The sequence below is a fragment of the Alteromonas sp. R7 genome, assembly GCF_055755235.1.
Genome location: NZ_JBVTQX010000002.1, coordinates 1 through 230,686 on the forward strand (window position 1 = coordinate 1; position 230,686 = coordinate 230,686).

Below are 230,686 nucleotides of genomic sequence, written 5' to 3' on the forward strand. Positions count from 1 at the left end.
GGCGCGTGTGGAAGGATTCGAACCTCCGACCGCCTGGTTCGTAGCCAGGTACTCTATCCAGCTGAGCTACACACGCGTAAACTTGTGTACTTTTGAATTCTACCTCAAAAGGTGGCGCTTTAAAATAAGTGGCGCGTGTGGAAGGATTCGAACCTCCGACCGCCTGGTTCGTAGCCAGGTACTCTATCCAGCTGAGCTACACACGCGCAAAACTTGTTGTTGGCCGTCACTGCCAACGAATAATGGCGGAGAGGGAGGGATTCGAACCCTCGATACGCGTATATGCGTATGGTTCCTTAGCAGGGAACTGGTTTCAGCCACTCACCCACCTCTCCTTGACTGCGGGGTGCATTTTACGGATTCATTGGCCTGAGTCAAACCTTTTTTATAAAGAAATTGTTCACCCGCTGCCATTTTAAACGATTCGAGCAAAAAACCAGTAATTTGTTCGCAATACAAGCAATTAAACCGAATTTTATTTAACGATGCTCGTTAATTTGCATTTGAATATGCGCAGCTTCATTGCAGTTTTAACTGACCCGCCTTAATAATTTAGTCAATTTTTCAAAAATAATATCAAAAAGTTTTGAATTTATTTGTTCAAAACCAAGTACGCTGATTCGTATTACTTACTTAAGTTATTTAAAAACGCTCCAAAACCTCGAATAAAGCGCTAAATATCTCGATGTAAAAACCGTCCAACCAGAAGGCATAGTACAAGAAAAAAGCTGTGCACGACCCAGAAAATTAACTAGCTCGTTAGCGCAAGACATCACAGCGTCATTTCTGTCGAAATAGACCAGAAACAATAGACTTGCGCTAAAGCCCGATAAGATTTACTCACTTAAAACAAAAAAGGCCAGCGTAAGCTGACCTTTTCCTATGAAGCGTATTATGCAATTATTCTGCAGAGCCTGGCTGACCGCCTTTTTCTGCTTGAATGCGCATGTATATCTCTTCACGGTGCACAGAAACTTCTTTTGGTGCATTCACACCGATACGTACCTGATTCCCTTTTACGCCTAGTACGGTAACGGTCACATCGTCACCTACCATAAGCGTTTCACCAACTCGACGAGTCAAAATAAGCATTCTCTTGCTCCTGTTCCTTAATACTGAACATCATCCATTAAGATTTGCCAACCCATCGGCACGACCCGATGGAAGCGACAGTGATTCCATGTTTCTGCGTCACTTCAGAAACTCACTGTTATACACAAAAATAATTATAGCTTATCTTGTAACCAAGCGTTAACCGAATCTAGCGCCTGGCCCAAGTTTTCAGGCTGGTCACCGCCTGCCTGTGCCATATCTGGACGACCGCCCCCTTTGCCACCTACTTGTGATGCGACAAAGTTAACTAGCTCGCCCGCTTTAACTTTACTAGTGAGGTTTTTAGTAACGCCAGCAATAAGATTCACTTTCGCGTCATTAGCCACACCTAATACTACGATCCCCTCACCAATTCGGTTTTTAATGTCATCCATCATTGAACGCAATGACTTTGCTTCAACACCTTCCAAATTCGCAATAAGAACTTTAACGCCATTTATCTCTACTGCATTACTAAGCATATCAGCACCTTGCTGACTCGCCAGTTTTTGTTTCGCAGAATTGAGCGCTTTTTCTAGTTCTTTAGTCTGATTTTGTAGAGAAACTACGCGATCAAGTACATTTTGGCTGTCTGTTTTCAATAACGCAGACAATGAAGACAGTGTCACTTGTTGGGTTTGCACGACTTCAAGTGCATGCTCGCCAGTAACTGCTTCGATACGTCGAACGCCCGATGCAATACCCGCTTCACTGGTAATTTTAAACAAGCCAATATCACCAGTACGTGTAACGTGAGTACCACCACATAGCTCAACAGAGAATGGCCCCATGGTTACCACGCGAACTTTTTCGTCGTACTTTTCACCAAATAACGCCATTGCGCCTGATGCTTTGGCTTCATCCAAATCCATTAGTTCAGTTGCTAACGTGTGGTTTGCACGTATTTCTTGGTTAACTCGTCTTTCAATCTCAGCAAGTTGCTCAGCCGTTACTGCCTCAAAATGCGAGAAGTCAAAACGCATGCGCGGCGCTTCAACCAATGAACCTTTCTGAGTTACGTGCTCACCTAAAATTTCACGCAGTGCTGCATGAAGTAAATGCGTTGCGCTGTGGTTCTTTTTAATGGCTTCACGATTTGCTGCATCAATCGCTGCGGTTGCCGTATCACCTTTAGATACCGAACCTTTAGCAATACCTTTGTGTGCAAACGCATTACCCATTTTTTGGGTGTCGGTAACGATGAATTCACCGTTTGCCACGCGAAGCACACCTTTATCTCCAGCCTGACCACCACTTTCAGCGTAGAATGGTGTGCTGTCTAATACCACAACGCCTTCTTGACCGTCTTCAAGCTTCTCAACAAACGCATTGTCGGCAATAAGTTCAACCACATTCACCTGGCCTTCTACATCGGTGTACCCAGTAAATGAGGTTGTGTGGTCAATGGCGAGTTTACTATTGTAGTCTGCACCAAAGTTGCTAGCCTGCTGTGCACGGGCACGCTGTGCTTGCATAGCAGCTTCAAAACCTTCTTCGTCAATCTTAAGGTCGTGCTCTCGTGCTACATCATTGGTTAAATCAGTAGGGAAACCATAGGTGTCGTAAAGCTTGAACACTACGTCACCCGGGACTGTGTCGCCTTCTAGAGTTTCTAATGTATCGTTTAGGATAGCCATACCACGGGCTAACGTTTTGCTAAACTGCTCTTCTTCAACACGTAGTACTTTTTCAATAACCGGTAGCTGGTCTACAAGTTCTGGATACGCTTCACCCATTTCTTTGGCAAGTGATGCCACAAGTTTATAGAAGAAGATATCGTTTGCGCCAAGCTGATAGCCGTGGCGAACAGCGCGACGAATAATGCGACGTAATACGTATCCGCGCCCTTCATTTGATGGCATAACGCCATCGCAAATTAAGAAGCTGCACGAACGAATGTGATCGGCGATAACCCGTAGCGATTTATTTTCTAAATCTTCGCTTCCAACAATTGATGCTGCTGATTTGATCAAGTTTTGGAAAAGGTCGATCTCGTAGTTGCTGTGCACGTTCTGCAAGATAGCGGAAATACGCTCTAGGCCCATACCGGTATCGATTGAAGGCTTAGGGAGTGGCTCCATGGTACCGTCAGCTTGTTTGTTAAACTGCATAAATACCAGGTTCCAAATTTCGATAAAGCGGTCGCCGTCTTCTTCTGGTGTTCCCGGAGGACCTCCCCAAATGTGCGCACCGTGATCGTAAAAGATTTCAGAACAAGGACCACATGGACCGGTATCGCCCATAGACCAGAAGTTATCTGACGTGCTAATGCGAATAATCTTTTCTTTTGGAACACCAATATGGTTTTCCCAGATGTCGAACGCTTCGTCATCTTCAGAATAAACGGTGACTAAGAGCTTTTCTTTTGGCAAACCAATTTCTTTGGTAAGGAAATTCCACGCAAACTCTATCGCTTCTTTTTTGAAATAATCGCCAAAGCTGAAGTTACCCAGCATTTCAAAAAAGGTATGGTGACGCGCAGTGTAACCCACGTTCTCAAGGTCGTTATGCTTACCACCTGCGCGAACGCAGCGCTGTGACGATACCGCACGGGTATAGCTGCGTTTTTCCGCACCTAAAAAACAGTCTTTAAACTGGTTCATGCCCGCGTTAGTAAAAAGAAGTGTGGGATCATCTGCCGGAACCAGTGACGAGCTCGCCACCGCTTGGTGGCCATGGCTTTTAAAATAATCGATAAACTTGTTACGTAAGTCAGCAGTTGATAATGTCATTGAAAACCTAACTTCCTTTATTCTATTTTTGAAACGTGCGATTTGCCTGTTCTAATGAGCTTTATAATCGGGGCAGTTTGCGAATACGCAATACGCTTATCCTCGCTATAATTCTCTGGATAATTAAAATGCACACAAATTTGCGCAACAATACCATGGATAACGCAATTTTGTTAAGTGTAACGGGGAGAAGATAGGCTCAAATTTCACTTTAAGTAGACGAAAATAGCCAGTATTCATAAAACGAATCGCCAACAGCATCTATTTGTCGGTAAACATGAGCATAAACCAGCCGTTTTAGCTAGATTCGTTTGCGCTTACCGCATATTCAATGTGATCTTGGTAAAAGCCACGATATTGAAGAAATTGTTTCTGCTTTTGTCTCAGCGCGAATTCGTTTTCATAAAACTCGCCAAACTTTTTCTCTTTTACTTTTTTAGCACTTTCAAACCAGTCAGCGTCAATCTCTCTCATTGCGTGTTCTGCAGTACTTTCATCTACACCGTATTGCTGTAAGTCTAATTTAATTGCGCGGGGTCCCTTCCCTTTTAAATACAATGCGCGAGCTCGGCTTTCTGCAAATCTAGCATCGCTTTGGATATCAGCATCCTTGAATTCCTCCAGAATAGGCATGAAAGCATCACTCGCTATTCCCTTCTGCTGCAACTTTCGCATAATCTCGTTAAAGCTATGCTCTCGTCGTGCCAGCATGCGAGTAATCGCGTCGGTAATGATTTTTCGGTCGAACTCTGACATTTTTGTAAACTTACTCTTCTGTATTAAACGTAGAAACCGCGTTATTTTAGCGTTAATTACTCGTACATTGCGACTATCTAGCGTTTTGCGCACTTAACCTCTACATGATGTAAACTGCATGACAGCATCCAACTATCGCATAACAATAATAGATTCGATTGAACAGATCTCTAAAGAGCGCTGGCAATACCTCGCAAAAGAATCGGGTCCTTTCGTTTCTTATGAATTTTTACATGCGCTAGAACGCAGCGGCTCGTGCAGCAATGAATCTGGGTGGCAGCCTTGCCATATTGCTATAGCGAAAGGTCAGCATGAGGCTGCAAATCTTGTTATTCCCGGCTACCTGAAAACTCACAGCTACGGTGAATACGTGTTTGACCACGCATGGGCTAATGCTTATGCACAGCACGGCCTCGACTATTATCCTAAATGGATATCGGCCATCCCCTTTACCCCCGTAACAGGCTCTAGACTACTTTCTGATGGACACATTGCGCTTACTCCGTCGCTTTTAAGTGAACTAGAAAATACATTGACAGCGTATGTAGAGTCCGTATTTGGTGAGGCTTTATCTTCTTTTCATTGGCTATTTCCCAATGAAAGCACCTCGGCTCAACTTATTGGTAAAAGCGAGCCTGAGGCCAGTGCATTAGCCGATGATTTACCTAATGACCAATTCAAAGTTCAACCCAGTATTCCCAACCACTACCTGACCCGATACGCAGTTCAGTTTCAGTGGCATAACTACGGTTATGGTGATTTCGACGATTTTCTTAACGCGCTTACCTCCCGCAAAAGAAAAGATATCAAGAAAAGTCGACGTAAACTGAACGAGCAAGGCGTCCGCTTTACCCATCATACCGGCAATGAGATTAGTCCAGAGACACTGCAGTTTTTCACAAAGTGTTACAAAGCAACCTATTTAAAACGAAGCGGTCACGTGGGATATTTGAATGATACGTTCTTTGAGCAGCTTGTCGAGAGCATGAGCGATAACATGCTTATAGTGACGGCAATAGAGAATGAGGTAGCAGTAGCCAGCGCCCTCTTTTTCTACGATGATACAGGACTGTATGGCAGATACTGGGGAGCGCTGAAAGAAATAGACGGGTTACATTTTGCCTGCTGTTATTTTGAAGGCATTGAATTCGCCATTGAGAAAAAACTATCGCTTTTTAATCCCGGCACCCAAGGTGAACATAAAATACTTCGAGGCTTCGAGCCCATTTATTGCCGTTCTCATCACAAATTACAACATCCGTCGTTTCACACTGCTGTAGCAGACTTTTTACAGCGAGAAACGCCACATATCGCAAGCTATTTTAATCAGGCACGGAATGCTTTACCGTTTAACAAGGAATTTGTGCCTACTTTAAAAACAACGAGTGTCACTGCACCTAACGACGACACTTATAATCACAACGAGAAAAACGATGAAATATAAACTTCTTGCCGTAGCGATTGCGGCATCTTTGGGACTTGCTGGTTGCGGTCAGCCTGAAAAAGCCCAAGAACAAACTAGCAATGTTGAAGCGCCAGAAATGAAGGGCGAAGCGGAATTAGGCTCTTTTGGCGTAGACTTAACCGCTCGCAATGAAGCGGTAAAACCTGGTGATGACTTCTTCATGTACGCGAGCGGTACATGGTACGACAACTACGAGCTGCCCGCTGACAAAACTCGCTACGGCGCGTTTACGGGTCTTGCAGAGCGTAGTGAAGAGCAAGTTAAAAACATCATTGATGGGCTAATGGAAAAGTCTTCACTAAATGCAGAGGAAAAGCTTGTTCACGACTTTTTCGTTGCTTATATGGATACAGATACCATCAACGAAAAAGGTATTGAGCCAATTAAAGACGTACTCACGTCTATCGATAGCATTGAAAACAAAACTGACCTAACCAAAGCATTTGGTAACAGCTGGTTAGTAGGCTCAACCACGCCAATTGGCGGCGGTATGTGGTACAACCGCCTTGACCCAAATGAATACCAATTAAGTGTTGGTGTTGGTGGTTTAGGCCTTCCTGATCGCGACTACTACCTGAGCGATAGCGAACGTTTTGTTAAAATTCGTGAAGCTTATGTAGCGCACATCGAGCAGATGCTAAATTTTGCAGGCGAAGAAAACGCAGCTGAAAAAGCGGCTAACATTCTTGCCCTTGAAACACAAATTGCAGAAATTCAGTGGCCTCGCGAAAAACGCCGTGACCGCGATCTTACTCTCAACCAGATTGAACGTAGCAAGCTGTCTGACGAGTACCCTGGCTTTGATTGGGATACGTATTTTGCTCAAACCGGTTATAAGGTACCTGAGCTAAATATTACACAGCCTGAGCCAGTAAAAGACGTTATTAAAATTATTAACGAAGCTGATCTAGCTGATTGGAAATCGTATTTGAAATATCACACTATTTCAAACAATGCGGATTTCCTTTCTGAAGATATCTACCTAGCCAACTTTGACTTCTTTGGTCGTACACTAAGCGGTCAGCAAGAGCCTCGTCCTCGTTGGAAACGCGCAGTGAGCCAAATGTCTGGTACTGAGTCACTTGGTTTTGCTATCGGCAAGATCTACGTAAACGAATACTTCCCAGAAAGCTCAAAAGAGCAGATGGCAGAGCTGGTTGAAAACTTGCGTACAGCACTAGGTGAGCGTATTGAAAACCTAGACTGGATGAGCGAAGAAACCAAGGTAAATGCCAAAGAAAAGCTAATGGCATTTAACCCTAAAATTGGCTACCCAGACGAATGGCAGTCTTTCGACGGCGTAACCATCAGCGACAAAGACTTAGTAGGCAATGTTCGAAACCTACGCACATTCTTCCAAGACCAATCGGTAGAACGTGAGCTAGAGAAAACGGATCGCAATCGCTGGGGTATGACACCGCAGCGCGTTAATGCCTACTACAATAGCTCGTTCAATGAAATTGTATTCCCAGCGGCTATTTTGCAACCACCATTTTTTGATCCAAACGCCGACGCAGCAGTTAACTACGGTGCAATCGGTGCGGTAATTGGTCACGAAATGGGACATGGTTTTGACGATCAAGGCTCGAAATCAGATGCAAACGGTATTCAGCGTAACTGGTGGACCGATGCCGACCGCGCAGCGTTTGAAGAAAAAGCAGATATGCTAGCCGAGCAATACAGCCAGTACGAGCCTATCGAAGGTAACTTCGTAAATGGTCGCAACAGCTTGGGTGAAAACATTGGTGACGTGGGTGGTCTAGCCATGGCTTACCACGCCTACAAACTTAGCCTTAACGGCAAAGAAGCACCGGTAATTGACGGCCTAACAGGCGATCAGCGTTTCTTCCTTGCATGGGCACAAGTGTGGAAAGAAAAACGCACTGAAGAAAGCATGCTGAATCAACTTCGCGCAGGTACACACGCGCCTGGTCGTTATCGTGCACAAGCACCAAGAAACCATGATGCATGGTATGAAGCGTTTGATGTGAAACCAGGTGATGCACTTTATCTTGCGCCAGAAGAGCGCGTAAGAATTTGGTAACTCATTGAGTTAAGCACTTAGTGAGCACATGCTAGCTTCTCGCGCCGGATAGAGATTTGTATCTGGCGCCAGCTAATACTAGTCCGCATAGCTCATTTAGAAAGTGTAGATAATTAAAAAGGGCGGCTCGACTTATCTCGAACCGCCCTTTTTATTTTTCTAATCAGTATTCGCTCGGTGGTACTTATACGCCAGCCCCGAGTACTTGTTTAACTTCCGTTTGCTTATTTATCTTCCGTATTGGGCAACTAAATCGCGAACGTATTGTTTACAACGGGCTACAGCCTCTGAAAAATCACCGTTACCCACACTGCCCATGGAATAACGAAGCCAATACCCATCAATTAATGCAGCGGTAGACGCAGCGGCGTTTTTGACCTGCTCAGGTTTAAGTAGCTTGCGGTAACTAAACGCTAAATTACGCTCTAAGCGTTTGTGGTTAATACACTGCAAACGATGCAAGCCTTCGTTGTGAAGTGACAACGCCCAGAAGTTGAACCAAGTATTGGTGGCGGAACTCGCCCCTTGCGTTTGTGAAAAGTTATTTTCAATAATGAAATCAATCCGCTCTAGGGGATCGTCAATACGCTGCGTGATTTTTAGCGCATCGAGAAGGTGGCGCATCGTTGCTTCAATTAAACCTTGCTTGTCACCAAAATAGTGACTGATTATCCCTGAAGAAAGCCCTGCTCTTTTGCTAATTAAGCTAATCGTTGTACCGTGATAGCCAACTTCTGCCATCACTTCTAGCGTTGCTTCTATTAATTGCTTCTTGCGAACTGGCTCCATTCCCACCTTGGGCATGCTACAACTCCAAACCTTAAATCTAAAAAATAACCTGCGACAGCACAATGCCGCCGCAGGCATGATATCACGATTAAAAGGTTAAGCGTGCGTTGACTGCAACAGCGCGAGGTGCGCCAATCCAAAATGCACCTGGTGCAATGGTAGACGCATAGTCTTCATCAAACAGGTTGTTTACTGTTAAACGCACTTCTAGCTCTTCAGCACCTGAACCAATGTTTTCGATAAAGCCGCCAATATAGAAGTCGCTAACGATATAGTCATCAACTTGTGCTGCATTATCAATATCCAGGTAGCGGCTATCAACGTACTTGGTAGACAGGCCTGCAAAGTAGTTATCGCGTGCCCAATCAAGGCTAATTACCGCCATAGTGTCAGGCGTACCGATAACCGTATTACCTTCAATAGCTACCAGTGACACTTCAGGGTTTTCAGGATCAGCGATGGCTGCCAGCGCATCGTCAAGTGTATCGTATTGCGTACCTGAACTACCTACCGTCGCAACATATTCTGACTCGCTTAAGGTAATAGAAGTGAACAACGAGAACTCTTCGGTTAGCATAATGTCTGCTGAAATTTCAAAACCGCTAGACTCAATACCGCCCACGTTTTTGTATCCACCCGCAGCCGCTTCAAGAAAGTCTATCCCCTCTGAGGTTTCGTTACTGGTAAATTGAATACGGTCGTTAAACTCAATATTGTAGTAGGTCACGCTGGCATTGAAACCAGGTGAAGAGTAGCGGAAACCTACGTCAATGTTGTCAGCGGTTTCTGGCTTTATAAAGCGAAGGTCAGTATCGTTGCGCTCTAGTTGTGCATCTTTGATTGCCGCAAAGTTCTCACCGTAACCTGCGAAAACTTCCACTCCTTCAATGGGTAAAGGTGCAACGATACCGGCTGAGAATAAGGTATCTGAGTCAGTATTCACCGCTAAGTTGTTGGCTGAATCAAAGTTGTCCGTTTTCTCGATATCTACGTTAAACTTCTTGGCACCAGCGCGAATGCGGGCAAAGCCTAGATCAAGCTCATCTTCCACATAGTACATCAAGGTATCAACTGGGAAGGTTCTGTCGTACTGCACCCAGTAAGGCACGTTGTCATAATCGACGCTAATAGACGAGTTGGTAATTTTATGCCAATCGCGAGACTCGCCACGCTCATAGTCTTCCCACCAAATACCAAAACGTACGGTATTATCAAAATCACCAATTTTGGTGTACCACACAGCATCAGCATTAATGCCAAAACGCTCTTTATCATAATGGGTGTGACGATATGAGCCCACGGGAATAGCGCCTTGCGCATGACAGCCTGGGTCATATTCTGCACCTGCACCACCATAAGGGAAGGTCAGTGAGCTTTGACAACCCTCAATAGGGCTTAGCTGGTTGCCTTGTCTATCAACAAAGTAGATTTGTCCCAGCTCTTCTCCACCGAATACCGTATTTCCAACAATAAGCTCTGAGTGCCCTTCTGCTCCGTCATCAGTGATATCAACAATATAGGGTGGAACCCATTCGCCGCGTCCTTCATTGTCGTGATAATACACGTTAGTCATAAAATCGACCTGGCCAATAGTAAAGTCAGCCTGTAAATAAGCGAAAAGGTTTTCGCGTAGGGTAGACCAACCTCGACGATACGCCTGATCTTGATAAGGCACGCCTGTCCACTCGTCAGTTAACTGGTCCCAATCTGGATTTTGCTCATATTGCGCCAGTCCGTATATGCGCTGGTAGTTATCTTCGTGGGTATCGTCGTAAGACAGGTAACCTGTAAGAGACACGTCGTTAACGGTAGAGATAAACTTCATGGCTAAATGATCACGGGTGTTCTCTGCTGCCTGCTGCATAAAGTCAGAACTTTCTTGACTTGAAAGGCTTATCCACGCGTAAGTATCTTTAAAGATTTCGCCTGTTTCGTAGCGTACATAGTATTTTGACGCATCAAATGAACCCGCAGTTACACTGGTTATTAAGCCCTGCTCCGCAGACGGGTTAATGGTGGTGAAATTCAGTGTGCCGCCCAAGGCTTCGTGTGAACGGGAAGCGATATCCGCCGTACCCTGAGAAACTTCAACGCCTTTTACGTTTTCGGTATCGATATAGCGATTCGCTTTCGCGCCACCACCGTAATTCGAGTTACCGTTGGCAATGCCATCTACCGTCATGCCAATTTGCTGCTCGTTTAGGTTTACTTGAAAGCCACGAATAACAATAGACGTTGACCAGTCATCAGCCCCAAAGGTATCTCCTTCGTTAATAAGCACACCCGGCAGGTTATCAACCGCGGCTAACACACTGCTAAGATTAGCCTGTTGTTTAAACATATCGTCGCTCGTCGCGTTATTCGCGTAAGAAACGCTTCGCCCAACAACGGTAATTTCTTCTATGCGCTCTTCGTCAGCACGCTCTGCTTCCTCTGCCCACGCCACTGTAGGTGTAGTCATAGACGAAAGTGCTGCAAGTACAGCTAACGAGAGTTTATTGTGTGTTTTCATGTGTTTCCCAAAGTAGTTGTGTAATGTTTACTCACTACTCTAGGGAGGAATTGTTACAGTAGCGTTAAGTTTAATTGAACAATCAATTAATAAAACATTTTCCATGTTTGTTTATTCAATGACATCCAAGTAAACACGCATCAGCTATAAACGGCCCCAGAAATTTAGCAAAGAAATCTTTGCCTAACAGACACAAAAAAGCCCTCACTAAGGAGGGCCAAAAGGGAAAGGTTTATCTTACCTTGATATTACTTTACGACTGCGTTGCGGCTTGAAAACGGGTGTTTTTGCTTTCAGTCCCGGCTACTTGCTTTTCTGCGTAAAGCAAGGCGTCGTGTAGCGTGTCAAAGTTGGGGATACCTGGGTGCGCTTCGTTTACGCCCTCAAGCACCTTATTGACTTCTGCATTAGCACCACAAATAACCAGCTGTCGACCTGCCGCTAGTGCATCTGAGGTAACTGTATCAACTGCCATCGCAGCAGAAACATCCATAAGTGGAACGCGCGAGAAATCTAAAATGGTGACTTTAGAACCCGGTTTCACACGCTCACGAACGTGGTGGCCCAAATCGGCAGCCGCACCAAAGCTTAGTGGTCCGCCAAAACTAAAGATTGATACTTTGTCTTTAAGAGATTCCAATAGCTCATTTTCTTTAGGGTCGTTTAACGACTCAGGGATTTTCTTAAGCTCTTCAATTTGCAGCTGTGCGATTTGCTTAACGTAAGCTAATGCTGCGAATACCACGCCAACACCAACTGCTGTAATCAGATCTACAAATACCGTTAACGCAAGCACCATAATCATGAGGCCGAAGTCCCAACGTGGGCCTTTGTGAGCGCGCTTCAAGTAACTCCAGTCGATGATATCTAAGCCAACTTTAACCAAGATACCAGCAAGAACAGCGTGAGGAATTTGCGCCGCTAGCGGGCTAAGACCTAACACAATTGCTAGAAGAACTAGCGCGTGTACCATACCTGAAATGTTGTACTTACCACCGCTACGGATATTTACAACAGTACGCATCGTTGCGCCTGCACCTGCGATACCGCCGATAAGACCAGCAAATGTGTTACCAATACCTTGGCCGATTAGCTCTTTGTTACTATCGTGACGGGTACGCGTCATGTTATCAGCAACAAGAGATGTAAGTAGACTATCGATGGCTCCCAGCACAGCTAGAATAAACGCAGCTTCAAGAATAAGCAGTGCTTTGCTTTGGTCAAATACTGGAAGGTGAAGGCTAGGTAAACCCGTCGGGATATCACCAAGAATTGGCACAGACAACGCTAAACTTACAAGCGTGCCAATGATAAGTGCAGCCAGTGCTCCAGGCACATACTTGCCTAATTGCGGTGGCCATTTGTAGGCAATAACCAAGGTACCAAGGCCTAACGCTAAGGTTGCAAAATCAATATCGGCAAGCGCGGTTGGCAAGTATGTCAATGCGCCGATTGTTCCGCCTGGCGGCTCATGGCCCAGTAAGCGGCCGATTTGAAGAATGATGATGATTGCACCGATGCCCGACATAAAGCCCGATATTACCGGGTAAGGCACCAGGCGAATGTATTGGCCAACACCAAGGACACCAAAAACAATCTGGAATATACCGGCCAATATCACAGCTGTGAATATAAGGCTGGCGTCGCCTGACAGACTTGCGAACAAGCCTGCAAGAACAACAACCATAGGCCCCGTTGGACCAGAAATCTGTGCTGGTGTACCACCGAAAAGTGCGGCAAAGAAGCCAACCGCAATAGCACCGTACAGACCCGCCATTGGGCCTAAGCCTGACGCTACACCAAGTGCAAGCGCCAGTGGTAAAGCAACGATACCGGCTGTTAAACCGCCGGTAAAATCGCCTCGTAGGTTTGAAAGGTTAATTTTTACCATAGTTATAGACCTTATTCACCGCGAGCAAGTTGTGCTTCGGCAGTAGACTCGTCCATTACATCGAATTCACCAGACTCAGTGTTGTAGTAAAGCACTTCACCTGAACCAATGTTATAAACCCATCCGTGAAGTTTAACCTGACCTGTTGCAATTTTTGCAGCAACAGCAGGGTGAGTGCGAAGGTGCTGAATTTGCTGAACAACGTTCTCTTTCGTTACCGCTTCTAGGTCGTCAATAGAAAGGTCTGAATGGCCACAGCGCTCTTTAACAACTTCAGTTGCAACACGGCAATGACCTAGCCACTCTTTTACATGCGGAAGCGCACTTAAGCCTTCAGGGTTGATGGCGCCTTTCATCGCACCACAGTCAGTATGGCCACAAATAACAATGTGAGAAACGCCCAGTGCAGCAACTGCAAACTCAATAGACGCTGTCATGCCACCAGTTTGGTTGCTGTGAGGAGGTACGATGTTGCCCGCATTACGGCAGATAAATAGCTCACCCGGATCAGTTTGTGTTACTAAGTTCGGGTCGATACGTGAATCAGAGCACGTAATGAAAAGCACTTCAGGGTTCTGCCCAGTAGCTAGTTTTTGAAACGTAGCTTTTTTGTTTGGGTAAACTTCTTTCTGGAATTTGGCAACACCTGAGATAACGTGATCCATATATAACTCCCAATTTTTTAATAATTGTAATGATTATGTAATTACGCCAGTTTCACCTGATAGATTAATAGTTTAATATACTAACTCGCGATAGCTAAATACTATCACTACTTACGTAACACTACCCATAAGCATAGTAAGAGAGAGCCATTTTCACCATGCAATTCAACGGAAAGACCCCGTCAATTAACCAAATCCGCTATTTTGTTGCAGTGGCTAAATACCTAAGCTTCAGGCAAGCAGCGGGAATACTGGGAATTAGTCAGCCTACTCTGACCAGTCAGATCAGTGCGCTAGAAAACCTCTTAGGGCTAACGCTTTTTGAACGATCACGCACGGGAACGCTGTTATCTCCCCAAGGTAAAGCCTTGCTTGATGCAGCGGAAGAGGTGCTGCAGGCCTCTCAACGGTTCAGCGAAATTGCACGAGACTTGTCCGAGGGTGAAGTTGTAACCTACCGGTTAGGGATACCGCCAACACTAGGGCCTTATTTACTTCCGTTTGTGCTACCAGATCTGCACAAACGGAAGCCCGGCTTGCGCTTCTATGTTCGAGAAGGCGCCCCTAACGCATTGCAACACGGTCTACTGCGTGGTGAATATGACCTAATACTTTCCCCACTTTCGGGCGAAAACTCTCAATTGATCACGCAACCACTCTTCAAAGAGCCTTTAAAATTCGTCACGCCTTCTGATCACAAATTGTCAGGAAAAGCCTATGTCAAGCCAGAAGAAATAAGCGGCGAGAAAGTGTTAACACTCGAAGACCGACATCACTTTCATCATCAAGTGCAGCGCATTTGCGATGAGATTGGGGCAGATTTACAGCGTGATTATGAGGGCACCAGCCTCGATACTTTGCGTCAAATGGTGGTAATGGGCATGGGTGTAGCATTCCTACCAGGGCTTTATATTCATTCTGAGTTGCACAAGCCTGAAGCGTTACACGTGTGTGAGATTGCCGATATGCCTATTGAGCGTCAGCACTCATTAGCGTGGAGAAACACTGCGCCTGGACGAAAGACCTTTAGAGAAATATCAATTATCATAAAAGAGATAATTGAAACTCGCCTGTCGGACGCCGTGACTATAGTCAGTGCTGCCCCAAGCCCTCTTCAAAAACGTTAAACTGGTTGTAATTTATTATGATTGATAGACAACATTTACGAATAGTAAGAGCGATAGATGCTGAAGGCACGATGACAGAAGCGGCAAAATCGCTTTTTCTAACCCAGTCAGCGTTAAGCCACGCAATGAAAAAGTTGGAAGCCCATTTTGACGTACCGCTTTGGAAAAAAGACGGCAGAAGACTCACGCTGACTCAGGCGGGTCAGAGTGTATTGGGCTTAGCTCACCGAGTTTTACCCCAGTTTGAGCATACTGAAGCCCAATTACGCAGATTCGCCGATGGTAAACAGGGCATATTACGTATTGGGATGGAGTGCTACCCGTGTTTTGAATGGTTGCTCAAGGTAGTGGCGCCTTTTTTGAAAGCCTTTCCAGATGTTGATGTAGATGTACGCCGAGCGTTCTCTTTTGGCGGTTTACAAGCGCTTCACGGGTACGATATTGATATATTGCTCACGCCAGACCCTCTTTCACTTGAAACCATTACCTACACGCCAGTGTTCGAATATGAACAAGTGTTGGTAATGGATAAGCACCACCCTTTGGCAGAGAAACCATTTGTTACACCGAACGACTTAAGCAATGAGACCCTTATCACCTACCCCGTAGAACTCAGTCGACTGGACGTATTCACGCATTTTCTTACTCCTGCCAATTGCACAGTGAGGCAACATAAAACGATTGAAACCACAGAGATCATCTTACAAATGGTAGCAGCGGGACGTGGTGTTACTGCGCTACCTAAATGGTTAATTGATGAATCAAAAGAAAGCGATCTCCTGACTTGTCGGTCGCTTGGTGAACAAGGCGTATCAAAAACGCTGTACTTGGGTCATAGAAAAGCGCAGGACGTATTGGGGTTTGTAGATGATTTCATTGCCCTTTCGCAAACGCACAAGCCATAGGTGTTCCAAACTGTATTTCGGAAAACTTATGTCAAACTAGGGAATAAAATAATTCGCTTGCCAACAATGTTGGCAAGCGACAACGCTCTAATTAAAGACTGTCGCGCATTATGCGCGGTTAACGGTATGAATGGCGCTAAATTTTAAACTGCCCCACCAATTCTTTTAAGTCACCAGAGACGGCACTTAGCTGCGTAGCTTCCACAGCTAACTCTTCTGCATGCTGACTAGTTTTATCACTTAAACCAGTGATAGCTACGAGCGACTTATTAATATCTTGCGCCACCTCCGTTTGCTGCTCGGTCGCCAGTGCTATGTGAGTACTTTGCTCGTGAACCAAACCTATAGACTGGGTAATGTCTTTAAGCGTTTCGACCACTTTCTCTGTCTTATCGACACCAGATTGAGAACGGGTTTGTCCTTCCTGCATAACATTGTTGGTCTGCTCAGACATCGCCTGCAATCGCTCTACCATTTTTCGTATATCAGTCGTCGATTCTTGTGTACGACTTGCTAATGAGCGAACTTCATCTGCAACAACGGCAAAGCCGCGCCCCTGTTCACCGGCTCTCGCCGCTTCAATGGCAGCGTTTAATGCCAGCAAATTAGTTTGTTCAGCTATGCTGTTAATTACATCGACTACAGCACCGATGCTATCTGACTCTTTGCTCAATCCGCCTACAACTTCAACACCCTGACTGATGGCGTCAGCCAGCGCGCGAATTTCCCTCATGGCATCTTGCACTTGCTCACTGCCGGCTTGTACCAATTCATCTGCTTTAGTCGCAGCGTCACTGGACTGTGCCGCATTTTTTGAAATTTCAACGACGGTAGCAGCCATCTGCGTCACTGCCGTAGACACATTGTCCACCTGACTACGCTCTTGGTTAATTTCCTTGCTAGTGGCGTGACTCACATCTCGAAGGTGATCCGCTGCATCAGAAACAGCCTTAGTGTTAGCGGCAGTATCTTTTAGCAATGATCTTAGTTTATCGGTGAAGGTATTAAACTCTATAGCAAGCGCACCGATTTCGTCGTTACTCTTAACTTCCAGACGCTTGGTTAAGTCGCCGTCGCCATGCGCTATTTCCGCCATAGCGTTGCGCATTTCGACCAAAGGCTGAGTGACTTTAGCACTCGCAAAATAAGTAATAAGCGCTATTAATCCAATAATCACAAAGGCGACGATAATTGCCGTAGTAATTGCATTATTTATAGGGCTATCAATGATGCTTGCAGGGATAAGAATGCCCAGCGACCAATTCATTTGTGGGTTAGTTAACTGAGCGTGCTCAAAAACCGCAACATAGTCTTCCCCCTTCCAGGTTACGTGCACAATACCAGATTCATTAGCCGCTATATTACTTGCCAACTTGCCAAACCCCTCAGTGCTATCAAACACGCTGTCAAAGTTGCGAATAGAGGAGCTTAGTGGCAAAGCTTTGCTCTGTTTTGGAAAGTAAACAATGTTTTGGTTTTCATCGAGTAAAAACGCCGTGCCTTGTTCTTCATAACGAATGGCGTCTATGACCTTACCCACCGTGCTAATAAGAATATCGACACCGCCAACGCCTAGTAACGCTCCATTTTTGTATATCGGGGTTTGTACTACTGCAGATACGCTTCCATCTTGGGAATCGACAGCAGGAGGCGTTACATATAGCTTCCCTTTTTCAACGGCAGTAGTAAACCACGGACGCTTAGTTGCAAAGTAACCGGCGTTAGGATTGCCAGCATCAGGACCCGAAGTGTCGACGCCGACTCGGCCCTCTTCATAGAAGTATTCACCCGTCTTAGCAGATCCAAAGAACGCCGATTTAATAATGGGATCTTGACTGCTGATGCCCTCAAATGTGGCATAGATATCTTTGGATTGAGTCAGTTGGCTTTCGGGCGCCCCTCGCGTGTTATGGCGCGTAAAAAAATCTTGTAGAAAAGGACTACTTAGGAATGCTCTAGCAACGCCGCCATAGGTTGCGAAGAATCCTTCAACGTCATTAGCCTCACGTGCAACTAAGGATTTAAGCTCTTTTTCTACGCGACTGCGGGTGTTATCTGCAACGGTATTGACTAAGAAAAACGCCGTAATGAGTAACATCAAAGCTATGCTACCGCCAACGATAAGCATGAACTTTTTTTGGAGTGATATGGATTTCATTTGTACTTCTCATTGTTTACTAAACGCCACAACGTGTGAAAAGTGTATTCCAGCACTAGGGCCTGTTGACCTTTGTTGTACATTGTTACAGCGGTCTTTGTGCCATCTAGACAAGGCGGATGTTTGACGGTTTAGTGGTTCTAAGTCGAAAACATTCAACGCAGTATAGATGGCACAAAGGCGCTGCCCGAAGGGGTCGTTATGGAAGCCTTTTACTCTTTGTCACAGCCCTTTAACTTAGCCCACTAGGCTTGCAGGACTGTTTCGCGATTAAAAGGCTTCCATTTAGACCAAAATTCGTACATCAAAGGTCAACAGGCCCTGATAATTCGCACACATTTCAGGTTTAGTTTTATTAGTATAAAAGCGCAAGTGAGCCAAGCTCGCTTGCACTTCTAATACTTTGAGATATACGGAGAAATTTTACAACCTCTGAAAGTCAATTCTACGAAAGTTTAAATACAGAGTGAATTAAACGCTTTTAAGAATTAGCTGTAAAAGCAAAGATAAGCGGTAGGCGTAGACACTTTTACGTCAAAAGAAGCATCGGCGGGTACATTAAAGCTGGTGCCTGTAGCAAATGATTGCCATTCGTCACTTCCCGGAAGCTTCACAACTAGCTCACCTTCAACCACTTTCATTAGCTCTTTTTGTGATGTAGAAAATGTATATTCACCCGGCGACATCACGCCCGAGGTGCAGGGGCCGTTTGCAGATTCAAACCCAATCGAGCTCACTTTATTGTCGAAATAATGGTTTACTTTAAAGCTCATAGTTACTCCTTTGATGTGAGTGCTGACTTTCTTTGCTTTAACTGTTTTTAAAGCAAAGTGCTGCAGCCTTGATACTTCTTTAGCGTTTTTGCCAAATAAGCATATGGTTATTGGCGGGCATGTCGATTATTTCTTGCAAGCTTAACTCGCCTGCCCAAGCAGTAAGCTCATTGATATCGCGGTAGCCACCATAACCACGCGCTAAAAGCGAAGTATGGAAGGCTTGGTTACTTTCAGAAGTAAACTTACCACTATGTGTAAAAGGGCCATACTGACAGAATACGCCCCCTTTGGGTAAGTGCAACGCTACTGATTCCATTAGTAGCTTCGCCTCTTCTTTTTGCATGATATGCGCGGTGTTTGCCGTAAAAATCCCGTCTATGTCGAGGTTGGGAAAGTCATCTTGCCCAACGGTAAATGCTATGGGAGGTTTCACATTCCGCGTATTTGAATCACTCAGCCACGCGGCAATACCTTCGTGATAGTGTGGTTGATCGCTTGTGTGCCAAATAAGATGGGGCAAATGCTCAGCCAAAAATACGGCGTGCTGACCTGTTCCACTCCCTATCTCTAATACCTGTCGGCAATTGGCAAATTTACGTTCAAGCACGCTCAAAATGGCGCGCTTGTTGTTCTCACAAGCCTGACTAAAAGGCTTTTCGATTTGCATACACGTTACCTGCCTAATCAGCATTAATCACTTAAGTTTGGACCTAACCACTTTTCAGCTTCTTCCAAGGTCCAGCCTTTACGTGTGGCGTAATCCTCTACTTGGTCGGCTTGAATTTTGGCGACAGCAAAGTATTTGGCATCAGGGTGAGCAAAATACCACCCCGATACTGACGCCCCCGGCCACATGGCGTAACTTTCTGTAAGCTTCATACCTGTATGCTGCTCTGCTGACAATAAATCCCAAATAAGCTGCTTTTCAGTATGCTCGGGACACGCGGCGTAGCCTGGTGCCGGTCGAATGCCTTGGTATTTTTCGCGAATAAGTTCTTCGTTACTTAGTGATTCTTCAGCGGCGTAACCCCAGTAATGCTTACGCACTTGCTCGTGCAGATATTCCGCAAACGCTTCGGCAAGCCTGTCTGCCACCGCTTTAACCATAATGCCGTTGTAGTCATCGCCAGTCTGAATATAGCTATCAGCAAGCTCGTCTTCACCTATACCACCGGTGACGGCAAAAGCGCCCACATAATCATTTATGCCACTCGACTTTTCAGCTACAAAGTCTGCTAAACAATAATTAGCGAATTTGTCTTTTAGGGTTTGCTGACGCAAGTGATGGGCAACACCTTGAATCTGGTTTCTCGACTCATCTGTATAAATTTCAACATCGTCATTAACGCGGTTGGCAGGAAACAAGCCGATAACGCCTTTCGCCTGAAGGCTGTTCTCTTCGATAATTTTATCCAGCATGGCGTTGGCGTCGTTAAACAATGACTGTGCCTGCTCTCCCACCACCTCATCTTCAAGTATACGTGGGTACTTGCCTGCCAAAGACCAGGTTAAGAAAAATGGCGTCCAATCAATGTAGTTGCGCAGCGTAGCCAAATCGGCGGTTACCGGTGTTACACCCAGGCTCGCAGGTTTTACTGGTAAAGTCGTAAAATCTGGCTTAAAAGCGTTTTCTCTGGCTTGAGCTAATGTCACCGGCTTGCTGCGCGGCTTTTTGCGGGCGTGCTGTTCACGTACCGTATCGTATTCTTTTGCCAATTCCTGCGCGTAAATATCGCGGGACGTTTTGTTTAGAAGGCGCTGACATACGCCTACTGCTCTACTAGCATTTGGAACATAGGCTACAGGCGCATGGTAGTTTTGTTCAATTTTTACCGCAGTGTGCGCTTTAGACGTAGTCGCCCCACCAATAAGCAGCGGGATATCAAAGCCCTGACGCTCCATTTCTTTGGCAACGTGAACCATTTCATCTAGTGAAGGTGTAATAAGGCCCGACAGGCCTATCATATCAACGTTTTCATCTTTAGCGGTTTGTAAGATTGTCGCCGCTGGCACCATTACGCCAAGATCAATCACTTCAAAGTTATTACACTGAAGTACCACGCCAACAATATTTTTACCGATATCGTGAACATCGCCCTTTACCGTGGCTAATAGGATTTTGCCGTTACTTTTAGCGTCGTCTGACTTTTCTTCTTCAATGTATGGCTGTAAATGGGCTACCGCTTTTTTCATAACGCGAGCCGACTTTACCACCTGAGGAAGGAACATCTTACCTTCACCGAATAAATCCCCTACCACGTTCATGCCATCCATTAATGGCCCTTCAATAACGTGTAGTGGGCGCTCAGCTTGTTGACGCGCTTCTTCGGTGTCATCAATGATGTAGTCGGTTATCCCTTTAACTAGGGCGTGCTCTAAGCGCTTATTAACCTCTTGTTCGCGCCAGGATAAATCTTCTTTTGCGGCAGCCTTTCCATCGCCTTGATAGTTCGGTGCAATATCGAGTAAGCGTTCAGTGGCATCACTTCTGCGGTTTAAAATCACGTCTTCAACCGCATCTCGAAGTTCAGCCGGTATTTCGTCATATACCTCTAGCTGACCTGCATTCACAATGGCCATATCCATACCCGCGCGAATAGCGTGATATAGGAATACCGAGTGCATAGCTTCACGTACCGGGTTGTTACCTCTGAACGAGAATGAAATATTAGAAAGACCGCCTGAAATATGAGAGTACGGGCAGGTTTTACGTATCTCACGGGTAGCTTCAATAAAATCAACCGCGTAGTTATCGTGCTCCTCAATACCCGTCGCTACTGCAAAAATATTGGGGTCAAAAATAATATCTTCAGGTGGAAAGCCGACTTCTTCTGTCAGCAGCTTGTAGCTGCGCTGACAAATTTCTACTTTTCGAGCCTGCGTGTCAGCCTGACCGGTTTCGTCAAACGCCATCACTACGGTTGCTGCACCATAACGCTTTATTAGCTTGGCTTGGTTTAAGAAGAGCGCTTCCCCTTCTTTTAAGCTGATAGAGTTAACAATCGCTTTGCCCTGTACACACTTAAGTCCTGCTTCGATAACATCCCATTTAGACGAATCGATCATAATAGGTACGCGGCTAATATCAGGCTCAGAGGCGATTAGATTCAAAAAGGTGATCATGGCCTGCTTAGAATCAAGCATGGCCTCATCCATATTGATATCGATGATCTGCGCGCCGTTCTCTACTTGTTGCCTTGCGACATCAAGTGCAGTTTCAAAATCACCTTCAAGAATAAGTCGTTTAAAGCGAGCGGAGCCTGTTACGTTGGTACGCTCACCGATATTAATAAATGTAGAAAATTCTGCGCTCATAATGCCCTCCTAGTGTACAAACGGCTCTAGGCCTGACAAACGCATTTTGGGTTCAAACTGTGGCACTTTTCTTGGCGCAATTCCATTGACCGCGTTAGCAATATCGCGAATGTGTTCTGGCGTACTGCCGCAGCAGCCACCTACGATATTCACTAGCCCTGACTGCGCCCATTCTTTGATGTGCTCGGCCATTTCAGGGCCTTCCATGTCGTATTCACCAAACTCGTTGGGTAAACCAGCGTTAGGGTGCGCTGAAATTAAGCACTCACTAACAGTAGCCACTTCATCCACGTATTGGCGCAGTAAGTCTGGCCCAAGAGCACAGTTTAAGCCGAATGAGAATGGACTGATGTGTCGCATGGAATAATAAAACGCTTCCGCGGTTTGACCAGACAGCGTGCGCCCTGAGGCATCGGTAATCGTGCCAGACACCATAACGGGCAGCGATATACCCAGCTTTTCAAAAACCGACTCTACCGCATAGGCTGCCGCTTTCGCATTAAGTGTATCGAAGATGGTTTCGAGCATGATTAAATCTGCACCGCCTTCAATGAGCGCTTCGGTAGACTCGCTATACGCTTCCACGAGTTCGTCAAAAGTAACATTGCGTTTGCCTGGGTCGTTAACGTCAGGCGAAATTGAAGCAGTGCGGTTTGTTGGTCCAAGTACGCCCGCCACGAAACGGGGTTTGTCGGGTGTCTTTGCTGTGAACTCATCGGCAGCTTTACGCGCCAATTTAGCTGCAGCTAAATTAATATCACGGGATTGAGCCTGCATATCGTAATCGGCCATAGCGATAGTCGTAGCATTAAACGTATTCGTTTCAATAATGTCCGCGCCAGCTTCAAAGTAATCACAGTGAATTTGATAGATGATATCGGGCTGAGTAAGAACCAACAAATCGTTGTTACCCTTAACATCGCAGTGCCAGTTGGCAAACTGTGTTCCGCGATAATCTTCTTCTTCTAACTTATGGCGCTGGATCATGGTGCCCATGGCGCCGTCTAATATAAGGATGCGCTTTTTAGCGGCTTCTGTAAGCGTTGTCTGCGCGCTAGAATTTGGTCTTTGGCTCACGTGCTACCTCTTTGGCTGTGACTTTTCAGCAAGCTGACTTAAATCGTAAGGCGTGGTCTGATAGACATAATAATTCAGCCAGTTTGTAAACAATAGGCTGCCGTGTGAGCGCCACTGTACAATAGGAGACTTGGCTGGATCATCCCCTTCAAAATAGTTTTTTGGAATTACTGGCGTTTGTCCCGCGGCGATATCTCGAAAATACTCGTCTTTAAGTGTATCTGGATCGTATTCTGGGTGACCCGTTACAAATACCATGCGCTTATCTTCTGACGCCACAATATAAGCGCCTACATCGTCAGACTCTGCAACAACACTAAGTCCATCGACGCTGTTATACAACGAGGTGTTAATATGCCCATAACGGGAATGTGGTGCGTAAAAAGAAGGATCAAAGCCTCTTAATAGCTCATTGTTCGGGTCATTCACTTTATGTTTAAAGACACCTGAAAACTTTTCGTCTCTAAGCTCTCGTGTAATGCCGTAAAAGTGATACATGGCGGCGTGAGCAGCCCAACATAAGTAAAGGGTTGAGTTTACGTGACGCTGCGCCCACTCCAATATGGTGGTCATGGTTTCCCAGTACTTTACTTCCTCATAATCGATAAGCGCGAGAGGCGCACCGGTGACAATGAGGCCATCGTATTTCTTATTCGCTACCGCTGAAAAGTCGTGATAGAAAGCATCCATGTGCGATTGGGGGGTATTCTTCGGCGCTTGATTATCAATTCGAATTAAATCCACGTTTATTTGCAGTGGCGTGTTCGATAACAGGCGAAGTAACTGTACCTCTGTTTCTATCTTGTTCGGCATTAAATTAAGAATACCGACTTCAAGAGGACGAATATCCTGATTGGCAGCCCTGTCCATGTCCATGGTAAAAATATTTTCACCTAGTAGTACATTCTGCGCGGGTAACTGCTCAGGAATACGAATTGGCATAGAGGGCTCCAGTGATAAATTACAATATCTGTATTGTGTCTATAACTGGCGATATGTCAACATCTTTACGTCTAGACGTCTAAACGTTTTTTTCTCTGGTGCTCAAAAATACTAATTATTTTGTTTATGCACCATTACCAACATCTCAGCTTCGGCACGAGGAATGTCGCAGGCTTCAATAATTTCATCAATGCTAGCGCCTTGCTTGACTAAGTCCGCCGCACGCTGATATAGGCGTAGGGAAGGATCTTGAAGCTTGAGTTCTCGAAGCTGGTTTTCAATATCAGTTTGCTTTTCGTCTAACTCTTGAAGGTGTCGAGTGATCACCAAGGTGCGTGCTTGCGCCTCAGTTTGTTGATTATTTGCATTTTTAGCAAGGGCTTCAGTGCGGGCAATAGCCTCTGCGTTAGCATGTTCGCTTTCGCTTAATGCAGAACGCAACTGCTTAATGTGTGAATACAGCACACCCATCGCGGCAATGAGTATAACTACAAGAATACACAGTATGAGTTCTAATAAGGTAGGTGCAGCAAGCTGCCAATCCATGGACATAACCCTTGGGGAAATGTAGGCAGTATTATAAACAATACCGCCTATTCATTTATTTAGATGTTGCTAAGCTCATCCCACTCTTCGTCGCTTAACAATTTATTAAGATCTACAAGAATAAGCAGTTCGCCGTCGCGGTTACTTACACCTTGGATAAACTTAGCACTCTCTTCAGTACCTACGTTAGGGGCACTGTCAATCTCTGAAGATTTCAAGTAAACCACCTCAGCGACACTATCCACCAGAATACCAACCACCTGCTCGTCAGACTCAATAATAACGATACGGGTATTGTCAGTAATTTCTGTTGGCGGTAATCCGAAACGAGCACGTGTATCGATAACCGTTACTACGTTACCACGCAGATTGATAATACCAAGTACATAGTCAGGTGCACCGGGTACAGGGGCTATTTCGGTATAACGCAAGACCTCTTGAACTTGCATCACGTTGATACCGTAAGTTTCTTCACCTAAGCGATACGTTACCCATTGAAGGACTTCGTCGTTGCTGTCGGTGGCGTTATTATTTATTCTTTCGTCGCTCATGAACCTGGCTCCCAATACTATGGCGTCTGGTCGTTACTGCCTAAGCCTTTGTTAAGCATAGATATTAATTCTTCAACGTCAATTAACGCGCACATTTTTTCTTTAACCATCCCTGCTAACCAGGGACGCTTACCTGTGGACTCGCGCCATTTAACATCATCGGTAGTCAAATTGACCGTATTGACTAGCTTTTCACTAGCCAGACCCCACGCACTTTCCCCTAACATTATAAGATATCGGTAGTTAAGCGATTGTGCGAGGTTTTCGTCATATTTTTCTGGCATTACCCATTTTGCAGAGTCAACAACACTTAGTTTAGACTCTCTGTGCAACATTACACCCATAAACCAATCAGGTTTTCCAAATAAAGGGCCAATCTTCTCAATTTGGTGGATCCCACCTAGCGACGTCAAAGGCACCGCAAGTGTTAACCCTGCAACCTCAAAGAATAGCGCCTGAAAGCGAAAACCGAGAGTATCCTTTAGTGGAACTTTTGTTTTTTCAGCGCGGTTTAACGCAGTTTCTTGTTCATTTTCTACTAAAGTTTCTGCGTGAGACTGTTGCTGTTCATCTTCAATTGTCTCTGCTTTTTGCGTTTCAATTAACGATGTAACCTTTTCCGCTATCGCTTCTTGTTCATTCGATTGCGGCTCACTTTCATTGGCGGTAGAAGCAAGCGCCGTTTCAGCCATCTGCTGAGAAGCCTGCTCGAGCAATTTTGCCGTGCGCGCAGTCACATCTTCCGGTGCTTCTGGCTCTTTGAGGAGGCTATCAAGGTATGCCTCCATCACTTCTTCACGGGCAAAAGGCGATTGCTTGCTCATGTTCTCGTTATTTCTCCAATACCGCTAATAGTTTCTCGTACGCAGACACACCACGTGTTTTGGGGTACGCTGCGGAAATGGGAAGCTGTACTAAACTTGCATCCCTGAAGTGCGTGTCGACGGGAATAACCCCTTCCCACACGCGCTCACCATAGTCATTCATTAAGCGCTTTCGCGATGCAAGCGCCGCGTTAGTGCGCTTATCAAACATAGTTGGAATAATCACAGTATCAAAGGATTTGTCCAACGAACGTCCCATAATTTCCATGGTACGAATCATTCTGTCTAGCCCTTTAAGCGCCAGATACTCCGTTTGGGTAGGCACAATAACCTTGTCACACGCTGCAAGAGCGTTAACCATCAGCACCCCAAGCACTGGAGGGCAATCGATGATAGCAACATCGAATTCCCCTGCGATTTTTGCCAACGCTTTTTTTAGGACTAAGCCCATACCTTGTTCGCTACCCATCGTTCTATCTAAGGTCGCGAGCGCCATTGTTGCAGGAAGCACATATAAGTTGTCTAACTTTGTCGGGCAAAGACAATCCATAACATTATCGGCCGTAATGTCATTAGACTTAATAAAAATATCGTAAACTGAATGACTTGACGCTTCTGCATCGATACCGAAGTAATAACTCAGCGATGCATGTGGATCAGTATCAATCATGAGCACTCGCTTGCCTTGCTGTGCAAGCAAGCCGCCAAGGCTCACCGTAGTGGTAGTCTTTCCTACACCACCTTTCTGATTCGCTACTGTCCACACTTTCATATTTGCTGTTCCATTACTGTTCAAACTGCTATCGCATTTCGGTTTGAACGCAACTGCTCATATCATCAATGTTTATATTTTTACTGGATATATTGGCAACGGCTACAGCTTGAGGCATACCATACACAACACAGGAATCTTGGTCTTGAGCCCAAATCGTTGCGCCTTTTTCCTTGAGCATTCGGCATCCTTCTCTGCCGTCAGCCCCCATACCCGTTAATATAATTCCTAATACATCCCCACCATAAGCTTTAGCCAGAGAACTGAAAGTGAGATCAACACTGGGCTTATAATTCACCTTGTCACTCGCACTTGCATCAACAATGGCAATGCGTTTATTCGCACCTATGGTTTCTAGCAACATTTGCTTCCCACCGGGAGCAAGATACGCATGACCTGGTTTTAGAATGTCGCCGTGCTCGGCTTCTTTTACTCTAATCTTACAGTTTGTGTCTAAACGCTGTGCAAATGCCGTAGTAAATGTTCCTGGCATGTGTTGTACAAGCAAAATGGGGTATGGAAACTCTGCAGGTAAAGGAGACAGCACTTTTTGAAGCGCCACAGGCCCGCCTGTAGAAGCCCCAATTGCCAAACACTTGTAGTGCTTTCCCGTCGCTCTTACAGACGAAACGGTTGGTTGTTTGGCTGCGTCTTTATGCCCTGATAGCAACCCTGATGTTTTAAAAAACGCCTGCTTTGGCGCATTATCAGGAAGCTTTCTTGCCTCTGTAGAGCGAAACGACGGACGCTTAAGACCAATACCACGACGCGCTATTAAGCGTACTTTTGTACACAACAAGCGCGATGCGTCTTTTCTGTCCTGCGCGATATCTTCAAATTTCTTCGGTAAGAAATCGAGCGCGCCCGCTTCTAACGCATCTAATGTCGCTTGCGCACCATGATGCGTAAGCGAAGAAAACATAAGAATAGGTGTAGGCCGTTTGTCCATTATGGCCTTTACAGCTGAAATGCCGTCCATGACAGGCATTTCAACATCCATCGTTATCACATCCGGCTTAAGCGCTTCTGCTTTTTCAAGTGCATCGCGCCCATTTCTCGCTTCCCCAACAACTTCAAGTTCCCTATCGCCATCGAGTATTTCTTTTACTCGACGACGATAAAAAGTCGAGTCGTCCACGACAAGGACTTTAAAGACCATGGATTATTATTCCTGTTAATTCATCGCCTTACTTGATGGGTTTACGCGCATACCGTTTAAGCAGGCTCGGAATATCTAAAATTAGTGCAATTCCACCGTCTGATGTAATCGTGGCTCCCGCCATACCAGGCGTGCCTTGCAATAATGCATCAAGAGGTTTAATAACCACTTCTTCTTGGCCTATTAGCGCGTCTACTACGAATCCTACTTGTTGTGTACCAATTTGCACTACAACAACGTGTCCCTTTTCTCTATCGATGTTTTTGGGACCTCGAATCAACCATTCACCAAGGAAGAACAACGGAATTGCTTTTGAACGAACTATCATTGTTAGCTGGCCATCGACCGTGTTGGTCTTTTTGATGTCCATATTTATTATTTCGTTCACCGCACCTAATGGTAACGCAAAGGTTTGTTTTCCTACAACAATCATTAGCGTCGGAAGAATGGCTAGCGTTAGCGGAACTTTGATATCCAGTCGCGTGCCTTTTCCCAGCTGTGAATCAATGTTCACGGTGCCGTTAAGTTGGTTAATTTTGGTCTTAACCACGTCCATGCCCACACCGCGGCCAGAAATATCACTAATTTCTGTTTTGGTTGAGAACCCTGGCGCGAATATCAAGTTAAACGCTTCAACATCCGACATCCGTGCAGCTGCGTCTGCGTCTAGTACACCGCGACTAATAGCAATTTCTTTAAGCTTTTCAGGATCCATTCCTTTACCATCATCTTCGATGGTTAGAAGAATATGATCGCCTTCTTGAGATGCCGATAGCTGAACCGTACCCATGCGCGGTTTACCCGCTGCAGCACGATCATCAGGCATTTCAATACCATGGTCGACGGAGTTTCTCACCAAATGCACAAGTGGATCGGCCAGTGCTTCAACCAGGTTTTTGTCTAAATCAGTTTCCTCACCCACAAGCTCAAGGGTTATTTCTTTTTTCAAGCTTCTAGCGAGGTCTCGAACAACGCGAGGGAAACGACCAAACACCTTCTTGATAGGTTGCATGCGGGTTTTCATTACCGCACCTTGCAAGTCGCCCGTTACCACATCTAAGTTGGCAATGGCTTTGGACATGCTTTCGTCGTTACTGTTGATACCCAAGCTTATTAGCCTGTTCCTCACTAGTACGAGTTCACCCACCATGTTCATAATTTGGTCAAGGCGCTTGGTATCTACACGTACTGTAGTCTCAGCAGGAGGCGCAGCTGGTGCCGCCTTCTTCTCATCTTTTTTAGGCGCTGCTTTTGGTGCAGCAGGCGCGCTTGCTTTAGCTGGCGCTGCGGCGCTAGGAGCAGGCGTCGCTTTTGGCGCAGCTGGCGCTGCTTGTTTCGCTTTTTGAACCGCTTCTGTTGCTGCCTTATCTACAGGAGGCTCTGGCGCCTTTGAAACGGCTCCCTGCTTGGTAGGCCCTTGCCCTGAGCCATGCAGTTGGTCAAGCAGTGCTTCAAATTCGTCATCGGTGATTTCTTCATCACCAGCTGCACTCGGCGTAACTGGTGCTGGAGCTGGTGTATTTGCCTTTGGCGCAGCTTCTTCACCACCAAACTTGCCTTTGCCATGTAAATCATCGAGCAGCGCTTCAAATTCTTCGTCGGTGATATCGTCGTTATCACTAGCGGCAGCAGGTGCAGCAGCCTTTGCAGGTTCGCTTTTAGCCGCTGAGGACTGTCCTGGTGCCCCAGAGCCATGAAGCTCATCAAGCAGCGCTTCAAACTCATCTTCAGTGATTTCGTCAATACCGCCGCTATCACCAGAACTTGGGGCCTGTGCAGTAGGCTCTTCAACAACTAATTCTGGCTCTTCAATCGCGGGTTCAGGTTCTGACGCCGGCGCGCTTTGTTCACCAAAAATATTCTCATCTGGAGATTCCGGGCGACTTAGTTTGTGTAACAAGTCTACTAGGTGTGCATCTGCTGGCTCTAATGGATCCCGAGCTTTCACTCGTTCAAACATTTCAACCACCACATCTGTGGCTTGCAGAATAATATCCATCAGTTCAGGGGTTAGTGTTCGTTGACCGTTACGCATTACGTCAAAGACGTTTTCCGCACCGTGACAAATTTCTACTAACTCGGTAAGAGACAGGAACCCTGCTCCCCCTTTAACTGTGTGATAACCACGGAAAATTGCATTCAGCAAATCCGCATCTTCAGGATTGTTCTCAAGATCAACGAGCTGTTCTTGTAATTGTTCAAGTATCTCTCCAGCCTCAACTAGAAAGTCCTGTAATATATCCTCGTCAACATCAAACGACATGCGCCCGCTCCCCTAAAAACCTAAGCTAGACAGAAGATCATCTACATCATCTTGGCCTGACACGACGTCGTCGCGCTTATCGGCATCAATGATAGGGCCTTCTGCCTCTACACCATCAACCTTATCGGCCTTAACGCTGGATGGTTTAGTTTGTTCTGCACCGTCGCGTTCACCAAACATGGTAAGCATGTTAACTAAGCTGTCTTCCACTTCTTTAACCAAGTCGATAACGCGGCGAATAACCTGACCAGTTAAGTCTTGATAACCTTGAGCCATCAATACTTCTGTAAGTAACTGTGTAAGTTTAGCTGACTGTGCCGAACCTTCTTCCAACAATTCGTCTAAGTCTGCGCATAAAGCCTTGAATTCACCCAACTCTATTTGGCGATTCATCAGCTTCTTCCACTCAGGCATAACCTTTTCGATGCGCGCCGACAGCATTTCAGCTATAGGCATGCTCGCTTCAACGGCATCCATAGTAGTATTAGCAGCTTTTTCAGTTTCTTCAATTACGTAGGTTAGGCGGGATTGTGCATCGGGAATATCATCGGTCGCGAGATTTTTAATGCGGTCGTCTATTTGGAAATTATTCAGCGCGTCATGAAGCTGACGCGTCAGTTTCCCTACTTCGGCAAATAACTCAACGTTTTCTTTCATTGAGGCCGCTTCTAATAGGGCATTGGCTGAAGCGTTGTCACCCTCTTCGAGGTAGGTGACGAGCTGTTTTGCTTCTTCCAACGAAATTGGAACGTTTACATTCGTTGACATCCAGTAAACCTCATTTCTCTGGTGAGCGTCTGGATCAACCTAAACGTTCGAATATTTTATCTAATTTTTCTTTAAGTGTTGCTGCAGTGAACGGCTTAACAACGTAGCCGTTAACACCTGCTTGCGCGGCGGCAACAATTTGCTCTTTCTTCGCTTCAGCAGTAACCATAAGTACTGGTAGGTGCTTGAGCTTGTCATCGGCTCTAATCGCGCGAAGCAAGTCAATACCCTGCATTCCAGGCATGTTCCAATCGGTAACTACGAAATCGAAATCACCTTGCTGCAACATAGGCAATGCAGTACTTCCGTCATCCGCTTCCTGGATGTTGGAAAAACCCAAATCTTTAAGTAGGTTTTTGATGATACGTCTCATGGTAGAAAAATCATCGACCACGAGAATTTTCATGCTTTTGTCCAAAATAGCCTCCAGTGAGGGGTTAATTGTTATTAATTTCTATTCTTCGTCAGCTTGCCACGACTTCATTCGTGATTTGAGTTTTAACATGGCCTGACTGTGAATTTGACTGACTCTCGATTCACTTACATCAAGAACCTCACCAATTTCTCTTAGGTTCAGCTCTTCATCATAATACAGCGAAAGTACAATCGCTTCTCTTTCAGGTAATGTCGTAATTGCATGGGCAAGCGCTTTTTGGAAAGCGCCTTGCATCAAATCTTCCAGTGGTGCGTCGCTACCTCGATTTTGCTCTGTCGAAATAACATCTTCTGACACACCTAAATCTTCAATACCTACCAGCTTTCCGGCATTTACTTCATTAAGCATTTGGTGATAGTCCTGCAAGCTTACATTAAGCTTATCAGCAATATCAGAATCTCTAGCATCGCGGCCTGTTTCGCTTTCTACTTGCGAAATTGCTTCAGTGATCGCTCGACCATTTCGGTGGACTGAACGCGGTGTCCAATCCCCTTTGCGAATTTCATCTAGCATAGCACCGCGAATGCGAATACCGGCAAACGTTTCAAAGCTGGCTCCTTTTGAACCATCAAAGTTTCGCGCGGCTTCTAATAATCCAATCATGCCTGATTGAATTAAATCGTCTACAAGAACACTAGCCGGCAATCGCGCTATCAAGTGATGCGCTATACGCTTAACCAATGGCGCATGTCTTTCGACTAACTGCGCTTTATCGGTTTGTTGTTGATAAGCGGCTGCCTTGCTGTTCAACGCTGACTTCCTACGGCTTTTTCTGCAACTAATTGTTCAATGAAAAACTCTAAATGGCCACCTGGCTGCGCTGGAATAGGCCATGTTAAGGCTTTACTCGCCAACTGTGTTATTGCAACGGCTGCCGGTGAACCTGGGTAAGCATCGACAATGGCTGTTTGTTTACGCACTGCTTTACGAATGTTCTCGTCAAACGGTACTGTCGCCACTAATTCTAGTGCAACATCTAAAAAACGCCCTGTCACTTTGCTCAATTTACTAAATAGCTCTTGGCCTTCTCGCACGTCGCGCACCATATTAGCCACAACTTTGAAGCGGAAAACACCGTGCTCTCTATTCAGAATTTTTATCAATGCATACGCATCTGTCAATGAAGTAGGCTCGTCACACACAACGACCATGATGTCTTGTGAGGCTTTTGAAAAGCTCAACACCATGTCTGAAATACCTGCCGCTGTATCAACGATAAGCACGTCAATTTGCGAGCGCAGCTCACTAAAGGCACGAATTAGGCCAGCGTGTTGCGTTGGCGACAATTCTGCCATCGACTGCGTGCCTGATGTGGCAGGGGCAATCTTTATTCCGTGCGGACCGGTCACTAATACTTCATCAAGTGTACATTCGCCGGAAAGCACGTGGGATAAGTTTTTCTCAACACGCAAACCTAACATAACGTCTACGTTAGCAAGACCGAGGTCCGCATCGAGAACCATTACACGTTTACCTTGCTTCGCCATGGCGATAGCGGTGTTCAATGTAATGTTTGTTTTACCTACGCCACCTTTGCCACCGGTGACGGCGATTACTTTGATTAACCGTGATTGCTTCATTTTTCTTAAGCTACTCGCTTGGTCGTCAATCATACTGCTTATGCTGTTTTAATTGCGTTGTTACCACTAGTATGATTCAAACCGTACTTTTTATAAAGCTTTGCAGCAGCGGAAACCAAAGATTTCGCTTCTGCAATCTTAATGTCTTCAGGTACTTTTTGACCATCGGTGACATAACTAACCGGTAATTGGTATTCAACCGCTGCACTAAGCACCTCTCCTAAAGAGTAGCACTCATCTAACTTTGTGAAAATACAGCCACTTAGTTCAATATCATCATACGCTTGAATGATTCTCTGCAAAGCAGGATATTGCGTATTTGCTTGCGCTACCAAATATTTTTTAACATTTGGCATTTGTCCGTTATCAAACTGCTTAATTTGTTTAATTAATCGACTATCTCTTTGACTAAATCCAGCCGTATCAATCAATACTAGTCGCTTATGACGAAGTTGGAATAATAAATCCGCAAGTTCTTCACTAGTCTGCGCTTTTCTCACCGTGCAGCCAATAATCTTTCCGTATGTCGCTAGCTGCTCATAGGCGGCAATTCTATACGTATCGATGGTAATCATCGCAACCGACTCTGCACCGTATTTTTGCGCATAGCGGGCAGCAAGTTTCGCAACGGTAGTTGTTTTACCGGTACCTGTTGGTCCTACTAATGCAACAGCACCTTGTGCGCTAAGTATATCGTTTCCTGTCACATTTATGCGATTAGCCAATAGGTTAAGAAGATATACCCATGCATCTCGTTCGTTGTAATGTGACGGCGTATAGCTAATAAGCTGTTTCGCTAACGCGTTGCTTAACCCCATATCGGTTAAACGGGTGATTAGATATTGATGAACAGGTTTTTGACGTTTGTTTTTAGCTTCCATCAAGTCGGCCACTTGATATTGCAATACATCGCGAAGAGACGCTAGCTCTTCCTTGATTTGCGCAAGCTCCGCTGACTGCGTCACAGCGGTATCATCCATACTCGACGCTTGATGCTCTGGGAAAGCGTTCTGACGAACTGGTTCATGAGAAGACTGCTGGGCTTCTACGTCGTCAATAAAGGCTTCTGAGAAGTCTAAGTGCGAAGCAATTTCATTGGCGTGCTTAGCATTTGCTGTCATTGGTTGGTTAGGTTGCGCGGGACTCGCTACGCCATTATTTCCACCGTGCTGCTTTTCTAGCAGTGCTTTAAGGCTATCAGGACCGTCGTCACCAATGATTTCGCTCAAGCTAGGCACTGCCTTTTGGCCAGGTGTTTTTGCAGCTGCTTGTGGAGACGCTTTCGGCGTAAACAACTTCGCTTCAGGTTCTTTGTCGTAGGCTGCGACAAGCTCAATACCGTCAGCGACTTTGCGATTTGACATGATCACAGCGTCACTGCCCAATTCAGCTTTAACTTGGCTTAACGCCTCACGCATATCTTTGCCGAAGAAACGTCTAATTTTCATTGCAACCTCTCCAATCACCCAGTGTCAGATTATTGACCGACCGAACTGACTATTTTTATTTGTTTGTCGTCAGGCACTTCTTGGTAAGACAGAACATGAAGCCCAACAACCGAATATTTTAAGAAGCGAGACAGAACGGGTCGTAGCATGCCTGAGGTAAGGAGTACTGCAGGCTCTCCTTCTAACTCTTGCTGCTGACTGGCTTGCTGCAATGATTTTTGCAGCTTGTCTGCCAGACCTGGTTCTATGCCAGCGCCATCTTCGCCACCTGCTTGAAGTGACTGGTGCAACATCTGTTCCAACTCTGGCGCCAAGGTTATGACAGGTATCTCTTTTGCACCTTGAGTAATTTCTTGGACAATTAAACGTTTAAGGGCAATACGCACTGCAGACACTAAAACATCGGGGTCTTGGCTGCGCGTGCCGTACTCACTGAGTGTTTGAACGATTGTACGCATATCGCGAATAGGCACGCCTTCAAACAATAAGGTTTGCAGTACTTTCACGACGGTGCTTAGCGGAAGAATGTCTGGTACTAATCCTTCAACCAGTTTCGGATGCTGCTTGGCAAGCATATCAAGAAGTTGTTGAGCTTCCTCGTGCCCTAATAATTGATATGCATTGTTAGAGAGTAATTGGCTTAAATGGGTCGCTACAACGGTCGCAGCGTCTACTACTGTGTACCCAAGGGTTTGTGCATGCTCCCGTTTATTGGGCTTAATCCATACTGCGTCCAAGCCGAACGCGGGGTCTTTAGTGGCACGCCCTTCTAATTTACCGAACACTTGCCCTGGATTAATAGCAAGTTCTTCATCGTGACTGATGATGGAATCGCCTATCGTTACGCCTAGCATAGCGATGGTGTAAGTGTTGGGCTCTAAATCCAAGTTATCGCGAATGTGGACAGGCGGAATAAGGAAACCCAGTTCTTGCGATAGTTTCTTACGTACGCCTTTAATGCGCGTCAACAACTCGCCACCTTGGGATTTATCGACAAGAGGAATTAAGCGATAGCCCACTTCCAATCCGATGGTATCTACCTGCTGAACATCATCCCAGCCAAGCTCTTTCACTTCAGGCGCAACCGATTCATCTTTTACCACATTGTCTGGCACTTTGGGCTCTGCGGCCTTTCTCTTTTCTTGGACCGACTGCCAGTAAGCAAAGCCTGCAATCAAGAATGAGAACCCTAAGAATGCGATATGAGGCATCCCAGGAATGATACCCATCACAAATAGAACCCCCGAGGCTATATAGAGGGCTTGATTATTACCAAGCTGACCGCGGATTTCTTTGCCCATTTCCTGGGTCTCGTTTTCACGAGTAACGATAATGGCTGTAGCGACCGAAAGTAACAATGAAGGAATTTGCGCCACCAAACCATCACCGATGGTCAATATGGTGTAGATTTCTATAGCGTTACCGAATGAAAGCCCGTGCTGAATCATGCCAATAAAAAGACCACCGACAATATTAATCAGCATGATGAAAAGGCCTGCGACCGCATCACCCTTTACAAATTTTGACGCACCGTCCATCGACCCGTAAAAATCCGCTTCTGCGGTAATCTCTTCACGGCGTTTACGTGCTTGGTCTTGATCTATATACCCTGCATTTAAATCAGCATCTATGGCCATTTGCTTACCGGGCATAGCATCTAACGTAAAGCGAGCGCTTACTTCTGAAATACGTCCTGCGCCTGCGGTTACAACTTTGAAGTTGATAATAAGAAGAATGGCGAAAACAACAATACCTACGGCGTAGTTACCACCAATCACGACCTCACCGAAGGCTTCGATAACTTTACCTGCTGCATCGCCGCCTTCATGTCCGTAAAGTAAAACAACGCGAGTAGAAGCCACGTTAAGCGCTAGTCTCAAAACGGTAGCGATAAGTAACACCAAGGGGAAAATGCCGAAATCTACTGGACGCTGGGTAAGTACAGCCACCAAGATAATGACTAGCGACAACGCAATATTAAAGCTAAACAGCACGTCCAGTAAGAATGGCGGCATAGGCAATATAACCATGCCCATAATTGCCAAAAGGACGATGGGTGCGCCTAAACCACTGGTAAAATTTTGCAGCTGATTTTTATCGAATCGCTGAAGATAACCGGATAACTGCATGGCTTGGTGTCTCTCTATCAGAAAATTGACGCTTTATGTGAATCTTCTAGTGAGTTTTCAACTAACGTGCCAGCTTTGTGTTTTACGCAAAAGTTATCCAAATCTGAGCTGTAATCATGCGTGATTACTGTCTACAGTGACTTGTATAGAGCGATTAAGATTTTGTATCCGAGGGACATACGAACAGTTTATAATTACGTCACTATTCCTAGGGCCTACTCTTCGTTTTAAAAGGATTATTCATGGTAGTACTACAAAATCGTGTTGCAACGTTTTGTTGGGTCAGCCTTGTCATCATGCTGACTTTTAGTCATGTAGCTCATGCATCTAAACAACCTAACTTACGACAGCGTGTGGAGAATTTGCTAGTTGATTCAGTGGAGATATACGGTTCACAAAATAGTAACCCATCTCGTGTGCACAATAGAGTTTTGGTAAGCGAGGTCTACACTCAACAGGGCTATCAGCTTATATGGTTTGGTACTAGTGATGCTGAAAACCGTCTTCAGGAACTCCTCCATGAAATTGCTGATTCAGAGTTACATGGCTTCTCGCCCGAGTATTACCACGCATCAATGCTCGAAAGTCGCGACGCCAATACAGCACTCTTAGATGTATTAGCAACCGATGCCTTCATCAGTCAAACTCTGCATCGATTAAATGGGCTTGTTAGCCCCGCCAATGCAGATTCGCAGTGGTTCCTTAAGCAAAGAGAAGCGGATCCTGTGGCATCGCTAAATCACGCATTAACTAACGGTGTTTCTGCAACATTGCGGGCCATGTGGCCATCACACCATGAATACCAGTTACTGTTAGAAAAAAAGCGTAGTTTACTCACGGCAGTTTCTACAGTTACCACACAAATTCCAGTTGGCCCAACACTTAAGCTGAACTCAACGAGCGAAAGAGTTGTGTTGCTGAAGTCTCGTCTTTTAGGGCCAGGCACCTATTCAGAGTTATTCGATAAAGATTTACTGGACGCGGTTAAGCAGTTTCAAATGTCTGCGGGCTTAGAGCCAGATGGTATCGTGGGAAGTTCCACTTTAGAAGCATTAAATGCCACCACGTTTTCTTGGTTAGAAAGAATTGATGCAAACTTAGAGCGTTGGCGCTGGCTCCCTCATCAAACTTGGTCAACATATTTACGCGTTAACATTGCTTCGTTTCAGTTGAGAGGATTTACTGAAGGTGAGGAAACATTGGGAATGCCTGTGATTGTCGGTACACCAGTGAGGCAAACGCCCGTTTTCGCTGAATCAATGAAGTATATGGTGTTTAACCCCTACTGGACCGTGCCTTTCAGTATAGCCACTAAAGACAAGCTGGCGAAATTAAAAACCAATCCTTCTTTATTGGTTGAGCAAGGTTACGAAGCCCAGCCCGCCGGTGTCAGCGGCTTCAGCCCTGTCGATGAGTTTGATTGGACAAATGTTAGCCGTGGTACATTTCACTATACACTCAGACAAAAGCCCGGTCCGCACAATGCCCTTGGTAAAGTGAAATTCATGCTTCCAAATAAGCATGCCATTTATCTTCACGACACGCCCGATCACAGCCTTTTTTCGAAATTAGAAAGGAACTTCAGCTCTGGCTGCATCAGAGTCTCTAACCCTTTGAAGCTGTCTCAATGGGTACTCACTCATTCAGGCCAGACAGAGGCAATACCGCAAGCTGAGCAATTACTTCAAAGTGAAGAGACCAGTACACTATATTTGAAGAAACCTATACCTGTTCTTATTGTGTACTTCACAGCGTTTGCAGATGAAGCAGGAACCATTGTATTTCGCCGCGATGCATACAATCGGGACAGCCATATTATTGAGAAATTGAAGGAGTTTAAACGTGCGTAAGTGTTTGTTAGTGCTGATTGCTCTTTTAACTGTAGTGCGCGCCAGTGATGCGTTCTCCTTTGACAATGACATGCTCAACTCTAAGCTTGCTATTAATGGAAATACGGTCCCCTACCCTATTTTCTCTATTTTCGTAATGCCGAATAAAACGTTCACTGTTGAGTTTGACAACAAAAGCCATACTGGGAACTTTCAATTTCACCATGCGAACGGTGAGGCACTAAAGACGAGTTCGAACCTTCCAATAGTTAGCGGGGTTGTGGGGAAAGCGCCAATAATGGCACCTAAGAAATCAGGGCACTATGTACTTAAAACCACCAACGCGCAGTCAGGAGAAACTGCGACGCTCAACGTCTTTGTGATGACATCTTTGGAAAAGGTAGACAAAACAGGTAAGTTAAACGGCTACACAATTGGTAAATATCCTGATAAGCCTTTAAAAAACAATCCCATTTATTTACCCCCATCAGGACTTATTGAAGTATCGCCAGAACAAACGGACGTAAGGTTGTCGCCCAATTTCACCCTAGGTCAATTTCTATCCAAGCAGCAACAAGGATTTCCCAAATATGTACATTTGCGAGCAGGCCTTTTGTTGAAACTGGAAAAAATACTGCACACCTTAAATGACGAAGGGCATGCTGTTGAAGGCTTAACCATAATGAGTGGATATCGCACTCCGTTCTACAACAAAGCTATTGGCAATGTTCAGTACAGCCGTCACGTTTGGGGTGGCGCAGCGGATTTCTATATCGATCAGTCACCGAAAGATGGGGTGATGGATGACCTCAATAAAGACGGTGTGGTAAACCGCGAAGATGCGGTATGGCTAGCCAACTTTATCTCAAATATGTCTAAACAAGGCGCTTTCGGCCCAAGAATCGGTGGGCTTGGTATTTACGGTGCTAATGCGGCGCACGGGCCTTTCGTTCATGTTGATGTGAGAGGAACCTTAGCTCGCTGGTAACGCTGCATTTTACGTAAACGTTAGGCAGTACCGAATGAAACTGCCCACTTTATTTACGCTAAAACTTTTCGATGTTTACTGCGCAATTAACGTCGATATTCTGGTGGTATTGGCAAATCTCGTTTAAGCGGCTTAGGTCGCTTGCCCTTCCCTGCTCTATGCGCTTTCAACTGATAAACGTGCGCTAGCACCTGCGCTACCGCCATAAATAAGGCGTTAGGAATTTCATCGTCCACTTCTGTGGAGTAGAAAATGGCGCGGGCAAGCATGGGAGAAGGGATCAGCGGCACATCGTTGGCGGTAGCAATTTTTCTGATGTGCATCGCCAGCTCATCAGCACCTTTAGCGACCACAACCGGCGCCCTCACTCCCTTCTCATCATACTTGATAGCAACCGAGAAATGGGTCGGGTTAGTCACCACTACGTCTGCTTGTGGCACTTCCTGCATCATGCGCTTGGTTGCAGCCTGATATTGCAGACGGCGAATTCGGCCTTTAACCATAGGGTCGCCTTCCGCATTTTTCCGTTCGTCTTTAACCTCTTGCTTGGTCATCTTCATTTCTTTGTTGTGCTTATACATTTGATAAGGCACATCAATGAGCGCGATAGGGATCATGCCGCACACCAGAATAAGAAACGCCCACTTAAGCATGTCGAGTGCGTGAAAGAAGTTTCCCGGATAAAGCTCCATATCAAGGTGGAGCGCTTCATCTTCAAAGAACAGTAACGCTCCGATGGCCATGCCAATTATGACCACCACTTTCGCTATAGACTTGAGTAACTCAACCAAGCCGTTCATGCCGAACATACGCTTGAAGCCTTGAATAGGGCTCATTTTTGAACCCTTAGGTTTTGCACCTTCCCAGGTAAAGTTAAAACCGCCAAGGGCGATAGAGCCATAAATGCCCGCTATCATTGCCACAACCATGTATAGCAGCACGGCAGGACCTACTGCCGAAAAGGCTTCACCCCATGCGCCAAACATGTGGGTGATATCATAGGTTTCGTCACGAGAGAGAATGAACATTCTCTGAGTAAGTTTAAAAACAGATTCAGCAATCCACCCGCCCACAAACAAGAACATAAAAGCACTGACGATAAGTACTAGGGTCGTAGAGAGTTCACGGGATCGGGCTAGCTGCCCTTTTTTTCGGGCATCTTCGAGTTTTTTCCCCGTGGGGTCTTCTGTTTTTTCGCTTGAATCTGCCATGTTTTCCTACGAACAAATATTCAATAGTTCACACATAAACTGTTCGGCTCTAAACCATTGGGTTTCGAAGTGTGCAGTAAAGTTATCAAGTGTTATCCAAATAATCAGTAATCCCATTACCTGAGCAATGGAAAAACCAATACTAAAAATGTTTAGCTGTGGTGCAGCTTTGGTCATTACGCCAAACGCCAAGTTCACGATAAGCAGCGAGACGATTGGCGCAAGGGAGAGGGTCACTGCCGATATAAACATCCAGCCGGCCCAATGGGCAATATCGCGGAACTGTTCACCGGTCCACCATGCTTCGCCTATGGGAAACGCCTCAAAGCTCATGACTATCATTTGGATCATGGACAAATGCCCATCCAAAGTCCAAAACAACAAAGTCGCCAATATCAGATAAAACTGACCTACCGCTGGCACGTTAATACCATTGACTGGGTCAACAATAGACGCAAAGCCCAAACCGGTTTGCATTGCTATAACTTGGCCAGCAAGCACAAAGGTATTGAGCACCATCATTGATATAAAACCAATAGCAATGCCAATAAGTAATTGCTGAATAACGATTAAAAATGTGCCCACATCCACCAAATTTTCTATGGGTGACGGAGGCACTACCGGCATGATAATGAGTGTGAGCATTATACCCAACAAGGCTCTTACCTGCGGTGGAATGGATTTAGCACTCAAGCCAATCATGGCCACGAATAAGCCGCTAATGCGCATAAACGGCAGCAGCATGTCTGCTAGGAATTGATTGATGGTCGCGAGTTCGACTTCCACAGCTTTAGCCTTCTATCCCACAACCTGCGGGATCATATCAACCATTCTGAAAGTAAAGTCCATAAGCTGTTGCACTAGCCAGTTGCCTCCCCAGCTAAGCGCGAGAAGCGTAACAAGTAAACGAGGTAAGAAGCTCATGGTTTGCTCGTTGATACTGGTCGCCGCCTGAAAAACAGCGACAACTAGGCCTACGATCAAGCTTGGAACAATCACCGCAGATACCAACACGATAACCATGAACATGGCTTCTCGCAGTATTTCTACAAAGACTTCTGGTGACATAAGCCCTCCTAGACGCCCATACCGAAGCTGGTCGCCAACGTGCCAAAAATCAAGTTCCAACCATCAACTAACACGAACAACATGAGTTTAAACGGCAAGGATACAATCATAGGTGAAAGCATCATCATCCCCATAGCCATCAATATAGACGCTACTACCAAGTCAATAATAAGAAAGGGAATAAATAGCATAAAACCAATTTGAAACGCGGTTTTAAGTTCACTGGTTACAAATGCGGGAATAAGGATGGTTAGCGGTACTTCATTGGTATCAGCGTATTTTCCTTCGTCTCCGGCTATTCGTACAAACGTTTCTAAGTCTTTTACCCGTGTTTGAGAAAGCATAAACGCACGCATTGGGCCTTTGGCTTGCTCAAGAGCGTCTAAACTGGTGAGCTGCTCGTTAAGGTAAGGCTGTAAAGCTCGCTCGTTCACCTCTTCGAATACCGGCGCCATAATAAACATGGATAAAAACAAACTAACGCCAATGAGTATCTGGTTTGACGGTGATTGTTGTAAGCCAATCGCCTGACGCAAAATAGACAACACCACAATAATACGCGTGAAAGAGGTCATCATCATGATAAACGCAGGAATAAGGCTTAGCGCTGTCATGATAAACAGCGCTTGAAGCGTCATGGTGTAGTCTTGAGAACCATCTTGATTGGTTGTAACCGTGACTGCAGAAATCCCTTGTTGAGCATAGGCGGGCTCAACGAGAAGTAATAAGGGCAGTATTAAAAGTAGCCAGGCAAACTTACGCATCTCTCGACTCTTCCTTTGTTTTATTCTTTTCTATATTCGGGTTGAGCTTTTCCGCCATGGCAGCAACAAGTTTTTGTTTAAACGCATCGGCACCATTTTGTTGCTCGCCTGTGGTTTTGTTCACACCTTTCACAGGCACATCGAGATTCTTATCTAATTTGCTTAAATGAGAGATGTTGTGACTGGTTACACCAATGAGGTGCTGCTCTTCACCTACCTGAATCACCATAATTTTTTCTTTTGTGCCAACAACCATGCTGGCCGCGACTTTAATTTGATTTCCACCCATCGCAGTGACATTAAATCGACGCATCACATAAGCCAGGGCGAAAATGACGCCAACGACGACGAGCAAGGATAGGAAAATTGACAGTACCGACGTGGGATTGGTAATTGACTGGGTCGACTGCGCGACGGCTATCTGGCTAAATAAAAGGGGCAGCATTGCGCAACCCCTTATTTTATAAGAAGTTTTATCTGAGCTTCTTGATTCTCTCAATTTGACTAATAACATCCGTTAATCGAATACCGAATTTGTCGTTGACCACTACTACTTCTCCATGAGCAATCAACGTGCCATTAACTAATACATCTAGTGGCTCACCGGCAACACGATCCAGCTCCACCACAGAACCCTGGTTCAACTGTAGCAGATTTCGGATACTTATTTGACTACGACCGACTTCCATCGAAATAGTCACAGGAATATCTAAAATAGTATCTAGCTTTTTCTTTTCTTCTTGCGTAATCGGCGCGTCGTCAGTTAATTCGTCAAGTTCAGCAACTTGTACGTCTTCGTTATCGCCAGCCTCTTGTTCCGCTTCAGATTCGGCTTGTTCGGCCATTGCCGCTGCCCAATCGTCCATACCGTCTTCACTCATGGGAACTCCCCTCTACCTTACAGGTCTTCTTCGAGTACTTGCAGTTCTGCGTCATTATCAATAATGCGCCCACCGCGGGTTAATAACTGTAGCTCAGACTTCACTGAAGTCGGTCTTGCAATCTTCTCTACAATTTTCAGTGCCAAATTGTCGCGACTGCGACCTAATTTAGCCCTGAATGTGGGTAAATCTTCAATTAATACTGTGATGGTTTCTGGCATCTCCACAGGGATGATATCGCCAGGTTTAAACTCCATCACATCGCGAAGCGGTACATCAACGTCTAGCATATGCGTAGTTAACGCCACCTTAACGTCCATGATTTCATCGCGAAGGGCCTTACTCCAACGTAAGTCTGTATCTTCTTTATCGCTTTGAACACCTGCATCAAGCAATTCGCGAATGGGCTCTAACATTGAGTATGGCAAGGACACGTGGAAGTCGCCACCGCCGCCATCTAGTTCGATATGGAACGAGCTGATGACCACCACCTCGGTCGGGCTCACAATGTTCGCCATCGCAGGGTTTACTTCTGAGTCCAAATATTCAAACGACACATCCATGACCGGTGCCCAGGCTTCTTTATAATCTTCAAAGATTATTTTAAGCAGCATCTGGATAATACGGCGCTCCGTTGGCGTAAACTCCCGGCCTTCAATTTTCGCATGATAGCGACCATCACCACCAAAGAAGTTGTCTACCAGAATAAATACCAAGCGGGCTTCCATGGTGATAAGCCCCGTACCTTTAAGTGGACGGAAACGCACCATGTTCAAACTCGTTGGAACGAATAACGTATGAATATATTCGCCAAACTTGATCATCTGAATACCGTTAATCGATACTTCAGCTGAACGTCGCATCATGTTGAACAAACTCACACGCATGTGACGTGCGAAACGTTCATTAACTATTTCAAGCGTAGGCATACGCCCACGCACTATTCTGTCTTGCGAGGAGAAGTCGTACTCGAGCGTAGAAGCATCAGAGTCGCTGCCGCCGACCTCTTCTTCTTCTACATCATCTACCCCGTGTAATAGGGCATCGATTTCATCTTGAGATAATAAATCACTCACCGTCTTCTACCTTACTTAGTCAATGCATTACTGCATGACAAACCCAGTGAACAATACGCGCTCAACTACATCGCTGCCCGTAATGTCCTTTAATGCTTTTTGTACTTCAGTTACTGCCTGCTCGCGAAGCTCAATTTTACCGGCTTCGGTAACCAGATCGTCTGCGTTTGAAGTACTAAAAGCCTGTAGTAATGTCCCTTCAATTAGCGGTATATGCGTCTTCGCCAGCTCTTCATTGTCAGAACCGCGCACAAGCAACTGCACTTTTATCTGAACCAACCTGTCTCTTCCTGCGCCCGGCACGTTAAAAACAAATGGTCGCGGCATCGCTACGTAAAGCGCAGTGCCCATTTCAGCTTTCCCTGCTGCTGATGCTGGTGCGCTCGCAGCCGCTGCGGCGGCATCAGTCTCTGCAAGCTGTTCGGCTGCTGGCTCATCACCGCCTGCAAACAATAAGAAATAGGCAGCTGCACCGCCTCCTAAAAGAACCACAGCGATAATGATGATCAACATCATTTTGCCTTTCTTTTTACCGCCTTCTTCTACTTGTAATTCTTCTTCAGCCATGTGTAACTCGTCAGTAATGCTCGGAAAAAACGTATTATCAAGGTTCCGTCAAAAATGGCAATGCCATAATTTGAGGAAAACAATATGTGTACGGGTAATTTTTTGCGTCTTCACGCTTCCTAATACCACCTACTGCTCACTCCTTTCATTCAAAACATAGCAGCGTTTACGTATTCTCTCTATGCGACCTATTGGTAATAATTCATACGGGATGTGGTTAAGCGTAAAAGTCTATGCCGCCCTTGTCCGCGCGCGAAATCGACTGCTCAATAACCCGCATGCCATCCGTGTCGTCTACACCGTCATTTTCTCCACGATCCCCAGCTCCCTGACCTTGGTGACTGTTTCCTGCAAGTTGCTGGCCATTTTCTTGACCAGAAGAATTATCTTTCCTAACTTGGGCGTCGCCTAACTCAATACCTTGTTCTGAGAGCATATCCCTTAGCTTAGGCATAGCATCGGCCAACGCATCTTTAGCTTGCTGTGATTGCACAACAAAGCTCACGCTTGCAGCGTCACCCGCCACATTTACTCTCACCTGCATACTGCCAAGCTCGGGAGGATCTAAGCGAATTTCAGCCATGGTATTTCGCGCATTAACCATCCAGCGAATTTTCTCACTAAGCTGCTGCTGGCCGTCGCTCTTATGAATATTGACCGCTTTATCAAAACCTTCAAACTGCTGCTGAGTTTTTGACGCTTCAGCGCGAAGCTGAGAGTTTTCCTGCATAACCGATTCAGTTGGATTGACCAATCCAGCAATAGCGTGTTGAGCACTTGCTTGAGTTTGCGTCATCAAATTTAAGAATTGACTGGCTTGACCGTCTACACGCGCTGTCATTGAAGCAACCACATCAGCACTTACCGCAGCATCTTTTGCGGCATCGGCTACAATAGTTGATAAATCAATGCCAGGCTCTCTACCTTGCTGGACTTGTTGCTGAAACTCGTTAATGCCAGCGATAATGTTAGCCTTCACCGCTTGTTGCTGTGCACCACCAGGCAGAGCCGCGACTACACGCTCTGCAAACGCTTCTGTTGCCTTTTGCGCGCTTTGTGGCGATAGCTCACTTATCGCTGAAAGCAGGTCGCTTGAAATTTCTGTAGCACCAAAAGAATCAACTACCTTGGTTTGCTCACCGCTGTTTTCAACGTTTAACAGCCCCTCAGATGATGCTGATTTAGCGTCGTTTGATGCTGCTGCATTAATCGCCACGCTGCCGGCAACAGCTGTCTCTGAAGTTAACTCGGCCAATAACTCTTGAGCCTCAGCGAGATTGTCATCAAGAGATTTGGCCTGAATATTGTTAAGTTCATCTGCTAGTAGACTTAGTACGAGCGATTCATCGGCCGATTTTTTACCGCTTTCAGATAGCCCATTTAACGTTTCTAACATACCGCTTAATGCATTTGCGGCTTCAGTGTCTGACGCTAGACCTTGTTCGGGATTTTCTGTGTGCTCAGTCTGCATGAGCTTGGCAATTAATGCTGAAAGCTCATTGTCATTTTTTACTTTTTTATCTGAATTAGTATTGATATCGGTTTGCGCATTTGAAGACGCATTGTTCGTTTCACTATCACTTCCACTCTGTTGATTGTTAGCGTTGCCACCAATAAGAAGTGAAGTTAGTGCAGTGAGTGTTTGTTGTGCTTCAGACGACAGGGATTCGATGGCTAATTCACCATCATTGTTACTATTAAGTTGCGACAAAAGATGAGCCATGACCGATGGCATATCGCTCGCATCCACATCCTCCGGAAGCTTCCAAAGTTTTCCGCTTTCTTTTATAGATACGACGTTAACTGCCTCGCCTGCAGCTTCAGAGATACCCTTATCTTCTGTGGTACCTGATTCACCTGAAGATTCATCACTTTTTCCAAAACGATTGGCTACCGTCTCAACGTAGGCAATCCAGTCTGGCTCGCCGTCGTCTTTGCTTGGCTTTCCATCTGGCGTGCCAGGTGAGGTAATAACGCCAGCCTCGGCATCTTTCCTGCCGCCTTCTCCAATGACATACTGGGCGTCGGTCACGTTTTTTTGTTCAACGGCGCCTTCAGCGTCGTCAATAACGAGATTGGTATTTTCACCGTCAGTTGAAGGCTGCGTTGTCGTTGCTGAACCTTGCGCAACCTCGTGTGCACCAAGCGTTGCATTTTCTTCTTGATTTGCATTATGAGAGTCAGCTTCAGACTCAGCTGGAATATCTGTCACTTCGTCACGAACAGGTAAATCCGTATGTCCCGCATCGCGGTCTTTACCATTTTTGATCGTGTCACTGGAGACTGAAGATTGGGGAGCCGCTCTGTCCGAACGGTTTGCTGCTCGAGATTGAGCAACCTGATCTTCTTTTTCGTTTAAAACAAAATCTGACTTGGTCGTTTTCGCGTCTTGATAAAGTCGGTTAAATGCTTGGTTATTTTCATTGTTCGCTTGTTGCTGAGTTCCGATACCCGTTCCAACGGCTTTCGCCGTACCAGAAGCAGAGAATGGTAATGCGGCAATGTCTGTTTTACGTGCGGCAACTTGTTGCATATTGTCCTACCGTCCTACATTTAAATCGTCTTTCACCAAGAAGACGTATCGTGATGCGAATGATTCACTTGGCGTTTTATTACAAAAAACTTGATGCCATTTCATCGCAAACCCACCAACGCTTACTTTAATTACAATCACTTAGCATTACTTAGTCAGCATGTATCGCTATGATTTTTCGCTACGGCCCTTAGTCGCCCTCGCTGAATTTCAAACGCTATACTGTGTGATGAAACTCAAAGAAACGATGATTTACCGTAGTAGCGATTGCAAAGTAATTACGTCGCGCTAGTACATTATGAAATGGTTTTTGCAAGGGTTGAGCCAAAGTGGCAGAGGCTCGACTAATTATCAGAAAGGCGAGCGCTTAGCTCTGAAAAATCGTTGGGTAGCGAACTCATCCATCATGGCCTGCTCAGCTCTGGCTTCTTTTTTCTGCTCTGCCAACTTTTTCTTATCTAGCAACAAGGTAACAGCTTTCACTTTTTGTTGTTGCTTTAGCCAAAGTTGCTTTCGCTGATCCGCCGCCATTTGTGCACGAGCAATCACTTGCATCTGTTGTTCGCATGCTTTATCCAGTTTTCCAACGAAGGATAAATGCTGCTGATAATAGGTGGCGGTAACACCTGCTTGACCGGTTTGTTGAATACCTTTTATGTAGTCAATGCGGTACTGCTCAAGACTGGTTAGCTTTTGCTTTTGCTGATTAACGTTCTGTTGGGCCTGTTTGTAGTATCGGGCTTCTCGCTGCTCTTTTTCGCGCTCGAATTCGGCTAAACGTTCTAGTTGTTTAGACATTATGCGATACCTTTTGGAAAGTTGATGACTTCTGGATCACAGGCAAGCTAACTTGCATTGCAGCGCTATACATTAGCCTTGCCCCAGCCCTTTAGCTAGTGCAGCCATGCCTTCTAAGCTCTCGTCATACGGTATGACTTGTTTCATCCCTTGCTGCAATAAAGCGTTGATTGCAGGCTCTGCGCGAATTGCCAGATCAATACGCGGGTCTGATCCTTTCGCATAAGCGCCAATAGAAATGAGGTCTTGGTTTTGTTTGTAGTTTGAATAAACTTGTCGAATACGACGCGCCATCAATTGATGTTCTTCGCTCACGACCATAGGCATTACACGGCTTATTGACGCCTCAATATCAATAGCAGGGTAATGACCGCTATCGGCAAGGGTTCGCGACAACACTACGTGACCATCCAAAATTGCGCGAGCGGCGTCGGCAATGGGGTCTTGCAAATCGTCACCTTCGGTTAGCACCGTATAAAAAGCCGTTATAGAGCCCTGTCGTTCGCTGCCGTTACCTGCACGTTCTACTAGTGCGGGCAGCCGAGCAAACACCGAAGGCGGATAACCTTTTGTGGCCGGTGGCTCACCCACAGCCAACGCAATCTCGCGCTGCGCCATGGCATAGCGTGTTAAAGAATCAATCAGCAGCAGTACTTTCATGCCTTTATCACGAAAATATTCAGCGATAGTTACCGCCGTCTCACAGCCCTTTAAACGCATAAGCGGTGAAGTATCGGCTGGCGCTGCCACTACAACCGCCCGTTGGCGTTCTTCTTCTGTCAGTATTTCGTGGATAAACTCTTTTACTTCTCGGCCACGCTCACCTACAAGCCCAACCACGACCACATCGGCTTCACAGCCTCGGGTCATCATGCCAAGTAGCACACTTTTACCCACGCCACTTCCTGCAAAAAGCCCCATACGCTGACCAACGCCAACCGTATTTAACGCATTGATGGCACGTACGCCAACATCCATAGGGGTGTTGATTGGACGGCGAATGAGCGGGTTCATAGGAGGACGCGTGGTGGGAGCTCGCGCGTCGGCATTAATTTCACCCAGTCCGTCAAGGGGCTGACCGTTGCCATCGACCACACGACCCAACAGTCCCATACCTACCGGCAAACCGCTTTGCCGGTTTAACGGCATAACGCGACTCCCTGGCACAATACCGCGAACCGCTTCAGTGGGCATCAAATAGGTAATATCATCACCAAAGCCAACTACTTCAGCTTCTATTTCGCCTTCAATGGTTTGCACTAAACATTGACTGCCCACCGGCAGCTGGCAACCTACAGCTTCAAGGGTAAGCCCTATGCCCCGAACTAATTTTCCCGCTGCAACAACGGGTGGCGATGTCACTTGTTTAGTAAGTGATTCAAAATGGGCATGCCAAGGGCTAGTCATTAGATAAACCTTGGTTTAAAAGAAACTTATCGATAACGTCGCGGCATCGACGCTCAATCGACACATCTACGGCATTTTGCACAGTGGTAATGTCACAGCCACCGCGTTCCATTGCTGTTGCTTCAACCAAATTCCAGCCTTTTTTGGTAATTTCCTCTTCACCAAAATGCTCTTTTACCAATTCAATATCTTCAGGATTCATATGAATTTGATAGTCAGCTTGATTAATTGGTAGCGCCTTAATACCTTCGCTTAACGCCTGCATTATAACCTGTTGGTTAGTACTTACCTCTGTTTTAATAACTGCTTTTGCAAGAGTAACGGCGAGTTTTACCAATTGATCTCGGGTTTCATCGTTGGCTTGCGAGAGTGGGTCGTGAAATTTTTCAGCAAGCATTTGCCACACTTCGGCTTGTGCCGTCATTTGCTGGCGGCCTTCTTCAAGCCCTTGTTCAAGTCCTTCGGTGTGACCTTGCTCTTTACCTTCCGCTAAACCTGCTTCAAGGCCTTGCGCTTTTCCTTCTTCAAAACCTTTTTCTTTACCTTCCTGATAACCTTCATCATAAGCAGCCTGACGTATAGCTTCTATTTCTTCAGCGGTAGGCGGCTTAATCTCTTCCTCAACTTCAGGCGGTTCATACTTCCAGTCCGAACGTTTGTTTAACGCGTTGGTCGGCTCGTTTTCTCGGGGTGCAGTGGGGTCATCAACGAAAGGTAGGTCCCATTTTTTAGCTTCATTTACTTCGTTTTCGCTGAAACTTTTTTTGGCAGTCATATATTTACCTAGGCTAAATGAGTGACGGGACTAGCGTTCCTACAGGAACTCTTCGCCACCGCCACCACCAAGCATGATTTCACCAGAGTCAGAAAGTCGACGGGCAACAGAAAGGATCTCTTTCTGCGCTGTTTCCACTTCACTAATACGCACAGGACCGAGCGCTTCCAAATCATCATTAAGCATTTCAGCAGCACGCTTAGACATGTTGCGCATAATTTTGTCTTTGAGCTCTTCGTCAGCACCTTTAATGGCTTTAAGCAGCGCGTCTTGCTGTACTTCGCGCAGTATGGCCTGAATACCCTTGTCGTCTACATCGACTAAATTGTCGAATACAAACATCAGGTCTTGAATTTGCTGGCTCATCTCTTCGTCTTGCTCGCGAATAGCATCCATCAACTGACCTTCTATCGCGGTATCTAGGTAGTTCATAATGTTCGCTGCAGACTTCAAGCCGCCCATTTTGGCTGCTTGTGTACCCGCTTGACCTGCAAACTGTTTCTCCATGATTTCGTTCAGCTCTTGTAGTGCAGCCGGCTGAACTTCCTCTAGATTTGCTATACGCATTAGCAAGTCGAGTCGCACTTTTTCAGGGAACTGCGCCAATATTTCAGCACTTTGTTCAGGCTCTAAATAAGACAATACGATAGTTTGAATCTGCGGGTGCTCATTGCGAATAATGCTGGCTACTTGCTTAGAATCCATCCACTTCAATGAGTCTAGGCCTTTTGCACCGCTTCCCATCAGGATTTGATCAATTAGGTTTGCCGCCTTATCTTCACCTAACGCGGCTGTTAGCGCACGTTTAACAAAGTCTTGGCTTTGGAAGCCAATGGTACTGTAATTCTGAATTTCTTCGATAAAGTGCTTATGAACCGCCGTAATTTTGGTTTGCGTCATATCGTCCACTTTTGCCATTTCAGTACCGAGCTTTTGTACTTGCTTGGGCTCTAAGTGTTTCAATATCTGGGCGGCGTCTTCTTCAGAAAGACTCAGCAGCAAGATGGCCGCTTTTTCTACGCCTTCTAATTTACTGACGTCGTATGACGGCTCGTCAACATTGGCAAGTTCTTCAGCCATAATCTTATCTCACTACTCGTCTTGCATTAACCAGCCCTTCACGACTTGGGCTGATAACTCAGGTTCATTGGCCACAAGGGCACGTACAGCTTTAAGTACATCTTCATCTTTGTGCAGGTCAGGCAGCATGAGTGAACCATCTGGCGCAAAACCTACCTGTCCTTCGTCAAAGTCAGACGTTAACATGCTAATGGTGTCGTCGCCTAAATCTAAGCCCTCGTCTGCATCAAATTCATCGGCGTCGTTCGACTCATCAGGATTAATAAGACGACGTAGCATAGGACGAATCACGAAGATGATAAGCACTATTATAACCAAGCCACCAACAACTAGCTTAAGAATTGGTAGAAATCCGGGCTGCTCCCAAATAGGCGCGTCTTCAATTTCCCCTGCGTCCATCCGAGTAAAGGGCACGCTTACAACTTCTAACGAATCACCACGGGTAACGTCAAAGCCAATGCCGCCCTGTAAAAGCCTACGTATGTTGAGAATCTCTTCTTGTTTACGCGGTGTTGGCGTCATCGCACCGTCTTCACCCGCAACTTGGGTATAGTCCACCGCCACAGATACACTTAATCTGCGAATAACCCCTGTCTGTTTCTTGGTATGACTGATAGTGGTATCAAGTTCGTAGTTGCGTGTTGATTCTTTCGCTGTGCGCCCCGGCATAGTTTGTTGACTGCCGCCCACAGCATTTTCTGGAATATTAGAATCTAACGGAGGCTGATTAGACAGTGCACCAGGAATACCGCCAACACCTCCACCTACGCTGTTTTCTTCCATTATCATTTCACTGCGAACCGCAGGTAAATCAGGGTTGTAGCTACGCTGTGTTTGTTCCATAGCTGTAAAGTCCATGGTAACGTCAGCTTGTGCTGTGTAGTTACCTATGCCCAATACTGGAATCAGTATCGCGTCAATTTTTTCTAAGTACTCTTGCTCACGCTGGCGCTCAATCTCGTATTCTTTTCTGGCACGAGCACTCATAGAATCTTGAGAGCCTGAGTTAAGCAGACGACCATTGCTGTCTGTTACGGTTACCTTAGACGGCTCCATGTTTTGCACTGCAGACGCCACAATATCGACAACAGCATCAACCTCTTCACCTGCAATAACGGCACCGCGCTTAGCCGTTAGCACAACGGTTGCCGACGCTTTCTTCTCTCTTCGCGCAAATACGTTCTCTTTAGGCATAGCTAACAAGACACGGGCTTTTTGAATGCTTGCGATATCTTCGATAGTGGCCGCGATTTGTTGCTCGCGGGCGTGTTTTAGACGTTCCATCTCAACACGCTGGCTCACGCCAAACCCCATATCCTGCATAATGATATCGGTACCGGCATCAGAGACCTTAGTTAACCCTTGGCGGGTCATGCCTAAACGAATATTTTGGAATTCGTCACTTCTTACGTAAACAATATTGCCTTCAAGCTTATAGTCGATTTGGTTCGCATCCATATAATCGAGGGTTTCAATAAGCTCTTGGGTTTCCATTTTCGCAAGTGGACGGTAATCAGGTTCTTGCGACCAGATAAGAATAAAAATAGCGATGGCGACGCAGATTACCAAAACAACCACAAGGGCCATTTGGCGCATCATATCTGCGCTACCTAAAGTGTCCATAAAACCAGATTTGTTTTCTGGCTCATTGTCCACTGCTTGATTCTGATCAGGAACCGTAAGGTTTGTACCTGTAGCTTCAGCCATAACCTACTCCACCTACACCGGCATATTCATTATTGTTTTATAGGCTTCAAGTACTTTGTTACGTACTTGAACAGTGGCTTCAAAAGCAATGCCCGCCTTTTCTTTCGTCAGCATAACTTGAGCTAGGCTTAAGTTAGGGTCGCCCATTTCAAAACGCTGCTGCGCGTCTTTTGATTCGAGCTGCATGCCGTTTACACCATCTACCGCATTCTTTAGCATGGTCGAGAAATCACTTGCCGAGCTATTAACTTCACTAAGCGGCTGCTGTTGAGGCTCATTAACTTGAAGACGAGTTTGCCCAATCATGTTCTGCATTTCTTGATACAAACTATTGGCTTTAACGTCCATAACCACTCCTAGTGCTTTTTCGAGACCGCCTGAACATCGGCGTATAACTTATGTATAGAGGGGATTTAGCAAAGGGCTTGCCAACTTTAAAAAGCTATACATATCAAGAAGATAAATCAAAAATAAGAGGGTTAGCCAAATTTATGGCGTTTGACTTAGTGTGAGCAACAAAAAACCGCCGCCTTCTTTACTACAGAGGCGACGGATAAGGACGAGGAAACCGAAAGTGTAGAAATAGACCTTATGCGGGCACTTCAATACCGTCTTCGCGCATGCGCGCTAATTTGTAACGAAGGGTTCTTGGACTAATGCCGAGCTTTTCTGCCACATCTTTACGCTTGCCGTTACACGACACCAATGTATCGAGGATAATTTGATGTTCTTGGTAGCGCAGCTCAGACCCTAGCCTATTTTCTTCAACATGCTCTTGCAGTGTTTCAACAGGTGCAGTCATGTCTTCGTCAATCATTAAATCGCTGGCGTCGATTTCATTGTGTTCACATAAAATAAGCGCCCTTTGAACCACGTTTTCTAGTTCGCGAACGTTCCCTGGCCAGCTGTATTGTGACAGCTTATTGCGTGCTGCTGCGCTTAACCTGATAGTACCCAGCCCTTGAGAACTAGCGTGACGCTGAACCAGATGTTCGGCGAGAGGGACAATATCACCCGGACGTTCCGAAAGCGGGCGCCACTCGATAGGGAATACATTTAAGCGATAGTACAAATCTTCTCTGAACTCTCCCGCATCCATTGCTTTTCTCAAATCTCGGTTACTTGTAGCAATAACGCGGACGTTGAGCTTAACGGTTTTACGTCCGCCAAGACGCTCTACTTCGCGTTCTTGTAACACGCGTAGCAGTTTAGCTTGAAGCGCCAAATCCATCTCGGTTATTTCATCAAGTAACAGCGTACCGTCTTGGGCTTGTTCAAATTTACCCGGGCAAGCTTGGATTGCGCCGGTGAACGCACCTTTTTCGTAACCAAACAAGGTCGCTTCTAGCATGTTCTCTGGTATGGCTGCACAGTTGATGGCGACAAATGGCGCATCACTTCGCGGCGACTGATCGTGAATATAGCGAGACAGCACTTCTTTACCCGAACCGCTTGGTCCCATTACCATCACAGTGGCGTCGGACTTCGCGACTTTGCGAGAAAGCTCAAGTAACTTCAAGCTTGAAGGGTCAGCAACAATAGGCGTGCGAGACTCTATTTTTTGAGCCGGCGCGTAGCGTCCCACTAAATTAAGCAGTACTTCTGGGGCAAACGGTTTTGATAGATAGTCTGTAGCGCCATCGCGCATTGCCTGCACGGCATCATCAATAGTGGCATAGGCTGTCATCAATAGCACCGGCATATTGGGGTACTTAGTTTTGATACTTTTAAGTAGCGTTAAACCGCTCATTTCGCCCATTTGAATATCGCTTACCACTAAATCGACGGAGCGTGAAGACAGCACCATTAACGCTTCTTCAGCACAGTCAGCGGCAACAACCTCATAGTTACCTAATAAGAGGGTGTCTAGGAGTGCTTCGCGTAATCCTGCGTCATCTTCAACAATTAAAATGGTAGTTTTAGACATTATTCTCTCCTATGACCTACGCAACATGAGTCAATGTTTGTGAAGATTGAGCATTCACCACACACGGCAAAGACACACTAAAGCACGCCCCACCTTCTGGCATATTTGATACGCTAAGCAAACCGTTGTGGGCGTTTACGACGGATTTAACAACCGCAAGGCCAAGGCCCGTGCCATGAGTTTTAGTTGTGAAAAACGGTTCAAAAATTTTGTTTTTGAGTTTATCCGGTACGCCAGGACCTTTATCTATAATGGCCACATGCAAACGTTCACCAGACACTGCAGTTTCTACGTGCACGCACTCCCCTTTCGGAGTAACTTGGCTCGCGTTGTGAACAAGGTTTAATAACGCGCCCTGAAGCGCTGTAAGATTGCCGGTGATAGATACGTTTTTATCGAAGCCGCTAAAAGTTAGCGTTTGCTGTGCTTGAGCCGTCATGGTTTGGGCACTGCCTTCAATTGAAGTAAACAACTCTCCCAAGCTAATTTGGCTGACCACTTGTTCTTCCCCTGACTTAGCGAACAGCAGCATGTCGTTAACCTGACTCTCTAGCTCTTTAAGCCTGTCAGTTAGCTTGTTTGCAAATTGAGTTTGTGCTTCTTGTCCCAAGCCTTTGCGCGTTAAATTAGACGCATAGAGCATGGCCGCAGAAAGAGGCGTACGAATTTGGTGAGCCAAAGATGCTACCATTTTTCCCAAAGAAGACAGGCGCTGCATATGACTCACGCGTGCTTGCAGCTGCCGCGTTTCGGTTAAGTCGGTAATAACAATTAATTGTCCAGGCTCATTCTCTAATGGCGTGATAGAAAGCTTCACTCGGCGACCGTCAACAAGTGAGACTTCGTGGCCGTCGTCAGCGCGAGGCTTGAATGAGCGCGTGATAATACTTCGCCACACTTCCTCTTCCAGCGGTTCACCTAACAGTGCTTTCGCTTGTTCATTGGCTTGGCGTACGATCCCTTTGCCGTCTATAACGATAACGCCCGCAGGCATTACCTGAAGTAAGTGTTCAAGTCGACTCGCCTGCAACCGCAAAGACGAAATATCGTCACTGCTTGAGGGGTCGCATTCATCATGAGATATCGCATTATCAATACTATCTAACGCATAGCTTGATGCTGAGTACTCAGTAGATTGTGGTGTGCTGTCAAAAGCCATATTACCCTCGTCAAATTGCAGACGCTGTTAAACTATGACTTAGATAAAGCAGAAGATGTGCCAATTCATCATTGGCTTATTTATCAATTAGATAGAGAAGAATTTAAAAGAAAAGCGTAACGTCAATTACCTGACATTACGCTTCTTCAGTGCGCTGAATATCATATTTCCGCATTTTCTCAACAAGCGTTGTTCTACGCATTCCGAGTTTGTCGGCAGCTCGAGCCACCACCCAATCTTGATTGTCTAACGCTTGTCGAATGAGATTTACTTCCAACTCAGAAAGGTACTCTTTGAGATTAACCCCTTCCTCAGGTAACGATGAAGAAACCATTCCGTTCAAACCCTCGTGGCTTTGCTCGTCAAGGTCTTCTTCTGGCTCTTGCGCGGCCGCTTCAGCAAAGAGTGCATTGAATGCTTCACGCTCAAGAATTTCTTCTGGATAATCAGGCTCGTAAGCCTGTACATCACCGTATTGATATTTCTCAGGTAAATCGGCGATATCAACGATTTGACCAGGATAAAGAATTGTTAAGCGTTCAACCAAGTTAGACAGCTCACGAACGTTGCCCGCCCATTCGTGCTCCATTAACGAGGCGATCGCTTGCTCGGTAAAGCGCACACCTTCCACCCCATCACCTTGGATACGACTATTTAGCTCTTGGAGTAGTAAAGGGATATCGTCTTTTCTTTGTCTAAGTGCAGGGCTATCAATTGGGAATACGTTGAGTCGGTAATACAAGTCTTCACGGAACTTGTCTTCACTGATCATTGTTTCAAGGTTGCGGTGCGTCGCAGCGATAATGCGTACGTTACACTGAAGGGGCTTGTTGCCGCCTACGCGCTCAAAGGTACGCTCTTGCAACACGCGCAATAATTTAACCTGCATCTGAAGCGGCATATCGCCGATTTCATCCAAAAACAACGTACCGCCTTCCGCTAACTCAAAACGGCCTTTACGCGCGCTGATTGCGCCAGTAAACGCCCCTTTTTCGTGACCAAATAGCTCGCTTTCTAGCAGCTCGCCAGGAATGGCACCGCAGTTTACCGGAATAAATGGCCCGTCTTTGCGTTCAGATAAGAAGTGAACATTACGTGCAACGACCTCTTTACCCGTTCCAGACTCTCCTAGAATCAAGACAGTGGCATCAGTCGGAGCAACCTGTTCAACTAATCGACGAACTATTTGTATTTGTTCGCTTTTACCAATAAGGCTTCTAAACAGTCGCGTCTTTGTTCCCGATGTACGAGACAAGCTCGGTTTGCGCCTTGAGTATTCTTGGCAACGATGGATAGCTTGGGTCAAAACGGGATAGGTTAATGGCGTTGCAATAACGCTAACGAGATTACAACCTGCTGATGCTTGGCTATTATTTTCAACCAATGCTACAAATGGTATGTGAGGAAACTTCTCAACCAGTCCACTGACTATGGCTGGCGATATGTGCTCTATAAGAACAGCATCAGCTCCACTATCTTGCAAATACCGTTCGCAATCACTAAAGCCTCGCGATTGACACGATTCTCCCATGAAGGTAACGATAGTTTCCAAGTTTTGAATAAGTTCCTGGTTGTCACTAACCAGCAAAATGTTCTTCATCAATTCCCCGAGAACGCTTTGTTATTATTTACAGTTTAGCGCATTTATAAATTGTAACGACAAAAGATCGGAGCGCAACCGCTGTTTTCGGAAATGTATCAATAAAAAAAGCAGGTTACCCTGCTTCTTTCGATTAATTTTAGCAAAATTAACGTACGTTGGTTTAACTCAACAGTGATAAAACCTGACTTTGCTGCTGATTCGCTTGCGCTTGAACGGTTAGCGCCGCCTGACCAAGCACATCGTTTGACGCCTGCTGTGACACAGCTTGAGCAAAATCAAGATCTTGAATGCGGCTACGCGCTTCAGCGGTGTTCACGTTAGCTTGAGTAAGAGAACGCGCCGCACTTTCGAAACGGTTTTGGGTAGCACCTAAATCGCCTCGCGCGTTACCGAGCGTTTCAATTGCAGCATCAGTTGCACCTAGCGCATCTTCAATGCTGGTTCCCGACGTAATATCGATAGCCAGTACATCGTTTAATTGAGCAGCAACATCCTGTGTGTTGACGCTTATTGATTGGCCCGCACTTGAACCTGATTGGAATTCAAGTGAGCCATTTTCAGATAATAACGGCTTGCCAGCAAAATTCGTCTGCTCAATGGTTTGGGAGATATTCTCTTGTAGCTGTGTTATTTCAGATTGGATAGCACGGCGATCGCCACTGCTCAAAACACCATTACCAGATTGTAAGGTAAGTTCGCGAATGCGGTTTACATCGTCATTGATGCTGCCTAAACCACCCTCTGCAACCTGCGCCACCGAAATTCCGTCGTAAACGTTATTAATAGCCTGGCGGTTGCCTTCTACTTCTGAAGTTAACCGATCGATGATTTGCTGGGCCGCTGCGCCGTCAGTTGCATCGTTAATTTTCTTACCACTGGCAAGCTTTTCCATCAAGGATTCTTGCTTCTCTTGCACTTGGCTGAGAAGTGAGTTACCTGAATCGGAACCTATTTTAATCATGAGGCTACCCTATTAAACTTTCACTTAATATAGTGTAGTAAATAGACAGAAGAATAACGAGTGACTGTTTTTTTAAAGAGTATGAAAATGAATACCCAACGGCTCAACGGTATCGTTACTGTTGAGTATTTCACTTTTTATTTAAGGAAGACTCGTTAAAAACTAATGGTTTATGGCATTGTTGCCGACACATGATATATTTAAACGATAATCATAAAAATCGTGGGCGATCTATGTTTGACGGCAAGTCTATATTGATAACAGGATCTTAATTCCTCTCTAATAGGCTGGTGGGTCGCTTAAACCCTACACAAAACCCGCTCAATACGAGTCGCGTTCTGTTGTCGCTATTTAAACAGTTTTCCAGTATGAGCCGAACGGATACAGAGGCAGTATTACCCATATCTTCTAAGGCTTTAATGAATTTATTCTCGCAACCTTTGAAACGTCTTGCTATTGCATTTACGATAGCCAAACTTCCTTCAATGACATCTCTGCATCAATCAGTTCTGTACCACCTAACCAACTAGCATGAGGGCACCAACTCCCTCGTATTTAGCGGGCTCATCCACAAATAGCTCAATAACCTTAAAACCTGCACCTCTTTCTTTATCTAAACAATGCTCCTTATGAAGCTGCGAGATAAAGATTATCGATACGCCACGTTCAAACAGCAACTTAGCCAACGTCAGGCAGAGCATGATGCGGCTTGTTCTTATATACTCTGCAATATCCGCGCGGAACAGCACCGTAACAGAATTGCCCACCCTTACAACCCTCGACTCTGCATCGCGCTAAATAAAAGTTCTGCTGTTTCCCCATCTCCCTCGGTATCAATATCTTGTACGCGGTATCTTGGCATCAAATGCGCGCTAGCATGATGGAAGTAGATAAGCAAGTTTTGAAGAAAAGCGTCAGCTTTTCCCCAGTAAAATTGCCCTGCGTTATGATAGGCTTCTTGTAGGTCTGGATATCGTGTTTTCATGAGCTTTTTGTCAAACATCTCAATATCGCCTTGCGGCTTGAAGTAAAACGCACGCTGAATCGGGAAAGGGAAACTGGTAGCTGCAAAGTAAGAGTCTTTCTTTGCACTTTTTAGCTCTGCAGAAACGCTAACCAAACCATTAGATGTAACAAAAGGGGCAGTGGCGTACCATAACCTTATCAAGTTGCGCAGAGTTTAAAGCGGCTTCAATAGACTAGGCAATGATAGGCTTATTGCAAAAAAAGCGAAGTTTTTTTCGCAAAATACGAATGCTTCCGCCTCACGCTAGAATTATTGCTACATTCATATATATCACTGCTGTTAGCGTATTCTGATTTAGTAATTTTTGACGCTAATGGCGTGATGACTAATCAATTTAATCACGCTAAGACGGTGCCTTTTTACCGAAAATGAGTTTTGTCTCACAAAGTGATGCTTCTAACGGTCTTGGACATAACCAAAATCTATCTCCACCTTCATTCGTCATTTCTTTATCGGCCAGAGGTTCAGAAGCTAAAGCAAACATATTATAGGTTTCAAATGATGTCATACCGCAGGAAAGTGTAGGGAAGTAACTCTCAAAGAAGCTCCCCCAATCTTTCTGCTCAAGTTTAGGGAACACTATTTTCAATTTATCGCTCGATGTTAGCGCAAGCGTAGCGATAAACACGGCTTTTTCTAGAGTTTTATCATCAACGCTTTCAAATGGGCTAAATATAAGGATGTCGCTTTCAGCTGGTTTGGGCCGCTCGTGTAAGGTCAATAGAAGTTCAGGGGAATTTACAATATATGCCATTCGGCTGATATTAGACTTTCGCTCTTCCAATCCTGAAACACTCGAGATAAGTTCAATCTGATAGTGGCATTGGGTATTTTCAGTGTTTTGGTTAATTTCTAGTTCTTTAAGTACGTCGCTCACAGATTCACTAACGAAGGCTACGCTTTCTCTTTTGATAAACTCTTGAAGGGCGATCTCTTGCCTTTCTCTTGTAAAACTTGAAACTGTATCAAAGGCGTTTGGATACATCGAAATACTCGTTAACGCATCGTCGAGAAAGTTATGCCAACACTCTCTTATTGCCTCAAACTTTTCCATCACAAGTTTGTCGTTCTTGAAATGCGTTAATTTACTAAAAATACTGTTTATATAGTTCGATGTGCCATTGAAGTAAAAAAACAAAATAGAGCATTTACGCAAATACGCTTCGACCAAAAATTGCCTCTGGTCGAACACCAGCTTATCGATATCTTCGCGCCCGCTAAACTCTCTCTCAGATAACGCTTTAAAATTGGTGATGTCTTCGATTAGCGCTTCGTGGTTAAAACGTTGAGCAAATCTCTGTTGGAATTCATCGGCTGGAATAGGAACATGAGCCTGAGTTTGAATCCAGTTCATAGCTGCCTGTTTGTCTTTTACTGAATTAGTAATTATTAACGCATCTTGCTCTAGTGGAGGACTACCGGCAATTTTAGCGCCGTCGTTTAAGTTATAAACGTCGGCATCACTAAACGCTGCTAGAGTTTTCTCAATCACAGATTTAGACATATTGAATTCAAACTTGGTATTTACATAGGGTCTTAAATTTCCCGGCACGACTAACGACGTGTCTACTTGCTCTTCGTGGTTGAAGAGCTCCTTGCCGTCTTTTTTATAATAGCCCGACGATTTAGAATGATGATGTTTAACATCCACCATACCTAAGTCTACCCCAAATAAATAAACTTGTTTAAAGCCCATTTCTAATACGTAATTAACAACTAGATTAGACACGGTAGGATAAGAAAAGTGAAGGTAGGGTAAATCTAACTCAGGGAAGAGTTCTCTCATTAATACCGTTGACGACTCACCCTCTTTAAACGCGAGATATGTATTTTTATAAAGCTCTGCTGTATCAGGGTGTACACCATTACAGCTGATAAAATTGATTTGTTTTAAGTACGCCTTATCACCAATTCGCGATGCCCAATCGAAAGATGCTCGGTTCGACTCCACTTCCGCATGAAAGTCAGGAACGATCCCATTAATATACATTGCCTGAAGAGCCGTACCACACGAGATAACAATTGCGTTCTCCCTCTCCCCTTTTAAAAGAGGCATTAATTTGTCGAGAGACGGGCCATTTCCTACAACAAACACGGCGACATCACCTAGTTTTTTACCCAAGGCTGGCACTCCATCTTTGCGATAAAACCCTATATTGTTTTCTACTGCCCATTGGGTATGGGCTGTCCCAAAGCGAGAGTGTTCGAAATTTTCTCCCATAGCAACAATTAAGCGTAGGTCTTCTCTTAGCTTATCAACAGCAGGAAGAAGTACCTCGTTATCATAGCCGAGTGTTAAGTAGGTATTGGCAATGATATGTGTTCCGATAGAGTGGAATTGACTTAAAAGGTCCCGTACGAGGTTAGTTCCGTCATCACCGATGTTCAGGTAAATACGATGCCGTTTTTCCTCAACTTTGGTCAGAATTGCTGCCCAATCTATCGCATACAATGAAGCAAAGAAGTAATCACGATTAGGCTCACAAACAAAGAGCTTTTCAATGTCTCGGGATTTACTTAAGGCCTCTAGCTGATAGCCGGATCCCATTCCAAAAAGAAGCATCGATTTAACAGTTTCAGGTAACTCGCCTTCTTCCTCTTCCATCCCTGTCAAATATTCTTGGATTCTTCTAACCATTTTGTGATGCGAGTGATGAATCAGCTTTCCACCTGCGTAACCTAAAATCAAGTTATCTCGGTTGGGCTGTCTGACAAACGCATTATAAGCCAATTCAGATTCATGTTTCGGACTGTCGCCATGTAGTGGTGTACAGGTCTCTATGTGAAAGAGGTTTACCTCTCCTCGTTGATTCGCTTGAGGCTCCCATTTGAGCGGAGCATAATCTTTAAATTCGTGTGCTACGTCTGGGTAGTACTTAGCAAACGCCGCTATATTTTTATCAAATGTGTCGCGGCTGAGGTTGCTTTTATCCCAATTACTTCTCGTAACTATAGGACTCCATGGCACTAAATAATCGTCGAACGGCTGTGAAGAAGGGAAGGAAAATAAACGTTGTTGTACGTTATCGATGGTTAGCTCTGACAGGCTCCTTATTACTGAGTCAAAGCTCACACTATGATAATGCTGATAGAAATAAACAGTTGTAAAAGGGCTAGCTTGCTTTAATTCACTTAAGTCTTCTAAGATCGAACTTCCGTCACGCTGGCTTTGAAAGTAAATCGCCGTCCCTTTTTCAGCGGCAACCTTAAAAATTTCCGGCCACACACCTGTGTACAAAGAGCAATGTGTGTATTCAAAATTTGGCTCGTAAAGAACAATCCTTTTGAAATTGGCTTCTTTCACTAGCTTTAAAAGGTGAATACCTAACCCCAACCCCAGCAATACCAATACGTCAGCGTTATCATCCAGAGGATAGGCTTGCCGCGAAAAGCCGTTTTCATCTAAAACCAACGGAGAACGTAAAAAAGCATCAACATGTTTGTGAACATTTGCGGTTACTTTATCGCCATAAAGTACCTTACCACTATTAAAGTCGACGATATCAAGCTCTTTATCTTTATTGACGAACACAGATGTAGACGTGCTTCGCGATTGCATTAACTGAGCACAGATAACAGGCATCACACGTTTGAAGGCTATCAGGCTTTTTTCTTTGTTCTTTTTAATCGCATATGCAGATTCAACTTCTAGTGATGACTGTTGCTCTTCATCATCTAAAAGGTAAAATTTAATGGCTTTAAGCATTATTTTTTATATCTCTTTACCGCTTTTTGCGCTCTCGAAAAGCCAACTATCTCCTCTTTTGCTGCTAACTTCAACTCAAGTGCTAAAGCTTCCAGTTCTCGGTTAATAGTTAACTCCTTTTCAGCGAAAGCTGAGCGGGCATCGTCCGAGAGTCTGCGCAACTCTCGAAGCACTAAAGAATGTCGAAGGCTAATAAGGTGATAGAATTGTTCTGTGGAGAGCGCGGCAGACTCTGACGCCACGCAACCGACAATTGCTGCGTTAACTTTACCTATAAAAAGTGGTGTTAAAGAATGATCTAATTTATCAACGTTCAAATGGCTTGCTTACTTTCTCGTTGAGCCCGAAATGCCTCATCTTTCGCTTCTTGAGGAATTTGTACCCACGCATCTCTAATCGGTGCTAAAAGAGAAGACACTTCGTCCAACAATGCTACGTCATTATTTACGTGAGCTTCATTTAGCTTTTCAATCATAAATTCATAAAGCGCAAACATGTTTTCAGCAACTTCGCCGCCCACTTTTACATCTAACGTATCGCGCAAGTGAATAATGATAGCCGTTGCTTTAGAAATGAAAGTCGCCTTTTCTTGCAACTCTTTTCGTTCCATTGCACCTTTCGCATATGCAATCCTGTCTAACGCGCCTTGAAGCAGCATCAAGGTCAACTTGTGAGGATCTGCATTGGCAACATCTTGCTTTAAATTACCTTTTTTGTAGGCATTAATACCTTTAAGAGACATACTTTCTCCGAAACTCTTACGTTATAGTGCGGCTAATAATGCCGAGCTTGTCTGATTCAATTGTGCCACGGTCTGATCTAAGTTTAGGTATTTGTCTCGCAAAACTTGCTCATAGCTAAACATACGAAGTTCCAAGGTTTCCCTATCAGCATAGACATCTTCTCTATTCTCTTTCGCTGTTTTTTCACGCAGTGAGATAAGGCCCCCAGATGACGTGAATTCATCAACAAAATCGTAGAGACGAACTGCTATACCTTCGTTTTCATCAGTAAACAATGTGGCGATATCGTCGAAATTATCTTCCAACGCATCTTTTAGTCTGTCTTCACCAGACCCGATCCCGAAGTCTGAAGAACTAATTTCGAGCTTTCCATCTTTATCTAGTTCTATGCCAAGTCTGAATAACCCACCAAGCTGTGAAGTAGACACGTTATCGCCAATGATAGATGATAGTCCAGACTGGATTCCTCTTAGCAATGAGTCTCCAGCAAGCGCACCATCTTCTTCTAGCTCAGATTCACCGTAACGTGTCAATGTACCTATCTCGTCGATTATTGCATTGTAATTATCAACGAAATCTCTAATTTTTTGTTCTAGCCCTTCTTTGTCGAAACCAATTTTCAATGTTGTTGACAAAAAATTGCCTGCATTATCTTTGGGTGAAATTTCGTTTACGTCAAAGGTGACGTTTTGAATCGTATTTTCAAACTTGTTCGATTCGCTTTGAACTTCAATACCATCCACGAATGCGATAGCGTTTTTCGCCGACTCAATATTAGCTGCACTGATATTACTGGTACCGCCAGCAGTTGAAAGTCTGTCTAGTTCTGCAGCGCCTGTATCATTGTTGATAACTAGATCATTACCTTCACCGGTCTCTTCAGACAAAAACACCAAGCGAGGCCCTTCGGCAGTACCTGTATCTATAATATTTGCGGTTACACCGAAATTATCGTCTGCGCTGTTGATCGCTTCTCTGAGGTCTACAAGAGATGTGCTAGAATCGACGTTGATAGTAAATGAATCGCCACCAGGAATACTAAAGGTTAACGAACCTGTTCCAGAACTTAAAACAGGGTCTGTGCTTGAAGTAAACGCTCCCGCGTCTGTCGTTATGCGACTTCCCGATGCTAGCTGTTGCACGGTAATATCATAACTTCCGCGCAAGGCTGAGCTCGATGCTTCGGCCGATAGCACGTCATCATCTTCAGAAGGGTTAACGATTGTAGGCTCTCGACCGTTTATATCAGTATCGCTACGCAAATCGTCTACCGCATCTTTAAAATCTGACAGCTTTGACTTTATCTGACCAAGAGCAGATATTTCAGCTTCGATCTGTTCTTCTTTAGCATTTAGCCTTTCCTCTTTAGGCAACCTTTCAGCGTCTAAAAGCTGCTGAACAAGATCATCAAGGGCTAAACCTGAACCCACACCTAGCGACTGAATAGTCATAACCTACCTCGTTAAACCTGACTGTTGATAAACACCCCTACGCTATTCCCTACATCCTGCTGTAGTTCTTGGATTCTTTCGGCAAGCTTTAAAAGCTCCTCGGAAGGAATCTGCCGAATAACGTCTCCAGATTGACCGTCTTTAACCGTTACTACTGACCGATTAGTATTTTCGTCGATCGAAAAAATTAAGTCCCTATTTTGAATAGTTAGAAATGATTCAACTTTTGTTACTGCCTCTTCGAGTTTAGCAGTATTCCTCTCTTCACCTTGGTTATCGGCGTCTTGAGATAAACCTTGAGACGAATTTTCCTTTTTTAATTCAGCATTCACTTGCTGAGTTAAAGGCGCCTTTGTAAGTTCATCTGTATTGATACCGCCGCTTTGCACTTCTTTAGGTGAACTTAGATTATCCCTTACCGATTGTGCAGTATTGGCAGCACTATCCGTCGATGCGCCTACTCGTCCCTTTGATGCAAAAGGCTGACCACTTTGAATATTCGGTATTTCCACGTTTCTACCCCCCTTCTGAAACGACAAAACGGGAGCCTGCCTAAGCAAGCACCCGCTACATCTCAACTAAGGCCAAATTGTATTATAGCTTATCCAAGCAACGATAGCGCAGTTTGTGGACGCTGATTAGCCTGGCTCAGAACGGAAACAGATGCTTGTTGAATAATTTGGTTACGCGTTAGTTCAGCCGTTTCCGCAGCAAAGTCCGTATCTCTGATTTGAGAGCGAGCCGCTGACAGGTTTTCGCTAATGTTACTAAGGTTACGGATAGTCGATTGGAATCTATTTTGAAGCGCACCTAAATCGGCACGAACGCCCCCAACACCAGATATTGCAGCATCAACCGCACTTAATAACGCAGCAGCACCTGACGCAGTCACAACGCTATCACCATCTATACCAAGACCAGCTGTGCTGAACCCTGTGATTGAGCCTAGGTTACCGGTTGAAAGGTTTACTGAAATCGTTTGACCTGCGTTAGCACCCACTAGGAATGACGCTGAAAAATTACCATCTAAGATGTTTACGTTTCCAAACTGAGTATCCGTTGCGGTACGAGAAATTTCAGTTCTTAGCGCTGATACTTCTTTTTGAAGCGCCAAACGGTCAGCAGAAGAGTTGATGCCGTTTTGCGATTGAATTGATAGCTGACGAATACGCTGTAGGCTCGTAGTAATCTCACTGATCGCACCTTCAGCTGTTTGTGCTAAAGAAATAGCATCGTTCGCGTTGCGTACTGCTTGGTTCAAGCCTTCAACTTGCGACGTAAGTCTGTCAGAAATTTGAAGACCTGCAGCATCATCTGCGGCACTGTTAATTCTAAAACCTGAAGACAATCTTTCGAACGACGTGTTAAGACGATCATTTACGTCAAAAAGCTGACGTTGTGCGTTGATCGAAGACACATTTGTGTTAACGAATAAACTCATTGGAATACCTCCTAGGGACTCGTCGACCAATGTGGTACGATCAAATCCTTCCAGTTCAAATTAGCTTGGTCACTACTCCGAGCTAACGCCTCTGTTAAAAGTAAAGTAAATTACCCCTCAACTATTGGTATCGGCCAACCCTTTAGGTTCTTTAGTTTTTTTTTCGTTTTTTTTATTTTTTTTCGAAGCAAAAAGGTAAGCCTCTGAATTAGTTGACAAATAAATTTATAAAAATTTAAAAAGATCACGTTTATTCGGTTGATTTATCGAGCAATGATTAAAACGAGTTAAAACGTTCAAGACGGTTTGTCTTTTTCGCAACAAAGCGGCAGTACCTACTTCTCATACGCAAGACAGAATCAGCTTATTTATTGAACAGGAAAGAATTGGAATGTAAGTGCTACTGTATGTCTCATCAATAAGACAGGCGGAAATCTTTTACTCTAAATTTAAAATTGGCATTGATGCTGCATGGTATATTTTGAGCAAATTGTCGTGCTCTGCAATTTGTTTGAAATTGGCGGGATGTTTCGGTATTACTAAAAAAAGGCCGAGACTATCTAATCTCGGCCAATTTGCTCACGTTAGGAGATTGAGCAAATTCAGTTTCTGTCGGCTGGCAGGTATTTAGTAGGATAAACTGGCCTCTCAACCAACACTTCTACACTCTCAGTCCTGTTAGTCGACGCTTTCTCAAAGGGGCGGCCTTACGGCCGCTATCCTTTTTCAGGGGATGGCCTCTCAACTCCTTCCCAAATTCAAGCGTCTTTTAATTAACCACCTAGTAGTGAAAGTGCAGCCTGTGGACGCTGGTTAGCCTGTGCCAGGATAGTAGTACTAGCTTGCTGTAAAATCTGGTTGCGGCTTAGTTCTGCCGTTTCGGTGGCAAAGTCTGCATCTTTGATTCGCGATCTTGCCGCTGATACGTTCTCTGAGATATTGCTCAGGTTTCTAATCGTAGATTGGAATCTGTTTTGAATAGCACCCAAATCTGCGCGAAGGCCACCAATTGCAGAGATTGCTGCATCTACATCATCAAGAAGAGCAGACGCACCTGCTGCAGTCAAAACGTCGGCAGATATAATTCCAAGCCCTGTAGCACTGAAGCCGTTAACCCCTGCTGCGGTTAATGCTTGAGTCGATAAGTTCACTGAAATTGTTTGTCCAGAGTTTGCGCCTACCAAAAAGCTAGCAGAGAACACACCTGAAAGAATACTAACCCCAGCAAACTCAGTTGTTGTTGCGATACGTGAAATTTCAGTTCTCAATGCAGAAACTTCTTTTTGCAGCGCCGCTCGGTCAGCTGAGCTATTAATACCGTTCTGCGATTGAATCGCCAACGTACGAATACGTTGTAGAGCAGTGGTAGTTTCAGCCATCGCACCTTCAGCAGTTTGTGCTAGTGAAATACCGTCGTTAGCATTTCGTACCGCTTGATCCAACCCTTGAATTTGCGAGGTCATACGGTCAGTAATTTGCAGTCCCGCGGCATCGTCTGCAGCACTGTTAATTCTAAAACCAGATGAAAGACGTTCAAACGCGGTGCTCAAGTTATTACCGGTAGTGAACAATTGACGTTGTGCATTCAAAGATGACACGTTGGTATTAACAAATAGACTCATGGGTCTCTCCTAACAGTTTCGAGTGTTGCGCTATTGGTTTTATTATTTGCGCGATTAGTTTAAATATTTGGCATAGCCTGTGCTTTGAATTACATGTCAGTTTAATCTGACGTTTCATTGGCACACTACCAATGGAACTTGCTAAGTAGAGAAGTTACTTCTCTTTGCTGGTCGGTGGGTTTGGTGTTCCAGAACCTCAAACCTCTCACTACCTCCTGGCTCTATTCTCGCCGGTCAGCAGCTCTAACCATTCATCAGCAAACTCCATTTTTTATCGACCTTTACTTGAATTTACTTTAGTAATTTTTTCAAATAATTTTATTCGATTTAACGCACTGTTTTTCCTAACTTTTAAACACAGTTAATTTAAAAAAACTTGTATTCAAACTGTGCTTTTTACGCTCTTAAACATAAGATTTAGAAGCGTAGAGAAAAGAAACATGGTTTATCTCCCCTTTGTAATAGTTATCGTCAAAGATCGAATTTTACTTTAGGTATTTTTTGCTAATTTTTAGAAAAACGGCGGATATAAATTAAAAATCTATATATTCCAAAGTGTTAGAGGGTAGTTTTACGTGCACGAATAGTGTAAATGAGGGGAATAACGCGTTTTAAAGGTCGGTATATTAGAAAAGCTGGTCTTCAAAAGACCAGCTTTGAACGCACGTGAACTAGAGCACTACCTCCTGACTTCACGTTAATGGCGATTAGCCTAGAAGCTGTAAAGCAGCCTGAGGACGCTGGTTAGCCTGAGATAATACAGTAGTACTTGCCTGCTGAATGATCTGGTTACGCGTCAAGTTAGCGGTTTCCGTAGCAAAATCTGTATCTTTAATCTGTGAACGTGCAGCCGACACGTTTTCAGAGATATTGCTTAGGTTACGAATAGTTGACTGGAAGCGGTTTTGCAAAGCACCCAAATCAGCTCGTAAGCTACCAATAGCAGAAATCGCGCTGTCTACGTTATCAAGAATTGACGATGCTGCGCTCGCTGTAAGAACATCACCAGTGCCAATACCAAGACCTGACGGACCAAAACCTGAAACACCCGCAGCGGTTAAAGTAGGTGTAGACAAATTAACTGAAATTGTTTGACCCGCATTAGCACCTACTAGGAACGAAGCAGAGAATGTACCTGATAGAATGCTTACACCGGCAAACTCAGTAGTTGTGGCGACACGCGAAATTTCTGTACGTAGTGCAGATACTTCTTTCTGAAGCGCTGCGCGGTCTGCAGAACTGTTGATACCGTTTTGTGATTGAATAGCTAGAGTACGAATACGTTGAAGTGCTGTTGTTGTCTCAGACAACGCGCCTTCAGCAGTTTGCGACAATGAAATCGCATCGTTAGCGTTACGAACGGCTTGGTTTAGACCTTCGATTTGTGAGGTCATACGATCGGTAATCTGAAGACCTGCAGCATCATCAGCAGCGCTGTTGATACGGAAGCCTGAAGATAAACGTTCAAATGAAGTACTCAATGAATTGCTTACATCAAAAAGCTGACGCTGGGCATTCAATGAGGATACATTGGTATTAACGAACATAGACATAAAGTCTCTCCTACACTCTCAGTCCAGCGTGCGCTGGCTGTCGGGATTTCCGACGTTTTGTTTTAGTAGTCATCAAGACCTGAGGGGTAATTGATGAACTGGCTCTCTCAGAAACTGTATCGACAACATATAAATTCTCTTTAGAAAAAATTACGATATTTGCCGATTAGCGGTAATATATTGCCGCTCGACGAGACAAGAACTTTCAGTAACCATCAGATTTTTAAAGGAGATTTCAATTGAAACAAAAACTTCAAATAGTTGAAATTAGTCGTGTATCACCACCTGCAGTTCATGCAGCCTTTACTGATTTGATGGAGAATCCCTTCGACAAAAGTAGCAGTTCACTGCTGTGCTGCTATCGCCAAGCAACAGATCATGTGAGCAGAGATGGCGCTATTGTTATCCTTACTTTGCATAAAGAAACGTTAGAAGTGATCAACAAAGTGTTGATTAAAGAGCTCGGTACCGATTTAAGAGATCCTAAATTGATGTACGACGGTCAAAGAGCAATAGTAACGGCCTTCGCTAAGACAATTGATGAAAATGAACAAGCACATACTAAGATGCTAAGTGTTTTCTCCACAACTGGACAATCTTGGTCTAGCAAACACTGGTTCGGCGATGATGGCTGGTGGATATGGAAGCCGCAATGGATAAACAACAAGGCATTCGGCTTTGCTTATCACCGCCCCGCTGATTACATTTCGCTTTACGAAGGCGACCCCACCCGCGCAATGCGCGTCCACAAACCAAACGTTTTCGGTCTTGCTAAAAATAACAAGGGATTCCCAAATGAAAGCGCCCTCTTGTTTGACCACGACGGTGAAGCAACAGTATTTTTAAGACGAGATGCCGATACATTTTCTGCTCAATTTGGCACATCTACGCCTCCCTATACAAAGTGGTTCTGGCATGACTTGGGAATTTATATTGGTGGGCCTTGTGCCATAGCGCTCACTAAAACAACATTCCTTGTTGCTGGTCGGCATGTGAACTGGGAAACCAGAGAGTTTTCGACACGACTTTGGCATTTCGATAAGACAAATAAAACACTAACCGAAATACTAACAATGCCCAGTAGCGGTGATACAAGTTATCCTGGCCTGATATTAGATAATGATCTACTTTACATGTCTTACTATTCAAGCCATATAGATAATCAGGCTAGAGTCTATGTAGCCAAAATTGATGGGGTTAAGTCGTTATTTTAACCTCGGCTAAATGTAGTTAAATAAGGAAAGGTTGGAAATTTGCGGAAATGTTGCCAGTGCCGCACTTAACGCAGTTTCCTGTTTCGCAAATTCAGTCGATGCTTCAGCGTAGTCAACATCTTGAATTGAAGAGCGCTGGGCTTTCGCTGCAATTTCCATGTCTAGGTTACTTTCATAAGTACTTTCAGCGATATTCAAGCGACTTCCCAAGGAAGCGCGCTCTAGAGATATTTTTTCTAGGCCGTTATCCAGACCTACCAATGCATCGGCGATAGCATCCTGTAGCGCTCCATGATTAATTGAAGTGTCTGATAGTAAAGACTGCACTTCATGGATTGTTTGAGCCATGCTTTTTTTCTCAGGTTGATCTAGAGAAAAACTGATCGAGTCGCCTGGTGACGCAACGGCTTCAAATTGCATACCTTTCAGCGTAAAGGGCTCTCCTGAGGTGTAGCCTACCGTTTCAATAACTGCACCACTGTTTTGATTAACAAGCTGAGCCTGACCTGTTCCGAGAAAATCTACCCTAAAGTCGTTGTTTGTTAGGTTAGCATTATCATAATTATTATTAAAAAAGGTATCGAAAGTACCTTGCTCCTTAATTGTCGCTCCCTCTAACGAGGTTACCGTATTCGCTGTTATTGAAAAGTTGAAACGAGATAGTACGTTCTCAAAAACTTCATACCCGTTACTGGTAGACTGAATCTTCGAGCTATTTGAAAGCTGAATGAAGTTTACGCCGGCATCGCCTGAAAAGGATATTGCATTACCTCCCGAAGCCGGGTTAAAAGTAAATGCTTGATTGCCAGATTGATAACCTGCGTACAGGTAATTACCATCTGCATCCTGCGTGTTCATCAAATCAAATATTTCGAGCTTAATTTGCTCTAACTCTGACCCGATAGCTCGTTTGTCAGGATCATCCAAAATGCCATTTCCCGCCTGAACGATTAATGTTCTAGCACGGTTAACCGAATTGGTAATATTCGTCAATACAGCTTCCTGCTGTTCGAGCGAACCTGTTACTAGATCATTGTTGCGCTGAAATTGGGTTAGCTCATCGATTTCTTCGGTTAAACGTAATACTTTTGCCGCACCAACGGGGTCGTCACTCGGAGTGATAATGCGTTTTCCAGAAGCTAGCTGCTCTTGAGTCTTTGCCAAATCGCCCTGATTTTGCATAATCGAGCGCATGTTTTGATCATAAATTTGATTCGTTGATATACGCATAACTCACCTACCTTGCTGACTGCAAAATGGTATTAAACAATTCTTGCGCCGTAGACAAAATTCGCGCTGCGGCAGCATAGCTTTGTTGATACTTTATTAAATTTGCGGCTTCTTCGTCTAAGCTAACGCCAGAGACAGACTCAAACCAATTCTGCGATTGAACCTTCATGGCTTCCGCTGAAGCAAGTGTTACTTTTGCCATCGAGGCATCTTCACCAATTCGGCCAACCATAGATGCATAAGCATCTTGGAAGGTACGTGGTGTATTCGTTGCCTCACTGCTCACTTGCACGGTATTTTCGTTTTGAATAGCCGCTAAATTAAGCGCATTACTGTTATCGTTAAAGCCATCTGTATTATAGCTGATCGAGAAACTATCCCCAGCTTTTGGCACGCCATCCAAGCTCAAATCAAAGCCTGGATCTGGGCTTATTCCCGCTTGACTAATGAGGTTAGTTAAATCAGTTGTGCCAGTTACTGTAGCTAAAACATTACCGCTTCCATCTACAACGTCGTATGTATCTGCGGCCGTAAAGTTAATTTGAGCTGGCGCTGAATTTAACAGCCCACCCGCTCCGTCAAAAGCAGAAGCGCCGACTTCTGTGTTAGATACCGTAACGTCAATGACATTTGCGCTTCCCAAATTTGTATTATTTGCTCCTGCTCTCACCGGGCTTGCAAACGCTAAATCTTCAGGGCGATTTGTCTCTAGTGTAATCTTAGACGCGATATCTTTAGTTGGCTGAATGAGAAACTCATTACCCACGGTATAGGGATCGGTTCCTGAGAAATCAACTTCAATACCACCGGGCAATTCATTAAACCCAGCTGTAACCGCGTAATTGGAATAGATAATATCATTGCCAGAAGCGTCTTTTTTCGGTGTGCCATCTGCATTTAATAGCGTAATTTCTATTTGGCTAGGCACGCCCGCAGTTACTGCCGTCACCTCAATTTTGTAGTCAGCATCCGTTAGCTCTGCACCTTTACCTTCGGTAATTTGTGCAGTTACAACATAGTCACCATTGGTATCGCTATATGCTAATCCGCGAAACGAAGGTATATCGAAAATATTGCTACCAAGTTGGCCGTCTAAGTCCATCCCCAATTTATTTTGCGTATTCATTGCATCGGCGAATGCTACTGATAACTGACCAACATCCCGCATTGCAGGGCCTAAAATTTCGTTTCTGTACCCGAATAAACCGCCAAGTGCGCCACCTAAATCATCTTCTACGATACGTATTGAGGCATCAGCTTTTGTCTGTGAGCCAAAGTTTGTTTCTAGTTTAAGCTGCTTGAACGTTAAGTCAGCATTGGTATTCAGTTCAAATAAATTAAATGCGCCATTTTCTAATACCAATGACTCACCAGAAGTCAGGTTAATTGTTACCGCTCCATTTTGCGTGGTGCTTTCTTTAACTGTTATTCCCATGATTGAAGCGAGCTCGTCTATCGCTTGATCTCTCTCATTAAGCAATGCGCTAGGCTGGTCGCTCGTATTGTTACCATTGGCAATAACAATATTGCGATTTAGATCGCCAATATTGCCAATCAAGGTGTTCGCTCGATTCACCATCGACGTGAACTCTAGGTTTAATTCTTCTTCTTTCTCCAACATATAATCAGACAGTGTCTTCATTCGTTGGTACAAAGACTCAGATTTCCCTAACACTTGGTCGCGAGACGCCAGGTTAGTAGGATCGTCAGCAGCTGTTTGCAACGCGGCGAAGTACTCGCTCAATCCTTGGGAGATTGAGTTAGCCTCACTCGCTAGTAGATTGTCAATGGCCGCTGTTTTACTAGAGAATGCCTCAAGCTCGCCGACAGAAGTAATGTCCCTGCGCAATTGATTTTGAGCAAATACGTTGATGATACGTTCGGTATTGCCGATCTCTACACCGAAGACTTGGCTGTTTTGAAGCTCAGTGCGCTCGCGAACATAGCCTGGCGTGTTGACGTTGGCAATATTGTTACTGGTCGTTTGTAATAGCTTACTACTGGCGTTAACACCACTGGTCGCTAATGAGAATAAATCGACAGAACTCACAATGTAATCTCCAATGCTATGGCATTAACGTGCTGAGACGATCGCTGTTATACACTGCCATTATCTTGCGCGCGTATTCAGGGTCGGTAGCGTAGCCCGCTTCTTGAAGCGCATGGGTATAGCGCGCTGCATCAGAAGCATTCTCGACAGCATGACTGTAGCGAGGCTGTGATGTGATAAAGCGTCCATAGTCTTCCATTGCGTCTTCTACTGACGAGTAGGACCTAAAAGCAGCCTTTTGTTTTTGCGGTAGTCCATTGTTAAATTCCAACGTGTCGACTACAGCCTGCTCTCCTTGCCATCCCTTATTTGCTTTGATGCCAAATAAGTTGTGCGAGCTTTCCCCATCCGCTTTATGGATAACAAATTTCCCCCACCCGGTTTCAACTGCGGCTTGGGAAATTATTGCTTTAGGATCCATTCCGTATTTTGCTGCCACTTTCTCAGCTATTGGCATTAGGCTCTCTACAAACTGCTCGGGACTTTCGAACATGGCATCTTTTTGTGCTGACTGGCTACGAATAGACTGTGAAGAAAGGGCAATATCCTGCGCCTCAGCTACGTTGTACACACGGTTTCTGTTAAGTGATGATAAGTCACCGTCACTTCTGATTACACTGGCAGGCGTATAGCTATCCTCAGTTTGACCTAACTGTTTAACAATGACATCAGCGAGACCTAAGCCACCACCGGAAGTGAGGTCTGTCGCTAGCTGTTGGTCGTGCATATCACGATAAAATTTAACTTGCTGCGAATTAAATGGGCTATTTTCGTCAGCAAGGGCATCTTGCGCTTTACGCATTGATTTCAACATCATTTGCACAAATATCGCTTCAAACTGCTGGGCAGCTTCTTGCAATACCGTCTCGTCGCCCGACGCAATGGCTTCACGCATTTTGTTTATGCTGCCCATATCGTGGACATTGCGAGCCATATCAAGCTGACTTTTTGTGCTAAGTGATTCCATCGTGCTTATTCCGCTGTGACCTTATTTTTACTAACGTCTCGTAAATGCTCTTTGCTCGTTTTAAATAATAACGAGCTCTCCACGCAATGCGCCTGCTTGACGTAATGCTTCCAAAATTGCCATTAAATCGCCCGGCGCAGCGCCCACCTCATTTACCGCGCGCACAAGCTGGTCCAGAGTAACGCCTGGCTCAAACTTAAACATGCGGCTATCTGCCAAATCGACATCAACAATCGACTGAGTGGTAACGGCAGTCTGCCCTTCACCAAACGCGTTAGGTTGAGAAACTTGCTGGTTTTCAGAGATGGTCACCGTTAGCCCGCCGTGAGTAATTGCTGCTGGTAACAAGCGAACGTCACTGCCAATAACAATGGTGCCTGTTCGGCTGTTTATTACCACACGCGCTGGCGCATCAGCTGGTGTAAATTCGAAGTTTTCTAAGGTAGCCAAAAAGCCCACGCGCTGACCGACATCTCGCGGGGCCGACACGCGAACAGACGCTGCATCAATGGGCTTAGCAATAACATAGCCATTTTCCGGCTGTGCACCTAAGCGCTCGTTGATCGTATCTGCAAGCGACTTGGCTGTTGAGAAATCTGGATAATGGAGGTTAAGCGTTAACGTATCGCCATTGGCAAAGCCTGTTGGTACAGATTGCTCTACCATCGCACCGTTTGGAATTCTTCCTACCGTTGGCGTATTAACGACAATACGAGAGCCATCACCGCCTTGTGCGCCAAACCCGCTCACGACTAAGCTGCCTTGCGCTACAGCGTAGACTTTACCGTCAACACCGCGAAGAAACGTCTGGAGCAGCGTTCCGCCTTGAAGACTGGCCGCTTCGCCAACTGAAGAAACCGTAATATCAATGGTTTGTCCGGGTTTTGCAAAAGCTGGCAGGTCGGCGTGTACCGCCACTGCGGCCACGTTTCGTATTTTTGGCTTGGTGTTAGCGTCAAGACTGATACCAAAGTTACGCAGCATGGTTCTGAAACTTTGTTCGGTAAACGGGCTTTGTTCACCCGTTCCAGGCAAACCTACAACAAGACCATATCCCACTAATTGGTTACTACGTACGCCTTGAATACTCGCTACATCTTTAATGCGCTGCGCACCTGCCTGTGAAGATAAAAGCATTGTGAAAGCGGCTAATACTACTGAAAACAAACGCATGTTCACTCTCCTATCCTAAAACCTAAAGAGGCCACCAAGCAGAATCAAAGAACTTGGTTAACCAACCCTTTTCTTGTGCTCGCGCAAAACTTCCCGTACCCGAATATTGGATACGCGCATTTGCAACCTTAGTGGACACGATTTCATTCTCGGGACTAATGTCTGCCGGACGAATGATGCCGGTAAGACGGATATATTCATCGCCCTGATTCAGGGTTAGCCACTTTTCGCCACGAATAACAAGGTTGCTGTTAGGAAGTACGTCGACCACGGTAACGGAGATAGCACCGTTTAAGCTGTTGCTTTGGTTAGCTGTGGCATCACCGGAGAAATCTCGGGATGAACTTATTCCCAATTGTACGGACTCTCCGCCAATATTTATCGCTTGCCCAGCAAGCCCAGTAATAGGGTTAAGATTGACGTTTGAATCTTTCGCTGTGCTAGTGTCGGCTGATTTGCTCGCTTGGGTATTCTCGCTTAACGTTACAGTGATGATGTCACCGACTCTTCTTGCAGTAACGTCAGAATATAAGTTGTTAGCAAGCTGCGAACGAAAAAGCGAGCCATCTTCTACTACCGTTTCACGCGGGTAATCTGGCACTACCGGTGCAAACGACGGGTCGTTTGCCTGAACGGGAGGCTCGTTTGTACTGGCGCAACCGCCAAGTATCAGAAGTGCAGCAGATAAACCTAAAATACGCATGATGCTACCTACTAAAGTTGCTGAATAACCTGACCAAGCATTTGGTCGACCGATGAGATAACCTTTGAGTTCATCTCATACAAGCGCTGGCTTTCGATAAGGTTTACTAACTCTTCGGTCACGTTTACATTAGACGTTTCCAACGTGCCTTGTGAGATATAACCCAAACCTTGCAGACCAGGGATCCCCTGAATAGGTGCACCGCTTGACGCTGTCTCTACATAAAGGTTTTGTCCGGTTGGTTGTAATCCGGTTGGGTTAACAAAGTCAGAAATATTAAGCTGACCGAGTACCTGCGGTTCAGCTTGGCCCCGTATGCTCACGCTAATTTCACCATCTTGAGAAATTGTGATTTGTTGCGCATCTTCGGGAATAGCCACTTCAGGCTGAAGCAAAAAGCCCGCGCCAGATGTAACAATTTGGCCTTGGTCGTTCAGTGAAAACTGACCATTTCTTGAATAGGCAATGGTGCCGTCTGGCTGCAATATTTCAAAGTAACCACGACCTTGAATTGACATATCAAGCGCGTTTTCAGTGGTTAACAGGTTACCTTGCGTATGTGCTTTTTGAGTAGCAACGACCTTCGAGCCTGAACCAAGCATAAGCCCAGAAGGAAGCTCTGTGTCAGCAGACGAACGACCGCCTGGCTGATTGATATTCTGATACAGCAAATCTTCAAACACCGCGCGGTCTTTTTTAAAACCCACTGTTGACGCATTGGCTAGGTTGTTAGATACCACTGCCACATCAGTCTGTGCGGCGTCTAGTCCGGTTTTACTTATCCATAGTGCTGGATGCATGTTAACCTCCGACGTTGCTCATGGGGCAACGATGATAAAAATTCGTTTACAGAATGCGTAATAACGCATTGCCACTTTGATCTAGTTTCTCTGCTTGCTTCATCATTTTGACTTGAAGCTCGTAGTGACGTTGCAGACTTATCATGTCTACCATTTCGTCAACCGCATTGACGTTGGAACCTTCAAGCATGCCCGACATTACTTTCACGTTGGCATTGGCTGGCGCTATTGAGCCATCTTCCATTCTAAATAAGCCGTCATTGCCACGTTCCATGTCTGCATAGTTTGGACTAACTAATTTAAGTCGCCCCACTTCTTCAATAACATTGGCAGGGGCACCTAACTGTCTCATCGACAACGTGCCATCGGCGGCGATATTGAGGTTATCTAAAGGAACAGGAAGGAATATTGGCCCATTGTCACCAAGCACGGCGCGATCGTGGATATCTGTCAAAATTCCGTCATCGCCTAACTTGAAATTTCCATCACGCGAGTAAGCTTCTTGACCATTTTGATCTTGTACAGCGAACCAACCATCACCTTGAATGGCTACGTCTAAATCGCGGTCTGTTTTAATCATCGGGCCCGACTCGTAATTATTCGACGGGCTTTCTGTCATGGAAAACACGCGAGTCGGCAAACCTTCGCCGTAGGCCGGCATTGACCTTGCCTGCTCTAACTGCGCTCTGAATCCCGTTGTCTGTGCATTAGCCAAGTTATTGGCCCTAATCCCTGTTCCTAGTAGGTCTTGGGAGGCGCCACTTGCTGAAATATAGAGAAGTTTGTCCATGACTGACTTTTGACTCTGATTAAACCTTAAACAAGATTTTGCAAAGGCAGTGCCAATCTGTGGATATTTAGTGCAATTGAAAAATAAGGGCGGTATTGAATTGATATATATAGAAAAATAAAAAGGTCGCATTGTTGCGACCTTTCTAAATCGGGTAAAATAGGTACGGTTTTCCGAGCCTAAAATTTGCCGCTTAGCAATCTGCTAATGTGGCTTACTGCAAACTATCGAATGTTAAGGATAGTCTGGTTTAGCGAGTTGTTCACTTCAAGCGCACGCGAGTTTGCCTGGAAGTTACGCTGAGCGATAATCATGTCGATGAGCTCAGTGGTAAGGTTAACGTTAGCTTGTTCTAGCGCCGAAGAGTTAATTTCGCCGAAAGTACCGGTTGTTGCTTCACCCGCTAGTGCCTCGCCTGAAAGAATACTTTCCTTCCACTGAGTACTGCTCTCTTGAGTTAGGCCTTGTTCATTAGAAAAGCGAACCAAAGCGACACGAACAATAGGTTCAGACGTACCATTAGAGAACGTTGCACGAACCAAGCCATCCGGACCAATGTCGATACCTGTTAATCGACCTACAGGTAAACCGTCTTGTTCTAGTGAAGTAACTTCAAACGCAGAGGCGAACTGAGTCGGCTCATTAGGCGTCGCGTTATTAACATCGAGGTTAAAATCAATGCTTATTTGCTGCGTAGGATCTGAGCCATTAGCAAGAATACCTGCGCCTAACGCTTCTGTTTGCATTTTGAAATCAAGTGTAGGTAGGCCATCAGGCGTTTCCATGCCAGCAAAATCACCACCTTGAGAGAAGATGAGTTTAGATGCTGTTACGGCGTTACCGGTGTTACCACCGACACTATTTACTGCTGTTGCTGGGTCTGTGTCATTACCCGCTGAATCTGTCATATCAACTAGCGTGTCATCGATTGCAGTAGCAACATACCACTCATTATCAACACCCGGTGTCGCATCCTTTATGAAGTAATAGGTCATTACGTGACTATCACCTAACGAATCGTAAACGGTTACCGATGTTGCTGCGTTGTAGGTAAGCGGATCTTCAGGGTCAAAATCTTGTGGATCTAGGGCTGCATCACCAGCAGGCAAGTTCATTCGAATGTCAACTTCTGTGGTTTGTGCTGGTGAACCCGAAGAATCTGGGATACGTACTGGCTCTGTAGTACTAAGTGCTACCGAGGCACTTGTACCATCAGAGTTAACGGGGAAACCCAATAAGTTATCGCCGTTACTGTTAACCACGAAATTGTCGCTATCTAACTTGAACTGACCCGCACGTGTGAACGAGAAGTCGCGAGACGTAATTTCAGGTACTGTCGCAAAGAAACCATTACCCGTGATCGCCAAATCAAGCGAGGTATTGGTAAACTGAAGGCTACCTTGAGAAAATTGCTGAGCAACTTCTTGAGTGAGTACACCGTCACCTACTTTAGTTTTACCACCTGAAAGCAGTGATGCCGCATAAACATCGCCAAATTCAGCGCGAGATTCTTTAAAGCCAACTGTATTTACGTTTGCGATGTTGTTGGCGGTTACATCCAAATCTTTTTGTGCGGCTGATACGCCACTCAGTGCAATATTAAAAGACATTATTGATTCTCCTACTAACTGCCGATTTGAATGACGTCATCAAGATTGATACTGACATCACCATCCAAATTCAAAATTACGCCTTGACCACTACCAGCCAAGCTTACACTTCCAACATGGCGATTAACGGCGGTATTCAGCTGAACACCTTCTCCATTCAACTCGCCAGTGGCACTGATAACATATTCACCCGGTGCCATCTGGTTGCCATGCTTATCTTTGCCATCCCATTCAAACTCAATGTTGCCAGCGCTTTGTGTGCCTGCATCAATGGTTTTTATGACTTCACCAAACTGGTTCTCAATAGTGATCGTCATATTCTGAACTGTTTTTTCATTCACGATGACACCGGAAATGCCATCGCCTTCATTGGCCATATAACCCACGTTACCTTGAACCAGCACGTTTTGCCCGATAAGACTAGAGGCTTGTAACGCTTGATTCGATGTCATTGAAGCTGCAAACGACTCAAACTTTTCGTTAAGCTGGGAAATACCGTCGGCCATCGTAAATGATGTCATCTGCGCTACCATTTGATCGTTATCAACGGGTGCAGTGGGATCCTGATTGGCTAACTGCTCAGTTAACATTGAGAAGAAATCTTCCTGGGTTAACTGCTGCTCGGTGCCGTCAGCTATTTTGACGGTTTCCTCTTGCCAATACAGATCAGTATTTAAGCCAGTATTGTTTATGGTATTCACTGAGTAATCCTCACATTATTCAAGCGGCAAGTTACTGCCCTTGACCTAGCTGCAGTACGCGACGGAAAATACGCTTTGTGGTGTCCGCAACCTGCACGTTAGTTTCATACGCTTTGGACGCTGACATCATATTCGCCATCTCTTCCACGATGTTCACGTTGGGTTTATAGATGTAGCCGTTTTCATCTGCCATCGGGTTGTTAGGTGAATACTCCACTTGCAAAGGAGCATCACTTTCTACAATCCCCTTTACTTGAACACCTGCACCTTTTGACTGATCGCGCATTGCATCTTGCAACGCCGTAGCGAAAACTGGATGGCGAGCTCGGTATGTTTCGTCATAGCTGCTGCTAACCGAGTTAGCGTTGGCAATATTACTTGCCGTAGTATTAAGACGTACATTCTCCGCCTCCATACCCGTACTCGAAATTTGCATTACATTAAATAAACTCATGACTACTGACCTCCTGAGCTAAGCGCTTTTTTCATGCCTTTAATTTTTCCGTTCAAAAATTCTAGGCTGGCTTGGTAGCGCAATCCATTGTCTAAAAACCGATTTCTTTCCGCTTGAACTTCAACCGTATTACCGTCGCCAGTGTCTGGTTGTGTTGGGATGCGGTATTGCATGTCAAAGTTTGCCGCTACTGACGTAGAATTGCCGCTTAAGTGGCGATCATTTGTCCGCACCATTCCTGAAGAAGCGTGATTGGCTGTACCACCAGATGCTTCTCGCATAGCCGACTGCATTGCTTTATTAAAATCAATGTCCCGCGCTTTATAACCAGGCGTGTTTGCGTTCGCTAGATTTCCAGAAATCACTTCCATACGCTCTGTGCGTATAGTGAGTGCTGACTCATGAAAGCCAACCAGCTTATCTAGGTTAATAGCCATAACATGACCTCTGACATACTAAAAATTTGTTCGTGGTGACAATGTAAGCGGACAATTAAATATCGAATCTTGCCGTTTTACTGTCGTTTGTAGAAATAGTTAGCAAGGCAAATGCCATAATGAGATTTTGACGGAGGGTGTAAGTCAAAAGTGTCGACCTGATCGTAAAAAAAGTATTAGTTATCAGGCCGATAAGTTAGATCATTTTTTTTGGTAGTAAAGGCCAGGGTGGCACTTAACCATACTGTAGGTATCACTTGCAGCGCTGATTGATTCAGAGGCGCCAAGGAAAAGCACACCCTGAGGCTGCAGCTGTCCGGCAATTTGTTGCAGGATGCGTTGTTTTACTTCTGCCGAGAAATAAATCAAAACATTACGGCAAAAAACGATATCAAAGCGGCCAAGTGCTGCATAGCTCGAAAGTAAATTTAGACTTCTAAAGCTTACCATCCGACGAACGTCAGGTTTTACCTGCATAAGCCCGCTATCATTTTGCTGGAAAAAGGCCTGTCTCCTTTGCGGGGACAATCCCCTTGCAAGGGACAGTTCGTCATAAATACCTAACTCACACTTTTGCAGCATTTCTGACGATAAATCTGTAGCAACAATTTCAACACCCGCTCTTAATGCACCTGGCCTTTGGCGCTGATATTCAAGTACAGACATCGCAATAGAATAAGGCTCTTGTCCAGACGAACAAGCGGCACTCCATATGCGAAGCTTCTGATTTTTTGCCGATAGTGTTGGTAGTAACTCTTTTACAAGTAAATCGAAGGGATAGTTGTCTCGAAACCACAACGTTTCGTTTGTGGTCATTGCGTCAATAACGTTCTGTAGTAAAGTTCTGTCGAACCCTTTCACAACCACGTCAATCAGTTCGTCAGCAGACTCATACTTATGCTTATAGAGTAATGAAGCTAAACGGCTGCGCACCAGGTATTGTTTATTATCACCTAATACTATGCCGCATTGCTTTTCCAAAAACTCTCTAAACTTGAGGTAACTTGCTGGCGAAACGTCTTTATTAGCCAATCCTATCTTGCTCCGTTATTCGCACTCAGTCATTAGCCACTTTTGTACCGCGGTAGCAAGTTCATCGGGGTGGAATTTCGCGATAAAGTCATCAGCCCCTACCTTCTGCACCATAGCTTGGTTGAAGACACCACTGAGCGACGTATGCAATACAACATGAAGCTTTTGAAGTTCAGGCGTATTCTTAATTTCGGCGGTTAGTGTATAGCCGTCCATTTCTGGCATCTCGATATCTGAGACCAGCACGCCTACACGGTTCGTTACATCGCCATACTCTTCCGCAATTTCTTTAAGCCTGTTTAATGCTTCAAGACCGTTTTTAGCTAGCTCAATTTCTAAGCCTAGTGAAGTTAGGGCCTTTTTAACTTGGTTTCTCGCTACCGCAGAGTCATCTGCAATAAAGATAATTTTGTTTTCTTGGCCTTCGGTTGTCAGACCTTCTGCCACCTCTGAACTTACTTCGGCATTCAACGGAGAAATTTCATTTAAAATTTTCTCAACGTCTAGAATTTCAATAAGTTCATTTTCAACTTCAGTCACCGCCGTTAAATAGCTTGCTCTGCCGGTACCTTGAGGTGGCGGCATGATCGCATCCCAATTGGTGTTGATGATACGCTCTACGGCACCCACCAAAAAGCCCTGAACTGAACGGTTATATTCCGCAATGACAATAAAGGCATTAGAGAGATCTTCAATTTTACGGCCGCGTGTTGCCATACTTAAATCAATGACCGATATGGTTTGACCACGGATGTGCGCCACACCACGAACCAACGGGTTTAATTTCGGCATTGCTGTTAGCGGAGGACACTGAAGCACTTCCCGCACTTTAAAAACGTTAATTCCAAAGCGTTGGCGGCCGTTCAGTCTAAACAGCAGCAACTCTAAGCGATTCTGCCCAACAAGCTGCGTGCGCTGGTTTACTGAATCTAAAATCCCCGACATAGGTCACCTCTAAGTAATACTGGGCATGATCATTGCCTCTTATGATAAAGATAGACAATATCACTAAATTTTTGCAGGTCAAACGACAGAAAAATGACACTAAATAGCATTTTTCAGTCTTTAGTAAGGGTTTATACCTTAACTTAGTCAATGATCCTGCGTTGACGCTCGTGCTTGTAAACCTTATGGATTTACTTTGGCTGTTATTTATTTGCACTAAGCAAACCGGCCGTATTAAGCATAGTCAATAACTTGTAAACTGAACACGAAAAGTCATGATGAAAAATATGAACGCCAAAACGCGCCTTACATTCACACGATTACTGTCATTGACCGTTTTCAGTGTGCTTTCTATGAACTGCTTGGCGACACAAACCAATCACAAACAGGTTGAAGAAGGCGCAAAACAATACCTAATAACTCAACTTGCTGATAATACGCAGGATACTAGCATTGATGTGTCTATTGTGAAGATAGACGATAGGATAAATATTCCTGACTGCCCAACTGGGTTCGAATACAATGCGTCGCAAGAAGCGCTGAGCCAATCGTATATATCAGTTAGAGTGAGCTGTAGAAATAATGAATGGTACCTTTTTACCAGCGGGCAAGTAACGCGTACCAAAGAAATTGTTGTCACTCAAGGCGCAATAAGTCCAGGAACCGTACTAACATCATCGAATCTCTCTCTGGCAAAAGTTGATGTAAGACGATTGCGCCATACCGCATTTACTGAGCTAGAAGCACTTATTGGGGCTAGAATAAAACGCCGAGTGACTGACGGACAAGCTATACAGTCAAATATGCTATGCTTTGTGTGCAAAGGCGACAGAATTACCATAACTGCTGAGGTAGCAGGTATGGAAGTGAAAACAGCCGGAATCGCTCAGCAAGACGGTGTTGTTGGTGACAATATTAAGGTAATTAATGCCAGTAGCCAAAAGGCGGTGATAGCAAGAGTCGCAAGCCCTGAAGAAGTCGTGATACACTTATAAATGAGGCAGCGAATATCTACTTTTTTGTTCACAATTTAGCTAAAGAAATTAGCCAAAAGGCCGATATACTTTACAGAGGCAAAAAAGTAGTGAGGACTAATTATGGCAATTAACAATATAAACAATGGGTTACCGAAAACACCCGTTGATAATGGAAAGGTTGCGCAGCAAAACCAAACGCAGCAATCTCCACAGCAGGTATCAACACAGGCTGCGCAAACCGCATCAGTTCCGCGTCAGGATTCTGTATCGTTGACGCAATCTGCTCAGCAGCTCAACCAGGTTCAGAAGAAAGGTTCGGAAGCGCCTGTGAACCAAGATAAAGTCGATCGCCTTAAGCGAGCGATTCAAAGTGGCGAGTATAAAGTTAATCCTGAAGTGCTTGCCAACAAGATTGCAAAACTAGAAGGTGAGATTTTTGGCGCTAAATAGTGAGCGACAAAACTCATAACTAACCAGAAGAGAGCTAACGTGACTGAACAAGAAAGCCAATTGACACAAGCACTAATAAAGCAAGTGGAGCAACTGTCTTCACTTGCCGTATTGCTTGAAAAAGAATTGCAACTTATCAGTTCGCGAGACGCCGAATCTTTAATGAACTTGTTAGACGAAAAGACAGCACTGTTAACGTCTATTCAGGCTCTCGATGGAAGCATTGAGCGCACAATTAGCCATCAAGGCTCAATGTCAGAAGAAGATGAAGCATTAATGACTAATGCAAAGAAACTTCTGGACGATTGCAAATACCGCACGCAGGTCAATCAAAAAGCCGTAGAGCAAGGACAGCTACGCCTCACACACTTACGTAACTTGATGATGGAAGTTCGTGCCAAAGAATCGCTCACCTATGACAAAAAAGGAAAGCCGAAAGGCGGGACTTTAGGGTCGGGAGTGAGCGCCTAATTTTTTGCGATTTAAGTAAACCCCACTCAGCGAGCTTTAACCATTAAGCCTTAACCGGTAAAAGTAAATTATATCTCTGTGAATTTGCGCATGTTTTAAGAGTTCACGATACAGCCACTTGCGCAAACTCCCCTTTCGCTAACGTTTAATAATACTTAACATCCTTTATTCGGCGCGGTTTTGCGGTCGACAGATATATATCGTAAACCTGCTGCATATCTAAAGCGAGTTCGGTGACGTATGTATCTTCACCTACCGGATAGGCTTTTACGACTTCAGCGCCTCTAATGACCCCCTCTACAGATGCTCGCAATGTTTCGCTGTCTATAACCAAGTGAGACAGAGACTGATTGCCTTTAATTTTTTGACCATAGACTTGTTCAGTTAGCTCTCGGTATGCATCTAATTTTGACGCTTTCATCGCCATTATAAGCTTCATGCTGTCGCTTTCGCCATGCTGGGAAGAAATTGGCGCATAGCCCACCGCCTTGAGCACGGGATAGCTTTCTGGCTCTATTGTTTCCCACTCAACGTGTTTATCAATAATGCCGCATCCACCAGTGCTTATTGCTAAACCAAGAAAGCAAGACAGTAGCAGCGATTTTGATTTATGTATTTTTTTCAAGCACATAGTTTCATTTCCAAATTGCATTATTAATAAAATCAAATGTGTAGTTACGCTGCTCTCGTCGGTGGCAGCCTTGTTACTACGAGATACCGCCATACTCGCGGTAGCAGATTTTGACATATCTAAACTGACGCTTTTTACAAACCTTTTGCAAGATATGCGTTGCAAAATATGTGCAAGATTTACGCCCGATTGATTTAATGGCGACGAAACCACATCAATTGGCACTCTTTTCGCATACTTCGCTTTATAAACCGGGCGCTTTGCATAGCGCAGTTAGACAAAAACCTCCAGAGGTGTGCGGTGCGACATATTAGCAAAACAATGCTGGTAACTATTTTAAATGCTGTCGTGGCGGTAATTTGCCTGTTTGCATTTTTCGTTGGGCAAGCAAATGCCGTGTGGTACGAGGCTACAGGACAGGCTGTGGTGCGAAATGGTGATAAGAAAACTGCCAGACATGCGGCTACCCAAGAGGCACTTAAGCAAGCCATGCTTTTTGCAGGCGCATCAGTTCATAGTGTCGCCAAGCTTACAAATGGTCTTCTTAAAAATGAAGAGATGACCATTCGCTCTACCGGCGAAGTTGAACAACTGGAACTAGTTGATGAAGTTTATAGCGGCGATGTGATTACGGTAAGTATTCGCGCTGACATTTTTCCAAGAGGAAAAGTGTGTGCCGCACAAAATGACCAAAAACATTTCGCTACCACACATTTCAGGGTACGTAACAGAGCGCAACTAACACAGGGTAATATTCCCAATTTCGATGCTTCATTCACCCAGCAGTTAGCGCAGGCCATGCGAAATAAAACTGAAAACCTAGATATTATCTATATCGCGCCACATACTGCAAAATTTGACAGTCGATATACTGACCAAAATGTACGCACGCTTTCAGCGCAAAGTAATACTCAATTTGTGCTGGTGGGCATGATAGATGATTTAAGCGTGACACGGGAAGAGGCTTCGGTTTTTACACCGTGGCGTGAGGGTACTTCTCGACGCTCCTTTGCTATGACCATTCAGGTCTATGACGGCATAAATGGAGGTCTGTTGTTGACTAAGTCTTATCAGAATCAAGGAGAATGGACATTCGACAGATTCGAAGATGTAGATGAATTTTCGACGAAGTTTTGGCAGTCGCTTTATGGGCAAACTGTCAACGCGACAATAGCAGAAGCGATTGAAGACATAAAAGAAGCCACTGCATGCCAGCCAATGACAGGTAGAGTGATTAATGTTGCCGGCGATAAAATTTCTGTATCTTTAGGCAGAGACAATGGCATTTCTGAAAAAGATGAACTATACCTTTATCAAGCTAAAGAGATTGTCGATAACCGTGGCCGTAAATACTTACAGTACTCACTATATCCTGGCAAATTTGTAGTGAGTAGTGCCTACGGTAATTCGTCTCTAGTAGTAAACGAAGGTGCAGGAATTATCGCAAACATTCAAGAACACGATTTTGTAGTAAAAAAATAGTCTTTCTCGATTTCCACTTTAGCATTCGAAATCATGGTTGGTTTATCAGCACAGCCATGTTATACCTATAACTACGTATAGCAAATTATACTTAAACTTTAGGTGAAGACGGTTACTCTCGCCTATACTTTAGTATAACTAAAATAATGAAGTTATGACCCTTTCTCTATTTGCGTCGCACTGCTTAGCATTAGTGGCCCTGCTACTGGCTGGACAGCAAATGAAGGATCAGTATGTAATCGAGTTTCCAAAGCTTGAACAGGAAGTAAAAAATAAATTTGGAGCTGATAAAGCATCACACGTTGCAGCGCTAGAAGTTGCCCTACACGCTCTTGAAAGTAAGGGTGTCAAAGATCAATTGCTTGGTGTAAACGCTTTCTTTGATGAGCATATTCAGTATGCTACTGACGATATTGTGTTTAAAGAAAAAGACTACTGGGCAACCCCTTCTGAACTTTTTGGCCATTCTCGCGGAGATTGTGAGGATTATGCCATTGCAAAATACGTAGCTCTGCTACACTTAGGTATCGATAGTTCTAAACTTCGCTTAATTTATGTTAAAGCGAAGATTGGTAGAAGTCGAGTAACACAAGCACATATGGTTTTAGGGTACTATGACTCCCCTTCATCGGATCCCCTTGTGCTAGACAGCTTAGTGTCAAATGTATTACCCGGCTCACAGCGCACAGACCTGATACCTGTTTTTAGTTTTAACGACTCAGGTATATGGCAACCAGGCAAAACGTCACAGGTTTCTTCGTCTACCAGTAGACTATCTAGGTGGCGTGACGTTATTGAGCGCATGAAGCAAGAGGGGATTAGCAGAAGGTCCTAGGAGTCTATGTCAATAACAAGAGAATTGTGGCTCGCCATTGTAGTCGTTGTCCTTGTTGCAATTGCAGGTAGCGTGACAATTCATGGAATTACTACGAAGCAATACGTAGAAGAACAGCTTTATTCAAAAAACTTAGATAATGCCAGTATGATGGCGTTAACGCTAAGTGGATTAGAAAAAGACCCCGTATCTTTAGACCTTTTCATCATGTCCCAATTCGATATAGGACACTACGCGACAATTGTTCTTCAAAAAGCGGATGGCGAAATTGTGTCTGCCCACACCCACGAAGTGCAATTAGATGAAGACACGCCCAGATGGTTTGCAGACAATTTCTCACCAAATGTCAATCCAGGTATTGCTCAGGTTAGCGAGGGGTGGGGTCAGTACGGTACGATATATGTTGAAACCGACACCAGTTTCGCCGTTGCATCTATGTGGCGCGCTACTCAACGGCTCATTTTTGGCTTATCCCTTGTAGGTATCTTCTCAGGAATAATAGGCGCGTGGGCGCTTCGTTTTATTATTCGACCTCTGGATGGCGTTGTTAATCAAGCCGAGTCTTTTGGTGAAATGAAATTTGTTCAACTGCCCGAACCTCGCACGCTAGAACTCAAACGTGTGGTTCGCGCGATGAACTTCTTAGCGAGAACGTCCAAGAAGATTATGGAGGAGGAAAATTCCCGCCTTGATCTCATGCGCTATAAAACCCAATTCGACGACGAATCTGGTGTCGCCAACAGGGACTATTTTATATCGATTTTAAAAGGCCAACTTGCCTTTCGCGATACAGAAGGCGTCAACTGCGTCTTTTTTGTGAGATTTACTGAGGACGAAGGTTTCTTGCGCTCCCCGGCCAATATACGTAAAAATCGTATTCGCGACTTCGTTGAAGAAATTAATGATTGCCTTTCTATGCATCATCACCTTTTCACCGACAGTCGTATTGCTAGAATGCAAAAAAATGAATTTGCTATTCTCCTCACCGAAACCCACGATGCCGTTACTATATCTGAAGCATTACACGGTGCGTGTTTAAGTGCATTTAGTCGCGATGGCGACCCTCAAGTCTTTCAGTCGGTTGTGAAATTACGACCGGATGACAGCTTTTCAAACGCACTTATGCGCGCTGATGCAATGATAGATGAAGCCGAATCGGATGAAATGGACGAACCGTTTGTCGAGGCCCCGCTAAGAGAATTCATTTCACTTGTGGAAGAGAAGCGATGGGAGCAAGAGCTCAAACGTGCTATCGATGAGCGCGATGTAGAAACATTTAATTTCCCAGTGCTCGATATAGACAGAAATTTGGTTCATTACCAAAGCTGGGCTGGGGTGAACATAGACGGCGAGCTTAGAAAGAGCGGCTTCTATACCCACTGGGCACGTTACTTAGGATTGTTGCCAAAGTTAGAACTGACAACCATTATTCACCTTATTGATTACATTAACCGTTCTGGCACAGAATCAAAGTTTGCTTTTCTTTGCTCTGAACAGTTCATGCTAGACCCTGAAACTCTTGCACAGCTTTATTATCAAATAGGTACCAACTCAAAAGCAGCTAAACAGCTGTGCTTCGAAGTAAGGGAATCTACAGCAACACGTTTCCCTGACGAATTTAGCGACTTTTGCACTACGCTTAAAGCTAAAGAATGCAAAATAGGCCTTAAACGCGTAGGCGAATCGTTCTCGCAACTGTTAGATGTGCAAGAGATGGGGCTAGACTATGTGAAAATTGATTCCGCATTTATGGCCGACATAGACTTCAACCCAGCTAATCACGCTTTCCTTCGAGGCTTCTGCTCACTGGCGCATACTTTCGGTATTAAAGTATACGCCGACGGCGTAAAACGCTCTGACCATCAAGCGCTCTTTATAGAACTTGGTATCGACGGCGTTGTATCACACATGGAAGTTATAGAGCATCTTTTAGATGACTAAATTCACCAAGTCGAAGTAATAGACTGATTCGGTCCTTTGCCTCAAATTTGTGTAAGAGCGTACCCACATATTCTTTAACGGTACGCTCGGTAATACCGTGCTCTCTTGCAATTTCTTTATTGCTTAACCCATCTAAAATGCCGCTCAATACGTCCTTTTCGCGGTTCGTTAAGCCACTTAAAGCAGGTAGCACTCGTTTAGACTGCAGATTGACCGCCACATTAGATGTTGTCACTAAAAGCAACTCATTAGGTAACCACATGCCTCCGGCTTCTATCACCCTCGCTACCGAAGATAAAAGAGACTGGGTTCCTAATGCGTGACAATACGCCCTAGCGCCTAGCATCAGCGCTGTTTGCATCTCTAAACGGTCATATTTGTAGGTCAGTAATACCACTTGTGTTACTTTTTGCTTGGCTTCAATTATCTGTTGCCGCCAGTTCTCATCGCTTGCCAATATCCATATACAATCAGTTTGATCACATGCTAGTTCATCAACCCGACTATAGCTGGTCCACGAATACTGGGTTAGCGCCCCTTGCAAATCTTTCTCGGCAATGAAATGTCTCATTTAACGCTCCCGCAGCGCAGAGGCTGTAACATTGAACAGAGGGGATAAGATATAGTTAAGGACAGTTTTCTTTCCCGTCAATATGTCTACCTGTACGATCATTCCAGGTAAAATATCTAACGCTTCATCAGCAATGCTTTTCTTCGTTTCAAGCCTGACTAAATAGTAGGTTTCATCTTTCTCGTTGGTAATGGCGTCAGCACTAATATGTTGGACTTCAGCAGACATACCGCCATAAATAGTAAAGTCGTAAGCACTGAACTTTAAGATGGCCTGCTGCCCTTCTCGAATAAACGCAATATCTTTAGGCGAGACCTTTGCCTCAACAATAAGTTGATCATCTTGAGGAACGAGTTCCACCACCGCGCTGCCTGGTGTAATGACCCCACCAATGGTATTAATGAGCAAGCGCTGCACCGTACCATTGATTGGCGATCTCAGCGCTGCTTGTGACACCACATCTTCTAAACTGGTTTGAGACTGCTGCAATGTCGCCATTTCGGCGGTGGCTTCGGTCAATTCTTGGTTCCATCGATTAACCAGTTTAAGACGCGCTTCTTCCTTCTTTATGATTTCTTCTTCGATGGCGTTTAAGCCACGCTCAATCGCTACCTTGGACTTGGTGATGTTTCCTTCTAGCTCTACTATCTGACGTTCCAATCGAAGGATTTCAATCTCCGACACAGCACCTGATGCAAGTAATGGCTTGGTCACAGAGAGCTCTTTCTTTGAGAGGGACAAAACGTTTTGATACTGGGAAAGATTCGCTCGCTCTTCTTCCACGTCTTGACGGCGTTGCATAATACGAGAATCCGATCCTGCTGCGACTTCATCAAGCTCAGCCAAATTGGAATTGTAAAGCTTGCGTTCGTTATCAACGATCGTTGGTGCCTGTTCGCGAAGCTCTCGATTAAACCGCAATACGTCACCTTGGGTAAGCGCAGATAAGCGCTGCACTTTCGCCGCCAGCGCCGCAAACTGGGTTGTGTTTTCTTCAAGGCTTGACAAAAATCGGGTAGGATCAACCTTTAATAACACTTGCCCAGCTTTAACCGTTTGCCCTTCTCGTACTAATATATCCTGTACAATTCCTCCGTCGTAGGATTGGAGAACCTGTAGTTGCTGTGACGGTATGACTTTACCATCGCCTTTGGCAACTTCATCAATCTCTGCAAAATACGACCACACCACCAAAAGAAATAAAACTAGTGATACCAAATACAAAAGCCCACGGGCTTTCACCGGCGTTTGCATTATACGTGACCACTCGGCTTCCAATACCCAGTCCTGACCTGGAGGTGGCGCTAGCCAACCTCGCATTAATCGCTGCAACCAGTCTTTTTTCTCACCACCACTGTTTAAAATCATGGTGCCCTCTTAAGTATTTGACTTGGCTGTTTAAACTGAACAAGTACATCTTCCTTCTTACCGTCAGCAATAACTTTTCCGTTCTCGACAACAATCACGCGCTTAACAAGGTCAAGCAACGTAGTACGATGAGTATTGATGATGAGTGTTTTGCCGGATGTCGCTGCTTTTATGGTTTCCTTCATCTGCGCTTCGTTTGTTGAGTCCATGGCTGAGGTAGGCTCATCCATGATATATATCGCAGGGTTTCGCACTATGGCTCTAGCCATCGCTACTGCTTGTCGCTGACCACCAGAAAGTAAGCTACCTCGCTCACCTACATTTTGCTCTACCCCGTTGGCATTACCATTAACAAGTTTCGCCAAACCACACTGAGTCAGTACCTCCCAAAAGTCACTTTCATCGATATGTAAATCTTCAGACATAATATTGTCTTTCAATGAACCGTAGAAAAGGCTGACGTCTTGTGGCACGTAACCTATCTGTTTGCGAAGTAGTGTCGGGTCGTATTGCTGAAGGTCAATGCCATCCACGAGTAACTGCCCAGACTCAGGGCGGTAAAAGGCCATAAGCAGTTTGTTCAAGGTAGATTTTCCGCATCCGTTTTTGCCCAAAATCGCTACGTGCTCACCTTGTTTAATTGAGAAGTTTATGTCTTTGAGTGCAAGTACGGTTTCATCCGGATATTTAAAGCAAAGCTGGCTTGCATCAATATTCCCCTTAAGCACAATATTACTTTTTATCTGCTTATTACTGCCTGACTCACTCGGTAAAGACATAATATCGTCAAGGGCATTCTTCGCCGTCTCAGCGTGATGGTATTGCGCCAATAAAGCCGCAGCCTGGGAGACCGGCCCCATGGCTCGGCTAGACAATAGGTAGGCAGCAATCAATCCACCTTGGGTGATTACACCTTCAATGATCAGATATACACCAGTTAAAATGATTACAACGCCGACTGACTGCTGAACCCAAAGTGCAGCATTATTTACCGACATCGAAACCAAACGCAGCTTGGCGTTAACTTTGGCTAGAAATATCGTCTGTTTTTCCCACGCACTTTGGTTTCGGCTCTGGTAACCAAAAGCCTTAATGTCCTCTAAAGAAGTCACGCTTTCGGTAACGAGGGAGCTTTTTCGAGAGCTAATCTCCATCGACTCTTCTGAAAGAGAACGCATTACGCGCTGCGCTTTCATGGCGTATAGGAAAAGCGCAGTTGCGCCAATAAGAATAGGAATGATCAAATAAAAATCGATCATGGCTATGATAACGACAAACAGGAGCCCGAATGGCAAATCAACCAATGCCACCAGCGTTACAGAACCAAAAAACTGCCGAATACTCTCAAAAGATTGCAAGCTGTTTATAAAGGAACCGCTTTTTGCTGGTCTACTGGCCAAATTTATAGACAGTACTTTTTCCATAATTTTTGCAGAAAGCGTGACATCTAGCCGACTTGCCGCCAGCTCTACAAAATACTGCCGAAGCATGCGTAACAGGAAATCTGCCGCGAGAACTAAAAGCACGCCGATCGCCAGCGCCCACAAGGTTTCCAGTGCCGCATTTGGCACCACCCTGTCGTATACATTCATTACAAAAAGAGGCAGGGCAATGGAAAGCAGACTAATAAAAACAGAGGCTATTAGTACATCCCTATACAGCCCTTTTGCAGATTTGATAGATGACCACAACCAGTGCCCTACCGAGGACTTGTCAATTTGCGCATTAGTTTCTTGCGCATGCATCTCTGGACGAGCAAATATTATGTACCCAGTATAACGGGCAGCAAGTTCATCTCTGGGAACTTCAACCACGGCGTCATCTAGTTCTGGATACGAAACTCTTGCATGGGTAGGCTCTAAGCCATGTAGTACACAGGCTTGCTTTTCATTTAAGACTAATACAGCGGGCAAAAGCGCAGTATTAATGTGGTCTAAATCGCGCTTAACCGTTCTGCTGGCGAGTCCCGCCCGTTTAGCTGCACGCTCAAATCCTGTGGGCGATAATTCGCCGCTATCTAAGGGAAGCCCACTGAGCAGGCTGACTCGAGATACATCCAGATGGTGCGCATGACAGATCGTAATCAAACAATCCATCAATACGCCTCCTTGCTGTTCCAAATAGGATATGTCGTCTACGACCTTCTTTTCCTTCATATAGGCCTACACATTGCTATTCGTTAGAAGGAAGCTGGATAATAGCCGCTTCAATTCTGCGATTACGGGCGTTCGCCGCGTCTGATTCTTCATCAACCAGCGGACGACTCTCTCCGTAACCAACCGCAGTAATTCTTCTAGCTTCTATGTTCGCTTTATTCATAAGCAGCGACGCAACCGCCTTAGCTCTGCGCTCAGACAACCGCTGGTTGTAGGCTGCATCCCCATCTAGAGAGGCGTGACCATGAATAATCACCCCTGAATTTGGGTCATTGTTTAAGGCTTCAATGACATCCCGAAGCGAGTTCTCGTATTCAGGTAAAACCTCGGTAGAATTAGACGCAAATTCGATATTGACGTTGAATGAATTGATTATCTTCGCATTATCTAACGTAAAATCTGCAGCACTTGGTTCTGGCGCCATATCAGGCTCTTTGGCTTCACAACCAAAGTCATCGACCATAGCCCCAGGCGTAGAATCGACGCAGTCGTCCCACAAATCCACAATGCCGTCGCCATCTGTGTCGCGCTTAAGAATATTAAGTTCATCTTCAAAATTCGTGCGAACGGCTGGACAAACGTAGTTAGGGTCGTAGCTTATTCTCTCTTCAGCTTTGTCCAGTACATCAGGCACGCCATCTTTTGTAATTCCTAACGTTTGTGCCAAGCTACCCGAAGCCGCAAGCAGTCTTACACGCGCCTTTTCTAAGGTGTATTGTGCTTCTAAATATGCGCGACTAGACTCGTAATATTCGTTTTCGGAATCGAGCAAATCCAATAGAGAACGTTCACCAATGGTAAACTGATCCATGTATGCAGACTTTACTCTGTCTGAAGACAGGCGATGGGCATTCAGAGAGGGTAGCTGCTCAGTAATATTGATAATATCGTTATAAGCAATTTGTACCGTTTGTCTCATATCGATACAGGCTTTGTCCCGCAAGTCTTTTGCTAAATCTACCTGTGATAATGCTTGTCGAATCGCTGCGCGGTCCGAACCACCGTTATACAAATTATAAGAAAAGTTAACGCCAACACTGGCTTCAGTAATGGTGTTATTTAACGCAGCTTGGTCTCGCGTTTGTGCGCCATAACTTGCGGTTAAATTGACTTGCGGATGATAAAGACTTTTTGCACTGTCCACGGCGTAACGCTGGGCATCAATGTTGTAAATAGTAGCATTAAATTGGGGGTTGGTGCCGTAGGCGTTAGTGAGTAAGGTTTGAATATCCGTAACACTAGCATCAACATACGCAGAGTTTAACGTTACCGGCTGCAAGCTATTCGCGGGCTTCTCGCCCACCAACCGTAAAAACCGCGCGGTAACATCGTGCAGATTAGACAGCTCGGTAAGCACATTAGACTCGGCCAGAGACAAACGTCCGCTAATTTGTTCCAAATCAGCACGACGACCTACACCTGCTTCTACACTTTCTTCAATTTGTTTAAACACGTCCACATGAGTAATTAAGTTTTCTTCAGCGAGTTTTAAGAGCTCACGAAACATCTTTACATCCATGTAGGCGAGAGCCGTATCCAGAGATTTCTGCTCTACTTCACCCATTAGTTCGAAAAAGCGTACCACTTGCGCTTGTTTAAAACGTTTAACTTCACTGCTTGTTAAGAAACCGTCGTACAGCATCTGAGTTAAGGCGATTTGCGCGGTATGTCCCATGTACTCCCGATCTAGCCCGTAGTTTCTATCGGTATAAGCACTTGATGCCAACACATCGACCTGAGGGCGAAAGCCGCCACGAGCAATATCAACGTCTGACATAGCCACTTGAAGTTGACGCCAGCTGGCTTGCACTTCTGGGTTTTCGTTTACTACCTTGCGAACGTAGTCTTCCAAACTGACTGACGAGTCACCAACACCATTACTTTGAGCAATAGCAGCATGAGCTAGCACAGCGCCAGTTGCTCCAATAACAACCTTGGAAAGCACTGAATTTATCAACTTCATATATGCATCTCACTTTATAAATACTAAGCGACATTTGTGTCGTTTCTTACTTTTAAAAAGTAGACGCTATGTGTATTTCTGCAAACTTGACTCACAATTATTAGACTAAAAATTAATAAATTAGGGGGAACCACCTAGGCTTTATACCAAAGGATATGTGTCCCCCGTACCACGGTCCGGTAACGAGATAAAAAAGCCCTGCTACGCTTTTTGTATAGCGAGAAAATTTATCGATTGAGAGGGAATTATGGCTGAAGTAATCATTGCAGAAGTAAACGGCGAGGCTTCTTTAGTACGTGGTGAAACAGGTGAACAGGTCAATGTTACTGTCGGTATGACGGTGGCGGAAGGCGACGTATTAAACATATCACCTGATGGATTTGTTACCGTAAGTGTAGATGGAGAACTTCGCACACTTCCAGCCGGACAAAGTGTTACTTTCCCGCTGCAATTAGATTTCACCGAAAACAATTCTGACGATGAATTTGCTGTTTTTGATGAAAGTGTGGATGAGCTAACAGCATTACTTGACGGTGTTGACGGCGTTGATGGTAACAACCAAGAAGGTGACGCTGACTTTCTTGATGTGCTTGCTGGTGACGGAGACATTTTAGAATCGTTAGAAGCAACCGCAGCAGGTCTAGATGGCGGTGCTGGTACTGACGGCGGTAGTAATTTTGTGCGCGTTGATCGCATAAATGAAGAAGTCGATCCTGTGGGTTTCCAGTTCGATCAAAGTGCAAATGGCAACGACGATGTTACACCAGTTGAGTTTTCTGGAACAGGCGAGCAAGCACAAGACATTTCACTTACCCTAGATGCGATTGGCTTAACAAGCGACACCACGCCAACACTATCAGGCATTACTTCAGCAATTCCAGGCAGTACAGTAACATTAACCGTTACCGATAGTGAGGGAAACACTCAGGTTGTTACCGCTATAGTACAAGACGACGGTACGTTCAGTGTAGACGTACCAAACGCACTGGCTGATGGTGAGTTCACGGTAGATGCTACCGTATTAGAACCTACAGGTAATACTGCAGATAGTTCTACCACTGGTGAAATTGACGCTACCGCTCCAACTATTACTATTAATGCGCCGGGTTCTGATAACGACACCACGCCTACCCTTTCAGGTACAACCGATGCCACTCCTGGCAGCACAGTTACGCTAACCATTACCGACAGTGCAGGCAATACTCAAACCGTGACTGCCATTGTGCAGGCAGACGGCACCTACAGCGTTGATGTACCCACTGAATTAGCGGAAGGCGAATTTACCGTTAACGCCAGCGTGACCGATGAAGCAGGCAATACAGCAACTGCTGATACTACAGGGGAAATTGATACCACCGCCCCAACCATTACCATTAATGCGCCTGGTTCTGATAACGACACCACGCCTACCCTTTCAGGTACTACTGATGCCACTCCTGGCAGCACAGTTACGCTAACCATTACCGACAGTGCAGGTAACACGCAAACCGTGACCGCCATTGTGCAGGCTGACGGCACCTACAGCGCTGACGTACCGGCTGAACTAGCTGAAGGTGAATTTACCGTTAACGCCAGCGTGACCGATGAAGCAGGCAATACAGCAACCGCTGATACTACAGGGGAAATTGATACTACCGCCCCAACCATTACCATTAATGCGCCAGGTTCTGATAACGACACCACGCCTACCCTTTCAGGTACCACTGATGCCACACCGGGTAGCACAGTTACGCTAACCATTACTGATAGTGCGGGCAATACGCAAACCGTGACTACCATTGTGCAAGCAGACGGCACGTATAGCGTTGATGTGCCGGCTGAATTGGCCGAAGGTGAATTTACCGTTAACGCCAGCGTGACGGATGAGGCTGGCAATACAGCAACCACAGACACCACGGGCGTAATTGATACCACTGCACCGTCGATCACTATCGACGCCATAGCGACTGGTAACGACACTACGCCAACCTTGTCAGGTACCACTGATGCTACACCGGGTAGCACAGTTACATTAACTATCACCGATAGCGCGGGCAATACGCAAACCGTGACAGCCATTGTACAAGCAGACGGCACGTATAGCGTTGATGTGCCCGCTGAATTGGCCGAAGGTGAATTTACGGTTAACGCCAGCGTGACGGATGAGGCTGGCAATACAGCAACCACAGACACCACGGGCGTAATTGATACCACTGCACCGTCGATAACTATCGACACCATAGCGACAGGTAACGACACCACGCCGACCCTTTCAGGTACCACTGATGCTACACCGGGTAGTACAGTTACATTAACTATCACCGATAGCGCGGGCGTTACTCAAACTGTAACTGCCACTGTGCAAGCAGACGGCACCTATAGCGTTGATGTACCGGCTGAACTAGCTGAAGGTGAATTTACCGTTAACGCCAGCGTGACCGACGAAGCGGGCAACACAGCAACCACAGATACTGCCGGCGAGATTGATACTACCGCACCTTCGATCACTATCGACACCATAGCGACAGGTAACGACACCACGCCGACCCTTTCAGGTACTACCGATGCCGCCCCTGGCAGCACAGTAACATTAACCATTACCGATAGTGCAGGCGTTACTCAAACCGTGACCGCCATTGTGCAGGCTGACGGCACTTACAGCGTTGAAGTACCGGCTGAACTAGCTGAAGGCGAATTTACGGTTAACGCCAGCGTGACTGATGAAGCAGGCAATACGGCCAATGCTGACGCTCAGGGCGCAATTGACGTGACGGCGCCAACCATCTCATTAAACGACCCAGGAATAAATGGCGATGCTACACCCACACTCTCGGGTTTAACGGATGCCGTGCCCGGAAGCACGATAACTCTTACCGTTACCGATAGTGCTGGCGTTACTCAAACCTTTACCACCACTGTGCTTGCCGATGGTACCTTTACCGTTGAAGTCCCAAATGCGGTGGCTGAGGGTACATACAGCGTAACTGCCGAGGTGACAGATGGTGCGGGTAACACCGCACAAGCAACAGCAAGCGGCGATTACGATTCTACGAGTCCTTCGACGACCGTAAATCAACCTGCGCCAACGAACGATACTACGCCAAACGTTTCTGGTGAAACCGATGCCCCTCCTGGCAGTGAAGTCGTCATTGTTGTTACAGATAGCGAGGGTAACGAACAAACAATCGTTACTACAGTGGGCGCTGACGGCACATTCAACGAAGATGTGCCAGCGGAGCTTAGCGAAGGTGAGTACACGGTAGATGTTACTGTAACAACACCAGCAGGCAACAGTTCTACCACCACAGTGACTGGCGAAATTGACACCACGGCGCCGATAATCAACCTTGATCCTATTGGCTCAACCAATGATGACACGCCGGTGATAAATGGCGACACCGACGCAGAACCGGGTGCGATAGTCACGCTAGAAATCGTACATTCAGATGGCACTACGCAAACCATTACTGCAACAGTGCAAGAAGACGGTAGCTTCAGTGCTGAAGTGCCACAAGCGCTCGCAAATGGCGACTTCACGGTAACCGCTACTGTGTCTGATGTGGCGGGTAATACCGCTTCAACCTCCATCGATGCGGTTATTAATACCCAGGGCCCTAATGTTGTTATTGAAACCGGCTCTCCTACCAACGGTAGTGAAGGCATAGGGGGTTCATCAGACGCCCCTAATTCTGAGGTTGTGGTTGTTATCACCGATAGCGACGGCAACAGTCAGATAATAACGGGGACAACCGATGAGAATGGCAACTTCAATGTAGCATTCCCTCCTGGCTCTGAAGAGGGCGAATATGAGATTGAAGTGACGGTGACAGACGAAAATGGCAATAGCTCTACCGCCACGGCCACTACTGTACTTGATACCACCCCGCCGATTGTGAACATCGACCCGCAAACGGATACTAACGACACAACACCGACTATATCGGGTAATACAGATTTACCAGCGGGCAGCGAGGTCGTTATTACCGTCACCGATAGTCAGGGTAATACGCAAACTGTTACCGCCGTTGTTGATGAAAATGGTAATTTCAGCGCCGATGTCGAAGACGCGCTAGCAGAGGGCAACTATGAGGTTTCTGTCGAAGCAACTGATGCAGCGGGTAATACAACTACCGCTGTCGACAACAGTGGCAACATAGACACTACCGCACCAGCGCTTTCTTTAAACCCGCAAACTGACGGTAGCGACACCACGCCAACGATTTCAGGCTCTACCGATTTACCACCTGGTTCAACAGTGACCATTGTTGTGACCGACAGTGCGGGCAACACGCAGACTATCGATGCCATCGTTGATGAGAACGGTGATTTTAGCGTCGACGTGCAAACGCCGCTGACTGAGGGTGAATATACTGTAGAGGCCAGTGCAACAGACGAGGCAGGCAATACAACGACTGTCACTGAAAATGGCGGCAACATTGATACGCAAGCCCCCACCATTTCACTAGAGCCACTTGGCACAGGTAACGACACGACACCTTCAATTAGCGGTTCTACGAACTTGGAAGCAGGCAGCACGGTTACACTTACCGTTACCGATAGTGCTGGAAACAGTCAAACCTTTACTGCCACAGTAGACGCGAACGGCGAATTTAGCGCAGACGTGCCTGCTGAACTCGCTGACGGCAACTACACTGTTGAAGCAACAGCCACCGATGCTGCGGGAAATAGTGCTTCAACGTCACAAACTGGCACAGTGGACAGCAATGCGCCAAGCTTAACCCTTGACCCACTGGGTGATGACAACGACACCACGCCTACTATCTCAGGTACTACCGATTTACCCGCTGGCAGCACTGTTACACTGTCTGTTACCGATGCGCTTGGCAATACGCAAACATTTACGGCAACGGTAGATGGTTCTGGTAATTTCAGTGCCGATGTGCCCACCCCATTAGCTGAAGGTGAATATAGCGTAACGGCTACAGCGACCGACGCCAACGGCAATACTGCAACGGCAACCGAAACTGGCGGTAATATCGATATTACATCGCCGCTGGTTAACTTGGATGCTCAAGGCAGTACTAATGATACTACGCCAACCATCTCAGGTAACACAGACCAGGCACCGGGTAGCAGTGTATCAATCACTGTTACAGACAGTGCAGGCAATACGCAAACCTTTGACGCTCTTGTCCAAAATGACGGTACTTTCTCTGTTGACGTGCCGGCAGAGCTTGCCGACGGCAACTTTACCGTTACCGCCACTGTCACTGACGATGCGGGTAATCAAGACTCTGCATCGACACAGGGCAATATTGATACCGCAGCACCAACGCTATCGCTTGACCCACAAGACATTGGCAACGACACCACACCACTTATTAGTGGCACGACAGATTTGCCACAAGGTAGCACGGTAACACTGGTCGTCACCGATAGCTTAGGTAATCAGCAAACTATTGAAGCCGTTGTTGATGAAAACGGAAACTTTAGCGCTGAAGTACCTAGCGCATTAGCAGAAGGTAACTACTCCGTTACAGCAACCGCTGTCGATGAAAATGGTAATACCGCTAGCGTGACAGAAAACGGCGGCATTGTAGATACAACCGCACCATCGCTATCTTTAAATCCAGTGGGTTCTGGTAACGATTCCACACCAACTTTATCGGGCAGCACCGATCTGCCTGAAGGAAGTGTTGTCTCGCTAACAGTCGTAGATAGCGCAGGTAACACGCAAACCATCAACACCTTAGTCGATGCTAACGGTAATTTCTCTGTCGACGTACCGCAAGAACTGGCTGACGGAGACTATACGGTTACCGCCACGGCAGAAGACGAAGCAGGCAATGACGTTACAGACAACGCAACGGGTAACATTAATACTAATGCACCCACGTTAGTGCTAGATGGGCAAGGCGAGACGAATGACAGCACGCCCGTTATTTCAGGTACCACCAGCTTACCTGAAGGAAGTACGGTTGCCTTAACCGTAACGGATAGCGCAGGTAACACGCAAACGATTACCGCGACTGTAGGCACAGGCGGAACATTTAGTGCAGATGTTACCACTCCACTCGCTGATGGCGCTTACACCGTAACCGCCAGCGCAACTGACGGCGATGGCAATACGACAACAGTAACCGACAATGGCGGCGTTGTAGATACCACCGCGCCTACGCTTACCCTAGAAAACCCTGGCAGCACGGGTGACACCACACCTACGCTTTCAGGCACCACTGACCTTCCTGAAGGAAGCACGGTAACGCTTGTCGTTACAGATAGCGCTGGAAACACGCAAACTATCAATGCCTTGGTCGATGCAAATGGTAGCTTCAGTGTAGATGTGCCAAACGCACTAGCTGACGGCGACTTTACTGTGACTGCCACTGCAACCGACAGTGCAGGCAATACCGCGAATGCCAATACAACAGGTAATGTAGATAGCGAAGCGCCGCTGTTAACCCTTGATACACAAGGCGCTACCAGCGATGTTACCCCAACTATCACAGGTACTACCGACGTGGCACCTGGCACACTGGTTACCATTACTGTGGTAGATGCCAATGGTAACTCGCAAAGTTTCCAAGCAGCCGTGCAAGCAGACGGTACATTCAGTGCCGATGTGCCTAGCGCTCTGGCTGAAGGCGACTTTACCGTTACGGCAACAGTAAGCGATGCACAAGGCAACACCGCGACGGCAAACGAAACAAATGGAAGTATTGATACACAAGCGCCTATTGTTACCGTTAACCCGTTAGATTCAGGTAATGACACTACGCCGGTTATTTCAGGTAATACAGATTTACCTGAAGGCGCAGTCGTTGTGATCACAGTAACTGACAGCAATGGCGACACGCAAACCATTAACGCATTGGTTGATGCTGACGGCAACTTTGCAACAGAGGTATTGTCTCCACTGCCTGAAGGAGATTACAGCGTCGAAGTTACTGCAACAGATGATGCAGGTAATTCAACAACCGTAACTGAGGACGGTGGCAATATTGACACCACCGCCCCTGTACTTACGCTAAATCCGCAGGGCACAGGCAACGATGAAACGCCTAACATATCGGGCAGCACTGATTTAGCACCGGGAAGCACGGTAACGTTAACCGTCACAGATAGCGCAGGCAATACACAAACTTTTGACGCCATTGTGGACGCGAATGGTGACTTCAGCGCAGATGTTCCAAACGCTATACCGGATGGTAGCTACACGGTAACAGCAAGTGCCTCAGACGATGCAGGAAATACAACCACCACCTCTGATACCGGTACGTTAGATACCAGTGCCCCTGCGCTGACACTAGATGCGCAAGTTACGGTTAGCGATACTACACCAACCATTTCGGGTACGACTGACCTACCCGCGGGTTCAACAGTGACGCTTTTTGTCACTGACAGTGCAGGCAACACCCAAACCTTTACTGCACTTGTTGATGCGAGCGGTAACTTTAGCGCTGATGTCCCCGCGCCTCTTGCCGAAGGTGATTACTCAGTAACCGCTACCGCTACAGACAGCAACGGAAATAGTGCCTCTGTCACCGACAATAACGGTATCGTCGATACTGTCGCCCCCGTTATTTCACTAGATGCGCTGGGTTCAAATAACGATACTACGCCGACCATTTCAGGCACTACGGACTTAGCAACAGGTGAGAGCGTAACGCTGTCGATCACCGATAACGCTGGTAATACGCAAACTGTGACCGCAACGGTTGACGCAAACGGCAACTTTACTGTTGATGTGCCAGCCGCACTGGCCGAAGGTGACTATACGGTTACTGCAACGGCCACCGACGATGCTGGCAACAGTGCGTCAGCCAATGCAACAGGTACCATAGACACCACCGCGCCAACCCTAACCTTAGACCCTCAAGGATTAGGCAACGACACGACGCCAACCATTTCGGGAAGTACAGATCTAGCCGAAGGTAGCGTGGTTTCCTTGGTTATTACAGACAGTACTGGCAACATTCAAACGGTTACAGCAACAGTTGATGCTGCAGGAAACTTTACGGTTGATGTACCCAGTGCCCTTGCTGAAGGCTCGTACAGTGTTGAAGCTACTGCCACTGATGAAGCAGGCAACAGCACGTCGGTTCTCGATAATTCAGGTGTTATCGACATCACGCCACCTGAGCTAAACCTTGACGAATTAACGCCAGAGAATAACACTACGCCAACTATTTCTGGCACCACAAACCTTCCAGCTGGCGCCATTGTTACATTAACGGTGGTCGACAGTGCGGGTAATACGCAAACCTTTGCCGCTACGGTACAAACCAACGGCAGTTTTGCAGCCAACGTACCTTCACCACTAGCTGAAGGTGACTATACGGTTACCGCAACTGCTCAAGACGCGGCAGGTAACCAAGGTTCTGATTCTGAAACGGGTGGCAGCGTAGATACCACAGCGCCAGTGATTACTTTAGACCCATTTGGTACAGGTAACGATAACACGCCTACTATTAGCGGAAATACCGACCTAGCAGCAGGAAGCACAGTAACTATCACAGTAACTGACAGCGTTGGCACTGAGCAGACGTTTACTGCAACTGTTGATACTAATGGCGACTTTAGTGCAGATGTGCCTAATCCAATGGCGGACGGAAACTTCGACGTTACTGCAACGGCCACTGATGCTGCTGGTAATACTGCTACAGATACGGTAAGTGGCGACATAAACTCAGCCGCGCCTACCCTATCTCTTGATCCTCTTGGTTCGGGCAACGACACGACACCGACTATTTCAGGTAATACCGACTTAGCACCAGGTAGCACTGTAACGCTAACTGTGACTGACAGTGCTGGAAACACACAAACATTCAGTGCCATAGTGCAAGGTGATGGTAGCTTTACGGCTGATGTTCCTGCAAGCTTACCTGAAGGTGACTATTCTGTTACTGCGACCGCCACAGACGGCGCTGGCAACAGTGCATCGGTAACCGAAAATGGCGGTAACATCGATACCACAGCCCCATCGATAACCATCGATACACAAGGGCTTGGCAATGATGCAACACCATCTATCTCTGGCACCACAGACCTCAATGCTGGCGACACAGTTAGCATAAGCGTGACAGACAACGCTGGAAATACACAAGCATTCACTGCAACCGTTCAAAACGATGGTACTTACAGTGCTGATGTTCCTGCCGATTTAGCCGAGGGCAGTTTCAGCGTGACCGTCACTGCGACTGACGATGCGGGTAATTCTGCAACGGCAATAGATAATAACGGCATCATAGATACAGCAGCCCCCACTGTAACATTAGACGCACAAGGCCTAACCAACGACGCTACACCGACTATATCGGGAACCACCGACTTGGCTGCGGGTAACACTGTAAGCATTAGCGTGACTGACAACCTGGGCAATACGCAAACTTTCACTGCCATAGTTCAAGGGAACGGCAGCTTTAGCGCTGATGTGCCCCTTGACCTTGCAGAAGGCGATTACACAGTAGAAGTGACGGCGACTGATGATGCGGGTAATCAAAACACAGCGGTTGATAACAACGGCACAGTTGACACCACCCCACCTGTTATCAACTTAGAGCCAGTGGCCAGCGGCAATGACGCAACGCCAATTTTGAGCGGTACTACCGACTTGCCAGAGGGAGCAACAATTACACTGGTTGTCACCGATGCAGGCGGTAATGTACAGAACCTTACCGCTACGGTAAACGCGGATGGCACTTTCTCAGTTGAAGTACCCAGCGCGCTTGTTGATGGCGATTACGATGTAACAGCCAGTGCGAGCGATGCTGCGGGCAATAGCACGACAGTGTCAGATAGCGGCAATATTAATACAAGCGCCCCGGACATTACGCTAGATGCCCTCGGCCAGACAAACGACGCTACGCCTCTTATTTCAGGTACAACTAACGCACCAGTTGGTGCAACCGTCACTTTAACAGTGACAGATAGTGCTGGAGCAGTTCAAACCTTTACTGCAACAGTACAAGGAGATGGCACCTTCAGCGCTAGCGTACCGTCAAATTTGGCCGAAGGTAGCTACACAGTTGTCGCAGAGGTAACTGACGGCGCCGGTAATACGGGCTCTGACTCTGAAACTGGCGGTGTGGTAGATACCACATCACCGGCTATTGATGTGGCAGATCCGGGTGTTGGCAATGATGCAACACCAACCATTAGCGGAACGACAGACCAGCCAGCCGGAAGCACGGTTTCAATTACCGTCACCGATAACGCTGGCAATATACAAACCTTATCAGCAACCGTGCAAAGCGACGGCTCTTTTAGCGTAGACGTGCCCGCCACTTTGGCTGAGGGTAGCTACACAGTTCAGGCTACCGTTGTTGATGAAGCTGGCAATACAGCGTCCGACGCTGAAACCGGCCTAATCGACACAATTTCACCTGTTATTACGCTGGACGAGCCAGGTACAGTTAGCGACTCAACCCCAACCATAAGCGGTACTGTAGATTTACCGCAAGGTTCTACAGTGCAAATAACGGTTGTTGATAGTGCGGGTAATACACAGGTGTTCTCTGCATTGGTTGGCGCGGGCGGCGTATTCTCTGCCGACGTACCAGCGGCGATGGCTGAAGGAAACTTCACTGTTTCAGCAACCGCCACCGATACAGCAGGCAACAGTACAACCGATAACGAAGCAGGCGTAGTTGATACTCTAGTACCTACACTCACTATAGATGTTGCCGATACCACTAACGACGCGACGCCACTCATTACCGGTACAACCGATGAACCTGCGGGCTCTGTGGTCACTATTTTGGTAACGGATAGCGCTGGTGCGACCCAGACCTTAAGTGCAGTGGTACAGGCCGATGGTTCTTTCTCTATCTCCCCAGGTACGGATTTAGCTGAAGGCGACTTCACGGTAAGCGCTACCATCAGTGATGAGGCAGGTAATACAGCGACAGCCAGTGATGCTGGAAGCATAGACACTACAGCACCATCATTAACCTTAACGCCACTGGAGGAAGGCAATGACACAACGCCTACCCTATCTGGTAGCACAAACCTTGCGCAGGGTAGTGAAATTACGCTTGTGGTAACTGACAGCGCCGGAAATGTTCAAACCCTCACAGCTACGGTTGATGTAAATGGAAACTTTACAGTGGATGTGCCTGCGCCTTTGGCAGAAGGTGCATACAGTGTTGAAGCCACGGCAAGTGATGAAGCGGGTAATAGCACTACCGTCATAGACAATACAGGCGTTATTGATACGACAGCCCCTACTCTATCGTTAGATACACTAGCCCCAGACAGTGACACTACACCTACAATATCAGGGAATACTGACCTGCCTGCAGGTGCTACGGTAACGATTACTGTGACGGATAACGCAGGTGTAAGCCAAACCTTCGATGCAACCGTTCAGGGAGACGGCAGTTTCTCGGCCGATGTCCCAAGCGCTATGGCTGAAGGAGGGTATACTGTCACCGCCGTGGCCCAAGACCCAGCAGGCAATGAGACGACTGCCACTGAAACAAACGGTAGCGTAGACACTACCGCGCCGACAATCAATTTAGATGCACAAGGCACAGGTAACGATACCACGCCAACGATCACCGGTAGCACCGATTTAAGCCCAGGTAGTTCAGTGACCATAACCGTCACCGACAGCGCGGGAGCAGAGCAGACATTTACGGCTATTGTCGATAGCCTTGGTAATTTCAGCACCGACGTGCCCAATGCAATGGCAGACGGAAACTTCGATGTTACTGCTACCGCCACTGATGCTGCTGGAAACTCGGCGTCTGATACTACCAGCGGAATTATCAACACAGCCGTGCCAAACTTAACCTTGGACCCGCTTGGTACAGGAAACGACACAACACCAACCATTTCCGGTACTACAGATATTGCGCCAGGCAGCACCGTATCCATCAGCGTTACCGATAGTGCAGGAAACACCCAAACATTTGGCGCCATTGTTCAAGCTAATGGCACCTTCTCTGTAGATGTGCCAGCGGCCTTATCTGAAGGTAATTATTCAGTCACCGCAAGTGCAACAGATGGCGCGGGTAATACGGCAACCGCAAACGAAAATGGCGGCATTGTCGACACTATCGCGCCTGCTGCGCCTACTGTTGATGCAGGCAATGGTACCGAAATTACCGGTACAGCCGAAGCAGGCGCTGCCGTAAACGTAGACGTTGACGGTGATGGCACACCTGATTTCACAGTGATTGCTGATGGCGATGGTAACTGGTCAGTAACCCCCACTACACCGCTAGCGGATGGCGTAGTTGTAACGGCAACAGCTACCGATGAAGCTGGCAATACGAGTAGCCCAGCGTCTGATACGGTAGACGCGGTTGCGCCAATCGTTGCCTTTAACGACCTAACGACTAACGATACCACGCCTGCACTTACCGGTTCGGTGGACGACCCAACCGCCATTGTAGTCGTTACCATTAACGGTACAGACTATACCGCTACAAACAATGGTGATGGCAGCTGGACACTGGCTGACGATATCGTTGCCGCGCTGGCTGAAGGTAGCTATAGCGCTACGGTTACTGCTACTGATGCCGACGGTAACACTGGAACTAACTCTGGTACTGTGGTGATTGATATCACTGCTCCAGCAGCGCCTATCGTCGATGCAGGCAACGGCACTGAAATTACGGGTACTGCCGAAGCAGGCGCAACCGTAAATGTGGACGTGGATGGCGACGGCACGCCAGACTTCACCGTCATCGCTGATGGCGATGGAAATTGGTCAGTAACACCCACTACACCGCTAGCCGATGGCGTGGTCGTTACGGCAACAGCGGTTGATGAAGCTGGCAATGTCAGTGCACCAGCGTCAGATACAGTAGATGCTGTTGCGCCAGTCATTGCAATCAATGACTTAACCACTAATGACGCTACACCAGAGCTAACCGGAACGGTTGACGATCCAAGCGCTATCGTAGTAGTGACCATTGACGACGTGGACTACACCGCAACTAACAATGGAGATGGAAGCTGGACCCTGGCTGACGATGCAGTGGCTGCACTCGCAGATGGTAGCTATACCGCTACCGTTACTGCCACGGATGCCGATGGCAATGTGGGTTCAAATTCAGGAACCGTAGTGATTGATACTACACCACCTGCGATACCTACTGTGGATGCGGGCAACGGCACTGAAATTACCGGTACCGCTGAAGCAGGCGCAACCGTAAATGTAGACGTGGATGGCGACGGCACGCCCGATTTCACCGTCATCGCTGATGGCGACGGTAATTGGAGCATTACGCCTGATACACCGCTTGCCGATGGCGTAATTGTGACCGTAACGGCAACTGACGCAGCGGGTAACATTAGCAACCCAGCCTCAGACACGGTTGACGCGGCTGCACCAGTAGTTGCCTTCAACGATTTAACAACAAACGATACAACGCCGGCACTTACTGGTTCGGTTGACGACCCAACAGCCACGGTGGTTGTTACCATCAATGGAGCCGACTATACCGCCACCAATAACGGTGATGGCACGTGGACACTGGCTGACGATGCGGTGGCGGCACTTGCTGAAGGTAGCTATACCGCAACGGTTACTGCAACCGACCCAGAAGGTAATGTGGGTACGAATACTGGTACAGTGGTTATTGATACCACAGCACCAGCAGCGCCTACCGTTGAAGCGGGCAGCGGCACTGAAATTACCGGCACAGCCGAAGCGGGCGCTACGGTAAATGTGGATGTAGACGGAGACGGCACGCCAGATTTCACCGTGATCGCTGATGGCGACGGCAACTGGAGCGTAACGCCAGATACACCATTAGCAGATGGAGTTGTAGTAACGGCAACGGCTACTGATGAAGCGGGCAACACCAGTGGGCCGGCATCTGACACGGTAGACGCCGTGGCACCTGTTGTAACCATCAATGACGTGACGACTAACGATACTACGCCTGCACTAACGGGTACGGTTGATGACCCAACGGCTACTGTAGTAGTCACCATTGACGGCAACGACTATACCGCTACCAATAACGGTGACGGTACGTGGACGCTGGCCGATGACGTAGTCGCTACACTCGCTGAAGGTAGTTACCCAACATCTGTTACTGCAACTGACGATGCGGGTAATACCGATACCGACACTGGTACTGTAGTAATTGATACCACCGCGCCTACCGTTGCAATAAACGATCTTACTACCAACGACACCACGCCTGGGCTTACCGGTACGGTGAACGATCCGAATGCAGTTGTGGTGGTAACCATTGACGGCAATGATTACACCGCTACCAACAATGGTGATGGCACCTGGACGTTGGCTGATAACGTAGTCGCTACGCTTGCTGAAGGTAGTTACCCAACATCGGTAAGCGCGACAGACGCCGCAGGCAACACGGTAACCAATACCGGCACGGTGGTTATTGATACCACCGCGCCTACCGTTGCAATAAACGATCTAACCACCAATGACACCACACCAGAACTCAACGGTACGGTAAACGACCCGAATGCGGTTGTGGTGATAACGATTGATGGCAATGATTACACCGCTACCAACAATGGTGATGGCACGTGGACGTTAGCTGATAACGTAGTCGCCACACTCGCTGAAGGCAGCTACCCAACATCGGTAAGTGCAACAGACGCCGCGGGCAATACGGTGACCAACACAGGTACAGTGGTAATTGATACCACCGCGCCTACCGTTGCGATAAACGATCTGACCACCAACGACACCACGCCAGAGCTTACCGGTACGGTGAACGATCCGAATGCAGTTGTGGTGGTGACCATTGACGGCAATGATTACACCGCTACCAACAATGGTGATGGCACCTGGACACTGGCTGACAACGCAGTTGCTGTGCTAGCAGAAGGCAGTTACCCAACATCTGTTACTGCAACTGACGCCGCGGGCAACACTGTCACCAATACAGGAACAGTGGTAATTGATACTACCGCACCTACCGTTGCAATAAACGATCTGACCACCAACGACACCACGCCTGAGCTTACCGGTACGGTGAACGACCCGAATGCGGTTGTGGTGGTGACCATTGACGGTAATGATTACACCGCTACCAACAATGGTGATGGCACCTGGACATTGGCTGACAATGCAGTTGCTGCGCTAGCAGAAGGCAGTTACCCAACATCTGTTACTGCAACGGACGCCGCGGGTAATACTGTCGCCAACACAGGTACAGTGATAATTGATACCACCGCGCCTACCGTTGCAATAAACGATCTAACCACCAACGACACCACGCCTGAGCTAACTGGTACGGTGAACGCCCCCAATGCGGTTGTGGTGGTGACCATTGACGGCAACGATTACACCGCTACCAACAATGGTGACGGCACGTGGACACTGGCTGATAATATCGTCGCCCTGCTTGCGGAAGGCAATTACACGGCTGTGGTTACCGCCACAGATGCGGTAGGCAATGTTGCAACTGACACGGGTACAGTTGTTATCGACACCAGTATTGATGAAAACAATAACGGTCAGACAGTAACGTTCGACAGTATCTCAAACGACTCTGGGGTGGCTGGAGACTTTATTACTAGCGATAGCACGCTTATTTTCAATGGAACAGTTGATCTTGGTGACAATACTACCCTAACCGTTACCGTTGATGGCACATCCTATACCTTTGGCACTGACCCTGAACTTACCATTGATGGCAGCGGTAATTGGAGCCTTGATTTAACAGGCACAGCGCTAACAGCAGGTACCTACGCGGTGGTGGCAACAGTCACCGACGAAGCAGGTAACTCGGCGAGCACAGCAAGTCAGAATGTTGTCGTACAGGCTCTCGATGCGATAAACGACGGTAACACCGTTGATATGGGCGAACCTGTGGTTACTGTAAATCCACCGGAAACCACCAGCGACGTGCAGGTGATTGGCTTAGCAGAATCTACAGGTGGCGTGGATGCAAGCGCCTCCTTTACCGTTTCCCCTAACCATGTAGGTGAAGTGCTAGTAGAAGTTGACCAAATAGCACTGGTTGCTGTTGCCGATGCCTACATTGTTGAAGTGTATGACGAGAGCGGTCAACTTGTTTACAAAGGAGTAAGCGCAAACTCACAACTTGCCGATGTCGGTGGCCTAGACATTTTTGATGTTACCGGCGACGAGACCATTTCGTTCGCGTTAGCTGGCCTTGATGCTGGCAACTACAGTGTGGTGGTCCGCAATGATGAGAACTTACTTGAAGACTTGTTAGACAACGACAATAGTAACGATGTTAACCTTCAAGAACTTGGTTCAGCTGGTGTTGTACTTGGTCCAGACAATCAAGCTGTTGTTCTTGATACTATTGAAACAACGTTAAATACCGGCGTTTTAGGTATTCCAATTGGTACGGTTGGTACGCAGGTAAGGGGAGTACTAGAGACACTTCTGGAAGCTACCACAGTAATTGGCGCGGGCCAGCTTGTTAATTTACTTACCGCGCCTCTTGATGCAATTGGTTTAACTGGCTTCCTTGATGACATTCTAAGTGTCATTGCCGATGCATTGCTCAGCAATACATTAACCTTATTGCAAGACACTGATATCACCACCACATTAACCGAATACACTTATACGGGTGATTTAGTAGCCCAAGGTAACTTAATTGACGGTGATATTAGTGGCGTGGGTGCTGACACCATTTTAGACGGCGCACAAGTAACCCTGGTTACCAACGCCTCTGGTGATAGTGTGGCTGTTCCTGCTACTGGTACCGTTACTATTCAAGGTGACTATGGCGTACTGGAAATTGCTGCAGACGGCACATACACCTATACCGCCGATGGTGACCGCAGTACAATTGGCCAAGACGAAGTGTTTAACTACACCTTATCAGATGGTGAAACTTCTGATATTGCGGCACTTACCATCAACATATCTGGCAGCGACTTCCCGCCAGTAGTAGCCCAAACCGATAACAATGACATGGAGCTAGGTGCACAAACGGCCATTGTGAATGCACCAGTTAGCGACAGTGATTTCCAAGTGCTTGGCTTAACCGAAGGTTCACCAGCAGCGGGCTCGCCAGAGGCTAGCACAACGCTCACCGTTGATGCTGGTTTCTTTGGCGAAGTGGTTGTAGAAGTTAGCCAAACAGCGTTAGTCGCCGTCGCTGATGCGTATCGTGTTGATATTATAGATGCCGATGGCAACGTGGTCGCCTCAGCTATGACGCCGGACAATCCGTTAATAGGTGATGTAGCTGGCGTAAACCTAATCGGAGTAACCGGTGACGATACGCTGGTTGCGAAATTCTCTGGGCTACCTGCCGGTGATTACACCGTGGTTGTGCGCAATGATGAAAGTGCCCTTGAGACACTATTCGATCAAAATAGCGACGGCTCGATTACGCTGACGGAGTTAGGTGATGGTGGCGTAGTACTGGGTGAAGAGAACCAAGAGGTGGTGCTAACTGCTGTTGAGGACGCACTAAACGGCACTGAAGCCAGTATATTAAATGGACTTGGTTTGGGCACGGTTGTACGCAATCTTATTCTTGAGCCAGCCTTAAGCACCGCTGATACCATAGGCGCCGGCGACTTAGTGAGTACTATTACCACAGGGCTTAACTTATTAGGATTAGGCGCATTTGTAGATGCAGTATTAGATGAAGTCGCAGCAGCACTGCTCAGCAATACGGTTACTTTACTACAATCTACCGATATAACTTCAACACTCACTGAATATGCGTTTGAAGGTAGCACGACAACGTCGGGGAATGTTATTGATGCGGCTAACACAGGCGATGTAGCCGATAGCATTGCCGAGGGCGGCGTAGTGACACAAGTTACTCATACCAATGGAGAGTCAGTGACTGTATTGGGTACTGGTTTATCTGGCATAACCATTGAGGGTGACTATGGTAATTTAACTATATTTGAAGACGGTAGCTACACCTATGTAGCCAATGGCGTGCGCGACGGCTTAGGCAATACAGATAGCTTTAGCTACACCATTTCAGATGGCACGAATACCTCTACCGCCAATCTTAACTTTAACTTGTCAGGACAAGGGGTATCGGCAGACTCGGCACGTGCTGAATTGACCTATGATTTTGTCTCGGAAGCAGGCCCTAGTGAACTAGATGCGCTACAGCATGATTATCTCCTAAGTTTGTTTATTACAAGTTTTAGCGATGAAAGTGACCCTTTTAATGTTACTGCAAATACTACTCAAGATATCACGTTAAATGTAGATGCAGTGGGGTTAGTCTCATTAGGCTCTAGCATCACAATAACCGTTGAAAAGTTTATAAACGGAGCATGGGAACCCTATAGAGTGTTCCCCAACGATGAGCTTATCAGCTTGTTAGGTATTGATGGCGATACCGCACTTACTGTCAACGGATTAACCGAAGGACTTTATCGCTTATCAATGGACGGTACTGTTGCTGCTGGATTAGCCGGAAGTATTAGTGTAGACCTGTCTTCTACCATCAACTATCTTGACCAGTTTGAAGTTAGCGGCGTACAAACCGCCACCGGCAATCTGTTCGAAAACGATATACTGTTTGGCCCAACATACGACGTAACCGTTTCTACTGATGGAACAACCTTCCAAGATGCGACTGGCGGCATTACGTTAGTGGGTGATTACGGTACGCTGCAAATTGATGAAACTGGCGCATACACTTATACCCCGGACAACACGCAAGCCGTGTTTGGTGGAACCTTAACGGATACTTTTACTTACCGTATCGAATATCCAGACGGCACTATCGAACAGGCAGAATTTAACGTGTTTGTAACGGCATCTGGAGAAGGTGTACCAGAAGTGGTAATGAGCAGTTCATCTGAGTCTGTAAGCGCATCAGATAGCAGCGGCACCGTGGTTACTGACGAGCCTACAACACCTGACGTCATTGACCTAACAGGGCAAACGCTTCAAACAGTCGATCTAAACGCTGAAACTAGACTGATAACACCAGAAAACGAGCCTACTGCACCGCTTATGAGCGAGCCTTCAGCGATAACGGAGCCAGTAGAGAGTACACCAGATATCATTACGCTACCTGAAGACGAGGTAAGCACACTTGGTACCACTGTGGGCGATGGTTTTGGTGGAGGAGATACTATCGACCTGTCTGGCACTAAGCTTGATACGGTTGATATTGGCGGTCCTGTGCCCACCGCGCCGGACGAGGGTACAAGCCCGCTTTCGCCTGAGCTTTCTACACCAGAAAGTACAGCGCCAGAACCTATCACTTCCGGTACAGTACCAGAAGACACAATCACCCTTCCTGAAGAAGGCGATATTGTTACTACTGGGCCTGTCACTGAAGTGACGCTTGATGTTGTGGACATTGACCTTCCTCCGGAAGATTTGATTCTTCCCTCAACAGAGCCTACTTCGACTGACTCAGGTTCTGAGAGCGTTTCAACGACGAGTTCAAGCGACTCAGCAGTTGACACAACTAAAGAAAGCGGAAGTGACGTGGGCGCGACATCTCCTACCGAGTCAGAGGTACTGAAAACGGCGATTGATAAACTTCCACCTACGGATATTTAAAATACGCTGACCATAGCCAAAGCCCTCGTATCTACGAGGGCTTTTTATATGCATTAGAAAACCAGGCCATGGGCTCATTACTTTCACGTCAATGACAGAGACATTCTGCTCATAGCGCTGCACCTTGTTGACAAAGGGTTTCGTATTTTCCCGAACTACGTATAATAAAACTCCCTACGCATTAGGTCCCCATAGTTTAATGGATAAAACAAGGCCCTCCTAAGGCTTAGATGTTGGTTCGATTCCAGCTGGGGACGCCATTAATTGCGCAACGTTTCTGCTTTTTAGTAAAGATGCTTATACACACCGTCGCCTGTAATATTGAAGAATTTATTATACTTTGGTTGTAATTTAGCCAATTTAAGTAATACTCTTCAAAACAGGAGAGCATTATGACTTTCGATTTCCCCCCACCTGATAACGCTGATAGTTGTGCCGAAACAGCTGAGCAGTGCCCATTTTCTGAAGAAGAGTGGGACGCTATTGAAGCTTTAGCGGAACCCGGTGCCATTTACTAAACGATGATTTTTGGAATTTAATCCCCACTTTATAATTACACTGCAATCGACGGTGCTGCTGTTCGTTGCGCCCGGTGATATATCGAGCGGTTATGCTCCATAGACCAACGGGGCAGAAATAGCGTATAAAAGATAGAGAAGTAGCTTATACGGGGATTAATATGAGCCAATTTGAAAACGACGATATCGATTCGTTTTTTGCAGAAATGCAAGATGTAAAACCAATCGCTTCAGATGATAAGGCTTTATTACACGATCCTGAAAAGGCGCTCGCTGAAAAACAAAAAAGAGCGGCTAGGCAGTTAGGCGTCCGCGAAAAACTCGCTAACCCACTGAGCATGGAAGGTGTGAAGCCGGTACCCCCTGATGATTTTATACACTTCCAGCAGCCCGGTATTCAAGACGGCGTTTTTAAAAAACTTCGCCTTGGTAAATACCCTCTAGAGGCCAACGTAACACTTTCAGGGAAAACCTTAGAACAAAGCCGAGACCTGGTTTATAGCACCATTAAATCTAGTCACGAACGCGGGGTTCGTGCACTGCTCATAAAACATGGAACAGGTGAAAATAGCAAACCCTTTCCCGCTTTGAAAAAAAGTTATGTTAACCATTGGCTAAGAGAACTAGACGAAGTCATTGCCTACCATACGGCTCAACCGATGCACGGAGGCTTTGGTGCTACATATGTGCTTTTGAAAAAGCATCCGCAGCAGAAATTAATTAACAGAGAAAAAAATAAGAAAGGATAAAATGAGAGGCAAGAACTCGTTGAGTCAGCTTTGCTTTTTTGGGCTTGTCTTTAGGTGTAGCTTTTAGGCTTTTCTCATGAAGCGCTATATGCTGAACGTTTTTATTGTCCCCTAATGATTAACGCCCGTATCAAGCAACTTGATACGGGCGTTAGAATTTTTCTTTCAGACTACTTAACTGAAGACTACTTAACTGAAGACTGCACACTTAGCGTTGTTGGAGCTTCGGCAGACTTCGCAGATGTGCTAAAAACAGCAGTTACGAACATCAGCACTACAGCTACAGCCACTCCGGTTAAGCCAAACCCTTTAGAAGAACGATTCATCGGTCGTCTCTTATTATTTAAACCAGCTGGCACATGCCTTTCACTGGTACAACCCTAACTCAACTCCTGTAACCTAATCGCATTCCTTGCTTGCACTACAATAGATCAGTGACAAACTGATGACAAGGGCAAAAATCAGATTTTTGACACTTTGCCAAAGCTTTGACACCTATTTATGGTATGAACGTTTATTAAACAGTATTTTTTCGAAAGATAAACAGGGGTTTCCCCCTGTTTTTATCGAACTAACAGTGCTTTGTTACCCAACAAATTTACGGGCATTTCTGAAGATACGCATCCACGCACCATCTTCTTGCCAATCGTCTGGACGCCACGAGTTTGCCACGGCTCTGAATACACGTTCAGGGTGCGGCATCATGATGGTGCTGCGTCCGTCTAGTGAAGTTAGACCTGTGATCCCCTGCGGTGAACCATTCGGGTTTGCCGGATATTGCATGGTTGGCTTGCCGTAGTTGTCTACGTAACGCATCGCCACCTGCGCGCCTACTTGTGACAACGCGTTGTCATTGGCAAATTCAGCCTGACCTTCACCGTGCGACACAGCAATAGGCATACGCGAACCTGCCATGCCATCAAGCAGCACAGACTTAGACTCCATCACTTCGACCATTGCAACACGAGCTTCAAATCGCGCCGACTGGTTGGTCACGAAATGTGGCCAATGCTCAGTACCTGGAATCAGTGATTTAAGGTTCGATAGCATCTGACAGCCGTTACACACACCTAAGCTGAACGTATCGTTACGGTTGAAGAAGCCTTCAAACTGGTCGCGAGCTATACTGTTGAACAATATAGATTTCGCCCAACCTTCACCTGCGCCCAGCACGTCACCGTAAGAGAAACCGCCACAAGCAGCTAGACCCGCAAACTGTTCAAGGGTAATGCGACCCGCCAACACGTCACTCATGTGTACATCAATAGCATCAAAGCCTGCACGGGTAAATGCAGCCGCCATTTCTAGATGCGAGTTTACACCCTGCTCTCTTAATATCGCCACTTTTGGCTTAACGCCTTTGGCAATATATGGTGCTGCTACGTCATCGTTTACATCATAAGACAACGCAGCATGCAAACCTGGGTCGGCAGCATCTTGCTTTGCAGCGTGTTCTTGTTCAGCACACTCAGGGTTATCACGAAGCTTCTGCATTTCATACGTAGTTTGTGCCCACGTCGTACGCATTGATACGCGGCTATCTGCAAGTACAGCAACGCCGTTGCGACTAAACTCAATCATGTCTGTGCTATTAAGCGTACCGATATCGTGAGTCAATTCAGTTAAACCGAATTCAGTCAGTACTGCGTTAACAGCATCCATATCGCTTTCAAGCACTTGGATGACGCCACCTAGTTCTTCATTGAACAATACGGCAATGTCGTTTCCAACAAGGCTATCAAGGTTAATGCTTACGCCTGTTTTACCGGCAAAGGCCATTTCAGCAACGGTAGTAAACAGGCCACCGTCTGAACGGTCGTGATAAGCACATACCAAACCTTTCTCGATAAGCGCCTGCATAGCGTCAAAGAAGGCTTTAAGGCGAGTTGCAGAAACCACATCTGCGGGGCTATCACCAAGCTGAGTATAGACTTGTGCCAGGCAGCTCGCGCCCAAGCGATTTTTACCTTCGCCCAAATCGAGTAGTAACAAGCGGCTTGCGCCTTTGTCTGTACGTAGCTGAGGCGTTAGGGTTTTGCGAATATCTTTTACTGCGCCAAAGGCAGAGATAACGAGTGATAGCGGAGAAGTCACCGCTTTATCTTCACCGTTTTCATTCCATGCGGTTTTCATCGACATAGAGTCTTTACCCACAGGAATGGTTAGGCCTAGCTCTGGGCAAAGCTCCTCACCCACTGCTTTAACCGCTTCATAAAGACCCGCATCTTCACCTGGGTGTCCAGCTGCTGCCATCCAGTTTGCTGACAGTTTAATGCGCTTAATATCGCCGATGTTTGCTGCGGCAATATTGGTTAACGCTTCACCCACAGCAAGACGTGCAGACGCGCCGTGCGATAGTAACGCAACAGGCGTACGCTCACCCATCGACATCGCTTCACCGTGGTAGGTGTCAAACGCTGTTGCAGTAACCGCCACATCTGCCACTGGCACCTGCCATGGGCCTACCATTTGATCGCGACTTACAAGGCCGGTAACCGAGCGGTCGCCAATGGTGATAAGGAAGGTTTTCTCTGCCACGGTAGGCAAAGATAAAATGCGATTTGCTGCATCACTTAAGGTAATGCCTGCCTCGTCTAGTGCTGGCGAGCTAACCTTGGTCGAGCTTACGTCGCGGTGCATTTTAGGCGGCTTGCCTAAAAGTACATCAAGAGGCATATCGATAGGTTTGTTGTCAAACTGGCTGTCGTTCAGGTTGAGGTGCTGCTCGGCAGTGGCTTCACCAACCACAGCAAACGGCGCGCGTTCGCGGGCACAAATTGCTTCGAACACTGGCATATTTTCAGGCGCGACAGATAAAACATAGCGCTCTTGAGATTCGTTACACCATAGCTCCAGAGGTGTCATACCTGGCTCATCTGACAATACTTTTCTAAGTTCAAAGTTACCGCCGCGGCCACCGTCATTAACCAGCTCAGGCAGTGCATTTGAAAGACCACCTGCGCCCACATCGTGGATAAACTGAATAGGGTTGTTATCCCCTAGCTGCCAACATGCATCAATCACTTCCTGACAGCGACGCTCCATTTCAGGGTTGTCTCGCTGTACTGAAGCAAAGTCTAAGTCTTCGTTTGATTGGCCAGATGCCATTGATGAGGCTGCACCGCCGCCAAGACCAATGTTCATTGCAGGGCCGCCAAGCACAATAAGCTTAGCGCCTACCGTAATTTCGCCTTTTTCAATATGCTCGCGACGAATATTACCTAAACCACCAGCTAACATAATAGGTTTGTGATAGCCGCGCACTTCAATACCGTTGAAGCTATTGACTTCTTGTTCAAAGGTACGGAAATAACCCAGTAGCGCAGGACGACCAAATTCGTTGTTAAACGCTGCGCCACCTAGTGGGCCTTCAAGCATAATATCAAGGGCGCTTACAATGCGCTGTGGCTTGCCGTATTCGAATTCCCACGGCTGTTCAGCACCAGGAATACGTAAGTTAGATACGGTAAAACCAACCAAACCCGCTTTAGGTTTTGAACCACGACCAGTAGCACCTTCATCACGGATTTCACCACCAGAGCCTGTTGCCGCACCTGGGAAAGGTGAAATTGCCGTTGGGTGATTATGGGTTTCTACCTTCATCAAAATATCAATGTTTTCATGATGGTATTCGTATTGGTGTGACTGCGGGTTCGGGAAGAAACGACCTGCTTGCCACCCTTCCATTACCGCTGCGTTGTCTTTGTAAGCTGAATACACGTGATCAGGTAACAACTCGTAGGTGTTTTTGATCATTTTAAACAGCGACTTCTCTTGGTCCTCGCCATCAATGGTCCAGCTAGCGTTAAAAATTTTGTGGCGACAGTGTTCAGAGTTTGCTTGCGCAAACATATAAAGTTCAACGTCAGTCGGGTTTCTGCCTAGCTTAGTAAAGCTATCAAACAGGTAGTCAATCTCATCATCAGCTAAAGCAAGGCCTAACGACACATTTGCATTAACTAGCGCGTCTTTGCCTTCGCCTAATACATCTACACTGGTAAAAGTATTGGCTTCGGTATGTGAAAAGAGTACCGCAGCTTCATCAGTATTGGTGAACACTGATTCGGTCATTCTGTCGTGTAAGAAACTAGCGATAAGCGCAAAATCATCTTCACTCACACCGTTTTCTGTTTCTATATAAAACGCACAACCACGTTCTATGCGGTTGATATTTTTTAGACTGCAGTTGTGAGCGATGTCGGTGGCTTTAGAAGACCAGGGAGAGATAGTGCCGGGGCGAGGAGTAATGAGGAAGAAGGTTCCAGAAGGGGTTTGTGCTTGCCTCGCGGGGCCGTAAGTGAGCAGCTTCTCGAGTATCTCTATTTGCTGCTTAGACAAGTCACCTTGGGAATCGACTAGGTGAACATATTCGCTATATAGGTTTTTAACCCTAACGCCGGATTGACCCAGCTTTGCAATCAGTTTAGTTTGGTTAAACTCTGATAGTGCAGGAGCGCCTCGAAGGACCAACATATTGATTTACCTGGTTTGTTAGAAACAACGACCACCAATGCGACGCGTTGCCTCTTGGATTGATGAGTATTTCGGCGCGGATTATAGAGTAATTATGCGCAGTAAGTAACCTCATAACGCGCTTACATGAACTTTTTTTTAAACTTAGATGGTTTAATGACAACAAGTAAAGGTCTATGCAGTCACAAGACTATAAAAAACGATTAAAACTACAATTAATAATCATATTATCTATTGCTGTTATGAGTTGTGGCGTTCCTTCCGTACCCACTGCCCTCTCTTCATTGTTGGAACGAGAATCGATCCGCGTGGGAACCGTTTATGGTGCAGGAACATTTTATAACGGCGCAGAGGGGCCGCAGGGTTTTGAATATGAACTGCTGGCAGGTTTTGCCGATTACCTTGGCGTGACGCTCGACCTTTACCCCTTCTACAGCTATGAAGTCATGTTAGAACAGTTAGAAGAAGGTAATCTGGACATTGTCGCGACAGGCGATGCGGTAACGCCTTCACTTAAAAGTCGTTTTGCGTACGGTCCAGCCTACCAGCATGTTCAGCAAGAACTCGTCTTCCAAGCAGGGACATCGAGACCTAGAGACTTATTAGAGCTTGATGCCCCTATTGTTACCGTGGCAGGTAGCAGCCAAGCTCACTTACTGTCTAGTTTATTAGGCCAGGTAACCGACCAAGCAAGTGACAGTGAAAGCCCAATAATAAAAACCCAACTTGTTACCACCGAAGATTCTGACTCTGAAGAACTGTTGCAACAGGTTGCCAATGGCGACATTGCTTATACGGTAGCAGACAGCAACCGTCTAGCCCTTCAGCGCAGGCGATATCCTAACTTAGCCGTGGCAAAAACCCTTAATGAAGATATGCCGATGGCGTGGGCGCTCCCATTACATCAAGATGACTCAGTGAAAGCAGCGCTGATTGAATATTTTGGTACTGTACATCAGTCAGGCTGGTTTACGGTGTTAGAAGACAAGTACTTTGGCCATATTCGCCAGTTCGATTACGTCGACAGTCGCGCGTTTAATTATGCCGCCGAGACAGCACTTGCCCAATACAAACCCTTATTTCAACAGTATGCAGGTGAATTAGACTGGCGACTGCTTGCGGCCATGAGTTATCAAGAAAGTCACTGGGACAGTGACGCTATTTCAAGAACTGGCGTTCGCGGTCTAATGATGCTCACCATGGATACGGCAAGTGACTGGAACGTAGATGACAGAACCGATCCTGAACAAAGCATTCGCGGAGGCTCTCGTTATTTTGCCAGTTTGCTCAATCGCATACCTGCGCGAATTAGCGAGCCAGATAGAACCTGGATGGCTATGGCGTCGTATAATATTGGTATGGGCCATTTGGAGGACGCACGCATTCTTACCGAGCAACAAGGTGGCAATCCAGACCTTTGGGTAGATGTAAAGCGTCGCTTGCCACAGCTTAGGCAAAAGAAATATTACCGTACTACTCGCTATGGCTATGCAAGAGGCGATGAAGCGTTACAGTATGTGGAAAATATTCGTCGTTATTATGACAGCTTAGTATGGTTGGACGAACAAGGAAAAATTTGACGCAGTTCACCTTGCTTCTCTCTTGAAAACTGTCATTTCGATGTCATCTTTGTACTGTACCCTAAAAAGAAGTTAGTCAGACACTGACTTACTTTCTCAGAATAATTATTTTCTCAACGATGACAAGCTCCAAAAGAGCAGCGGCTCTTTAATGACAACATCTCTCGAATAACGTGAGATTTGTTCAAATAGGGGAGCTGCGCACAACGGAAGAAAAGTGGTCACGAAAAACATAAAGTGGCCACAACGCGAGAAAGGAGAACAAATGAAAAAAAATCGATTTATGAAAAAAGGAATAAAATTGAAAAACAACAACAGACGCAGACTTATGCTCAAGCGTTGTCACCAAAAAGTACTTCAGCGCCGCAAGCTATTTGTTACCAGCGATATGTTCACTCAGTTAACCCGTACGCCTGGCTAAGCCACCTCTATACCATCTGGCTCACAATGATTGACCATGTAACCGGTATATACCAAATGGGCGAAAACACGAATAAGCACAACTTCAGGTAACGCTATAAATTAGCTTGAAGCATCACCCTCTAGCAGTCTTTTCGCCTTTTTGGCAGCCTTTATTTCTTTCCTGCGCTTGCGAAAAAAATCTGACAATTTGTTAGCACATTCGTCAGCTAATACGCCAGATACAACCTCAAGTTGATGATTAAGCGCAGGATGTTGCAATAAGTTCATGACCGAGCCCGCAGCGCCTGTCTTCGCATCCTTTGCGCCAAACACCACCCGCTTTACCCGTGCATGTACCAGCATACCTGCGCACATAGAGCAGGGCTCTAAAGTCACATACAACGTAGCGTCAATAAGTCGGTAGTTTTGCACCGCAGCTGCTGCCTCTTTAACAGCGCGTAGCTCTGCATGCGCAGATGGATCATTATCCGTTATCGGCGTATTGAAGCCTTCACCGATAAGCTCACCATTTAGTACTACGCAGGCGCCGACTGGCACCTCACCAATCGACTCAGCCTTATCGGCAAGCGTTAACGCATGCCTCATCCACATTATGTCTTCTTTTGTCGCGATGTCTTCCATTGCGATTTCAGTCAACGGCTCCTGCACAGCCTCTTTTTCTTGCGTTTGCTTGTTTGCAAGGTCGAAATTTGGTGTTGGACGGTTGCTATTTTGGTCACTCATTCGTCAATTTTGCTACTTTACTTGGTGAAATTCATTAACATTTATTTTGTATTAGCTTAGGTGAACATTCTAACTTCTTAGAAAGTAATGACTTTTGTCACTTGGCAACCTACTTGCAATCTCTCATTATAACACTGCTAGTGTGATGGACTTAACAGGTTACATTTTTTACTAAAAAGTATGTTAGATAACCGCTATAGTACCTGAAGCGAAGCAGTAATTTTACCGATAAGTATTTAACTAAATACGGGGTGAATTAGGCAACAGGCCAAATTTTCACCTACACTGTTTTAAAGCCATTTGTGAGGGATACCACCGTGAATATGACCGCGATTGCAATAGTAGCCATTTGTGCCTGGGCCTTAGTTACCATTGTCGAAAGTGCAAAAGACAAAAGTAAGAAGAAACTTAGCAGCAAAGAAACCGATGCTTATAAAGCCGAAATTGCAGAGCTTAAGGAACGAGTTTCTGTGCTTGAGAAGATAGTGACAGACGAGCGCTACGACCTAAAAAAGCAATTTGCAGACTTAGAAAGCGACCGCGTAGCGTAAGCTTGAACTCACGTAATTCAACACACGTTCCATGGCAAGCGCGCTAGATTAAACAACGCTAAGTTTAACTGCGTGCTAGCTCCCTTCTAATAGTTTTCGCTCTGCTCGCTCTACACGCCGGGGTTTACCCGCAATCACTAGCACGTCATGGGCTTGCAAAATAGCGTCTTGGTCTGGGTCTTTAACTTCATTTCCATCCCGTCTTAGGCCCTTAATCGCTACTCGCATTCTCGAGAAATCGATATCTTTTATGGCTTTGCCAATACAGGAAGCGTGTTCGGACAACACCACAGCATGGATAAACTCTAACTTGTCTTCTGTGCCATAGGTGATCTCTGTTGTTTCTCCCGGGTAAAAGCCGTGCATATGATCGTAGCGACCTTTTCTCTCAGCTCGCACCCGCTTTAAAATACGAGACATTGGCACGCCGGCGTAATGCAGCACCTGCGATACCAACATCAAGCTCCCCTCTTGCAGCTCTGGCACGACTTGATTAGCACCCGCGCTGTATAGGCTTTCAAGCTGGTAGTCTCGTTTGGTACGCACCATAACATCTGTAGTGCTCGTAATGCTTCGGGTCTGCGTTATCACCTGCTTGGCCTTATCGACTTGATCAAACGTAACAAGCACAAGCTTGGCACCTTCTACATTGGCATTAATCAATATATCTTTTTGACTCGCATCACCGAAGATGACGGGCTCTCCCGCGTTTCGACTCTCGTGTACTCTGACAGGATCCATATCTATGGCAACAAAATGAATGCCTTCCATTTTCAGCATGCGAGCTACCGACTGTCCAACGCGGCCAAACCCACAAATAATGACGTGGTTGGTTAACGGCTCTGCATTACCAAAGCTCACATTGTCATCGAACGAGATATCCTTGTTAACAATACGCCTTGCTATAGTGACGCTGTTATTCATAAGCCACGGGGTTAACGCCATACTGATTACACCCATACACACAATCAGCGATGACTGCTCTGACGTTAACACGCCGTGTGTCGTAGCAAGCGCAGAAATTACAAAACTAAACTCGCCAATCTGACAAAGTTTAACCCCAGCAGACCAGCCATCTATTGCATCGGTTTTAACTAATAGAGATGCGCCTCTTACTAAAATGACTTTAACTATCATCAAAGCAAAAACACCAAAAACAATCTCAAACAGGCTGTTCCACAGTACAGTGAGTTCTAACTGCATACCCACGGTAACAAAAAATAACCCCATTAAAATATCTCGAAACGGACGAATGTCGGCTTCAAGTTGATACTTGTATTGGCTTTCCCCCAACATCATACCCGCCAAGAAAGCGCCTAGCGCCATGGATAGCCCGAAGTAATAAGTTAGCCCTCCTGCCAATAGGGCAATCAATATAGTGGTCAGAACAAACAGCTCGTCAGTCCTTGTTCTTGCTACCTCTCTAAACACCCAAGGTAGTAACCACTTACCCACTGACATTAGAAACGCAATGACAAACACACCTTTAAGCAACGCCTCGCCTAAAGCTAGCGCAATACTTACTTCACCAGTCTGGGCTAAAAGAGGAATGGCAATTAGGAACGGAACCACCGCTAAGTCTTGAAAGAGCAAGATACTTACCGCTAATTGTGTACGCCTGTTATTAAGAATGCCCATTTCGGTTGCTTGCTTAATTACAATAGCGGTTGAGCTTAACGCCAGCGTACCACCAATAATGATGGACGCACTCATTGGAATGCCGAGAAACAGAGGAACACAGGTAAACACTGCCGTGGTAAACACCATTTGCCCTAATCCTACACCGAATACTAAAGAGCGCATTGCCAACAATTTAGGTAACGAGAACTCAAGACCAAGTGAAAAGAGCAAAAACACTATGCCCACTTCAGCGAGCAGGTGCATTTCTTCTGGGTGGGCAAACACAGATAATAGTTGCGGACCCGCGAGTACGCCGGCAAACAGATAAGCAAGAATAGGAGGGAGATGAATGCGTTTAAATAATGCGACCGCACATACCGATATAAACATCAATATCACGATATTTAAAAAGCTCGTCCCCACACTACCTCCTAAAGCTACATAAACTTCCATTTGTAAAACAAGCGCGATAAATCACGCGATTTTACGTTTTAAACTAAAGACTAGTGCCTGAAACACTTTGTTGGCATCTAGTTTGCAAAATCCCCTGTGTAAATGCAGATCCGGCAAGTTTTGCCGCTGTGATCGCCATAAATTCCGCGAAAATGCAGATGTGGCCACAGAAACGTCAGGGCTTTGACACTTGTTTCTTTGCATATCAACGCATTTTGTATAGGGGCACTACTGTGGATTTTTCAACGTCAGTCTACGATAGCACACAACATAACAATTTTTACCCTGCTGAGAGCACAGGTAAATCACTCTCTTTTAGTGAATTATCAGGCTTTATCACGCAGCTACTTTCTACTCTTGAACTACAAGAGTTAGGTGGCGTGTATTTTCAGCAGCTAAACACGTTGTTACCTATTGTCGGGTTTAGCTTGTCTGACTTTGACTCGCGTTGGGTGTACGGTAATGCAAAGATATCGTCAACACTCATTGATTTACCACTACAAGGTGCCAATGCCGTTAATGGCGATCAAGCTCATGTCTATTACTACATTAGTTCACCCTTGTCGTTATCGCAACGGGAGAGTCTATTCCAACTGCATGATTTATTTGGAAAACAAGTAAAGCACGCTCTTTCATTGATGCGTGTGCAACAGATGGCGACTAAAGATGTGTTAACTGGCTTAGGTAACCGAGCGGGCTTTGAGCAGTCAATGACAAGACAACTCGGCTGGGCGCAAAGACACGATGATCCTTTCGCACTTCTGGTGATCGACTTAGACAACTTTAAGTATGTGAATGATAATTTTGGTCATGGCGAAGGTGACAAAGTACTTGTCCATGTTGCATCACATTTATCTAACGTCCTGCGAGACGAAGACGAAGCATTTCGCTATGGCGGCGATGAGTTTTGTTGTTTGCTAGACTGTCAGTCGCAACAGCAGCTAGCTTGTGCAGCCCAGCGTATTCAAATGAGTATCAATAGCTCTAGCTACTTATCTCGCTTAGGCGTATCAACCAGCCTTGGCGGCGCGATTTATCGCGACGGCGATACGATGAGTAGCCTATTTGACCGTGCTGACAACGCCCTGTATCGCGTGAAAAATTCTGGAAAAAATAGCTATCACGCAGCGTAACGTCGCGATTTGAACTTATCAGGATGGCGGCAAAGCAATGCCGCTTTTGCACATTATTGCCATGGATACCATAAGCAAGAGTATCTAGCCCTTTCAAAAAACGGCACTTTTAGTGCTACATAGATTCAGTCGAGACTAAAGGTTATTTCTATATCTGGCGCTTTGGGCTGCAGATAAACACAACGTCCTTCAACAATCAGTGCGACAGGCTCGTCGTTAATCAAGATCGCCGGCACGCCGTTTCGCTCCCATCTTGGCACGCGCCATACCTTAAACCATTCTTTCAGCAACTTAGATACGTTCGCATTTTCTGGCTTTACTTTAAGGTTGCGAGCATTAGTTTGCAGAGAAACGGTATCTTTTTCTCGCGCCTTTGGTACTGCAATTCGAATATGACCTCTAAGCCAAGGAAGCGCGATATTTTGGTTTGGCACTAATTTTAAGTTTTGCGGTACTTCATGAGTAGCGTTCACCACCCAATAAAGGTCTTGGTCAAACCGTATAACCCTGCCCCATTTAAAGTTCACTTCAGGGGTTGCATCATGCTTTGCTTTTAACATAGCAAGTACTTGGTCTGTCTGCGCTTTTGAGGGCGACAGCTCGCCTTGAGCTCGAAACCACGCGCGAATGACCATAGCCTGCCACGGTAACGACAATGCAGCGAGTTGTTGCCCGTCGAGCCTGAGAGCTGTGCGTTTACAATCTTCAAAATATTTTTGGGCAGAATCGCTGACTAGTGCGCTTTGTTCAGCACAAAGCTCGGCGCTGCGCCCCACCGTTTTAGTTAACTTAGGCCATCGCGCCAGCAAGTGAGGTATAATTTCGTTCCTTAAGAAGTTCCTATCAAAGCTATTTTGCTGATTAGATTCATCCTCAACCCACTGCAACATTTCTTCTTCGGCATAAGCCACAATCTCGGCTTTCTCTAGTGCTAGCATAGGGCGCATTATCAAGGTGTCACCTCGGTACTGAACTTCTCCCATACCCGCTAAGCCCTGAGGACCAGCACCGCGTTTAAGCTGAAGCAATACGGTTTCAAGCTGATCTTCGGCATGTTGTCCTAATAACAGTACACCGCCTATTTGGTCACACACTTCTAATAATGCGTTGTATCGAACCTTACGCGCTTCTGCTTCCAGGCTTTTTCTCGACCCCGTATCAACATCAACTCGATACAAATGAAATGCTACGTCTTCAAGACGACACTGTAATTCGCAGTGCTTTGCCCACTGTTCGGCATTTTCACTTAAACCGTGATGTACATGTACAGCATGAATTGGGCTATCAAACTGTTCCCTATATGCAATAACGGCTTGGAGCAGAACGGTCGAATCCACACCACCGCTGTAAGCAACGACGAGTGGCGTTTGAAGTGGTAGCTTTACATCAGTGAGAGATGTCGCTATGCGGTTGACGATATGTTCGATTGTTGGGGATTGTAGAGGGGTCACAGACCGGTAATACCTTATTCTTTCAACGCTATGTTTTACTGAGGTTTAACTTTGTATTTGGCTAAGCACTGGCTTTCTAATAACACACTTTCTAATAACACAAGGGGGTTGGTTACCTTTGGTAAACAACCCCCTTGTTCCTATACGACATTACATGACCGACATGAATTAAGCCGCCGCTCGCTAGTTTTTATAGCAAGCGTTCAAACTGATAGAACGCAGCTGTACATAACGGCTAAATGCACTTTTCATGCTAGTTTTCTTAATGAACTTATAATGAGCTTAGCAATAACCGAACGACATCAAACGCTGGTAACGCTCTTCCATCAATTTAGTCTTATCTAGCTCTTTAAGCTGGTTAAGCTGCTGCTTAATGACGGCCTTCAAATTAGCCGCCATGCCATTATGATCGCGATGCGCACCACCTAATGGCTCTTCAACAATACTGTTAATCAGGCCTAGCTCTTTAATTTGTGGTGCACTTACGCCCATCGCTTCAGCAGCGAGTGGGGCTTTTTCTGCGCTTTTCCACAGAATAGACGCACAACCTTCTGGTGAAATCACCGAGTACGTAGAATATTGAAGCATATTAACACGATCGCCAACACCAATTGCTAGCGCGCCACCTGAACCACCTTCACCGATTACGGTACACACGATTGGAACAGTAAGCTCAGCCATTTCGAATAAATTTTTCGCGATTGCTTCACTTTGGCCGCGCTCTTCAGCACCAACACCTGGATACGCTCCCGGCGTATCGATAAAAGTGATGATAGGCATATTGAAGCGCTCAGCCATCTTCATAAGACGCAGGGCTTTACGATAACCTTCTGGTTTAGGCATACCGAAGTTACGCTTAATTTTTTCGTTGGTGTCACGCCCTTTCTGATGACCAATAATCATCACCGGCTGATCATCTAGCATTGCTGGGCCACCAACAATCGCTTTATCGTCAGCGAACGCGCGATCACCAGCAAGCTCGTCGAATTCGGTAAAAATACGAGGAATGTAATCTAACGTGTATGGACGCATTGGGTGACGTGCAAGTTGGGAAACTTGCCATGCGCCAAGATCAGAAAAGATCTTTTTAGTCAGCTCTGCGCTTTTACCGCGAAGCTTATTGATTTCTTCTTCAATACCAACGTCAAACTCGCCACCTTGATTCACCAACCTAAGCTCTTCAATTTTTGCTTCTAGTTCGGCTATTGGCTGTTCAAAGTCCAAAAACTGTATACTCATTTCATGTCCTATTCGTACTACGCTCGTCTATGCAAACGCGAGATGTCCAATCTATCGAACTCTTACCCTTAATGGTAGAGAATTGAAACGGCTTTGTCTCCCAAACATTGTTTGAGATCGTGCAAAAGTTGGTCTTCAGGGGTAACGTACCATCTTGCACCACACGCTAAGATTACTTCAGCGTCTGGATGAGTTACCGCTAACTGAACAGGACAACTTCCGCCGTTAAATGCCTGCAGGATAGATTGCATCTGACTCATTTTCTTCGGTTCAAGCAGCTGGGTATCAATATTAAGTGCCAGCGCTCTCGCGTTTTTCTCTCGTGCCTGAACAATGTCCATTACATCACGGGCGGTGATTGTATTGCCCCCAGAGAAATCATCAAAGCTGACCTGTCCCTTTATAAGCAATATTCTGTCAGTTTCTAACACACTTTCGAACTGTTCGTACATATCGGGGAAGAAACGTACGTCTATTCTGGCACTCTTATCATCCAGTGTCACTATGGCCCAGCGACGACCCCGCTTGTTCGTCATAACACGCACGCCAAGCACCAGTCCTACTGCACTGGCCATTTGGTCTTTGTTGGTTGGTTTTAAATCAACTAATCGACCGTCGGTGTAGTAACGCAGTTCTTCCGCGTACTGATTGATGGGGTGGCCGGTTAAGTACAAGCCTAGCGTGTCTTTTTCACCTTCTAGCCATACTTTTTCAGGCCACTCAGGGACATCGGCAAACGCTTGCTTCACGTCTTCTGGCTCGGTAGTCAGTAGGCCAAACATGTCTGACTGACCAAAAGACTCGGCTTTTGCATGCTGTCCAGCGGCGGCAAGGGCTTCGGGTAAACTCGCCATAAGGCTAGCGCGATGGGGGCCTAAGTTGTCCATTGCCCCCGCTAATACTAGCTTTTCTAGCACTCGCTTGTTTACCCGTTTAATGTCTATCTTGGCGCAGAAATCAAAAAGATCTTTAAATGCCCCTTGGGTCTCCCGCGCTTCAATAATCGCTTCAATCGGGCCTTCACCTACCCCTTTAATCGCACCGATACCGTAAACAATGCGACCTTCGCTATCGACGGTAAATTTGTATTTACCCGCATTTAAATCTGGCGGCAGTATTTCGATGCCCATGCGCTCACATTCATCGACAAGCGTCACGATTTTATCGGTGTTATCCATATCCGCCGACATTACCGCAGCCATGAATTCTGCAGGATAATGCACTTTCAGCCACAGGGTTTGGTAAGACACCAAGGCATAAGCGGCAGAGTGAGATTTGTTAAAACCGTAACCCGCGAACTTTTCTACCAAGTCGAAGATTTTCATCGCAAGGTCTGGGTCAATATTATTGCCCTTGGCACCCTCGGCGAACGTGCCGCGCTGCTTCGCCATTTCTTCTGGCTTTTTCTTACCCATAGCACGACGAAGCAAGTCAGCGCCGCCCAGCGAGTAGCCCGCCATTTCCTGGGCTATCTGCATTACCTGTTCCTGATACAAGATAATGCCATAGGTAGGCTCTAGAATTTCTTTCAAGCACTCGTGCTGATATTCTGCATCGGGGTAGGAAATTTCTTCACGTCCGTGCTTACGATCAATAAAGTTATCTACCATGCCTGATTGCAGCGGGCCCGGACGGAACAGGGCCACCAGTGCGATAATATCTTCGAAGCAGTCAGGTTTAAGGCGCTTAATCAATTCTTTCATACCGCGAGATTCCAGCTGGAATACCGCAGTTGTCTCGGCGTTTTGAAGGGTTCTGAAACTCTTAGGATCTTCAAGAGGAATAGCGCTGATATCGACATCAACGTTCTTCCCTTCTTTGATCATATCTATTGCCCACTGAATAATAGTCAGCGTACGAAGACCTAAGAAGTCGAATTTTACCAAGCCCGCCGTTTCAACGTCGTTTTTGTCGAACTGGGTTACGGGGTTTTTACCTTCGTCATCACAATACAAAGGCGAGAAATCTGTGATTGTGGTTGGCGCAATAACAACACCACCGGCGTGCTTACCGGCATTTCGGGTAACCCCTTCAAGTATTCGCGCCATATCGATAAGGTCTTTCACCTCCTCATCGCTTTCATACACTTCTGGTAGCTGGGGCTCTGCTTTAAACGCCTTTTCAAGCGTCATGCCTGGATCTGGTGGAATAAGCTTTGAGATTCTGTCTACAAAGCCGTATGGGTGACCAAGCACGCGGCCTACGTCGCGCACTACCGCTTTTGCCGCCATAGTACCAAACGTAATGATCTGCGATACCGCCTGACGCCCATAAAGCTCAGCAACGTGGTCGATTACCTCGTCTCGTCTATCCATACAGAAGTCGACGTCGAAGTCGGGCATGGATACACGCTCTGGGTTCAAGAAACGTTCGAATAGCAAGTCGAATTCAAGCGGGTCTAGGTCGGTAATTTTTAGGGCATAAGCCACTAATGAGCCCGCACCAGAACCCCGCCCTGGCCCTACCGGAATTCCATTATCCTTACTCCACTGAATGAACTCCATTACAATAAGGAAGTAGCCTGGGAAACCCATTTGGTTGATAACTTCAAGCTCAATGCGAAGTCGGTCATCGTACTCTGGACGTTTCGCTTTGCGCACTTCTTCATCTGGGAATAGAAATTCTAGTCGTTCTTCCAACCCCTCTTCAGACACCTTAACCAAGAAGTCTTCGGTGGTCATGCCGCCGGTTGGAAATTGCGGCAAGAAGTACTCGTTTAACCGTACGGTAACGTTACAGCGCTTGGCAATTTCAACCGTATTTTCTATGGCTTCAGGAATGTCGCTAAATAACTCAACCATTTCCTCAGCAGTGCGCAGATATTGCTGGTCGCTGTATCGTTTAGGGCGGCGGTTATCATCAAGCGTGTAGCCATCATGAATACATACACGAATTTCGTGAGCATCAAAGCCTTCACGGTCAATAAAGCACACTTCATTGGTGGCGACCACGGGTAAGCCGCGCAGCTCAGCTAGCTCAACGGCAAGGTGCAAGTAATCTTCCTCACCTTGTCTACCGGTTCTAATAAGCTCTAAATAAAAGCGGTCGGGAAAATGAGTTTGATAAAACTCAAGGGCACTGTCGAGAATTTTGGCGTTGTTTTTCATTAAACCCACACCAACGTCACCGTGCTGTGCGCCTGACAACACAATCACACCTTCGCTGTGCTCTGCCAACCATTCTTGATCAATGACCGCTCGGTGTGAGAGGTGCCCGCGAAGGTAGGCCTTGGAGATAAGAATAGTAATGTTCTTATATCCCTCATTGTTCATTGCAATAAGGGTTAGTCTGAAAGGTTCATCGCCAAAGACTTCATTAGTAACCCAAAAGTCAGTGCCGATGATGGGCTTAATACCTAAGTTATGTGCCTCGGAATAAAACTTTACCAAGCCACACATATTCATTTGGTCGGTGATCGCCACGGCAGGCATGCCAAGCGCGGCCACTTTACCTAGAATAGGTTTAACCTTATTCAGGCCGTCCATCATCGAAAAGTCGCTGTGAACACGTAAATGAATAAATGGCGATGACATGATGTTATTTCTCTTCGAGTAGCGCTTTTACAGGTTTAAAACTTTTTCGATAGCAATCTAAGATGCCATATTCAGCGATGGCTTCAAAGTGTGCTTTTGTGGGGTAACCTTTGTGCCCGGCAAAGTTATATTGCGGGTAGGCCTCGTGAAGCGAAATCATATCGTTGTCTCGCTCTACTTTGGCAATAATGGAAGCCGCTGAAATTTCTGCGTGCAGGCTATCGCCTTTCACTACCGCTTCAGACTCAAAATTCCACGCAGGAACCCGGTTACCGTCTACGCGCACAAAGTCAGGCCTTACTGGCAGGCCTTCCACTGCGCGGATCATGGCGAGCATGGTAGCGTGCAGTATATTAAGCTTATCTATTTCTTCAGGGCTAGCTCTACCTATATTCCAGTAGAGTGCTTTTTCACGAATTTCTTGGGCAAGCGCTACGCGCTTTTTTTCACTCAGTTTTTTAGAGTCCGTTAGCCCTTCAATGGGATTTTCAGGGTCGAGAATGACCGCGGCGGTGACCACATCACCGACTAACGGGCCACGACCTACTTCATCAACGCCGGCAATTAACTTATGCAAACAATTCCTCCACGACAGCTTTTGCTGCTGTTTTATCAGCGTTGCATTTTAGCGTATGGTGGAGGTCGGTGAAACGGGAAATAAGGGCTGAATTATCACTTTCGAAGAAGTTGAGTAGCTGATTGCTCATATTCTCTGCATTTACTTCTTCTTGTAGTAATTCAGGAATAATAGCTTCATTAGCCAATAGATTTGGCAACGTGAAGAAAGGCGCTTTATACAAGCGCTGCATAATTTTATACGTGAGTGGTGCGAGTAAATAAGCGGCCACCATGGGGCGCTTACATAACATGGCCTCTAAGGTAGCCGTGCCTGATGCAAGCAAGATAACATCGCTAGCTATCATCGCATCTCGCGATGTGCCTTGCGTTACCTGAATGGGTAAACGTTCCTCTGCCTTATTGGCTTCCAGCAAGAGTGCCTTTATTTGCGTAAGACGATGTTCGTTAGCAGCAGGGATAAGAAATTGAATGTCGCTGCGTTTAGCATGAATAGCTTCTATGGTCTCCAGAAATACTGGAAGTAGCGTTTCTACTTCGCCTCTGCGTGAGCCGGGAAGTACAGCCAATACGGAAGCATTACTATCTACACCTAATTCTTGGCGCGCCGCATTTTGGTCGGGCTCAATTGCTATAGCGTCAGCCATTGTGTGTCCCACAAAGGTATAGGGAACATCGTATTTATCGTAAACCTGCTGCTCGAAAGGAAATAACCCCAACACGCGATTAGTCGCTTTCGCTATTTTATGGATGCGCTTTTCACGCCACGCCCACACAGTAGGACTCACATAGTGCATGGTTTTAATACCGCGTGCTTTAAGCGCTTTTTCTACTCTTAGATTAAAATCAGGCGCATCAATACCCACAAAAATATCTGGCGGATTTTGCTCGAAGTGAGCAAGAAGCTGCTTTTTAACTTTCAAGATGGCAGGTAGATGGGAGAGAACTTCAACAAGCCCCATAACCGACAAGGTTTCCATATCGAATAGACTATGAAAACCCGCGTTTATCATATTTGGACCGCCAATACCTTCGATAACCGCATCAGGGTATTGGCGTTTTAACTCTGCAACCATTCCGGCGGCAAGCACGTCACCAGAGGGCTCTCCGGCAACCATGCCGATACGGATAGGCGTAGACATAATTAGCGAATAATGCCTCGCTCAGAGTCTTGTAAGAACTTCACCATAAGGGCCACACCAGGGAACTCCTGTGCGGGTTCGGCAAGTTTTTCAATGGCTTCGTCTACGGTATTGCCTTCACGGTATATTGCTTTGTAAGCGCGTTTAATGGCCATAACTTCTTCTTTGCTGAAGCCACGACGCTTAAGCCCTTCAGAATTAATACCCTGAGGAATGTTTTTCTGGCCGCTGACCATAACAAAGGGAGGCACGTCGCGCAGAATAATGCCGCCAGCCCCCAAAAACGAATGAGCTCCAATCTTACAGAACTGGTGAATACCTGCGGCACCGCCAACAATGACGTGGTCGTCCATGTGAACATGGCCAGCAATCGCAACACTGTTTGCAATAATAATGTCGTTGCCAAGAACACAATCATGGGCAACATGAGAGTTGGCCATAAATAAACAGCGAGAACCGATTATGGTAATGCTGTTGTCTTGAATAGTGCCTCGGTGAACGGTTACCCCTTCCCTAAACTCGTTATCGTCACCGATGACAAGTTCAGTAGGCTCGCCCGCATACTTCTTATCTTGGCAGTCTTCACCAATTGAAGAAAACTGATAAAATTTATTGTTTTTACCGATACGCGTTGGGCCGCGTACCACCACATGTGATTTCAGAATGCAGCCATCGCCTATGGTGACGTTGTCGTCTACCACACAAAATGGGCCAATGGTGACATTTTCACCAATCGTTGCACTTTCTGAAATTACCGCAGTTGGATGGATCACGTTAAGCTATCTCTCTCATCGCACACATAAACTCTGCAACACAAGCGATATCGCCATCAACGCTTGCAGTGCCTTTAAATTTCCAAATCCCTCTGCGCTCTTTAACTAGAGCAACATCAAACTCAAGCCTGTCACCTGGAACAACAGGACGCTTAAAGCGTGCGTTATCAATCCCTGCATACAAGTATAACTTATCATTGTTACCCATTGTCTTAAATCCTAAAACACCGGCAGCTTGTGCCATAGCTTCAAGAATTAATACCCCTGGGAAAATTGGCTGTTCAGGGAAGTGCCCCATGAAACACGGCTCATTGATAGTGATATTCTTATAAGCCTTTACAGACTCACCCAGAACATAGTCTGTTACACGATCAACAAGTAGGAATGGATACCGATGAGGTAACAGTTCCAATATTTCCTGAATTTCGATGGTATTAAGTGAATTGGCCAAAAACTTTCTCCTGTATACAAGCATGACCTACAACTATTTTATACCAATACAGATGATTGATTGGCATTCTGGTCAAACTCGCCGTAAAAACTAAAAACGGCGGCAACCATACGCTGTTAAGCGCAAAAAACAAATCAGACCAACACCTTTGGGGAGTTGGTCTGATAAATTTTACAACTGACTAGTGCTGTTATTAGTTAGTTTTGCTTACTTGCTGAAGAACTTGCTCAGATAAGTCGTGCTCTTCTTTTGCAAACGCAACCGCACCAGCGTTAAGCACTAGGTCATAACCTTGCTTTGCTGCAACAGAGTCAATAGCTTGCTTGATTAGGCCAAGAAGCTTGTTGCGCTCTTCGTTGCTGCGACGTTGAATGTTTTGCTGCAAAGGTTGACCTTTTTTAGCTAGCTCTTCACGTACTGACAAGATTTTTTGTTCTAGTTCTTTCTTCTCTGCATCGCTCATTGTCGCTGCGTCGCGCTGAAGACGTTCTGCGTAGAACTGACCATCACGCTGCAGTTGATTCACTTCTTCAAGCTGATCTTTAAATTCAGCCTGAATAGCGTTTTGAATTTCAGCCGCTTGAGGCATCGCTTGGAAAATACCTTGCACATCGACAACTGCAACTTTCTGCTCAGCCATTACAGATGTACTAACTAAAGCGCTACCCAACATTGCTCCTGCAACGATATGTTTAACCAACTGTTTCAAAGGGAACTCCTTTTGTGAATCTTATTATAGAGCGCGCCTAAAAACGCGCTCGCTTTAATGTCTTAGAAAGTTTGACCAATGTTGAAAGTGAAGAATCTCGCATCGTCACCATCACGTTGCTGTATCGCTTTCGAGAAGCTGAATACCATCGGTCCCATTGGTGATACCCATTGGACCGATATACCTGCCGAGCTACGATACAGGCTCCAATCAGAATAGTCCAATAGCTCACCGCGTTGTGTAGATGCTATGTCAAACTGACGGTAATAGTCATAGTCGAACTCAGTATCCCACACGTTACCCACATCCACAAACAAACTTGTACGAACTGAGTTATCCATTTCTTCTTCAACAAATGGCGTAGGAACAATAAGCTCGATACCGCCAAGTGCCATCGCGTTACCACCTAGGCTTCGCGTTGACCAAGACAGCTGCGCATCAGCTGGATCGCCCGGGAACACTTCACCATCAGGCCCAACTATAGTACCCGTATTGCCTAGGAATACACCGCGAGGACCTACCGTGTTATTCTCGAATCCTCGTAGTGAATCAGAACCACCTGCTGTAAAGTTCTCTGTAAACGGTAATATTTGCTCATTGCCGTTAATATCACCGTAACCATTCCCGTAGCCAAGACGTACGCGCGCTAGGAAAGACCAGCGCTGGTTACGAGATAATGGGAAGTACCACTTACCGTCAAATACTGTCTTGAAGTAGTTAACGTCTGAGTTAGGCGTGGTAATACTGAATGACGCACGCTGAGACGAACCAGCAGTAGGGAACAGACCACGGTTAAGCGTACTTCTGCTCCAGCTTACGCTTGCCAAGAAGCTATCATATTTAATAGCCGCATCAGGATCTTCACCGTTAGTAAACTGATTATAGAACTGCTCAGTTTGCTCGTAGTAACCACGGTTGAATAGCTCTACGTTGCTGTAGGTCAAACCGAAGTTAATACGATTAAACTCGTTAATCGGATAACCAATGTTCGCACCAATAGACCAGCGCTTAGAGTTGTACTGAATAACGTTAAAGTCAGAACCGTCGAACTCACTATAGCCCAAGCTTCCACCCAAACTAATACCGTCAATGGTAAAATAAGGGTCGTTGTACGTGATTTGCGCACTGCGCTGATATGAAACCGTGCTTAGGTTAAGACCCACACGTTTACCTGTACCCAAGAAGTTATCTTGCTGGATACCCGCCTGTAGGCTTAGCTTCGTTCTGTCACCATAGCCGATACCAGCATTAAACGAGCCCGATGGCTGTTCTTTTACGTTAAAATTAACGTCTACTTTATCTTCTGAACCCGGGATACGTACCGTTTCAAATTCAACCTCTTCCATATAAGTAAGTCGAGAAAGCTGGTTCTTTGAAGACTCAAGTAAGTTATTCGACAGCCACGTACCTTCCATCTGGCTGACATTTTGACGCAGAACACTATCGGCTGTTACTACGTTGCCGTTAAATTTAATGCGGTTGACGTAGATACGTTTGCCTGGGTCAACGGACAGAGTGAGCTTAACCGTTTTGTCTTCGTCATTAATTTCAGGAACCGTAGTTACTGTTGGGTAAGCGTACCCAAATCGACCAAGATACTTACTGATAAATTCTTCTGTGTACGTTACTTCTGCTTGGTTATACAATTCACCCGTAGTGAGCGGAAGTACGCGTTCAATATACTCTTCGTGCCCGAGTACATCGCCTACCAGCTCAACTTCAGAAATGGTGTATTGCTCACCTTCTGTTACGTTCATGGCAATGTAGATACCTGACTTTTCAGGTGTCATTGAAACCTGCGTAGAGTCAACGTTGAAGCGAAGGTAACCACGGTTTAAGTAATGGTTACGCAGCGTTTCCATGTCCCCTTGCAACGTTTGCTGCTGGTAGCGAGTTTCCGACAGGAAATCCCACCAAGGCGTGTCGTATTGTAGCTCGAAAGCCTCCATCAGCTCTTCGTCTGAGAAGATTTCGTTACCTACAATATTGATTTGTTCAATTTCAGCCGCGTCGCCCTCTTCGAAAAGTAATTTCAAGTCAACACGGTTACGCGGTAGCGGCGTTATAATAGCCGTCACGTCAGCATTATATTTACCTATGCTGTAAAAGAAGTCTTTCAGGCCATTCTCGATAGAGGTTAGTACGGTCTTATCGAGCGGCTCACCAATACGAACGCCGTTTCCGTCTAAGCTTTCCTGAAGTTGCTCATCTTTAATATCATCGTTGCCTTCAAAGATGATATTACTAATGGTAGGACGCTCAGCGACACGCACGACAAGCGTATTGCCATCACGAAGAATTTCAACATTTTCAAAGTGAGTTGAAGAGTACAACGAGCGAATAAGCTGCGTTACCCTGAATGTATTAAGCTCGTCGCCAACTTGAACGGGCAAGTAGGTTAAGGCTGCACCAAGTGCAACGCGTTGCAAACCTTCTACGCGAATGTCTTCAACGACAAATTCACTGTCTTGCGCCGCAGCATTGGCAAAGCTAGCACTGGAAAGAATGGCTCCGGCTGCTACTAACTGTTTTAACTTCATCTATTTTTCTTTTCCTGGCCGCGTTTTGTATTAGCTGTTTTGTACTTCCTGATTTGTATCAGGTTATGCGAGCGATATCGTTAAAAATTGCGATACCCATGATCATAAACAGAAGCACGCCACCTATTCTGTAACCCCATTCCTGCACCGCTTCAGGCACAGGTTTGCCTGTGATCCACTCCACGATAAAAAACATGAGGTGACCACCGTCAAGCATGGGCAAGGGTAATAAATTTATTATGCCTAAATTTACGCTTATTAAGGCAAGAAAACTCAAAAAGTACGCAAGTCCATACCCAGCACTTGTTCCCGCACCTTGAGCAATTGAGATAGGCCCACTCAAATTCTTCACTGACACGTCGCCCGTGATGAGCTTACCTATCATTTCGACACTGAGTGTCATAAGACGCCATGTTTTATCTAGCGCATTCCCAATAGCCTCTATAATGCCATATTGATGCGTAAACACATACCCTTCTGGCCAAGGCTCAAATGTTGGGCTTACACCGAGATATCCACTTTGCCCTTGTGGTGTATCGCGGCGCGCTATCGTGGCATCTAACGTCAGTTGTTGTCCATCCCTTTGTATATCAAGCGAGATATTCTCGCCGGGACTTTCAACAATAACGTCAACTAATCGCTCCCACGATGACAACTTAGCGCCATTTAATGCAAGAAGCTCATCACCGGGTTTTAAACCCGCTTGTTGAGCCGCGCTTCCTTCACCTACAAACCCAACGGTTAACGTTGCATCTGGACGATAAGGGGTTAACCCTAAGCTGCTTAAAGGAGACTCGCTATCTGGGTCAAAGTTCCAAGAACCCAGTGTAAAAGTCAGTTCTTTTTCAACATTTGACGAATTTTTAACCGTAACATTGGCTTTTTCGGCGCCAATGTTTGAGACTATTTCCAGGTTTACCGCTTCCCAATCAGGCGTATTCCTGTCGCCAACTTTAATAATTTCATCACCAGGTTGCACACCAGCGATAGCTGCGATGCTTTCTGGCTCAACCTGTTTAACTACTGGCTTAACCGTTTCCAGCCCCACCAGATACATCAACCACAGTGCGAAAAACGCAAAAATAAAGTTAACGCCAGGTCCAGCAGCAATAACCGCCATGCGCTGCAAAACGGGTTTATTGTTAAACGCTTTGTCTTCTAACTCAGGCGGTACGTCATCAATGCGTCCATCGAGCATGCGCACGTATCCACCTAATGGGATCATAGCGATGACATATTCTGTGCCTGATTTACTTGTTTTACGCCATATAGGCTTTCCAAAACCAATTGAGAAGCGCTCTACCTGCACACCGCATTTACGAGCCACAAAAAAGTGCCCCCATTCATGTACAGCAACCAAAATACCTAAGGCTACAATGAATGCACCAAGGCTCCATAAAAATGCTAGCACTGGAATTTACCTCGAATAATCTCGTTAGCTTTTGCTCTTGCAAGGCTGTCTTGCTCTAGTATTTGCTGAATAGAATTCACCGACACATTGGGCATAGCATTAAGCGTGGCGTCATTTACTTTAGCAATATCACAAAACTGAATCTTGCCTTCTAAAAAGGCTTCGACAGCCACTTCATTAGACGCATTCACTCGCGTTGTTGCACATTGCCCTTCTTTACACGCATCAATAGCCAGCTTCAAATTCGGATAACGTTCAAAGCAAGGGGTTTGAAAACTGAAATTGCCAATGTCAGAAAAGTCGAGCGGCGTCACGCCCGCTTCAATTCGCTCAGGGTGCGCCAAACCATAAGCAATAGGGGTACGCATGTCAGGATTGCCCATTTGTGCGATCACCGAGCCATCAACATATTGCACCATAGAATGAATAATACTTTGCGGGTGAATAACCACATCAATATCATCTGCACCAGCACCGAACAACCAACAGGCTTCAATGAACTCCAGCCCCTTGTTCATCATAGTTGCAGAGTCGATTGTAATTTTTCTGCCCATCGACCAGTTAGGGTGTGTACTGGCTTCATCGATTGTAATTGACGAGAAGCTATCAAGCGGTCTTTCTCTAAACGGACCACCAGAACCCGTTAAGAGAATTTTACGAATGCCGGATGCAGCAAAGTTACCGTATTCATAATCGTGCGGTAGGCACTGGAATATGGCGTTGTGTTCGCTGTCGATAGGAAGAATTTCAGCGCCGCTTTGGTTCGCAGCCTCGATAAATAAAGCACCAGACATGACTAACGCTTCTTTATTGGCAAGCAAAACCCGTTTACCCGCCTTTACTGCTGCCAGTGTGGGTAAAAGCCCTGCTGCACCCACAATGGCTGCCATTACAGCATCAACTTCTGGCGCGCTGGATACTTCTTCCAGCGCCTTAGCACCAGCGAGAATTTCTGCATCCACACCGTACTGGGATGCTAACTCACAGGCAAGTTTGTAGTTAGCGTCATCAGCAATTACCACATAGCGCGGCGCGCATTTCTGAGCCTGCTCCATAAGCAATTCAAGCTGTGAGTTGCCAGTAATAGCAAATACGCGATATTTGTCTGGGTGGCGATTTATTACGTCGAGTGTATTACAACCAATGGAGCCTGTGGCCCCTAACACTGTTACTGTTTGCATTACGCCATCCAGGTTACATAGCAGAACGCAAAAACAGGGAATGCCGCGGTTAAGCTGTCGATTCTATCGAGTACACCACCGTGCCCAGGGAGAATTTTGCCGCTGTCTTTAATGCCCGCACAACGCTTAAGCATGCTTTCGTTTAAATCGCCAAGGGCGGAAACAGCCACCGTAATACCGCCGATAGCAAGGTGAAGCCAAATACGCGAAGGCTCTACCTGATAGTGAAGGGCCGCAAAAGCGATAATAGCGAAAGAAGCTGCAATACCGCCTAACAAGCCTTCTAAACTTTTACCTGGCGATACGTTAGGGCGTAACTTGTGGCGTCCGAATTTTACGCCAACAAAGAATGCACCTATATCTGCAGCCCAAACAATCCCCAGCACATAGAAGATGAGTGAAGCGCCGTAGAAAGGATCAACATCGTGCAAGCTCGTGCGAAGCGCAACAACCGCTACCCATGTAGGTATAAGCGTAAGTGCCCCAAATAGGGTTCTAACGCTGCGACTGTCTTTCCAGAACTTGGAATATTTGGGATAGGCTAGCACCATAAATAAAGACGCTATCCACCATAATACGGCAACCGTTAATATGGCACGGTATAAACCATGTAATTGGCCTTGATACCAAATCGTGCTGGCATCAACAATAAGAGATAAGGCTATACATATGGCAAAGGCACCTGCCATATAAATGAGCTTTTTAGGACGTTCACATACGCCCGACATATTCGCCCATTCATAAGCGCCAATGCCGACAACACCGGCAATGGCTATTTCAAACCAAAAAATAGGGAGAAAAAGAATAGCGTAAAGCGCCAGTGGCGCGAGGATTAATGCAGTTATTATTCGTTGTTTTAGCATAATTTGCCCTTGGCTATCGTTACCAGGGCAAGCCTGATAATTGCCTGTATGGTGTTAACCATCGGCTGTGACTACCTGTTCACCAGTTAAACCGAAGCGACGTTGGCGAACATTAAAATCGTCTACGGCCAATTGAAACACATCTTCGTTGAAGTCGGGCCATAGTACGTCGGTAAAGTACAACTCTGCATAGGCACATTGCCACAGCAAGAAGTTGCTAATACGGTGTTCGCCACCTGTGCGAATAAGAAGGTCTAACTCAGGAAGGTTAGCTGTTGAAATGTGCGCATTCAGTGCGTCTTCACAGATGCTTTCCACATCAAGCTCGCCGCTTTTCACTTGCGTAGCAAGTTGCTTAGCCGCGTTTACAATGTCCCATCTACCACCGTAATTTGCGGCGATATTTAAGACCAAATCTTTGTTATCTTTGGTCATGTCTTCAGCTTTACGAATTTTTTCGACCAGCTTGGCATCAAACGCCTCAACATCACCAATAACCTGTAGACGTACACCGTTCTTGTGTAGTCTTTTTGCTTCGCTATTGAGGACAAGATTGAACAGCTCCATCAAGACACTGACTTCTTCCTCAGGACGCTTCCAGTTTTCACTTGAAAACGCGAATAGCGTAAGTGATTCAATGCCGTTTTGACGTGCAAAGCGCACAACAGAACGAACAGACTCTACCCCGGCTTTGTGGCCAAAGGTACGAATTTTCCCTTTCCTTTGCGCCCATCGACCATTGCCATCCATAATGATTGCAACGTGCTTCGGGCCAGCAGTCACTGCCGGCGCCTCAGCTTTTGTCGATTTGGCTGCGCTTAAACGCTTTCCAATCATAATACTTACTTATACTTCCATTAGTTCTTTTTCTTTGTCAGCAAGCATGCTGTCAACTTTCTTAATGAAATCGTTAGTAATAGATTGAATGTTCTCTTCAGCAGCGCGGCTCTCATCTTCACTGATTTCTTTTTCTTTAAGAAGATCTTTGATGTCACCGTTCGCGTCACGACGGATGTTACGGATAGCGACACGACCACCTTCTGCTTCGTTGCGAACAACGCGAATAAGGTCTTTACGACGCTCTTCCGTTAGAGGAGGTAAAGGAATACGAATTGAACCACCTGCACTCATTGGGTTTAAACCCAAATCAGACTGCATAATGGCCTTTTCTACCGCTTGAATGGCGCTTTTATCAAACACAGTTAACGCTAGAGTACGGCTGTCTTCTGCAACGACGTTAGCCACTTGCTTTAGCGGCGTGTCTACGCCGTAATAAGGTACCATGATGCCATCTAGAAGGCTTGGATGCGCACGACCAGTGCGGATTTTGCTGAATTGGCCCTTTAGAGACACTAGGCTTTTTTCCATGCGCTCTTGCGCATCTAATTCAATTTCATCAATCACGATTTGTATCCTATTGTTCTTAATTAATCGTTGTCAGCGTGGCGAATAACAGTACCTTCTTTTTCGCCCATCACAACACGTTTTAGGCAACCTGGCTTATTCATGTTGAATACGCGAATTGGCAAGCTGTGATCGCGCGCCAAAGTAAACGCTGACAAGTCCATCACTTTAAGTTCTTTTTCTAGTACTTCTTGGTAAGTCAGTTCTTCATACAGCGTAGCTTCTGGGTTTTTAACAGGATCATCACTATATACACCATCCACTTTGGTCGCTTTTAATACCGCATCGGCTTCAATTTCGATGCCGCGTAAGCAAGCCGCTGAGTCTGTAGTGAAGAAAGGATTGCCCGTACCCGCAGAGAAGATAACAACGCGGCCTGACTTAAGAAGGCTAATGGCTTCGGCCCAGTTGTATGCATCGCACACGCCATTAAGTGGGATAGCTGACATCATACGAGCATTTACAAATGCACGATGAAGCGCATCGCGCATGGCTAAGCCATTCATTACGGTAGCCAGCATTCCCATGTGATCGCCAACAACGCGGTTCATTCCCGCTTTTGCTAAGCCTTCGCCACGGAACAAGTTACCACCACCGATAACAAGACCAACTTGAACACCAAGTTCAACCAGCTCTTTAATTTCTTGCGCCATTCTATCTAGCACTTTAGGGTCTATGCCAAAGCCTTCCGCCCCCATTAGGGCTTCACCACTAAGCTTTAACAAAATGCGTCGGTATGCTGATTTTGGTGTGATACTCATAGTTTGAATTGTCCTCGTAAACCCGTTTTGTCCTATGTCTTTCAACAAGCCACTGATGTAAAAAACATAGGACAAAGCGCTTTCGTTTGTCAGGCAGGCGCGTACTTAATCTCGCCTAGCTTCACACTTACGCATTGCAATGGCAACACTAAAGACGTTCAGCTATAAAAAAGCACCTCCTAAGAGGTGCTTTGTAGTTTATCTAACTATTGCTTAATGCAAAAGATAAACACTCAATTATTTCTTAGCAGCAGCCATTTGAGCAGCTACTTCAGCAGCGAAGTCTTCAGTCTTCTTCTCGATACCTTCACCAACTTCGAAACGTACGAAGTTGATTACGTCTGCGCTGTTGTTCTTAAGAAGCTCAGCAACAGAGATTGAAGGATCTTTAACGAAAGGCTGACCAGTCAAGCTCACTTCGCCAGTGAACTTCTTCATGCGGCCTGCAACCATTTTCTCAGCGATATCAGCTGGCTTACCAGACTGGATAGCGATTTCGATTTGGATTTCTTTCTCTTTCTCAACAACTTCTGCTGGAACATTTTCAGGCTTAACGAACTGCGGGCTTGCAGCTGCAACGTGCATTGCAACGTCTTTCGCTAGCTCTTCGTCACCGCCAGTAAGGATAGAGATAACACCAATACGGCCGCCGTGTACATACGCGCCTAGTGTATCGCCTTCAACGTTGATAACGCGACGAGGAGAGATGTTTTCGCCGATTTTAGCAACAAGTGCGTCACGAACTTCGCTTACTTTAGAACCGTTAAGTTCTGCATCGTTAAGCGCTTCGATGTCGTTGATGTTGTTAGCAGCTGCTACTTCTAGAAGCTCGTTACCAAATTTAAGGAAACCTTCGTCACGTGCTACGAAGTCAGTTTCACAGTTTAGTTCAAGCATAGTCGCGCGACCCGCTTCAACCTTAGTAAGGATTACACCTTCAGCTGCGATACGGCCTGCTTTTTTAGCCGCTTTCGCTTGGCCTGATTTACGCATGTTTTCAATGGCTAACTCAATGTCACCATCCGTTTCAACCAGGGCTTTTTTACAATCCAGCATACCTGCGCCAGTACGTTCGCGCAGTTCTTTAACTAGTGCTGCAGTCACTGCCATTTTTCAATTCCTCAGCATTAAATATAAATTCGTTAGGTAAAAGGGGCGATGTCGCCCCTCTCAATACGTTTCGTATTGTAGTACTGCCATATTATTAAGATATGACAGTAAGCAATCAGAATTACTCTGCTGCTTCTACGAAGTCGTCTTGCTCAGCTTGTACTTCAAGGTTGCTTTCGCGACCTGAGTTGATAGCGTTTGCAGCAGCATCCAAGTAAAGTTGGATAGCGCGGATAGCATCGTCGTTACCAGGGATGATGTAATCAACACCGTCTGGGTTAGAGTTAGTATCAACAACACCAACAACAGGAATACCTAGGTTACGAGCTTCTGTTACAGCAATGTGCTCGTGATCTGCGTCGATAACAAAGATCGCGTCTGGAAGACCGCCCATGTCTTTGATACCGCCAAGGCTGTTTTCAAGCTTGTCCATTTCGCGCTGAAGCATAAGTGCTTCTTTCTTAGTTAGCTTCTCAAACGTACCGTCTTGGCTTTGCTGCTCAAGATCTTTAAGACGCTTGATTGACTGACGTACTGTTTTCCAGTTAGTCAGCATACCACCTAACCAACGCTTGTTTACGTAGTACTGGTCGCACTTAAGAGCAGCATCTTTAACTGCTTCGCCAGCTGCGCGCTTAGTACCAACGAAAAGGATTTTACCTTTCTTAGACGCAACACCTGAAAGGTAGTTAAGTGCGTTGTTGAAAAGTGGAACCGTTTTTTCAAGGTTGATGATATGAACTTTGTTACGAGCGCCGAAGATGAAAGGCTTCATCTTTGGGTTCCAGTAACGAGTTTGGTGACCGAAATGCACACCTGCTTTCAGCATGTCACGCATAGAAACATTAGCCATTTTATTTTCCTCTTGGGGTTAGGCCTCCATATACCCCTTGTATCGATTCAGACCAACCTAAATTGAACTGAACACCCCGATACGAAGTGTCGGTATATGTGTGTTTTAATAAAATAAATTTACCCTCTAAAACGGTGCCAAATGCACGTGGCAAAATGAGCTTTCCGTCAGGGCGCGCGCTTTATACCACAACACCACCTAAGCCTCAAGTTTTGAGGGTAAAAAGCGACAATTTGAAGTATTTAGGTTAAAGAAAGTATAGAACCCTTAATGAGCTCGCTTTCCACCTCTGCCTTTAGCAGATAAAAACCAACAATATCATCACCTTACTAAGAATGACCTGAATAGTGTTATAATGCGTAAGTAATCAAAATTCTTCATCAAACTAGTTTCAAACGATTTGAGAGGCGCTGTGACAGCTATTATCAAAACCCCAGAAGAAATCGAAAAAATGCGCGTAGCCGGTAAATTGGCAGCCGAGGTGCTTACTATGATAGGGCCTTACGTAAAGAAAGGCGTTACCACAGATGAGCTAAATACTATTTGCCACGACTACATTGTAAATGAGCAAAAAGCGGTACCTGCGCCTTTAAACTACGGCCACCCGCCTTTTCCAAAGTCTATCTGTACGTCGGTAAACCACTGTATTTGCCACGGTATTCCTTCTGACAAGAAGCTGAAAGACGGCGACATCATTAATATCGACGTGACAGTTATTAAAGATGGCTATCATGGCGATACGTCAAAAATGTTTGTGGTAGGTAAGCCTTCTATTCTTGCAGAACGCCTAATTCGCGTTACCCAAGAATGCTTATACAAAGCTATTGAGCAAGTGAAACCGGGCATGCGTCTTGGCGATATCGGTCATATTTGTCAAACCCATGCTGAAGCGCATAACTATTCAATAGTTCGTGAATACTGCGGCCACGGTATTGGCGCTAGTTTCCACGAAGAGCCACAAATTGTTCACTACGGTAAGCCAGGGACGGGTGATGTGTTAGAGCCAGGCATGTGCTTTACCATCGAACCTATGGTAAACGCAGGCAAGCGCTACTCAAAAGTGCTACCAGACCAATGGACTGTGGTAACTAAAGACAGAAGTTTAAGCGCCCAATGGGAGCACACCCTATTGGTCACTGAAACCGGCGTTGAGATTCTTACGCTTCGCGAAGAAGAAACCTTGGAACGCATCATTTCTCACGGATAAATCGACTTCGACAATATTGATAACGTTTCGAATAATCGCGTTAAAAATATGATTTCAGAAGATTGAGTCTATCGAATTATGCAAAGCAGCCGTTGAATTCGCGGCTGCTTTTTAATTAGCTCGTTAGCTCAAATTCCAACTATCAAAGTTCGGCATCGTGTGCCCACTCCCCTCATATTTACTGCGCTACACACCTATAACAAAAAACCATAAATATTCACAATTCAACCTAACTTATGCATTAATTTGCTACTGCGAACTACTAGCAATTCATGCTATTGTTCTTAGCGTCTAAAAAGAAGTCTATTTCAAAGGTGTATTTTGACGCTGCAATCACTGATAAAGAATATCGACACAATTAGCTCTGTTGATGAAATCCCCGCCATTAAATCGTGCGTGGAAGCCAGTTATGCCTGGATAACGGAGTCCTTCGACGCTACGCCGGTTAATCAACTCGTTACCGGTCGTGCACAGTTCGTCGATGCGTTGCTTTGTCATCTTTGGCAACTTTATGGTTTAGATACCGTCGACGAATTATCGCTTTGCGCCGTTGGTGGTTACGGCCGTGGTCATCTGCAACCTCATTCAGACATCGATTTACTCATAGTTAGTAAAAAGAAGCTTAAGCCCGATGTACAAGAAAAAATTGGCATGTTCATCACCCTTTTATGGGATATCAAATTAGATGTTGGCCAGTCATTTCGCACTATCAAAGAAACGGTCAAGCTAGCAAAAGACGATATTACGATTGCGACCAATTTAGTGGAAAGCCGATTACTTTGCGGCAGTGAAGCCACCTTTGATAAATTGTGGGATGAAGTTAACGGTCGAAACTCATGGTCGAGCAAAGCGTTTTTCTCAGCCAAGTACGACGAGCAGAAAAAACGCCACGCCAAATTCAACGGTACCGCTTATAACCTTGAACCTAACATCAAAGAAAACCCCGGGTGTTTGCGTGATATTCAATCTATTGGCTGGGTCGCCAAAAAGCATTTTAAAGAATATGACGGCTGGAATTTAGTAGGCCACGGCTACTTTACAGAACAAGAGCACAGTGAATTAATTGCTTGTCGCATGCACCTTTGGAAAATGCGTTGTGCACTACATCTGGTTGCAGGCAGAAGCGAAAACCGGCTGCTGTTTGATTACCAACCTGACGTTGCAAAAATGATGGGGTATGGTGAAGAAGGTAAATCGTCTGTCGAAAAAATGATGCGGGACTTTTTCCGCACAGTGGCGCGGGTGTCAGAACTGAATCAAATGCTGCTTCAGCGCTTCAAGTACGACATGCTGAACCAAAGCGTTCAGAAAAGCGTGATCATAAACGAAGATTTCGAGCTGCTCGATAATATGATATCGCCACGACACGAAACCGTGTTCTCCTCTCCCGAAGCAATCTTGGACTTTCTGCATTTGGTGGCCAACACGCCAGAAGTACAAGGCCTCAGTACGATTTGCATACGTCAGCTGCGCAACGCTCACCGCGCTTTTGAAGCAGAATACTATGTTGAGCGCCCGCTGTGCCGCGAAAAATTCATGCGCTTAATGAAACAGCCTGAGTTCTTTGATTTTGCATGGGACATCATGCATCAATACGGCATTTTACAAGCTTATCTTCCTGAATGGGATGCCATTGTAGGTATGATGCAGTTCGACCTGTTTCACGCCTACACGGTGGACGAACACACTCACCGATTGGTGAAGCACGTTAACTACTTTTTCTCAAAGGCAAATAAAGACTTCCCGCGCTGCGGCAGAATTTGTAGAAACCTCGATAAACCAGAAGTGCTTTATATCGCTGCTATTTTCCACGATATCGCCAAAGGTAGAAATGGCGACCATTCCACATTAGGCGCCCAAGATGTAGCAAAGTTCTGTCAGCAACACGATGTTCCCAGCGACGATGCTGAAATGATTGCATGGCTTGTAGAAAACCACCTACTGATGTCAGTGGTAGCCCAACGCCGTGATATTTATGACCCTGACGTTATAAGCGAGTTTGCTGGCGCGGTAAGAAGCCACAATCACCTTAATTTGCTTTATACGCTCACCCTTGCCGATATTCGTGCCACCAATGACAATCTTTGGAACGACTGGAAAGCATCTTTACTTCGCGAATTATATTTAATGACGCAAAAGGCATTGGATAATGGGCTACAGTGTCAAGTAACATTGAACGAGCGAGTAACTACTCACAAACACCAAGCAAGGCAAATTTTGCAAGAGCGCGCTATTGAGCCTGTTGCTATTGATGCATTGTGGGCCCGCCTGGACGACGATTACTTTGTTCGCTTTAAGCCTACTCAAATCGCGTGGCATACTGATGAAATTATTAAAGCTCAGAATGAATGGCTTACACCAGAGCACGATGGCCTGTTAGTAAAGGCAAATGACAACAGTGCGAAAGGTGGCACTGAGGTGTTTGTTTACGGCAAAGATAGAAAAGCATTGTTTGCGCAAGTCGCGTCAGTGCTGGACAGTCGCAACTGTTCAATTCACGACGCCCACGTTACCGTAACCAGAGACGGCTATGTGTTCGATAGCATGCTAATTCTTGAAAATGACGGCAGTCGTATAAGCTCAGAGTCTCGTATTGCGTCCATTGAAAATGCAATTTCTGCCCAACTTGAAAAGCCGGGACGTTCGCACGAAAATAAGCGTAAATTGCCTCGGCAAATGAAACAACTGGACGTGCCTACTAAGGTACGCTTTTTCAATATCAACGATGAAGCCACGCTTATTGAGTTAGAAGCCCTAGACGCTCCGGGCATTTTAGCTAAAATTGGTCACGCATTCGTTGATACTAATATGACGCTTAAGCTTGCGAAAATTGCCACCATTGGCGAGCGAGCAGAAGATATTTTTATCGTCAGCAATGAGGCTGGCAAAGCATTAACCCAAGAACAACAGGTGAACCTTAAAAAGCGTATCCTGTTCAAACTCGACCAACTTGAAGATATCACAATACCATGAATGAATTGAAAGCCATCATTGAAGACGCCTTCGAAAATCGCGATAGCATTAGCCCTTCATCTGCACCTGATGAAGTAAGAGATGCAGTAGCACAAGCTATTGACCTTTTAAACACAGGTAAAGCGCGCGTTGCAGAAAAAATTGCTGGCGAATGGGTAGTACATCAATGGCTTAAAAAAGCTGTTCTACTTTTCTTCCGTCTTCACAACAACGATGTGATTGAAGGCGCCGAAAGTAAGTTTTATGACAAAGTACCGCTTAAGTATACAAACTATACTGCTGAACAGTTTGCGGCTGACGGCGCGCGTATTGTTCCACCAGCAGCGGTACGTACGGGTACATTCGTAGGTAAGAACGCGGTTGTTATGCCTTCTTACGTAAACATTGGTGCGTTTGTTGACGAAGGTACTATGGTTGATACATGGGCGACAGTAGGCTCGTGCGCGCAAATTGGTAAGAATGTTCACCTTTCTGGTGGCGTGGGCATTGGTGGCGTATTAGAACCGCTTCAGGCTAACCCCACCATTATTGAAGATAACTGCTTTATCGGCGCGCGTTCTGAAATCGTAGAAGGCGTGATTGTTGAAGAAGGTTCTGTTATCTCAATGGGCGTTTACATCGGTCAGAGCACTCGTATTTATGACCGCGAAACCGGTGAAGTTCACTATGGCCGTGTACCAGCAGGTTCAGTAGTCGTGGCGGGTAACCTGCCAAGCGCAGATGGTAAATACAGCCTTTACGCCGCTATCATCGTGAAGAAAGTAGATGCGAAGACCCGCGCGAAAGTAGGTATCAACGCGCTACTTCGCGGCGTAGAATAAGCAGTATTTCTGGCTTATCGCTAACGGCTCGGGTTAATTTCAATTAGCCGAGCCACATGCTGAAAGACTCACAAATTAAAAGAGGCGCTTATGCGCCTCTTTCTTTTCGTAATCAGAACATTTCTAAGACTTAAGCCAACAGCTTATCTTTAATGGTGTTTACCCACTCTACTACGTCTTTTTCGGGCTCTAGGGTTTCAATCGCGTCAACCTCTAACATGTCGGCAACTGCGTTACCTTGTAGCTCGATCAGTAACGCATGAAACTGTTTACCTGCACCACAGAAACTATCGCCATAGCTGCTATCGCCTAGCGCTGCTACCGCGAATGGCTTGCCGGTTAGCATAGGCGATTCGTCTTTCAGATCTGAAAACACAGACTCAAGGTTTGGTGGTACATCGCCCTGCCCTGTTGTAGAGGTAATGATCAAAAGTGCGTCAGCATCAGTAAAATCTGCAACCGACGGGTCGCTTTCTAGTGAGCAATCCACGCCCTGTTCAGCTAAGTTCTCTTCCACCTGCTCAGCTACGTGTTGCGCATTGCCGTAAACTGTACCCGCAATAATTTTCAATGTTGCCATTTTTACCTCTTAAACCAATGATCGTCGCCTTTGTCGACAGGCGGAAATTCTTACTATTTTATCAACCTAAACGCAAAACGGCGCTAATTTTTCGAGCCATAGTCGCATTTCACTGTGCATCTGTGAATTAATTGATACCCACTTTCCAGTGACAGGATGAGAAAAGCCCATTTGAGTACAACTTAAGGCCAAATTGTTAAAATTAAAGTGCTGCTTGGCGAATTTGTTTTGTTTGCCGTCCCCGTGGGTCGTGTCGCCGATAATGGGGTGACGAATATGAACCATGTGCCGACGAAGCTGATGTTTACGACCGGTACTAGGAGAAAGCTTAACTAGCGAATATCGTGCACTTTGGTATTTGCCCACAGGCTCAGGCACTTCGAATTTTGCCACTGACTGATACATAGTTGATGCTGGTTGTGGCGGCTGCTGCGGGCGCTTATGCTTGTCTGCAATTTTGTCGTAGCGGTATTTTAGGGCGTAATCGATATACCCTGTGTGATGCACAAAACCGCGAACTATAGCGTGATACGTTTTTACTACCTGCTTGTCCATCATCTGCTGTCCAAGCTTTGCTGCAATTTCTGAGCTAAAGCTAAACACCAGCACACCTGAAGTGGGTCGGTCTAAACGATGAGCAGGATAGACGTGCTGGCCTATTTGGTCTCTAAGTGTCTGTACTGCGAACACCGTTTCATGTCTATCAATCGGGCTTCTGTGTACTAGTAGGCCAGGCGGCTTCTCAATCGCGATGATATGTTCATCTTGGTACAGCACAGGTAAATGAAGAGCATTGACAATATCTTCCTCACCAACGCTTGCCTTTTCTATTATTTGCTCATCTGAATGCACAGTTAATTGGCCTTTTAAATCGTTCTGCATAGTGCGTTGTGTTTGCTCACCCAATGTCTCCATTGGCAATATTATCAATAACTTGAAGCTGGGACAGAGTGCGCTGATGCGCCGATGACAGATATATTTCTGCTGCGGGCGCAATTTGCATGGGTGGTAAAGGCATTTCCTGTTTCAACAAAATGCGCATTTTGGGAATAAAAATAAAAGCCAACCAACTCTCAAACGCTAAACAGTCGACCGCAAAAGGAACTGCACTTTCCGTGGCATTTTTAAGTTCTTGCTCAGCAGGCATTTTCTTAGGCCAAACACCTTCTTGTTCCATAGCAGTTTCTAACTGCTCCAATGCCCTACCTAGTGCATTGTGACAGGCACTACTCACTTTACTCACAGCAACTCCGCAAAAAAACTTCTATTTCGAAGCGCGCAGTATATCAGGGGCTAAAGATCTACATAAGTCCGCGTGTCTTATCGTTGAAATTCACCTGCTGTGATACCATTATCCGTCTTTGTTGGCGGTATCTCATCGACGTGCCCCTTTAAATAGATGTGACAGCCTGGCAAATTTTGATTAAAGCAGTATTTTGGAACGAGTTATGAGCGCTAACAGTATTAATTCTATCAGCGAGTTTTTGTTACATGCAGGCACTGAATACCAGGTTTTTGATTTAGGTCGTCGCCTTGAACCCACAGATAGTCAGACTTTTCTAGAAATAGAAAACGGCAGTGCTTACGCGCCCTACCCTCGTCAGCAGCATGCGTGGTTCGGCATCGTCTTTTGGAATAAAAATGCCTCTACGCAACACTATATTTGGTTTGTGAAACTGCCGCTTGATGAGCAAGGCTTAGTGGTGGCCGCTGCAAGGAATCACTTTCTAGAGATTATTGTTGAGGCATTAGGTCAGTCGGTTGCTGAAGATACTGAAAACGCACAAACACTGCCTGACAATCCTTATTCGTTTGTTCCCAATCAATCGCAGCTTGCTCAATTTAACGCACTAGTTAAACGCACCCTAAGCCAACCTTTAAGTGAAGAGGCGCAAAAAGTTGAGGCCTACGTTCAAGCCCCGCAACTTGTTGATTGGCAGCAAATATCCATGCAAAGCGTGGCCGACTTTGTACAAAGTCTAAGCCATCACCCCAAACAAGATGTATTAGCGCAGGCAATTAAAACCAACACCTCACTTTACTCGGACGTTTTCCTTAACACTTTAATGGAAATGAGCGAAAGCGTTTCTCTGCCTGAAAATCTATTAGCGGCGTATTTAATTGAGATAGATAAAAGTGACGACATCAATTTAGCGGCGCTGAGAGGCACGTCAGAAGGTAGTTTCCACCCGACCATCAACAACAAACTACTCGAATTATTAAAAAGCGAAAAGTCGCAGAGACTTGATATTTTAAGCGTTATTGCAGCACGTCATTTCGAGCAAATGGAACCACTACTGCTTAGTGCCTTTTTAGAGCATGCAGCAAACGTTGATGAAAAAGAGGGTCATAAGGGCGCATTATTCGCAGGGTTCTTTTCAGATTTAGTACAAGTCCCGAAGTTACGCAGACAAGTGCTAACACTCCTGCATTCCAAAGCCAACCCTCAGATTCTCACCAATGCATTTCAACAATTGTTTGCACAAGCGAGAAAGTAAATGACGTTACTTGAGTTAGTGGTGTGGATGGTTATTGGGTTTACTGGCTATCAGTTTTGGCGCATACGGGCTATTTCTGAACGAACAAACGCTTACCTAAAACAATACTGCGATAAACATGGTTTGCAGTTGTTGAGCGTGGCAAGAGCAAAAACTCGGTTCTCGTTTAAATATGGTAAGCCAGACTGGCACAGTGTATTCAACTTTGAGTTCTCGAGTAATGGTGAGGACCGATATACTGGGGAAGTTGAATTAATAGGTGTAAGGGTTATGCGAACAGAGGTGCCGCCGCATAGGGTTTAAGCTTCTATGTCGAAGAGCGTGAGCGGCTCTTAATTCACCATTCAGGTCAGGTTTTACATAACAAGTGCACACGGATTGGTAATAACAACGCAAAAAAAAGGGGAACCTAGCGGCTCCCCTTTTTCCTGGAATTTTGAGTATCCTTCTCCGCGATCCTTTGCGACTAAAATCTTCCCGATTAAAATCCGTATACGCCCCTTTCCATCTACTCTCGCGCCTTCCTGTGCGAGCTACACATCCATGCGTAGGTCCCTTTCCTTTTATCCTAATTTACTGTACATCCTTCATACAGTGTTCCTCTTCCTGAGGCTGTCCTTGTCAGACTCCGCTGACGTTCCCTTCCCTCATTCCATTATTTGCTGTACATCCTGCTACAGCTTTGCCAATCCTTTAGCATGTCCTTCTTTCGTCCTTGGTTTGCTCGTCCATGCAAACTAGAAATTCCTTAATGGCTATCCTGCCGTTGGCTTCTTGCCTCTAGCTCCTTGCTAGCTCTCGTCCATTTTTCCCTGCTACATCCTGTATGCGAAGTCCTTTCACATTTTACGTCCCTGAATCCCTTTATATCCTTTAAAATCCGTTTCTAACATCCTGTTAATGCAGTGTCCTATCTGCTTTCCTTTCCCTTTCCCCACTGCCTTGTGGGAGTCTCATCCTTAAGTTGTCCTAACTTATTCCGTTGATGATCCTTGACTCAATCCGTGACTCGTCGTGTTTCCTTGTGACATGTTCATAGTATCCCTTCCAATTATTACCGCCATATTGAATTACAGAGATTTAAGAAAGATTCTTGTACGACTTTTGACTAATTTTTAAAAACTTCAATATAATCAATAGCTTTATACTTTAGTATAAATTAACCTTTCATCATTTAGGTAAGATCACTCACAGCGTTTGTAGGAAATGTCTTACAAACGCTGTAGTAAATTTGGAGTAAAGATTGGAACTGCAACTGGTGAGGTTTTGGTAGGAGTATCACATCGAATAAAAAAACATCATTTTAGCCTGAACATTACCTCACCGTTCACATGAGAAAGGCTTAGTTGTCCTACAACCTGATAATTGTCATCGTTAAAGAAAGCGCGATGTTTTTCTATGGTCACGAACACCGAAACACCCTCACTTTTTTCATCTTCCTCTACCACGCTATCAATAGCGCCAAGTAATATATGCCCAAGCCCATGATGTTGATAATCTGGATGCACTGCGATGAAACTCAGCATGTGGAAGTTATCGGCGGGAACTAATGCTCGCACTTTTTCTTCTTTCTCTAGCATTTGCTTTGTACCGAACAAACCTGCCGTTAAAAGCATCCGCAATCTCCAGTGCCAGTAACGTCCTGAACCAAATGCTGCATCGGGCGCGGTCAAGCATGCAACGGCAATAAGCCGCTCATCATCGAACAGGCCAATCATCGGCTGCTCTGCAACCCAAAATGCATTGAGCTCTTCACGGATAGCTGACCGTAGACGGCTTTCATAACCTTCTTTTTCTGCTTGGAAAATGTCAATGAACAATGGGTCATCTACATACGCATTGTAAAGAATAGAGGCGGCAACTTTAAGATCATCTACAGATAGATAGATGGCTTTAACCGTGTCTTGCAAGGGGGCTATTGCATTATTAATAGCATCAGTATTCATCAGGGGCTCCTTGTACGCAAAGTTATACAGCTGCTTTTACCCATTTAAATAAAATGGGAGAAGTGGACACTACCGCACAACTTTTATCATTGCGCCAACCACCCACTTAAACTGATTAAACTTTAGCCTACGCGAAAAACCCCTGCATGTTAACTTTTTATTAACATTTAAAAACAGTTAGTAATGCCTACTTTCGTAATCAATTACCAACTAACGATTGTTAGTGCATTAAGCTATAAGCACTGTCACCCCAGCCAACTAAATTTCCATTTCTGAAAACCAACGGCGTACACTCGTCTTTTGTGGTGATACCATCGCCCATCGTTTTTTGAGTTCGGTAGTAAAGTACGCGATATGTGCCGTCTTGCTTTTCGAACAGTTCGTTGAAATCCGCAACGCCCATTTTTCTCAATACACTTTCGTAAGTTGTCCCTGTTTCAAGATTCGCGATGTGTTTACGATTGTTAAACTCTCTGTCTTCCCAATCAGCACCATAGTGACTATCTGAACCGCCACCTACTGATACGACACAACCTGAAAGCAAAACTGAAGATGCCAAAGCTACTGAAAGAAGAACCGTTTTCATGTGAATTCCTTAATTATGTGTGTTGTTTTTATTCGATACTACGCCTACTTTGTGAACCGACACTGAATAGACATAAATGCGCTAACGTAAGAACCACTGCGTTTATGCGTGATAATGTAAGTTATGATTGGTAAACAAGATTAAGGCCAAAAATTAAATCATTGATTTTTATACCAATCTTAATAACACCAATCTACGAAGGCTTTGAAAAATAGTGAAATCAGTAACTTATTAGTGAAATTGACTACGTAGACAGGCTACACTGCTAATATTCATGACTTTCAACCATTTTCGTATTATGAGTAACGCTAACCTGCAGCAACTTCACGTTTTGTGCCTTCAAATGCATAAAGAAGGAAAAACACCGTCCGTAGGCATTTTACGTGCAAAAGCTCCCTTTAAGGTATCGGTAACCGAAGCTATTGAAGCGATTAAGCGATTTAACGCACACAAACCTAAGTTAGAGGTATCTAAGGACGAAAACGTAGCACAACATAATCCTGTCGCCACAACTGATGAATTAGGCAATTTGCATGCACGGGTAGAGTCATTAGAAAAAGAAGTGGCGGAGTTAAAGCGGACGCTACATCAAATTATTAACGCCCAATAGCTTTTAGTCTTGCAGGCCGGTAATTTTAGGTCTGATTGACGTCAGTCAACGCATTAACGTTATATAGCAGGTGTAAGCTGCTCAATAAACACCGCAAGAGATGGCGCAAGAATTTTGGCAGGCTCTCTGCCAACCTGCTCGAGTGCCACTTCGCCACTTTCGTTGACAACGGTTAAAATAAAATCATCTTCGTCAGTTAAACCAAAAAACAATGTTGGCGCTTGCCTAAGTCTTTGCTTCATCAACAAATGCCCAATCAAGTTTTGCTGTAATCTTTCAAAATCTTCGGTATTGAAAACTTGAAGCAATTCACAGTGACCTTGCGGGGCGTTAGCCTTTAAATTATCGCTGTAGTAACGAGTAAAATACTCGCAGTAGTCAGGATTTAGCTTTAGCGATAATGCCTCTTCAACATTACTGAAAGACTGCACAGGCGATTGAAGCGTAGGAGACCATCTTACAAGCTCACCGTCTTGCGCCGTCGTCTCATAGCACGGCGAGGGCCACTCGCTATCAAATGCTATCTTGAGTCCCTCGGCCTCGGCCTGTTCGACATAAGATGATACAAATTTATCTAATTGTGCTGAAATTGTTAGAGCCATTATGACGTTACCTGCGTATTTTTGGGGTACACTATACAACTAAACAGTTAAGTCAATACTAGGGTTAATTCTACTGCGCCGTAAGACTGTGTGCCGCTGTGCAGTTCAACAATTTAAATCCCGCGTAGATACATAAAAGGTTCTTATGTCGACGGACAACTCACCTCAAAAAATTACTATCTCTGCACCTGATGACCTCTCTTTGGGTAAACAGGTTGACTATGAATTTGAATATAATCCTGGCTTGTTGCAAGGCGTGCCGCGCAGTTTAAGTCGTGATACGTTAAACTTGGCTGGCTCAGGTTTACCTTTTGATGGTATCGACACTTGGACAGGATACGAACTTTCTTGGCTAAATTTAAAGGGTAAACCTAATGTGGCAATTTTAGAATGCCACGTTCCTATTACCTCAAAGAACCTAATCGAATCAAAATCATTTAAGCTATATTTGAATAGCTTCAACCAAACAAAATTCGCTTCAGCAGAGGACGTACGACAAGTGCTTCAAGCGGATTTGTCAGCGTGCGCAGGAGAGCCTGTCGAGGTAAAGCTAATTCTTCCAGAGCAGTTTTCTTCGCTACAATTCCAAGAATTTAACGGAACCTTGTTAGATAGTCTGGATGTAGAAATCGATCAATATTCCCCTAATACTCAATATTTGACTGTTGCGAAAAATGAAACAGGAATTCAAGAGACGCTTGTTTCTCATTTACTTAAATCTAATTGTTTAATCACAAGTCAGCCAGATTGGGCTAGTATTCAAATAAGGTATGAAGGAAAAGCTATTGAACACGAAGGGCTTTTGAAATATCTAATTAGCTTTAGGCAACACAACGAGTTTCATGAGCAATGCGTTGAGCGCATTTACAACGACATCATGCAGCATTGTCAGCCAGATAAGTTAACCGTTTGTGCGCGTTACACACGACGAGGGGGTTTAGATATCAACCCTTTCCGTTCAAATTACGAAGCGCCTTATGCTAATCATCGTCAAGCACGTCAGTAATATAACGGTGAAGTACCTACCAACGCTACCTAAGCCGCGGCAGTAATAGCGAATTAGAACAAAGACGAGATTATGGAAGCAAAACAACTACAAACCCTAAAACAAAATAACGCGCTTCTTTGTCAGTTTATTGTGAAACTCTCAGCATTTTATGAGGGCTTCTCGGATAAGATCGATACTGAACTTAAGGTGTTACGAGGCCACCTTTCTGGCACACCTAATTTTAGTCTTGCCGCTGTGAGCATAGAGAAACTCAACAAATCACTTCAGCATCAAGAAATAACGCTTAGAAAATACAGTGTTGATACTGTTTCATCGCTAGAAGATGCAATGAAACAACTACAGAAAATTGTATTTGAAGATACTGAATTAAAAGGGTTAACCACGCAGGAATTGATTAAGCTAAATCAACCTGTAGGTGATATCTTCAGTATTTATAAACTTTACTCAAAAGCCATTGCGCTTCACCGCATTGCGCTTAACAAGGAAATGGTTGGACTTGAGCCATCTGAAACCACAGAAACTAAGTCCACCAACAATGAAAGCACATCGGCTCGTTCGATTAAAGATGATAACCCTCACTACCGTTCTATTTTGGTTGAGCTTAATCACCTTATTGCTTCTTATGCGCAAAAAAAACCTAACGATCAGCAACTCAATGATATAAAGCAACGTCTTGATGAAGGCATGGATGAAGACCAGCTGCTTAAAAGCTGCGTTGTAATTTTGCGCATGATCGTTCAAGACGCTATGTCAGAGGCGAGCTTAACAGGAAAAGTGATTCATAGTCTGCACCGTTCATTAGGTGAAGTGAGTAGCGACGTCAGCAATACGATCCAAGGCAGCCAAGCCCAGTTCGAGCAGCGCCAAGCTGGTAATGAGCAACTTAAACGTGACATTATTCACATTGAAGAAGCCGTATCGGAAAGCAGTTCTCTAGAAGCACTTAAAGAGCAGACACAGTTTCGCGTAGAAAAGCTTGTGACTACGTTAAGCGAGCAACAAAGCAACGACCAACAAGGTCAAGAAGCGCTAATGGCACTGCTCTCCTCTATGCAATCGCGAATAGATACACTTCAGCAGCAAACCAGCGTCTATAAAAAGAAGCTGGCCGAACAAGCAATGCAAAGCCGCACCGACCCCCTCACTCGGCTTCCAAACAGGCAGGCGTATAATGAGAGACTAGAAGCTGCTTTCACTAAATTTAAAGAAAATGGTGACTTGCTTGCGGTCGCCGTTGTGGATATTGATCATTTCAAGTCAATCAACGATAGATTCGGGCACGCAGCAGGCGATAAAACCCTTCAGGTAGTGAGTAAATTCTTAAAGCAAAGTTTGTCCGAAAATGATTTTATTGCCAGGTGGGGAGGAGAAGAGTTTGTAATGCTACTGCCTCAGGCGCAGATGGCAGATATAGATAAAAAGCTTAATGAAGTTAGAACTAAACTTGCTGCAATGCCGTTTAAATTCAAACAAGAAAAAGTAAAAATCACCGCATCTTTTGGCGCAACCTGTTTCAATGACAATGATACTACTGAAACTGTGTTTGAACGCGCCGATGAGTACCTCTATAAAGCAAAACGAAACGGCCGCAACCTCGTAGTCACTGATTTAAGCACTGACTTATAGGAAGTAAAAATATGAAGAAAGTGCAGCTTAACCCTGTTGGCTGGATGAGCCAGCTATCACAAGTAGAAGTTTCTCGTCTTCAAGACGCCACCAACAGCGAGCTCTTTGCTATGTTCAGAAACTGTTGCCTTGCAGTATTGAACAGCGGCGTTGACGAAGACAATTTCGAAGCACTTTTTGCTCCTTATGAAAATTTTGAAATAAAACTCATTCGTCGTGAACGGGGCGTAAAAATAGAACTCGTGAACCCTCCTGAGGTGGCTTTCGTTGACGAAAAACTCGTTCGTGGTGTGCACGAACATCTATTTGCGGTCCTTCGCGACCTGCTTTATATGGGCAACAAGTACGCATTTCTTCACCAAACCGCACCGGCTGAAGGTAACGATATCACAGACATGGTGTTTGACATGCTACGCCACGCTAAAGCGCTTGAAGGGAACGATGGCGTAAACACAATTGTCTGCTGGGGCGGCCATTCCATTAATCAAGTTGAGTACAAATACACGAAAGAAGTGGGCTATCAGCTCGGCTTACGTGACATGAATATTTGCACAGGATGTGGGCCTGGAGCGATGAAGGGTCCAATGAAGGGCGCCACCATAGGTCATGCAAAGCAACGCCACAAGACAGGCCGTTACATTGGCATCTCTGAGCCGAGTATTATTGCCGCCGAGCCGCCCAACGCCATTGTCAACGAGCTCATTATCATGCCCGATATTGAAAAGCGTTTAGAGGCGTTTGTTAGACTCGGACATGGCATTATCGTGTTTCCAGGCGGTGTAGGCACTGCCGAAGAATTACTTTATCTGCTTGGCATTTTGATGAATGAACGCAATGCGCAGCAACCTTTTCCTTTCATTTTAACAGGGCCTGCTGGTAGCGAAGAATACTTTGAAGCCATAGACGCTTTTGTTGGTGCAACACTGGGTCCAGAAGCACAATCAAAATATCAAATCATTGTAGATGACCCAGAAGAAGTAGCACGCACCATGAACAAACACCTTGAAAAAGTGAAGAAGTTCAGAGGTGCGATGGGTGACGCATTCAGCTTTAATTGGTCATTAAAAATTGAACAAGACTTTCAACAGCCCTTTATTCCAACGCATGAGAGTATGGCCGACCTTCAACTGCACTTAGATCAAAGTAAAAGTGATCTAGCGGCCAATTTGCGCAAAGCGTTTTCAGGCATTGTTGCGGGTAACGTAAAAGCAGAAGGCATTGCTCAGATCAAAAAACATGGTCCGTTTGAGCTCACCGGTGATAGTACACTGATGGAGAAGGTTGATACGCTACTCGAGTCGTTTGTAAAACAGCATAGAATGAAACTGCCTGGTAGCGCGTACGAACCATGTTACGTTGTAAAGAACGATAAGAGAAACAGCGAATAACACGAGACCGTGGCAAGACGCATTTGCTTACGTTTACTACTTATGTTTAGTAGTCGTTTTGCGGTACACTATTAGAGAGTATTGTTTAACGAATGAATGTAGTGCACATTTAGCCTATGCGTGGCTCCCGAACAATGTCGGGCTTTGGCTTGCAGTAGCATTCAAGTAAAGAAAAACGAGAAGTAACGGTCATGAATACCAAGGTTATTCGTCTAATTTTAGCTGGCATCGCCCTTTATGCGGTGTTTGTTTTTATGGTTATCGCGTTCTATCCCGATAAGCCTGAGAATATGGATTGGAAAGACCGTGAAGAATATAACCGTGTCCAAATAACCAAGTTAAAGTTAGGCAGTACAAGAGAAGAAGTTTTGGCGTTACTAGGCTCACCTGACATTACAGAAGCCAAGCGACAGGGTGCCACAGCTATTCAAGTTATGTTTTTTAGGACACAACATGTGCGCGCTGACGGCTTAACCACGCAGGATGAATGTACACCGTTGCTTTTTGAAAACGACAAACTTATTGCATGGGGTGAAGGGGCTTACTCCAGTTACCAAAAAAGTTAGAAGGATGGGGAGTGAGCGACATCATTTCCACGCTTAAACGCCTGGTTCAGTTAGGTAACACTGAACTTTCTGTCGAGCAGCGTATAAACCATTGGTTGAAAATCGCTAAACGGATCCTGACCTTAGTAAACGCCAATCCAGCGCTTGCTGCAGCAACGTTACACATCGATAATGACCTTCCCAAAGATACTCAACATCTTTTATTATTGGCGCTGTTTGGCAAGCTTTGCCGATTAAACGACCACTATTTACAACATGTGCTTGCGTCTTTACTCGCATCCCTCTGGCTTTCAAGTAAAGGAACACCAAGCGACCAAACGGCCAATATCATTCGCTTTGTGCGTAAACACAATCTCTCGATTTGGCTGGATATCATTAAACTTCAAAAAGCGTTTCGGTCAGACAAGCCAATTAACTACGTTGCAGACATTCGGCTTAATATGGTTCAAAGGCTTTGTCTCCTAGCAAATGTTTTCGCTACTAAAACAAAAAAAGCAGATTATCGTGAGGTTTTCACTCAGATTGTTTTACGCCTTCCAGCACATCATCGTCACCTTATTGCACCACTTATCAACCTATTTAATGGTGTGCTACCTGGCGCAAAGGTTTACGCAAACGGCGTACCGGGCGCGCTAGTCGACATTCAGCAAAATCACGGCTACGTATTTATGCTTAGCCAAGGCGATGAAGATGGAAAGTGGCTTCCTCTATCGTCAATACGCTCTCCCATTTCACTATCAATGCCGTTTGAGCACTTTGTTGCTCTTTACACTGATACCGCCACTGCGAGAGTAAATCATGGCGGCACACCATTTTTACCTTCTACATTCGCAATTCAGCATCCCCCTAAAGCTCTTATAACTATTATCGATGAGCTGCAAAAGCGCGATGTAGATATTGAACAACTTTGCGAAAAGATTGAAAGCGTGCCCACGTTTAATCACTTTTTGATGCACACTGCAAGTCAGGACAATCGGCTTCAGCTTCCGGTTAAAAGCATTAAACAGGCGGTTTTGACCTACGGTATTGAACGTGTGGGTGACATGCTTATTCAATTTGCGCTGTTAGAACGGCTAACGCAAAACCAATTTCCACTGATGGGCATGTGCAAGCAATTGACTTTATTGGCTTGTTCATTTGCAAGCTATTTCGCACAACTCGCCGATTCGAAATTTTCGCCGCAATCTGCCGCACTGACCATGACCTTTGTTTGTACTCCCTTGTTCACGCTACCAGGGTTTAAAGTGTCACGAGCATTACCCGTCGACCTCACCAAAGCTGTGTCCATTAATAGCGCATTCAAGGTCAAATCTGACACGCCTTGGCTAGCAATCGCTTCTGAACTTGCTGGAAGTTGGCATCAAAGCTCGACGTGGCGTGCCGTTATACACCAATGCAGTAAAGTAAGTACGGACGTTCCTAAATCACTTCAAAAGGAACACGCAATTCTGGTGTTGAGCTTCGCAATCGCCAAAGCATGCTTATTTAATCAGGATATTTATTCATTACTTCAGGATATCAATATCAAAACACTTTTAAATATCCTAGGTATTCGACGAGATGATGTGGTAAACGCACTAGACGCTAATGGGTCACTTTTGTTCTGTCCGCTCGCGCAGTAACGTCATTTACTCCTAAACATCGTACTCGGCTATTTAATTAATCTTTACGAATGGCTATAACTTGCGCCAGGTATCGTATAAAATACGGCAACTTTTGCAGTGCTTAACCCTTTTTCCCTACATTTTCCATTATAATAAGTAAGCAGGCAGAAATTGGCTCATAAACGCCAAGCTACAAATTGAATAAACCTAACGATTTTGACAACAGAATTACCAGAGGATCCCTCCACATGACTCAGCAACGTATTACAGTCATTCGCGGTGACGGCATTGGCCCGGACATTATCGATGCAACCACAAAAATTTTAGATAAGGTTGGCTGTGACTTTGCCTATGACTATGCCGATGCTGGCCTAGTCGCACTGGAAGAACATGGCGAGCTTCTACCTCAAGAAACTTTAGACCTAATCGCAAAAAACAAAGTTGCGCTTAAAGGTCCTTTAACGACCCCCGTTGGTGAAGGTTTTACTTCAATCAACGTTAGTCTTCGCAAGCAGTTCAAACTGTACGCAAACCTTCGTCCTGTGATGTCATTCAAAGGTACAAAAGCACGTTACGAAGACATCGATATCATTACCGTTCGTGAAAACACGCAAGGTATGTACTCTGGTCTTGGCCAAGTTGTATCAGAAGACGGTAACGAAGCTGAAGCAATGAGTAAGATCACTCGTGACGGCGCTGAAAAAATCGTTGTTTTTGCTTATGAATTAGCGCGCCGTGAAGGTCGTAAGAAAGTAACAGCTGTTCACAAAGCTAACATCCTTAAGTCAACATCAGGTCTTTTCCTTAAAGTAGCCCGTGAAGTTGGTGAGCGCTATCCTGACATCGAGTCAGCTGAAATGATCGTTGATAACTGCTGTATGCAGCTTGTGATGAACCCGCATCAGTTTGACGTTATCGTTACGACTAACCTTTTCGGTGACATTCTATCTGACCTATGTGCTGGTCTTGTCGGTGGTCTTGGTATGGCACCAGGTGCAAACATCGGTGAAGATTGTGCAATCTTCGAAGCCGTTCACGGCTCTGCACCAGATATTGCTGGTAAGAACTTAGCTAACCCGACGTCAGTAATCTTGGCAGCAGCGCAAATGCTTGAGTACCTTAACATGGGCGATAAAGCAGAGAAAATTCGCGCAGCACTAAAAGACGTTATCGAGTCTGGCGATCGCACAACGCGTGACCTTGGTGGTGAAGCAGGTACAACCGAGTTCACTCAGGCGCTTCTTGACCGCCTATAAGCATTTTAGCTTACACCTTTCAATTATTTCAAAACGGGCTTAATAGCCCGTTTTTTTTATGCCTCTATTAATCACTCCCCTGCTTTAAACTGTACTAAAACTGGACTACCGCTTTTCTCGTTCACCTTTATTATTTCCTTTGTACACGTTGAAGTGTGCTGAGCTTTGTAACTTGGTCACAATAGAAGACAGGAAGTTTTTAAAGAGGCCTGCTCCGCTTGCATCTAGGTTACAAAAGTCAGCGCGCTTTGGTACATGACTTAAACCCATTTACTTAAATATTGCGCCGATAACGCTTTATGGCGCGCTTAGCAACATACAAGGAAAGATGATGAAAAAATTAATCTCAGGTTTACTCGTACTATCTGCACTAGCCATTCAAACGCCAGCGGTTCACGCTCAACCAGCGGATAGTGGAAATGCGCAAGCTAATGAAGGTACAAGCCAGCAACAACGTATCGATTTAAACTCGGCGACCGTAGAGCAATTAATTACTCTACCCGGCGTTGGACAATCTAAAGCGAAAGCTATTATTAAATATCGTGAAGAAGTAGGCCCGTTTCTTGAGGTCGCACAATTAACTCAAGTGAAAGGTATCGGTGAAAAGATGCTTAATAAAATTGAAGGCTATGTACAGGTAAGATAGAAGGACTAAAGCGAATAGGCGGTACGCTGGCTCCACACACAAAAAATGCGCCGCAAGGGCGCATTTTTAATCGTTTAAAGCTATTTAATTGCCTTAGGCCTGCTGTTCTTTCATCTACACTAAAGATCAACAAGCCCTAGTAAGACTATTTAACAACAGAAGCTAAGTATTCTTTAAATTCGTCGCCTAACGATGGGTGACGTAACGCATATTCAACGTTAGCTTTCATATAACCCAGCTTACTACCGCAATCGTGACTCTTACCTTTCATGTAGTAGGCATCAACTTGTTCAAGTTTCATCAATGCATCAATAGCATCAGTAAGCTGAACTTCACCACCTGCTCCAGGAGGAGTGAACTCTAACAGATCCCAGATTTTTTCTGACAGAACGTATCGGCCTACAACGGCAAGGTCAGAAGGTGCTTCGTCGCGAGGCGGCTTCTCTACCATTTTGTGAATCTTCGCTGACTCACCTGGCGCAATTGCCGCGCCGTCTAGGTCTGCGATACCAAATTTAGAGATATCTTCGTCTGGTACCTGCTCAACCATGACCTGACTTACTCGGCTGGTGTTAAATTTGGCAACCATGTCTGCAAGGTTATCCTTCTTAGGATTACTTGCTGCATCATCAATAATGACGTCAGGTAGTACTACCGCAAATGGCGCATCGCCAATCAGAGGTCGAGCACAAAGTACTGCGTGACCAAGTCCATTCGCAACGCCTTGGCGAATATGCATGATTGTTACATCTTTTGGACAGATTGACTGAACTTCTTCTAACAGTTGGCGTTTTACACGCTTTTCTAGTGTGGCTTCTAGCTCAAAAGAGGTATCAAAGTGGTTTTCAATACTGTTTTTACTCGCGTGCGTTACTAGGATAATTTCTTTTAGTCCTGCAGCAACACATTCGCTTACCACGTATTGGATCAATGGCTTATCAACCACTGGCAACATCTCTTTGGGAATAGCTTTCGTTGCTGGGAGCATTCTCGTCCCAAGGCCCGCTACAGGGATTACCGCTTTTTTAACCTGACTCATAGTTAATATCCTTTTTTAAAATCCTAAATACACGCCTAAGTCGACTTTCAGCCGTTTGTTATTCCTTAAGCTGAGATATATTCACTGTTGTTCGCAAGACTAATGCAATCGATGTTCCAATTACCTTTTTAGAGCGGCTGTGTATTGAAAATGGGCAAAACAGCTCAAAACCACCGATAAAAGCACAAAATTAGGGATAAATAATATCTAATGCACCATAATAGTGAAAGCGTTTATGGTTTGCCTTTCCTTTCCTACACATCAAGTGTCGCTTTTTTTCACACTACTTTTTGGAATTAGTGCATGCTCTATGGGGCCGGTTTTGCGTTTTAATCCGTCTTTGAGTCCTGCCCACATGAAAGCGCCTCGTGTTTTGCCTTGCTCAAAGCAATATCTGTTTACAAGATACCTCAGAGGTATTGCACAAACATGACGAAGTTTCCAATAAAGAGGTACGTAATGGCGGCGCGCTAAAATGAGTACATTACGAAACTGATAGTAGAGCCTTATCGGTGCGCCCTGCTTGAATGTCACACCGCAAACTTTCACTCTATCATCGCCTTGTCGATGAGGCATACATGCACTGAGCGACTGATAGATAACCATGCCCTTGGCTCGAGCACGCCAGCACCATTCGTGATCAACGCCATCGATAAAGAGCTCATTTTCTTTTTCACCCACGCGTTCAAAAGCACGTTTGGAAATTAACATGCCTGAGGCAATGATTTGCTTTACTATTTTTAACTTTTCAGAAACCTGATTCCCTTTTTGCAGAACACCCTGATCGACACACTCTGAAAATTGGCAATAGATAGAAGGGCCTATGGCTGCAATTGGGGAACGTTGCTCAAGGTCTTGGAATTGCCTCACTAACTCAACAGCAATATCGGGAGAGAACAAGCTATCTTGATCAAGCAAAAAGGCGTAGTCGCTTCCCTCATTAAAGAGCACTTTCAAGCCGACGTTCTGAGCGTGGGCGATACCAATATTTGAGGGGTAATGAAGATAAGTAACATCAGTTTTTAAAAGAGCCTGCTGAGGACTTGGAGAATTATCAACTAAGATGACGTTCCAGTCAGGGGCACAAAACGCATCGATGAGACTACGCACGTGCTCAACATCAGGATTAAATAGTATAACAACAACGCCGACGCTCAATGTTTACCAAACCTTTCCAGTAAATGTCTATCAAGTTTATAGGCAAGTTTAACCACTTTTCCAGGCATTAACCTCAATGCTAAAACACCACAAGCGTAAAAAAAGTTATAGGGTGAAAGTTGCTTTAATTTACGTATGGCATATAAACGTGCTCTGAACTCGTTGAGCGACTTACTTAAGCCTCGACGTTTATAAAAGTTATTAACTCGTCTGAACTTCAAAAGTCGATCTTTTAAGTTCCTAAAAATATACCCCTTAGACGCTAAGGTTATCCAGAAAAAATAGTCTTGTGTGTTTAACAAGTCACTGTCGTAACGATGCCCATCATTAAATACATTGTAACGAATAACTACTGTTGGATGGTTTAGCGAGCATCGTCTCGGCAAGATACGAACGATCTGCCTGTGCGAAGCGGGCATTACTCGCGCGCCAACTTTAACACCACTTTCGTTAACTTCTGTTAGTGCTGATCCTAGTACAGAAATATTGCTGTGCTTTTTAAGGTAGGTGATTTGACGTAGAAGGCGGTTTTCTTCAGAAATATCATCCGCATCCATTCTTATGAAAAACGATGGGTTAAACTGCATACCGAACTCAGCAACTGAGTTCATGCTACTTGCTAGCCCCACATTGTGACTATTCGACGCTATTATTACCCTGTCGTCTTTACTTGCTACATCCTCTAGTACGCGAGTTATTTTTTGAGGTACAGGTCCGTCGGCGACAATAACGAAAAGAAAATCTGTGTAAGACTGCTCAGTCATGCTTTCAATGGCTTCGCGAAGCCACTTCGCATTGTCAGCTTGGTAAACCGCCATAGCAATTATCGATTCGACATGCTGTTTTTTATTGTTATTTTGAAGAATAGAGAATTGATTTATCAAGAATTTTACCAACGTAAAAAAGTAACAAAGAAAATAAAAGCGCCTTAATTGTGCGCTTTTATTTGTTGGCATGTTACAGAGATTTTACTAAGCCTGCCACGATTTTACTCAAACTATGCGGTTAATCGCTTCACAAAGCGCAGTACACTCCAAATATGTTGGATAACAAGACTGTACACGACGAGTAGTCCAATAAAGCCCCAGAACATGACGGCTTCAGCTACCTGATAGACTTCTCCTAATATACCGATTAAGCAATAACATGCTCCGAGCAAAAGGATAGCAACAAGTGACTTTCTACTGCTAAGCCCTGCACGCATAAAGATATTGTGAAGGTGCTGACGGTCAGGTTTGAGCATTGATTGCCCCTTCCGTGCACGGCGATACATGATCGCGGCCATGTCCATTAATGGAAGGCCTACTAACCACACCGCAGTAATGGGCCTAAATGCGGCAGCATTACCTTGAGTGTGATCAACAAGCAACCATACGATAGTGAGCCCAACGAACATACTGCCGGCATCACCCATAAATATCTTATTGCCTTTAAACCCTTTCCAACTCAAATTAAAAGCTAGAAACGGAACAATAGCTGCAACGATGATAAGCGGCTCCATGATGGAGGCTCCGTTACCAGTAAAGATCAAAAAGCCCGCAACTGTTAATAGAATAACAAGGCTCATACCGCCGGCTAGTCCATCAATACCGTCAATCATGTTAAACGCATTGATGACACCGACCACACAAATGATCGTAAAGAAATACCCACCTAGGTCGAGAAATACCTCACCTGTTCCGAAGATATTACCCAGAGAAGTGATATAGTTTTGCGCGCTCCATGCCATGATCGCTGCAACACCAAATTGGCACATTAGGCGGCCTTTAGCACTCAGGTCAAAACGGTCATCCAACATACCAAGCAAGACAACAAATGCTGATGCGGTGAAAAACAGAGGATTGTTTTTCATCCACACATCTGTCGCGACGCTGGCAACAAGCACCGCCATAAAAATAGCCACGCCACCTGTAAGAGGTACAATTCCGGCGTGACGTTTTCGCGCTGATGGTTGGTCAACTAAGCCAAATTGATGCGCTAAAGGCGTCATGACCACCAAAAGGATAAGGGCGACGAAAAATGCAGTAAAAAGCGGGACAAACTGCAAATAAGCTAGCATAAAACACACAACCTCGCGTTACCGACAAAAACACAGCTACTTGTAGTAGTTTCTGTCAATACACATGCAAATTTTGATAAAAAACTAAATGTTGCTTCCATTTATTTACAACTTCCATTTCTTCCAGCGCGATGAGGGCATCTTGTTATGAGTATGCGGATAGAAAACTTCGATATAATATAAAACATTTGTCTAAGTAACCACCCTTCATGCATAAATAACGTATCAAAACGTGTCAAAAACTCATTTGTTGCGAGAATAACCTTAATCACCGCTAAAAAGAGAACCTGTTGTGCGTCTTCTCGCCGCCTCTCTCGAACTATCTCAGCTTCTGTTGTAACGATTGAATAACTTCTTTATTCCTTTAACCTGTTAACTTACTCGTCTATTTCCAGTCTTTGCAATGCCAAAAACATATCGAGTTACACTATTGATATGAACTTGTCTTCTATATTGCAGTCTTGGTGAAGACTCAGACAATTCAGCAACTGCGATAGCGAACATGCTTTTTTTAAAACTTATGTTATCCTAGCGCGAAATTGCTATATGGATATGAAAGCTAATGTTCAAACAATTATCTCGTCTAATTTTACCTATCGTAGTTACGGTAGGCGTAGCTGGGTGTTCTAACACTCCTACCGCCACTAAGGCTGACATTCCTTTGGTGCATTCTTCTCTTGCTTATTCCCTTGCACCGGACAAAGAGCTTGCAATAAATATTCCAAAAGCCAACATTTATCATGATACGCAGGAATCATTTTCAATACGCTTCAATGGCCACCAATACGAGTCCTTGAAGCACTATATATCCGCCACAGGCAATAAATGTATCCGATTTTCTTTACAAGACGGTGAAACAGCGTCTTCTGATATTCAGCGTAAAATGACGACATGTCAGCGAAACGGTCAATGGCGAGTTATTACTCCCTTAGTAGCTTCGGCAACAGTGCAAGGTGAATAGATAAATGCAGTCAACCAGCATCAAAAAAACTTTAAAGCGCCTGACGCTAGCGGCTTGTGCAACGTCACTTCTTTTCGCTTATGTGGGCACTGCAAGCGCGCAAAGCGTGGAACAATTGCAGCAATTAAGAGAAAGAGCTCAGCAGAGCCAGAGTAGCGGCATTGCTAATCAGTCCGTATCGCCATTGAGTATTTCAACCCAGCGAACGCTTCCAGGCGCTAGCAGTTCTGCGAATACCATGGGACAGTTTTCAACCCAGCCTCGTAATGGCGTAAACTTACCTGGCGAGCCAACTATTGATACTGTTTTTCCTGCGCAAGCGCCTATGGAAAACCCACCTTTTGCAGCCAACTTATTTATTGGTGGATTTGAGTCAGAACGCAGCACAGGTCTTAATGATAACTATCTCGTTGCACCGGGCGATAAAATTTCAATATGGCTGTGGGGGGCGGTTAACTTTTCTGACGTAGTAACCGTTGATAATCAAGGCAATATTTTTATTCCTAACATTGGTCCTATCCGTGTTGCAAATACACCTGCTGGCAGTGTAAATCAAACCGTTACTGCAAAAATCAGACAGGTTTATACAAACGATGTAAATGTTTACGTTAACCTTCTTACATCAACGCCCGTGTCAATTTTCGTTTCTGGCCCGGTGCTAAGACCTGGTCAATATGCAGGCCTCGCCTCAGATAGCGTGCTGTATTACCTAAAACGCGCTGGTGGTATTGATTTTCAGCGCGGAAGTTTTAGGCAGATAGACGTAGTGCGCAATGGTAAAGTAGTCGCTACTGCCGATTTATATGCATTTTTCAGAAATGGTAAGTTGCCTCAGATGTCGTTTAAAGATGGCGATACCATATTAGTGCACCCAATTGGCAACACTATTGTCGTTGAAACAGGCGCTCGAAATAGCTTCACCTTTGAGTTTCTTAACGAAGAATTGAACGGCGGCGTGGTGAATTACTTTGCGCGACCAGGTGAGTTTTCCTCCCATGCTTCGGTATCTGGTATTCGAAATAACAAACAGTTTGCTCGCTACTTGAGTTTGGATGAATTTGCTTCACTTGAACTAAGTGCAGGTGACACGGTTGAATACCTTGCTGACCACGAGCCCCAAATCTATCGCATTAATGTGGCTGGCGCATTTGCTGGCGCATCTCAGATTATGGTTGATAAAGGCACACGCCTTATCGATGTACTAGATCACATCGAAGCAGATACAGCCCTTTCTGATACCCAGAATATTTATCTGTTAAGAGAAAGCGTTGCTGTAAAGCAAAAAGAAATCATCGAAGAAGGTCTTCAGCGTCTTGAGCGGAGCATGTATACCGCTCCCATTAGCTCGACGGGTGAAGGAGCCATCCGTGCCCAAGAAGCTCAGCTTGTCGCTGACTTTATCGCACGTGCTCGCCAGATTGAGCCTCAAGGCAGAGTCGTAGTTTCTGAAAATGGTGATATCGCAAATATTCTGCTAGAACCGAATGACACTATTGTCATCCCAGAGGTAACTGACTTAGTGCACGTAGGTGGTGAAGTGTTACTTCCTCAGTCAGTAGTCTTTAACCCAGAAGCCACGACTGAAGATTATGTTGCTTGGGCCGGCGGATTCACTGAACGTGCTGAAGACGAACGAATCCTTATTGTTCGTAAGAATGGTAATGTTACCTTTACTAGCATCAACAGCTCATTCCTAGCTAGCAACGATAGTAAGTTAGAACCAGGTGATCAGATCATCGTATTGCCTGCTATCGATACCAAGCTATTGCAAGCGGTTAAAGACATTACTCAGATTGTTTATCAGATTGCTATTGCAGCCAACGTAGCTACTAACTAAACATGGTAACGTTTAAAGACCAACTCTACGCATGGAGAGGCGTGATATTCGCGCTTTTCCTGCGCGAGCTTCAAAGTAAATTTAACGATAAATTTGGCTTAGGCTGGGCATTTTTAGAGCCTTTTGCCTTTATCTTCGCGCTGTCATACCTTCGTGGACTGATCAGCGGCGATGATATCCACTCTATTCCTCTTTTTCTGTTTATGATGATCGGAATGGTCGGGCTGCAGTCTTTGACTACATGCCTCCAGTCAGTATCAACTTCTGTGCGCAGAAATAAGCCGCTCTATGCGTTCAGACAGGTTCAACCTATTTCAGCGATACTCACAGCGGGCTTCCTCGAGTTTTCAGTAAAGGTAGTGGTTGTCGCATTACTATGTCTTGCGCTTTACCTGATGGGCGAGACCTTTACGGTAAATGACCCGTTGCTGCTGATATCTCTGTTTCTTCTTTTGTGGGTATTTTCAATATCCATAGGGATGATTTTTGCTATCGCTGCCGCATTCGTGCCGGAAGTGGATAAGATAAAATCAATGCTTACCCGCCCATTAATGTTTATTTCATGCGTTTTTTTCAGTCTTCAAGATCTGCCTGAAGAGTATTGGCCTTACTTAACGTGGAATCCTCTTGTTCATTTCAATGAACTCGCCCGTTACGCCTGTTTCGAATCCTATGGAACAAAGGGCGTATCCCATGGCTTTCTAGTTGAAATTACTATAATTTTTCTCTTCCTAAGCCTTTCGATGTATCACATCACATGGAAGAAGGTGTTGTCTCGATGATAAGAATTGAGAATCTAACAAAGAGTTACCCCAGTAAAATGGGCCCTCAATATATCTTCAAAAATTTGAATTTTGATTTTCCTACGGAAAACAACGTCGCAATTTTGGGTAAAAATGGCGCGGGTAAGTCGACTCTTTTCCGTATGCTAGCAAAAAGCGAATACCCTGACAGAGGCCGAGTTTTAACGAATAAATCCATGTCGTGGCCGGTTGCCCTTCAAACAGGTGTACACCCGCAAATGACAGGGCGAGAAAACACGCGTTTTGTGGGCCGAATTAACAACGTCAAATCGCTTCCAGAATACGAAGAGCAAGTGCAAGAATTTGCCGAACTCGGCGCACGCTTCGACCTTCCTGTAAAAACTTACTCATCTGGTATGCGCGCCAAACTCGTATTTGCGTGCTGCATGAATATTAATTTTGATATTTACCTTATCGATGAAGCGACATCTGTAGGCGATCCGCTTTTTAGAAAAAAAGCGCGTTTATCGCTAAAAGAAAAAAGTGAACAAGCGGGCGTTATTATGGTTAGCCATGAACTTGACCAAATCCGCGAGTTCTGTACGTCTGCCGTTATCATAGATGAAGGCAAACTTACTTATTATCACGATCTCGAAGAAGGCATCGACGTTTATACGCGGGATGCAGACAATAAGAAATCACTAAAATAGGTTCAAATCACAGTGGAAAAATCTCTTACACAGCTCAATGCCCTTCTCAGCAAGCACAAAATGCTGTTGCTTGTTCTTCCATGGGTACTTTACGCCGTATACCTTGTTCTATGGGCTGCGCCACAGTACGAAAGTAAAAGCCAACTTATTGTTAAATCAAGTGACGGCGGCAGCAGCTTCGACCCTTCATCCCTGCTTATGGCAGCCGGTGTTTCAGGCGCGTCAGGTGGTACAGAAAGTCAGCTTGTGGAAGCTTACATTCAATCTGCCGACATGATTAAGTATCTCGATAAAACCATAGGGCTTCGTGAGCACTACATGTCAGACAAAGCCGATTTGTTTAGTGGCCTGTCATCGTCACACAAGCAAGAGGACTTTTATCAGTTTTATCTGAACCATATTGACGTTAGCGTGGATTCGGCGTCTTCTGTCATTAGTTTGCGAACCCGCGCTTTCGACGCTGAATATGCGCAAATAATAAACCAAGCTATTGTTGATAAAGCGGAAGAGTTTATTAATAACATCAATAACAACTTAGCGAAGTCAAAGCTTACTTTTGCGAAAGGTGAACATGAGATTGTTGAACAAAAGCTTCAACAAGCAAAAACTGAAATTTTAGCCTTTCAATCCAAATACAACGTGCTCGACCCTACTGCCGAAGGTGCAGCGTTTCAGCAAATCGCTTTTTCATTGGAAGCGACCCTTGCCCAGAAAAAAGCTGAACTAAGCACAATGTCGACCATGATGTCTAACGTCGCACCAGAAGTGATCAACATTAAGCGTGAAATAGCTGCACTACAAAAAGAAGTAGAAAAGCAAAAAGAGCGTATCAGTACCGCTGAAGGAGAAAGTGAAGCCCTGTCAGTCAGTGAATTAATGGCGCAATACAGTAACCTTCAGGTTCAGCTTCAATTGGCCATTCAAGCGTACTCTTCATCGCTGATTACTTTAGAAAATGCGCGAGTAGAGGCATATCAAAAACTACAACATTTGGTAACAGTAGAATCGCCTACCCTTCCAGATGATAATTCTTACCCCACGGTTATCTATAACCTTGTTCTTTTTGGTGTTTCATTGTTGCTTATCTATGGGATAGTGCGAATTATAGTAGCTACTATCCGCGAGCTTTAGTGCTTCCATCTCTTTAGCAAATCATTATTCAATCGGCTAAGTCGTACAAGACTTAGCCGATTGACACAGCTTTAATGAAGTTTGTCGCCCAAATCTTGTGTCTTTAAGCAAGCTCTAGTATAAGAAGCTATCCGCCTTACGGACTACTATCAAAGAGCCTATCCTATAAGTGCTCTACAATAACAACCATAAGCAATATGGAATTAAAATATAATTATGAAACCATCTAACGATACTAGCTTTTTCGGCCATCCAGGGGGCCTAAGAACGCTATTCTTTACAGAAATGTGGGAGCGCATGAGTTATTACGGAATGCGCGCGCTACTCGTTCTTTTCATGACCGCGAGCTTACAGACACAAGGCTTAGGTTTTACTGTTGCAACCGCTGGCGCTATCTACGGCCTATACACAGGTGCGGTATATTTCCTAGGTTTACCGGGCGGCTGGTTAGCGGACCGCTTAATTGGTGGTAAGAACGCCGTATGGTATGGCGGTATTATCATCTTCGCAGGCCACGTGGTACTCGCCATAGACTTGCAAAACCTTTTCTTCGTTGGCCTTATCCTTGTTGCTTCAGGTACTGGCTTACTTAAACCTAACATTTCAGCAATGGTTGGCCAGCAATATGGTGACGACGACGGCCGTCGTGACAGTGGTTATGCGCTATATTACATGGGCATTAACATCGGTTCACTCATCGCCTACCTAGTTACTGGTTATTTACAGGAAAACTGGGGCTGGCACTATGCATTTGGTGCAGCTGCCATCGGTATGGCAATCGGCCTAATTCAATATTACTTCAGCAACCGTTCGTTATCGGCTGATTCTGTTGCTCCTGCAAATCCATATCAAGGTGCGGCTAAACAGCGCGCATGGATGGGCGTATGGGCAGTGATTGCACTTGCTGTTGTGGTAATTGTGCTTGCGCACATGGGCACTATCGTTATTGAGCCTGTAGCTCTTGCTCAACAAGTTGCCGTTGTATTTACCATTATTTTCTTCGCTTACTTTGGTTTTATTTATTTCAAAGGTCAGCTAAGCGACAACGAGAAGAAGCGTATGTGGGCGTTGTTCTTAGTGTGTGTTGCTTCAGCGTGTTTCTGGTCTGGTTTCGAACAAGCTGGCTCTTCACTCAACTTATTCGCTCAGAACTACACCGACCGCGTACTTGAAAGCGGCTCGCTACTTACCTCTTGGTTTGGGATGGACGCTATCCCAACAGTATGGTTCCAGCTTTCAAACTCGCTATTTATAATCATCCTGTCGCCTTTCTTCGCTGCCCTTTGGATTAACCTTGCTAAAAGAATGATTGACCCGTCGTACACGATTAAGTGTGCCGTAGGTATCGTTATTATGGCGTCGGGCTTCTTGGTAATGTTTATGGCGTCTCAATATGCTGCACAAGGCCTTAAAGTTGCGCCTATGTGGCTTGTTACCACTTACTTCTTACACACTGTTGGTGAGCTGTGCCTGAGCCCTGTTGCACTAAGTGCAGTAAGTAAGCTATCGCCTAAGCGTTTCGCAGGGCAAATGATGGGGGTATTCGTACTGACTTACTCTATTGGTAACATCATTGCTGGCTTACTTTCAGGTAACTTCGACCCTGAGAACGTAGAGCAAATGCCAGACCTGTATCTTCAAATTGCCCTATTTAGCATTGCCATTGCTATCATGATTGGTTTAATGAGCTTTAAATCTCGCTTCTGGGAAAAAGCAGGCATTGAACAAAAAGCGTAATTTATTGTTAGCATGTTTTAAGTGCTGACCAATTACCCTACAATAACCGCCGCAACGTAACGTTCCGGCGGTTTTTTATTAAGGGCTTTTCATAAACCTATGAAGTTTTATTTTTCTACAAGAGACATTCCTGCCTTACAAGGTCTTCCATTGACAGAGCGCGTTAAATTGCTCGACCAGGCTGCAAAGCGCCTTTCTGTACCAGAGAAAACCTTACTTAATGTTCTAAAATTACTCGTCATTGTCCCCGTATTCGCACTTATTCTTCAAACCGCGTCAAATTGGACCTCGTTACTGTGGGCTTTTGTGGTATTTTTAGTTTATCCATTGGTTGTAAAACCTATTCAATATTCCATCTGCGCTAAATATATTGCGCAACCGTCTAGCAAGGAGAATGCATGAAGACCATCTTAGTCACTGGTGGTGCAGGCTATATAGGTAGCCACACTGTTCTACAGTTACTTGAACAAAACTACGGAGTTGTAGTACTCGATAACCTTGCTAACGCAAGTGCTGAATCACTTCGTCGCGTAGAAGCCTTAACTGGCAAGACGGTTACGTTTGTTCAAGGTGACATTCGCGATACCGCCGTGTTAGATGACATATTCAGCGAGCATAACATTTATGCCGTTATTCACTTTGCGGGCTTAAAAGCCGTTGGCGAGTCTGTGCAAAAGCCGCTTTCTTACTATGAAAATAATGTTTATGGCACACTAACGTTATGTAAAGCCATGCAAAAGCACAATGTAAAGAATATTGTGTTTAGCTCATCTGCAACGGTTTACGGCGATCCAGCATCGCTACCGCTACGTGAAGATATGGCCACTGGCCATCCGACAAACCCTTATGGTATGTCGAAGCTTATGGTTGAACATATGCTTAGCGATCTTTACGTATCGGACAACGAGTGGAACATTGTATTGCTTCGCTACTTCAATCCCGTTGGCGCACACGAATCTGGCCAAATCGGTGAAGATCCGAACGGTATTCCGAACAACTTAATGCCTTATATCTCTCAGGTTGCTACCGGTAAGCTAGAGCAGCTAAGCGTGTTCGGTGACGACTACGATACCGTTGATGGCACCGGCGTTCGCGACTATATCCATGTTGTTGACCTTGCCAATGGTCACTTGAAAGCACTTGATCGTTTAAACCTTAACATGGGCTTAGACAAATACAACCTGGGTACTGGCCAGGGCTATTCAGTCATCGAAATGATCAAGGCTTTCGAAAAAGGCTCGGGTAAAACCGTATCCTATAAGATTGCACCGCGTAGAAGCGGCGATGTGGCAGCCTGTTATGCCGACCCAACAAAAGCTGCTACAGAGCTTAACTGGCATGCAGAAAAAGGCTTGGAAGACATGTGTGCCGACACATGGAACTGGCAGTCACAAAACCCGATGGGCTATCCAAAGGACTAGCTTTGCATTTGAACGCTGCCGATAGGCCTGTTCAAATTCCCAGAACTAAAAAGCCATGCTGTTGAGCATGGCTTTTTTTATGCGGGCATTTACAGCTAGAGAAACGTTAAAGTTGAGGTTAAATAACTAAACCCTGCCCCCGAACTTTATCCAACATCGTTTTATTTATTACTTTTTCTCTATTTGCCGTCTTTCGACTTCGAATCTTTTCCTTTTAGGTTAGCTTTTTCACTGTCATCAGCTGATGCATCTTCTGAATCTGTAGACTCATCGACACCTTCTTCCGACGTTTCTTCATAGCTATCAAAGTCATTGCCTTCCAGCATTGCTTCAAAATCAGCAAAGTCATCTAGCTGCTCATCATCAATTGCTTTATCGCCGCTTTTACCGTCGGTAACGCGAAACTCCAAGTTTTCAAAGTAAGCATTTTTCACAAAAGCATAGTCATCAACAGACTGCTCAAGCTGCGCCTCTTGATCAAGTAATTGCGCTCGTGTTTCAAGTACCGAAATACCGATACGCGCTAAGTTTACAGACCCTTCGAGTAACGACATTGGAAACGCAAAACCGTCAACATAATCACCGGTGAAGCTTCGCGGATCGCTTGGGCCTAAAAAGGGCAGCATTAAGAAAGGCCCAGTATCTAATCCCCACACAGCCAGAGTTTCAGCAAACTGCTCGCGTTTACGCTCAATGCCAATTTTTGACGCAACGTCAAACGTGCCAACTAACCCTACCGTGGTGTTAATTAAAAAACGGGCCAAGCTATCTAAGCCATCATCAACCTTGCCTTGAAACATATTATTCAAAAAGTTCGCAGGCTCTTGTAGGTTGTCCGTGATGTTCACCAAACCAGTTCGCGCAGGCTGAGGCATCACAGTCACGTAGGTAACTGTTATTGGGCGTAAGATATAAGCATCCAACACATCCCAGTTAAAGTCCCAGATTTCACGATTAACCGGCTCGAACGGGTCACGGGGGTCTGAAGTATCCACTACGGGCGCGTTCGACCCATTGTCTTGAGAATACGCTTGAGCTTGATCTTGCGTATGGTTACTCGCACAGCCACCTAAAAGACTTGCGGCAATAATCAACCCGGTTACGAGTGATTTAGACAGTTCCATACTTATAATTCCTTATCAATAATAACGCTTAGTGAAGATATTTCGTTGGCCGTAACGCTTGCGCTCACACTGCCTTGCCATTCGCCTTTTGAAACTGCCACATTACCATCTTTGGATAGTCTTGCGGTAACCACCACATCAGACAGTGTTGCTAGCGTGAATTGTGGCATCATTGCGTTCTCTGTGGTTAGAGTAACGGAAACAGGGAAGTCTTCTATGGGCAGTTTAACTACAGCAGCGGGCATTTTGTTGTCAGAGTTTGCGTCTTGAGCGAAAACTATCAGAAAACCCTCTTTAGGCGCTTTTGTGTAAGCGTCGTCAGATAAATTCACCGTAATACTAAAGCCAGTTTGTGCTTCGCTGCTATCGCTTTGAGCTTCGCTACTGGCATTTTGCGCTGTTGATGTATCAGTAATTTCAGCAGCTGTATTTTGTAGCGCTGCCATTTCACTGGTATTCCCTTGTAACTCTTTTATACGCGCAACTAAACGCTGCGCCATGTCGCTATCTGCTGGTAATTTACCTTCAACTTGCTTATAAAAACGCTGAGTATTTTCAAGATCTCCAAGCTGAGCAGAGACCACCGCCATCATCAGCGCAAGATTATCATTCGCTGGATTGTCGTTAAGCAAGCCCAATAAGATAGATTGTGCTCGTTCTAAGTTGTTTACATCCCCTGTGGTCATTAAGGCTTGAGCGAGCGTAATGCGATTAGCAGAGTTAGACGGCGCCAAACTTACCGCTTTATCAATAGCTTCAATGGCCTGCACTTCTTGACCAATACTCAGCATCAATCTGCCAAAATACATCCACCCGGTGTCGTCTTCGGGCTCTTCTCTCAAACGCTGGCGTATAGCAAGAGCAAGGCTAGCAATGTCTTGTTGGGTCAGATTATTCGCATTACCGCTGGCAAGCTGTTGACTCAATTCGGGCAACGCTTCAATGGCTTGGCTTGCCTGGGTAACACGACCCATTTGGTTTACCTGCGCATATACAATTACTCCGCAGGCTATCGCAAGCACGGCGCCAATCGCGAGCGGAAGTTTTGCATTACCCGTTCTATGAGATTGAAATGCGCTTTCATCTACCAGCGCTAGTTTTAGTTCGTCAACGGCTTGTCGTTTGTCATGCTCACTAATGAGCCCTTCTTGCACTTCACGATCAAGTTCGGCAAGGCGCTGCTTAACAATTTGCGTATTGCTTAAACTGTCTTGTTTTGCGTGATTTTTATTACGCAGCCATGGGAAAGCGACAATTAGTAGAACAAGCGTAATTAAGCCTGAAACAATAATATAAAACTCAGACCAACTCATTCTTTCTCTCGCTCCAACATTTCATCTGCTTTAGCTAACTTAGCAGCCATATCTTCTGGTGGTGTTACCGATTTGCGGCGAACCACCACAATTAAGGCAATGAAAATAAACAAGACTGGACCGGCCCAAAGCCACAAGGTCGCAGCCGTAACCGGCGGTTGATAATGCACAAAATCGCCATAGCGCGACTTCATAAAATCAATCACCTCCTGCTCTGTTTTGCCTTGTTTTAACAACGCGTAAACTTTTCGGCGCATGTCATGGGCAATCATGGCGTCGCTATCAGCAATATTCTGGTTTTGACACATAGGGCAACGTAATTCGGCGGTAAGCTTTAAAAAGCTCTCACGCTGAGCAGGCGTATCGAAAGAGAACTTATCTTCTGCCGCAATTACCGAATAAGCGCTGAGCACAAACAGCAGTGCTAAAACGTTTAGGGCAATAGCTTTCAAACTCGCGAGACTGTGGGAGGAAGTTTTCGATAACATCATTATTCCCCTCCCTTTGCACTTGTGGTGCTCTGGTTATTTTTTTCATTAAGCGTGTTCGACAATGTAGGCTCTGAGGCCATCACTGCATCCACATCTACCTTTTTGTCATTGCCTGTTTTGCCAGACGCTTCTGCCACCAGCTTGTTGTATAGCGGGCCAACTTTGGTGTTCCAAACACGCTCGTTAATATCGCCTATGTGGTGCATGCGAATAATGCCTTCAGCGTCGATAACAAAGTGTTCTGGCGCTCCTGTGACTCCAAGGTCGAGCGACGTATCGCGATAGACATCAAAAATATTATACGCGTAAGGGTTACCGTAACGGCTGAGCATGTCGGTAACTTCTTGCTGAACACGGCTCAGTGTTTTTGTGCCAAAGTCTGGGTCTAAGTCCTGATCAAAATACAAACCCACAAAGTGAACGTTTTGTTCGTTCTTTAGCTGAGTTAGGTACGGCATCTCAACAGCGCAGGTCACGCACCATACACCCCATACATTTAATATGGTTACCTTGCCCTTTAAATCTTCAGGTGTGTAGGTCACCTCTGGCTTCATCAGGTCTGGCAGAGAAAATGCAGGTAACGTCTTATCCTGAACCTGAGAATCTAACTCTCTGGGGTCAGAAAAAAGCCCTTTAAACAGAAAAATGACCAGCAAAGAAAACAACACTAACGGAATAGCAACGAGTGGTGCTTTTTTCATTATGCGCCTCCTTTCACTGACGCATTTGATGGAGTGGATACTTGACCATGAGATTGCTCAGCGTCGTTTTTACCTTTACCACCAAATACACGTTTTATCTTCTTAACCTTAGCCATGCGGTAACGTTTGTCGCTAATAGAAAAGATACCGCCTATAGCCATAACCACTGCACCCGCCCATAGCCAGATAACAAATGGTTTAATGTAAATACGGATGGCCCATGCGCCATTGTCCAAAGGCTCACCCATAGCGATAAACAAATCCCTTGCGAGATTTGAGTGAATAGCGGCTTCAGTCATCGGCATACGCTGTACTATATACAAACGCTTTTCTGGCTCTAGATGCGCGATTAATTCACCGTCTTGATAAACGTCGAATACGCCTTTGTCCGCCTCAAAGTTCGGACCTTGAACTTTGACGACATCTCTAAAGCTAAAGTCATAACCGCCAAGAGAAACGGTATCGCCGATGTCCATGCGAACATCGCGCTCCATTTCGTAGTTTGAAACAAGGGTAATACCGATAATGCAGATAGCAAAACCCACATGGCCCAGCACCATTCCCCAGTGACTTGGCGTAAGCTTGCGAAGTTTAGATAGTACCGATGCATTGTCACTGTTACTTGATGGCATTGCCGATAGACGCTGCATCACCTCTTGCACCGTAGTGACTAGGATCCAAAACACTAACACCATACCTAAAACGCCCATATAGGTTGGTTCATCATAGGCAAAGTTCACTAACACACCTGCACTTAGCGCAATACCGCCAGCAATTAATAGCTGTTTTTGTAATTCACTGGCTTTTTGCTGTTTCCAGCGCGTAAGCGGGCCAAGACCTAGCATTAGTACGAATGGCACAATCAATAACGTGAACATTTGATTGAAGAACGGAGCGCCTACCGAAATACTGCCTAGACCTAACTCTTTATGTACAAGAGGCAGTAGTGTACCCAACAATACAACCAGTGTTGCTGCGCACAAGAAGACGTTATTACCCATTAACAACACTTCACGGGAAAATGCTTGATAGCGGCCTGGGCTTTTAAGTGAAGCTGCTCGCATAGCGTAAAGCAGTAAGCCAAAGCCACTAAGTACAATCAATATTCCCAGTATAAATAAGCCTCGGGTAGGATCGCTTGCAAACGAGTGTACCGAAACAATCACTCCAGAACGTACTAAGAAGGTGCCAAGTAAACTCAAACTAAAGGCGGCAATAGCAAGCAGTACGGTCCACGACTTAAACGCCTTTCGCTTTTCGGTTACGGCTAGCGAGTGCATTAGCGCAGTACCGACCAACCAAGGCATGAAAGAGGCGTTCTCTACTGGGTCCCAGAACCACCAGCCACCCCAGCCAAGTTCGTAATACGCCCACCAGCTACCTAGCGCAATGCCCACGGTGAGAAACGCCCAGGCAGAAATAACCCAGGGCCTTGACCAGCGTGCCCAGGTTGAGTCTAGCTGACCTGAAATCAGTGCTGAAATTGCAAAAGCAAACGCGACAGAAAAGCCAACATAGCCCATATAAAGCATAGGCGGGTGAATGATCATGCCAAAATCTTGCAGCAGCGGATTAAGATCTCGTCCATCTACCGGGAAAAATGGCAGCATGCTGTTAAACGGGTTTGAGGTAAGCAGCATGAATAAGTAAAAACCGATGCCCACCATTCCCAACACCGACAGCACCCTTGCAACCATAGCAAGAGGAATACCCTTGCTGAATATCGCCACTGCTACTGTCCATATGGAAAGCATCAACACCCACAGAAGAAATGAGCCTTCGTGGCCGCCCCACACGGCGGTAATTTTATAATAAATAGGAAGTCGACTATTTGAATGCTGGGCAACATACGCCACACTGAAATCGTCAGTCACAAAGGCGTAGGTTAAGCATACATAGGCGATAAGCGTGAAGGTAAATAAGCCGATTGCCAGTGGTTTGGCGGTTGCCATTAACGCTTCGTGCTGACGGTGAGCCCCCCATAGCGGATAAACGGCCAATAATATAGAGAGCACTAGCGCAAGCGTCAGCGCAATATTTCCAATTTCAGGTACCATAGATTATTTGCTCCCGGCGCCGTTTGACGACTCATACGTTGGCATATTTTCAGGTTTTACATGCTTAATGCCTTTCATTTTTTCAGCAAGTTCTGGCGGCATGTACTCTTCGTCATGCTTAGCTAGCACTTCCTGCGCTTTTATGTTGCTCGCGCCAGTGAGTACACCCGTTGCTACAATGCCCTGGCCTTCACGGAATAAATCAGGAAGGATGCCGGTGTAAGTCACAGTGACTGTTGGGCCAGTATCGATAAGGTCAAAGCTCACCGCTAAGCTTTCTTGATCCCTTTTTACACTGCCAGGTACCACCATACCGCCTATACGAAGACGCTGGCCAACCTGCGGTTTCTGGCCGTTTTTACCTTCAATAATTTCACTTGGCGTATAAAAAAGGTCAATACTGTCGTTTAGGGCGTAAAGCATCAATCCAATTGCACTTACTATTAAAAAACCGATAATTCCCACTACGGCTAGTCGCTGCTTTCGTCTCGGGTTCATGCAACTCTCACTTCGAAAAAACTAATAAACGATAAAAACGCAAATGAATACTAAGTTCACTTTTCGCATTAATACTACATGCTGTCTTGCTGTTGCTGTCGCGCTTGTTTAATCCGCGCTTTGCGCTCTTGTTCCACCACAACCTGTCTTAAAAGGTTACGGTGTTTAATAAAACTTTGGATGGCGATGATAGCCATGGCCGCAAATGTCACACCAAACGACAGCCATACATAAAATGCATAGCCCCCCATGTTGATAAAGTCGGCCAACGATTCAAACTGCATATTAGTTGCCCCCTTTCACGCTGTGGTTAACTTGCTGTTTAGAAGCTAACTGACTGATAGCCAAGGCTTGCACCCAAGGTCTGTGCAACTCTCTAAGCACAATCTCATTACGTAAACGCACTGTAGTTACCGCGCCAATAAAAAACGCGAAACCCAGCAAATTAATTAACAGTGGCCACAGCATTTCAGGAGCAATCGAAGGATTATCGAACTTACTAATGGTCGCCCCTTGATGCAACGTGTTCCACCACTCTACCGAGTAGTGAATAATGGGGATATTTACTACACCCACCAGCGCCATCACGCCTGCGGCTTTACCTGCCTGCTGTTTGTCTTCAAAAGCACCGTAAAGCGCAATCACGCCTACGTACAAGAAAAGCAGAATAAGCTCTGAAGTTAGGCGTGCATCCCACACCCACCAAGCGCCCCACATTGGCTTGCCCCAGGCGGCGCCCGTGAATAGAGCGATAAACGTCATTACTGCGCCGATAGGCGCCATAGCAATCATGCTCATATAGGCAGTGCGCCACTGCCACACCATACCCACCAAGGCTGCAATTGCCATGGCGACATAAGTACCCATAGACAAGATTGCACTAGGTACATGGATATAGATAATTCTAAACGAATCACCTTGCTGATAATCTTGAGGCGCAAATGCCAGCCCCCATACAGTGCCAATGCTCAGACACACTAAAGCACCAACCCAAAACCAAGGCTGTAAAGTTAGGCAGAGCTGATACGCGCGCTCTGTCTTCGCGTAGGGGTGTAACCACTTCCACATTAGTTTTGACTCACTTTTAAAGAATACGCGATGGCAAACGGTGCCAATGCCGCAGCCAATAAAAGCATGGCGGCAATAATAGCAAGTTGCGCATGATAAGGTAATTGCAGTGCGGCAGAATCCACAGCCGACGTGGCAAATATCAGTAACGGAATAAAGACAGGGATAAGTAGCAATGCCAACAGCACCCCACCTTTTTGCAATCCAACGGTAAGTCCTACCGCAATGGCGCCAATTAAAGAAAGTAATGGCGTTCCCAGCAACAATGTTAAAACGAGGGCGATATACATATCGACCGTTAGATTCAAAAACATCGCTAGCAGTGGAGAAAGCAATAATAAAGGCACAAAACTGACCAGCCAATGGGCAGCTACCTTCACCGCGCTCACCGCCGGCAATGCCAGACCAGAGAGCATATACTGTTCTAGCGAACCGTCTTGGAAGTCATCGCGAAACAGTCTTTCCATTGCCATAAGTGATGACAAAATTGCCGCAATCCAAATTACCCCCGGTCCAATGCGCTGAAGGGTATCAGGAGAAGGGCTTACACCTAAAGGGAATAAGGTTACCACCATGAGTAAAAACATCAGTGGTTGCACCAATTCCGCTTTTTGATTGAACGCAATGTGCATGTCGCGTTTAAAAATACCTTGGTAAAGTGACATTAAAAGCGGTACTCCAGGTCAAATACGCGGTGTTCCCCAGCATTTTCTGACAGTGTTTGATGCGAAGTGGTAATAATAAGACCACCGCGTCTAACGTGCTCTTTCATACTTGTTTCAAGTAAGTGAACCCCTTTTACATCAAGCGCTGTAAACGGTTCGTCTAATATCCACACCTTTGCTGGCTTAAGCCATAGTCTTGATAGCGCCACACGACGCTGTTGACCTGCCGACAAATACCTAACAGGCACATCTTCAAGCCCAACTAACCCTACTTTTGCCAAGACGTCATACAGCGTATTTTCTTGTACCGATATACTGTGTTGGGCTAACCAAAATGATAAGTTATCCAAGGCTGAAAGGCTGCCGTTAGTACCGCTCTTATGTCCTAAATAGAAAAGATCGCGATAATAGCCGGTCTTGTCTTCGGAAATGTTTACACCGTTATATAAAACGGCGCCCGACTCAGGTGCACTCAACCCAGTTAATATGCGAAGTAAGCTGGTTTTTCCTGCACCGTTAGGGCCGCGCAAGTACAGCAACTCACCAGTATTAACAACCAGTGAAAGCCCCTCAAAAAGGGTTCTATCTCGTTTGCTGCACGTTAATCCGCACGCCTCTAACACTACTTGGCTACTCCAACCTAAAAAAGAGGTTTTAAAAAATGGCGCTAGTCTACCACATGAACGCTTTTTCGCAGTCGCGAATTCCAATTAAATATGATTTACTTCAAAGACAAAGGCATTTTTCCACAGAGCCAGTAGAACAAGGGTGAGTTGTCTTTCTGCGCAAAAATAAATTGTTCATCTGCCTTAAGAACGAATGGTTTCGCTGTACGTTATCGATGAGCACTTATTAATGATGAAACAGCCTCAAAGCACTTTGCTATAGTCAAATTTGCTATACTCAAATAAGTAAGGAAAAGCGCGACTGTGCCGATATCTTAATTATGACAACACCATTATCATCACTATTGGCAGCGACTCTGAATCAGTCAAAGGGCACGACTTCCCCTACATCTTTACCGTCACAGGTAAATGTTGATGCCGCTACTCAAGGGGCGAGTCGAAGTACTTCTCCCGCTATTGCCAACGCTGCGCTGTCGCAGGCAGCCACCTTAGATAATGCCGCGAAAGTAATAGTTGAACGCTTACCTGAACGAGTGCTATCGATAACGGTGACACCAAATAATGTATCGTCAGCAGCTCAAGTACTCAACGTTGCCTTACCCGCAGAAGTCAGCGCTAAGCTTTCTAACCAAGCAATTAATAATGCGCAGCTTGCACTTTTGCCTACCTCCCCTGATCATATCTCAGGCCCAGAAGCGAAAAGTGCTCAAAATACTTCTCAAAGTCAGGTAGACACTCAGTCTGCAGTGCTGCTTTCTACACGCTTGTCTCAACAAGGCGTGTCATTGTCTGCGCCCGATAAAGCTGGATTACTGAAAGCTGTGGCACAAGCTCTGGCTGCAAATAACGCCGCCGTTACGCTTAAGGGTCAGCTTTCTATTTCTACAAAGAGCGAAAACTTTGGGCAACTCATTCTCACCACGGCTAAAAACGAGGGTGTTCCCCTTACAGACATAAACACTGAAAAGCTGGATAGCACGGCGAAAGCAGCGCTTCAAAAGCTGGTCGGCCAGCAGGTTGTTATAGGACTAAGCCGAGCTAGCAACGGTGGAATCGCGCTGCAAATCTCTCAAGGTTTTTCCAATGGAAGCGCTGCCCCAAGAGCCAACCACAATAATTTCGCCGCTATAACCCATAAAAATGTAAGTACCAACTTACAGCAACAGCTAATTTCCAGCGCTCTTAAGCAAGGCGGCGTTGCTGTTGAGCATAACTTGAGTAACCCGCCACAACTTAACGCGCTGTTACAAAGTTCAGGTGCAGACACCAGCGCGTTAAAAGTGCTCTCAGTGTTAACCTTAACGGGTAGCAAACTCTCAATTCGCACTGCGCAACAAAGCGCGTTATTACAAATAAGTTTGCCGCAGAGCAAGGCCCCTTCCCTTTCGGCTCCAACTTTGAATCTGGAGCAGGTAAATAAACTTGACCTTACACAATTACCAAAAGTGACGGCGAAAGGGCTCGATGCCGTCACGGGAAATAGCTCGCTCGAAGCCTCTTCATCCATTACAAACCTAAAAGCAGCGGCTCCCACATCGCTTAAAGGAACGGATGTACACAACGCAATTAGTACACTTTCTCGGGTATTATTGAGCCAAACAGGCAGTACCAGCCAAGCATTAAGCCAACTCGTTGCTATTGTTGAGAATGGAAAGTCACCGCCAGGCAGCGGCGCTCCTCAAGCACATGAAGCTCAGCATTTTGATAAAATTTTGCAGCAACTTAAAGGCCTTGATGCGCTCAACGCGAAGGCTTCTCAAGCCAAGGTATCCAATGGGGAATTTATCGGCCCTCCAAAGCCACCCAAGGAACAACTGCTAGCATCGGCAAAAGCTATATTAACTGAAGGGAAAGATGCCGCTTCAGCAGAGAATAATGGCCTGCAAGGAAAAGACAGTGGGCGTAAACCCTCGCTTGTATCACTTGCCTCTCTCGCACAAGCGTTAAGCTCACAGGCCAAAGGCTTATCAAATAGTTTACTGAGCAATATCGCTGCACAACTGGCGGCTACACAAGGTAAAGGGGCAGAAATAGCGCCAGTGGTTTCAGATAGTCACGCCACTATAGCGGGTTCAAAATCAAATGAGAGCGTAGCTGGCGAGAATGAAAGTGCTATCGAGGTGGTAAAAAGCGGAACAAAGAAACTAGCGCTAGATATGAATGAACAAGGATTGTCGCAACGCTTGCAGCAGCTTATATCTACACAGGCGCTCGTTACCACACCAATAAACTTAACCTCGCCCGTAAACGCTTCCAGCTTTGTTCAAGGATTGGTTGCTTTGATTCAATTAGCACTATCGGGGCGTGCCATGCAGCGTCAGCCTGGCTTAAAAACGCAAATAGATGCGCCTGACTCTATCGTTTCAAAAACGTTAGCGAATATGGGGGTAACGGCTCAACCAAGTCGCGTTAGCCAAGACATGAACCAGCTAGACGGCCGACAACAGCTGCTTTCTCAACTTAAAACGCTGCTAAGTAGCCACCAGCAAAACAAAATTGCTAATGTAGATAGCCGTATTCAAGGGCAAGATAGTTTCTATTACATATTGCCATCACTTTCACAACATCAAAGTCCACCAGAACTCTTGATAAAACGAGAGCAGGGTGGCCAGAACAATAAGCACGCACAAGCAGGCCAGCGTTCTCTTTGGAATATCACGATGAAACTGGATATTGGTGACAGCGGACAAGTGTTGGCAAAATCTAAAATTGATAAAAGCACCATTACTTTAGATTTGTATGCCTCAAGTGATGAGGTACTTAAACGTATCGGAGACACCCTACCCTATTTACATAAACGTCTTACGTCGCTCGGTCTGGTTGTTGAAAACACCAGCTACCAGCGAGGCCACATACCGGACACATTAAATTCGCGCCCTCATCAAATCTTTGAAACTAGGGTTTAGGTAAAGCGTTATGACTGATTCGCAAAAGACAAAACTCGCCATCGGCCTAAAATATGACGGCGGCGATAAGAAAAACGCACCTAAAGTGGTAGCAAAAGGCTACGGAGATTTGGCGGAAGCCATTATAGCCATGGCTGAAGAAACCGGGATATTAATTCATGAAGACCCTTACTTAAGCGTAGTCCTTGCTACCCTTGATGTGGGGCAAGATATCCCTGAATCGCTGTATTATGTAATTGCCGAGTTGCTTGCCTATTCTTATGTACTTCAAGGAAAAATCCCTCCTGGTTGGGAGGGAATTATCAAGCGTATCGACTTTGAAGTGTAGTAAACACAAAACTAAAGCGTATTGAACCTGCACTTCGAGTATCAATTTTGTCCACCACATAAAAAAGCCTTGCTTCAATAAAGAATAAGCCCGCGTTTAGCGGGCCTATTACAAGAGTGCTAGGTAAGTAGTTTTGTTATCTAAACAGAACCTTTTCTTTATTAAACCAGTGGATACAGAAGAAAATCAATCCGGTTGCAATCACAGCGGTAGACGTAAATATGCCAAAGAGCGCAAAGTAGTCCATGGTACCTTTGAACAGCTCTTTCATCGCCAAAGCAACGTTAGTCAGCGGTACCCAAACCCAGCCGCCTTTAAGCTCTACACCCGGCATCATGGCTATAATTACAGGGAAAATAACCACCATAATTAACGACCCCATGTAGCTTTGCGCCTCTTTAAACGAGCGAGCATAAATTGAAAGTGATAGTAGGATAGCGGCGAACACTGCTACTACCGGCACTAGCATTAGAAAGATCAGCAAGAAGTCCACAAGACCAATCATCGACATGATCTTAACTACAAACTCAACGGCCATGCCTTGCGATAACACCAGCCCCCATATAGCCATGGAAGAAACGGTAATAAGCGCAGTAATTATCCCCGCAATAGCGATAGTAAAGAATTTACCCAATACCAGCTTATGACGGTCCATCGGCGATATAAGTAGTGTTTCTAATGTACCCCGCTCTTTCTCACCGGCACCTAAGTCAGCCGCTGGGGCCATAGCGCCTTGAAGGCACAAGATGAAGATGAAATATGGCAACATACCGCCTAAGCGTTCACCCCAAACTTCGCGATCGTCGGCGACATTTTGCTTTTCTATCTTGATTGGCTTTAGCAAGGCCTCTTGCTGAGTTTCATCTAGATTAAGCTGCGCAAAAGCGGTTTGTTGGAATGCATCGGTATATTCATCAATGATGTCGGATACGCGCCCCATCACCTTATTTAGACCAGCATCGTTGAGATAAAGCTCAATTTTATGCTGACCTGTACGCAAAACATCGCTATTAAAGGTTTCGGGAATAACCAAAACAAAATCTAATGTTTCGTTTTTGATGAGTTTGGCGTAGTCAGTCTCATCGCCAATCGCAACCGATTCGAACTTATCTGATGCGTCATTAAAAGACTGCACAATTGCAGGCGCGTAAGCTTCACCAACTATCGCGTATTTCAGTACTTTGTTTTCCGCTTTATCCGCCGCTGAACTCATGAAAAAGAACGCGACACCAAAAATCGCTGGGAATAACAAAAGCGGTAAACCAATCATGAATATAATGGTTTTCTTATCCCGTAATAGCTCTTTGAATTCCTTTTTAAAGATTAACCACATTGCCCATCTCCTCAGAATCCATTGATAGTGTTTTTAGGAAGCTCTTATGCATTTGCCCGCCAGCCCCGTCATTACCAGACAAAGCGCTAAAGGCAGCTAGCGAGTCGTTAAATACCGTTTCACCTTGGTTAATCACGGTCACCTTGTCACAAAGGGTTTGCACCTCATCAAGATGGTGAGTAGAGAAAATTACTGGTATACCTTTATCTTTAAGGCGTTGAATGAATTCCATCACAGTACTGGTTGCCATAATATCAAGGCCGGTAGTGGGCTCATCCAGTACCACTAGTTCAGGCTCGTGTATAACAGCACGCGCAATAGAAACTTTTTGCTTCATCCCTGACGAGAAATTCTCGGCTCGTCTATCAAGGAAGGTTTGCATATCAAGTAAGTCAGCTAACTCTTCAATACGCGCGTTAATCACATTTTTTGGAATACCGTGCAACTCACCAAAGTAGCTAATATTCTCCCGACCACTCAAACGACCATAAAGGCCCGTCGAGCTAGATAAAAAGCCAATTTTCTTACGGGCAATATTAGGGTTGGAAAGCACATCCTCACCACCAATAATAACTTTCCCGCTATCAGGCTTTAGTGCTGTTGAAAGCATGCGAAGTGTGGTTGTTTTGCCTGCTCCATTTGGCCCTAATAGCCCAAGTACCTGTCCTTTTTCGCAAGTAAACGACACATCCCTTACCGATTGGAAATAGCGCCCTTTTAATCGCGGGTCCTTTTTTTCCTGTTCACTAAGCTTTTTCGGGTTCTCCACCTCAAAGCGCTTAGCAAGGCCTGATATTTCAATCATTTCCCTTCCCTCTTCTCACGTGTGAACAGTAGCACCGTTCATTATTGTTGTAGGCTTGCTTTGCTGTAGCCGCAAATTATGCCGTTCTATTTGTTTAAAATTGTTTTAGCGTACTAACCAGCTTTGGCAGTAATGGCCATTGCAACCTAGTAGTCTGTACTTACAAATATTTATTACAGCATTCCTTGTTTTTATTTGTTGTACAAGTTTCAGCCTTGCATTAAGTGTTAGTAAATATTTCTTAATATACCCTTTGATGAAGCCATAAAAAAACCCACCTAGCGGTGGGTTCTTAACTTAATATGCGGTTAAGCGCTAATTTTACTCAGGAAGCACATCGTCTTCTTGCTGAGGTGCCGCTTCCTCTACTTTCATTGTTTTAGAAAGCAAAAGTTCTTGGCGGATCTTGGTTTCAATCTCGTTTGCGATCTCAGGGTTCTCTTTCAAGAACTTCATTACGTTCGCTTTACCTTGACCAATACGGTCGCCCTTGTAGCTATACCAAGCACCCGCTTTATCAACTAGCTTTTGCTTAACACCAAGGTCGATAAGCTCAGCTTCTTTGCTGATACCTTCGCCGTAGCGGATCATAAATTCAGCTTGCTTAAACGGAGGAGCAACTTTGTTTTTCACTACCTTAACACGGGTTTCGTTACCCACTACCTCGTCGCCTTCTTTTACTGCACCAATACGGCGAATGTCTAGACGAACAGAAGAGTAGAACTTAAGCGCGTTACCACCGGTTGTAGTTTCTGGGTTACCAAACATAACACCAATCTTCATACGAATTTGGTTAATAAAGATACACAGTGTATTTGAACGCTTGATGTTTGCAGTTAGCTTACGCAACGCTTGCGACATTAGACGCGCCTGAAGCCCAACGTGAGAATCACCCATGTCACCTTCAATTTCAGCTTTAGGTGTAAGCGCCGCTACCGAGTCAACAATAACAACATCTACCGCACCTGAACGTACAAGCATGTCGCAAATTTCTAGCGCTTGCTCACCAGTATCAGGCTGAGATACCAATAGCTCGTCAATGTTTACGCCAAGCTTTTCAGCATATACCGGGTCTAGGGCGTGCTCCGCATCAACGAAGGCACAGGTTTTACCCTTGCGCTGCGCTTCAGCAATGACTTGAAGTGTTAGCGTGGTTTTACCTGATGATTCTGGTCCGTAGATTTCGACAACTCGTCCACATGGCAAACCGCCTATACCTAGAGCGATATCAATGGTAAGTGAGCCAGTAGAAATCGCTTCAATATCCATGGCTTGGTTATCGCCTAAGCGCATGATTGCGCCTTTACCAAATTGCTTTTCAATTTGGCCAACTGCGGCAGTTAAAGCTTTTGATTTGTTATCGTCCACGTATGTATCCTCTAGGATTTGCGGTTAAATTCTGTATTGGTGTTTTCCATATCTTGTATGAAATTACCAAATAATGATCACATTCTATACTGTACAAGCATACAGTTTCAACCAGTGTTTTTAATTTTCACTCAACATTTTAACTAAGTGAGTAATCGCAAAGCTAATAGCGTGTTGACGTACTTCGTCGCGATTGCCGCTAAACACCTGTTTAATTTGCGCTTCGTGTTCTCCACATAAAAAGCCGAACCATACCGTGCCCACTGGTTTTTCTTCGCTACCACCGCCAGGACCGGCAATGCCACTCACCGTTACAACAAGTTGCGCTCCGCTATTACGGCGCACGCCGTCTGCCATTTCAATTACCGTTTGCTTCGACACCGCGCCGTACTCTTTTAGCGTCTGCTCTGTTACGCCCAGTATGCTTTGCTTTGCGTCGTTTGAGTACGTCACCCAGGATTGGTTAAACCAATCAGAACTGCCAGCCACACTGGTAAAAGCAAAAGCGACTCCTCCGCCTGTACACGACTCAGCGCTTGATACAGTCCAACCTTTTTCCCTTAGTGCGTCGCCTAACACCTGAACTTGCGCAGATAATGCGCTATCAAGCGTTAAAGGGGTGGAGTTTGCTGTCGAATCAGTTGAAAATGTTTTGCTCATTTGGATATACCTAATTACACCTGTTGTGCTTTATCAGATCTTCGCTTGATCTTAGTGGGCGTGAGTTTATCATTTATTCCCCTCAACAGGCATTAAACCCAGCAACAAATTCGCAGAGGCATTTTTTGGAATCACATACTCCTATGATGCGCCAATACCTGACTATTAAGGCGCAGCATCCGAATATTTTACTGTTTTATCGCATGGGCGACTTTTATGAGTTGTTTTACGACGATGCCAAAAAAGCTGCTGAATTACTGGATATTTCATTAACAGCCAGAGGAAAATCTGGTGGTGAACCTATTCCTATGGCTGGTGTGCCTTATCATGCGGTAGAAAGTTATCTGTCACGCTTAGTGAAAATGGGCGAGTCAGTAGCCATTTGTGAACAGGTAGGCGACCCAGCCACCAGTAAAGGCCCTGTTGAACGCGCAGTACAACGCATTGTTACGCCCGGTACAGTCACCGACGAAGCGCTGTTAGAAGAACGTCGCGACAATATTCTGGCCGCCGTTTGTGGTCACAGTATGTACTATGGTCTGGCAACCCTAGATGTTACAAGCGGTCGTTTTGTTGTGTTTGAATGTGACAGCGATGAAAGCCTACTTGCTGAAATTCAGCGTATTAACCCAGCTGAACTACTCTATCCTGAAGGATTTGAAAGCTTATCTCTTATTGAAAACCGCAAAGGACTTAGACGCCGTCCTGAATGGGAATTCGACATTGATACCGCCACAGAGCAACTAAACGCACAGTTTGAAACCAAAACATTAGATGGCTTTGGAATAAAAGGCGTCACTAAAGGCTTAGGCGCAGCGGGCTGCGTTTTACAATATGTAAAGGATACCCAGCGTACTGCTCTGCCTCACATTCGCCGCATTCAGACCGAACAGCAAGACAGCCGCGTGCAGCTTGATGCCGCCACCCGCAGAAACCTAGAACTTACCCATAATTTGTCGGGCGGACAGGAAAATACGCTGTTCAGCGTGATGGATACCACCACTACAGCTATGGGTAGCCGCATGTTACAGCGGGTTATTCACTCGCCTTTAACTGATCAACATGAACTGCACAGCCGCTTGGATGCTGTTGAAACGTTTATTAATGACGACCCTGAAGATATTCGCGCAGCGCTCAAACACATTGGTGACATTGAGCGTATTATGGCGCGCTTAGCCCTTCGTTCAGCGAGACCACGGGACTTTGCTCGCCTAAAAAATGCGTTTAATGCGCTGCCTGACTTACAAGATGCGCTGGCGCGGTTCGACACAGGGCAAGTCAGAAGTATCAGCGAAACCATTGGCACTTACCCCGAGCTTCAAGCCCTGTTAAACGATGCCATTATTGATAACCCGCCAGTGGTAATACGGGATGGCGGCGTGATTGCCGAGGGCTACAACGCCGAACTTGATGAATTGCGCAAGCTATCACAAGGCGCTACCGACTACTTAGACGCTATGGAACAACGTGAGCGCGAGCGCACCGGCATTTCTACGCTAAAAGTGGGCTATAACAAAGTTCATGGCTTCTTTATTGAAATTAGCCGGGCCAACAGTGCATTAGCGCCTGCTGAATATATTCGAAGACAAACCCTTAAAAACACTGAACGTTATATAACGCCAGAACTTAAAGAGCACGAAGATAAAGTGCTAAGCAGTCAGGGTGCTGCACTTGCTCTTGAAAAGCAGCTTTACGAAGCCTTGTTTGACAACTTTGCGCCACACTTAAACAACTTAATTGAAACCGCCGCAGCGCTAGCCAAGCTCGATGTGCTGTGCTGTTTTGCCGAACGGGCAGTCTCCCTCGACTGGTATCGACCTCACTTGAGTCAAGAATGTGCGCTTACTTATGATGCCGGTCGCCACCCTGTGGTTGAGAATGTAATGAAAGATCCCTTCATTGCTAACCCGCTTCAGCTAGACTCCGAGCGCCGTATGCTGATTATTACCGGCCCGAACATGGGCGGTAAGTCGACCTATATGCGCCAAACCGCGCTCATTGCCCTGTTGGCCTGTATTGGGAGTTTTGTGCCTGCAGAAAATGCACACATAGGAAAACTTGATCGCATCTTTACCCGTATAGGCGCATCAGATGACTTAGCCTCGGGTCGCTCTACCTTTATGGTTGAGATGACAGAAACGGCGAACATTCTAAACAATGCCACAGAAAACTCTCTTGTATTAATGGATGAAATAGGCCGTGGTACCAGTACCTATGACGGATTGTCACTGGCGTGGGCATGCGCAAGTTATTTAGCAAAGCAGTTGAATGCTTATACACTTTTTGCCACGCATTACTTTGAACTAACTGAACTTCCGGAAACGCAAAGTGGCGTAGTGAATGTGCACTTAGACGCGATGGAGTTTGAAGATACCATACGCTTCATGCATACCGTATCAGAAGGCGCAGCGAGCAAAAGCTTTGGTTTACAGGTTGCCCAACTTGCAGGCGTACCGAAGGCGGTAATAAAAGCGGCGCAACAGAAGCTTGCGGTGTTGGAATCATCACACCTTATGACCAGCACGGAAGATGGATCAGAAAAAGCCAACGATGAGGCTTTTGTAGCGAAGCGCTCGGTAAAAGATGTAAATAAAACAAGCGCATCAGGTAAAGCTACATCAAATACCAAAGGCCAAGCTGAAATGCTGTTCCCTGATAAGCCCCACCCGGTTGTAGAAGCCCTTGAAAACTTATCCCCCGATGAGCTATCACCGCGCCAAGCGCTAGACCTTATCTACACACTTAAGCGCCTGAGCCAGTCTTAAAGCAAGCTTAAGCGCGTATAAATTGCGCATCATGTGGGCAAATTGATTGTCTGCCCACATGAATTTGCGTATACTATCGCCCCGTCCAAAGTGTAGCTGGTTTTGTTCTAAACTCAGCCTATATTTACCATACAACCCAAACGTTCTAGGTTTCGCATGACAAATTATATTTTCGTCACCGGTGGTGTAGTTTCATCGCTAGGTAAAGGTATTGCTGCAGCATCGTTGGCCGCAATTCTGGAAGCTCGCGGTCTCACCGTAACCATGTTAAAACTCGACCCTTACATCAATGTCGACCCGGGCACTATGAGCCCTATCCAGCATGGTGAAGTATTTGTTACCGATGACGGCGCTGAGACCGACCTTGATCTTGGTCACTATGAGCGTTTTATTCGCACCCGCATGACTAAGCGCAACAACTTCACTACCGGCCGTGTATATGAAGAAGTGTTAAAGCGCGAGCGTCGCGGTGATTACCTTGGTGCAACTATTCAGGTTATCCCTCATATCACCAATGAAATTAAGCGCCGCGTAATTGAAGGAGCTGAAGGTCACGATGTAGCTATTGTTGAAGTGGGCGGAACCGTAGGTGACATCGAGTCACAACCTTTCTTGGAAGCAATTCGTCAGCTAGGTACCGAAGTAGGCCGTGAACGCGCTATGTTCATGCACCTAACTCTTGTACCTTATATGCCAGCATCAGGTGAAGTAAAAACTAAGCCTACGCAGCACTCGGTAAAAGAGCTTCGCTCTATTGGTATTCAACCAGATATCCTAGTTTGTCGTTCAGTAGGTGCATTGCCGGCTAGTGAGCGCTCGAAAATCGCCCTATTCACAAACGTTGCTGACAAAGCCGTTATTTCTTTGAAAGACGTAGACAGCATTTACCGCATCCCTGCTGCACTTAAAGCACAAGGCATGGATCAGTTAGTTGTAGACCGCTTCGGTCTTGAGTGTGAAGAAGCCGACTTATCTGAGTGGGAACAAGTACTTTACGCAGAATCAAACCCTACCGCAGAAGTTAACATTGGCATGGTAGGCAAGTATGTTGAATTACCTGACGCTTATAAGTCTGTTAATGAAGCGCTTAAGCATGCTGGCCTTAAAAACCGTCTAACTGTGAACATCCACCACATTGACTCACAAGACGTGGAAAGTAAAGGTACCCAAATTCTAGAAAAACTAGATGCTATCTTGGTGCCTGGCGGCTTTGGCGAACGCGGTATAGAAGGTAAAATTGCTGCTGCGCGTTATGCCCGTGAAAACAAAGTCCCTTACCTTGGCATTTGCTTAGGTATGCAGGTAGCGCTTATCGAGTACGCGCGTAATGTTGCAGGTATGGAAAATGCGAACAGCACAGAGTTCGACCCTGAAACGCCTTATCCTGTAGTCGGCCTTATCACTGAGTGGTTAGATGCTGCAGGAACAACTGAAACTCGCACAGAAAACTCAGATCTTGGCGGAACTATGCGCTTAGGCAGCCAGCTTTGCCACCTTATTGAAGGTACAAAAGTTCATGAGATGTATGGTAATGCCGAAATTTATGAGCGTCACCGTCACCGTTACGAAGTGAACAACAACCTGCGTGACCAAATTGAAGCTGCAGGATTGAAAGTAAGTGGTTTGTCCACTGACAAGCGACTTGTAGAAGTGGTGGAAATCCCTGATCATCCTTGGTTCATTGCGGGCCAATTCCACCCTGAATTCACATCAACTCCTCGGGATGGACACCCATTATTCACTGGTTTCGTTGCTGCGGCAGGAAAATACCAGAAAGAAAATCACTAATTTCTAATAAAAGGGGTGCTCTCTCCCGTTGCACCCCATTCAATTGTTGAGGAAAAAACATGGCGAAAATCAGTCGCATTATCGGACGCGAAATCTTAGATTCACGCGGAAACCCTACCGTAGAAGCAGATGTATACTTAGAATCAGGCGTAATGGGCCGTGCTGCAGCACCATCTGGTGCCTCTACTGGTAGCCGCGAAGCACTAGAGCTACGCGACGGCGACAAGTCTCGTTACCTAGGTAAAGGTGTAACAAAGGCAGTTGCAGCAGTTAACGATACCATCGCGCCAGCGCTTATCGGCAAAGACGCACTAGCGCAAGCTGATATCGACGGCATCATGATTGACCTTGATGGCACAGAAAACAAAGAAACCCTTGGTGCGAACGCAATTCTTGCAGTTTCTCTTGCTGTAGCTAAAGCGGCTGCAGCGGAAAAAGGCGTAGCGCTTTACGAGCACATTGCAGACCTAAACGGTACATCTGGCCAATACTCTATGCCAGTACCTATGATGAACATCATCAACGGTGGTGAGCACGCTGACAACAACGTAGACATTCAAGAGTTCATGGTACAGCCTGTTGGCGCGAAGAGCTTCAAAGAAGCACTACGTATGGGTGCTGAAATCTTCCACGCACTTAAGAAAGTACTTTCTGCTAAAGGCCTTAACACGGCAGTTGGCGACGAAGGTGGTTTTGCCCCTAACCTTAGCTCAAACGCTGAAGCGCTTGCAGTAATCGTAGAAGCCGTTGAAAACGCTGGCTATAAAATGAATGAAGACATCACCCTTGCACTAGACTGCGCGGCGTCTGAATTCTATAAAGAAGGCAAATACGTACTATCTGGTGAAGACAAGAGCTTCGATTCAGAAGCGTTTGGCGATTACCTTGCTGACCTTTCTTCACAATACCCAATTGTATCAATTGAAGACGGCCTAGACGAAAGCGACTGGGACGGCTGGGCAAGCCTAACTAAGAAGATTGGCGACAAAGTACAGCTAGTTGGTGACGACTTGTTTGTAACTAACACTAAAATTCTTAAGCGCGGTATTGATAACGGTATTGGTAACTCAATCCTTATCAAGTTCAACCAAATCGGTTCACTAACTGAAACCCTTAACGCTATTAAAATGGCAAAAGATGCAGGCTTTACGGCAGTTATCTCTCATCGTTCTGGTGAAACTGAAGACGCCACTATTGCCGACCTAGCAGTAGGTACAGCAGCGGGCCAAATCAAGACGGGTTCACTATGCCGTTCTGACCGCGTTGCTAAGTACAACCAATTACTTCGTATCGAAGAAGCACTAGGTGACGCTGCAACTTACAAAGGCCGCAGCGAAATTAAAGGTCAATAATTTAAGCTTGAGACAATGATGAAAAGCCGCTTTATATAGCGGCTTTTTTATGTCTATTTTTCGCCTTGTTTAATGAAACCATGTAGCAACAAGCGCCTAATCTTGCTAGGGTTAAAAGACTTTAGACAGGAATTTGATAATCCCGATGGCTTCAAGCGACAAACTTTCCCACTCTATACCCAACTCCCAAGTTGGCTTTTTCAGTGAAGCTGGTGAACTCGGCGGAAGCCACCCTCAATTCAATGAAATATGTACTGCTCTGTATGAAAGAGAAATCGTCTCTCTAGCTCATAGCGAGATAAAAAACCTATCGCTGCTAAAGCGTCGAATGGGCGGGCTTCCCTATCACGTGAAAGCTATTGCTCGATATATGATTAGTAATGGCATCGCAAACAATCCATCCCCGCTAAAAACAGATACCCATAATGGAAGTTGGTATGCCAAGCAATCTGCAAAGTGCCCCGGCATTAATCATTTAGACGATGTAGAAAAGCGAGAAGCGTGGTATAGAAAAAACGCTAGGTATGGTCTTGTTATACCTGTTTTAATTTTAAATATGGAAGGCTCTCACATTGAGCTTGATTCCATTGATATGGTAAACCAAGACAATACCCAGCTCCATCTGAACAAAAATGGATGGTTTGCCAATTCAGGGGAGTGCATTTCTTCAACTCCACTACGCGATGAAACGGAAGCGGCCACGGCACTTTCAGTTCAAAACAAAATACTGCTGCGGCCTTCAAAGGCGATAATGACCGCTGCATGCTGTGGCCATGCATGGAGCTTTAAAACCAAGCGTTCACCACGTGCCTTATCCCTTCGCGAAATGCGCTTATCGACTCAAATCAACTGGAAGAACTTTACGCTGCTTAAATAGGTAACAAAGCCCCAGAAAGAATAAAAACCCATCATATTCGCATAAAAAACCACAATCTCTTTTGCATATCCACAGCCAAATTTAGTACAAACATCCTAACCAACATCATACATAGTAAATTAACCCCCTCACAAATGGCTGTAGTTACTGGTCACGTTGCTCTCAGGCCAAGATCGTTAGGACAAGTATCCTAAATAATTAAAAGAAAGTATTTATACACGAAAAATATACTCATTATTGTAAACAATGGTTGACCTCTTCATGCCACATGGGTACATTGTCGCTATCAACTTGGTCAGCAAAGAAACAACAACAAATGCGTATTCGTTTCCTTCTTCTATCTCTACTCCTTATGGCAGCCAGACTGCACGGGTAGATTGCGACCAGCGATTTAATTTCACAAAAACCCGTGCCAAGCACGGGTTTTTTTTTAACTATTCAACTGAGAGAGCGTCATGACAAATCAAGTGAAGATCTTTGATACCACATTGCGAGACGGCGAGCAGGCCTTACCTGCAAGCCTAAGTGCCAAAGAGAAATTGCAGATCGCGCTGGCGCTCGAACGGTTAGGCGTTGACATCATTGAGGCAGGCTTTCCTGTCTCTTCACCCGGCGATTTTCGCTCTGTACAAATGATTGCCAAAGAAGTTAAGAACTCTATCGTTTGTGGCCTATCTCGCGCATTGCCGGGTGATATTGATGCATGCGGACAAGCATTAAGCGTTGCTGAGCAATTCAGAATTCACACCTTTATCGCAACGTCAGAGATTCACGTAGGTGCCAAGCTTCGCAAGTCACAAGATGAAATTGTAGATATGGCCGTAGCCGCAGTGAAACATGCACGTAAGTATACTGACGATGTAGAGTTTTCCTGTGAAGATGCGGGGCGTACCCATATTGATTACCTATGCCGAATGGTTGAATCAGCGATTAGCGCTGGCGCGACGACGGTGAATATTCCGGACACCGTAGGCTACACAACACCTACAGAGTTTGGCGGTATTATTCAGCAATTGTTTAATCGCGTTCCAAATATCGATAAAGCAACCATTTCTGTACATTGTCACAACGACTTGGGCTTAGCGGTAGCAAATTCATTAGCAGCTGTTGAGCAAGGTGCCAGACAGGTTGAATGTACGATAAACGGTATTGGCGAGCGTGCTGGTAATGCTTCACTTGAAGAAATTGCTATGATCTTGCAAACCCGTAAGAACATGTTGGGCTTTGAAACTAACATTAATTCTACCGAAATATCGCGCACATCTAAGCTAGTCAGCCAGCTTTGTAACATGCCAGTTCAATCAAACAAGGCCATTGTTGGCGCGAATGCGTTTAGCCATTCATCTGGTATTCACCAAGACGGTGTCTTAAAAGCGCAAAATACCTATGAAATTATGACTCCAGAAAGTGTGGGTATTAATAAGAACAACCTAAACTTAACGTCTCGCTCTGGCCGTCATGTGATTAAACATCGCTTAACCGAACTTGGCTATAAAACCGAAGACTATGACTTAGAAGCGGTGTATGACGCATTCTTAAAGTTAGCGGATAAAAAAGGCCAAGTATACGATTACGACCTTGAAGCCTTGTTGTTCTTCGATAAGCAAAAGCACGACCAAGCACACTTCCAGTTGCTTTATCTTCAAGCTAATTCAGGCCGTGAAATCATTCCGAGCGCCACCGTTAAAATGAAAGTGGGCACTGAAGAGATTACCCAGTCTAGTATTGGAAACGGCCCGGTAGATGCGGCTTATAAGGCCATCATGTCTATACTAGGTCACGAAGATTTAGAAATTGTCGACTTTAAATTAGATTCAAAAGGTGAAGGTGCCGACGCTTTGGCGCAAGTGAGCGTTATCGCTACATATAAAGGCCGTCGTTTCCATGGAATCGGCTTGGCTACAGATATTGTGGAAGCCGGCGTTAAAGCCCTTATCTTTGTATTAAACAACACATATTTAGCCGATCAAATTGATCAGCAAAAAAATCAACAAGAACGCGTTGCAGGAGTATAAATGAGCCAGTATTCAATTGCCGTATTAGCCGGAGACGGTATCGGCCCAGAAGTTATGCAGGAAGCCAATAAGGTTTTAGATGCTGTTGAAAAGAAGTTTAACGTCACCCTCAACCGCACTGCATATCCTGTAGGTGGCTACGCCATTGATACTGAAGGCGAAGCGCTACCCTCAAAAACGCTTTTGGGCTGTGAGCAAGCCGATGCAATCTTGTTTGGCAGTATCGGTGGCCCTAAGTGGGACACCTTGCCGTTAGAGCAACGTCCTGAGCGTGCCGCACTACTTACCCTTCGCAGTCATTTTGACCTGTTCAGCAACTTGCGCCCAGCTCGCATTTATCCGGGCCTTGAAAGCCTGTCTCCCCTTCGTGAAGACATTGCTAAATCAGGCGTAGACGTTTTAGTTGTGCGTGAGCTAACCAGCGGAATTTACTTTGGTCAGCCTAAGGGCCGAGAAGGTGAAGGCGAAGAAGAGTTCGCGTATGACACCATGCGCTATAGCAAACGTGAAATTCGCCGTATTGCTATTGCAGCGTTTGAAGCAGCACAGAAGCGTCGCGGCAAAGTGACGTCGGTGGACAAAGCCAACGTACTGGTAACCAGCCGCTTATGGCGTGAAATTGCTGAAGAAGTAGCAAAAGACTATCCAGATGTAGAGCTAGACCACATCTACATCGACAACGCCACTATGCAAATAATGAAGAACCCAGCGCAGTTCGATGTGATGCTGTGTTCAAACCTTTTTGGCGATATCGTTTCTGATGAATGCGCTATGATGACGGGCTCTATGGGCTTGTTGCCATCGGCAAGCATGAACGAGGAAGGCTTTGGCCTTTATGAGCCAGCAGGCGGTTCGGCCCCAGATATTGCAGGCCAAGGCATTGCTAACCCTATCGCACAAATTTTATCGGCCGCCATGATGCTGCGTTTCAGCATGAACTTGAATGATGCTGCCGACGCAATTGAAAAGGCAGTAGTGGCAACGCTAGAAGCAGGTGTACTTACAGGCGAGTTACTTCCTTCTGACAAACGCAGCCAAGCGGCAAGCACGTCGCAAGTGGGCGATGAAATCGTTAAACAATTAATGGCGCAGGAGTAAAACAACCTCATGGCCAAGACCTTATATGACAAAGTGTGGCAAGCCCACATTATTGACCAAATCGGTGAAGACAGCTTAATTTATATCGACCGTCACTTAATTCATGAAGTAACGTCACCTCAGGCATTCGCTGGCCTTAATGAAAAAGGCCGTAAAGTACGACGCCCTGATCGCACGGTTGGCACCATGGATCACAGCATTTCAACCCGTTCACTGGCAATTGATGCCTGTGGTCCAGCCAATGCGCTTCAGCTACAAACCTTGGCAAAAAACTGTGAAGAACACGGCATTCAGCTATTTCCAGTGGGCCACCAAAAGCAAGGTATCGTGCACGTTATGGGCCCTGAATTAGGTTTAATTCAGCCTGGTATGACGGTGGTGTGTGGTGACTCACACACTGCAACCCACGGTGCATTTGGTGCGCTGGCATTTGGTATTGGTACCTCTCAGGTAGAGCATGTATTGGCCACGCAAACGTTGAAACAAAGCCGCGCGAAAAGCATGCTTATCAACGTAAATGGCAAGCTTCCTGTCGGTATTACCGCAAAAGACATTATTCTTGCCATTATCGGCAAAATTGGCCACGCTGGCGCTACTGGCCATGTTATCGAATACGCAGGTGAAGCTATCCGCGGTTTGAGCATGGAAGAGCGCATGACGGTGTGTAACATGAGTATTGAAGCTGGCGCGAAAGCTGGCCTTGTTGCACCAGACGAGAAAACCTTCGCCTACCTTGAAGGCCGCGAATACGCACCTAAGGGACAAGACTGGGAAGACGCTGTCGCTTATTGGAAAACCCTTTATACCGAAGAGGGCGCAACCTTTGACACTGTGGTTGAACTTGAAGCGGCAGATATCGCTCCTCAGGTTACGTGGGGCACTAACCCAGGCCAGGTTATTGGCGTAAACACACCAGTACCTGCCCCTGAAGACTTCAGTGACCCGATTGAAAAAGAGAGCGCAGTAAAGGCGCTTGAGTATATGGGGTTAAAACCCGGTGAAAAGCTTGCCGACGTTGCAGTAAACCACGTATTTATCGGCTCATGTACCAACGGTCGTATTGAAGATATGCGCGCAGCGGCACAAATCGCTAAGCGCGGTAAAGTCGCCGATTCAGTGACTGCGATTGTCGTTCCAGGGTCGGGTAACGTTAAACGCCAAGCTGAAGCAGAAGGCTTAGATAAAATCTTTATCGATGCTGGCTTTGAGTGGCGTTTGCCAGGTTGCTCTATGTGCCTTGGTATGAATGACGACAAGCTAGTGGCAGGCGATAGATGTGCCTCTACCAGTAACCGTAACTTTGAAGGCCGTCAAGGCCGTGGTGCGCGCACTCACTTGGTAAGCCCAGCAATGGCTGCCGCTGCTGCAATTACCGGTCGCTTTGCTGACGTTAGAGATTATCAGGAGTAACTTATGTCTGAACAAGGTTTTACACAACACACAGGCATTGCTGCGCCGCTTGATCAGGCCAATGTCGATACCGACCAAATTATTCCAAAACAGTTTCTAACTGGCGTAACACGTGCTGGCTACGGCAAACATTTGTTTCACGACTGGCGTTATTTGGATTTAGAAGAGAAAGAGCCAAACCCAGCGTTCGCGCTGAATAAGCCTGAGCACAAAGGTGCGAGTCTGTTGCTAGCTCGCGAAAACTTTGGTTGTGGATCAAGCCGAGAACACGCGCCGTGGGCACTTGCCGACTTTGGATTTAAAACGGTTATTGCCACCAGCTTTGCTGATATTTTTTACGGCAACTGCATTAATAATCAGCTAGTGCCTGTGGCATTATCAAGCGAGCAAATGGACGCTTTGTTTGCTGCAGTGAAGGCAGACCCAGCAACTAAGATCACCGTTGATCTTCCAGCGCAAACAGTAAGTTTTAACGATACAAGCTTCAGCTTCGATATTGCTGAGCATCACAAAAACAACCTGATTAAAGGCTTAGATGCTATCGGTCAAACGCTTGAACTCACAAGTGCTATAGAAGCCTTCGAAGATAAACAGCCCGCGTGGTTGTAAAAGCGTGGGGCTTTAGCGCTTAACAACGCCCTAGCATGACACATGGGTGCTGTCGCGAGATGGCACCCTGTTTATTTCTCTCATCTATGCCTCTACCTTAACTTCACATCAAGACGCCTAATACCAATCCGCAATTAAAATTTCAGTTCACCTGATTTGAGCCATAAGCAACTTCTCGGCACATTTACACGTCACGCGTTTTCTCACGAATTCGGTAATCCTACATTCGCCGACTCTAGCTATACTAAAGACTAATAAACTCCTCACTTTTTTCACTGGAATATCGTACTATTCGTTTCTATTGTAATTGAAGGCTATGGCAACGTTGTGCCTCACAGGAGAGATAATGCTAGAACAGGTACCCATTGATGATTTGCAGCCAGGAATGTACGTCAATCAAGTACTTGAACAAACAGGTTCACTTAAAATGCGCTCTAAAGGCATTGTGAAAACCCAAGCCATTATTGATAGTCTAAAATCGAAAGGTATTTTAAGCGTCGAAGTAGATCTTGCGAAATCTAAGCTGCCCGAGCCAGCTGTGCCACCCGAGCCAGCTAAAGAAAAAGAGCCTGAAGTGACTAAACCGGTTGTTAAGCCAGTGGGTCGTGATTCAATTAACGAAGCCAACGAGCTTTACAGCAGCGCAATTGCCATTCAAAGCAGCTTTTTAAAGTCGCTTAAAAATGGGGCGGTAAAAGATTTGTCTCCCATGGAGTCGCTGTCGCAAAGCCTGATCGAAAGTGTATTTGATAATAAAGATGCGCTGAGCTGCCTGACTATGATCAAGGATACCGACCAGTACCTTCTTGAGCACAGTATTAATTGCAGTGTACTAAGCGGCATTTTCTGTGAGTTTCTTGGCTATGACAGAGATACCACAGAGCAAGTGAGTTTAGGTGCCCTATTGATGGATATCGGCATGTCTTCCCTGCCAGATGAAATTCGCAATAATACAGGCGAATTTTCCAGTGATGATTGGGAAGTGATGAAAACTCACGTTGAAATTGGTGCTGACCTAGTTGAACAGTGTGGTGATATTTCTGACCTATCGCTACGCATCATTGAAGAGCACCACGAGCGCGTCGATGGAAGCGGCTACCCGAGAGGATTGGTTGGTGACGAAATCTCAGAGTTCGCGCGTATTGCTGCCATTGTGGATGCATACGATGCCATGACATCTAATCGTACGCACAAAAACAGTATCACGCCTACTCAGGCGCTAAAGCGACTAACTGCGACAGAGAACTTAGACCAAGAATTGGTAAAACAATTTATCCAGTGTATTGGCGTGCACCCTGTTGGCTCCTTGGTGAGGTTAAAGAGCGGTAAATTAGGTATTGTTAGCAAAATCAACCCTAAAGACCCCGTAAGCCCTCACGTTATGACCTTTTACAGCGTGACGTCGCAGCATTTCAATGAAGTGAAACGCGTTGATTTAAGTCAGTACGACGATGAGATTGTGTCAGGCGTTCGCCCCGAAGAGTTTAGTTTGAACTTACCAAAATTCTTTAAAGACGTTTTCATCAATCAGATGCCGCTGTAGAACACAAAGTATAACCAGCGAAAAGGCCCTTTTTTCAAAGGGCCTTTTTAGTGTTTTTTGTAACTAACAGATAGTAATTACCAATCGGTTAATGCTGCCATAGTAAAAATCTCATCTTCGAAAGCAAGCACCACACGTTGCGCTTCAATATTGACGATTTGCACTCTATCGGCAATCCAGTCGCCCTCACCTATTTGACGGCCATTGACTCTCACCCATCTATCGGCAGGACGAGACGCATACATATGCGCGCTAAAGTTCATGGTTGGAAGTCGTGTTAACAAGCGAACGGGTAACTGATCTACACGGGGTAGTTCGTCTTTAACCGTCACCCTTGTTTGCTCTTCAGCGGGTTTATTATCTTGTGCCTTTGAGTCTAGCGCTTCAACGGCAGCATTAAAACGGGCCATGAGTTCTGGTGACACGGATACGTCAGATTGAGACGTAGCTTCATTTAATACTCTCCCTTCATAATTCCCTGAAGTCTCAGTTTGTCTTGTATCCATTGAAGAGCTACGCTCATATCCACTACTTGGCTCGGCGCCAGAACGTTGGGACACGTCGTTATTGTAGCGATTCTGAGTACCTGTTGTGTTTGGGTTTGTATTTGGAACTGCACCTAAATCAGTATTTTGCGTTGCAGCTAAGTTGCCAACAGACTGGTTATTTACCATAGCGTTCGCTTGCGTGCCTTGCTGAGCTGCACCGCCGTTACTAACGTTGGCATTTACCGCTGTGTTAGCAGTTTCATTTAAACCTGCGCTTTGCCCACTTCCCTGAATGTTAGAAGATACCTGTTCACTTTTGTTGCTTGAAGTGCCTGGTGCTTCATTACTACTTTGCGTGGTCGTAAGCGCTGAAGCGCCTCCGCTTGCTTCAACCTGTGAAACTGAGCTTTCAGAGTCTGCCACCGGTACAGAAGCGGGTGCAGTTAGCATTGGCCACCAGCGTTTTGCCGTAGCGGCGGAAAAGCCAATGCATAAACCACCAAGAATAACGACGGCAAAAAGCGCAACTTGCTTGGTGTAAAGCTTCCATGCTGACGGAAGCCCTTCTACTGTGGGTAAAAACAAGCTTCGATTAAACTGCTCGTTAAGGGATTTATCAAATTTGGCGGTAGTGTCGTGCTCGCCCCGAAGCAAAGCTTGGGTCTGAGTTCTATGATGAACTGTCGGCGCTATTTCCACGGTTTGCTCAGGATCTATTTCTACCTCTTGCACGCCCATTTCAGACAAGCCCTGCACCATAGCATCGCTTGTCACTAAACCCGACTTTCTAATTTTAACTGGCCCATTTTGCTTGGTAATTTGAACAATCACCATACCGGGCACTAAATTTTCAATGGCGACGATATTAGACATACAAACTCCCTAACCCGTAGCCGAATATGATGGCCAAAACAAACGCCGATGCGAGATACCATTTACGCTGGCTTTGCACGCGCTGACTAACAACATCTTCACCTAGAATTTGCTCTGCCGCGGCCAAGAATATAGGCTTTTGCACAACCGCATGCTGCTTAGTAAAAGATAAGGTTAACGCCCGATCGCACAGCAAATTAATTACCCTTGGAATCCCACCAGTAATTTGATGCACCGCGCGCAATGTAGACTTACTGAAAATACTGATATCACCTTCAGCCACGCTTAAGCGGTGTGCTATGTAAGCACTGACTTCTGGCGCAGTTAAGGGTAGCAGATGATAACGAGCGGTAATGCGTTGAGCCAGCTGACGTAATTCATTACGCTTTAACAACTGCTGTAATTCAGGCTGACCTATCAATACCACCTTTAACAGTTTTTCACGATTCGTTTCTAGGTTGGTCAATAAACGAAGTTGCTCTAGTACTTCGGGCAACAGATGCTGCGCTTCATCAACCATTAGTACCGTATTCATGCCTGACTGATGATTCTCTGCTAACTTAGACAAAATCAAATCGGTGAAATACTTAAGGCTTGCTTTTTCAGGTGTATAAGCCAAGCCTAGCTCATCACAAACCGTTGCTAATAGCTCAAGGGCGGATAAGGTTGGATTCAAAATCATGGCTACCTGCGTATTATCGGGTAGCTGCTGCAACAGTTTTCTCGATACCGTTGTTTTTCCCGTGCCCACTTCTCCGGTGAGCATTACAAAACCACCGCTTTCTCTAAGGCCAAAGGTCAAATGGGCCAAAGCCTCTTTGTGCCTTGGGCTCATATACAAATAATCGGGGTTAGGCGCAATCGAAAAAGGATTGTCATTTAACCCGAAGTAGTTCAAATACATGGTTGCTGAAGCGCCTATCTGTTTTAATTTTTAACGACGATTAAACTACCAGACGCAACCTTGAAGTGAAAGCGCATAACGATGTGGCTACGAATTTTATTTGTAACATTGCTATACTGCGCCTCTGTTACCTTGGGAAGGTTGATTTTCGTTACACGTCAAAAGTCGATGTATTCCCAATCTAAAAAGTATTACTGACTAAAAAATCGTTGGAAGAGCATGCAAATATATCTCGTTGGTGGCGCAGTGCGTGACGCACTGTTAAACAGAAAGGTTGTTGAACGCGACTATGTCGTGGTGGGCGCCACGCCGGAAGAAATGCTCAGCCAAGGTTTTACCCAAGTAGGCAAAGACTTCCCTGTTTTTTTGCACCCTAAAACACAGGAAGAATACGCACTTGCACGTACAGAACGTAAGTCAGGAAAAGGTTACACCGGTTTTGTATGCGATGCGTCGAGCTCGGTCACGTTAGAAGAAGATTTGTTACGCAGGGACCTTACCGTTAACGCGATAGCGCAAGACAACCTTGGAAACCTTATCGACCCCTATGGTGGTAAAAAAGATTTAGAAAACCGCCTACTTCGCCACGTATCTGAAGCCTTTAGTGAAGACCCTTTACGCGTATTTCGCGTTGCTCGGTTTGCCACCCGCTATGCTTATTTGGGGTTTACTATCGCCACTGAAACCATGGCTCTTATGCAGTCTATGGCGCAAAGCGGCGAGCTAAGCACGCTAAGTGCAGAGCGGGTATGGCAAGAAACAAAGCGCAGTCTTTTAGAGAAAACACCGCATGTTTTTTTCACTGTATTAAACCAAGCCCATGGCCTCAATGACTGGTTTACTGAGCTTGAAAGAAACGTAGATACTGCTCTGGAAACGTTAAAAACGGCGGTAGCACTAGAAAAGGCTGAAAACGAAAGCGTTGTTAAATACACGGGTTCAGAAACCCCATTACCTGAAAGTAGCGATTCAGAAACCGCTAGGCTGATAACAAGGTTTACTGCCCTGCTCACTCACCTTAATGAGGAAGAAGCGAAACAGTTATGCAGTCGGCTTAAAGTGCAAAACCAAGTTAGTGAAATCGTCAGCCTTGCCTGCAAATTCAAAGGCTTTCTTTTGAACGCGCAGAACTCGCCCGCCGATTTACTTGCCTTGTTCAATAGCTGTGATGCGTGGCGTAGAGAAGAGCGTTTCACATTGTTACTTAGCGCTTTTGCACCTTATGCTCATAACAAGGGCATAGATTGGCAACGCCAACGAAAGCGAATTGAAAATGCATTATCAGCCGCCAACCAAGTGAACGTGCAAGATATTATTGCCACGGGCGTTAAAGGCCCTGAAATAAAAGACGCGCTTAACCAAGCAAAGCTATCCGCTATTGCCTCTATTACTGATTAGATTAGATGCCCTCTTTCCCTGATATGGTAGGTAACCTCAAACCACAATGTGTATTTACCTACGGTGTGCGAATTTAACGCCAGTTTTTCTCAATGTTTTGGTATAGCAATGCTACAATACGCCCCATTCATTTAGAGCGTTTTTTATACTATGACTTTCGAAGAACTCGAATTAGACGAAGCACTGTGTCACGCAGCTGCCGATATGGGGTTTGAAACTCCAACTAGCATTCAAGAACTGGTTATCCCGCATGCGTTGGATGGACGAGATATCTTGGCCTCTGCTCCTACAGGTACTGGTAAAACAGCCGCTTTCTTATTGCCTGCATGCCAGTTTTTACTTGATTATCCGCGCAGACAGCCTGGTGCTACACGTATTTTGATCCTAACGCCTACCCGCGAGTTAGCGCTACAGGTTTACGAACAAGCCCTAGCCATAACAAAGCATACACAAATTGTGTGCGGGGTAATAACCGGTGGTATTAACTACGGTACCGATAAAGAAACCTTAAGCAAGAATCTCGATATTCTTGTGGCCACGCCAGGTCGTTTGCTTGAGCATATCGAAAAAGAAGCCGCAGATTGCCGTGATATCGAGTGTTTGATCCTTGATGAAGCTGACCGCATGTTGGATATGGGTTTCTCAACGGTAGTTAACCAAATTGCTGCCGAAGCGCGCTGGCGCAAGCAAAACCTATTGTTCTCTGCCACGCTTGAAGGCAAAGGCGTTAAGACTTTCGCTCATGACATTCTCAACAATCCTGAAGTGATTGAAGCGAACCCATCGCGTAAAGAGAAGAACAAAATTCATCAGTGGTATCACCTTGCTGACGACATGAATCACAAGCAAGCATTGCTGGTGAATATTTTGAAGCAAGAAACAACGACGTCAGCGGTTGTGTTTGTGAAAACCCGCGAACGCCTGCAAATGCTTAAGGACTTCTTAGCCTCGAAAAATATTCCAGTGTGCTGGCTACAGGGTGAAATGCCACAAGACAAACGTATTGCAGCGCTAGCCCGTTTCAAAAGTGGTGAAGTACCTATCTTGCTGGCAACGGATGTTGCTGCCCGCGGTATTGATGTGCCTAACGTGAGCCATGTTATTAACTTCGACATGCCGCGCAAAGCCGACGTTTATGTTCACCGCATTGGCAGAACCGGCCGCGCTGGCGCCAAAGGTACTGCAATATCTTTGGTTGAGGCTCACGATTTTGACATGGTAGCCAAAACCGCACGTTACATGGGCGAACCACTTAAAGCTCGCGTTATTGACGAGCTACGCCCTAAAAACAAAACGCCTAAGATTGGCCCCAAAAAGAAAAAAGTAAAGGCCAAAGACAAAGCCAAGGCAAAAGCTAAGCCTAAAAAGAAAAAGTAAAACTCGAGCACGTAGAGGGTGAGCGATGCGATGGCCGAAGGTTGGGAGTGGCTTTCGCAAACACGCGGTAAACACATCCATGTGCGCTCCGCTGCCGCATCCCTGCGGCAGAGGGTTTGCTCAAACCACTCCCAACCTTCGTCCTGAATAACCTAAAGTAACCCGATGAATGTGCTCAAGCTTATTTCAGGAGCAAAGAAAAAACGAGGAGTCTGGCACAATGAAATTCCCAGAAAAAATTGTTTTAGCCACAGGTAATCAAGGCAAGGTGCGAGAGTTTGCATCCTTATTTGCAGATTACGGCGTAGACGTTGTGGCGCAAAAAGAATTAGGTGTATCTGATGTGCCTGAAACAGGTACAACATTCGTTGAAAATGCCATTATTAAAGCGCGTCATGCGGCACAAGTAACAGGCCTCCCTGCTATTGCTGACGACTCAGGTTTAGTAGTCGACGCCCTTGACGGTGCACCCGGTATCTATTCAGCCCGCTATGCTGGCGCTGATGCAACTGATGACACCAATATTGACAAGCTATTAGCTGCCCTAGATGGCGAAACCCAGCGTAAAGCGCATTTCTTCTGTACATTAGTGTTTATGCGCCATGCTGACGACCCAGTACCATTAGTTAGCCAAGGTAAATGGCAAGGCGAAATTTTAACTGCTCGCTCTGGTAACGACGGTTTTGGTTACGACCCGGTATTTCACGTGCCAACTCATGGCTGCACTGCGGCAGAATTGGAGAAAGCCGAAAAAAACCGTATTAGCCATCGCGGCAACGCCTTAGCGATTTTGCTTGATAATATGAGAGCGACTTTTGCGTAATCCACCGCTTAGCCTTTATATCCACATTCCTTGGTGTGTTCAAAAGTGTCCGTACTGTGATTTTAACTCTCACGGGCTTAAATCTGATTTACCCGAAAAAGAATATGTGGCGCACCTGCTGGACGATTTAGCCATTGATGCCAAACGCATTGGCGACCGCCCTGTCGAGACAATCTTTATAGGCGGTGGCACGCCCAGTTTGTTTTCAAGCGAGGCCATGGCTGACATCTTAAACGGCGTCAAACAGCGGGTTAACTTAAGCGACACTGCTGAAATAACCATGGAAGCCAACCCAGGCACCGTCGAGGCAGGTAAGTTTGCGGGCTTTTATCAGGCAGGCGTAAACCGAATATCGGTGGGCATTCAAAGCTTTCAGCCGAAGCATTTAAAAGTGCTAGGCCGTATCCACGATGAGAGTCAAGCTGAAAATGCGGTAAAACAAGCACACAGCGCGGGACTACCTACGTTTAATTTAGATCTCATGCATGGTCTACCTGAACAAAGCGTAGAGAATGCTATGGCAGATTTGAAGCAAGGCATTGAGCTCGATCCTTACCACTTGTCGTGGTACCAGCTTACCATCGAGCCAAACACGCCTTTCTATTCAAAGCCGCCAGAACTGCCAGACGACGACATCCTGTGGGAAATACAGGAAAAAGGCCACAGCCTCTTAGAGCGTGCAGGCTATCACCAGTACGAAATTTCAGGCTACGCCAAAGCCGGGCATCAATGCCGCCATAACCTGAATTACTGGCGTTTTGGCGATTACTTAGGTATTGGATGCGGTGCGCACGGGAAGATTACCGATGCCGCTAACGGCACAATTCATCGTACCGTTAAAGTGAAGCATCCAAGAGGCTATATGGAAATGAGCCGACCGTATTTAGATACGCAAACGCTGGTTAGTGCAGACGACCTACCGTTTGAGTTTTTTATGAATAGGTTTCGTTTAGTTGAGCCTTGCCCGATGAGTGATTTTAGTGACTTCACAGGTACTGAGTTAACGGATGACGTTAAACGCGCACTGTCTGATGCTCATCACCAAGGGCTGCTTTCTATTTCAGATAGTCACTGGCAGGTAACTGCTAAAGGACGTAGATATCTCAACTCTCTGCTGTCGTGCTTCGTATAATCTTGCCCATTTGAGCCAACCAAAAAGCTAGATCAAAAAAGCCTGCTCACGCAGGCTTTTCTGTCTTAATCAGTCTTTAACCAGAATTAGTACACGTATTACTTATTTCAACTAGTTTTCACTCTTATCATGTCGTGTAATGATATTGTAAGGCTTGAAAGCAGGCACACTTGCTCGAAGGTTCTCTTCCGCTACGTCTAAGCGTTTGAGCTTTTCACAAAACCACTCGGCTTTTTTACGTAAAGTGGTGGCTTTATCACCCACATCAAGATGCTCGCCCACATTATTAAGCTGACGAGTAATTTCCGCTACTTTCTCTTGGTTAACCTCGCCGCTTCCAGTGTTAATGCCGCTGATTGCCGATAATATACCGCCTACTGAGGTAGAAATTGCTTCCTCAAGCTGTGCTTCAATTTCACTATCCACGAATTCATCAACGCTTTCCAGTGATCCAGGGCCGATAAAATAATGATTACTGGCATGCCTGAATTTATCTTTCACGCGGTTTTGAACACGCTTCATAGCAGCATTCAAACGCTCGTAGCTGTCGTGATCACTGCCTACTAAGCCTAAGTAAACATGCTCAATGGTATCAATAGCTAAATCTACACCTTCGGTGGCCAAAATAATCATTTTTGGTACTACATAGTGTAACCCTGAAGAATACTCTTCTAGCCACTGCCGTTCTTGCTCATTCAAGGTTTGCCAACGTCCACCTACAAAAAGCTGGTTTTGGTCATTAATCTGAACTACGGTGCGGGTTTTATCCATTACGCGAAGCTGTTCGTTATTAACGGCAATACCGTAAGCAAAATCGATATTACAGGTATATTCAGCCTGCGCCGATGTGCTAAGTCCAGCGAATAAACAAATTGTAAAAAGGGCAGCCTTAAGGCTCGATATCATTTTCATACCAACATTGTGGCTAGCTTACTGGGAAATAAAAAGCCATCATGAGTCTAACGTGCTAAAAATCAGGTTGAACATGTCGATATTATCAATCTACTCAAAACGCAGGTTGATACTAGGGCCTGTAGACTTTTGTTATTCACCAAAGGTCAACAGGCTCTAAGCAAGAGTGTCGATTTTCTTTAAAATTGACGTTCAAACCAAAAAAACAAAGCACGCATTATAGAGCGTGCTTTGTTGATAAAAAGTCTAAGGGTTAGATACTAGACGAAAGACTAATACGAAGCGGTGTAGATCTTTATCTACACCTATTCGTTGGTGTAGGTGCGTACCAGTCGTACATAAATGAAACGGTCTTTCTCTTTAATCGAATGGCTCGCATTAAAGAATGCAACAACCCAGGCTCTGTCTGGATCATCTGCCGAAGGGGTAGAAGTCCAAAAATCATCTGGCGGCGTTGCAGGAAAAAGCGAGCTATTAATCGCCGGGCGTACGCAGTCGCGTTCCGTTAAGGTGGCCAACTCTTTAACGTTGGGCAAGCGCCATCCTAGCAAGTCTTCGTTACTCGCCTGCTGCGCAAGTTGTAGCGCCTGCTGCCACGTATACTTCACCGCTTCACCACTGCATGTTGAGCCGTCCCAAGTTTGCCCTTCGGAACATCGTCTCCATACTAAATCTGTGGTGGTATCCAACAAAGTACTGGTAGTTACTGCTTCAAAATTATCGTTGGGCGTGGTTTCTAGTCCGTCAGACAGACACTCTTGGGCGAAAGCTGAAAGCGATGCACTAGCAAGCAACGTCGAGGCTGCAACCATTTTGAGTGTAGTTAGCACTGCGCTTTTCAGTACGCGTTGAGCGGATTTATTAACTTTATTGCTCATGACTATCTCCCTGCTCTTACAAGACGAACACGCGCCGCTGATGACTTATTAAGAAAGTTATCGACACCTGAATCAAAATCCAATGCCCATGCATTTTGTGCATCATCACTGTTTACCCCATCAGCACTTGGCACTGAGGTCCAATACCATAGGGGCTCGGTAGAGACTGCACCGGTGTTAGGAAAGTAATCTTCATCAATGGCCACGTCGTCGGCAATGCCTAAATGCATTAACGAAAAGAGTTCATGGTGAGTAGGTAGCCGCCAGTCGTAAAAACCACACAGCCCCTGTGCGTTAACCGCCTGTACATATGCAGAGGTATTACAGCTGGTTAATAAGCACGTTGCATTCGCGCCTGTCTGGTCGCCCTCAAAACCGCCATTTACCTCTTCGCTGTACCAAGAATAGGTGTAGTCTTTATCTTGAAATGCTCCATCGTCAGTTTTAACTTCCCACACCAATCCGGTGACATTGTCACGAACGCACGACCACGTATCTGCGCTGGCGTCTTGTTCGTCGCCATTGGCATTTAAACGGGTAAAGTCGAAGCCGGCTTTACCACGCCCAGCTTTTTCAATTAAGCCGTTCTGTTCAATAATATCAGCTCCGCGTTGTCCGTCTTGGCCAGGAAAATCATTTTGCTGCGCCTCTGTTAACGCATTATTGGTGGCTTGCTGCAAAAATCCCGTGTCGTTCAATAGCGGCGTCGGCATGGGGCGTATTCTAACGTTAATGGTGTCTTCAACACTGTTGTTGTTAGCGTCTGTTACAGTAAGTGTATAGGCCACCACAGTCGCGGTGGATACGGAAGGGGCAATAGCAAACGTAGATAGTGCATCGTTGTCATCTACTGGGCGAGCTGCCACTCCCGTGTTTGCCCCATTGTTAGATGTAACGTTGTTACTGCGCTCCCAAGAATAAGTAAGCGGTAAAGCACTGGGAATACTGGTGCTTGCTTCACCATCCAAAATAACCACCTCACCACTGAAAACGCCTTGCGAGAAGCCTGCATCAACCACAGGCAGTGTCTCGGTTTCAGACTGCACTGAGATTGTCACTGTGTCTACGTCGGTTGCACCTTCGCTATCAGTTACTTCAAGTTGAAAAGTGAGTTCCTGAGACTCGTTAGCGATAGGCGTAGTAATTGTTAAGGTAGAAAGGTTCGTTTCCACCCCCGTAATAACGTTAGTGCCGCTGGTTTGAGACCAAACATAATCGGCAATTTCGCCATCGGACGTAGATGAGTCAGTATCGCTGCTTCCCGTGCCATCAAAAATAATTTCAACACCGCCTGGGAAAGTATTTGCTGGAAGGCCTTCCCACGCAGGCACATCAATACTTGCTTCCGGCGCTATGTTTACCGGCGCAACAGTAATTACCGTGAAGTCACTAGCCGTATTACCGCTTTGATCGTTTACCGAGACGGTAAGCGTGTATTCAGTGGCGCTATTAACTAACGGCGCGACGAAACTCGCTGCAGAAGCGCTGGTGTCTTCATGTGTAATGGTCAGCGATGGAGAAGCGCTCCAGTTGTACGTGTACGTGCCATCACCACCACTCACTTGTGCACTTAGTGAATAGGTCACGCCTTCCGTTACGGTAGCGTTAGCGCCTGCATTAACAACTAAGTTGCCATTGCCAGATCCCCCACCACTAGAGTCACCATCGCCGCCTCCGCCACCACCGCAGGCTGCTAGAATGAAAGCACCACCAATAACTGCAAGCCCGCGTATTACGGTGCGAGGAAGGTAGCTTGAAAATGAAGACGAACTTGATTGCATACGTACTCCCATCGCACTCTGTGCCGCTGTTCTATGCTCAGTGCGAGTAAAAACTTGATGTAGATAGAACCGCAAGATAAACAATATACTCTCACGGGTTACACGTAGCGGTTATAAGAAGGTTTTCTTTGCTCTATCTGATTGTGAGCTTGCTTCTTGCGCTTCAGACACTGTTACTTGTAGCGCTTCTAGCTGCTTTTTACCTACCGCTACATCAGTCATGTCGTAAATCATCATACTGATAAAATCCACCTTACCCGTCGCAGAAGTAAGAGGAGAAAGTGTAATGTTTTGGTACATGAATGACTCACTACCTGTAATCGGCCGGTAGTTTGGAAACTTGAACAAATAAGGGCGTTGTTCCCATGTCATAAAGGCACGGGTTTTTAGGTCGAAAACGGGCTTAGCTTTCTTAATAAACCAGTCTTGTTTGATTGCGGGAAATAACGAAAATAACGTTTTGTCTCTTACTTCACTCGGCAAAAGCCCACTGTGACTTTCCATAAAACCGTTCCACACTTGCACGGTGAAGTTGCGGTCTAGTACGACAATGCCAACGTCTACCGTTTGAAGCATGTCCATCATCCAGTGAAATTCTTGTAACTCATCTAAATGCTGGCTCATTAAAAATCCTCCAACAAGTGGGCGAGTTTAGAATTCATCATTTTCATAGACTCTTCCGTGAACAACAAAATCAAATCACACTGAACATTGTAGCCTTCCAAGCCATAGCTAAGCTCAATCGCCAACGTTCGCTTCCACTTTATTTGGTTCATGCTGATAATTTCAGTGATGGCACGATGTTGACCAAGTACAATGGGGTGACCTTGGCTGAAGTTAATGTCCATTTGATGGGCCAGCCCTGTTAAACAGGTTCCAATCAAAATACTCGCAGCATCCATAAGCAGCTCTAACTGAAGCTGGTCGTCAACTTCGCCTTCTACATTGAGTATTTTAGCCACGTCGTCAAAGCTTGAGTCGCTCAAAATACACAATGCTTCACCACTAACACCTGGCCCTAAGAAGCCTTGGCATACCGCAGTAACTTGCTCATGGCTCTCAATATCAGAAAGCATCATGTGAAGTTCAGACACTTCAATTAGATTAACGTTGGGTATAGGCAGTTCAACAAACACGTTCATAGTGCGGGCTAAATGATCCCCCGCTTGCCCCATGGCTATGTTAGTGATTTCTTGGTAACAATCGCGGATTTCAGGGTCTAGCGGTGAAACTTCTTCCGGCTCTTCCTCTTCAACATGAAGAATGTTGAATTTATCTAGTACCTCGGCCAGCTTCTTAGGATCCACCGGCTTTCGAATAAAGTCCAAAGCGCCAAGCGATGTCACTCTTTCATGAGCTTCAGGCTGAATATCACCAGACACAACAATAACTTTGGTTTTAAGACCTTGTTTCTGAATTGCTTCTAATGTGCCGTACCCATCTAAAACGGGCATATTGAGGTCGAGCAATAGAAGATCGCCCTTTCCTTCAGCGAGAGCCGATAGAGCATCTTGACCATTCTTCGCAAAATGTACGGCCACTTCCCAATCTTGAGGAAGGCATTTAGCCACTTGCTTGCGCGCAACTAACGAGTCGTCACATACGAGTACAGAAAACATTAAGTTCTTTTACCACCTAGCTTTTGAAACCAGCTACCGCCGGTATTTTCTAGCAATTTCAATTGTATCGGCACAACTACTATGAACTGAAGTAACGATTTGAGTTAACTTACACTTCGCTGTAACCCGGTTACTTTTTGTTTGAATAGATACCATGTATATAGTGATACGAAACACCTCACTAAGAAATAGCACTTTTGGGGAATATTGCCAGCACGTTTTTACTTACAAACATCACGGCGCGTTGATTCTTTGCTACGCGTTTTTACAGCAGCTTGTGCACCTTTTAGTCGAGGCGGGTGATTGCAGGCTTGGTCAGACTAAATCACAACAAATAGATAGAACGGCAAGATACGAGAAAAGCTATCAAATAAAGAAACCAAAAATGACAGGTAGTGCCAACGCAGTAAATATACCATTTACACAAAGGCCTAGAGTCGCCATCGCCGCCACGTCTTCCCCCATTTGAATAGCTTTGGCTGTACCAATTGCGTGGGCCACCGTGCCCATAGCAATACCTTGCGCCTGTCGATTTTGTACATTGAGGATCGCAAACACACCAGTAGCAACAATGGCTCCAACTACACCCGTCACAATGACAAAAACGGCAGCCAATGCGGGAATGCCGCCAACCTGCGCACTCGACTCCATAGCAAGGGGCGTGGTAATTGATTTAGCTAACATGGTAATTTGTATTGCACGCGGTGCATCTAGTGCAAACAAAGTAAGCCACGCGGTGAAAGGCGCGAGTATGCCACCAAAAGCAATACTCGCCATTAACCGCCAGCCGTAGTGCTTTAGCTTTTGCCATTGTCTGTAAATGGGTAGTGCTAATGCCACAGTGATAGGCCCTAGCAACCAATGCAACAAAGAAGCCGCCTGTTGATACTCAGTAACCCCTGTTTCAGTTAAATAAAGGCCAGCTGACACAATCAGCGCGGTAACGACAATGGGATGCGCTAGCGGGTGACCTTTGCATTTTTTGTTCACCCAAAGAGCAATAATGTAGCCAATTATTGAAACGCTAAGCCACAATAACCCCGTTAAGCTAAATGCTTGATGTAGAGCCTCCTTCATTCTTGCTTTCCACCCTTGCTTGCCACATCTGAGCCGCTGCCGCTTTTGCTATTAAACAATTGCTGCGAAAACCAAGCGGTTATTCCTAAACTTATCGACGTCGTTACAATAATCGCGATAGCAATGGCAAGTGCATTGGACTGAATGTCAGCCCAATAAATAGATACGCCAAGTACGGCTGGAATAAACAGTAAGGACATATGCTTCAAAGGAAAAGTAACAAAGCGCGCCGTGTGAACCTCAAGCTGAGGAAAAAGAAAAAGCATCGCGAGTAAAAAGAATAAGCCCATTAATGGCCCTGGTATAGGAAGGGCGCTCACATTAACGACAACAAGCCCAAGATAATAAGCAGCAAACACTAAAACTGCGCCCACTATCATGTTTCTTACATCTCGCACTATCGCTCCTTATTAGGCCTTGCAGGTCCTAGTACTTATTTCCAAAATTCAGTGAGTAAGTGTAACGATAAGCGAGTTAGACCACCAGCAGTACCATGGTCGTATAGTAGAATGTTGCACTGAAATGCGCTTTGACGTTCAGTCTGTCAGCCAAAACTGATAGTAATACTTGTGAGTAATCTTGAACGCTTCGCCACCTTGCATGACAACTCGCTGCTGATTGAGTTTTTGTTCCAGGTGCGCGATATGTTTTGCGTTGACCGCCACAGAGCGGTTACAGCGTTTAAAATTCTGCTCTCCCAAACGCTTAAGTAATTCACACAAGGTTGTGCGGACAACGTAGCTTTCTGAGAGCGTTTGAACACACATGTAGTCACCTGCAGCTTCAATCCATTTAATCTCTGCTGGATTTAAGCAACACCACCCGTTTTCAGCGCGTATCCCAACAACATTTGGCTGAGCACTTTTGTTCAATTGCTGGCGCAATGTAGCTAGAAGCGCAGGTTCAGACACCCCATATTGTTCACAAAGTCCCTTTACCAGCATATTGAATTGAAAGTCCCGTTCATAAAAATGGTACTTGGTTTTGACATGCTCTATAGCGTTTAATACTTGGGGTTCTTCAAGTGGTGATTTAACAAATCCTGACGCGTTATGAGAAAAGGCTAACAGCGCTTCTTCGTCTTTATTTCCTACTGCAAGCCAATACCGTGATGCAAGGTTTCGACTTGACTGAGAGACTGAATAGAAACCGATGGACTGAGGATATTTCTCTGCTAACGCAAGACAATGGCCTACCGATTGAGCTCCATAAACGTGACTGAATACGTCTAGCTTTTCTAGCATTTTGCAAAGTGAGTTTTGCATAGAAACAGAGTGTAAAAAAACCAGTGCGATCATCTGCGATCCCTTGCAAGTGCAAGCAGTAATAGCTGTCAGTGTTATCTATCCCAGTCTTAATAAGTGATGGGATGTAGACAGCGAAAAGTAAAAATAAGCGAAAAAGGGGCTATAAGCTGCATAGCCCAATCGCCAGGGTAGAAAACTCTTCATTAGCGTTTTGCTGTTAGTACACTAGGGCTAGCATTAATGCGACGAGCAATCAGCTGTGCGTTTTTAGATGCATTATGAGTAAGTGCAAAAGTAAGCATGTCTTGCCCGTTGCACACTAATCCTTCATGGATATATCGCATTTTAAAACCCGTCGCTTTCACGGCGCGATGCAATCGCAAACGGCTATCGCTTTTTACCGCTTCACACACTGCAATTAAGTTTTTTTCTACATGCTTAGGATACGGGGCGGCATTCGCTACTGTTGCAGTAAGCGACAAGGTTATTCCTAGTAAAGCAAGTTGGGTAACACGGCGTGACATAAACATAACAAGTTCCTCTGATAATATTCGGCAACGCGGTGACTACCTCTTTTGTCCCCGCACCATTAAATTAGTGAAACTTTGTAAAATTCACGCTATAAAAACGTTAAAGCACCGCTATTTGAGACGTTGCGACAAGTACACAAAAGCTAAGGTTTAATAATCGGTCTAAACTGTTATTAGTCGTACTTAACACACACTTTGCAACATTCTTATAAATGCATACGTTGCAAAGTGGAAAATCATAAGCAAATACTCTTGCCCGCCTAGCGGTGCAGACAATAATCTAATTTTTTAACACGTATTCAAGGAAGAGCCATGTTAGAGCAGCAACAATACCACCTTATTAGAGAGCATATGCAGCCTGGTGACATCATCGCATTTGGTGGCAATAGCCTATTTTCTCGTTGGACCAAACTCACTACACGCTCTGCGGTAACGCATGTGGCAATAGTTATGCAAACGAAGATGCGCGATGAAGATTCTAATCGATATTTTAATCAAGTCATGGAAGCTACATCTTATAAAGGAAAGCGAGGGGTAATGACCAATAGACTAAGCGAGCGTGTAGCATCTTATGACGGTGATATTTGGTGGCTGCCCTTGTCTAGCGCGTCAAGAAGTATCTTTGAGCAAAATAAGCGAGACTTCTTTAACTTCATGTTTGAACAAGACGGGAAACCTTACGACGTGCTACAGCTATTCGGCTCAGCAGTGGACGCGATTGATGAACATCCCCTGTTCGGCAGCATAAGCTACAATCAAGAAGACTTTAATAGCTGGTTCTGTTCAGAGTTAATTGCTGAGGGGTTGGAAACTGCAGGTGTTGTAAGTGGCGTAAATGCATCGGAAGTCACGCCGGTGGACATCTGCCGGTTTAACATTTTCAAAAAGCGTTACGTACAGCTTAAAGGAAAAGGAAGGGTAATTGGAGGGTTCAATTCACTCAAGGCAGATAACTGGGGCCAGATTGCCTAACCCCATTAATTAAAAACACATCTACCCCAATATGGGGTAAGGTGAGTTTTAGAAAATACTGTCTTGGTGAATCTTAATAAACATGCTCGTCCCAATTTTAGAGTAATCGATTTTATACTCTTTCCCATTTAGGGTTTGTACGAACAATAATGTTTTTTCGTCGCCAAACACATCGCTAGTAGTTACATCTACTAGTTCCATGTCCATCATCTTGGCATCGCGCTTGTTTTCAGGCACTTTGCCTTCGTACTGCTTAATACCTTTATAAGTAACAAGAATTGGCGGATGTTCATCACCATTGATCACCAATAGATCTAATTTTCTTATTTTATGAATGATGGTATTTCGACCACTTGTAATGAAGGGTTTTTCAGTCATTCTCATCTCCGCGACCGCTCACCTGCTTTATAGTTATTAACAAAGAATGTAAGTGATTGAGTTTATCACGATGTTAACAATCAGCACATAAGCATTTGGTTGATATATGTGTGCAAAGTATAAACATAAATTACACAAAATGAGCAATAAATCGCTAATTTTTGCGTGTAGTGTGTGTTTTTACAAATTGCTCGTCGGTTAAACTGCGCAAAAATGCAACCAACGCCGCCTTTTCATCTTCAGAAATCGCAAAGCCTTTTATGAACGGACTGCGGTAAGGGTTAGGGCTTTCAGCCAGATTTCCCCCACGAGCATAAAACTCAATGACTTCATCAAGGGTGGCAATACTGCCATCATGCATGTAGGGCGCAGTAAGGGCTATATTGCGCAAAGTAGGTGCTCTAAACTTCCCCATATCTTGTTTATTGTGAGTAACGCTGTAAAGCCCCATGTCCGATTCCGGATAACTGCCCTTCCCATCTTCGTTATACAGGCCAGTGTTGTGGAAAGGCTGAGCCGCAAAAGGTTGAAAACTATGCTTAGACGATTGAGTGAAGTTCAGACCTCCGTGGCAGTGAAAGCACTCAGTGCGTTCTGAAAAAAACAGATTCAAACCTTCAAGCTGCTGGGCGGTTAGTGCATCGTCATCTTGAGCGTAAGCGTAGTTATCAAAAGCACTATTAAACGACACTAAACTTCTCACGTAGCTAGCAAGCGCCTTTACGATATTATTTAAATTGGGTGTATCATCACCATAAGCCGCTTCAAACAGCGCTCGATATTCGCTGCCCTCAAAGCGCTTTAATATACGCTTTTCATTTCCCGTAACGCCCATTTCCACAGGATGTTCATTAAAAAGCGGGATCATCAGCTGCTTTTCTATACTTTCTAAATTGTTATGCGCCCAAGTGAAGGATGCATTATAAGCCACGTTTACTAGCGCTAATGCGTTACGGTTTAGCGCGTCTCCATTCGCGCCTACTGAAACCGTCTTAGGTTCAGAGAAAGCATGCTCTGGTTCATGGCAGCTGCTGCATGAAACCGTGTTGTTAGCACTTAAGCCCTTATCAAAGAAAAGCTTCTCTCCCAAAATTACGCTTTCTTCGGTCACAGGATTGTCTGCGGGAACGGGAGGCGGTGGAATATTGTGAGGCAAATTCCAAATGTAAGGCGTGGGCGATTTACTGCACGCGCCTAAAATCATTGCAACAAAAGCGATAATTGCCGCCTTGAAAGCGAGCAGAGCTCGCCTTCTAGTGCAAATTAAACGTGCCGCTACTGCCACTTAATCCAAGGCCTGTGCACTAAATTCTGAATAAGCTTTTTACAGGGCTCAGTTTCGGGAGACTCGAACATACAACTTGGCGCTTCGTTTATATCAACTTGCGCGACAATGTTAGACACCGATACTTCCAAATCTAAATCAGTATCAAGCTGGGTCATCGGCAGAATAAACTCCACCCGGTTTGTGAAAGCACACGATTTTTCAGGTGGCCTGACTGCTGATTCAGAATCGCAACCCACGCTACCTAAATGATAAGACCATTTGCGTGTTTCCTCTGAGCCTTTAGACACATCCAGTCGCAAAAACTTATGACCGTTTTGCCAGCTCCAAAACATTGTACTGTCATTCAATGGCGAAGGCTGTGTAAGCGGGTTAGCGTGATTATCGTCGAAGGGAAGACCCATAGTGAAGCGCAAGTTTGTGGACAGCTTTAAAAGCTCTTCCGATACATCTAATACAATTTTGCTATTGGCATCATCAGGGTTGTTGCACTTATTGTGAAACTTTAGCAATGCTATATTCGGCGTCTGCCATTGGGTTTGTTTAAACTTAACCCGCTGCCACTTCCCATCAATGCGCACTTCTGGCTTGCTAAGGTAAAAACCGAAGTAGTCTATATTCCATCGCTGTTGTCCAATACTCATGATCATTGGACATGCTCCCGTATCGACTCCCACCAACTTAAACGGGATTTCACCAGGCTCTCTTCCTTTGAGGTTAATGGCATCACAGCCGGTTAACGACACTAGCGCCGCAAAGAGTAACGAAGGCATGACACTCATGCGAAAAGGCATTTTCATTTACGTATGTACTTCCTTTGGATATCTGGTAGTTTTTTATACAAACTACCTTTTTCTAATTACACACTTGCGCGGACGACAAGATGAATGCATTCCCATTAACGCTAATAGTGCTGCTTTTAGCATTTGTGAGTCAAGGTGCACAAGCACACACAGACCATGACAAAGCGCGTTTTGTTGCCGAGGACGGCGTGGACGCGGGCAAGTGTGACAACCGTTTCAGGCCCTGTAAAACGTTGAGCTATGCCGCGCGACAGGCCAATAAAGGCGACAAAATTCTCGTTGCTGAAGGCCAATATTATTTCGACAACGCTCAGCATGCACAAGTTCTAAACGACAGTCTTTTACCCGTATTAGGAGGCTTTTCTCGTGAAGATCATTACCAGGCACAGAAGCCTGCCTTGCACAAAACTACACTAGTTAATGTGCCTACCTATTTATCAGAAGCCCTTTATGAAAAAGGGTTCGATAGTATAACTGACGGAAAAGCCGCGTCTTCCTTTCAAGCACAGGCATCATCGCACATGGTCCTTAGTACCGAAGTCAGTGCAAATGAAGCTTGCACAGATGGCACGGCTGCCGACTTCCCATGCAGCAATATCGATCTACTCTCTAACGTACCTGTTAACGTATTGTCGTCGGTATCAAATAGTACCAACGATATTTGGGGGCACGTCGATTTAAACAACCGTAGAGAATATGCCATTGTTGGCATGCAGGCCAGCATTGCCGTTGTAGATGTAACCGAGCCAACAGCACCGGTAGTAGTAGGTGAAATTACCGGTCAAAGTACGACATGGCGCGACATTAAAGTCTATCAGTATTTCGATAGCGCTGCGGGGCGTTTTAAAGCGTATGCCTATGCCAGTGCCGATAGCGTAACAGAAGGTTTTACCATCATTGACCTTAAC

The 230,686-nt window shown here is 45.5% G+C and carries 190 protein-coding genes and 4 tRNA genes (1 of these 194 cut by a window edge); 59 read left to right on the forward strand and 135 right to left on the reverse strand.

Features of this window, described 5'->3' with window-relative positions; genetic code table 11:
• Nucleotides 1-2: 2 nt before the first annotated feature.
• The 6 genes from AC0J2X_RS02870 to AC0J2X_RS02895 form a co-directional block, all read right to left on the reverse strand.
• A tRNA-Arg gene (locus tag AC0J2X_RS02870) sits at nucleotides 3-76 on the reverse strand.
• A gap of 53 nt (nucleotides 77-129) precedes the next feature.
• Nucleotides 130-206 (reverse strand) — tRNA-Arg (locus AC0J2X_RS02875).
• 37 nt (nucleotides 207-243) lie between these two features.
• Nucleotides 244-335, reverse strand: a tRNA-Ser gene (locus AC0J2X_RS02880).
• A 565-nt stretch (nucleotides 336-900) separates the two neighbouring features.
• A complete protein-coding gene (csrA, locus tag AC0J2X_RS02885) occupies nucleotides 901-1,092 on the reverse strand; it encodes a carbon storage regulator CsrA (RefSeq protein ID WP_012517705.1) in 192 nt (63 codons plus the stop codon).
• A 134-nt stretch (nucleotides 1,093-1,226) separates the two neighbouring features.
• Nucleotides 1,227-3,824 carry an alanine--tRNA ligase gene (alaS, locus tag AC0J2X_RS02890; protein WP_069943921.1) on the reverse strand — a complete coding sequence of 866 codons (2,598 nt, stop codon included), beginning with the start codon at nucleotides 3,822-3,824 and terminating at the stop codon, nucleotides 1,227-1,229.
• A gap of 297 nt (nucleotides 3,825-4,121) precedes the next feature.
• The gene (locus AC0J2X_RS02895) at nucleotides 4,122-4,580 is read right to left on the reverse strand and encodes a regulatory protein RecX (RefSeq protein WP_069943920.1); all 459 of its coding nucleotides are present in this window, start codon (nucleotides 4,578-4,580) and stop codon (nucleotides 4,122-4,124) included.
• A 118-nt stretch (nucleotides 4,581-4,698) separates the two neighbouring features.
• Between AC0J2X_RS02895 and AC0J2X_RS02900 the strand changes: the two genes are divergently transcribed.
• Both AC0J2X_RS02900 and AC0J2X_RS02905 read left to right on the forward strand, forming a co-directional pair.
• The gene (locus AC0J2X_RS02900; RefSeq protein WP_069943919.1) at nucleotides 4,699-6,024 is read left to right on the forward strand and encodes a GNAT family N-acetyltransferase; all 1,326 of its coding nucleotides are present in this window, start codon (nucleotides 4,699-4,701) and stop codon (nucleotides 6,022-6,024) included.
• Complete coding sequence (locus AC0J2X_RS02905) at nucleotides 6,014-8,089, forward strand: M13 family metallopeptidase (protein WP_049587665.1); 2,076 nt, start codon at nucleotides 6,014-6,016, stop codon at nucleotides 8,087-8,089. The genes AC0J2X_RS02900 and AC0J2X_RS02905 overlap by 11 nt, the downstream gene beginning before the upstream one ends.
• A gap of 228 nt (nucleotides 8,090-8,317) precedes the next feature.
• Here AC0J2X_RS02905 and betI read toward each other — a convergent pair whose 3' ends face one another.
• From betI to AC0J2X_RS02925, 4 genes are all read right to left on the reverse strand, one after another.
• Nucleotides 8,318-8,893, reverse strand: coding sequence for a transcriptional regulator BetI (gene betI / locus AC0J2X_RS02910; RefSeq protein WP_069943918.1), 576 nt, complete (start codon nucleotides 8,891-8,893; stop codon nucleotides 8,318-8,320).
• A gap of 73 nt (nucleotides 8,894-8,966) precedes the next feature.
• Complete coding sequence (locus tag AC0J2X_RS02915) at nucleotides 8,967-11,390, reverse strand: TonB-dependent receptor domain-containing protein (protein ID WP_014948666.1); 2,424 nt, start codon at nucleotides 11,388-11,390, stop codon at nucleotides 8,967-8,969.
• A 253-nt stretch (nucleotides 11,391-11,643) separates the two neighbouring features.
• Nucleotides 11,644-13,281 carry a SulP family inorganic anion transporter gene (locus AC0J2X_RS02920; protein WP_014948665.1) on the reverse strand — a complete coding sequence of 546 codons (1,638 nt, stop codon included), beginning with the start codon at nucleotides 13,279-13,281 and terminating at the stop codon, nucleotides 11,644-11,646.
• 11 nt (nucleotides 13,282-13,292) lie between these two features.
• The gene (locus AC0J2X_RS02925) at nucleotides 13,293-13,946 is read right to left on the reverse strand and encodes a carbonic anhydrase (RefSeq protein WP_014948664.1); all 654 of its coding nucleotides are present in this window, start codon (nucleotides 13,944-13,946) and stop codon (nucleotides 13,293-13,295) included.
• Between the two features lie 158 nt (nucleotides 13,947-14,104).
• On the opposite strand from AC0J2X_RS02925, the gene AC0J2X_RS02930 reads away from it, so the two are divergent.
• Complete coding sequence (locus tag AC0J2X_RS02930; RefSeq protein WP_014948663.1) at nucleotides 14,105-15,073, forward strand: hydrogen peroxide-inducible genes activator; 969 nt, start codon at nucleotides 14,105-14,107, stop codon at nucleotides 15,071-15,073.
• Nucleotides 15,074-15,090: 17 nt separating this feature from the next.
• On the forward strand, nucleotides 15,091-15,978 hold the full coding sequence (locus AC0J2X_RS02935) for a LysR family transcriptional regulator (protein WP_156078044.1): 888 nt from the start codon (nucleotides 15,091-15,093) through the stop codon (nucleotides 15,976-15,978).
• Between the two features lie 136 nt (nucleotides 15,979-16,114).
• On the opposite strand, the gene AC0J2X_RS02940 is transcribed toward AC0J2X_RS02935, so the two are convergent.
• From AC0J2X_RS02940 to flhA, 18 genes are all read right to left on the reverse strand, one after another.
• Nucleotides 16,115-18,136: a methyl-accepting chemotaxis protein gene (locus tag AC0J2X_RS02940; RefSeq protein WP_287498363.1), complete on the reverse strand. Its 2,022-nt coding sequence runs from the start codon at nucleotides 18,134-18,136 to the stop codon at nucleotides 16,115-16,117.
• Nucleotides 18,137-18,624: 488 nt separating this feature from the next.
• Nucleotides 18,625-18,909, reverse strand: coding sequence for a pyrimidine/purine nucleoside phosphorylase (gene ppnP, locus AC0J2X_RS02945; protein ID WP_014948660.1), 285 nt, complete (start codon nucleotides 18,907-18,909; stop codon nucleotides 18,625-18,627).
• 79 nt (nucleotides 18,910-18,988) lie between these two features.
• On the reverse strand, nucleotides 18,989-19,579 hold the full coding sequence (locus tag AC0J2X_RS02950; RefSeq protein ID WP_049588026.1) for a DUF938 domain-containing protein: 591 nt from the start codon (nucleotides 19,577-19,579) through the stop codon (nucleotides 18,989-18,991).
• Nucleotides 19,580-19,602: 23 nt separating this feature from the next.
• Nucleotides 19,603-22,227, reverse strand: coding sequence for a methionine synthase (gene metH, locus AC0J2X_RS02955; protein ID WP_342340312.1), 2,625 nt, complete (start codon nucleotides 22,225-22,227; stop codon nucleotides 19,603-19,605).
• Nucleotides 22,228-22,236: 9 nt separating this feature from the next.
• Nucleotides 22,237-23,304: a homocysteine S-methyltransferase family protein gene (locus tag AC0J2X_RS02960; protein WP_239244414.1), complete on the reverse strand. Its 1,068-nt coding sequence runs from the start codon at nucleotides 23,302-23,304 to the stop codon at nucleotides 22,237-22,239.
• A 3-nt stretch (nucleotides 23,305-23,307) separates the two neighbouring features.
• A complete protein-coding gene (gene metA, locus AC0J2X_RS02965) occupies nucleotides 23,308-24,246 on the reverse strand; it encodes a homoserine O-acetyltransferase MetA (protein WP_039224879.1) in 939 nt (312 codons plus the stop codon).
• Nucleotides 24,247-24,357: 111 nt separating this feature from the next.
• Nucleotides 24,358-24,792: a DUF2802 domain-containing protein gene (locus tag AC0J2X_RS02970; RefSeq protein ID WP_014948655.1), complete on the reverse strand. Its 435-nt coding sequence runs from the start codon at nucleotides 24,790-24,792 to the stop codon at nucleotides 24,358-24,360.
• A gap of 59 nt (nucleotides 24,793-24,851) precedes the next feature.
• Nucleotides 24,852-25,343, reverse strand: coding sequence for a chemotaxis protein CheW (locus AC0J2X_RS02975; protein WP_014948654.1), 492 nt, complete (start codon nucleotides 25,341-25,343; stop codon nucleotides 24,852-24,854).
• Nucleotides 25,344-25,360: 17 nt separating this feature from the next.
• Complete coding sequence (locus AC0J2X_RS02980; protein ID WP_239244412.1) at nucleotides 25,361-26,167, reverse strand: chemotaxis protein CheW; 807 nt, start codon at nucleotides 26,165-26,167, stop codon at nucleotides 25,361-25,363.
• A 7-nt stretch (nucleotides 26,168-26,174) separates the two neighbouring features.
• Entirely contained in the window at nucleotides 26,175-26,939 is a 765-nt protein-coding gene (locus AC0J2X_RS02985) for a ParA family protein (protein ID WP_014948652.1), read from the reverse strand.
• Nucleotides 26,940-26,967: 28 nt separating this feature from the next.
• Complete coding sequence (locus AC0J2X_RS02990; protein ID WP_014948651.1) at nucleotides 26,968-28,098, reverse strand: protein-glutamate methylesterase/protein-glutamine glutaminase; 1,131 nt, start codon at nucleotides 28,096-28,098, stop codon at nucleotides 26,968-26,970.
• Between the two features lie 28 nt (nucleotides 28,099-28,126).
• The gene (locus AC0J2X_RS02995; RefSeq protein WP_039224875.1) at nucleotides 28,127-30,361 is read right to left on the reverse strand and encodes a chemotaxis protein CheA; all 2,235 of its coding nucleotides are present in this window, start codon (nucleotides 30,359-30,361) and stop codon (nucleotides 28,127-28,129) included.
• Between the two features lie 12 nt (nucleotides 30,362-30,373).
• Complete coding sequence (locus AC0J2X_RS03000; RefSeq protein WP_014948650.1) at nucleotides 30,374-31,129, reverse strand: protein phosphatase CheZ; 756 nt, start codon at nucleotides 31,127-31,129, stop codon at nucleotides 30,374-30,376.
• Nucleotides 31,130-31,163: 34 nt separating this feature from the next.
• Nucleotides 31,164-31,547 (reverse strand): chemotaxis response regulator CheY, encoded by a 384-nt coding sequence (gene cheY / locus AC0J2X_RS03005; RefSeq protein ID WP_012517682.1) that lies wholly within the window; start codon nucleotides 31,545-31,547, stop codon nucleotides 31,164-31,166.
• A gap of 36 nt (nucleotides 31,548-31,583) precedes the next feature.
• Nucleotides 31,584-32,315, reverse strand: coding sequence for an RNA polymerase sigma factor FliA (locus AC0J2X_RS03010; protein ID WP_014948649.1), 732 nt, complete (start codon nucleotides 32,313-32,315; stop codon nucleotides 31,584-31,586).
• Nucleotides 32,312-33,178: a MinD/ParA family protein gene (locus tag AC0J2X_RS03015; protein WP_014948648.1), complete on the reverse strand. Its 867-nt coding sequence runs from the start codon at nucleotides 33,176-33,178 to the stop codon at nucleotides 32,312-32,314. The genes AC0J2X_RS03010 and AC0J2X_RS03015 overlap by 4 nt, the downstream gene beginning before the upstream one ends.
• 5 nt (nucleotides 33,179-33,183) lie before the next feature.
• Nucleotides 33,184-34,593, reverse strand: a complete 1,410-nt coding sequence (gene flhF, locus AC0J2X_RS03020) for a flagellar biosynthesis protein FlhF (RefSeq protein WP_061485040.1) — start codon at nucleotides 34,591-34,593, stop codon at nucleotides 33,184-33,186.
• A gap of 29 nt (nucleotides 34,594-34,622) precedes the next feature.
• Nucleotides 34,623-36,722, reverse strand: a complete 2,100-nt coding sequence (flhA, locus tag AC0J2X_RS03025; protein WP_039224872.1) for a flagellar biosynthesis protein FlhA — start codon at nucleotides 36,720-36,722, stop codon at nucleotides 34,623-34,625.
• Between the two features lie 242 nt (nucleotides 36,723-36,964).
• On the opposite strand from flhA, the gene AC0J2X_RS03030 reads away from it, so the two are divergent.
• Nucleotides 36,965-38,572, forward strand: a complete 1,608-nt coding sequence (locus AC0J2X_RS03030; protein ID WP_014975911.1) for a L,D-transpeptidase family protein — start codon at nucleotides 36,965-36,967, stop codon at nucleotides 38,570-38,572.
• Nucleotides 38,565-39,539, forward strand: coding sequence for a D-Ala-D-Ala carboxypeptidase family metallohydrolase (locus AC0J2X_RS03035; protein WP_061485038.1), 975 nt, complete (start codon nucleotides 38,565-38,567; stop codon nucleotides 39,537-39,539). The genes AC0J2X_RS03030 and AC0J2X_RS03035 overlap by 8 nt, the downstream gene beginning before the upstream one ends.
• A gap of 86 nt (nucleotides 39,540-39,625) precedes the next feature.
• On the opposite strand, the gene flhB is transcribed toward AC0J2X_RS03035, so the two are convergent.
• From flhB to AC0J2X_RS03185, 30 genes are all read right to left on the reverse strand, one after another.
• The gene (gene flhB, locus AC0J2X_RS03040) at nucleotides 39,626-40,750 is read right to left on the reverse strand and encodes a flagellar biosynthesis protein FlhB (RefSeq protein ID WP_069943908.1); all 1,125 of its coding nucleotides are present in this window, start codon (nucleotides 40,748-40,750) and stop codon (nucleotides 39,626-39,628) included.
• A gap of 6 nt (nucleotides 40,751-40,756) precedes the next feature.
• Nucleotides 40,757-41,536, reverse strand: a complete 780-nt coding sequence (fliR, locus tag AC0J2X_RS03045; protein ID WP_014975908.1) for a flagellar biosynthetic protein FliR — start codon at nucleotides 41,534-41,536, stop codon at nucleotides 40,757-40,759.
• Between the two features lie 12 nt (nucleotides 41,537-41,548).
• A complete protein-coding gene (fliQ, locus tag AC0J2X_RS03050; protein ID WP_012517675.1) occupies nucleotides 41,549-41,818 on the reverse strand; it encodes a flagellar biosynthesis protein FliQ in 270 nt (89 codons plus the stop codon).
• A gap of 8 nt (nucleotides 41,819-41,826) precedes the next feature.
• Nucleotides 41,827-42,582 (reverse strand): flagellar type III secretion system pore protein FliP, encoded by a 756-nt coding sequence (fliP, locus tag AC0J2X_RS03055; RefSeq protein WP_014948641.1) that lies wholly within the window; start codon nucleotides 42,580-42,582, stop codon nucleotides 41,827-41,829.
• A complete protein-coding gene (gene fliO, locus AC0J2X_RS03060; RefSeq protein WP_239299888.1) occupies nucleotides 42,575-43,027 on the reverse strand; it encodes a flagellar biosynthetic protein FliO in 453 nt (150 codons plus the stop codon). Before fliO ends, fliP begins: the two co-directional genes overlap by 8 nt.
• A gap of 28 nt (nucleotides 43,028-43,055) precedes the next feature.
• Nucleotides 43,056-43,463 carry a flagellar motor switch protein FliN gene (gene fliN / locus AC0J2X_RS03065; RefSeq protein WP_014948639.1) on the reverse strand — a complete coding sequence of 136 codons (408 nt, stop codon included), beginning with the start codon at nucleotides 43,461-43,463 and terminating at the stop codon, nucleotides 43,056-43,058.
• Between the two features lie 17 nt (nucleotides 43,464-43,480).
• Nucleotides 43,481-44,539: a flagellar motor switch protein FliM gene (gene fliM / locus AC0J2X_RS03070; protein WP_014948638.1), complete on the reverse strand. Its 1,059-nt coding sequence runs from the start codon at nucleotides 44,537-44,539 to the stop codon at nucleotides 43,481-43,483.
• A gap of 27 nt (nucleotides 44,540-44,566) precedes the next feature.
• Nucleotides 44,567-45,106 (reverse strand): flagellar basal body-associated protein FliL, encoded by a 540-nt coding sequence (gene fliL, locus AC0J2X_RS03075; protein ID WP_014948637.1) that lies wholly within the window; start codon nucleotides 45,104-45,106, stop codon nucleotides 44,567-44,569.
• A 217-nt stretch (nucleotides 45,107-45,323) separates the two neighbouring features.
• Nucleotides 45,324-47,639, reverse strand: coding sequence for a flagellar hook-length control protein FliK (locus AC0J2X_RS03080; RefSeq protein WP_014975906.1), 2,316 nt, complete (start codon nucleotides 47,637-47,639; stop codon nucleotides 45,324-45,326).
• 351 nt (nucleotides 47,640-47,990) lie between these two features.
• Nucleotides 47,991-48,437 carry a flagellar export protein FliJ gene (gene fliJ / locus AC0J2X_RS03085; protein ID WP_014948635.1) on the reverse strand — a complete coding sequence of 149 codons (447 nt, stop codon included), beginning with the start codon at nucleotides 48,435-48,437 and terminating at the stop codon, nucleotides 47,991-47,993.
• A 72-nt stretch (nucleotides 48,438-48,509) separates the two neighbouring features.
• Complete coding sequence (gene fliI / locus AC0J2X_RS03090) at nucleotides 48,510-49,844, reverse strand: flagellar protein export ATPase FliI (protein WP_014975905.1); 1,335 nt, start codon at nucleotides 49,842-49,844, stop codon at nucleotides 48,510-48,512.
• Nucleotides 49,837-50,619: a flagellar assembly protein FliH gene (gene fliH / locus AC0J2X_RS03095; RefSeq protein WP_014975904.1), complete on the reverse strand. Its 783-nt coding sequence runs from the start codon at nucleotides 50,617-50,619 to the stop codon at nucleotides 49,837-49,839. Before fliH ends, fliI begins: the two co-directional genes overlap by 8 nt.
• A 39-nt stretch (nucleotides 50,620-50,658) precedes the next feature.
• Entirely contained in the window at nucleotides 50,659-51,699 is a 1,041-nt protein-coding gene (fliG, locus tag AC0J2X_RS03100) for a flagellar motor switch protein FliG (protein WP_014975903.1), read from the reverse strand.
• A gap of 12 nt (nucleotides 51,700-51,711) precedes the next feature.
• Entirely contained in the window at nucleotides 51,712-53,406 is a 1,695-nt protein-coding gene (fliF, locus tag AC0J2X_RS03105; protein WP_101563697.1) for a flagellar basal-body MS-ring/collar protein FliF, read from the reverse strand.
• Nucleotides 53,407-53,418: 12 nt separating this feature from the next.
• Nucleotides 53,419-53,754, reverse strand: a complete 336-nt coding sequence (fliE, locus tag AC0J2X_RS03110; RefSeq protein WP_014948630.1) for a flagellar hook-basal body complex protein FliE — start codon at nucleotides 53,752-53,754, stop codon at nucleotides 53,419-53,421.
• A gap of 241 nt (nucleotides 53,755-53,995) precedes the next feature.
• The gene (locus tag AC0J2X_RS03115) at nucleotides 53,996-55,333 is read right to left on the reverse strand and encodes a sigma-54-dependent transcriptional regulator (RefSeq protein ID WP_472995736.1); all 1,338 of its coding nucleotides are present in this window, start codon (nucleotides 55,331-55,333) and stop codon (nucleotides 53,996-53,998) included.
• A gap of 16 nt (nucleotides 55,334-55,349) precedes the next feature.
• Nucleotides 55,350-56,492, reverse strand: a complete 1,143-nt coding sequence (locus tag AC0J2X_RS03120) for a sensor histidine kinase (protein ID WP_472995737.1) — start codon at nucleotides 56,490-56,492, stop codon at nucleotides 55,350-55,352.
• 136 nt (nucleotides 56,493-56,628) lie between these two features.
• Entirely contained in the window at nucleotides 56,629-58,092 is a 1,464-nt protein-coding gene (locus tag AC0J2X_RS03125; RefSeq protein WP_014975900.1) for a sigma-54 dependent transcriptional regulator, read from the reverse strand.
• A 163-nt stretch (nucleotides 58,093-58,255) separates the two neighbouring features.
• Nucleotides 58,256-59,056 carry a flagellin gene (locus AC0J2X_RS03130; protein WP_472995738.1) on the reverse strand — a complete coding sequence of 267 codons (801 nt, stop codon included), beginning with the start codon at nucleotides 59,054-59,056 and terminating at the stop codon, nucleotides 58,256-58,258.
• Nucleotides 59,057-59,324: 268 nt separating this feature from the next.
• The gene (locus tag AC0J2X_RS03135) at nucleotides 59,325-59,531 is read right to left on the reverse strand and encodes a hypothetical protein (RefSeq protein ID WP_472995739.1); all 207 of its coding nucleotides are present in this window, start codon (nucleotides 59,529-59,531) and stop codon (nucleotides 59,325-59,327) included.
• Nucleotides 59,532-59,574: 43 nt separating this feature from the next.
• Nucleotides 59,575-59,823: a hypothetical protein gene (locus AC0J2X_RS03140; RefSeq protein ID WP_472995740.1), complete on the reverse strand. Its 249-nt coding sequence runs from the start codon at nucleotides 59,821-59,823 to the stop codon at nucleotides 59,575-59,577.
• A gap of 2 nt (nucleotides 59,824-59,825) precedes the next feature.
• On the reverse strand, nucleotides 59,826-60,224 hold the full coding sequence (locus AC0J2X_RS03145) for a glycosyltransferase family protein (RefSeq protein ID WP_472995741.1): 399 nt from the start codon (nucleotides 60,222-60,224) through the stop codon (nucleotides 59,826-59,828).
• A gap of 202 nt (nucleotides 60,225-60,426) precedes the next feature.
• On the reverse strand, nucleotides 60,427-63,789 hold the full coding sequence (locus AC0J2X_RS03150; protein WP_472995742.1) for a motility associated factor glycosyltransferase family protein: 3,363 nt from the start codon (nucleotides 63,787-63,789) through the stop codon (nucleotides 60,427-60,429).
• Complete coding sequence (locus tag AC0J2X_RS03155) at nucleotides 63,789-64,106, reverse strand: hypothetical protein (RefSeq protein WP_472995743.1); 318 nt, start codon at nucleotides 64,104-64,106, stop codon at nucleotides 63,789-63,791. The genes AC0J2X_RS03150 and AC0J2X_RS03155 overlap by 1 nt, the downstream gene beginning before the upstream one ends.
• The gene (fliS, locus tag AC0J2X_RS03160; protein ID WP_156086056.1) at nucleotides 64,103-64,531 is read right to left on the reverse strand and encodes a flagellar export chaperone FliS; all 429 of its coding nucleotides are present in this window, start codon (nucleotides 64,529-64,531) and stop codon (nucleotides 64,103-64,105) included. The genes AC0J2X_RS03155 and fliS overlap by 4 nt, the downstream gene beginning before the upstream one ends.
• A gap of 21 nt (nucleotides 64,532-64,552) precedes the next feature.
• Nucleotides 64,553-65,983, reverse strand: coding sequence for a flagellar filament capping protein FliD (gene fliD / locus AC0J2X_RS03165; protein ID WP_156086055.1), 1,431 nt, complete (start codon nucleotides 65,981-65,983; stop codon nucleotides 64,553-64,555).
• Between the two features lie 11 nt (nucleotides 65,984-65,994).
• The gene (locus tag AC0J2X_RS03170; protein ID WP_156086054.1) at nucleotides 65,995-66,495 is read right to left on the reverse strand and encodes a flagellar protein FlaG; all 501 of its coding nucleotides are present in this window, start codon (nucleotides 66,493-66,495) and stop codon (nucleotides 65,995-65,997) included.
• Nucleotides 66,496-66,584: 89 nt separating this feature from the next.
• Nucleotides 66,585-67,424 (reverse strand): flagellin N-terminal helical domain-containing protein, encoded by an 840-nt coding sequence (locus AC0J2X_RS03175; protein WP_156086053.1) that lies wholly within the window; start codon nucleotides 67,422-67,424, stop codon nucleotides 66,585-66,587.
• Nucleotides 67,425-68,197: 773 nt separating this feature from the next.
• Complete coding sequence (locus tag AC0J2X_RS03180) at nucleotides 68,198-69,046, reverse strand: flagellin N-terminal helical domain-containing protein (protein WP_014975883.1); 849 nt, start codon at nucleotides 69,044-69,046, stop codon at nucleotides 68,198-68,200.
• Nucleotides 69,047-69,753: 707 nt separating this feature from the next.
• Entirely contained in the window at nucleotides 69,754-70,599 is an 846-nt protein-coding gene (locus AC0J2X_RS03185; protein ID WP_156086052.1) for a flagellin N-terminal helical domain-containing protein, read from the reverse strand.
• Nucleotides 70,600-70,838: 239 nt separating this feature from the next.
• Here AC0J2X_RS03185 and AC0J2X_RS03190 point away from each other — a divergent pair, with 239 nt between their 5' ends.
• Nucleotides 70,839-71,813 carry a hypothetical protein gene (locus AC0J2X_RS03190; RefSeq protein WP_101563677.1) on the forward strand — a complete coding sequence of 325 codons (975 nt, stop codon included), beginning with the start codon at nucleotides 70,839-70,841 and terminating at the stop codon, nucleotides 71,811-71,813.
• 6 nt (nucleotides 71,814-71,819) lie between these two features.
• On the opposite strand, the gene flgL is transcribed toward AC0J2X_RS03190, so the two are convergent.
• The 13 genes from flgL to AC0J2X_RS03255 all read right to left on the reverse strand — a co-directional run bounded on the left by flgL (nucleotide 71,820) and on the right by AC0J2X_RS03255 (nucleotide 84,705).
• Complete coding sequence (gene flgL / locus AC0J2X_RS03195; protein ID WP_101563674.1) at nucleotides 71,820-73,043, reverse strand: flagellar hook-associated protein FlgL; 1,224 nt, start codon at nucleotides 73,041-73,043, stop codon at nucleotides 71,820-71,822.
• Nucleotides 73,044-73,050: 7 nt separating this feature from the next.
• On the reverse strand, nucleotides 73,051-75,093 hold the full coding sequence (gene flgK, locus AC0J2X_RS03200) for a flagellar hook-associated protein FlgK (protein ID WP_052247342.1): 2,043 nt from the start codon (nucleotides 75,091-75,093) through the stop codon (nucleotides 73,051-73,053).
• 16 nt (nucleotides 75,094-75,109) lie between these two features.
• Nucleotides 75,110-76,060: a flagellar assembly peptidoglycan hydrolase FlgJ gene (gene flgJ, locus AC0J2X_RS03205; protein ID WP_014948601.1), complete on the reverse strand. Its 951-nt coding sequence runs from the start codon at nucleotides 76,058-76,060 to the stop codon at nucleotides 75,110-75,112.
• A gap of 60 nt (nucleotides 76,061-76,120) precedes the next feature.
• Entirely contained in the window at nucleotides 76,121-77,233 is a 1,113-nt protein-coding gene (locus tag AC0J2X_RS03210) for a flagellar basal body P-ring protein FlgI (protein ID WP_014975877.1), read from the reverse strand.
• Between the two features lie 22 nt (nucleotides 77,234-77,255).
• Nucleotides 77,256-77,936, reverse strand: coding sequence for a flagellar basal body L-ring protein FlgH (gene flgH, locus AC0J2X_RS03215; RefSeq protein WP_014948599.1), 681 nt, complete (start codon nucleotides 77,934-77,936; stop codon nucleotides 77,256-77,258).
• Nucleotides 77,937-77,947: 11 nt separating this feature from the next.
• Nucleotides 77,948-78,736: a flagellar basal-body rod protein FlgG gene (flgG, locus tag AC0J2X_RS03220; protein WP_014948598.1), complete on the reverse strand. Its 789-nt coding sequence runs from the start codon at nucleotides 78,734-78,736 to the stop codon at nucleotides 77,948-77,950.
• A 46-nt stretch (nucleotides 78,737-78,782) separates the two neighbouring features.
• Nucleotides 78,783-79,526, reverse strand: a complete 744-nt coding sequence (locus tag AC0J2X_RS03225) for a flagellar basal body rod protein FlgF (RefSeq protein WP_472995744.1) — start codon at nucleotides 79,524-79,526, stop codon at nucleotides 78,783-78,785.
• 224 nt (nucleotides 79,527-79,750) lie between these two features.
• Nucleotides 79,751-81,136: a flagellar hook protein FlgE gene (gene flgE / locus AC0J2X_RS03230; protein ID WP_014948596.1), complete on the reverse strand. Its 1,386-nt coding sequence runs from the start codon at nucleotides 81,134-81,136 to the stop codon at nucleotides 79,751-79,753.
• Between the two features lie 14 nt (nucleotides 81,137-81,150).
• A complete protein-coding gene (gene flgD, locus AC0J2X_RS03235) occupies nucleotides 81,151-81,837 on the reverse strand; it encodes a flagellar hook assembly protein FlgD (protein ID WP_012517628.1) in 687 nt (228 codons plus the stop codon).
• A gap of 31 nt (nucleotides 81,838-81,868) precedes the next feature.
• Nucleotides 81,869-82,291: a flagellar basal body rod protein FlgC gene (gene flgC / locus AC0J2X_RS03240; RefSeq protein ID WP_012517627.1), complete on the reverse strand. Its 423-nt coding sequence runs from the start codon at nucleotides 82,289-82,291 to the stop codon at nucleotides 81,869-81,871.
• Between the two features lie 2 nt (nucleotides 82,292-82,293).
• Complete coding sequence (flgB, locus tag AC0J2X_RS03245) at nucleotides 82,294-82,728, reverse strand: flagellar basal body rod protein FlgB (protein WP_014948594.1); 435 nt, start codon at nucleotides 82,726-82,728, stop codon at nucleotides 82,294-82,296.
• Nucleotides 82,729-82,929: 201 nt separating this feature from the next.
• Nucleotides 82,930-83,760 (reverse strand): CheR family methyltransferase, encoded by an 831-nt coding sequence (locus tag AC0J2X_RS03250; protein WP_014975874.1) that lies wholly within the window; start codon nucleotides 83,758-83,760, stop codon nucleotides 82,930-82,932.
• 15 nt (nucleotides 83,761-83,775) lie between these two features.
• The gene (locus AC0J2X_RS03255; protein ID WP_014948591.1) at nucleotides 83,776-84,705 is read right to left on the reverse strand and encodes a chemotaxis protein CheV; all 930 of its coding nucleotides are present in this window, start codon (nucleotides 84,703-84,705) and stop codon (nucleotides 83,776-83,778) included.
• 278 nt (nucleotides 84,706-84,983) lie between these two features.
• Between AC0J2X_RS03255 and flgA the strand changes: the two genes are divergently transcribed.
• The 3 genes from flgA to flgN all read left to right on the forward strand — a co-directional run bounded on the left by flgA (nucleotide 84,984) and on the right by flgN (nucleotide 86,603).
• Entirely contained in the window at nucleotides 84,984-85,700 is a 717-nt protein-coding gene (gene flgA, locus AC0J2X_RS03260) for a flagellar basal body P-ring formation chaperone FlgA (RefSeq protein ID WP_014948590.1), read from the forward strand.
• A gap of 102 nt (nucleotides 85,701-85,802) precedes the next feature.
• Nucleotides 85,803-86,132, forward strand: coding sequence for a flagellar biosynthesis anti-sigma factor FlgM (gene flgM, locus AC0J2X_RS03265; protein ID WP_472995745.1), 330 nt, complete (start codon nucleotides 85,803-85,805; stop codon nucleotides 86,130-86,132).
• 39 nt (nucleotides 86,133-86,171) lie between these two features.
• A complete protein-coding gene (gene flgN / locus AC0J2X_RS03270) occupies nucleotides 86,172-86,603 on the forward strand; it encodes a flagellar export chaperone FlgN (protein WP_472995746.1) in 432 nt (143 codons plus the stop codon).
• 145 nt (nucleotides 86,604-86,748) lie between these two features.
• On the opposite strand, the gene AC0J2X_RS03275 is transcribed toward flgN, so the two are convergent.
• On the reverse strand, nucleotides 86,749-87,234 hold the full coding sequence (locus tag AC0J2X_RS03275) for an LPP20 family lipoprotein (RefSeq protein ID WP_472995845.1): 486 nt from the start codon (nucleotides 87,232-87,234) through the stop codon (nucleotides 86,749-86,751).
• Nucleotides 87,235-87,534: 300 nt separating this feature from the next.
• Here AC0J2X_RS03275 and AC0J2X_RS03280 point away from each other — a divergent pair, with 300 nt between their 5' ends.
• The 3 genes from AC0J2X_RS03280 (at nucleotide 87,535) to AC0J2X_RS03290 (ending at nucleotide 91,492) form a co-directional block, all read left to right on the forward strand.
• On the forward strand, nucleotides 87,535-88,716 hold the full coding sequence (locus AC0J2X_RS03280) for a flagellar assembly protein T N-terminal domain-containing protein (protein ID WP_014975871.1): 1,182 nt from the start codon (nucleotides 87,535-87,537) through the stop codon (nucleotides 88,714-88,716).
• A gap of 154 nt (nucleotides 88,717-88,870) precedes the next feature.
• Nucleotides 88,871-89,551: a transglutaminase-like cysteine peptidase gene (locus AC0J2X_RS03285; protein ID WP_014975870.1), complete on the forward strand. Its 681-nt coding sequence runs from the start codon at nucleotides 88,871-88,873 to the stop codon at nucleotides 89,549-89,551.
• Nucleotides 89,552-89,557: 6 nt separating this feature from the next.
• Nucleotides 89,558-91,492: a bifunctional diguanylate cyclase/phosphodiesterase gene (locus AC0J2X_RS03290; protein WP_472995747.1), complete on the forward strand. Its 1,935-nt coding sequence runs from the start codon at nucleotides 89,558-89,560 to the stop codon at nucleotides 91,490-91,492.
• Here the strand turns inward: AC0J2X_RS03290 and AC0J2X_RS03295 are convergent.
• The 4 genes from AC0J2X_RS03295 to AC0J2X_RS03310 all read right to left on the reverse strand — a co-directional run bounded on the left by AC0J2X_RS03295 (nucleotide 91,467) and on the right by AC0J2X_RS03310 (nucleotide 97,550).
• A complete protein-coding gene (locus AC0J2X_RS03295; RefSeq protein WP_472995748.1) occupies nucleotides 91,467-92,063 on the reverse strand; it encodes a helix-turn-helix transcriptional regulator in 597 nt (198 codons plus the stop codon). The two genes, AC0J2X_RS03290 and AC0J2X_RS03295, sit on opposite strands and share 26 nt — an antisense overlap.
• Complete coding sequence (locus AC0J2X_RS03300) at nucleotides 92,064-93,431, reverse strand: HlyD family type I secretion periplasmic adaptor subunit (RefSeq protein WP_069943878.1); 1,368 nt, start codon at nucleotides 93,429-93,431, stop codon at nucleotides 92,064-92,066.
• On the reverse strand, nucleotides 93,428-95,527 hold the full coding sequence (locus AC0J2X_RS03305; RefSeq protein WP_346781140.1) for a type I secretion system permease/ATPase: 2,100 nt from the start codon (nucleotides 95,525-95,527) through the stop codon (nucleotides 93,428-93,430). Before AC0J2X_RS03305 ends, AC0J2X_RS03300 begins: the two co-directional genes overlap by 4 nt.
• A 76-nt stretch (nucleotides 95,528-95,603) precedes the next feature.
• A complete protein-coding gene (locus AC0J2X_RS03310; RefSeq protein WP_283627691.1) occupies nucleotides 95,604-97,550 on the reverse strand; it encodes a TolC family outer membrane protein in 1,947 nt (648 codons plus the stop codon).
• Nucleotides 97,551-97,797: 247 nt separating this feature from the next.
• Between AC0J2X_RS03310 and AC0J2X_RS03315 the strand changes: the two genes are divergently transcribed.
• From AC0J2X_RS03315 to smrA, 4 genes are all read left to right on the forward strand, one after another.
• On the forward strand, nucleotides 97,798-116,967 hold the full coding sequence (locus AC0J2X_RS03315; RefSeq protein ID WP_472995749.1) for a BapA/Bap/LapF family large adhesin: 19,170 nt from the start codon (nucleotides 97,798-97,800) through the stop codon (nucleotides 116,965-116,967).
• A 185-nt stretch (nucleotides 116,968-117,152) separates the two neighbouring features.
• Nucleotides 117,153-117,227: transfer RNA gene (locus AC0J2X_RS03320), tRNA-Arg, on the forward strand.
• 132 nt (nucleotides 117,228-117,359) lie between these two features.
• Nucleotides 117,360-117,485, forward strand: coding sequence for a hypothetical protein (locus AC0J2X_RS03325; RefSeq protein WP_014948577.1), 126 nt, complete (start codon nucleotides 117,360-117,362; stop codon nucleotides 117,483-117,485).
• Between the two features lie 161 nt (nucleotides 117,486-117,646).
• Nucleotides 117,647-118,234, forward strand: a complete 588-nt coding sequence (gene smrA, locus AC0J2X_RS03330; RefSeq protein ID WP_069943874.1) for a DNA endonuclease SmrA — start codon at nucleotides 117,647-117,649, stop codon at nucleotides 118,232-118,234.
• Nucleotides 118,235-118,419: 185 nt separating this feature from the next.
• On the opposite strand, the gene AC0J2X_RS03335 is transcribed toward smrA, so the two are convergent.
• Nucleotides 118,420-118,560 carry a hypothetical protein gene (locus AC0J2X_RS03335; protein ID WP_162889815.1) on the reverse strand — a complete coding sequence of 47 codons (141 nt, stop codon included), beginning with the start codon at nucleotides 118,558-118,560 and terminating at the stop codon, nucleotides 118,420-118,422.
• A gap of 259 nt (nucleotides 118,561-118,819) precedes the next feature.
• A complete protein-coding gene (gene purL, locus AC0J2X_RS03340; RefSeq protein WP_069943873.1) occupies nucleotides 118,820-122,707 on the reverse strand; it encodes a phosphoribosylformylglycinamidine synthase in 3,888 nt (1,295 codons plus the stop codon).
• A 176-nt stretch (nucleotides 122,708-122,883) separates the two neighbouring features.
• Between purL and mltF the strand changes: the two genes are divergently transcribed.
• Together mltF and AC0J2X_RS03350 are read left to right on the forward strand one after the other, a co-directional pair.
• Nucleotides 122,884-124,287 (forward strand): membrane-bound lytic murein transglycosylase MltF, encoded by a 1,404-nt coding sequence (mltF, locus tag AC0J2X_RS03345; RefSeq protein ID WP_069943872.1) that lies wholly within the window; start codon nucleotides 122,884-122,886, stop codon nucleotides 124,285-124,287.
• 265 nt (nucleotides 124,288-124,552) lie between these two features.
• Nucleotides 124,553-124,708, forward strand: coding sequence for a hypothetical protein (locus tag AC0J2X_RS03350; RefSeq protein WP_014975860.1), 156 nt, complete (start codon nucleotides 124,553-124,555; stop codon nucleotides 124,706-124,708).
• 101 nt (nucleotides 124,709-124,809) lie between these two features.
• Here AC0J2X_RS03350 and tadA read toward each other — a convergent pair whose 3' ends face one another.
• Nucleotides 124,810-125,433 (reverse strand): tRNA adenosine(34) deaminase TadA, encoded by a 624-nt coding sequence (gene tadA / locus AC0J2X_RS03355; RefSeq protein ID WP_069943871.1) that lies wholly within the window; start codon nucleotides 125,431-125,433, stop codon nucleotides 124,810-124,812.
• Nucleotides 125,434-125,756: 323 nt separating this feature from the next.
• On the opposite strand from tadA, the gene AC0J2X_RS03360 reads away from it, so the two are divergent.
• Nucleotides 125,757-125,984 carry a hypothetical protein gene (locus tag AC0J2X_RS03360; protein WP_014975858.1) on the forward strand — a complete coding sequence of 76 codons (228 nt, stop codon included), beginning with the start codon at nucleotides 125,757-125,759 and terminating at the stop codon, nucleotides 125,982-125,984.
• A gap of 75 nt (nucleotides 125,985-126,059) precedes the next feature.
• Here AC0J2X_RS03360 and AC0J2X_RS03365 read toward each other — a convergent pair whose 3' ends face one another.
• Nucleotides 126,060-128,027 (reverse strand): monovalent cation:proton antiporter family protein, encoded by a 1,968-nt coding sequence (locus AC0J2X_RS03365; RefSeq protein ID WP_081333966.1) that lies wholly within the window; start codon nucleotides 128,025-128,027, stop codon nucleotides 126,060-126,062.
• 263 nt (nucleotides 128,028-128,290) lie between these two features.
• On the opposite strand from AC0J2X_RS03365, the gene AC0J2X_RS03370 reads away from it, so the two are divergent.
• Nucleotides 128,291-129,190 carry a GGDEF domain-containing protein gene (locus AC0J2X_RS03370; RefSeq protein WP_014975856.1) on the forward strand — a complete coding sequence of 300 codons (900 nt, stop codon included), beginning with the start codon at nucleotides 128,291-128,293 and terminating at the stop codon, nucleotides 129,188-129,190.
• A 125-nt stretch (nucleotides 129,191-129,315) separates the two neighbouring features.
• On the opposite strand, the gene tilS is transcribed toward AC0J2X_RS03370, so the two are convergent.
• The 17 genes from tilS to rpsB all read right to left on the reverse strand — a co-directional run bounded on the left by tilS (nucleotide 129,316) and on the right by rpsB (nucleotide 149,187).
• Nucleotides 129,316-130,641 carry a tRNA lysidine(34) synthetase TilS gene (gene tilS, locus AC0J2X_RS03375; RefSeq protein WP_069943869.1) on the reverse strand — a complete coding sequence of 442 codons (1,326 nt, stop codon included), beginning with the start codon at nucleotides 130,639-130,641 and terminating at the stop codon, nucleotides 129,316-129,318.
• Nucleotides 130,642-130,923: 282 nt separating this feature from the next.
• Nucleotides 130,924-131,880, reverse strand: coding sequence for an acetyl-CoA carboxylase carboxyl transferase subunit alpha (gene accA, locus AC0J2X_RS03380; protein ID WP_014948567.1), 957 nt, complete (start codon nucleotides 131,878-131,880; stop codon nucleotides 130,924-130,926).
• 68 nt (nucleotides 131,881-131,948) lie between these two features.
• Nucleotides 131,949-135,413 carry a DNA polymerase III subunit alpha gene (dnaE, locus tag AC0J2X_RS03385; protein ID WP_081333965.1) on the reverse strand — a complete coding sequence of 1,155 codons (3,465 nt, stop codon included), beginning with the start codon at nucleotides 135,411-135,413 and terminating at the stop codon, nucleotides 131,949-131,951.
• Nucleotides 135,414-135,417: 4 nt separating this feature from the next.
• A complete protein-coding gene (gene rnhB / locus AC0J2X_RS03390) occupies nucleotides 135,418-135,990 on the reverse strand; it encodes a ribonuclease HII (RefSeq protein ID WP_014948565.1) in 573 nt (190 codons plus the stop codon).
• Nucleotides 135,983-137,131 carry a lipid-A-disaccharide synthase gene (gene lpxB / locus AC0J2X_RS03395; protein ID WP_069943868.1) on the reverse strand — a complete coding sequence of 383 codons (1,149 nt, stop codon included), beginning with the start codon at nucleotides 137,129-137,131 and terminating at the stop codon, nucleotides 135,983-135,985. Before lpxB ends, rnhB begins: the two co-directional genes overlap by 8 nt.
• A 2-nt stretch (nucleotides 137,132-137,133) precedes the next feature.
• Nucleotides 137,134-137,904, reverse strand: coding sequence for an acyl-ACP--UDP-N-acetylglucosamine O-acyltransferase (lpxA, locus tag AC0J2X_RS03400; RefSeq protein ID WP_014948563.1), 771 nt, complete (start codon nucleotides 137,902-137,904; stop codon nucleotides 137,134-137,136).
• A 1-nt stretch (nucleotide 137,905) separates the two neighbouring features.
• The gene (gene fabZ / locus AC0J2X_RS03405; RefSeq protein WP_014948562.1) at nucleotides 137,906-138,355 is read right to left on the reverse strand and encodes a 3-hydroxyacyl-ACP dehydratase FabZ; all 450 of its coding nucleotides are present in this window, start codon (nucleotides 138,353-138,355) and stop codon (nucleotides 137,906-137,908) included.
• 193 nt (nucleotides 138,356-138,548) lie between these two features.
• On the reverse strand, nucleotides 138,549-139,064 hold the full coding sequence (locus AC0J2X_RS03410) for an OmpH family outer membrane protein (protein ID WP_014948561.1): 516 nt from the start codon (nucleotides 139,062-139,064) through the stop codon (nucleotides 138,549-138,551).
• Between the two features lie 62 nt (nucleotides 139,065-139,126).
• The gene (gene bamA, locus AC0J2X_RS03415) at nucleotides 139,127-141,604 is read right to left on the reverse strand and encodes an outer membrane protein assembly factor BamA (protein ID WP_014975852.1); all 2,478 of its coding nucleotides are present in this window, start codon (nucleotides 141,602-141,604) and stop codon (nucleotides 139,127-139,129) included.
• Between the two features lie 58 nt (nucleotides 141,605-141,662).
• Nucleotides 141,663-143,015 carry a sigma E protease regulator RseP gene (gene rseP / locus AC0J2X_RS03420; protein WP_269349610.1) on the reverse strand — a complete coding sequence of 451 codons (1,353 nt, stop codon included), beginning with the start codon at nucleotides 143,013-143,015 and terminating at the stop codon, nucleotides 141,663-141,665.
• Nucleotides 143,009-144,196: a 1-deoxy-D-xylulose-5-phosphate reductoisomerase gene (gene ispC, locus AC0J2X_RS03425; RefSeq protein WP_014975851.1), complete on the reverse strand. Its 1,188-nt coding sequence runs from the start codon at nucleotides 144,194-144,196 to the stop codon at nucleotides 143,009-143,011. Before ispC ends, rseP begins: the two co-directional genes overlap by 7 nt.
• Nucleotides 144,196-145,059 (reverse strand): phosphatidate cytidylyltransferase, encoded by an 864-nt coding sequence (locus AC0J2X_RS03430; protein ID WP_014948557.1) that lies wholly within the window; start codon nucleotides 145,057-145,059, stop codon nucleotides 144,196-144,198. The genes ispC and AC0J2X_RS03430 overlap by 1 nt, the downstream gene beginning before the upstream one ends.
• 54 nt (nucleotides 145,060-145,113) lie before the next feature.
• Nucleotides 145,114-145,896 (reverse strand): polyprenyl diphosphate synthase, encoded by a 783-nt coding sequence (uppS, locus tag AC0J2X_RS03435; RefSeq protein ID WP_269349606.1) that lies wholly within the window; start codon nucleotides 145,894-145,896, stop codon nucleotides 145,114-145,116.
• Between the two features lie 9 nt (nucleotides 145,897-145,905).
• A complete protein-coding gene (frr, locus tag AC0J2X_RS03440; RefSeq protein WP_014948555.1) occupies nucleotides 145,906-146,463 on the reverse strand; it encodes a ribosome recycling factor in 558 nt (185 codons plus the stop codon).
• Between the two features lie 23 nt (nucleotides 146,464-146,486).
• On the reverse strand, nucleotides 146,487-147,224 hold the full coding sequence (gene pyrH / locus AC0J2X_RS03445) for a UMP kinase (protein WP_014948554.1): 738 nt from the start codon (nucleotides 147,222-147,224) through the stop codon (nucleotides 146,487-146,489).
• Between the two features lie 237 nt (nucleotides 147,225-147,461).
• Complete coding sequence (gene tsf / locus AC0J2X_RS03450) at nucleotides 147,462-148,334, reverse strand: translation elongation factor Ts (RefSeq protein ID WP_014948553.1); 873 nt, start codon at nucleotides 148,332-148,334, stop codon at nucleotides 147,462-147,464.
• 121 nt (nucleotides 148,335-148,455) lie between these two features.
• Nucleotides 148,456-149,187, reverse strand: a complete 732-nt coding sequence (gene rpsB, locus AC0J2X_RS03455; RefSeq protein WP_014948552.1) for a 30S ribosomal protein S2 — start codon at nucleotides 149,185-149,187, stop codon at nucleotides 148,456-148,458.
• 412 nt (nucleotides 149,188-149,599) lie between these two features.
• On the opposite strand from rpsB, the gene map reads away from it, so the two are divergent.
• The 3 genes from map to dapD all read left to right on the forward strand — a co-directional run bounded on the left by map (nucleotide 149,600) and on the right by dapD (nucleotide 154,188).
• Nucleotides 149,600-150,394, forward strand: coding sequence for a type I methionyl aminopeptidase (map, locus tag AC0J2X_RS03460; protein WP_014948551.1), 795 nt, complete (start codon nucleotides 149,600-149,602; stop codon nucleotides 150,392-150,394).
• 321 nt (nucleotides 150,395-150,715) lie between these two features.
• Nucleotides 150,716-153,367 carry a [protein-PII] uridylyltransferase gene (gene glnD / locus AC0J2X_RS03465; RefSeq protein WP_472995750.1) on the forward strand — a complete coding sequence of 884 codons (2,652 nt, stop codon included), beginning with the start codon at nucleotides 150,716-150,718 and terminating at the stop codon, nucleotides 153,365-153,367.
• Nucleotides 153,364-154,188, forward strand: a complete 825-nt coding sequence (gene dapD, locus AC0J2X_RS03470) for a 2,3,4,5-tetrahydropyridine-2,6-dicarboxylate N-succinyltransferase (RefSeq protein ID WP_014948549.1) — start codon at nucleotides 153,364-153,366, stop codon at nucleotides 154,186-154,188. The genes glnD and dapD overlap by 4 nt, the downstream gene beginning before the upstream one ends.
• Before the next feature lie 130 nt (nucleotides 154,189-154,318).
• On the opposite strand, the gene AC0J2X_RS03475 is transcribed toward dapD, so the two are convergent.
• From AC0J2X_RS03475 to AC0J2X_RS03485, 3 genes are all read right to left on the reverse strand, one after another.
• Entirely contained in the window at nucleotides 154,319-154,768 is a 450-nt protein-coding gene (locus AC0J2X_RS03475; protein ID WP_198813848.1) for a flavodoxin, read from the reverse strand.
• Nucleotides 154,769-154,834: 66 nt separating this feature from the next.
• Complete coding sequence (truC, locus tag AC0J2X_RS03480; protein WP_198813850.1) at nucleotides 154,835-155,674, reverse strand: tRNA pseudouridine(65) synthase TruC; 840 nt, start codon at nucleotides 155,672-155,674, stop codon at nucleotides 154,835-154,837.
• Nucleotides 155,667-156,011, reverse strand: a complete 345-nt coding sequence (locus AC0J2X_RS03485) for a YqcC family protein (RefSeq protein WP_232362808.1) — start codon at nucleotides 156,009-156,011, stop codon at nucleotides 155,667-155,669. Before AC0J2X_RS03485 ends, truC begins: the two co-directional genes overlap by 8 nt.
• A gap of 205 nt (nucleotides 156,012-156,216) precedes the next feature.
• Here AC0J2X_RS03485 and AC0J2X_RS03490 point away from each other — a divergent pair, with 205 nt between their 5' ends.
• Together AC0J2X_RS03490 and AC0J2X_RS03495 are read left to right on the forward strand one after the other, a co-directional pair.
• Nucleotides 156,217-157,266, forward strand: a complete 1,050-nt coding sequence (locus AC0J2X_RS03490; protein WP_472995751.1) for a DUF3549 family protein — start codon at nucleotides 156,217-156,219, stop codon at nucleotides 157,264-157,266.
• Complete coding sequence (locus AC0J2X_RS03495; RefSeq protein ID WP_014948544.1) at nucleotides 157,267-157,569, forward strand: DUF3301 domain-containing protein; 303 nt, start codon at nucleotides 157,267-157,269, stop codon at nucleotides 157,567-157,569. It begins immediately after the preceding gene.
• A gap of 995 nt (nucleotides 157,570-158,564) precedes the next feature.
• Here the strand turns inward: AC0J2X_RS03495 and AC0J2X_RS03500 are convergent.
• Both AC0J2X_RS03500 and AC0J2X_RS03505 read right to left on the reverse strand, forming a co-directional pair.
• Entirely contained in the window at nucleotides 158,565-159,212 is a 648-nt protein-coding gene (locus AC0J2X_RS03500) for a GNAT family N-acetyltransferase (RefSeq protein WP_014948543.1), read from the reverse strand.
• A gap of 220 nt (nucleotides 159,213-159,432) precedes the next feature.
• Nucleotides 159,433-159,798 (reverse strand): DUF3192 domain-containing protein, encoded by a 366-nt coding sequence (locus tag AC0J2X_RS03505; protein WP_014948542.1) that lies wholly within the window; start codon nucleotides 159,796-159,798, stop codon nucleotides 159,433-159,435.
• 298 nt (nucleotides 159,799-160,096) lie between these two features.
• On the opposite strand from AC0J2X_RS03505, the gene AC0J2X_RS03510 reads away from it, so the two are divergent.
• Complete coding sequence (locus tag AC0J2X_RS03510; RefSeq protein WP_242514723.1) at nucleotides 160,097-160,408, forward strand: hypothetical protein; 312 nt, start codon at nucleotides 160,097-160,099, stop codon at nucleotides 160,406-160,408.
• A gap of 59 nt (nucleotides 160,409-160,467) precedes the next feature.
• On the opposite strand, the gene syd is transcribed toward AC0J2X_RS03510, so the two are convergent.
• Entirely contained in the window at nucleotides 160,468-161,010 is a 543-nt protein-coding gene (syd, locus tag AC0J2X_RS03515; protein ID WP_014975844.1) for a SecY-interacting protein, read from the reverse strand.
• A 145-nt stretch (nucleotides 161,011-161,155) separates the two neighbouring features.
• On the opposite strand from syd, the gene queF reads away from it, so the two are divergent.
• The 7 genes from queF (at nucleotide 161,156) to AC0J2X_RS03550 (ending at nucleotide 169,105) form a co-directional block, all read left to right on the forward strand.
• Complete coding sequence (queF, locus tag AC0J2X_RS03520; protein ID WP_014948539.1) at nucleotides 161,156-162,016, forward strand: NADPH-dependent 7-cyano-7-deazaguanine reductase QueF; 861 nt, start codon at nucleotides 161,156-161,158, stop codon at nucleotides 162,014-162,016.
• Between the two features lie 72 nt (nucleotides 162,017-162,088).
• Entirely contained in the window at nucleotides 162,089-163,645 is a 1,557-nt protein-coding gene (locus tag AC0J2X_RS03525; RefSeq protein ID WP_472995752.1) for a GGDEF domain-containing protein, read from the forward strand.
• A gap of 11 nt (nucleotides 163,646-163,656) precedes the next feature.
• Entirely contained in the window at nucleotides 163,657-165,033 is a 1,377-nt protein-coding gene (gene ppnN, locus AC0J2X_RS03530) for a nucleotide 5'-monophosphate nucleosidase PpnN (protein ID WP_014948537.1), read from the forward strand.
• Nucleotides 165,034-165,224: 191 nt separating this feature from the next.
• A complete protein-coding gene (locus tag AC0J2X_RS03535; RefSeq protein WP_014948536.1) occupies nucleotides 165,225-165,599 on the forward strand; it encodes a DUF3192 domain-containing protein in 375 nt (124 codons plus the stop codon).
• An 11-nt stretch (nucleotides 165,600-165,610) separates the two neighbouring features.
• Nucleotides 165,611-167,221: a histidine kinase gene (locus tag AC0J2X_RS03540; RefSeq protein ID WP_472995754.1), complete on the forward strand. Its 1,611-nt coding sequence runs from the start codon at nucleotides 165,611-165,613 to the stop codon at nucleotides 167,219-167,221.
• Nucleotides 167,222-167,451: 230 nt separating this feature from the next.
• A complete protein-coding gene (locus AC0J2X_RS03545; protein WP_014948534.1) occupies nucleotides 167,452-168,459 on the forward strand; it encodes an isocitrate dehydrogenase in 1,008 nt (335 codons plus the stop codon).
• A 331-nt stretch (nucleotides 168,460-168,790) separates the two neighbouring features.
• Complete coding sequence (locus AC0J2X_RS03550; protein WP_061484972.1) at nucleotides 168,791-169,105, forward strand: ComEA family DNA-binding protein; 315 nt, start codon at nucleotides 168,791-168,793, stop codon at nucleotides 169,103-169,105.
• A gap of 145 nt (nucleotides 169,106-169,250) precedes the next feature.
• On the opposite strand, the gene galU is transcribed toward AC0J2X_RS03550, so the two are convergent.
• The 4 genes from galU to wecA form a co-directional block, all read right to left on the reverse strand.
• Complete coding sequence (gene galU, locus AC0J2X_RS03555; protein ID WP_014975843.1) at nucleotides 169,251-170,144, reverse strand: UTP--glucose-1-phosphate uridylyltransferase GalU; 894 nt, start codon at nucleotides 170,142-170,144, stop codon at nucleotides 169,251-169,253.
• A 261-nt stretch (nucleotides 170,145-170,405) separates the two neighbouring features.
• Nucleotides 170,406-171,302, reverse strand: coding sequence for a glycosyltransferase family 2 protein (locus AC0J2X_RS03560; RefSeq protein WP_061484971.1), 897 nt, complete (start codon nucleotides 171,300-171,302; stop codon nucleotides 170,406-170,408).
• Nucleotides 171,299-172,186 (reverse strand): glycosyltransferase, encoded by an 888-nt coding sequence (locus AC0J2X_RS03565; RefSeq protein WP_061486941.1) that lies wholly within the window; start codon nucleotides 172,184-172,186, stop codon nucleotides 171,299-171,301. The genes AC0J2X_RS03560 and AC0J2X_RS03565 overlap by 4 nt, the downstream gene beginning before the upstream one ends.
• A gap of 113 nt (nucleotides 172,187-172,299) precedes the next feature.
• Nucleotides 172,300-173,361 (reverse strand): UDP-N-acetylglucosamine--undecaprenyl-phosphate N-acetylglucosaminephosphotransferase, encoded by a 1,062-nt coding sequence (gene wecA / locus AC0J2X_RS03570; RefSeq protein ID WP_061484968.1) that lies wholly within the window; start codon nucleotides 173,359-173,361, stop codon nucleotides 172,300-172,302.
• Nucleotides 173,362-173,923: 562 nt separating this feature from the next.
• Between wecA and AC0J2X_RS03575 the strand changes: the two genes are divergently transcribed.
• From AC0J2X_RS03575 to galE, 8 genes are all read left to right on the forward strand, one after another.
• Entirely contained in the window at nucleotides 173,924-174,322 is a 399-nt protein-coding gene (locus AC0J2X_RS03575; RefSeq protein WP_014948528.1) for a hypothetical protein, read from the forward strand.
• A gap of 4 nt (nucleotides 174,323-174,326) precedes the next feature.
• A complete protein-coding gene (locus AC0J2X_RS03580; protein ID WP_014948527.1) occupies nucleotides 174,327-176,159 on the forward strand; it encodes a polysaccharide biosynthesis/export family protein in 1,833 nt (610 codons plus the stop codon).
• 2 nt (nucleotides 176,160-176,161) lie between these two features.
• Nucleotides 176,162-176,941, forward strand: coding sequence for an ABC transporter permease (locus tag AC0J2X_RS03585; protein WP_061484967.1), 780 nt, complete (start codon nucleotides 176,162-176,164; stop codon nucleotides 176,939-176,941).
• Complete coding sequence (locus tag AC0J2X_RS03590) at nucleotides 176,938-177,612, forward strand: ABC transporter ATP-binding protein (RefSeq protein WP_269349579.1); 675 nt, start codon at nucleotides 176,938-176,940, stop codon at nucleotides 177,610-177,612. The genes AC0J2X_RS03585 and AC0J2X_RS03590 overlap by 4 nt, the downstream gene beginning before the upstream one ends.
• A 12-nt stretch (nucleotides 177,613-177,624) precedes the next feature.
• Nucleotides 177,625-178,743: a KpsE/RkpR family capsule polysaccharide export protein gene (locus AC0J2X_RS03595; protein WP_472995755.1), complete on the forward strand. Its 1,119-nt coding sequence runs from the start codon at nucleotides 177,625-177,627 to the stop codon at nucleotides 178,741-178,743.
• Between the two features lie 216 nt (nucleotides 178,744-178,959).
• Nucleotides 178,960-180,480, forward strand: a complete 1,521-nt coding sequence (locus tag AC0J2X_RS03600; RefSeq protein WP_472995756.1) for a peptide MFS transporter — start codon at nucleotides 178,960-178,962, stop codon at nucleotides 180,478-180,480.
• A 99-nt stretch (nucleotides 180,481-180,579) separates the two neighbouring features.
• On the forward strand, nucleotides 180,580-180,882 hold the full coding sequence (locus tag AC0J2X_RS03605) for a DUF6170 family protein (RefSeq protein ID WP_014997537.1): 303 nt from the start codon (nucleotides 180,580-180,582) through the stop codon (nucleotides 180,880-180,882).
• Complete coding sequence (gene galE / locus AC0J2X_RS03610; RefSeq protein WP_472995757.1) at nucleotides 180,879-181,901, forward strand: UDP-glucose 4-epimerase GalE; 1,023 nt, start codon at nucleotides 180,879-180,881, stop codon at nucleotides 181,899-181,901. The genes AC0J2X_RS03605 and galE overlap by 4 nt, the downstream gene beginning before the upstream one ends.
• A 179-nt stretch (nucleotides 181,902-182,080) precedes the next feature.
• Here the strand turns inward: galE and AC0J2X_RS03615 are convergent, their stop codons facing one another.
• The 10 genes from AC0J2X_RS03615 to ccmA form a co-directional block, all read right to left on the reverse strand.
• On the reverse strand, nucleotides 182,081-183,025 hold the full coding sequence (locus AC0J2X_RS03615; RefSeq protein WP_061094383.1) for an MlaA family lipoprotein: 945 nt from the start codon (nucleotides 183,023-183,025) through the stop codon (nucleotides 182,081-182,083).
• A 2-nt stretch (nucleotides 183,026-183,027) separates the two neighbouring features.
• Nucleotides 183,028-184,338, reverse strand: a complete 1,311-nt coding sequence (gene ccmI / locus AC0J2X_RS03620) for a c-type cytochrome biogenesis protein CcmI (RefSeq protein ID WP_472995758.1) — start codon at nucleotides 184,336-184,338, stop codon at nucleotides 183,028-183,030.
• The gene (locus tag AC0J2X_RS03625) at nucleotides 184,335-184,826 is read right to left on the reverse strand and encodes a cytochrome c-type biogenesis protein (protein ID WP_239300377.1); all 492 of its coding nucleotides are present in this window, start codon (nucleotides 184,824-184,826) and stop codon (nucleotides 184,335-184,337) included. Before AC0J2X_RS03625 ends, ccmI begins: the two co-directional genes overlap by 4 nt.
• Before the next feature lie 2 nt (nucleotides 184,827-184,828).
• Nucleotides 184,829-185,530: a redoxin family protein gene (locus AC0J2X_RS03630; protein ID WP_472995759.1), complete on the reverse strand. Its 702-nt coding sequence runs from the start codon at nucleotides 185,528-185,530 to the stop codon at nucleotides 184,829-184,831.
• The gene (locus tag AC0J2X_RS03635; RefSeq protein ID WP_472995760.1) at nucleotides 185,530-187,587 is read right to left on the reverse strand and encodes a heme lyase CcmF/NrfE family subunit; all 2,058 of its coding nucleotides are present in this window, start codon (nucleotides 187,585-187,587) and stop codon (nucleotides 185,530-185,532) included. The genes AC0J2X_RS03630 and AC0J2X_RS03635 overlap by 1 nt, the downstream gene beginning before the upstream one ends.
• Nucleotides 187,588-187,590: 3 nt before the next feature.
• Nucleotides 187,591-188,085, reverse strand: a complete 495-nt coding sequence (ccmE, locus tag AC0J2X_RS03640) for a cytochrome c maturation protein CcmE (RefSeq protein ID WP_156086026.1) — start codon at nucleotides 188,083-188,085, stop codon at nucleotides 187,591-187,593.
• A gap of 74 nt (nucleotides 188,086-188,159) precedes the next feature.
• On the reverse strand, nucleotides 188,160-188,369 hold the full coding sequence (ccmD, locus tag AC0J2X_RS03645; RefSeq protein WP_020742986.1) for a heme exporter protein CcmD: 210 nt from the start codon (nucleotides 188,367-188,369) through the stop codon (nucleotides 188,160-188,162).
• A 1-nt stretch (nucleotide 188,370) separates the two neighbouring features.
• Nucleotides 188,371-189,153, reverse strand: coding sequence for a heme ABC transporter permease (locus AC0J2X_RS03650; protein WP_020742985.1), 783 nt, complete (start codon nucleotides 189,151-189,153; stop codon nucleotides 188,371-188,373).
• On the reverse strand, nucleotides 189,153-189,818 hold the full coding sequence (gene ccmB, locus AC0J2X_RS03655; RefSeq protein ID WP_012517453.1) for a heme exporter protein CcmB: 666 nt from the start codon (nucleotides 189,816-189,818) through the stop codon (nucleotides 189,153-189,155). The genes AC0J2X_RS03650 and ccmB overlap by 1 nt, the downstream gene beginning before the upstream one ends.
• A complete protein-coding gene (gene ccmA, locus AC0J2X_RS03660; protein WP_043959982.1) occupies nucleotides 189,818-190,441 on the reverse strand; it encodes a cytochrome c biogenesis heme-transporting ATPase CcmA in 624 nt (207 codons plus the stop codon). The genes ccmB and ccmA overlap by 1 nt, the downstream gene beginning before the upstream one ends.
• Before the next feature lie 323 nt (nucleotides 190,442-190,764).
• Between ccmA and AC0J2X_RS03665 the strand changes: the two genes are divergently transcribed.
• Complete coding sequence (locus tag AC0J2X_RS03665) at nucleotides 190,765-193,350, forward strand: flagellar hook-length control protein FliK (protein WP_472995761.1); 2,586 nt, start codon at nucleotides 190,765-190,767, stop codon at nucleotides 193,348-193,350.
• Nucleotides 193,351-193,360: 10 nt separating this feature from the next.
• Entirely contained in the window at nucleotides 193,361-193,678 is a 318-nt protein-coding gene (locus tag AC0J2X_RS03670; protein WP_472995762.1) for an EscU/YscU/HrcU family type III secretion system export apparatus switch protein, read from the forward strand.
• Nucleotides 193,679-193,814: 136 nt separating this feature from the next.
• Here AC0J2X_RS03670 and AC0J2X_RS03675 read toward each other — a convergent pair whose 3' ends face one another.
• The 4 genes from AC0J2X_RS03675 to AC0J2X_RS03690 form a co-directional block, all read right to left on the reverse strand.
• On the reverse strand, nucleotides 193,815-195,011 hold the full coding sequence (locus tag AC0J2X_RS03675; protein ID WP_472995763.1) for an ABC transporter permease: 1,197 nt from the start codon (nucleotides 195,009-195,011) through the stop codon (nucleotides 193,815-193,817).
• Nucleotides 194,995-195,816 (reverse strand): ABC transporter ATP-binding protein, encoded by an 822-nt coding sequence (locus tag AC0J2X_RS03680; protein WP_278347204.1) that lies wholly within the window; start codon nucleotides 195,814-195,816, stop codon nucleotides 194,995-194,997. Before AC0J2X_RS03680 ends, AC0J2X_RS03675 begins: the two co-directional genes overlap by 17 nt.
• Before the next feature lie 321 nt (nucleotides 195,817-196,137).
• Nucleotides 196,138-197,184: a recombinase RecA gene (gene recA, locus AC0J2X_RS03685; protein WP_278347205.1), complete on the reverse strand. Its 1,047-nt coding sequence runs from the start codon at nucleotides 197,182-197,184 to the stop codon at nucleotides 196,138-196,140.
• A 120-nt stretch (nucleotides 197,185-197,304) separates the two neighbouring features.
• The gene (locus AC0J2X_RS03690; protein ID WP_278347206.1) at nucleotides 197,305-197,844 is read right to left on the reverse strand and encodes a CinA family protein; all 540 of its coding nucleotides are present in this window, start codon (nucleotides 197,842-197,844) and stop codon (nucleotides 197,305-197,307) included.
• A 143-nt stretch (nucleotides 197,845-197,987) separates the two neighbouring features.
• Between AC0J2X_RS03690 and mutS the strand changes: the two genes are divergently transcribed.
• From mutS to AC0J2X_RS03735, 9 genes are all read left to right on the forward strand, one after another.
• Nucleotides 197,988-200,609, forward strand: coding sequence for a DNA mismatch repair protein MutS (mutS, locus tag AC0J2X_RS03695; RefSeq protein WP_472995846.1), 2,622 nt, complete (start codon nucleotides 197,988-197,990; stop codon nucleotides 200,607-200,609).
• Between the two features lie 156 nt (nucleotides 200,610-200,765).
• Nucleotides 200,766-202,397, forward strand: a complete 1,632-nt coding sequence (locus tag AC0J2X_RS03700; protein ID WP_061094373.1) for a CTP synthase — start codon at nucleotides 200,766-200,768, stop codon at nucleotides 202,395-202,397.
• 59 nt (nucleotides 202,398-202,456) lie between these two features.
• The gene (gene eno / locus AC0J2X_RS03705; RefSeq protein WP_014975823.1) at nucleotides 202,457-203,749 is read left to right on the forward strand and encodes a phosphopyruvate hydratase; all 1,293 of its coding nucleotides are present in this window, start codon (nucleotides 202,457-202,459) and stop codon (nucleotides 203,747-203,749) included.
• 145 nt (nucleotides 203,750-203,894) lie between these two features.
• A complete protein-coding gene (locus AC0J2X_RS03710; RefSeq protein ID WP_472995764.1) occupies nucleotides 203,895-204,626 on the forward strand; it encodes a hypothetical protein in 732 nt (243 codons plus the stop codon).
• Between the two features lie 455 nt (nucleotides 204,627-205,081).
• On the forward strand, nucleotides 205,082-206,641 hold the full coding sequence (gene leuA / locus AC0J2X_RS03715) for a 2-isopropylmalate synthase (protein ID WP_472995765.1): 1,560 nt from the start codon (nucleotides 205,082-205,084) through the stop codon (nucleotides 206,639-206,641).
• Nucleotides 206,642-207,739 (forward strand): 3-isopropylmalate dehydrogenase, encoded by a 1,098-nt coding sequence (gene leuB / locus AC0J2X_RS03720; protein WP_014997513.1) that lies wholly within the window; start codon nucleotides 206,642-206,644, stop codon nucleotides 207,737-207,739. It abuts the gene before it with no gap.
• Nucleotides 207,740-207,748: 9 nt separating this feature from the next.
• Nucleotides 207,749-209,149 (forward strand): 3-isopropylmalate dehydratase large subunit, encoded by a 1,401-nt coding sequence (gene leuC / locus AC0J2X_RS03725; RefSeq protein ID WP_061094370.1) that lies wholly within the window; start codon nucleotides 207,749-207,751, stop codon nucleotides 209,147-209,149.
• A 3-nt stretch (nucleotides 209,150-209,152) separates the two neighbouring features.
• The gene (gene leuD / locus AC0J2X_RS03730; RefSeq protein WP_014948483.1) at nucleotides 209,153-209,758 is read left to right on the forward strand and encodes a 3-isopropylmalate dehydratase small subunit; all 606 of its coding nucleotides are present in this window, start codon (nucleotides 209,153-209,155) and stop codon (nucleotides 209,756-209,758) included.
• A gap of 346 nt (nucleotides 209,759-210,104) precedes the next feature.
• Entirely contained in the window at nucleotides 210,105-211,301 is a 1,197-nt protein-coding gene (locus AC0J2X_RS03735) for an HD-GYP domain-containing protein (protein WP_014975819.1), read from the forward strand.
• 77 nt (nucleotides 211,302-211,378) lie between these two features.
• On the opposite strand, the gene AC0J2X_RS03740 is transcribed toward AC0J2X_RS03735, so the two are convergent.
• Both AC0J2X_RS03740 and AC0J2X_RS03745 read right to left on the reverse strand, forming a co-directional pair.
• A complete protein-coding gene (locus AC0J2X_RS03740) occupies nucleotides 211,379-212,662 on the reverse strand; it encodes a general secretion pathway protein GspB (protein WP_239220380.1) in 1,284 nt (427 codons plus the stop codon).
• Entirely contained in the window at nucleotides 212,655-213,566 is a 912-nt protein-coding gene (locus AC0J2X_RS03745; protein WP_014948480.1) for an ExeA family protein, read from the reverse strand. The genes AC0J2X_RS03740 and AC0J2X_RS03745 overlap by 8 nt, the downstream gene beginning before the upstream one ends.
• A 219-nt stretch (nucleotides 213,567-213,785) precedes the next feature.
• Here AC0J2X_RS03745 and AC0J2X_RS03750 point away from each other — a divergent pair, with 219 nt between their 5' ends.
• The 4 genes from AC0J2X_RS03750 to hemW all read left to right on the forward strand — a co-directional run bounded on the left by AC0J2X_RS03750 (nucleotide 213,786) and on the right by hemW (nucleotide 218,296).
• On the forward strand, nucleotides 213,786-214,964 hold the full coding sequence (locus AC0J2X_RS03750; RefSeq protein WP_472995766.1) for a tRNA nucleotidyltransferase/poly(A) polymerase-related protein: 1,179 nt from the start codon (nucleotides 213,786-213,788) through the stop codon (nucleotides 214,962-214,964).
• Nucleotides 214,965-215,114: 150 nt separating this feature from the next.
• Nucleotides 215,115-216,341 (forward strand): ATP-dependent RNA helicase SrmB, encoded by a 1,227-nt coding sequence (srmB, locus tag AC0J2X_RS03755; protein WP_472995767.1) that lies wholly within the window; start codon nucleotides 215,115-215,117, stop codon nucleotides 216,339-216,341.
• Between the two features lie 220 nt (nucleotides 216,342-216,561).
• Complete coding sequence (locus tag AC0J2X_RS03760) at nucleotides 216,562-217,164, forward strand: XTP/dITP diphosphatase (RefSeq protein ID WP_239259726.1); 603 nt, start codon at nucleotides 216,562-216,564, stop codon at nucleotides 217,162-217,164.
• Entirely contained in the window at nucleotides 217,157-218,296 is a 1,140-nt protein-coding gene (hemW, locus tag AC0J2X_RS03765; RefSeq protein WP_156077975.1) for a radical SAM family heme chaperone HemW, read from the forward strand. Before AC0J2X_RS03760 ends, hemW begins: the two co-directional genes overlap by 8 nt.
• A 111-nt stretch (nucleotides 218,297-218,407) precedes the next feature.
• Here the strand turns inward: hemW and AC0J2X_RS03770 are convergent, their stop codons facing one another.
• The 9 genes from AC0J2X_RS03770 to AC0J2X_RS03810 all read right to left on the reverse strand — a co-directional run bounded on the left by AC0J2X_RS03770 (nucleotide 218,408) and on the right by AC0J2X_RS03810 (nucleotide 226,340).
• The gene (locus AC0J2X_RS03770; protein WP_014975812.1) at nucleotides 218,408-219,202 is read right to left on the reverse strand and encodes a YggN family protein; all 795 of its coding nucleotides are present in this window, start codon (nucleotides 219,200-219,202) and stop codon (nucleotides 218,408-218,410) included.
• A 311-nt stretch (nucleotides 219,203-219,513) separates the two neighbouring features.
• Complete coding sequence (locus tag AC0J2X_RS03775) at nucleotides 219,514-220,086, reverse strand: Lcl C-terminal domain-containing protein (protein ID WP_014948472.1); 573 nt, start codon at nucleotides 220,084-220,086, stop codon at nucleotides 219,514-219,516.
• A 2-nt stretch (nucleotides 220,087-220,088) separates the two neighbouring features.
• The gene (locus AC0J2X_RS03780; protein WP_039224958.1) at nucleotides 220,089-221,867 is read right to left on the reverse strand and encodes an Lcl C-terminal domain-containing protein; all 1,779 of its coding nucleotides are present in this window, start codon (nucleotides 221,865-221,867) and stop codon (nucleotides 220,089-220,091) included.
• A 111-nt stretch (nucleotides 221,868-221,978) separates the two neighbouring features.
• On the reverse strand, nucleotides 221,979-222,491 hold the full coding sequence (locus AC0J2X_RS03785; RefSeq protein ID WP_014948470.1) for a PAS domain-containing protein: 513 nt from the start codon (nucleotides 222,489-222,491) through the stop codon (nucleotides 221,979-221,981).
• Nucleotides 222,491-223,486: a response regulator gene (locus tag AC0J2X_RS03790; RefSeq protein ID WP_014975809.1), complete on the reverse strand. Its 996-nt coding sequence runs from the start codon at nucleotides 223,484-223,486 to the stop codon at nucleotides 222,491-222,493. Before AC0J2X_RS03790 ends, AC0J2X_RS03785 begins: the two co-directional genes overlap by 1 nt.
• A gap of 366 nt (nucleotides 223,487-223,852) precedes the next feature.
• Nucleotides 223,853-224,563, reverse strand: a complete 711-nt coding sequence (locus tag AC0J2X_RS03795; RefSeq protein ID WP_049585942.1) for an LrgB family protein — start codon at nucleotides 224,561-224,563, stop codon at nucleotides 223,853-223,855.
• Nucleotides 224,560-224,961, reverse strand: a complete 402-nt coding sequence (locus AC0J2X_RS03800) for a CidA/LrgA family protein (protein WP_131135954.1) — start codon at nucleotides 224,959-224,961, stop codon at nucleotides 224,560-224,562. The genes AC0J2X_RS03795 and AC0J2X_RS03800 overlap by 4 nt, the downstream gene beginning before the upstream one ends.
• 138 nt (nucleotides 224,962-225,099) lie before the next feature.
• The gene (locus AC0J2X_RS03805) at nucleotides 225,100-225,861 is read right to left on the reverse strand and encodes a LytR/AlgR family response regulator transcription factor (RefSeq protein WP_456252218.1); all 762 of its coding nucleotides are present in this window, start codon (nucleotides 225,859-225,861) and stop codon (nucleotides 225,100-225,102) included.
• Nucleotides 225,862-226,013: 152 nt separating this feature from the next.
• Nucleotides 226,014-226,340, reverse strand: a complete 327-nt coding sequence (locus AC0J2X_RS03810; RefSeq protein ID WP_014948465.1) for a DUF3718 domain-containing protein — start codon at nucleotides 226,338-226,340, stop codon at nucleotides 226,014-226,016.
• A gap of 312 nt (nucleotides 226,341-226,652) precedes the next feature.
• Between AC0J2X_RS03810 and AC0J2X_RS03815 the strand changes: the two genes are divergently transcribed.
• Nucleotides 226,653-227,312, forward strand: coding sequence for a hypothetical protein (locus tag AC0J2X_RS03815; protein WP_014975806.1), 660 nt, complete (start codon nucleotides 226,653-226,655; stop codon nucleotides 227,310-227,312).
• Between the two features lie 48 nt (nucleotides 227,313-227,360).
• Here AC0J2X_RS03815 and AC0J2X_RS03820 read toward each other — a convergent pair whose 3' ends face one another.
• The 3 genes from AC0J2X_RS03820 to AC0J2X_RS03830 all read right to left on the reverse strand — a co-directional run bounded on the left by AC0J2X_RS03820 (nucleotide 227,361) and on the right by AC0J2X_RS03830 (nucleotide 229,775).
• On the reverse strand, nucleotides 227,361-227,690 hold the full coding sequence (locus tag AC0J2X_RS03820; protein WP_014948463.1) for a hypothetical protein: 330 nt from the start codon (nucleotides 227,688-227,690) through the stop codon (nucleotides 227,361-227,363).
• 154 nt (nucleotides 227,691-227,844) lie between these two features.
• The gene (locus tag AC0J2X_RS03825; RefSeq protein WP_377946880.1) at nucleotides 227,845-228,894 is read right to left on the reverse strand and encodes an MbnH family di-heme enzyme; all 1,050 of its coding nucleotides are present in this window, start codon (nucleotides 228,892-228,894) and stop codon (nucleotides 227,845-227,847) included.
• 71 nt (nucleotides 228,895-228,965) lie between these two features.
• On the reverse strand, nucleotides 228,966-229,775 hold the full coding sequence (locus AC0J2X_RS03830) for an MbnP family copper-binding protein (protein WP_014975805.1): 810 nt from the start codon (nucleotides 229,773-229,775) through the stop codon (nucleotides 228,966-228,968).
• Between the two features lie 83 nt (nucleotides 229,776-229,858).
• On the opposite strand from AC0J2X_RS03830, the gene AC0J2X_RS03835 reads away from it, so the two are divergent.
• Nucleotides 229,859-230,686, forward strand: the 5' portion of a protein-coding gene (locus AC0J2X_RS03835; RefSeq protein WP_472995768.1) for a choice-of-anchor B family protein. It continues 1,926 nt past the right edge of the window; the window shows 828 of its 2,754 coding nt (coding positions 1-828); its start codon is at nucleotides 229,859-229,861; its stop codon lies beyond the right edge, outside the window.

Coding starts and splice junctions, on each gene's coding strand:
- csrA (WP_012517705.1), bottom strand. CDS start 1,092: ATGCTTATTTTGACTCGTCGAGTTGGTGAAACGCTTATGGTAGGTGAC.
- alaS (WP_069943921.1), bottom strand. CDS start 3,824: ATGACATTATCAACTGCTGACTTACGTAACAAGTTTATCGATTATTTT.
- AC0J2X_RS02895 (WP_069943920.1), bottom strand. CDS start 4,580: ATGTCAGAGTTCGACCGAAAAATCATTACCGACGCGATTACTCGCATG.
- AC0J2X_RS02900 (WP_069943919.1), top strand. CDS start 4,699: ATGACAGCATCCAACTATCGCATAACAATAATAGATTCGATTGAACAG.
- AC0J2X_RS02905 (WP_049587665.1), top strand. CDS start 6,014: ATGAAATATAAACTTCTTGCCGTAGCGATTGCGGCATCTTTGGGACTT.
- betI (WP_069943918.1), bottom strand. CDS start 8,893: ATGCCCAAGGTGGGAATGGAGCCAGTTCGCAAGAAGCAATTAATAGAA.
- AC0J2X_RS02915 (WP_014948666.1), bottom strand. CDS start 11,390: ATGAAAACACACAATAAACTCTCGTTAGCTGTACTTGCAGCACTTTCG.
- AC0J2X_RS02920 (WP_014948665.1), bottom strand. CDS start 13,281: ATGGTAAAAATTAACCTTTCAAACCTACGAGGCGATTTTACCGGCGGT.
- AC0J2X_RS02925 (WP_014948664.1), bottom strand. CDS start 13,946: ATGGATCACGTTATCTCAGGTGTTGCCAAATTCCAGAAAGAAGTTTAC.
- AC0J2X_RS02930 (WP_014948663.1), top strand. CDS start 14,105: ATGCAATTCAACGGAAAGACCCCGTCAATTAACCAAATCCGCTATTTT.
- AC0J2X_RS02935 (WP_156078044.1), top strand. CDS start 15,091: ATGATTGATAGACAACATTTACGAATAGTAAGAGCGATAGATGCTGAA.
- AC0J2X_RS02940 (WP_287498363.1), bottom strand. CDS start 18,136: ATGAAATCCATATCACTCCAAAAAAAGTTCATGCTTATCGTTGGCGGT.
- ppnP (WP_014948660.1), bottom strand. CDS start 18,909: ATGAGCTTTAAAGTAAACCATTATTTCGACAATAAAGTGAGCTCGATT.
- AC0J2X_RS02950 (WP_049588026.1), bottom strand. CDS start 19,579: ATGCAAATCGAAAAGCCTTTTAGTCAGGCTTGTGAGAACAACAAGCGC.
- metH (WP_342340312.1), bottom strand. CDS start 22,227: ATGAGCGCAGAATTTTCTACATTTATTAATATCGGTGAGCGTACCAAC.
- metA (WP_039224879.1), bottom strand. CDS start 24,246: ATGCCAATTCGTATTCCTGAGCAGTTACCCGCGCAGAATGTACTACTA.
- AC0J2X_RS02970 (WP_014948655.1), bottom strand. CDS start 24,792: ATGGATTGGCAGCTTGCTGCACCTACCTTATTAGAACTCATACTGTGT.
- AC0J2X_RS02975 (WP_014948654.1), bottom strand. CDS start 25,343: ATGAGCGACGAAAGAATAAATAATAACGCCACCGACAGCAACGACGAA.
- AC0J2X_RS02980 (WP_239244412.1), bottom strand. CDS start 26,167: ATGAGCAAGCAATCGCCTTTTGCCCGTGAAGAAGTGATGGAGGCATAC.
- AC0J2X_RS02985 (WP_014948652.1), bottom strand. CDS start 26,939: ATGAAAGTGTGGACAGTAGCGAATCAGAAAGGTGGTGTAGGAAAGACT.
- AC0J2X_RS02990 (WP_014948651.1), bottom strand. CDS start 28,098: ATGGTCTTTAAAGTCCTTGTCGTGGACGACTCGACTTTTTATCGTCGT.
- AC0J2X_RS02995 (WP_039224875.1), bottom strand. CDS start 30,361: ATGTCGTTTGATGTTGACGAGGATATATTACAGGACTTTCTAGTTGAG.
- AC0J2X_RS03000 (WP_014948650.1), bottom strand. CDS start 31,129: ATGTCAACGAATGTAAACGTTCCAATTTCGTTGGAAGAAGCAAAACAG.
- AC0J2X_RS03015 (WP_014948648.1), bottom strand. CDS start 33,178: ATGATTGACGACCAAGCGAGTAGCTTAAGAAAAATGAAGCAATCACGG.
- flhF (WP_061485040.1), bottom strand. CDS start 34,593: ATGAAAATTAGACGTTTCTTCGGCAAAGATATGCGTGAGGCGTTAAGC.
- flhA (WP_039224872.1), bottom strand. CDS start 36,722: ATGCAGTTATCCGGTTATCTTCAGCGATTCGATAAAAATCAGCTGCAA.
- AC0J2X_RS03030 (WP_014975911.1), top strand. CDS start 36,965: ATGGTAGTACTACAAAATCGTGTTGCAACGTTTTGTTGGGTCAGCCTT.
- flhB (WP_069943908.1), bottom strand. CDS start 40,750: ATGGCAGATTCAAGCGAAAAAACAGAAGACCCCACGGGGAAAAAACTC.
- fliQ (WP_012517675.1), bottom strand. CDS start 41,818: ATGTCACCAGAAGTCTTTGTAGAAATACTGCGAGAAGCCATGTTCATG.
- fliP (WP_014948641.1), bottom strand. CDS start 42,582: ATGCGTAAGTTTGCCTGGCTACTTTTAATACTGCCCTTATTACTTCTC.
- fliO (WP_239299888.1), bottom strand. CDS start 43,027: ATGCTGCCCCTTTTATTTAGCCAGATAGCCGTCGCGCAGTCGACCCAG.
- fliN (WP_014948639.1), bottom strand. CDS start 43,463: ATGAGTGAAGACGGTATGGACGATTGGGCAGCGGCAATGGCCGAACAA.
- fliL (WP_014948637.1), bottom strand. CDS start 45,106: ATGGCTGAAGAAGAATTACAAGTAGAAGAAGGCGGTAAAAAGAAAGGC.
- AC0J2X_RS03080 (WP_014975906.1), bottom strand. CDS start 47,639: ATGCAACAAGTTGCCGCACGTAAAACAGACATTGCCGCATTACCATTC.
- fliJ (WP_014948635.1), bottom strand. CDS start 48,437: ATGTCTAAACAACTAGAACGTTTAGCCGAATTCGAGCGCGAAAAAGAG.
- fliI (WP_014975905.1), bottom strand. CDS start 49,844: ATGACTAGCCCTTGGCATGCCCATTTTGAATCACTTACTAAACAAGTG.
- fliH (WP_014975904.1), bottom strand. CDS start 50,619: ATGACTGCCAAAAAAAGTTTCAGCGAAAACGAAGTAAATGAAGCTAAA.
- fliG (WP_014975903.1), bottom strand. CDS start 51,699: ATGGCTGAAGAACTTGCCAATGTTGACGAGCCGTCATACGACGTCAGT.
- fliF (WP_101563697.1), bottom strand. CDS start 53,406: ATGGCTGAAGCTACAGGTACAAACCTTACGGTTCCTGATCAGAATCAA.
- fliE (WP_014948630.1), bottom strand. CDS start 53,754: ATGGACGTTAAAGCCAATAGTTTGTATCAAGAAATGCAGAACATGATT.
- AC0J2X_RS03115 (WP_472995736.1), bottom strand. CDS start 55,333: ATGTCTAAAACTACCATTTTAATTGTTGAAGATGACGCAGGATTACGC.
- AC0J2X_RS03120 (WP_472995737.1), bottom strand. CDS start 56,492: ATGGCTTTTGACAGCACACCACAATCTACTGAGTACTCAGCATCAAGC.
- AC0J2X_RS03125 (WP_014975900.1), bottom strand. CDS start 58,092: ATGAAGAACATTTTGCTGGTTAGTGACAACCAGGAACTTATTCAAAAC.
- AC0J2X_RS03130 (WP_472995738.1), bottom strand. CDS start 59,056: ATGATTAAAATAGGTTCCGATTCAGGTAACTCACTTCTCAGCCAAGTG.
- AC0J2X_RS03150 (WP_472995742.1), bottom strand. CDS start 63,789: ATGCTTAAAGCCATTAAATTTTACCTTTTAGATGATGAAGAGCAACAG.
- fliS (WP_156086056.1), bottom strand. CDS start 64,531: ATGTCTCTTAAAGGTATTAATGCCTACAAAAAAGGTAATTTAAAGCAA.
- fliD (WP_156086055.1), bottom strand. CDS start 65,983: ATGACTATTCAGTCGCTAGGTGTGGGTTCAGGTTTAGCCCTTGATGAT.
- AC0J2X_RS03175 (WP_156086053.1), bottom strand. CDS start 67,424: ATGAGTTTATTCGTTAACACAAATGTGTCTTCGATCAACGCACAACGT.
- AC0J2X_RS03180 (WP_014975883.1), bottom strand. CDS start 69,046: ATGAGTCTATTTGTTAATACCAACGTGTCATCTTTGAATGCACAACGT.
- AC0J2X_RS03185 (WP_156086052.1), bottom strand. CDS start 70,599: ATGTCTATGTTCGTTAATACCAATGTATCCTCATTGAATGCCCAGCGT.
- flgL (WP_101563674.1), bottom strand. CDS start 73,043: ATGCGTATATCAACGAATCAAATTTATGATCAAAACATGCGCTCGATT.
- flgJ (WP_014948601.1), bottom strand. CDS start 76,060: ATGGAATCACTTAGCACAAAAAGTCAGCTTGATATGGCTCGCAATGTC.
- AC0J2X_RS03210 (WP_014975877.1), bottom strand. CDS start 77,233: ATGCGTTTGTTTTCAGTAGTATTAGCCGCTTTCACAATGCTTTTATCT.
- flgH (WP_014948599.1), bottom strand. CDS start 77,936: ATGCGTATTTTAGGTTTATCTGCTGCACTTCTGATACTTGGCGGTTGC.
- flgG (WP_014948598.1), bottom strand. CDS start 78,736: ATGCATCCAGCACTATGGATAAGTAAAACCGGACTAGACGCCGCACAG.
- AC0J2X_RS03225 (WP_472995744.1), bottom strand. CDS start 79,526: ATGGACAAACTTCTCTATATTTCAGCAAGTGGCGCCTCCCAAGACCTA.
- flgE (WP_014948596.1), bottom strand. CDS start 81,136: ATGTCTTTTAATATTGCACTGAGTGGCGTATCAGCCGCACAAAAAGAT.
- flgC (WP_012517627.1), bottom strand. CDS start 82,291: ATGAGTTTATTTAATGTAATGCAAATTTCGAGTACGGGTATGGAGGCG.
- flgB (WP_014948594.1), bottom strand. CDS start 82,728: ATGGCTATTAACCTAGATAAGCTGGTTGGCTTTCATGAGTCAGCACTC.
- AC0J2X_RS03255 (WP_014948591.1), bottom strand. CDS start 84,705: ATGTCGGGGATTTTAGATTCAGTAAACCAGCGCACGCAGCTTGTTGGG.
- flgA (WP_014948590.1), top strand. CDS start 84,984: ATGAAAAATATGAACGCCAAAACGCGCCTTACATTCACACGATTACTG.
- flgM (WP_472995745.1), top strand. CDS start 85,803: ATGGCAATTAACAATATAAACAATGGGTTACCGAAAACACCCGTTGAT.
- AC0J2X_RS03275 (WP_472995845.1), bottom strand. CDS start 87,234: ATGTGCTTGAAAAAAATACATAAATCAAAATCGCTGCTACTGTCTTGC.
- AC0J2X_RS03285 (WP_014975870.1), top strand. CDS start 88,871: ATGACCCTTTCTCTATTTGCGTCGCACTGCTTAGCATTAGTGGCCCTG.
- AC0J2X_RS03290 (WP_472995747.1), top strand. CDS start 89,558: ATGTCAATAACAAGAGAATTGTGGCTCGCCATTGTAGTCGTTGTCCTT.
- AC0J2X_RS03295 (WP_472995748.1), bottom strand. CDS start 92,063: ATGAGACATTTCATTGCCGAGAAAGATTTGCAAGGGGCGCTAACCCAG.
- AC0J2X_RS03300 (WP_069943878.1), bottom strand. CDS start 93,431: ATGATTTTAAACAGTGGTGGTGAGAAAAAAGACTGGTTGCAGCGATTA.
- AC0J2X_RS03305 (WP_346781140.1), bottom strand. CDS start 95,527: ATGGATTGTTTGATTACGATCTGTCATGCGCACCATCTGGATGTATCT.
- AC0J2X_RS03310 (WP_283627691.1), bottom strand. CDS start 97,550: ATGAAGTTGATAAATTCAGTGCTTTCCAAGGTTGTTATTGGAGCAACT.
- AC0J2X_RS03315 (WP_472995749.1), top strand. CDS start 97,798: ATGGCTGAAGTAATCATTGCAGAAGTAAACGGCGAGGCTTCTTTAGTA.
- AC0J2X_RS03325 (WP_014948577.1), top strand. CDS start 117,360: ATGACTTTCGATTTCCCCCCACCTGATAACGCTGATAGTTGTGCCGAA.
- smrA (WP_069943874.1), top strand. CDS start 117,647: ATGAGCCAATTTGAAAACGACGATATCGATTCGTTTTTTGCAGAAATG.
- AC0J2X_RS03335 (WP_162889815.1), bottom strand. CDS start 118,560: ATGAATCGTTCTTCTAAAGGGTTTGGCTTAACCGGAGTGGCTGTAGCT.
- purL (WP_069943873.1), bottom strand. CDS start 122,707: ATGTTGGTCCTTCGAGGCGCTCCTGCACTATCAGAGTTTAACCAAACT.
- mltF (WP_069943872.1), top strand. CDS start 122,884: ATGCAGTCACAAGACTATAAAAAACGATTAAAACTACAATTAATAATC.
- AC0J2X_RS03350 (WP_014975860.1), top strand. CDS start 124,553: ATGAAAAAAAATCGATTTATGAAAAAAGGAATAAAATTGAAAAACAAC.
- tadA (WP_069943871.1), bottom strand. CDS start 125,433: ATGAGTGACCAAAATAGCAACCGTCCAACACCAAATTTCGACCTTGCA.
- AC0J2X_RS03360 (WP_014975858.1), top strand. CDS start 125,757: ATGACCGCGATTGCAATAGTAGCCATTTGTGCCTGGGCCTTAGTTACC.
- accA (WP_014948567.1), bottom strand. CDS start 131,880: ATGAGTATACAGTTTTTGGACTTTGAACAGCCAATAGCCGAACTAGAA.
- dnaE (WP_081333965.1), bottom strand. CDS start 135,413: ATGTCATCGCCATTTATTCATTTACGTGTTCACAGCGACTTTTCGATG.
- lpxB (WP_069943868.1), bottom strand. CDS start 137,131: ATGTCTACGCCTATCCGTATCGGCATGGTTGCCGGAGAGCCCTCTGGT.
- bamA (WP_014975852.1), bottom strand. CDS start 141,604: ATGAAGTTAAAACAGTTAGTAGCAGCCGGAGCCATTCTTTCCAGTGCT.
- ispC (WP_014975851.1), bottom strand. CDS start 144,196: ATGCAAACAGTAACAGTGTTAGGGGCCACAGGCTCCATTGGTTGTAAT.
- AC0J2X_RS03430 (WP_014948557.1), bottom strand. CDS start 145,059: ATGCTAAAACAACGAATAATAACTGCATTAATCCTCGCGCCACTGGCG.
- uppS (WP_269349606.1), bottom strand. CDS start 145,896: ATGATTGGAAAGCGTTTAAGCGCAGCCAAATCGACAAAAGCTGAGGCG.
- pyrH (WP_014948554.1), bottom strand. CDS start 147,224: ATGAGTATCACACCAAAATCAGCATACCGACGCATTTTGTTAAAGCTT.
- tsf (WP_014948553.1), bottom strand. CDS start 148,334: ATGGCAGTGACTGCAGCACTAGTTAAAGAACTGCGCGAACGTACTGGC.
- rpsB (WP_014948552.1), bottom strand. CDS start 149,187: ATGGCTAATGTTTCTATGCGTGACATGCTGAAAGCAGGTGTGCATTTC.
- dapD (WP_014948549.1), top strand. CDS start 153,364: ATGAATGAATTGAAAGCCATCATTGAAGACGCCTTCGAAAATCGCGAT.
- AC0J2X_RS03475 (WP_198813848.1), bottom strand. CDS start 154,768: ATGGCAACATTGAAAATTATTGCGGGTACAGTTTACGGCAATGCGCAA.
- AC0J2X_RS03490 (WP_472995751.1), top strand. CDS start 156,217: ATGAGCGCTAACAGTATTAATTCTATCAGCGAGTTTTTGTTACATGCA.
- AC0J2X_RS03495 (WP_014948544.1), top strand. CDS start 157,267: ATGACGTTACTTGAGTTAGTGGTGTGGATGGTTATTGGGTTTACTGGC.
- AC0J2X_RS03500 (WP_014948543.1), bottom strand. CDS start 159,212: ATGAATACTGATGCTATTAATAATGCAATAGCCCCCTTGCAAGACACG.
- AC0J2X_RS03505 (WP_014948542.1), bottom strand. CDS start 159,798: ATGAAAACGGTTCTTCTTTCAGTAGCTTTGGCATCTTCAGTTTTGCTT.
- AC0J2X_RS03510 (WP_242514723.1), top strand. CDS start 160,097: ATGAGTAACGCTAACCTGCAGCAACTTCACGTTTTGTGCCTTCAAATG.
- syd (WP_014975844.1), bottom strand. CDS start 161,010: ATGGCTCTAACAATTTCAGCACAATTAGATAAATTTGTATCATCTTAT.
- queF (WP_014948539.1), top strand. CDS start 161,156: ATGTCGACGGACAACTCACCTCAAAAAATTACTATCTCTGCACCTGAT.
- AC0J2X_RS03525 (WP_472995752.1), top strand. CDS start 162,089: ATGGAAGCAAAACAACTACAAACCCTAAAACAAAATAACGCGCTTCTT.
- ppnN (WP_014948537.1), top strand. CDS start 163,657: ATGAAGAAAGTGCAGCTTAACCCTGTTGGCTGGATGAGCCAGCTATCA.
- AC0J2X_RS03535 (WP_014948536.1), top strand. CDS start 165,225: ATGAATACCAAGGTTATTCGTCTAATTTTAGCTGGCATCGCCCTTTAT.
- AC0J2X_RS03545 (WP_014948534.1), top strand. CDS start 167,452: ATGACTCAGCAACGTATTACAGTCATTCGCGGTGACGGCATTGGCCCG.
- AC0J2X_RS03550 (WP_061484972.1), top strand. CDS start 168,791: ATGAAAAAATTAATCTCAGGTTTACTCGTACTATCTGCACTAGCCATT.
- galU (WP_014975843.1), bottom strand. CDS start 170,144: ATGAGTCAGGTTAAAAAAGCGGTAATCCCTGTAGCGGGCCTTGGGACG.
- wecA (WP_061484968.1), bottom strand. CDS start 173,361: ATGCTAGCTTATTTGCAGTTTGTCCCGCTTTTTACTGCATTTTTCGTC.
- AC0J2X_RS03575 (WP_014948528.1), top strand. CDS start 173,924: ATGTTCAAACAATTATCTCGTCTAATTTTACCTATCGTAGTTACGGTA.
- AC0J2X_RS03580 (WP_014948527.1), top strand. CDS start 174,327: ATGCAGTCAACCAGCATCAAAAAAACTTTAAAGCGCCTGACGCTAGCG.
- AC0J2X_RS03585 (WP_061484967.1), top strand. CDS start 176,162: ATGGTAACGTTTAAAGACCAACTCTACGCATGGAGAGGCGTGATATTC.
- AC0J2X_RS03590 (WP_269349579.1), top strand. CDS start 176,938: ATGATAAGAATTGAGAATCTAACAAAGAGTTACCCCAGTAAAATGGGC.
- AC0J2X_RS03600 (WP_472995756.1), top strand. CDS start 178,960: ATGAAACCATCTAACGATACTAGCTTTTTCGGCCATCCAGGGGGCCTA.
- AC0J2X_RS03605 (WP_014997537.1), top strand. CDS start 180,580: ATGAAGTTTTATTTTTCTACAAGAGACATTCCTGCCTTACAAGGTCTT.
- galE (WP_472995757.1), top strand. CDS start 180,879: ATGAAGACCATCTTAGTCACTGGTGGTGCAGGCTATATAGGTAGCCAC.
- AC0J2X_RS03615 (WP_061094383.1), bottom strand. CDS start 183,025: ATGGAACTGTCTAAATCACTCGTAACCGGGTTGATTATTGCCGCAAGT.
- ccmI (WP_472995758.1), bottom strand. CDS start 184,338: ATGAGTTGGTCTGAGTTTTATATTATTGTTTCAGGCTTAATTACGCTT.
- AC0J2X_RS03625 (WP_239300377.1), bottom strand. CDS start 184,826: ATGTTATCGAAAACTTCCTCCCACAGTCTCGCGAGTTTGAAAGCTATT.
- AC0J2X_RS03630 (WP_472995759.1), bottom strand. CDS start 185,530: ATGAAAAAAGCACCACTCGTTGCTATTCCGTTAGTGTTGTTTTCTTTG.
- AC0J2X_RS03635 (WP_472995760.1), bottom strand. CDS start 187,587: ATGGTACCTGAAATTGGAAATATTGCGCTGACGCTTGCGCTAGTGCTC.
- ccmE (WP_156086026.1), bottom strand. CDS start 188,085: ATGAACCCGAGACGAAAGCAGCGACTAGCCGTAGTGGGAATTATCGGT.
- ccmD (WP_020742986.1), bottom strand. CDS start 188,369: ATGCAGTTTGAATCGTTGGCCGACTTTATCAACATGGGGGGCTATGCA.
- AC0J2X_RS03650 (WP_020742985.1), bottom strand. CDS start 189,153: ATGTGGAAGTGGTTACACCCCTACGCGAAGACAGAGCGCGCGTATCAG.
- ccmB (WP_012517453.1), bottom strand. CDS start 189,818: ATGTCACTTTACCAAGGTATTTTTAAACGCGACATGCACATTGCGTTC.
- AC0J2X_RS03665 (WP_472995761.1), top strand. CDS start 190,765: ATGACAACACCATTATCATCACTATTGGCAGCGACTCTGAATCAGTCA.
- AC0J2X_RS03670 (WP_472995762.1), top strand. CDS start 193,361: ATGACTGATTCGCAAAAGACAAAACTCGCCATCGGCCTAAAATATGAC.
- AC0J2X_RS03675 (WP_472995763.1), bottom strand. CDS start 195,011: ATGTGGTTAATCTTTAAAAAGGAATTCAAAGAGCTATTACGGGATAAG.
- AC0J2X_RS03680 (WP_278347204.1), bottom strand. CDS start 195,816: ATGATTGAAATATCAGGCCTTGCTAAGCGCTTTGAGGTGGAGAACCCG.
- AC0J2X_RS03690 (WP_278347206.1), bottom strand. CDS start 197,844: ATGAGCAAAACATTTTCAACTGATTCGACAGCAAACTCCACCCCTTTA.
- mutS (WP_472995846.1), top strand. CDS start 197,988: ATGATGCGCCAATACCTGACTATTAAGGCGCAGCATCCGAATATTTTA.
- AC0J2X_RS03700 (WP_061094373.1), top strand. CDS start 200,766: ATGACAAATTATATTTTCGTCACCGGTGGTGTAGTTTCATCGCTAGGT.
- eno (WP_014975823.1), top strand. CDS start 202,457: ATGGCGAAAATCAGTCGCATTATCGGACGCGAAATCTTAGATTCACGC.
- AC0J2X_RS03710 (WP_472995764.1), top strand. CDS start 203,895: ATGGCTTCAAGCGACAAACTTTCCCACTCTATACCCAACTCCCAAGTT.
- leuA (WP_472995765.1), top strand. CDS start 205,082: ATGACAAATCAAGTGAAGATCTTTGATACCACATTGCGAGACGGCGAG.
- leuB (WP_014997513.1), top strand. CDS start 206,642: ATGAGCCAGTATTCAATTGCCGTATTAGCCGGAGACGGTATCGGCCCA.
- leuC (WP_061094370.1), top strand. CDS start 207,749: ATGGCCAAGACCTTATATGACAAAGTGTGGCAAGCCCACATTATTGAC.
- leuD (WP_014948483.1), top strand. CDS start 209,153: ATGTCTGAACAAGGTTTTACACAACACACAGGCATTGCTGCGCCGCTT.
- AC0J2X_RS03735 (WP_014975819.1), top strand. CDS start 210,105: ATGCTAGAACAGGTACCCATTGATGATTTGCAGCCAGGAATGTACGTC.
- AC0J2X_RS03740 (WP_239220380.1), bottom strand. CDS start 212,662: ATGTCTAATATCGTCGCCATTGAAAATTTAGTGCCCGGTATGGTGATT.
- AC0J2X_RS03745 (WP_014948480.1), bottom strand. CDS start 213,566: ATGTATTTGAACTACTTCGGGTTAAATGACAATCCTTTTTCGATTGCG.
- AC0J2X_RS03750 (WP_472995766.1), top strand. CDS start 213,786: ATGCAAATATATCTCGTTGGTGGCGCAGTGCGTGACGCACTGTTAAAC.
- srmB (WP_472995767.1), top strand. CDS start 215,115: ATGACTTTCGAAGAACTCGAATTAGACGAAGCACTGTGTCACGCAGCT.
- AC0J2X_RS03760 (WP_239259726.1), top strand. CDS start 216,562: ATGAAATTCCCAGAAAAAATTGTTTTAGCCACAGGTAATCAAGGCAAG.
- AC0J2X_RS03770 (WP_014975812.1), bottom strand. CDS start 219,202: ATGATATCGAGCCTTAAGGCTGCCCTTTTTACAATTTGTTTATTCGCT.
- AC0J2X_RS03775 (WP_014948472.1), bottom strand. CDS start 220,086: ATGAGCAATAAAGTTAATAAATCCGCTCAACGCGTACTGAAAAGCGCA.
- AC0J2X_RS03780 (WP_039224958.1), bottom strand. CDS start 221,867: ATGCAATCAAGTTCGTCTTCATTTTCAAGCTACCTTCCTCGCACCGTA.
- AC0J2X_RS03785 (WP_014948470.1), bottom strand. CDS start 222,491: ATGAGCCAGCATTTAGATGAGTTACAAGAATTTCACTGGATGATGGAC.
- AC0J2X_RS03790 (WP_014975809.1), bottom strand. CDS start 223,486: ATGTTTTCTGTACTCGTATGTGACGACTCGTTAGTTGCGCGCAAGCAA.
- AC0J2X_RS03795 (WP_049585942.1), bottom strand. CDS start 224,563: ATGAAGGAGGCTCTACATCAAGCATTTAGCTTAACGGGGTTATTGTGG.
- AC0J2X_RS03805 (WP_456252218.1), bottom strand. CDS start 225,861: ATGATCGCACTGGTTTTTTTACACTCTGTTTCTATGCAAAACTCACTT.
- AC0J2X_RS03810 (WP_014948465.1), bottom strand. CDS start 226,340: ATGTTTATGTCACGCCGTGTTACCCAACTTGCTTTACTAGGAATAACC.
- AC0J2X_RS03815 (WP_014975806.1), top strand. CDS start 226,653: ATGTTAGAGCAGCAACAATACCACCTTATTAGAGAGCATATGCAGCCT.
- AC0J2X_RS03820 (WP_014948463.1), bottom strand. CDS start 227,690: ATGACTGAAAAACCCTTCATTACAAGTGGTCGAAATACCATCATTCAT.
- AC0J2X_RS03825 (WP_377946880.1), bottom strand. CDS start 228,894: ATGATTTTAGGCGCGTGCAGTAAATCGCCCACGCCTTACATTTGGAAT.
- AC0J2X_RS03830 (WP_014975805.1), bottom strand. CDS start 229,775: ATGAAAATGCCTTTTCGCATGAGTGTCATGCCTTCGTTACTCTTTGCG.